The following is a 226,643-nucleotide window of genomic DNA, read 5'->3' as shown; positions in this document are numbered from 1 at the left end:
TACTGCGAGCGCATCATCTACCGGCTGACCTGCAACGCCAGCGCGGCCTTCGCGACGGATGTGGCGCACTGGTGCGCGATTCGCACCAGTGCGCCGGTAAGCCGGGCCAATGCCCTGCGCCAGCTATGGGCCGCGGCACGCTATCACGCGCCGGGTGCGCCGCCGGCCTGCCCGACGCTGGTACTGTCGTCGGCGGCGGATCATCTGGTCGACCCGGTGTGCTCTGCGCGCCTGGCCGAAGCATGGGGCGCGCAGCACCGCCGCCATCCCTGGGCGGGGCACGATTTGCCGCACGACGATCCGGCCTGGCTGGCTGCCACGGTGGCGCGGTGGCTGGGCGCAACCGGCGCCAGCCACCGCTGAAGCCACGCCTTCATGCCTCACGCCTTCACGGACTTCACACCCGCGCGGCAGCGGCACGCCACATGCGTAGGGTGCTCCTGCAGCAGCCTGCGCACCACACCGTTGGTCCAGCCAAAGCCATCCTGCAGCGGATACTCGCCGCCCCCGCCGCCTACGGCGCCGTCCTCTGTGAGCTGCAGGGCGTACTTCTCCACCAGCTTGTACTCACGCTGGTAAAGGCTTGCCACGGTCAACAGCCAGCGATGGGCGATCTCGTGCGCAAGCGCCGCTTGCCCGGAACACGCAAACCCGCCGATCGCCAGCCATTGCAGCGGCGCCCAGCCGTTGGGCAGGTCCCACTGCTGGCCGCTGACGTGCTCCGTAGTGGCAATGCCGCCGGGCTGCAGCAGCCTCGCGGCCACGGTTTGCGCCACCCGCGCCGCCTGCGCGGGAGTGGCCGCGCCAACGTAGAGCGGCACCACGGTCGCCGCCGTCAGGTTGGCGCGGGCGTGGTGGCGTTGCCAGTCGAAATCGAAGTAGGCGCCCTCGGCCTCGCGCCACATGAGCCGGTCGATGGCCTCCCGGCGGGCCTGCGCGCGCTGGGCGAAGACCGGTGCGTCGGCATCGCCGGCGGCCCGGGCCAGTTCGGCGAGCTTGTGCTCCAGCTTGAACAACAGGCAATTGAGATCTACTGGCAGGATCGCCGTCGTGCGAACGCTCTCCAGCCCGCCGCCGGGTTCCTGCCAGCGCGAGCTGAAGTCCCAGCCCGATTCGGCCGCGGCGCGCAGGTCGCGGAATACCTCGGCGGCCGGCCGGGCGGCCAATGCTGCCGTGCCGATATCTTCGATATAGGCTTCCTCGCGCGGGGTGTCGCGCTCGTCCCAGTAGCGGTTCAGCAGGCTGCCGTCGGCCAGCCTGACCACCCGCCGGCACGCCTGCCCCGGCGCAAGGCAGTCGGCGCCCCGCATCCAGAAAGCGTACTCCTTGCGCAACTGTGGCAAGAAGCCCAGCTCGGCCTGCACACCGTGTTCCTCGAACAGCTCCACCATCAGCGCGAACACCGGCGGCTGCGAGCGGCTCAGGTAGTAGCTGCGGGTACCGTTGGGGATCACGCCATAGGTGTCGAGCAGGTAGGAGAAGTTGTCCGCCATGCCGCGCAGCAAGCCGGCCTGCCCGCTGGCGGCCAGGCCCAGCATGGTGAAGTACGAATCCCAGTAGTAGAGCTCGGAGAAACGCCCGCCCGGCACCACGTAGGCATGCGGCAGCGGCAATAGCGAGCATTGCGGCGGGTGCTGCGCGGGATGCCGGGTCAGCACCGCCCACAGCCCGTCGATATGGTCGGCCAGAGGCTGGTTGGGGTCGGACTCGTAGCAGCTGCGCGGCACCTCGGGCAGCACGAAATGCGCGTGCACAAAGGCGGCAAGGTCGAAGCCGGCTGCGCTGGCGCGAGCTCGGTAGGCGGCCAGGATGGTGGCCGGGTCCTGCCGGGGCATGGCGTCGGTGAAGGTCTTGCTGTCGGGAAAAATGCGCCCCATCTGCACCGCCACGAACAACTCCTGGTAGCGATCGGCGGGCGTGAGCGGATCGGCGTGCGCACAACCTGCCAAGCGGTGCGGGGCGAGTGTCTGGCCACCGGTGGGGTCGTCCACCTCGCGCACATGAGGCTGGCCTGCCGGCTGGCCGCCTTCGACGGTGATGCGTGGTGCCACGGCCCCTCCCGGTTTTTACCTGTGCGGCAGCGCGGGAAGCTGCCGACAAGCAATGAGAGTGGCTGGCTGGCGGGCGAGTTCCACCGCCGCGCAAAGGCGCCGCGTGCGGCCCGGACCGCGCGTCAAGCGCACGGATCGCGACAGGCGCGCACAGGATGCATCGCATGCGCCGCATGCGCCTCTTAGCGTTCCGATGTCTGCGTCGTCACCAGCCGCGGCCCGACCACGGCGTGGGCGCGGCGGAAATACTCGAGCGGCTGCGGGCGCCCGAGCAGGAATCCCTGCGCTTCGTCGCAGCCCTCGGCCTGCAGCAGGCTGAGCTGCTCGTCGGTCTCCACGCCTTCGGCCAGCACCGGGATCGCCAGGCTCTGGCCCAGCGCCAGAATGGCGCGGATGATGGCCTTGGCCTGCTGGCTGTCGGAGATTTCCGCGATAAAGGTGCGATCCAGCTTGATCTTGTCGAACGGGAAGGAGCGCAAGGTGTCGAGCGAAGAGTAGCCCGTGCCGAAATCGTCGATGGCAATGGTCACGCCCAGCGCCTTGATGCGGCGCAATATGTCCAGCGCCCGCTCCTTGTCGCCGATGATGGTCGATTCGGTGATTTCGAGTTCCAGCCGTCCCGCTGCCAGCCCGGTCTCCTCCAGCACTTGCGCCACCAGCGTGACCAGGTTGCCGTGGGTGATCTGCACCGGCGACAGGTTGACCGAGATCTTGCGCGGGAACGTCCACTGCGCGGCTTCCTGGCATGCGGTGCGCAGCACCCACTCGCCGATCGGCAGGATGGCGCCGCATTCTTCGGCCAGGGGAATGAAGCTGTCGGGCGCGATCAGCCCGCGCTCGGGATGATGCCAGCGCAACAGCACCTCGCAGCCGATGGCCTCACCGCTGGCAATGGCGGTCTGCACCTGGTAGTCCAGCACGAACTGGTTGGCGGCAATGGCGGTCCACAGCTCGCCGGCCAGCGCGCGCCGCTCGCGCTCGGCCTCGTCCATCCGGCTTTCGTAGAAGCAGATCGATTCGGACAAGCTGCCCTTGGCGCGGTACATCGCCAGGTCGGTATTGCTGACCAACTGGTCGCGATGGGTGCCGTCGCCGGGATAGATCGCAATCCCGATGCTCGCGCCCGTGGTCAGGTCAAAGCCATCGAGCCGCACCGGCTCGCTCAGGCATGTCACCAGGCGCGCGCTGAAGTCGCTCAGCTCGGCCTGCCGCTCGAAACGCTTCACGGCAATGAACTCATCGCCGCCGATGCGAGCGATGAACTCGCCCGGCTCCAGCTGGCTGGCGATGCGCTGGGACACCGCGCGCAGCACGGTGTCGCCGGCCGCATGCCCGTGCAGGTCGTTGATTTCCTTGAAGCGATCCAGGTCGATGCCAAGCGTTGCCACCCGGCTGCCCTGCCTTTGCGCGCGCTGCAGTTCTTCGTCCAGGTAGTCGTTGAAATAGCTGCGGTTGGGCAGGCCGGTGAGCCCGTCGTGGCGCGCCATGTACTGGATCTTGGCTTCGATGCGTCGCTGCTCGGTCACGTCCTCGCAGGTGGTCACCCACGAGCCGTCAGCCATGGCGCTGTGCGACAGCGCAATGGCGCGCCCGTCGGGCAACGCTTCCACGCTGCGCCATTGCTGGTGGCGGCGCAGGATCTCGCGGTGCCGCTCGCAAAGCGCCTGCGCGTATTGCTCCGCGCGGTCGTCGGACTGGCCAGCCTCGGCCTGCATATCGCCGCCAAGGCGGCTGGCGAGCACGCCTGGTGCCGCGATTTCGCTCTCGCGCACGCCAGCCATGGTACGGCACAGGGCGAGAAAATCCGCGCCTGGCACCAACGCCGCGCCCGCGCCGCGGAAGATGTCTTCCATGCGGCGATTGGTCAGGATGATCGTGCCATGCGGATCGAACAGGCACAGCCCCTGTGACATGTTCTCCAACGCCAGGTCCAGCGTGCGTGTCACCTCCGCAATGCGCTCGGCGTCGGCCTTTTGCTGCGTCATGTCGCGCGTGACCTTGGCATAGCCAAGCTGCTTGCCCTTGCGATCGAAGATCGGAGTGATCAGCACGTGGGCCCAGAAGCGGGAACCATCCTTGCGCAAGCGCCAGCAGCCTTCCGCCACAAAGCGGCCTGCCTCGCGCGCTTGCCGCAACGCCTGCTCGGGCAACCCCGCGGCGCGATCCTCCGGCGTGTAAAAGCATGAGAAATGCGCGCCCAGGATTTCGTCCCGGGTGTATCCCTTGGCCCGCTGCGCGCCGGGGTTCCAACTGCTCACGATGCCGGCGGGATCCAGCGCGTAGATCGCGTAATCGGTCACGCCAAGTACAAGCGTGCGAAAAAGTTCGGTCTCTCCGGGAGGGCCTTGGATGTGCGGCATGTAGGGTGCGGGTGTAGGGTCGATGCCGTCTCGTGCGGCGCTCGCCCCGACGAAAGGACAAGCCGCGTGCAAACGACAATCGACGGAACCGGCGCAGCCTGTGTGCCGGGACGTCGATTGGTATAACGGCAATGCGGGCGCGAAGTTTACCCTTGCGCCGGCAAAGCGCAACCCTGCGCGTCGCAAGCCGGGCCGCCGGCGCCATCCTGGCTGCCCACCTCCATGCGCCCGCCCTGCCGCGCAACCGCCCGCGCCAGGCTCTCCTGCCACGCCCGCGCGTCGCCAAGGAACGGGCCCACGTCCAGCACCGCAAATTGATCGGTGCCGTTTTGCAGCGCAAACGTGGGGAAGCCATGCCCGCCCAGACGGTTCAGCAGCGCGCGGCTGGCGGCCATATGCGCATGCGTCTTGTCACCGCCAATGTCCAGACAAAGGCCGGCAAAGCGCTGCGGGTCCAGTCCGGCCTGTCCGGCAAGATCGGCCAGCACCTGCGCATCGGCAATGCGCAGCCCGTCCACATAGTGCGCATGCTGCAGGCGCGCCAGCAGATCGGCGGCGGCCTCGACGCCGCCCAGCGCCTGCGCGGCCAGGATCGCGGTGGTAGGCGGCGCGGAGTCCATCATCGCGCTCTCGTCGCGCAGCAAGCCTTCGAAATAGCGCTCGCCGAACGGCTGGCCGGTGAGCGCGGCGATGCGGCGGTCGTGCGGCATCACGTAGTCGCGCCATTGCGCCGTGATGCGGCGGCGGTTGGCGCCCGTGAGCATGCCGCCGCCGTGCAGCGCGAGCGCGAGGCCAGGCACGTCGCGCGCGGCACGCACCAGCGGCGCGGCGCCGTAGCACCAGCCACACAGCGGGTCGTAGATGTAATGCAGGGTGAGACCGGACATGATCAATGCTTCCTGAGATTTGATGCAGGCGTCATGCGCATCGCGAAACGCGAAACGCGGCTTGGCGCACCGCCGTTATTTTGCGGGCCACTGCATTTCGCCCTTGATGACCTTGGCGCTCAGATCGAGCGAGTCCAGGCCGCCCAGCTGCGGATAGTGCCTTTGCATCGCCGCGCTCAGCGCCTTGGCATCCGGCGCGCGCGCCGCCTCTTGCTCAAACGTGCGCAGGTAGTCCCGCGTGAAGCGCACCGACGCCAGCGTCTGCGGCGCATCGTCCAGATAGTGCCCGGGCACGACCCGCGCTGGCTTCTTCGCCGCGATGCGATCAAGCATGGCGATCCAGTGCTGGCGCGAGGCCGGTGTTTGCGTATCGGCCACCCAGACGTGGCTCTTGCCGAAGACCACCACGCCGCCGGCCACGGTCTTGAGCGACGGAATCCACACCACCGTGCGCTCCGGCGCCTGGCCGTCCAGGCCCAGCACTTCCAGCTTGCTGCCCTCGAGCTCGATGGCATTGCCGGCCAGCGGCTCGGGCAGCACCAGCGCCTTGGGCGCATTGTCCTTCAGGATCGGGGCCCAGTAAGCCAGCTTGCCCGACATGGATGCCTGGATGGCCGCCACCGTTTGCGGCGTGGCAACGATCCTGGCCGCCGGGAACGCGGCCTTGAGCACGTCCAGCCCGAAGTAGAAATCCGGATCGCTGTGGCTGATGTAGATGGTGGTGAGTTTCTTGCCGCTGGCGCGGATGCGCGCAACCAGCGCCTCGGCGTCGTTGCGCTGGAACTGCGCGTCGATCAGCACCGCGTCGTGCGCGCCGGTGACGAGTTCGGACGAGACCGGGAAAATGCTCTTGGTGCCGGGGTTGTAGACCTCCAGCTTGAGCGCGGCTGCGGCCACTGCGGGCGTGCTGGCGACGATGCCCAGGCACAAGGCGGTGGCGAGGCCGCGCAGGAATCGGTTCAGGGTCAGGCTGGAGCGCATCGGGAGTCTCACATGGCTGGGGATCAAGGAAACCGCCAGCATAATTTGCACAGACCGGTACAAAAACCCCATAGAATGAACATCTTTGTTGCATCAATCGATTAAATAGGGCAACAAGCTACACCAACGCCACCCGCCAACCCATCCCATGGACCGCATTACCGCCGCCGAAGTCTTCGTCGCCATTGCCGAACGCGGCAGCATGACGGCCGCCGCCGAGGCGCTGGACATGTCGCGCGCCATGGTCACCCGTTATCTCGCGCAGATGGAAACCTGGGCCGAGCAACGCCTGCTGCACCGCTCCACGCGCAGCCTGAGCCTGACACCCGCCGGGGAGCAAGCGCTGTTGCGCTGCCGCCAGATGCTGGAGATCGCCGCCCAGATGGCGCGGCCCGAGCATGAGCGCGCGGGCATGCCGCGCGGCATGCTGCGCATCAGTTGCGCGCAATCGCTGGCCGAGTCCGTGCTTGCCGCGGCCGTGACGGCCTACCTGAAACGCTATCCGGAAACCGCCGTCGACCTGCATATCGCCAGCCAGGCGGTCAACCTGGTGGAGACGCGCATCGACCTGGCGATCCGCATCACCAACGACCTCGACCCCAACCTGATCGCACGCCCGCTGGCAAGTTGCGCCTCGGTGATCTGCGCCGCGCCTGCCTACATCGCCGCCCATGGCATGCCACGCCAGGCGCAGGACCTCGCCATGCACAACTGCCTCACCTACTCGTACTTCGGCAAAAGCCTGTGGCAACTGGAACGCGCGGGGGAAACGCTGGCGGTGCCGGTGCAGGGCAACCTCAGCGCCAATGAATCGACCGTGCTGCTGGCCGCCGCGGTGGCTGGCGCCGGCATTGCCATGCAGCCGCTCTACTCTGCCGCGCCGCTGCTGCACAGCGGGCAACTGGTGGCCCTGCTGCCCGGGTGGCAACCGCAGGCGCTTGGCATCCACGGCGTCTACGCATCGCGCCGGCAAATGCCGGCAATCCTGCGCACCATGCTGGACTTCCTTGCGGAGCGCTTTGCCGCGGACCCCGGATGGCAAGGCGCAGGAACCGCAGCCAGGCTTCCAGGCTAGGCGGGGCGGAGCGCCCCGCCCGCCGCATCACAGCCCCTTCAAAAGCCCCTTCAAAGGCCCCTTCGCTCAGGGCAACACGGGATTCGCCTGCGCGTTCGCCACGCGCCGGTCGGCATCCGCCTGCAGCAGGAAGCGCCTGGCCACCAGCCCGGCGGCCACGCTCTGCACCTTGGCCACATAGCCGGCCTGGTCGGTGTAGAGCGACTCCAGCGAGGGCCGCGTATCGCCAGCCGCAATGCGCGCGGCCTCGGTCTTGTGGAAGGGAATGTAGCTGCCGCTCAGGTTGACCAGATCCACAATGCCCGGCGTGGCCACGTAGTTGAACTCCAGGCTGGTGCCTACTGGCGCGTCCACGTCGACGCCGTGGATGCCGGCCTTGGTCAGCCCGGTCTGCGCGTCCACCTGCGGCACCATGATGGCGTAGTCCCGTCCCATGTACGACGGTGGCAGCAAGGTCGGGATGCCGGACTCATCCTGCGGGCGATAGGTCGGGCCGTAGTCGAGCAGCGGGAAGCCGTTATAGCGCGCCAGGTACTGCAGCGCGGGAATCGCAGCATTGCTGCCCGCGCCGGCCCAGGTAATGCCCTTGGTCACGGGGAAGGTCAGCTGATCGGGCCGCACCAGCGTGCCATCGGCGATGGCCGGAACCTGGCTGGCCGGCGGCGCGACATCACGAGCCACCCAGTCTTCCAGCGCGACGAACAGCGCGCGGAAGGTATCGGCAAAATCGACCATGGAACCTGCCGGGTACACCGTCGACGCTGGCGCGTAGCTGATCAGCGGCGACTTGCCGCCGTGCTGCGTGCTGGCGTAGTAGTAGATGCGCGCATTGTCAGGCTGCTTCAGGTCGGCAAAGCCGTAGGGATCGGTCAGCACCGGCGAGCCCTGCAATTGCCAGAACTCCGTGCCCGACAGGCCGAGGAAGAACTTCGGGCAAGTCTGCGTAGCGGTGCAGCGCTGCATGACGCCGCCGCTGCGGCCCGCCAGCGTGTCCTGGTAGTCGGCAGCCAGCCCGCGCGGCGCGGTCTGCCCGAAAGCGCGATGGTCGGTGCGCAGGCCACCGCCGCCACCCGGCACGGCGAAGCGCGTGTTGATATTGGTCTGGCGCGCGGCCACATGCGCGTAGATGCCGTCGAACACCTTGCTGTCATCCAGCGCCTGGTTAAAGCCAAGATGCAGGAAGGTCTTCATCGCGTTGCCCGATTGCGAAGTGCCCTGCCCGATGGCAAAGCGCACCGCGCCCGCCACCGGATTGGGCGTGCCCGCCGAATCCACGGCCTGGTGCCGGAAAAACGTGATGGTGTCGCGCAGCGCCGCCAGGCCCACACCCATCACCTTCGGGTCTTTCGCCACGTAGGTGATCTCGTAGAGATAGCCCGGCACGAAGCCGCCCTTGAGGCAGATGTTGGCGGCGTCGGACTTGCCCGGGAAGGGGTTGCCTGCGTTATCGCAGGTGGCGAACTTCCAGTCCGTGGCGGGAATCGCCACGCGCGGGTCGGTCTCGTTTACGCGCCGCGTCAGCGTGTAGCCCGGCAAGGTGTTGTCGAGGCTGGCTGGCGCATAGGGAATCATCGTGCTGTTGAACACGCCGCCCGGCAGGCTCATCGACGGGCTGGCAGCGCTCGGGATCAGCTCCGCCGCATACGGGCCGGTAATGCTGGTGCCGTCCTTGTTCTTTGCCACCGGCACCGCCAGAGTGAGCCTTGCCGCCGAGCTCTTCGGCACATCGCCCTGCCAGGCCGAGTACAGCAGCACGTAGCCGCGTTCGAAGTAGAGCGAATCCCCGGGCACCGCGGTGGGGTTCGGCATGGTCAGGATATTGCCGCGATTGGGCGCGTCGTAACGCAGCACGCCACCCGCCTTGCTCATGTCCTTGGGCTTGAGCATGACGAATTCCGTGGTGTACTCCACAAGCCCGCGGCCATTCACCGGGGCCAGCGCCAGGTCCTGGATGATGGCGTTATGCGCATCGGCGGGATCGACCTCGCCCTTGAGCGTGCCCGTGAGTTTTTCGTAGGCGCCTACGTTGCCATAGGTGCCAGGCATGTCTTCCCGCGCGGTGATGGTCAGCGTCATGCCCGGGGTGGCCGCCGCGGTGGACGTGACGGCGGTGCCCGTGTTTGCGCTCTCATCGTTGCCGCCGCAGGCGAGCAACGGCAAAGCTAGCGCCAGCGCCGCCGTGCGGCGCGCCAAGGTGATCTCCATACTTGCTCCTCTCTTGTCGTACGCCCTGCTAAGGGGGGCGTTGGCGCAAAGTGTAGGGAGCGTGGCAATATAAGGTAAATGGATAGTTTCGATGGATTATGCGGATAAACCGCTGAATCGCTTTTTGGGGCGCGTAGGCATTGCGGGAAGAACGCGCTTGGCGCTGCTACCAAAAGCTCGGCCATGGCAACGTGTCCAGCCAGCTTGTCACCCGGCCCGCCGCATAAAGACCCAGGCCGAATATCCCGTGCGTGACGAGGCTATGGAAGCGCGCGGCGGCGGGACGCGGCGTGCGGCTTGCTGCGACGCCGGCGCCCATGGCTGGCTGCATCAAAAAGAAGGGAGCCGCCACGCTGCCAATGCCAACGATCAGCGCGGGGCCGAGCGTCGGATGACGGACCCAGCCGTGGCCCCAGAAAGCGAGCAGCACGGCCGCAAATGCGATGCCGATCAGATAATGGGCGACCCAGCCAATCAGGCGTTCGCCCCGTACGCGCGGCGAAGCGGCAATGGGATCGTGGCGAAAGCGCCCTCGCGCCAGATGGGCGAGCCAGCGGCCTACCAGGGCATAGTTCAGTGGAGGAATGCCGAGCAGCCACTGTCGAGCCGCGGCCCAGATGTCCATCACCACGGTCGCGCCCGTCCCGATCAGGAAAGCGCACATCGGGTAGCCCACTGCGTCAGACATGGGTGGCACCCTTCAGCGCGCCTGACGCAAACGGCGCTCGGGCGCTGACCATCCAGCAGGCCGCAGTGAAGCGAACTTCAGCGCCGTGCACATAGGGATCGAAGGCGGTGCGGACCGTTTCGATGACCTGCACGCGCGTGCGCTCGTCCGCCTCTTGCAGGATCAGGCCAACGGGGCCGAGTTGGGACAGGTAGCCGACCAGTTCGTTCTCGGGGAAGGTGCATTCCACGTTGAGCGGCCGGATGTCGATCTCGGCCCAGCCGCTCTCCTCCAGCATGGAAGAGACCCAATGCCCTTCCGCGAAGGAGAACTGTCCCGGCGCACCTGGCCGGCGGGCGGGCATGCTCGGCAACAGCGGCGCAGCGGCGCGCTCGGCCGTCGTCATGAACGGATTTTCCGCGGCGCTGCGCCACGCGATAAAGCAGAGATCTGCGCCGTCCCGTGCGGCGTGGCGCAGGTTCTTGAAGGCCAGGACCGGGTTGTCGAAAAACATGACGCCGAAGCGCGAGATGATCAAATCGAAGCTTGCGGGCTCGAAGTCATGTTTCTGCACGTCGGCGCGGATGAAGCGTGCGGTGATGTCTTCGCGTTCGGCCCGCACCCGCGCAGCGGCGATCATCGGATCCGAAATGTCGGCGCCGGTGCAATGGCCCTTCGCGCCGAGCCGCCGCGCTACGGCGAGCGTGGTGCTGCCCGTACCGCAGCCCACATCCAGCACCCGGTGCCCGGCGCCGCCACGGACCGCTTTGACGAGCAGGTCTTCGAAGGGCTTGAACATCTGGTCGAGCGGCGCCTGCGCCTCGACCCAGGCGCGCCCGGAGCGGCCCCTCCAGAGCGCCGCCTGCTCGCTTTCGGCCTGTTGTGTGACGTCCATGATCGTTTTCCTTTGCTGCCCCAGGGAGCGGAAGCTAGACTGTGCCACTTCAAGTCGACTTGAGGTCAAGAGGGTGAAAAGCCTAGACATAGCCGAAGTGGCGCAGCAGTCCGGCGTTCCCGCATCGACGCTGCGGTTCTATGAGGAAAAGGGGCTGATTGCCTCCACTGGCAGGCGCGGGCTGCGCCGCCTGTTCGATGCCGGCGTGCTGGAACGGCTGGCGCTGATCGCGCTGGGGCGCGCCGCCGGCTTCTCGCTCGACGAAATTGCCCTCATGTTCGCGCCGCAGGGGCAGCCGCGTATCGACCGGCAGATGCTCGCGGCCAAGGCGGATGAGCTGGACAGGACGATCAAGAAGCTCAGCGCCATGCGCGACGGCCTGCGCCACGCCGCCGCCTGCCCGGCGCCTAGCCACATGGAATGCCCAACCTTCCGCCGCATCGTGCAGGCCGCCGCGTCCGGCGCCCTTGGAGCGCCGCCGAAGAAGGCGCCGCGATCGCCGCGAAAGTAGTTCCTGGAATCTCCATGGCCTTCGGGCTGGCCCCTCCCTCGCTGTGATAGGCTCGCGAACCGAGTTCATCGTCTCAAAGGCAGACTCCGGCCAATGCCCCATTTCTCCTCCACCCCTGCTCCCGTGGAACTTCATCGCCTGGACCCCGCAGCCGCAAGCCCAGCGCAATGGAAGCAGTTTCACGCGTTTCGACGGCTTCGGTTTGGTCAGGACTTCCCCAACGATCCGGTCATGCCGGACCACGAAGCTGAGAAGGTCCTGCGCCAGCAGCACCCGATTCACGAGACCCAGCGATTGCTGGCCCTGCGCAATGGCGAAATGGTTGGCATCCTGACCCTTTCGTGTCGCCGCGAAGGGTCACCCGGGAGCGAGGATTACCTCGACTATGTGGATATTTCGGGCGGGGTGCTGCGCGATCACCGGCGCCAGGGCGTTGGCAGGGCCCTTCTCCAAGGACTGGCGCACTTCATGGACCAGCGCGCCAAGCGTATCGCGACAACCAAGGTTCACCTGCCCGAGGGCCACGCGTACATGGCGCGGATCGGGGCTGATTGCAAGCTGCGCAATGTTGAGAATCGCTTGTTGTTTGACCAGGTAGACTGGGATGCGCTGGATCGATGGGTCGAGCCCCCCGCCTTACGCTGCTCGAAACTGTCGTGGGAAATTCATGCGGGACGCGTGCCAATGGCTAGGCTCGAATCCTTAATGGAACCCTTGACTTCGCTGCTGAACGAACAACCGCTCGGGACCCTCGACGGGCCCCGTCTGCGCTATGAGCTAGCGAGCTACCCGACCTGGTATGCGGATATGGACAGGCGCGGCGGGGATCATTTCATGGTGCTGCTGCGCGACGAGGGCAAGGTAGCCGCCGCTTGCGATGCCAACTGGGACCAACGGTTCGCGGACCGGGTTCACCAGAACCTGACGGCAGTCGCACAGCCCTGGCGTGGTCAGGGATTGGCCAAGGCGGTCAAGGCCCGCATGCTCAAGCTTGTTCAAGAGCGCCACCCGGAAGTGCAGATGGTCACTACCTACAACGCCAATGCCAACGCTGCCATGCTCTCGATCAACCGGCAGCTGGGCTTCGCGGTGCACCGCGAGGAAGCAACGTATCAGATTGGCAGAGCGGCTTTGGGAGCGTACCTGGCACGTTGCGGGTGAGGTATTTTGGCGCGGAGCAAACAATCCGTGCCAGGGCATCGTCGTAGACCGAATGCGCAGGGAGATGCGCCGAGAGCATTGAGCCTTGACCGCGCCGGCCCTCACCAAAGCTTGCGCAGCGCCTTCAGCCCCGCCGCGATGCCCGCCTCGTCGATCGCGCCGAAGCCAAACAGCAAGCCCGCGCGATCCTGCGGGCCAAGGTAGTACTCCTGCGTGGTCCAGACCCCAATGCCCTGCTTTCTCGCGCGCTCCGCCAGCGGCTCGAGATCGGCATGGCCAACGCATAGCGCGGCCAGATGCAGCCCGGCGGCGCAGGGCACCGGATCGAACCGGCCGCTGAAATCCGCGCGCAGGGTATCCAGCAGCAGCTGGCGGCGCACGCCATAGAGGCGGCGCATCTTGCGCACGTGGCGCGCCAGGTGCCCTTCGGCGATGAAGGCGGCGAGCGTGTCCTGCGCGGTGGCAGCGCAATGCCAGTCGCTGCACTGCTTGGCCAGCGTGAGCGCCTGCCGGGCCCACCGTGGGGCCACCACGAAGCCCAGCCGCAGCGTGGGAAACAGGCTCTTGGAGAAGGTCCCGACGTAGCACACGGATTCGGCGCGATCGAGGGTCTGCAGGGCGTCTAGCGGGCGCTCTCCGTGGCGAAACTCGCCATCGTAATCGTCTTCGACGATGACCGCGCCGTGCGATTGCGCGAACGCAAGCAAGGCCGCACGCCGCGCCGCCGACATGGCATGGCCGAGGGGAAACTGGTGCGATGGCGTGACGTAGATCACTCGCGCATCAGCAGGCAGCCGCTCCACCACCAGCCCTTGCGCGTCCACCGGCACCGGCACGATCCTGGCGCCGGCAGCGGCAAAGGCAGCACGGGCCGGCGGGTAGCCCGGGTCCTCCACCGCCACCACGGTGCGCCCGGGTGTCACCAGCACGCGGGCCAGCAGGTCGAAGGCCTGCTGCGCGCCCGCCGTGACCACCACGTCGCCAGCCTGGCAGGCGACCGCGCGCGCAAACGAGACGTGGCTGGCAATGGCCTCGCGCAACGCGGGCTGCCCCTGCGGGTCGGCATAGGCCACCGGCGCATGCGTCATCGCCCGCATTGCGCGCGCCGTCAGGCGCCCCCACAGATCTGCCCGGAATGCCGACAGGCTGGGCACGCCTACGCGAAAATCAAAGCGCGGCACCAGGGGTGAAGCTTCCCGAGGCGGCAAGGGCGGCGCGCGCCAGAACGCGGCCAGCCGGCGCTCAGCCTCGGGCGCGCCGGGCTGCGGGGCTGGCTCGCGCGTGGGCGCCAGCAGCCCCGCCACATAGGTGCCGCCACGATCGCGCACCACCACGTAGCCCTCGCTCAGCAGCAAGTCGTAGGCGGCCACGACGGTGTTGCGCGACACCCCACAGGCCTGGGCCAGCGCGCGCGTAGCAGGCAGGCGCAAGCCGGGGCGCAGGCGCCCGTCCAGGATTGCCTCCTTAAGCTGGCCGTGCAGGCTGCGCAGCAAATGGCGCGAGCCGGGTACCGGCAAGCGGATCGGGAAGGCGAATTCTGGATCCATAAATTTCCTAATTTCTGGCTCTTTTCCAGTACCAGTTTGCCGTCTTATCCTGACCCTGTCATCCCCCATGAGGTGCCTGGAAATGAAACGTTCCGAGCTTTCGATGTTGCTGTCTCTGGCCGCCCTGTGGGGCGCCTCCTACCTGTTTATCCGTCTGGGTGCGGGTGAGTTCGGCGCCGTGCCGCTGGCAGGCGCGCGCGCCGGTGGCGCGGCCCTGCTGCTGCTCCCGCTGCTGGCCTGGCGCGGCGGGCTGGCCGGCCTGCGCCGCCGCTGGTGGGCGATCGCCGTGGTAGGGATCACGAATTCCGCGCTGCCCTTCGTGCTGTTCAGCTTTGCCGCGCTGACCATTCCCGCCGGGCTTTCCGCCATGTTCACCGCGGCCACGCCCCTGTTTACCGCGCTCATCGGCTGGCTGTGGCTGCGTGAAAGCCTGGAAGCGCCGCGCATAGGCGGGCTGGCCCTGGGCTTCGCCGGCGTGCTGTGGCTAGTGTGGGATAAGGCCGGACTGCAGCACGGCGCCGCGGGCAAGGCCGCCGGCCTGGCTGCGCTGGTCTGCCTGGCCGCTACCCTGCTCTATGGCTTCTCCGCCAACTTCACCCGCAAGTACCTCGCGGACGTGCCGCCGCTGACGGTGGCCGCGGGCAGCCAGCTCGCATCGGCTCTGCTGCTGTGCGCGCCTGCAGCCTGGCTGTGGCCCACCACGCAGCCAAGCGCGCACGCGTGGCTGGCACTGGGCGCGTTGACCGCCGCCTGCACCGCGCTGGCCTATGTGCTCTTCTTTCGCTTGATCGCCAAGGCGGGACCCGCGCGGGCAATGACCGCGCTATTCCTGATCCCGGCCTTCGGTGTGTTGTGGGGTGTGCTGTTCCTGGGAGAGCGCATCTCCCCTTCGATGCTGCTGGGCTGCGCCGTGATCCTGGCCGGCACCGCCCTGACAACGGGCGTTGTGCGCGGATGGAGCAAGCGCCTGGCAAGCTAGCAAGGCGCAGGGATGCGGACTGGATTCACGGGGGACTGGAAAAAGCTTCGGCGCGCCACAGTGGGCGCGCCGATTCGCAGGCAGCGTGGGGACGCTGCGATATGCCTTCTTTACCACGGATGCTGTGGATCCCGGGGAACCCTCAGGCCGGCAGTGCCTGTGCCACTACGGTGGCCATGGAGCCGCTGGCAACGCAAACCAGCGCCCAGCCTGCCAACATCCGGAAACTCTGCCAACGGTTCATGATGCGCTCCTGGTATCCGCGCGTCGTTACGGTGACGCCGCGGGGTGATGCATGCAGTCTGGCACTTCGGTCATCGAGACCTGAGAGGTACCGGTTTTGACTCAGGCCCTTGCGCCGTCGGTGTACACGTCACGTGCGCCGCTGCGGGCACCGTCGAAGTACGGGTTGCGCTTGTCATTGCGGGCGCCATCGGTGTACGGGTCGAACTTGCGGCTGGGTTCAGACGACACACCGCTGCGATCCAGGCCTGCGACGGTACGGAAACCATCCGTGTACGGGTCGGTCTTGCCAACGCGGGCACCATCGGTGAACGGATCGGCCTTGCCGGCGCGTGCGCCTTCGGTGAAGGTATCGAACTTGCCGCTGCGGGCGCCGTCGCTGTAGACGTCGCGGGTGCGGTATTCATAGCCGTACTTGTCGGCGGTAACGGTTGCGGCGGCCTGGGCATGGCCAGCAGCGAACGCTGCGGCGAGGGTGGCGGCGGTGAGCAGGGACTTGGCAAAAAGCTTGGTGTTCATGATGTTCTCCAATCGAAGCATGGGTCCGGGGGTCTGCTTTGGCCGCGGGGACCGGGTTTTAGCTGGTTCGTCGTTTTTTCTGCCTTCTTACCTATCACTAGGTAGAGAAGCGGAGCAAAAAAAATGACTTTCGTCTTTGTTCCTCATTTGCTGCATTGGAAACCGGCTGGCTGGGCCTTGTCTGCTTGGCGTTACCTTGCTGCGGCATCCATGGAACACATCTTATCTACCTGTAAGTAGATAGTCAAGGGTTTTTACTAGGTTGTACTTACGATATCCACCAATGGCATAAGCAGCACAAACCAAAGAAGGTGTTCATGAGTCACTATTTGGCGCTATAGCCCTTTGATGCCCCGCGTGTACTACGCTTTTGGGGTGCGCGGACAACGAGGGATTGCCGCATCGCGGCATCGCGAGCAAACTCTCCGGGCCATGCCCGGGCATCCCCGCGCACGCATCAGCAGCACTCGACTCATCCGCACCGGCGCCCGCGCGGTGCCACCGGGAGGCCTTACAGCCATGAGCGCAGACACCGCTATCGGAAGCCTGGAACCCCCTGGCCCGCAAGCCATTGTTGCGGCGGGCCTGGCCATCGAGCAGGAGGCAGCCACCGCGGCGTTCTCCCCGATGGAGTCGCGCCGCCACCAGATGTGGCCCCTGCTTACCGCCGCCGAGATCGTGCGGCTCCAGCATTTCGGCACACTGCGGCAGTGGCGCGCCAATGAATACCTGTTTCGCACCGGCGACCCTGCCCACGGCATGGTGGTTGTATTGCGGGGCCGCGTGCGCGTCTTGCAGCGCGACGCGCGCGACCGTGCGTCGGTGGTCGGCGAGCACGGGCCGGGCAACTTCCTTGCCGAGGTGGGGCAGCTATCGGGCAAGCCCGCGCTAGTCGACGGCCTGGCGCTGGAGGACATCGAGGCCATCTCGATTCCACCCGATCGGCTGCGCGCGCTGATGGTCGCGGAAGCCGATCTGGGCGAGCGGATCATGCGTGCGCTGATCCTGCGCCGCGTTGGCCTGATCGAGCGCGGCAATGGCCCGACGCTGCTGGGCCGCGGCAGCGACGCGCGCCTGCTGCATCTGCAGGCGTTCCTGCGGCGCAACGGCTATCCCCACACCGTGGTCGACGCGGATACCGATCCCGATGCGTGCGCCCTGCTCGATTTCACCGCCGCCGCGCCCGGCGACTTTCCGCTGGTGATCTGCCCCGGCGGCGCGGTGCTGCGATGTCCGGACGCGGGCCAGCTTGCCACCTGCCTGGGCCTGCTGCCCGAATTCGACCCGGACTATATCTACGATGTGATCGTGGTGGGTGCCGGTCCGGCGGGTCTCGCCACCGCGGTGTATGCCGCTTCCGAAGGCCTGTGTGTTGCGGTGTTCGACAGCCTTGCGCCAGGTGGCCAGGCCGGCGCCAGCTCGCGCATCGAGAACTACCTGGGCTTCCCCACGGGTATTTCCGGGCAAGCATTGGCCGGCCGGGCCTTTGTGCAAGCCCAAAAGTTCGGCGCGCACCTTGCCATCCCCTTGCAGGTGAGCGCGCTGCATTGCGGCGAGCATCCGCAGCGCATCGAGCTGAGCGATGGCCGCAAGATTGCGGCCCGGACCGTGGTCATTGCCAGCGGTGCGGCTTATCGCCACCCCGCCATCGCGGAACTCGATCGCTACGAAGGACGCGGCGTCTACTACTGGGCCTCCCCGGTGGAAGCCCGCCTGTGCAACGGCGAAGAGGTCGTGCTGGTGGGCGGCGGCAATTCCGCAGGGCAGGCCGCAGTGTTCCTGGCCGCGCACGCCAAGCGCGTGCACATTCTCATCCGGGCATCAGGGCTGGAGGCCAGCATGTCGCGCTACCTGATCGAGCGCATCGCGGCCCAGCCCAATATCGAACTGCATACCGGCACGGAGATCGTCGCCCTGGGCGGGGAAGAACGCCTGGCCACCATCGGCTATCGCTCGCGCGACAGCGATCGCGTGACCGAGGTGCCGGTCCGGCATCTGTTCCTGTTTACTGGTGCCGACCCCAATACGGGATGGCTCGCCAGCTGCAATGTGCGCGTGGACGCGAAGGGATTCGTGCTGACCGGCACAGACACGGCGCATGAAGGCACCATGCCGGCATCCACGCTGGAGACCAGTGTGCCAGGCATTTTTGCAATCGGGGACGTGCGCTCGGGTTCCACCAAGCGGGTTGCGGCGGCCGTGGGCGAAGGCGCGGCGGTGGTCGCGCAGATCCACGGCTACCTGGAAAAAATGAAACAGCCGGAGCCGGGAACGCTTGCCATGTAAGCGCTGCCGGGCACCTTGCAAACACCGGACGATGAATTTACTCCTGCCGTTGCACGCCGGCAATCGACCGTGTGGACGGCGCGCGACAGGGCCTGAAATGCGCTTTTATTTACTATATTGGTTGCATGGCAGGAGCTTCAATTCGAAGCCGTCGATAGCGGGAGGTTGCCATGCGTTCGCTTGCAGACATGTTTAGTCCGCCCACCCCGGAGAAAATCGCAGCAAGGGAATTGCAGCAAATGCGGCTTACCTTATTCCAAGCCGAGCGTCGTCTGCTGGAGGCACAGATGCAGGTCGACTACTACCGCGACCTGGTCGCCTTCCTGGAGGAGGTGACCGCCTCTGGCGTCGAGAGCGTCGTGGACAAGCGGCGCGCACCCGTTGCCGCGGAGCATGCGCAAGCGCCCCGCTCCGCGCCCGGCCTCATCACGGTGCCTACCGTACCTTCAGCAGCCTGACGGTTTGCCGTCAGGCCATGCCGCGCGGCTTGAAGCCGCCGCGGCCATCCGCTCGCATGACACGCGGCGCTTGCTGAAGCGTTCCCGATTGCCCAGCCGCCGGCACCGCGCCGGCGCTGTGCGATACTTGCCGCCTCACGCGGCCACCCCCATGCCATCCGCACAGACACATTGCCCCGCACCGGGCAGTGGCGCCCAGCGCGCTCGCCGTGCCGGCAAGGGGGCCCGATCAGGATCCGGGAACAAGGAACATCGAAATGAGCGCACTGCTGCCAGCCATTGAAATCGAAACCGCGCCGTCACCCACGTGGTCGGTCATCTGGATGCACGGGCTCGGCGCCGACGGCAGCGATTTCGTGCCCGTGGTGCCGGAGCTGGGCCTGGCGTCCGCGCCCGGCGTGCGTTTCGTGTTTCCCAATGCGCCGGCCATCCCGGTTACCTGCAACGGCGGCTACGTCATGCCGGCCTGGTACGACATCCAGTCGCTCGATGACGCCCGCCGCCATGCGGACGAGGCCGGCATCCGGGTCTCCCGCGATGCCATCCGCGCCCTGATCGCGCGCGAGAACCAGCGCGGTGTGCCCAGCCACCGCGTGGTGCTGGCGGGGTTCTCGCAAGGCGGGGCCGTGGCCTATACCACAGCCCTGACGCATCCCGAAGCGCTGGGCGGCATCATTGCCCTTTCCACCTATATCCCCGCGCCGGCAATGCTTGCCGCCGAGTTCAGCGAAGCCAACCGCGCCACGCCGATCTTTGCCGGACACGGCAGCGAGGACGATGTGGTGGCCGTGCAGCTCGGCCTGCTGGCGCGCGAGACCGTGGAAAAACTCGGTTGCAAGGTGGAATGGCACACCTACCGCATGTCTCACTCGGTCTGCATGGAAGAGATCAAGGCGATCGGCGCCTGGCTGAATGCGCGCTTCGCGGCGGCCGGGAAATCCTGACCCGCACGCACGCCGCCCCGGCACCGGATAGCGTGGTAGGCTCGCGCCCCACCGCACGATTTGCAAGTCATGATGAAAACCTCTTCCCCCGACGCTTCTGCTTCCGCTTCCGCCCCCACGCCAGCGCCCGCACTCAAGCTCGACTTCAATACCCGCAAGGCCTTGCTGTTTGCGCTCGCCGCCGAGCGCTTGTCGGCATTCTACGAGCACCGCCAATGGATGACCGATGCCCAGGGCGCCACCCTGGCGAGCCTGTGGCTGTCGCGCTCCAAGCTGCAACTGGCGCTGGCCGAGCGGCGCTTGCTGTCGCAACTGAGCGATCAGTTCGCGCGCCAGCTCGCCGGCACGCTCTCGCGCGAGGCCGGGCTGTACACCGCCCACGAAATGATGGAAGCGCTGGACCCCAATTACCAGTCGGCCTTTGCGCACGACCTGCTCGATGAGTGCGAGCGGCTGCTGCATGAGAACGGCGTGACTGAGTGATGACGGGGCAAGCCGGCGCGCGATGCGCCGCGTCCCGCCATGGGGCATCAGCGACTGGCTACGCTGGCCGGGCCGCGGCTCTTGTCGAACTGCTCGGCATCGAGCTGGCGGAACACCAGCGCCGATAGCAGCGTGATCATGCCCACGGTGAAGAACGCCAGCCGGTAAGCTGTGCCGGCCACGCCCAGCTGGGCTGTGAACATGCTGACCAGCCCGCCGCCGATGGTGACCCCGAGGCCGATTGCCAGCATCTGCACCATCGAGAACAGGCTGTTGCCGCTGCCCGCGTCTTCCACGCTCAAACCCTTGAGCGTCACGCTGTTCATGGCAGCAAACTGCATGGAGTTGGTGGCCCCGAACAAAGCGAGCTGCGCAATGGCAAGGCCCACGGGCCATCCCGGCGCAATCGCTGCGAACGAGGCGATCGAGCCACCTACCAATACCGTGTTGACCAGCAGGAAGTTGTCATAGCCAAAGCGCTTGACCAGCGGCACGATCCAGCGTTTGGCAACCACGCCGGCCAGTGCGGCCGGCAGCAGCATCAGCCCCGAATGCAACGGGGAATATCCCATCTGCAACTGCAGCAGCAATGGCATCAGGAACGGTACCGCACCCGAGCCGATGCGGCACACCAGGTTGCCGGCCAGGCCCACGCTGAAATTGGGCTCGCGAAATAGCGCCAGCCGGAACAGCGGACTTTGACGGCGCCGCGCATGCGGGATGTAAAGCAGCGCGGACAGCAGGCTCAGCGCGAACAGGCTGCCGCTCCATGCCGCGTGGCTTGCCTCGCGCGGGGTGTCCAGCGCCAGCGAGAACGCCACCATGCAAAGCGACAACAGGCCGCAGCCAACAAAGTCGAACGGTGGCGCACGGCCAATGGTGTGGTCGGGCAGGTAGCGCAAGACCGCCAGCATCCCGATGGCGCCCACGGGCACATTGATCAGGAAGATCCAGTGCCAGGCCACCGACTGCACGATCCAGCCGCCCAGCACCGGGCCAAAGATCGGCCCGACCTGCCCCGCCACCGAGACAAAGGCCAGCGCCGCGATGTAATGCTCGCCGGAGACGCTGCGCAGCACCGCCAGCCGGCCGATTGGCAGCAGCATGGAGCCGCCCACGCCCTGGATCACGCGGGCAATCACGAGCTGGTCCAGGCTCTGCGCACCCGCGCAGAACAGCGAGCCCAGCACAAAGATCAGGATCGCGGCGAAGTACACGCGACGGGTGCCGAAGCGGTCGGCCAACCAGCCCGAGGCCGGCGTGAGCATGGCCATGGTCAGCGTGTAGGCCACTACCACGGGCTTCATGTCGAGGGGGCTTTCGTTGAGGCTGCGCGCCATCGCGGGCAACGCGGTGTTGACAATGGTGGTGTCGAGCGTTTGCATGAAAAAGCCCGCTGCGACGATCCACAACATGGCCTTTTGCGAGGTTTGGCTGGTCATCTGGTACGTCTCGAGGCAAGTGCCGGCAATCAGGGGCAATGACCGGCGCGGCATCTGGAGTGGACCGTCGAAGAAGCGATCGGGGCAAAACCAGTGCCAGGAATGCTGCCGATGTTAATACCGGCCATGCCAATCGGGAACCCCGCTAGGTATATTGACTGTCATCGGAAAATCCGATGACAATGCGGCATGCTCAATCCTGTCTGGATCAAGACCTTCGCCACCGTAGCCGCCGCGCACAGTTTTACCGACGCGGGGCGCCAGCTCGGCCTGTCCCAATCCAGCGTCAGCGACCACGTCCGGCGCCTGGAACAGCACGTCGGGCGCCGGCTCTTTGTTCGCGATACCCACACCCTGACCATGACCGCCGACGGCGAGGCGCTGCTGGCGCACGCGCGGCTGATCCTGGATGCCATTGCGCGCGCGGAGTCCCAGTTCAATGCGCCGCGCCTGCAGGGCCGCGTGCGCCTGGGTACTTCCGATGACCTCGCGCTGGGCCCCCTGCCCAATGTGCTAGCGGCGTTTCGCAACTCGCATCCGGATGTGGAGCTGGAAATCACCATCGGCATGACCGGCAAGCTCTACGAGCTGATGGATGCCGGCGCGCTGGACCTGATGATCGGCAAGCGCCGCGAAGGCGACCGGCGCGGGTCTCCGTTGTTCAGGGGCAAGCTGGAGTGGCTAGCCCGGCCCGGCACGGTGGCGGACCTGCGCCAGCCGCTGCCGCTGATCCTGGTGCCCGAGCCCAGTGTCACGCGCGCCATCGTGCTCGATACGCTGGCCAAGGCCGGGATGCGCTGGCAGATCGTCTGCACCAGCAGCAGTCACTCGGGCTGCATCGCCGCCGCGCGCGGCGGGCTGGGCATTACCGTGCGCGCGCAATACCTGTCCGGGCGCGGGCTGTCGCCGCTGGTCAACGGCGACAGCCTGCCGGCGCTGCCGGAGGTGGAGTTCATCTCGCTGCGCGCGGGCCGCCTGAGCCGGCCCGCCGAAACCTTGCTGCAACTGCTGCAAAAGAGCGATCTGCGCGGGTCCTGGCTGGACGAGTAGCCGGCCCCGGCGCATTGGACCGCGCGCGGCTCACGCATCCGCGCCATCCTGGTACACGTTGAAGCTGCGGGCCGGCGACGCCGAAACGCCGCGGGTATCCATGCCGGCCACTTTCTGCGCGCCATCGACGAACGGGTCGATATTGCGCGCCGGATCGGCGGAAACGCCAGTGCGATCCAGGCCAGCGATGCGGGCCCCATCGGTGAACGTATCGAGCTTGCGGGCGCCGTCGACGAACGGGTCGATGCTGCGCGCCGGATCGGCGGATACGCCAGCGCGATCCAGGCCGGCGATGCGCGCGCCATCGGTGAACGTATCGAGCTTGCGTGCGCCGTCGACGAACGGGTCGATGCTGCGCGCCGGATCGGCGGAGGGACCAGTGCGGTCCAGGCCGGCGATGCGCGCGCCATCGGTAAAGGGATCCACCATGCGGGCGCGGGCGCCATCGGTGAAGGCGTTCACGGGCGCAGTGCGCGCCCCGTCGCTGTAGATGTCGCGCACGCTGGTGGCGCCGTGGGCAGCCGGGCTGGCGGCTTGGGCGCTGCCCAGGGCAAGCACCGCGCCGGTGATGGCGGCGGCAAACAGTGACTTGGTGAACGACTTGGTGAGGTTCGGGTACATGGCAATCTCCAACTGGGTGAATGTGCCCATTCGTCGCCGCCACCCACAGGAACTTACAGGTTTTTTTAGATTGTTTGCGCCGATCCATCCGCCGCATCCCCGTGCGGCGCCCCGGCCACCTAACCCCCCCGTCAAAAGTATGAACCCGGGGCTGAATCCAGCCAAAAGCATATCCCCCCAATACCGTGGCGATCTCCAACCTCCGGCCAGTGTCGGCAAGCGCACGCATGACGCTTAATACGTTAACGGGTCAAGCCCGGCTGCGTGGCATACCGAACAGAGAAAAAACCAAACGGCTGGCGCAGCAGCCGCGACCTTTCGACTTCGGGAGACAACGGGATGATCGATACCGAACTGGATCTGGCCGGCAATCACTTGCTAGGCGCCCTGCCGCCGCACGAGCGCCGCTTGCTGCTGCCGCGCCTGGATAGCGTCAGCCTGCGCACAGGGCAACTGTTGAGCGATTCCGGTCAGCGCATCCGGCATCTCTATTTCCCGAGCACGGCGGTGATCTCGATGATGTCGCTGCAGGAAAGCGGCGCCACCGTGGAACTGGCCTCCGTGGGCCGCGAGGGGCTGGTGGGACTGCCCGCGCTGACCGGCGCCGAGACCATGCCCAACCGGATCGAGGTACGCAGGAGCGGCACCGGGTTTCGCGTCGCCGCGAGCGACCTGCGCACGATCTACCCCGAGCTGCCCACGCTGCAGCGCATGGCCCTGCTCTATATGCAGGCGTTGCTCACGCAGGTGTCGCAGACGGCCGTCTGCATCCGCCACCACTCGCTGACCACGCAGTTGTGCCGCTGGCTGCTGCTGGCGCTGGACCGCTCGCCTTGCAATGAGCTCGACGTGACCCAGCAGACCATTGCCGACATGCTTGGCGTGCGCCGCGAAGGCGTGACCGAAGCGGTGGGCAAGCTGGCGGAGCTCCAGATGATCCGCCACAGCCGCGGCCATATCACCGTGATCGACCGGGCTGGGCTGGAGGGCTTTTCCGGCGAGTCTTACCGCATCGTGCGCAACGAGTTCGACCGTTTGCTCCGCCGCGCGGCCGGCTGATGCGGTGGTGGATCCGCCAGGCCGTCAATCCTGCGGCAGAGCCTGGTAGGCGGTGGCAAGGTGATATGGCGTGGTCGAAGGCATCTCCGCCCGCTCCACCTTGCCGGCAGGCGAGAGGCACTCATGCCAGCCGCCTGCGTGCAGGAATCGCGCCGGGTAGGCTTTCAGCCAGGCCTGCAGGTGCGCCAGCGCCACGCTGTCGCCGCGCACCGCCAGCGCCCGCGCGAATTCGGTCTGCGCCCAGATGCGCTGGATCGGGTCTCTGGGCGAGCCATCCAGATGCAGCGCCGCGGCTACGCCCATGGTGCTGGTGTCAACGCCGTGCTGCATGGCAAAGCCGAAGGCGCTTGCCAGCGCTTGCGCAAGCCCGGAGCCGTCGAACAACGCGGGCGCGCTGGCAAGCAGCGAGAACCACTCGAACTGATGGCCGGGCTCGACCCGGTTGCCAGCGCGATCGGTGCACATCGGCAACTCGGCAATGCAACCCGTCGCCGGATCGACAAAGGTGGCCAGCACGGCGGCGGCAATGCCCGCCAGCCGGTCCGCATAAGAGCGCTCCCCGGTGACCTCGAACGCCGCCAGGTAGGCCTCGGTCAGGTGCATGATCGGGTTTTGCTGGGGCGCCCCGCCCAGTGGGCGAAAGTCCTGCGCTAGCGCCGCATGGTACAGGCCATCCGCGGTGGCGAAACGCGCCTCGATCAGCCGTGTGGTGCCATCCAGCAACGCACGCGCCTGCGTGCTGCCCGACCGCTTGAAATACGCCGCGCAGGCAAAGACGACGAAGGCGTGGGTGTACAGGTCCTTGGTGGTATCCAGAGGCTGTCCCTGCGCATCGATGCTGTAGATAAAGCCACCCTGCCCGCCATCGGCAAAGCAGCCCCCGAGCGATGCGAACAGGCGCGCGGCATGGGCGGCCTCATCGGTGCCATCGCACTGCGAAAACACATAGAGCTGGCGCGCGCAGGCCATGGCGCGGTAACGCGCCACCGGCAGAGGCTGCTGGTCGGCGCCGGACAGCGCCTCATAGGGCAGCTGCATCGTGGCGTTCCAGCCCGGCCCGGTCCAGAGCGGCAGGACGACGCCATCGTAGTGCGCGCGCAATGCGGCGAAGGAAGCGGCCTCGGGATCAGCACCAGTGGTGGCAAGGGGTGGCGTAACGTTCATGCGGAAAAGGAAATCGGTAAGAGGCGCGTATCTGCCACCCGTGGAATATACCTCAGCCCGCCAGCTGGCCTTCCCGAGCGGCGATGGCGGCCGCTGAGTGCCGCCTTCGTCCTACTAGCTCTTTTACGCCGACGGCAAGCTTGATCCCGCCAGTAAATCGCCTAACCTTACGGCGTGGCCCCTTGAATCGATCGCCGCGGTAAGCGGCTTTTGCGCCGTATTCCGCGCCTGCCGCGGCGTCCTGGCCACATTCCTGGTTTGTGCAGGTGACATGGACGGAGGGCTCCCCCCCGCCTCCCGTCCAGTCCGTTCTCCAAGCACTTTCGGCCCGTCCGGAGCCCTCCGGAGGTCGCGCCCATGCTCCATGGGAGAGCAAGATGGAAAAGCCGGTTGTAAGCCCCTTGCGTTTTGTCGAACTACTCAACGCCAGGCTGCCCGCCCATCCCCTGTATCAGGAAGGGATGCGCGTGTACGCCATTCCCAATCATTCGGAACACCCGCACAGCCTGGTCTGCGTAGGCCCGCGTGGCGTCAAGGGCGTCTGCGCGACGGTGGAGTTGATCGTGCGCGGCGAGTGCGAGATCTTCCCCGACATACCGGGCGACTGGCACGGCTCCCACCACGGAACGGTCCGCGCGTCGCACCGCTAGGGCTGCTCCACCCTCACCCGTACCCTCATCCTCGCGTCCTGCTCAAACCCGATCCAGCTTGCGGTGAGGCTCGGGCGGCAGCGTCACGCGAATCGCGTCGTGCGCGCGCACCAGTCCGCCGGCCAGGACAATGCCCATGATGCCGGCCTTGCGCACCAGCTTGCCTTCATCGTCCCGACCCAGCACCCGCGCCAGCAGGCCCGGCTGGAAGCGCTCGATCTGCGCGCAGGGATTGCGCAGCCCGGTGATCTCGACCAGCGCGGTCTCGCCCAGGTGCAGCCGCGCGCCCGTTGGCAGCGCCAGCAGGTCGACGCCCTGCGTGGTGATGTTCTCGCCCAGCGCGCCGGGCGCCACCGCATGGCCTGCGGCTTGCAGCATCGCCTGCAGCTCCACCGATAGCAGGTGAACCTGCCGCAGGTTCGGCTGGCTGGGGTCCACCGCCACGCGGGAACGGTGCTTGACGGTTTCCCCCAGATGCGCGTCACCCTCCACGCCCAGCCCGGCCAGCAGGCGGATGACTGGCGTCACCGTCTTGCTGAAGGTGTGCGTGGCACTCAGGCTTACCGCGGCCACACTGCCCGCCTGCGGCGATTCGGCCCACCCGTTGCCAATATCGGCCGCCATGGTCATGCTGCCGCGCGGCTTGGTTCGCCTGGTGCGTCGGGCGCCGGCATCTGGACCACCCCCGAGCTGTCAGCCGCCAGGGCGCCCGCCGGATAGCGCGCGGCAAACACCAGCCGGCCCGATGACCACGTATGCGTGACCAGCGGCTGGCCGGCCACCATGGCGACCGCCACCAGGTCGGCACGCAGCCCGGCCCCGATGCGCCCGCGATCGGACAAGCCGCAAGCCGCGGCCGGGTTGGCGCTGACCAGCGCGGCAGCCTGCGGCAGGCTCAGGCCAGCGAGGCGTTCCGCGGCAAAGGCGGCGGCAATCAGCGTGGATGGCTGGTAGTCCGAGCACAGGCAGTCCGCCACCCCGGCGTTGATGGCGTCGATGGCACGCATGGAGCCACTCTGGCTTTGGCCGCGCAGCACGTTGGGCGCGCCAAGGATGGTCGGCAGCCCCTTTGCCTTGGCGGCCTGCGCCGTCTCCAGATTGATCGGGAACTCGCTCATGCGCACGCCCAGCGCATGCATGGTGGCAATACGCTGTGCCGAGTCGTCGTCATGGCTCGCGGCCGGCACCCCTGTGCGCGCGGCCAGTGACAGCAGGCGTTCAACCCGGTCCAGTGCGCCGTCCTTCTCCACCAGTTTCTTGGCGGCGGCGGCATGGGCCTCTTCGCGGCTCATGGCGTGGTTGCCCATCATGTAGGCCAGGTAGGCCTCCAGTGTCTTGAACTGGCCCTGCCCGGGCGAATGGTCCATCACGGAGACCAGGTCCACCAGGCCGGATTCCACCAGTTGCTCCAGCACCGGCAACGCGCTGGCGTCGGTGACCTCATAGCGGCAATGGATGCGGTTATCCACCAGGCTGTGGCCGCGAAAGGCGGCGACGGCGCGCACGAGCTCGCCGGCCGTGTCGAAGTTGCGCACGCCGAACGAGTTACCCGCGAACGAGACCGCGTGGTAAGGCGTGGTGATGCCCGCTGCGGCGTTGCGGCGATCGATCTGCGCCACGGCAAAATCCAGCGGGAACATCACCCGCGAGCGCGGCTCGGCTTCTTTCTCGATGGCGTCGCAATGCAGGTCGACCAGGCCGGGCAGCAGCGTCTGGCCACGCAGGTCGATCACCTGGGCGGCACGCGGCACGGCGGCGGCATCGGGCTCGATGGCCGCGATGTGGCCGTTATCGATCAGCAAGGCGCTGTCGGCTAGCACGCCGTCGGGCAGGACGATTCGTGCATGAGTCAGGTAAGCAGGAAGCATGGTCGGTTCCGGGAGCGATTGGGAACGAGTGAATACGGGAAAAATGAATGGCTCAGCCCGCGACAGCCGCAAGCTTGCCGACCGGCGCAGCCTCCATGACAGCCGGCGGGTGCAATGGCAGCAGCCTGGTGGCCACCGTCTCGCGCACGGCTTCATCGTGGAAGATGCCGACCAGGCACCGGCCCTCGGCCAGCGCCTCGCGGATCAGCGCCACCACCACCGCGCGGTTATCCGCGTCGAGCGAGGCGGTCGGCTCGTCGAGCAACAGCACCGGATGGCCGCCGATCAGCCCGCGCGCAATGTTCACGCGCTGCTGCTCACCGCCCGAGAACGTCGCGGGCGGCAGGCTCCACAGCCGGCCCGGCACCTGCAGCCGCGCCAGCAGCACCGCGGCACGCTCGCGCGCTTCGTCGGCACTGGCGCCACGCTGCTGCAGCGGCTCGGCCACCACATCGAGCGTGCTCACGCGTGGGATCACATGAAGGAACTGGCTGACATAGCCAATCACCTCGCGCCGCAATTGCAGGATGCGTTGCTCCGGCGCGCGGGTCAGCTCCACCCACGCGTCGTTGTCACGGATGCGGATGCTGCCTTCGGTGGCCAGGTAGTTGCCGTACAGACAGCGCAGCAGCGTGCTCTTGCCCGCGCCGGAACTGCCGGCCAGCACCAGGCATTCGCCGGCGGCAGCGTCGAAATCGATGGCCTGCAGCACGGGCAGGCGCGTGCCGCCCTGGTTGTGCAGGATGAAGGTCTTGCCGAGGCCGCGCACCTGGATGCGCTGGGCGTCGGCGGCCGTGCTTTGATGGTGGTAGGCGTCTTGCGTCATGATCAGCCCTGCAGAATGGAAGACACCAGCAACTGGGTGTACGGGTGGTGCGGATCGTCGAGGATCTGGTCGGTCAGGCCGCTTTCCACCACGCGCCCGCCCTGCATCACCAGCGTGCGGTGCGCCAGCAGGCGCGCCACGGCGAGGTCGTGGGTGACGATGATGGCAGCCAGCCCAAGGTCCGCCACCAGCCGGCGCAGCAGGTCGAGCAGGCGGGCCTGCACGGAGACATCGAGCGAGGCGGTAGGCTCGTCCATGAACACCAGGCGCGGATGCGTCACCAGGTTGCGGGCAATCTGCAGGCGCTGCTGCATGCCGCCGGAGAAGCTGGTCGGCGCATCGTCCAGGCGGCCCAGGTCGAGCTCCATCTTTTCCATCCACGTGCCAGCCACTTCGCGCAGCTCGCCATAATGGCGCCCGCCCACCGCCATCAGGCGCTCGGCGATATTGGCGCCGGCGCTCACCCGCATGCGCAGGCCATCGCGCGCGTTCTGGCGCACGAACCCCCAGTCGGTACGCGCCAGCAGACGCAGCCGGGCGTCGGACAGCGTGGCGAGGTCAACCAGCCCTTGCTCGCGGGTGTCGTAGCAAACGCTGCCGGATTCCGGCGCGGCCTGCCATGACACCGCCTGCAGCAAGGTGCTCTTGCCCGAGCCGGACTCGCCCACCACGCACAGCACTTCGCCGGGGAACAGATCGAAGCTGACATCGTGGCAGCCATGCACGCCGTCCCAAGTGCGGGTCAGGCCGCGCACGGACAACAGCGGCTGGTGCGGATCGGTGCGGCTCATGCGGCCTCCTTGCGTGCGTGGGCGGCCGTACCGTTCGGCCCGGTCTCACCCTGCTCCTGGCGCGTGGCGCAGTACTCGGTATCGGAGCAGACGAACATGCGCCCGCCCGCGTCGTCGGTGATGATTTCATCGAGATAGCTGTCGGTGGAGCCGCATAGCTCGCAGCAGCCATCCCACGTCTCCACCGCGAACGGATGGTCGTCGAAGTCCAGGCTCTTCACGCTGGTAAAGGGCGGCACCGCATAGACTCGTTTCTCACGCCCCGCGCCGAACAGCATCAGCGCCGGGCTGTAGTCCAGCTTGGGGTTGTCGAACTTGGGGATCGGCGACGGCCGCATCATGTAGCGCTGGTTGACCATCACCGGGTAGTCGTAGGTGGTGGCAATGCGCCCATGGCGGGCAATGTCCTCGTACAGCTTGACATGCATCGCGCCGTACTCGGCCAGCGCGTGCATGGTGCGGGTCTCGGTCTCGCTCGGTTCCAGCCAGCGCAGCGGCTCAGGGATGGGCACCTGGAACACCATGATCTGGCCCTTGGCCAGCGGCGTTTCCGGAATCCGGTGGCGGGTCTGCACGATGGTGGCTTGTGCGGTGCGCTCGGTGGTCTGCACGCCGGTCACGCGGCCAAAGAAGCGGCGGATATTGATGGCGTTGGTGGTGTCGTCAGAGCCCTGATCGATCACCTTGAGCACATCGTCGCTGCCGATGATGGAGGCGGTGACCTGGATGCCACCGGTGCCCCAACCGTAGGGCAGCGGCATCTCGCGGCTGCCGAAGGGCACCTGGTAGCCGGGGATGGCCACCGCCTTGAGCAGCGCGCGGCGCAGCATGCGCTTGGTGGATTCGTCCAGGTAGCCGAAGTTGTAGTGTTCGTCGCGCACGACGGTGTTGGCATTGGTGTCGGTCATGATGCGATGGCCTCCTGCGCCAGCACTTGGGAGATGACGGCATCGTCTTGCCCGGGCGGCGTGGGCGCCGGGGACGGCACGCCCTGACCGCGCTCGGCGCGCAGGCGGCGCAGCAGTTCGAGATTGGTCTGGAAATCCACGTAGTGCGGCAACTTCAAGTGCTGCACGAAGCCGGAGGCCTCCACGTTGTCGCTGTGGTAGAGCATGAACTCCACGTCGTTGGCGGGCGCGTCGGCGGCCTCGCCCAGTTCGGCGGCGCGCATGGCGCGGTCGGCCAGCGCCATCGACATGGCCTTGCGCTCGCCATAGCCGAACACCAGGCCGTACCCGCGCGTAAAGCTCGGCCCTTCCTGCGCGTTGCCAGCGAACTGGCTCACCATCTGGCATTCGGTGACCTCGATCTCGCCGATGGTCACGGCAAAACCCAGTTCCTCCACGAACAGTTCCACTTCCACCTCGCCGTAGCGGATCTCTGCCGCGAACGGGTGCGAGTTGCCGTAGCCCCGCTGGGTGGAGTAGCCCATCGACAGCAGGAAGCCTTCATCGGCGCGGGCCAGGTTCTGCAAGCGCGCCGGACGCGCCGCGGGCAGCGCCAGTGGCTCGCGCGTGAGGTCGGGCGGCGCGGGATCGTGCTCGGGCACGGTCTCCGGCTCGATCAGCGACTCCTGGCGCAACAGGTCCGTCACGCGTGGCATGCGCGCATCCAGCGTGGTTGCCGCAGCCGGCAGCGGCGCATTGTCGCGCTCGGCTTCCAGTGTGAAGTCGAGCAGGCGCTGGGTGTAATCGTAGGTCGGCCCCAGCACCTGCCCGCCCGGCACGTCCTTGAAGGTGGACGAGATCCGGCGCTGCAAGCGCATGGCGCCGGTATCGAGCGCCACCGAATAGCCAAAGCGCGGCAGCGTGGTGCGATAGGCGCGCAGCAGGAACACGGCTTCGATCAGGTCGCCCGCGGCCTGCTTGATCGCCAGCGCGGCCAGGTGCGGGTCGTACAGCGAGCCTTCGGCCATCACGCGCGACACGGCCAGCGGCATTTGCTCGCGCACCTGCGCCAGTGTCAGCTCCGGCACGCGGCGGTCGCCGCGGCGGTAGTCGTCCAGCATGCGGTACGAATTGAGGATGGCGCGCTCGCCCCCTTTGACGGCAACGTACATGTCAAGCCTCCGCTTGGGTGGTGCGCGGCAGCGCGCACAGGGCGCTGCCACTGGTCAGCAGCACGTCCACGCCGAGCGGGAAACGCGCATGGTTGGCCTGCCACTGGGTCCAGAAATCGGCCGGCAAGCCTTGCACGGCCAGCGTGGCGTGGGTCTCGATGCCCGGGCCGCGCAGCGTGACCTTGGGGCCGCCGTTCAGCGAGGCGACCTCGATCAGCAACGTGGCGGAGCGGTCCGGGTACGCCGGATCGCCCTGGGCGCAAGCCACCAGATCGGGCACGGCATGGCCGGCCGGCACCGCCACGAAGGCCGCCTGCGCCACTTGCGCCACCAGCGGGCAGCCGCAATGGAAGCGCAGGAAGGCGCGCACGCCCTCGGGCGTCTCGGGCGGCAGCCACAGCGGCGTATCGCTGTCGACCAGCGCGAGCAGCAGCGCGCTCAAGGCCGGGGACAAGCCCTGCGGCACGCCGCACGGCTCGGCCAGTTCGCCGATGCTGCCCGGGTGCGACATGGCATGCAGCGCGGCGCGGAAGGTCCGCTGCGCCGATTGCACCGCATCGTCGAAGCCGGGCAGCAGCATCGGCGCAAGCGCGCCGTGCCGCCCCGGGGGCACGTTGTCGTATCCGGCCGTCTGGGCGGCAATCGTTTGGCCTGGCATCTCAGTCCTCTCCACGCACCATGGTAAAAAACTCCACCTTTGTCTGCGCCGCCACGGCGGCCTTGTGTTCGCCTTGCGCCGTGCGCGCCCGGGCCAGCGGCGCGACCACTTCGGCCTGCACGCGCGCATGCCAACCGGGCAACTGCAGCAGCGCATCCAGCACGGCGATCTGCTCCGCCTGGGCGTGGGTGCGGCCTTGCACGTAACCCACCCCGACCACGCCCGGCTCCAGCGTCACCGCGCAACGCGTCACGCTGACCTCCCCGAGGTTGAACTGCGCCCCCGTGCCGCCGGCGCGCCCCCGCACCATGGCCATACCGCTCTCCGGCTTGCGCAGCAGGCGGTAGGCCGGCAGCGCGCCGAGGCGGCCCACGGCCTGCGCCAGGGCATCCGGAGCGGCCAGAGCCAGCACGCGCAGCCAGGCGGCTCGGGCCGCTTGAGCCGCTTGAGCCGCTCGCTGCTGGGCCGCCGCCCCTGCCTGCGTGCCCGCTTCGGTATCGGTTCGATCCATTTCACATCCCCTATACGTCTATACGTTTAGATGTAGAATACCATCCATGGCCGAACTACAACACAGCCAGATGAAGCTTTCATGACGCCCTGCCGTGCGCTTCGGCCCCGTGCACGGCATGGCCAGGTTGAGGCACAATCGCATCCTATTGAAGCATGCAAATGATTAACGCAGGATGACGAAAAGGCAGGGCACGATGGTGGAACAGGAAGTCGAGCGGGGTTCGGGAGTTGCGGTATGGCGCCAGATCGGCGAGGCCCTGGCGCTCGACATCCGCAACAAGCTCTATGTCCCGGGCGAGCGCCTGCCGCCCGAGCCGGAGCTGGCCACGCGTTTCGCCGTCAACCGCCATACCATCCGCCGCGCCATGGGCGAGCTGGAGCAAAACGGGCTGGTGCGCATCGAGCAAGGCCGCGGCACCTTCGTGCAGGAACACGCCATCGACTACGCCATCGGGCGGCGCACGCGTTTTTCGCAGAACCTGGCCAGCCAGGGCATGCGCGGGCACATCGAGGTGCTGGAATCGCAAACACTGCGCGCGCCCGAGATCGCCAAGCACCTGGGCCTGGCGCGCAGCGCGCCCATCCTGCGCGTGCAGATGCTGGGCAAAGCCGAAGCCCGCACCATCGACGTGGCCGAGCATTATTTCGATGCCACGCGGTTTCCGGACATGGACGCCGAGCTGCGTGCGCGCCTGTCGATCTCCAAGGCGTTCGCCCATTACGGCATTACCGATTACACGCGCAAGTGGTCGCGCATCACCGCCGCCATGCCGACGGCGCCGGTGGCCCGCCAGCTCAACCAGCCCAAGACGCGGCCGATCCTGCAGGTGGAGGCGCTCAACGTCGACCTGGAGGGCGCGCCGCTGCAATACAGCGTGGTGCGCTTTGCCGGCGACTGGGTCCAGCTGACCGTAACCGACCAGGACTAAAATGCGCAATCGTCCGCCGTTTGGGATACACGCCCTACCGATCAAATTGGTCTAGACATCTGTTTGTCATTTGCCCGCGCTAAGGTCGCCAGCATGGATACCAATCACGCACCTCACCCCACCCTTGCCGGCCTGAGCGGCCGCCGCGTTCTCACCGCCAACGGCATTGCGCCGGCCGCCTTCGCGTTCCGCGACGGTTGCCTGGCGGGGCCGGCCAGCACGGCAGGGCCTGCCCTCGATGCGGGCGACCTGCTGGTGCTGCCCGGCATCGTGGACATTCACGGCGACGCCTTCGAGCGTGCCGTGATGCCGCGCCCCGGCGTGAGCTTTCCGTACACCAGCGCGCTGTTCGACGTGGACCGCCAGTTGCTCGCGCATGGCATCACCACCGAGCTGCACGGCGTGACGCTATCGTGGGAAGGCGGCCTGCGCGGCGAGGCTTACGCCCAGCGCATGTTCGACGGCCTGGAGCGCATGCGCGGCACCCTTGGCGCGCAGCACCATGTGCACCTGCGCTTCGAGGCACATCACCTGGCCGGGCTGGAAACCGCGCTGGCCTGGATCGATAGCGGCAAGGTGCGCTTCCTGGCCATCAACGACCACCTGCCGCTGATGGCCACCCGCCTGCACGACGCGCGTAAGCTGGCGCAGTACGCGGACCGCGCGGAGTGCGATCCGGTCATCTTCCGCCAGCGCCTGGAGCAAGCAGCCGCGCAGGCAAGCGAGGTGCCCGAAGGCGTGGCCCGGCTGATTGCCGCCGCCCGTGCCGCCGGCCTGCAGGTCGCCTCGCACGACGACGGCGACGCCGCCACCCGCCAGCGCTATCACCAGCAAGGCTGCACCGTGGCGGAATTCCCGCTCACCGTGGATGTGGCCCGCGCCGCCCACGCGCTGCGCAACCACGCTGTATTCGGCGCGCCCAACGTGATCCGCGGCGGCAGCCACACCGGCGCCCCGGATGCCACCGAGATGATCGCCGCCGGGCTGTGCAACGTGCTGGCCTCCGACTACTACTACCCGGCGCCCCTGCAAGCCGCGTTCCGCGTAGCACAGCTCGGCGTGCTGCCGTTGCCGGCCGCCTGGGACCTGGTCTCGCGCAACCCGGCGCGCGCCGCCGGCATGAACGACCGCGGCGCGCTCAGCCCCGGCCTGCGTGCCGACGCCATCATCGTCGACGACCGCGATCCCGCCCTGCCCCAGGTCTGCGCCGCCATTGTCGGCGGTGTGCTGCACCACGCCACGCGTGCCTTCCCGCTGGTGCAGGCCAGCGGCGAGCGGCGCGCGGCCTGACCCGCATGACCAGGATGCCGAGCCCGATGTCGAACAATCCATTGCCACAGGCTTACCGCTACGCCATCTACCTCAACCCCGCCGCGCCCTTTCGGCTGGTGGGCGAGCAATGGCTGGGCCGCAGCGCCGAAACAGGCGAGGCAATTGCGCGTACCGTACCCGACGATGCCCGCCGCATTGCCCGCATCGCCCGCTGGACGGAAGCACCGGCCCACTATGGCCTGCATGCCACACTCAAGGCCCCGTTCCGGCTGGCGGATGGCCAGACGCCTGCCGGGCTGGACGCCGCCATGCGCGTCTTCGCGCTGGACCGCCAGCCCTTCGCGGTACCGCTAGCGCTGCACAACCTGCGGGGCTTCCTGGCCTGGTGCCTCGGCGGCGACGCCAGCGCCAATGCGCGCATGCACGCGCTGGCAGACGCAGCGGTGCGCGAGTTCGACAGCTTCCGCGCGCCGCCCACCCCCGCCGAGCTGGCACGCCGCAAGCCAGGGCAACTGAGCGAGCCAGCCCGGCGCATGCTGGATGCGTGGGGCTACCCGTACGCGTTCGAGACCTTTATTTTCCACATCACGCTCACGGGGCTGCTCGACCAAGCCGAGCAGGACAGCGCCATCGCCATGCTGCAGGCCGCGAGCGGCCCGCTGCTGCTGCAGCCGATGACGGTACGCGACGTCAGCCTGTTCGTGCAGAGCGCGCCGGACGCGCCCTTCCTGGCCGCCCGCCACTATGGCTTTGACGGCAGCACCACCGATGCCGCCGGAGCGGTCCTGCTGGAAGCCACGGCATGAGCGCCAAGGCCATGCGCACCGCGGTGCGCGCCAACATCGCCGCGCCCTGCGCCGAAGCCCCGCGCGGCAGCGGCCTGGTTTACCTGATGGGGCCCTCCGGCAGCGGCAAGGACTCGCTGCTGCGCGTGATGCGCGACAAGTTGCAGGATGATGCCGGCGTACGCGTGGCGCAACGCTACATCACCCGCGCCAGCAGCGCCGATGAAGACAGCGTGGCGATCACCCCCGCGGCGTTCGAGCACCGCGTGGCGCAAGGCGGCTTTGCGCTGCACTGGCGCAGCCACGGCTTGTGCTACGGCATTGGGACTGAGCTTGACGACTGGCTGGCGCAGGGCTTGTGCGTGGTCGTGAACGGGTCACGCGAGCACCTGGCCGCCGCCCACGCGCGCTATCCGGCCCTGCACGCCGTGCAGGTCAGCGTGCGCCTGCACGTGCTGGGAGAGCGCCTGCGGCTGCGCGGCCGCGAGGACGAGCAAGCCATCGTGCGGCGCCTGCAGCGCGCCGGCGAGCCGTTCGCCGTACCGGCAGGGTGCCGGCTGACGGTGATCGACAACAGCGGCGCACTGGAGGACGCGGCAAGCGCGTTGATGCGGCTCACGCACGAGCGCACGCGCCAGCACCAGAATCAGCAACAGCCGTAGGGTCCCGCTCCGGGCCCGCCACCACCCCGGCATCATGCAGCCGGCCTACGGCGGCGCCATCCAGCCCCAGGACTTCATGCAGCACCTGGTCGGTATGCGTGCCCAGCAACGCAGCAGGCATGGTTGCCTCGCGCTCCATCGACGCAACCCGCACCGTCGCGCCGGCCGCAAGATGTTCGCCGATCCCTGGGGTCGCAATGCGCTCGAACACCGGATTGGCAAGGCTGACACGCGGATCGCCGGCCAGCAACTCGCCGACCGTGCTGTAGCGGCCCCAGCAGACCTTGCGCGCTTCCAGCAGGCGCTCCGCCTCTGCCTGCGTGCGGGTGGCAAACCAGGGTGCAACCAGTTCGGCAATGGCCTCGCGGCAGGCAAAGCGATCGGCCTCGTCACCAAGGTTCAGGCCCGTGCGCTGCTCCAGCGCAGTCACCTGCCCGGCGATGCCGCAAGCCTCCACCAGCGCCTTCCATTGGCCCGCCGAGATCGCCGCCACCATCAGGCGGCCGCCGTCCAGCGTGCCAAAGTCGCGACCGAAGGCGCCATACAGGTGATTGCCGATCGACGGCCGCTCCTGCTGCAGCAATTCGGCCTCGGCCAGCAGGCCAAGATGCGACAGCATGGTGAAGGCCATGTCGGACAACGCCAGCTTCAGCTGCGCGCCTGCGCCCGTGCGCCGGCGTTGCTCCACCGCGGCGACCACGGCAAAGGCGGCCTGGTAGGCGCAGGCAATGTCCCAGGCCGGCAGCACATGGTTGACCGGCCGCTCGCGCGACCCGCCGCCGGTGACAGCCGGATACCCGGTGGCGCAATTGACGGTGTAGTCCACCGCCGTGCTGCCGTCGCCGTTGCCCTGGATGGTGCAGCTGATCATGTCCGCGCGCCGCGCGGCCAGCGCCTCGTGCGCGAGCCACGCTGTGCCGATATTGGTCAGCAGTACGCCCGCATCCGGCCCGGGCGCCGTCGCCAGCGCCTGCACCAGTTCACGCCCTTCGGGCTTGTGCAGGTCGACCGCGATGCTTCGCTTGCCCTTGTTCAGCGCGGTCCAGTACAGGCTGCGTCCCTTGCCGCCGGCCTGCGGCATGCGCGGCATGCGCATGTAGTCAATGCCGCCGCCGATCATGTCCACGCGGATCACGTCAGCGCCGAACTGGGCCAGCGTGAGGCCGGCCAGTGGCGCCGCGATAAAGGCCGAGCTTTCGATCACGCGCAGCCGGTTGAGGAATGGATAGGTCATGGGAGCGGTCCGGTCCGTAGTGGCGTAGTGGCGTAGTGGCGTAGTGGCGTAGTGGCGTAGTGGCGTAGTGGCGTAGTGGCGTAGTGGCGGCGTCAGGCGCGCTCGAATACGGCGGCAATGCCCTGCCCGCCGCCGATGCACATGGTTTCCAGGCCGTAGCGCGCACCGCGCCGGCCCAGCTCGTGCATCAGCGAGGTCATGATGCGCACGCCGGTGGCGCCCACCGGATGCCCCAGCGAGATGCCGGACCCGTTCACATTGAAGCGATCCGGATCATTCCAGCCCCAGCCCTTGGCGCAGGCCAGCGCCTGGCAGGCAAAGGCTTCGTTCAGTTCCACCAGACCCATGTCGTCAAAGCCCAGCCCGTTCTTGCCGAACAGCTTCTTGACGGCTGGCACGGGGCCAATGCCCATGTGCGACGGCTCGCAACCAGCCACGGCCCAGCTATGCAGGTAGCCGATGGGCGCCAGGCCAAGCGCTTCCAGCTTGTCTTCGGCCACGATCAGGCAGGCGGCGGCGGCATCGTTCTGCTGGCAAGCGTTGCCGGCAGTGACGATGCCGTCCTTCATCAGGGGCTTGAGCCGTGCGAGCTGCTCGATGGTGAGATCCCCACGGATGCCCTCGTCCTCGCTCACGATCAGCGCCTCGCCCTTGCGCTGCGGCACGCTGACCGGCACCACTTCCTGCGCGAACTTGCCGCTGGACCAAGCGGCAGCGGCGCGCTGATGGCTGCGCAGCGCAAAGGCATCGGCCTGCTCGCGCGAGATGCCGTAGTCGCGTGCCAGGTTCTCGGCTGTCTCGATCATGCCGGAGATGCGGCCGAAGCGGGCTTCGGGCTGCGAGCGTTCGCGCCCGCGCTCCAGACGGTCGTGGAACTTCACGGTGCCGGCGCGCTTGCCCCAGCGCATGTCGGTGGTGTAGTACTCCACGTTGCTCATGCTCTCGACGCCGCCGGCCATCACGACATCGGCGACGCCGGTCTGCACCATCATCGCAGCCGTGGCGATCGCCTGCAGGCCGCTGCCGCAGCGGCGGTCCAGCTGCATGCCGGCAACGCTGATCGGAAAGCCGGCCTGCAGCGCTACCCAGCGGCCGGTGCAAGGCACTTCGCCGTTGGCGTAGGAATGCGCGAACACCACATCCTCGATACGGGCCGGATCCAGGCCCGTGCGCTCGACCACGGCGCGCGCCACGGTAGCGCCGAGTTCTTCGACAGAGATACTGCGCAGACTGCCGCCGAACGCGCCGATGGGCGTGCGCAGCGGGGAGACGATTGCGGCTCGTTTCATGATGGCATCCTTTGTTCTTGATGCAGTTCGTCAGTGCCGAACCGCGGGGTTTCCCTGGCGAAGAAGGCACGCACGCCTTCCTGCGCTTCCTTGGAACTGAAGACGCGGTCCGACAGCGGCAGCGCCTGGCGCATCGCCTCGTCTTCGGTGGTGTCAAAGCTCAGGTCGATGGCCTGCTTGCACAGCGCCAGCGCCAGCGGCGGGCGCTGTGCAAGCGTGGCCGCCAGCGCCAATGCCGCTTGCAGCGCCTGGCCCGGCGGGGCCACGCGGTTGACCAGGCCCCAGGCCAGCGCGGTGGCTGCATCGATAGGCTCGCCCAGGAACATCAGCTCCTTGGCGCGCCCTTCGCCCACGCGCCGCGTGACGCGCACCGGGCCGCCGCTGCCGGGGAACACGCCCAGCTTGATCTCGGGCAGCGCGAAGCGCGCCGTCTCGTCCGCCACGATCAGGTCGCAGCAGACCGCGATCTCCAGGCCGCCGCCGAACGCCAGGCCATTGACCGCCGCCACCGTCGGCTTCGGGAAATCGTCCAGCCGCCCGAACACCGCATGCTGCAGGGCGAGCTTGCCCGGCACGATCTGCCCGGGCCGCATCAGCGGCCGGAACTCGGCGATATCGGATCCCGCGCAGAAGGCACGGGTGCCGGCGCCGGTCAGCACCACGGCGCGCACGGCGGGATCGCGTTCCAGCGCATCCAGCGCACGGTCAAGCGCCTCGGTCAAGCCACGGAAAACCACGTTCAGCGGCGGGTTGTCCAGCGTCAGCGTAGCAATGCCGTCTTTGGCGGAGCAACGCACCGGCCCTGCCGAGATCTCAGCCATAGCGCCCACCGGTGACGTGCAGCACCTCGCCGGTAATGAAGCTGGCGCGCTCCGAAGCCAGGAAGGCCACCGCATCGGCGATGTCGCCCGGCCGGCCAACCCGCTTGATCGGCTGCGCGGCGACGGCCCGCTCCTTGATGGTCTCGTAGGTGGGCAAGGCCTGCACCATCTCGGTTTCCATGAAGCCAGGCGCCACGCAATTGACCGTCACGCCGTAGCGCCCTTCCTCCAGCGCCAGCGCCTTGGCCATACCGATCAGCCCGGCCTTGGCCGCCGCGTAATTGGCTTGCGTGGGATTGCCGAAGTGCGCGCGCGAGCTGATATTGATGACCCGCCCCCAGCCTTGTTCGATCAAACGCGGCATCACGGCCTTGGTAGCCAGGAAAGCGCCCTTGAGCATGACCTCCATCACCAGGTCCCAGTCCTCCTCGGTCATCTTGACGAGGTACTTGTCGCGCGGAAAGCCGGCGTTATTGACCAGGATGTGCACCCCGCCAAAATGCGCGACGGTTTCATCCACCAGCCGCTGCACGTCGGCGCCCTTGGTGATGTCGGCGACGATGCAATGCGCCTGCAAGCCATCGGCGCGCAGCGCGGCGGCCGTGGCTTCGGCCTGCTCGCGCAGGATGTCCGTGATCACCACCTTGACGCCCTCTTGCGCCAGGTGGCGTGCCGTAGCCGCGCCCAGCCCGCGGGCCGAGCCCGTGACGATGGCGACTTTGTCCTTGATCTGCAGGTCCATTCGGTTCTCCTCGGAATACGTGTGTCGGGATGGCTGCGCAAGCAGCGTCAGATTGGAGCCGGCGGCTGGCTCAGGTCCACGCGCCCGGCGTTGAGCACCACCACGCCGCGTTCCAGCGCCGTGGTGCGCAGCGACACCACCGGGCCATCGACCCAGATCGCCGTGCGCAGCGTTTCGCCGGGCAATACCGGGGCGGTAAAGCGCACCCGCATGCCGCGCACCGTGGCGGCGTCGTAGGCCAGCACGGTTTTCAGCACGGCGTGCATGGCGATGCCCATGGTGCACAGGCCATGCAGGATGGGCCGCGAGAACCCGGCCGCCTGCGCCACCGCCGGGTCGGCGTGCAAGGGATTGAAGTCCCCGTTGAGCCGGTACAGCAGCGCAGCCTGCGGCAGCGTCCCCAGATCGCACACGGCGTCCGGTTCGCGCTCGGGCATCGCATGCGGCGGCGGCGGCGTGCCCGCCCTGGCGCCGCCGGCGGCAAAGCCGCCATCGGCGCGCAGCATGGTGGTCTGGGTGACGGTGGCCAGCAACTCGCCGGTGGCCGCGTCATGCACCTGGCGCTCCTGCATCATCAACGCGCCTTTATCCGGGCCTTTGTCGTACAGCGCGGTGACCTTGTTCCGGCCAACTACCCGCCCCTGCGCCGGCAACGGCCGGTGCAGCACGAACGCCTGCTCGGCGTGCACCAGCTTGCGCCAGGTGATGCCGGTGTCCGGCTGGTCGGCCCAGAAGCCGCTGTAACCCAGCACGTTGACCAGCGTGGGCAGCGCCTGCAGGCCGCCGCGCGCGTGCTCATAGACGTAGCGCAGCTGGCCAGCGTCGAGCGGATCGGCGCCCAGGCCGATGCCCAGCGCATAGCACATGCAGTCGCGCGCGCTGTAAGCCTGCTCGACGGGCGCGAACTGGCGGCTGAGGAGATGCTTGGGGTCGAGTGGCATGGCGTGTTGTCTGCAGTTGTCTGCTGGATGGTGACGGCGTCAGGCGCGCGGCGTACAGGCGCTCGGCGGGTACCAATTCCTCGCGCACAAAGCGCCGGATGCTGTCGCCCAGGGCGTTGAGGGTTTCGGCGTCGCGAATCATCCGGGTAGCTCCGTCACCTCGATCACGGCGTCGACGGCAAAGGCGCCCCGTCCTTGCGGCATCGCAAACACCGGATTCAGGTCCACCGATTGCAGGCGCGGGCCGGCCTGGTGCGCAAACACAGACAGCCGCGCCAGCATGCCCGCCAGCGCCTTGATATCCACTGGCGGCTTGCCGCGCGCACCCAGCAGCAGCGGCGCGCCCTTGATGGAGCGGATCATCTGCTCGGCCACGTCCTCGCCGAACGGGCAACGGTGCAGCACCACGTCCTTCATCACTTCCACAAAGATGCCGCCCAGCCCGAACATGGCCACCGGGCCAAAGACGGGATCGCGCTGGATGCCGAGAATGCATTCCACGCCGCCGCTGAGCTGTTTGGCGACCAGCACGCCTTCGAGGCGCGCGCCCGGCACGGCCTCCTTGCCGCGTGCAATCAACAGACCGAAGCCAGCACGCACGCCTTCGGCATCGGTGACGTTCAGCAGCACGCCGCCGATCTCGGACTTGTGCTGGATGCCCGGCGACAGGATCTTGAGCACCACGGGATAGCCCAACGCCTCGGCCGCCGCCACCGCCTCGCTGGCCGTGGCGCAAGCGCGTTCCGGGGCCACGGCGATGCCAGCCTGCGCCAGCACGCGCTTGGCCTGCGCCTCGCTAGGCATGCTGTCAGGCAGCTCCACCGCGGGCACCGAGGGCGGCGGCAAGCTGGGAGCGCGCTCAAACGCTTGCCCAAAACGGCCCATGGCTTCGATGGCCACCACCGCGCGGGTGGGATCCTCGAACACGGTGAAGCCGTCGGCCTCGTACTCGCGCACACGCTCGGGCGAGGCCAGCACCGACAGCAGGTACAGCCGGTCCGGATGCTTGTCGCGCACGCCCTTTAGCTGCTCGCGCAGGCGCGGCGCGATGGAGTCGGCGCCGCCTGTGTAGGTAAAGAAACCCAGCACCGACTGGTAGCCGCCCTCGGCCACCACCGCTTGCGTGAAGCGGCCCGCGATGGTCATGTCGTTCAGGAACTGCGCCGTGCAGTCCACGGGGTTGCGCGGCGCGGCAAAGGGCAGCAACGCTTTCAGGCGCTCCTGGGCCGCCGGGGGCATCTCCGGCATCGGCAAGCCAACCACTTCCGCCGCATCGGAAATAATGACGCCGGCGCCGCCGCTGACGGTAATCACGCCCAACGAATTGTTGGCCGGATAGATGCGGCGCGTGGCCAGCCGTGCCACGTCGAGCATATGCTCGGTGGAGCGCGCCCGCACCACGCCGAACTCGGCCAGCACGGCATCGGTCACCGCGTCGTTGCCGGCCAGCGAGGCCGTGTGCGACTGCGCCGCCGCGCTGCCCACCGCGCTGGTGCCGACCTTCATCATGACCACCGGCTTGCGCGCCTTGCGCGCGGCCTCCAGCGCCTGCATCAGGCGCTGCCCGTCGCGTATGCCCTCGGAGTAGACCGCGATCACATCGGTGTTGTCGTCGTCCACCATGGCGTGGACGATGTCGCCCAGGCTGATGTCGCTCTCGTTGCCGCTCATCACGCAGGCCGACACGCCAATGCCTGCATCGCGCGCAATGCCCAGGATGTGGCTGCCATACGCGCCGGACTGGCTGGCAATGCCGACCCGCCCCGCCGCCGGAAAGCCCATTTCCACCACCGAGGTGAAGCTGCCGTAAAAGCCGGTGCCGGGATTGACCACGCCCAGCGAGTTCGGGCCAAGCAGGCGCATGCCGGTTTTGCGCGCCGAAGCCACCATGCGTTGCTGGATCTGCGCGCCCTCGTCCCCGGCCTCGGCAAACCCTGCGGAAAACACAATGGCCGCCGCCGTGCCGCGTGCCGCTAGTTCCGCCACCACGTCGGGCGCCAGCTTGGCGGCCACCGCCACGATGGCCACGTCCGGCGTCTGCGGCAGGTCAGCCACGCTGGCGTAGGCTTCCAGGCCCTGGATGGTGGCGCGATTGGGATTGACCGGCATCAGGCGGCCCTGGTACCCCTGGCTGCGCATGTAGTCGATAGGCCGGCCGCCGATGCGCAGCGGATCGTCCGAGGCGCCGATGACGGCGACGGAACGCGGACGAAGGAGACGGACAAGGGGATGACGGTCTGGCATGGCGAGATCGCTTGCAAGAAAAACAGTGGCGGCGGAAGGGGAATAGGAAAAAGAAGAGGAGCGGATCGGGTCGGGGCGGCACCCGCCCCTGCCTTCGCAAATCCGGCTTACTCGACTTTGGCGCCGGAAGTCTTGACGACCTTTGCCCAACGGTCGATCTCCGAGCGGATCAACGCGCCGAATTGCTCTGGCGTGCCCGGCGACGGCTCGAAGCCCTGGGCGCGCAGGCGCTCCTTCATCTCCGGCGCGTCCAGCGCCTTGTGGATCTCGGCGTTGAGCTTGTCAATGATCGGCTTGGGCGTGCTTGCCGGCGCCATCAGCCCGTTCCACGCCAGGGTCTCGAAGCCAGGCACGCCGGACTCCGCCACCGTTGGCACGTTAGGCAGCAGCGGCGAGCGCTTGGCGCCGGTGATGGCGATCGCACGCAGCTTGCCGCCATTGACCTGCGGCAGCGCAGAGAACATCAGGTCCATCACCAGTTGCGCATTGCCCGCCATCACGTCCGCCATGGCAGGCGCGCTGCCGCTGTACGGGATGTGGGTCATCTTCACACCAGCCATCGAACTCAGCAACTCGGTAGCCAGGTGCGTGGACGAGCCGTTGCCCGCCGAGCCGAAGTTGATCGATCCCGGCTTGGCCTTGGCCGCGGCGATCACGTCCCGCACCGTCTTGTAAGGCAGCGACGGGGTCACCATCACCAGCATCGGGCCGCGCGTCAGCTCGCTCACCGGGGTGAGATCGGTCTTGATGTTGTAGCGCAGGTTCTTGTAGAGCGAAGGGTGAATCGAATGCCCCGTCGTCACCAGCAGCAGCGTGTAGCCGTCGGGCGCCGCGCGGGCCACCTGCTCCGCGCCCAGGTTGCCGGAGGCGCCGGGCTTGTTTTCGACCACGAACGGCTGGCCCATGCTGTCACCCAGCTTCTGCGCCAGCAGGCGCACAACGATGTCATTGGTGCCGCCCGGCGGGTAAGGCACGACGATCTTGACGGGCTTGGCAGGAAAAGCCTGCGCCAGGCTAAGCGCGGGCAAGGTGAGAGCGGCGGTGGCCGCAACGGCAGCGGCAAGCCAGCGTTTCGTGCTGATCATCGATTGTCTCCGGTCTGAGGTCAGGCGCGGCCGAAACGTGTGTTCGGCGCCCTCGGCTTCTTTGTGCCTGTTTCAGAAACAATCGTAAGCAATGCCATATACTTAATCCAATACTTTACATGCAGCTAGCTATACACGAGGTATATGGATGGACCTGCGTCAACTCAAGCAATTCGTAGCCGTCGCCGAGACCAGCAGCTTCAGCCGGGCGGCAGAGCGGCTGTTCATGGCACAGCCGCCGCTTTCCGTCGCCATCCGCAAACTGGAGGAAGAACTCGGCACGCCCTTGTTCGAGCGCACTGCCCGCGGGGTACGGCTGACCGCCCCCGGCGAAGCCGCCCTGCAAGCCGCCAGGAAATGCCTGCAGAATGCGGAAGAAGTCAGCGCGGCCGCGCGTGCGACCGCCACCGGCGAAGCCGGACGGCTACGCATCGGGTTTATCGGCTCGGTCACGTTCGGTTTGCTGCCGCGGCTGATACAGGCGTTCACCAAGCGCCACCCGCAGGTCAAGCTGGAGTTGCGCGAAGGCACCAACCTCGAACTGCTATCGCTGGTGGAAAACGGCGAGCTCGACGTGGGCTTCGTGCGCGTGCCCACCGCCCGCCCGGAGAACGTCCGCTTCCAGCTGATCCAGACCGACGTATTCTGTGCCGCGCTCCCGCGCGGCCACGCACTGGCCAAGCAGAAGCAGGTCGCCTTGCACGACCTCGCCGACTGTCCCCTGATCGGCTACACGCCCTCACGCGTGGGCGGCCTGCAAGCCGCGGTGTCGCACCTGTTCGCACGCGCTGGCATCAGCCCCTACATCGCGCAGGAAGCCGTACAGGTGCAGACCGTGGTAGGGCTGGTGGATAGCGGGCTCGGGGTCGCCCTGGTGCCATCGGTCAACGCATCGCACTCATCGGGCCGCGTAGTGTTCCGCCCGATCTCCGACCTGCCGCCGGATGCGTCGATCGGCATTTCCCTGGCGTATCACGCGCTGGCCGAATCCGCTGTCACGCAGCGTTTTCGCGAAAGTATCGAGGCGCCGGCGGAGAAGGCGCCTAGGGCCGAGGGGGAAACGGCCAGGCGGAGTGCGGGCAAGCGGATGGGATAGCGCTACTGTCAGAGGTGCACCGCCGCCACCGGCAACCCGACGCTAAAACTGGTCCCGTGCTCCGTAAACCCAAGCCGCCGGTAGAACTGATGCGCCTGCAGCCGGCGCGCGCTGGACGATAGCGCCAGCTTGGAGGCGCCCGCCTCTTCGGCCAGCCGCATGGCGGCGTGCATCATGGCCGTGCCTACGCCGGTGCCGCGCGCGGCGTGGGTCACCACCACGCTTTCCACGATGGCCTCGCTGCGGCCGTCGTGCGCCAGCACCGGGAACACCAGCAGGCAGAACGTGCCGAGCGCTTCGCCGGCGGCGCTGCGCATCAGGTAGCAGCGATAGTGCGGCATCGCCTTGAGCTGGGCGAACAGCGCGCGCATGCGCTGCAAAGGCAGCGGCGTCTCGTTGTCCATTTCGGAGAGCAAGGCGGCCACCTGCAGCAGTTCGGCATCGGTGCCGGTCACTTCGTGCAGGGTCGGGCCGCCGCTGGCGCGGCGTGCATCTGGCAGGTCCATGCGGATATCGGCTTCGAGTGAGATTACTTAGGTGCGATGCCGGTCAGGGCGCGCGGCGCAGGCAGCGCGCCACCATCGGCAGGTAGTGCTCCAGCGGCGGCGTGGCAAGGCCGACGACCTTGGCCAGGTCGTCGTAGCGGCGCAGGCGCACGGCTGCCGGCCCGTGGGGATGGGCGACGAACGCCTCCGCCTGGGTGGCGCCAAAGGGGCCGCCCTGCAGTGCCAGGCTGTGTTGCGAGGCAGGCGACAGGGTGGCCTGGTAGCCCGGCTCGGTAGCGCACAGGTAGCGCTTGGCGGCCACATGCATGCGCACCGGCTCGGTCACCTCTGGCCCAAACCCGACCGCGAGCAGGTCGGCGCCGACTTCTTGGTGGCGCAGATCGATGGTGCTGTCCTCGGACATCACGAGGTGGCCGAGGTCGTGCAGCAGGCTGGCAACGATCAGCGGCTCAGGGTCGCCGGCCTGCTCGGCCAGCTGCGCGCACTGCAGCGCATGTTCGGTCTGGGTGATGGCCTCGCCGCCGTAGAAGGCGGTGCCGTGGCCGGAGAAGAGGATTTCGATGCGCCTGAGGATGGTCATGATGATTTGTGTGTGCGGGCTGGTGTCGTGAGGCGGCTTGAAGCGGCTTGTGGCGGCTTGAGGCCGCTGTCAAACCAGCGCCTTGCGGATCCGGGCGGACAGCAAATCGATGACCGTGACAAAGCCAACAATGATGATGATCACCGCGCAGGTCTCGGCATACTGGAAGCTGCGGATGATCTCCCACAGCACGGTGCCGATGCCGCCAGCGCCGACGATGCCAAGCACCGTGGCCGAGCGCACATTGGATTCGAAGCGGTACAGCGCATAAGAGATCCACAGCGGCAGCACCTGCGGGATCACGCCGTAGACCACCTCTTCGAGCGCGCTGGCGCCGGTGGCGCGCACGCCTTCCACGGGGCGCGGGTCGATGGCCTCCACGGCTTCCGAGAACAGTTTGGCGAGCACGCCGGTGGTGTGCACCCACAGCGCGAGCACGCCGGCGAAGGGGCCCAGCCCCACCGCCACGATAAACAGCATGGCGAACACCATCTCATTGATGGCGCGGCAGGCATCCATCACGCGGCGCATCGGCTGGTAGACCCAGGCCGGCACGATATTGGCGGAACACGCCAGCCCCAGCGGCACGGCAAACACGATGGACAGGAAGGTGCCCCAGATCGCGATCTGCACGGTCACCAGCATCTCGTCCAGGTAGATGCGCCAGTCACGGAAACTGGGCGGGAAGAAGTCGGCGGCGAATTTCGCCATGTTGCCGGAGTCCCTCCACAGGTCGAGCGGACGCATGTCGGCGCCCTGCCACGACATGACCAGCAAGGCGAGCACCACCGCCCAGACGAACATGACAGGCAGGCTGGCACGCGGCGGACGGACGGCACGAGGCGGAGTGGCTGGGATCATGGTGGGGTTGGCGCAAGGATGCATGAATACTCGGGCTAAAGCAAAGGTGAGGCGACGGTGTGCGGCCCGCCCCGGCTTGGGGGCGGGCCGCGGATAGTGCTTGACTATGGGCGCGTTACTGCGCGCTGGCGGCGATCTTGTCCAGCTCAGCCAGCTTGCTGCTCAGGTCGGCGAGGCGCTTTTCCTTGTCCGGCGCGGCCATCGTGGTGTCGGACTCGATCTTGGTCTTCTCGCGGGCCAGCTCGATCTGGCGGATCGGCACCAGCTGCTTGTCGTTGGACGCACGGAAGCCCTGGTAGGTCAGCTTGGCAAGGTTCTCTTTCTCGCGCGCGGCGTCGGCACCCTTGCCGTAGTTCACGAAGAAGGTCTGTACCTTGGCCTTGACATCGGCCGGCAGGTCCTTGCGGTAGACCAGCGGATCCGCCGGGATCAGCGGCGACTTCCACAGCACGCGCACCTGCTCATAGGCGTTCTTGCCGGTGTTGATGCGGTAGCGCTCCATGTTCTCGGTGTTGTTGACCGCCACGTCGACCTGCTTGTTCAGCACGGACAGCAGGTTGGTTTCGTGGTTGCTCACACGCACCGTCTTGAAAAAGGTCTTCGGCTCGATCTTGTGGGCGCCCCACAGGTAGTGGCCCGGCACGGCGGTGCCCGAGGTGGAGTTCGGATCGCCCGCGCCATAGCTCAGCGACTTGCCTTGCTTGAGCACATCGTCCAGCGTCTTGAGGTTGCTGTCCTTGTTGACGATCAGGAGCGACCAGTAGCCGGGGTTGCCGTCCTTGTCGATCACCGAGGCGAACACCTCGCCGTTGGCGCGGTCCACCGCTTCGATGGCGGACTTGTTGCCGAACCAGGCAATCTGCACCTTGTTGAAGCGCATGGCTTCGATGATGCCGGCGTAGTCGGAGGCGAAGAACGGCTTGACCTGCACGCCCAGCTGTTTGCTCAGGTCATCGATCACGGGCTGCCAGGCGGACTTCAGGTTGGACGAGGTTTCCGTCGAGATAAAGCCCATGTTGAGGACCTTGCCTTCCTGGGCAAAGGCGGGCAGCGAGAGCGCGCCAGCGGCGCTCGTGACGATCAGGGCGAGAAGGGTTCTGCGCAGCATGAGGGAACTCCGAGGAAAAACCTTGTTGGGGGTGCTTGCGGGAAACATTGCGAAATAATCCGGGGTCAATCAGGCCGCCGCCAGGCCACCGTGCAGCATGGCGGGCGCGGCAACCTCCAGCCCCGCGCCGTCGGGCAGCAGCTCGGCGGCTTCCGTGCCATACAGATCGCGCAACATGGCCGGGGTCAGCGCGGCGGACGGGCCGTCGTAGACCACCTTGCCGTGGCGCAGCGCGACCACGCGCGGGCAATAGCGCATCGCCACATCCACCTGGTGCAGCGACACCACCACTGCCACGCGGCGCGCTCGGTTGATCTGCGCCAGCAACTCCATCACGCGCCGCGCGGATTCGGGATCCAGCGAAGCGATCGGCTCGTCGGCCAGGATCACCCGCGCGTTCTGCACCAGTGTGCGGGCAATGGCCGCGCGCTGCTGCTGGCCGCCCGACAAGGTGGATGCCCGCCGAAAGGCATAGTCGTCTATACCAACCTGGGCAAGCGCTTCGAGCCCTGCGTCGATCTCGCCGACACGGAAGAAGCGGATCAGGCTGCGCCACAGCGGCACGCGCGGCAGCATGCCGGTCAGCACGTTCGTGATCACCGGCAGGCGGCCCACCAGGTTGAACTGCTGGAATACAAAACCGATCTCTGCCCTTGCCGCGCGCACATCACGCGCCAGCCGGCCGCCTTGCTGGATGGCCCGGCCATTGACCAGCACCTCGCCAGCGCCGCCCGCATCGGCAGCGATAAACCCCGCCACGTGGCGCAGCAACGTGGACTTGCCCGAGCCCGAGGCACCCAGCAGCGCCACCATTTCACCAGGGGCAACGGCAAGGCTCACGTTATCCAGCGCCTTGCGTCCCGCCTGGAACGACTTGGACAGGCCGCGCACTTCAATCGCATGCGTCATCCCACACTCCTTGCATCAACAGTGAGCGCATTCTGGGTGGTGCGGATGACAAAACGATGAAGGTTGGAGAGCAATCTCGAATTGGGAGGCCCGCTTGGCCAGCCGCCTGCACCAAGTGGCCTCGGGCCGACCTCGCTGCCGGCCCGCCGGGCCGCATGGGCTACTGGGCGCGAGGCATGCACATGGCCATGCAGGACAGTGGCCATTCTCCGCCCCGGGGATCCCATCTCTCGATTGAAACAGGTGGAACATTCAAACGGTGCAAAGCGCAAGGTATCCTTCTTGGGCACCTTCCACGTGGGGGAGCACAGGGTGCCCGGCCGGACCAGAGGTTGCCCCCGATGAAACCCTCCGGATTGCGTACGCGCACCGACAAGGACGTTCATGAGCAAAGCAAAACGCGCCGGGCTGCTGTTTGTGTTCGTTTGGTTCGCCCTCGGCGGGCTCGGGCACTTCATGCTGACGCCGTTCTTCGTCAGCATCGTCCCTCCATCGATCCCCTACCCTGCCGCCGCCGTGCTGGTGAGCGGCGTGTTCGAGCTGCTGGGCGCGCTGGGGGTGCTGTGGCTGCCCACCCGGCGAGCGGCGGGATACGGCCTGGCACTGCTGACGCTTGCGGTCACGCCGGCCAATGTCTACATGTGGCAGCACCCCAAGCTGTTCCCGAAGATTCCGCCGACCCTGCTGGGTGTCCGGCTGGTGGTGCAGGTGTTGTTGCTGGTGTGCATCTTGTGGAGCACGAGCCGGCCGGATGATGCCGTTGCTACGCGAGATGGGAAAGGCGAACCATAGGTCGGGCAATACAAGGTGACCGCTATCGCCTTACACCGGCCCGGCGATAAGCCTCACTCTTGTCCCGTCGTCCAACAGCGAGCACTAGCACAGTGACGGTACGATCGTTGACCTCGTACACCAGCCGGTATCCGGCATCGCGCAGCTTAATCTTGTATACGTCTTTCATGTCCTTGCCACTGAGCTTGGCAGACGGCACCCGGGGTTCGGCCAGACGTTTCTCGAGCTGCTTTCGAAACTGATCCTTGATCGACGCATCGAGTTTCTTCCATTCCTTCAAAGCGTCTTCGTGAAAGGCGAGCTCATAACTCATCCAGCGACACCTTTACGGACTTCCCGCCGCGACGCTGCCGAACGATTTCTGCAAGCTCGATGTCCTCAAGCCGGTCCATAAGTGCTTCGAAAGCCTGGGCGGGAACCAGGTATGCGGCCGGGCGATTGTGATTGAGGACTGCCACGGGTTCGTTACCGGCCTCCTCAATGATGGCACCGGGGTTGCGGCGAAGGTCCGTGATGCTTACGGTCGCGGTAGCGTAGATGGCGCGTGTGACTGTCATATCTTTGGGTTGCCTGGCGTAGCGGGTTCCAATCGGACTGCATGGACAGGCTTGCAGCCCGTTCGTTACCCGTAATAAAGCACATAATTTAGCACAAAAATATGTGTACTTTTTGTCCTATCGATCAGCAACCAGAAGCCGGGCGACCCGAGGCCTTCCATGTCCATGCTTGCGCGCCGTCACAACCGCAAACGACTCACCCCCGTGCCCCCTGCCTGCCCTTCACCGCCCGCCACGCACTGGCCACCACCAGCGACCCCAGCCCAAGCGCAAGCCCAAGCAGGACGATGGCGCTCATGTGGTCGCGCACCAGCGGCACATTGCCGAAGAGATAGCCGCCGGCCAGCAGCGACACCACCCACACCGTGGCGCCAGCACTCGCGGCCAGCGCGAAGCGCGTCGCGGACATGGCGGACACGCCCGCGACGAACGGGGCAAAGGTGCGCACCACGGCGACGAAGGGGGACAGCAGCAAAGTCAGGCCGCCGTGGCGCTGGTAGAAGTCATGCGTCCTGCGCAGTGCGTCGCGGTTGATCCATCGGTAGCCGCCCGTGAACACGCGGGCCCCGATGGCTTTGCCGATGGCGTAGTTCAGCAGGCTGCCGGCCACCGCGGCGACCAGCAGCACCGGCAGCAGGATCCATAGCTTGAGCGCGCCCGCCGCGCAGAACGCGCCACAGAGAAACAGCAGCGGGTCGCCAGGCAGGAAGAACAGCGGCAACAGCCCGATCTCGCAGAACACGATGGCAAACAGGATGCCGTAGACCAAGATGCCGTATTGCGCGATGGCAGGGCCGAGATGCTGGTCGAAATGCAGCAGCAACGGCAAGACTTGCGATGCTTCCATGCGTGCCCCCGGTCTTGAAGTGATGGCTACAGTGTAGGCGCGCCCTGGCCACCGGGGACCCCAGGTGGGTACGGTGCCCTGGCCTCTGTGCCGATGACAAGCGGGAAATATGGCGAGAAGAGCCTTTCCCTCCGGCGCGCGCCCGCATAATATTGAGCATAACCCGCATAATCCGCACAATCCTCTGCACCAACAACCCCAGGAAATACCATGTCAAATTCCCAAGCCACCGCCCGGATCGGCTCGGTCGATGCCAACTACCTGGTGCACCTGCAGGCCGGCAGCCACGCACTGGTCGGTGACGAGTCCGCCGGGCTGGGCGGCACGGACCAGGGCCCGCCGCCCTTTGCCTTCGTGCTGTCCGGTCTGGTGTCCTGCACCGCCATCACGCTGAAGATGTACATGCAGAGGAAACAGTGGCCCGTGGCCGATGTGGAAGTCACGGCGGTCTTCCAGGGCAAGGACGAGGCACGCTTCATCCGGCGCGAGGTCCGGCTTAGCGGCGTGGAACTGGGCGAGGCCGAGCGCGAGCGGCTCGCGCAGATCTGCGAGCGCACGCCGGTGACGCTGTTCCTCAAGGGTGCGTCGCGAATCGAGACAACCTTCCTCTGAGAAGCCCCAGGCAAAACCGGAAGGGGCAGCCCGCAGGCCATCTCTTCCGGTTCGTGCCGGCGGCCTACCCGGCGGCAGTCTCCGCCAGATGGGTGCGCACCACCACCTCCGAATGCAGGGTCCGGTGGACCGGGCACTTGTCGGCGATCTCCATCAGCGCCGCGCGTTGCGCCTCGTCCAGCGGGCCGCGCATGGTGATCTCCCGCTCGATCCAGTCGATCTTGCCTTCGGTGGTGGAGCACTCCGCGCAATCGGTCGCGTGGATCTTCTCGTGGCGCAGCGTCACGGCCACGTGTTCCAGTGGCCAGCCCTTGCGGTCCGCATACATGCGCATGGTCATGGCGGTGCAGGCGCCCAGCCCCGCCAGCAGCAGGTCGTAAGGCGCGGGGCCGCCGTTGAGCCCGCCAAACGAAACGGGTTCGTCGGCCAGCAGGTGGTGCGGCCCGGCGGTGATGCGCTGCTGGTACTTGCCGGCGTGGCTTTCCTCCACCCGCACCAGCCCTTCCTCGGCCACTGCGGCCGGCACATCCAGGGCATCGATGTCGAGATAGCGCTGGCTCCATGCCGCAATGGTGTTGGCCACGTAAACGGCATCGGCCTTGCGCGTGAGCAGGTGATCGGCGCGGTCGAGCGAGACGAAGCTCTTGGGATGCTTGGCGGCAATGAAGATCTGCGTGGCGTTATCGATGCCGACGGTGTCGTCCTGCGGCGCATGCATGACCAGCAGCGCCTTGCGCAGCTTGGCTACGTTATCGAGCAGCTTCTGCTCGGCCACGTCTTCGATGAACTGCCGCTTGATCTTGAACGGACGGCCGGCGAGCCGGACCTCGGCCTCTCCATCGGCCTCGATGCGTGCGGCCTGGTCGCCGAACAGGCCGACCACATGGCTCGGATCGCTCGGCGCGGCGATGGTGACGACCGCCTTGGCTTCGGGGATGCCGTGCGCGGCGCTGAGCACCGCCGCGCCGCCCAGGCTGTGGCCAATCAGCAAGGCTGGCGCCCGGTGGTGCTGGCGCAGATAGTCCGCCGCCGCCAGCAGGTCGGCCACGTTGGACGAGAAGTTGGTATTGGCGAAATCGCCGCCGCTGCCGCCAAGGCCGGTGAAATCAAAGCGCAGCACGGCGATGCCGTGTGCCGTCAGCGCCTGCGCGATACGCGTCGCCGCCAGCACGTCCTTGCCGCAAGTGAAGCAATGGGCGAACAAGGCAAAAGTGCGCACCGGGCCAACTGGCAAATCCAGCCGCGCGGAGAGTTGCTGACCATCACTTCCCGGGAACTGCAGGCGCTGGGCTTCCATGGGTATCCTCATGCTTGACGCGAACTGTATGAGGTTCCCACTCTAGCCAAGTTTGCCGCCGGGTGCTACTGGCGTCGCATGGCTGGCCGCGCACAACGCGCAGTTGCGCCGGCAGGCTTGCCAGCGCCTTGCTTTCCGTTGTACGGCAAGTCCCCGATCCTCCCTGTGGATGCCCGCAATGCTGCACGGCTAGCAGGACGCGCACAGCGTTGCAATCAAGGGGCACGAGCCAGTGCCATCGCTGGCGTGGCATTGCCCGATCAACCTGCGCAAGTCGGTACGCAGCGCCTGCAACTCCCCCAGGCGCGCCTCCACCGCCTGGAGCTTGCGTTCAGCCAGCGTACGCGCGGTCCCGCACGTGCTACCGTCATTGAGTTGCAGCAAGACGCGGATTTCATCCAGCGCGAATCCAAGCGCCTGCGCGCGGCGGATGAAGATCAGCCTTTGCAGGCTTTCACGTGGATATTGCCGGATGGCGCCAGGCGCTCGCTCGGGTACCGGCAGGAGGCCACACCTTTGGTAGTAGCGCACCGTTTCCACGCCCACATTGGCCGCCTTGGCCACCTGCCCGATCGTCAGTGCCGATTCCATCGCTTGACTCCGTACCCGAGTACGCACCTAGACTATGTGCAAGCTGGCCTTAAGGGAAGGGGATGCGCACCGTCCTACTGCAGTCGACCATCACCTGCCCACATTGCGGACACCGGAGCGCCGAGAACATGCCCACCGACGCGTGCCTGTGGTGCTACACGTGCGGGCACTGCAACGCCGTGCTGAAACCCAAGGCCGGGGACTGCTGCGTATTCTGCTCCTATGGCGATACCCGTTGCCCGCCGCGCCAGCAAGAACCGGGCGAGCGCAAGCGATGCTTCGCTCGTGCTCCCTGATCTGCCACCTTCCCCGCTTCCATCATGCTATGTCCAAGTTGCAGGAAATCTGACTTGTCAGTGGCAACGCTCGAGATCGATGCGTCCGAACTGGGTTCGTCTTTCCTCCTGACCGTGCTCAAGTGCCCCCTGTGCAGCGAAGGGATCATTGCGAAAAAGGAACTCCAGCGGATATTCCGCAAAGGCCGGAAGCCGGCAAAGGCCGGAAGCCGGCAATGGCCGGCAAACCGGCCCCGCCCGTGCGGCTTCGGGAATCCGGCGCCGGCCACTGATCCTGGCATAGGCCCGCCGGCTCACATGCGCGCTTTCTCCCTGCCCTTGAGCGCACTGCGCAGGTAGTCCGCAAGCGCCACCACATTGCCCGGGGTGGCGGGCTCGCGCTTCCATACCAGCCCCACGTCCATCGACGGCACCTTGTCGGCAATCGCGCGCCGCACGATGCGCTGCCCCTCCAGCGACCACGGCCGGTAAACCAGGTCGGACAGGATGGCAATGCCGCGCCCGGCCGCCACCAGGCTGCGGACCGCCTCGATCGAGCAGCTCTGGTAGCGGACCTGCGGTGCCAGTCCATATTGCCCCCAGTACTTGCCGACCGTGGCAATGTGCTCGTCCATGTCGAGCAGGATGTAGTCATGCCGCGCCACGTCCGCCAGGCCGATGCGGTCCGCCATCATCAGCGGATGCTCGGGATGGCCCCATAGCTGCCTTGGCGAGCGCAGCAGCGTTTCGCAGGTGACATGGTCGAGCCCTGGCAGGTTCGAAACCAGCAGCAGGGCAATGTCGATCTCGCCACGCAGGATGCCCCGCTCGATGTCATGCCGTTCCCGCTCCAGCAACTCAAGCCGCAGCCGGGGGAACTTTCTCTCGATGGACTCCAGCAAGCCGGGCAGCACATAGGCCGTGATGGTTTCGGTCACGCCCAGGCGCACCGTGCCCGCGATGTCTACCGGCGCCACGCTGACGGCTTCCACCGCATCCAGCACGGCGTCCTCGATCTGCTGCGCATGCCGCAGGAAACGCGTACCGGCTTCGGTGAGGCGCACGCCGCTGGCGTGCCGGGTGAACAACTGCACGCCTACCGCTTCCTCCAGACCCTTCAGGGAGGCCGTCATGGATGACTGCGATACGTGGCAACGAAGCGCCGCACGCGACACCTGTCCCGTCTCGGCGATGGCCACGAAATGCCGCAGTTGCTTTAAGGTGGGTAGCATCGATTTTTCCGATATTGCTATGTCGAAATTATGAATTAGAAATACTTCCTCATGCTAGCTAGCATCCGGTCAGGAGACAAGATGCGGTGACAACCATGATTCAGGAAGACAAGCGCGGCTACTGCACGTTGTGCCGCTCCCGATGCGGCACGGTGAACGTGGTGGCGAACGATGCGCTGATCGCAGTGCGCCCCGACACCGCGCACCCCACGGGCAAGGCAATGTGCATGAAGGGAAAATCCGCGCCGGAACTGGTCCATAGCGCCGACCGCGTCTTGTATCCGATGCGGCGAACCACGCCCAAGACCGATGCGGATCCCTGCTGGCAGCGCATTAGCTGGGAGGAGGCCCTGGCCGAGGTTGCGCAGCGCCTGCTCCAGGCCAGGCGTGAGGGCGGCGCCGAATCGGTCGCCTTTGCCGTCACCACGCCGAGCGGCACGCCGCTATCCGACAGCATCGACTGGATCGAGCGGCTTATCCGGCTCTTTGGCAGTCCCAACACCTGCTACGCCACGGAAATCTGCAACTGGCACAAGGACTATGCGCACGCCTTCACCTTCGGCTGCGGCATGCCGACCGCCGATTACCGCAATGCCGAACTCATCGTGTTGTGGGGCCATAACCCGACCAACACCTGGCTGTCGCAGGCCGAAGCGATTGGCGCCGGCAGGGCCGCCGGCGCAAAGCTGCTGGTGGTGGACCCCAGGGAGACAGCGCTGGCAGGCCAGGCGGAGCAATGGCTGCGCGTGCGGCCGGGCACGGACGCCGTGCTCGCCATGGCGATCGCCAACCTGCTGATCGAAGCCAATGCGTTCGACCTGGCCTTCGTGCGGCAATGGACCAATGGCCCCTTGCTGGTGCGCTGCGACAACGGGCGCTTCCTGCGGGGCCGCGACCTGGGGCTGGCCGATGGCGATGCCTACCTGGTCTGGGACGCCCATGCCGGACAAGCCCGGCCGTCATCGGCGCTAGCCGGGCGGGATTTTGAGCATGTTGCGCTAAGAGGCACATTCGAAGTGGGCCAGGCCACAGCCACAGCCACGGCCACGCTCGCTTGCCGACCCGCCTTCGACCTGTATGCCGGCGAATGCGCCCGTTACCCCGTCGACGTAGCCGCGCGGCTCACCTGGGTGGCACAGGCGGATATCCACCATGCGGCAAGCCTGTTCGGCTCGGCCAGGCGCGTGGCCTATCACGCCTGGTCCGGCGTTGGCCAGCACGACAACGCAACCCAGACGGACCGGGCAATCGCCTGCCTCTATGCCTTGACCGGCAGTTTCGACAAGCCGGGCGGCAACCGGATCTTTCAAAAGCCCCCGTACAACCCGGTCAGCAGCTTCGACCTGCTGCCGCCGGCGCAGAAGAGCAAGGCGCTGGGCTATGACGCGAGGCCGCTCGGGCCGCCCGCGCAGGGATGGGTCACCGCGCGCGACCTTTACCGGGCGATCCTGCACGCGCAGCCCTACGCCGTGCGCACGCTGATGGCATTCGGCACCAATCCCCTGCTCTCGCAAGCCGATGTGGAAGACGGCGAGCGCGCCTTGCGCAGCCTGGACTTCTATGTCCATTGCGATTTGTTCGAAACCCCCAGTTCCCGCTACGCCGATATCCTGCTGCCGGTCAACACGCCATGGGAGCGCGAGGGACTGCGCATCGGCTTCGAGATCTCCGCCGAGGCCGAGCAACTGGTGCAGTTGCGCCAGCGCATGGTGTCGCCGCGCGGCGAGTCGCGCTCGGACAACGACATCGTGTTCGATCTCGCCATCAGGCTGGGCATGGGGCAGGCGTTCTTTGGCGGCAGCCTGGAGGCGGGATGGAATCATATGCTCGCCCCGTCGGGGTTGACGGTGGACAGGCTGCGCGAGCAGCCGGAAGGCATCCGCGTGCCCGTTGCCGACGTGGAGCGCAAGTATGCGGGCCGGCCGCGTGAGCGCGCCTTCCATACGCAAACGGGGCTGGTGGAGTTGTACTCAGAACAGCTGCTGCGTCACGGCTATCCGCCACTGCCACGCGCCGGCCAGTGCCCCGAAGAAGCGGACGACACTGCCGGCGGCGCCTATCCTTTTGTCCTGACCTCGGCCAAAAGCGGCTACTACTGCCACAGCCAGCATCGCGGGCTGCCCTCGCTGCGGCGCCGCGCACTGCAACCCGAAGCGGAAATCCCGGCCGCGCTGGCGGCCGCGCGCGGGATTGCCAGCGGCGATGCGATCCGGGTGACCACGTCCATCGGCAGCGCAAGGTTTATCGCCAAGGTCCGGGAAGGCCTGCATCCCCGCGTGGTGGTCGGCGAGTTTGGCTGGTGGCAGCGCTGCGATGCGCTTGCGCAGACCGCGCTGGGCGTCACGGGCGAGAACAACAGCAACTACAACGGCTTGATCGCCGCGGACAGCATCGATCCGGTCAGCGGCTCCGTGCCGCTGCGGGCCTACCGCTGCAACGTCGAGCCCGATCCGGCTTTCGACGTAACGCGCCGCCGGTGGGACGGCTATCGCGCCTTTCGCGTCGCGAGCCTGGCGAAGGAAGCGCACGAGGTCATGTCGGTATGCCTGGAGCCCTTGGATGGTGGCGGCTTGCCGGACTTCCTGCCGGGCCAGCATGTGACGATCAAGCTCACCGTGCCGCCCGCCGGCGAAGAGATCGTGCGCTCGTATTCCCTGACCGGCCCCGCCGTCTTGCCGGCGCGGCGCGGCTACTCGATCTCCGTGCGCCGCGCTGCTGGCCTGACCGATGCCGGCGAGGCCGTGTTCGGGCGCGCTTCGTCGCATATCAACCTGTGCCTTGCGGTTGGCGACATCGTCTCGCTGCGCGCGCCATCCGGCACCTTTGTCATGCCGGTGCGCACCCGGCGCCCCCTGGTGCTGCTGGCCGGCGGGATAGGCATCACGCCGTTCATCAGCCTGCTCGAATCGCTGGCCGGGCTCGCCGATCCGTCAAGGATGCTGCTGTTGTACGCGAACCAGAACGGCCTGGCCCATGCGTTCCGGTCACGCATCCGGGCGCTGCGGCAAACCCTGCCGACGCTGGAAGTCGTCAACTTCTACGACCGTCCCGCGCAAGGCGACGTGCCCGGCGTCGACTACGACGTGGCCGGACGCGTCAGCGCCGAGCATGTCCCCGCCGAACTGCTCGGCCAGCGCCCGCTCGTCTATATGTGCGGCCCCGCGCCAATGATGACCGCCTTCGCCAATGCGCTCGCCGAGCGTGGCGTGCCGCGCGCCGACATCTTGCGCGAAGTGTTCCGCTCGCCCGAGCGCGTGGCGGCCGGGCCCGGCCAGCAGTTCAATGTGATGTTCGCCAGGTCCGGCACCACCGGCACCTGGCGCTCGACGGACGGCCCCCTGCTGGGCTTCGCTGAAAAACTCGGCCTGGCACTGCCCAGCGGCTGCCGGGTCGGCCAGTGCGAGAGCTGCGCGGTTTCCGTCGTGTCGGGCCGCACCCGGAACCTGCATGGCGAGGAACCCGAGGATGCCGGCATGTGCCTGGCGTGCCAGGCCGTGCCCGCCAGCGACATCGTGCTGAACGCGTGATCGCGCCCGCCGCCGCCCTTTTTCCAACCCCACCCAAGCCAACATGCTGATACTCGACTCCGACACCACCCGCGCGCTGCTGCCGTTCGCCAGGCTCGTGCCCGCCCTGCGCGACGCGTTTATCCGCGGCTGCGAGGTCCCCCAGCGCCACAGCCATGTCATCGATCCGCACGGCGCGGCGCCGGGGACGATGCTGCTGATGCCCTCGTGGCAGGCCGGCGCCTATCTCGGCGTGAAGACCGTGACCATCTACCCGGGCAATACGCTGTCCGGACTGCCGGGCCTGTACTCGACCTACCTGCTGCACGATGCGTGCACCGGCAAGCCGCTGGCCATGATCGATGGCAACGAGATCACGTCCAGGCGCACCGCCGCCGCGTCGGCGCTGGCGGCCTCTTACCTGAGCCGCAATGATGCTTCGTCGATGCTGGTGCTCGGCGCGGGCCGCGTTGCCAGCCTGCTGCCCCATGCCTATCGCGCCGTCAGGCCGATCCAGCGCGTTGCCGTCTGGGATATCAACGCGAGCCAAGGCGAAGCGCTGGCGGCAAGACTGCTGGCCGACGGCTTCGAGGCGCGCTTTGTCCCGACGATCGCCGCCGCCTGCGAAGACGCTGACATCGTGACCTCGGCCACGCTCTCCACCTCGCCGCTCGTGCAGCGCGCGTGGCTCAGGCCCGGCACCCACCTGGACCTGATCGGCGGCTTCACGCCGGCCATGCGCGAGGCCGACGACGGCTGCTTCGAGTCAACCTCCGTCTTCGTCGATACCAGCGAAGCCGTGCTCAAGGCCGGCGACCTGCTCCACCCCATCGAGGCTGGCGTGCTCAAGGCCGCCCACATCCGGGCCACGCTCGCGGACCTGTGCCAGCAGCGCCATCCCGGCCGCGCGGATGACACGGAGATCACCGTCTTCAAGGCCGTCGGCACCGCGCTGGAAGACCTCGCGGCCGCCGTCATGGCTTATGGAGGATTCGAAGGCTCGCCGCGCACCACGCCGCGCGCAGAAAGCCATGGCAATGCAAGGAGACAAGCATGAAAAGCACCCCCCTGTCCCTGGACACAACGGACCAGCCTGAACACCCGGACCACCCGGGCCGCGGCGGACTGGAGCGCCTGGCCGTCAAGGTCACCGACTGGTCCGAGCGCTGGTTCCCCGACTCGTATATTTTCGCCGCCATCGCGGTGATCGTCGTGGCGCTTGGCGCGATGGCCATCGGCGCGCCCGCGCAAGGCGTAGCCCGCGCATTTGGCGACGGCTTCTGGAGCCTGATCCCGTTCACCATGCAGATGGCGGTGGTGGCCATCTCGGGCTACGTCGTGGCGGCCTCGCCCCCGGCGTCCCTGCTGATCGAGCGGCTAGCCGCCCTGCCGCGCACGGCGCGCGGCGCCATCGCCTTTGTCGCGCTGGTCAGCCTGCTGACCTCCCTGCTCAACTGGGCCATCAGCCTGATCTTCAGCGGGTTGCTGGTGCGGGCCATTGCACGACGCACCGGGCTGCGCGTGGACTATCGCGCGGCCAGCGCCGCCGCCTACCTGGGGATGGGTGCCACCTGGGCACTGGGCTTAAGTTCGTCCGCTGCGCAGTTGCAGGCCAACCCCGCCAGCCTGCCCAAGTCGCTACTGGATATCACCGGCGTGATTCCGTTTTCGCAGACCATCTTCCTGTGGCAATCGATGGCGATGACGGCCGTGCTGATCGTCGCTTCCTTGCTGGTAGCATATTTTTCAGCGCCGGCGGGCGAGCGCGCGCGCACCGCGCAGGACATGGGCGTGGATATCGACGATGCCGGCGATGGCATTGGCCGCCCCACGCGTCCCGGCGAATGGCTGGAGTACAGCCCCTTGCTGACCCTGCTGATCGTAGCCCTCGGCGCCGGTTGGCTGGTGCATGAGTTCACCACCAAGGACCCGATCCTCGCGATCTCCAACCTCAACACCTACAACTTCCTGTTCCTGATACTGGGAATGCTGCTGAACTGGCGTCCCAAGCGCTTCCTGCGCGCCGTGGCCAGATCCGTGCCATCCACCGCGGGGGTGCTGATCCAGTTTCCGCTGTATGGCGGCATCGCATTCATCCTCACCAAGGCAGCTGGAATGGATGGCACGACGTTGTCGCACCACCTGGCATCGGCTTTCGTCTCGGTCGCCACCAAGGAATCGTTCTCCGCGGTGATGGGCGTCTATTCCGCCGTCCTGGGCTTCTTCGTGCCATCGGGCGGCGGCAAATGGGTCATCGAGGCGCCTTACGTGATGCAGGCTGCCAATGAACTGCAAGTCCACCTGGGCTGGGCGGTGCAGGTGTACAACGCCGCGGAGGCGCTGCCCAACCTGATCAACCCGTTCTGGATGCTCCCGCTGCTGGGCGTGCTGGGGATCCGGGCCAAGGACGTGGTCGGGTTTACTTTCACCCAGTTGCTGGTCCACGCGCCGCTTGTGCTGTTCATGCTGTGGGTCTTTGCTTCAACGCTGCCTTACCGTCCGCCAGTCATGCCTTGATGCCGTGGTGCCTTGCCGTCGAGTGGCTTGGCAGGCCTGGCGGCCACGCCGGTAGCGGTGGACAAACCCGGAGGGATCCCATTCCCGGTTTAAGATGCTGGTTTTCAGGCCGGCGCGACCGGCCAACTTTCCCCCTCCACTCTGCCAGCTGACATATGAAGAAGATTGCACTGCTACTTGCCGCCCTGGGCATGGCGTCCATCGCTCACGCTGCCGCCCCGGCCGCGGAAACCCTGCCGTCCGGCATGTCCATCCAGACCATTGTCAAGGGCACCGGCGCCACGCCGAAAGCCTCCGATGTGGTCAAGGTGCACTATCGCGGCACGCTCACCGACGGCACCGAGTTCGACAGCTCCTACAAGCGCGGACAGCCGATCTCGTTCCCGCTGAACCGCGTCATTCCCTGCTGGACGGAAGGCGTGCAGAAGATGCAGGTCGGCGGCAAGGCCAAGCTGGTGTGCCCGGGGCCGACCGCCTATGGAGCGCGCGGCGTACCCGGCACGATCCCACCGAACGCCACGTTGAACTTTGAAGTCGAGCTGCTCGGCATCGGCAACTGACGCGAGGCAGCCTCACCGCTTTTCGCAAGGCCCCGGCCTCCCGGCCGGGGCGCGATTGACTGGCACCGCAGCGCTACGCCTGCACTGCCGTCGCCACACCCCACAGCGCGAGCCAGCGTATGTCCTCGCCTTTGCGTCCTGCGGTCATCCGGGCGCAGATCGGCATCGGATTCAAGGAAGACGGTACGCAGCAGTTCCGGCCATGAGCGCGGCAATGAGCGGGTCAGGCGGAACGTAGAAGGCCACCCCGCCCGGGGTGGGCGGCCAGCATTACTCGTTTGAACCGCCAGGCGCCATGGCGCGGCGCTTGCGCGTTACCACCAGGGGCGCCTGGGCGTTGCCTTCTGAAGACACGCGCGGCGGACGGGGGCCAGAGCCCGGCGTCCGCGGGCCTGCGCCGGGCGGACGTGCGCCGCCACCGCCGCCGGGAGGACGCGTGCCGGTATCCAGCTGGATCGTCGAGATGGCGCGCTTGTAGATGGTCTGCATGCCGCCGGGCGTGCTCAGCATCACCACGAACGCGTCGAAGGACTCGATGGAGCCGACGAGCCGGATGCCGCTGACCAGGTACACCTGCACACGCTTGCGCTCTTTGCGCGTGGTGTTCAGGAAGGAGTTTTGCGGGTTGGTGTCGTCAAGCTGCATGGGATATTGAGAGTAAGGCAGACGAAGCGCTGCGAGAAAAAGATGGCTACTGCGGCGCAGCTTCGTCGGCGGCGCACCGATGCACAATATCGGTGCGCACGCGCTAACGCAAGATGAATCAGGCACGCCCGGATGGCAGCGCATCATGATTGCTTACAGTGGCTAGGCTTGCCATTCTAGCGCAAGCCGGATGCAGTTCCCCGCGCAAGGAGCATGCCAACGGTTCCGGCGCCCGGCTGAAAGCCACCTCAAGACCACCTCACGGCCACCTCGCATGCCGATCACCGCACCAGGCTCCCATCCTTTCACGCCGCCCGCTTTGCCATTAACATGTCCGCCCACAATCCAGCAGGCCACCACATGAAGCTCAACCAGCTGCGCGCCCTGGCCGCCGTTGCCGAAACCGGCAGCATCCAGGAAGCCTCGCGCATCCTTCACCTGACGCAGCCCGCGCTGAGCAAGGCGATCAAGGAGCTGGAGAGCAGCGTCGGTGCCACCTTGTTTGTGCGCTCCAGCAAGGGCGTGCAGCTCACGCCCTTTGGTCAGCGGCTGGTCTCGCATGCGCGGCTGATCAGCGAGAATGTGCGCCGCGCGCGCGAAGACCTGGAAGACATGAAAGGCACGGTGCAAAGCGAGATCACCGTGGGGGTGACGCCGGTCACGGCGCTGATGCGGCCGATGGCGGCCTGCCTGAGTACCTTCCGCCGCGAGTTCCCGAACGCCCGGCTGCGGGTGCTGGAGATGCGCCCGGCGCAGTTGCTGGAGCACCTGCGCGAGGGCACCATGGATTTCGCGGTGACCTCGCAGTTGCTGCCGCTGGATCGCGGGCTGGACTGCACCCAGGTGTGCCGGCTGCCGACCGTGATCGGTGCCCGGCGCGGGCATGCGCTGCGCGCGGCACGTTCGGTGCGCGTGCTGCAGCAGGCGGACTGGCTCGCGCTGGACCCGCTGTCCGATGCGAGCTCACCTTTTCATCAGTTGTTCGCGGGTAACGGCCTGGCGGTGCCGACCCGGGTGGTCGAGTGCACGTCGATGGGCTTGGCGCTGGACCTTTGCTGGCAGGTTGACACCCTGATCCTGCTTTCCAGCGAGTCGCTTGGCAGCCAGTACATCACCGAGCGGATGGATTTCATCGAGGTCGCCGAGCCCGTGCCCGACCGCATCATCTCGCTGGTCACGCGCGACCGGCATGTGCTGACGTGGGCGGCAGCGCGCCTGCACGACGCCGTGCTGCAAGCGCTGGCGAGCCACTATCCGCCACCGGGCAGCACCGCCGCCCAGTGAGCGGTCCCTCATGCGCCGGCAACGCGCATCCGGGCCAGGCAATGCCCCAGCACCGCGCTGGCCCGGCATGACGCGATGACGCAAACCCATCCCCGATTAAAACCCATAACAATCAATTAGTTACGGGCAACAATCGAATCGAAGGGCAATGAAAACAGCCCATTGCCTGACGCCGCGCGCCCAATCGGCGGCCGCCCCCCTGATTCCCAATGCTCATACCCATGAAAAAAAGCGAAGTGCTTATCCAGCGCGCGGCCCCTACCATGCCCCCACACCGAGAGTAACGGGGCCACGCCGCACCCGCTGCCCATCTACCCCACCCGAGGAGGACAGCATGACCATCGCCCACACCGCACCAGGCCACCCGGCCGGCGCCGTGCCTGCCACTGCCGCCCGCCCGCACTCGCGCCGCGCCATCGTTGCCGCCGCCATCGGCAACGGGCTGGAAATGTACGACTTCACGGTCTATAGCTTCTTTGCCGCCACCATCGGCAAGTTGTTCTTTCCGTCGAGCAGCCCGCTGGCATCGTTGCTGCTGTCTTTCGCCACCTTCGGTGTCGGCTTCGTGATGCGTCCCCTGGGCGCGGTGCTGATCGGCAACCTGGCCGACCAGCGCGGCCGCAAGGCGGCACTCACGCTCACCATCGTGCTAATGACGGCAGGCACCGCGCTGATCGCCTTCACGCCTACCCATGCCAGCATTGGCATGGCCGCCACCGTGCTGGTGGTCATCGGCCGGCTGCTGCAAGGCTTGTCGGCTGGCGGGGAAATCGGCGCCGCATCGGCCCTGCTGCTGGAGACCGCCAGCAAGCGCAACCGTTGCTTCCTGGTCAGCTGGCAAGCCGCCACGCAAGGCGGGGCCGCGCTGCTGGGCGCGCTGACCGGTGCCGCGGCATCGGCCTTGCTCAGCCCCGACGCCATGCTTGCGTGGGGCTGGCGCCTGCCGTTCATGCTTGGCCTGCTGATTGCGCCGGTGGGCATGTATATCCGCCGGCACCTGCAAGAAACCCACGAAGGCGGCAGCGCGCATGGCGGCGTCGGCAAGGTGTTTCGCGAACATGGCCGCACGCTGCTGCTGGGCATGCTGCTGATGACCGGCAGCACCTCATCCATGTACATCATGGTGTTCTACATGCCCACTTACCTGGTGAGCGCTCTGCATATGCCACCTGTCACCGCCTTCCTGGCGGCATGCACGGCAGGCGCTGCCATGCTGGTGATGGCGCCCTTGTTCGGCCTGCTGGCCGACCGGCTGCCGAGCCGCAAGCCCCTGCTGTTTGCCGGCGGGCTGACTTCGCTGGCGCTGGTCTACCCCAACTTCACGCTGCTATCCGCGGGCCCCAGCCTGCCGCTCACCATGGCGTTGATCGGCGGGGCCGTGACCCTGGGCTCGGTCGGCAGCGGCGCGGGTGCCGCCCTGATGATGGAAGCGCTGCCGCGCCACCAACGCGCCACCGGCATGTCGGTGATGTACAGCTTTGGCGTGACCGTGTTCGGCGGCTTCGCCCCGCTGATCGTGACCTGGCTGATCAGCGCCACGGGCAGCAACATGGCGCCTGCCGGGTACCTGATCGCGGCCTCCTGCATCAGCCTGACCGCGCTGGCGCTGTTCCCCAGCCACCCCGGCCGCGACTGACCCGCGGCGCAAAACCCATCCCTTCCGAACGCACGACACACACCCTGCAGCCATGACCAAGCACCCAGGAAACATCCCGCCGGCACTGACCGAATCCGCCGAGCGCTTCGCCGAACTGCGCCACCGCATCCACGCCCACCCAGAGTTGGGCGCCGACGTGCCACGCACCGCCGAGATGGCCGCCGCGCTGCTGCGCGAATGGGGCTATAGCGTGCACGCCGTGGGCGGCCACGGGCTGGTGGCACAACTGAAGGTCGGCAACGGTGCGCGCACCATCGGTATCCGCGCCGACATGGACGCGCTGCCGCTGCAGGAGCGCACCGGCCTGCCCTATGCCAGCCAGGTAGCAGGACGCATGCACGCCTGCGGCCATGACGGTCACACCGCCACGCTGCTGGCCGCTGCCGAGTACCTGGCCGCCACGCGCCACTTCGACGGCACCCTCAACCTGATCTTCCAGCCCGACGAGGAAGGCATGACCGGCGCGCTGGCCATGATGAACGACGGCCTGTTCGAGCGTTTCCCCTGCGACGCGATCTACGCCTTTCACAATGCGCCCGGCCTGCCGGTGGGCATGGCGGTAGTGCAGAGCGGCCCAATGGGCGGCTCCTCAGACCGCGCCACGATCACGTTCCGCGGCAAGGGCGGCCATGGCGCCATGCCCCACCGCGCCACCGATCCCACGCTGGCCCTCGCCTCGACCGTGATGGCGCTGCAAGGCATCGTGGCGCGCAATGTGGCGCCGGTCGACGCCGCCGTGATTAGCGTGGGCGAGATGCAGGCCGGCAGCACCTACAACATCATCCCGGAGACCGCGACGCTGAAGCTGAGCGTGCGCGCCACCGTGGCGCAGGTGCGAGACCTGCTGGAGACCCGCATTCGCGAGGTGGTGACGCACCAGGCCGCCTCGTGCGGCGTGACGGCAGACATCGCCTACGAGCGCCTGGCGCCCGCGATCTGCAATACCGTGGAAGAAACCGCCATCGCACGGCAGGCCGTGGCCAGCGTGCTGGGCAGCGACAAGGTCATCCAGGTGCCGCCGTCCATGCAGATGGGCAGCGAGGATTTCGCGTGGATGCTGGAGAGGATGCCGGGCTGCTATTTTGCGCTGGGCAATGGCACCGGCGAGTGGGTGGGCTGCTCGGTGCACAATGACGGATATGACTTCAACGACCAGCTGATTCCGCTTGGCGCTGCTTGCTGGGTGGCGCTGGCCGAAGGCTATCTGCGCGCCTGAGACGGCGGCATGGCCGGTTTTCTCCCTGCTTTCGCCAAGGCCTTGTCTGAGGTTATTTAGAGAGCGTCAGGGACACTGCCTGCAGGTGGGTAGCCGGCCCAGGGCGCCCCCGCACCAGGGGACACGCCCCAGTAGGCACGGAGAACAACTCACCGACTCGCTTTGTCGCAACATGCGTGCGGGCATCGCGGGTTTACAGCTATCGTAACGGTGTTCAGGAACGTGGCGGCATCCGCTGATGGGACGTAGTGGTTGTCGATGTCGCGAATCTCTGGCTGGTGAATGTCGGCGCCGTTGACATCCATGTGCTCAAGCAGATCAGCAAGCCAACGTGCACGCGCTTCGGCAAGCTTCCTGGTGATTCCGGCGCTCTCGTTCCGCCACAGCGACATGAATACCTCAAAGCCCGCAGGAAACGCTTGCCGCGTATCACTGCGCCACGCGGCCAGCCGAGCAATTTCGGGAGCGGAGAGCTTCGCCGCCCCACACTCAAAGATGGGTTCGTGCGTCAAGAATGCAGGGCGGCAGGCATAGGCAGGCAACACACAGAGCAATACGAATGCAACGAGCAGCTTTTTCATCACGGTTTCCATGCTGGCGGCCTGTAGCTCCAATTTGGGATGTTCGTCACGTAGTATGCGATGTTGTCTGCATTGACGATGCAAAACTGATTGCGCGCTTTGGCCCGAAGCCTTGACAGGAGAATGTTGTACCACTTGTCTTCAGAGTTCATCGCCTCCGGGAAATGTGAAACCTCATGAATGAGTACTGTTAGCTTACTATCCTTATCGAAGGGGATTCCCTCTGGGCTATTGCTCTGGCGTATCTGGCGACTTCGGAAAAAGCCCTTATACGTCGATCGCCGCATCCGACTTGACCTTCTTGCGCAACTCGAACTTCTGGATCTTGCCCGTCGATGTCTTGGGCAACGGCCCGAAGTACACCGCCTTGGGCACCTTGAAGCCCGCCAGCAGGGTGCGGCAATGGGCGATCAGTTCCTCGGCCGTGGCGCTGGCGCCATCCTTCAGTTCCACGAACGCGCAGGGCGTCTCGCCCCATTTCACATCCGGCTGCGCCACCACCGCCACGGCCAGCACGGCGGGATGGCGATAGATCGCGTCTTCCACTTCCACGCTGGAGATATTCTCGCCACCGGAGATGATGATGTCCTTGCTGCGGTCCTTGATCTTGACGTAGCCGTCCGGCGTGCACACGCCCAGGTCGCCGGTATGGAACCAGCCGCCGGCAAATGCCTCGCGCGTGGCCTTCTCGTTCTTGAGGTAGCCCTTCATGCAGATGTTGCCGCGGAACATGATCTCGCCGATTTCCTCGCCGTCCGAGGCCACCGGTTGCATGGTGTCCGGGTCCAGCACGGCCACCTCCGTCTGCAGGTGGTAACGCACGCCCTGCCTTGCCTTCTTGGTGGCGCGGTCCTCTTGCGACAGGCCGGCCCAGTCGTCCTGCTCGGCGCATACCGCGGCGGGGCCGTAGGTTTCGGTCAGGCCATAGACGTGGGTCAACGCGAAGCCCATGGCCTCCATCTGCGCTAGCACCGCGGCGGGCGGCGGCGCACCCGCGACCATGCCGCGCACCGGGCCGCGCAGGCCTTCGCGCCACGCCGGCGGGGCGTTAACCAGCGCGGTATGCACGATCGGCGCGGCACAATAGTGCGTCACGCCCTCGTCGCGCATCAGGTCGAACACCAGCTTGGGCTCGAACTTGCGCAGGCAGACGTTGACGCCGGCGCGTGCCGCGATGGTCCACGGAAAGCACCAGCCGTTGCAGTGGAACATCGGCAGCGTCCACAGGTACACCGCGTGCTTGGGCAGGTCCCACTCCAGGATGTTGGAGATGGCGTTGATGGCCGCGCCGCGATGGTGATAGACCACGCCCTTGGGGTCGCCGGTGGTGCCCGAGGTGTAGTTGAGCGCGATCGCATCCCACTCGTCAGCGGGCATTTGCCAGGCGAACTCCGGGTCGCCCGAGGCCAGCAGGCGCTCATAGTCGGTCTCGCCGAAGGCCGGGGCGTCCTGCGGGCCGAGCGCGTCAAGCACCGCCACCACCTTCAGCCCGGGAATCTCGTTGGCGATCTGCCGCGCCAGGTCGGCAAACTCGGTATCCGCCAGCAGCACCCGCGCTTCGCCATGGCGCAGCATGAAGATCAGGTTGGAAGCATCGAGCCGGATATTCAGCGCATTGAGGACCGCGCCCACCATCGGCACCCCAAAGTGCGCCTCCACCATGGCAGGCGTATTGGGCAGCAAGGCCGCAACGGTATCGCCCTTGCCCACGCCCAGGCGTGCCAGCCCGCTGGCCAGGCGCCGTGCCCGCGCGTAGGTGTCGCGCCAGTTCTGGCGTACCGGGCCGTGCACGATGGCCAGCCGGTCGCCATACACGCTGGCGGCGCGCGCCAGGAAATCGATGGGTGTGAGGGGTACGTGATTGGCCGGGTTCTTGCCCAGGCCAGTGTCGAAATCGCTTGGCATTGCCGTAGTCTCCGCATGCGCCGGCTATGCGGGTATTGGCCCTCAGGATGAGCCGCGCGCCGCCGGTCGCTGTTACTTTTCACTGTGCAAGGCTATCATCGCACAGGACCAAGCTCTGTCGTCCGGATGACAATGCCCGTGCCGGGCCAAGCCGAAATCATGCCCAGCCTGCCCGCAGCCACACCCAGATCGCCTACCCCTCCCCCCGCAGATATCACGACGCCACCGCCCTGCACCGGGCATGCCGCCCTGCTTTCCCAGCATGAATGGTTCGCCGCGCTCGCGCCCAGCCACCAGGCGCTGGCAGCGCGGCAGGTGGTGGTGCAGGATTTTTCCGCTGGCGCCTTCATCGCGCATCGTGGCGAGCCATCGCGCTACTGGATCGGGGTGGAGACCGGCCTGATCAAGCTCGCGGTCTACACGCCGGATGGGCGCGGTTGCACCTTTTCGGGGGTACCGGCAGGCGGCTGGTGCGGAGAAGGCAGTGTCATCAAGCGCGAAGCGCGGAGATACGATGTGATCGCCATCCGCGACTCCCGCCTGGCGCTGGTGCCCGACACCGTGTTCCATACCTTGCTCAGCGAAAGCCTGCCGTTTGCCAGCTTTGTGGTGCGCCAGTTGAACGAGCGCATGGGCCAGTTCATCGCCACCGTGCAGAACGAGCGGCTGCTGAGCGTCGATGCCCGCGTGGCGCAGGCGGTTGCCCAGCTCTTCCACCCGGCGCTGTACCCCCGTACCAGCGCGGTGCTGGAGCTGTCCCAGGAGGAGATCGGCCTGCTGACGGGGCTCTCGCGCCAGCGGGTCAACCAGGCGCTGCGGCGCCTGGCGGCGGAGGGCATGGTCGATTTGTCGTACCAGAGCATCCGGGTGACCGACCTTGAGCGTTTGCGTCACTTTGGCCTGTCGGAGCTGTAGGCAGCGGCCATAGCGCAGCGGTCGCGGCCAAGGCTGGCGTTGAAACCCTCCTTCGGCATCGTGAAACTCACTGGCCGCGCGAAGCCGTACAATGCGATTTTTCCCCTGGCGCCGCGCCCGATGCGCGCCAGCCTGCGTCACCTGAGCTTCGCATGGCCCTCGTCAGCAGCACCGATCTGCGCCTCTCTCACCTGCGCTTCCCCTTTGCCGTGCGCGTCGATGCGCGGCATGGCACCGCGCGCCTGCGCGACGCGAATGCGCGGCGGGAGGTAACGCCTGGCAACCCGTTCGTGGTGCCGGCGTTTGCGTACTTCGATTGCGACCTGCTGCCGGCGCCGGGCCAAAGCACCGCCATCACGCTGCAGGAAGTGCCGGACGACGCATGCCCGCGCATGACCCTGGCCACCCTGCCGGGCTGCCCGTGCCATTCGGAGAAACACTGGTCACGCGCGCTTGCCGGCGAGATCTTCGGCCAGCCTCGGCTACCGTGGAATGCGGCACTGGTCGCGCAGCGATGGGAAGTCACCCCGCGGCTGGTACGCGCACGGCTATTCGCCGAGGGCGAGGCGCTAGGCGTGCTGCTGCGCGAGCAGCGCGTCGCGCGCGCGGTGTACCTGCTTGCGGGCGGCAGCGGCGTGCGCACCGATTGGCTGGCCGCGCAAGTGGGCCTGGGCAGCGTTGCTGCGTTGACCTCCGCTTGCGCGAACACGCTGGGCCCTGCCGCGTTGAGCCTGCTCGAAGCCAGCGACGACCGCGGGACCCCTCCCGGTCCGGCGCCGCGCTTGCACTTGGCGGCATAAGAGGCTGGCCCCTGGCGGTGACCGTGCAGTCGCGGATCTTCTGCTTTGTGCTGTCGGTGGCGCTGCCGGTCGGCTTGTAAAAACCTGCGGGATTTGTAAAAAGGGCTGGCAAGACCCCGCTAGCGGGCCCTGGCAAGTGCAGATCCACCGACTTGCGGTGCGTGTCCGACGCAGCATCTGTATGGACGAGGAAAGCGAAAGGCTGCGCCATCCCATGCCAGACAGGCATTTCCCGGGTATCAGCCGCGGCAAAACCCTCCCATGTGGCGCCAGCGCACAAGCAGTGGCACGCGCCTTGCACCTTTCCCTCTCGCGGCACTACCGCCGCGCCATGGAGACAGAGATGGGACAGCAACAGCAACCCGGCCAAGGCCAGCAAGACCAAAGCAAGCAGCACCAGCAAGGCGGCCAACAAGGCGGACAGCAAGGTGGCCAGGATCAGAAGGGCGGCCAGCAACAGCAGCAGGATCGCGGCCATGACAAGCAAGGCCAGCAAGGCCAGAAGACCGATCAGGCTGGGCAACAAAGCCAGCAAGGCCAGAAGAGTGGCCAGCAAGGCCAACGCTAGCCGCTTGGGGCTGCAACAGCCGCCCCAATAGCCTTCGGGACCTGACGCGACCCAACGCGACTGACCTTAGGCGACTGACCTTAGGCGACATAACGCACTTTGCCCGCGGCGACGTTCTCCGTCGCCGCGACACGCCGCCTGCCTGGCGAAAGCGGGGAGGCGGCGTCGTGTTGTCTGCCGAGGCACTGAGCCGCAAGCAGCGTGCCAGATAACATGAAACCTGAGGCGTCACGCCGATGACCTTAGTGCGCCTTCAGCAAATCCAGCGCCACGTCGACGATCATGTCTTCCTGCCCGCCCACCATGCGCCGGCGGCCCAACTCCACCAGCACGTCGACGGTCTTCAGACCATACTTGCTCGCCGCGGCCTCGCTGTGGCGCAGGAAGCTCGAGTACACCCCGGCATAGCCCAGCGCCAGCGTTTCGCGGTCGACCCGCACGGGACGGTCCTGCAGCGGACGCACGATGTCATCGGCCGCGTCCATCAGCCTGTACAGGTCGCAGCCGTGGTCCCATCCCATGCGCTCGGCGGCCGCGATAAAGACCTCCAGCGGCGCGTTGCCGGCGCCGGCGCCCATGCCGGCCAGGCTGGCGTCCACGCGGTCGCAGCCCTCCTCCACCGCCACGATGCTGTTGGCGACGCCCAGGCTCAGGTTGTGGTGCGCGTGCATACCGGTCTGCGTTTCCGGCTTCAGCACCGCCTTGAAGGCGCGGAAGCGGTCGCGGACATCGTTCATGGTCAGCGCGCCGCCGGAGTCCACCACATAGCAGCAGGTGGCGCCGTAGCTCTCCATCAGCTTGGCCTGCGCGGCAAGGTTCTGCGGCGTGGTCATGTGGCTCATCATCAGGAAGCCAACGGCTTCCATGCCCAGATGGCGCGCGTACTCGATATGCTGCCGCGAGACGTCCGCCTCGGTGCAATGCGTGGCCACGCGGACGATACGCGCGCCGGCATCATAGGCAGCCTTGAGGTCGTGAACGGTGCCGATGCCGGGCAGCAACAGCGTGGCGATCTTTGCGTGCTTGACCACGCTGGCTGCGGCCTCGATCCATTCCAGGTCGGTGTGGGCGCCAAAGCCATAGTTGAAGCTGGATCCCTGCAGCCCATCGCCATGGGCCACTTCGATCGAATCGACCTTGGCGTCATCCAGCGCCTTGGCAATTTGCCGGGCCTGCTCGACGCTGTACTGATGGCGCACGGCGTGGCTGCCGTCGCGCAGCGTCACATCGGAAATGTAGATCTTCTTTTGGCCTTGCATGGCAGGCACTCCTTATCTGCAGGTGAGTCAGGCGGCGGCGCGCTGGGCAAGCATGGAGCTCGCCATCCGCTCGGCGATGGTGAGCGCGGCGCTGGTCATGATGTCGAGATTGCCGGCGTAGGCCGGGAGGTAGTGCGCCGCGCCCTCCACCTCCAGGAACACCGAGGTCTTGAGCCCGCTCGCACGCCCCACCCCGGGCACCACCAGCGGCGCATCCGCCGGGATGCGGTCGAACTGCACCTTTTGCTTGAGGCGATAGCCGGGCACGTATTGCCGCACCTCGGCGGCCATGGCGTCGATCGACGCGGCGATGGCGGCCTCGTCCGCCATCTCGCTCAGGCAATACACCGTGTCACGCATGATCAGCGGTGGCTCGGCCGGGTTGAGCACGATGATGGCCTTGCCCTTGCTGGCCCCACCGATCGCTTCGATCGCCTTGGAGGTGGTCTCGGTAAATTCGTCGATGTTGGCGCGCGTGCCGGGGCCCGCGCTCTTGCTGGAGATGCTGGCCACGATCTCGGCATACAGCACCGGCGCCACCCGCGATACGGCCGCCACCATGGGGATGGTGGCCTGTCCGCCGCAGGTGACCATGTTGACGTTGTGCGCGTCCAGGTGCGCATCGCCGTTGACCACCGGGATGCAGTAAGGGCCAATGGCCGCCGGCGTCAGGTCGATCATGCGCAGCGACGGCCGCAGGCCACGCAGGAACGCATCGTTCTTCACGTGCGCGCCGGCGCTGGTGGCATCGAACACCACATCGATATCGCCGAACACCGGCAGGCGCGTCAGTCCTTCCACGCCTTCGTGGGTGGTCGCCACGCCCAGGCGCGCGGCGCGCGCCAGGCCGTCCGATGCCGGGTCGATGCCGACCATCGCGCCCATCTCGACGTACGCGCCGTGGCGCAGGATCTTGATCATCAGGTCGGTGCCGATATTGCCGGAACCGATGATGGCGGCCTTCAGTTTGCGGGTCATGGATCTCTCCTGTTGGATCTCTTGCGTCATTCCACACTGGCGCCGCTGGCCTTGACCAGCGGGGCCCAACGCGTGCTTTCACTGTTGAGGAAGGCGCCGAACTGCTGCGGCGTCATGGGCAGCGCTTCCAGACCCTGGTCGGCAAAGCGCTTGGTCACCTCGGGTGCCTTGAGCGCCTTGAGCGCGGCCTCGTTGAGACGCGCGACAATGGCATCGGGCGTGCCGGCCTTGACCACCATGCCAAACCAGACGCCGGCATCCAGCCCGCCGATGCCGAGTTCGGAGAGCGTGCGTACGTCCGGCAGCGAAGGCGAGCGGCGCGGCGCCGCGATGGCCAGCGGCTTGACCTTGCCGCCCTTGATCAGCGGCGAGGTGGTGATCACCGGGTCGAACATCATGTCGACCTGCCCGGCCATCACGTCCTGCAAGGCCGGGGCTGAGCCCTTGTAAGCCACGTGCGTCATGTGACCGCCAGCCTTGTCGGCAAACAAGCCGCCCAGCAGGTGGCCGATCGAGCCGATCCCCTGCGAGGCATAGTTCACGCCGTTCGGCTTGCTCTTGGACAGCGCTACCAGGTCCTTGACGGAATTGACGGGGCTGCCCTGCGGCACCACCAGCACCAGGGGCGACGACGCCAGTGCCGTCACCGGCTTGAAATCCTTGAGCGGGTCGTACGAGAAATTGCGGTACAGGCCGGGATTGATCGCGAACATTTCGGTGGCGGCCACGAACATGGTGTAGCCATCCGCGTCAGCTCGCTTGACCGATTGCGCCGCGATCTGGCCGCCACCGCCGGGACGGTTCTCGACCACGACCGGCTTGCCAAGGCCGGTCTGCATCTGCTGCGCCATCTGGCGCGCAATCATGTCGGTCACGCCGCCGGCGGGGAACGGCACCACGATGGTCAGCGGGTGGCTGGGGAACGTGTCGGCATGGACGGGGGCGCTGCCAAGCACGCCGGCGGTCACGAGCAATGCGCCTGCGAGGATGGATCTGGTGGGTTGCATGTTGTCTCCTTGTGTATTTTTAATGTGGTAAAAAAGCTTGAGATGCCGCGCGTCACCCCGGCGCAAACCGTGCCCGCACGCTGCCGATGCCGCTGATGCGGGCCTCGAAGCACTGCCCCGGCGCCGCGGCCGCCATCGGCCCCAGCGCACCGGTCAGGATCAGGTCGCCGGCTCGCAGCGGGTCCCCCAGCGAGGCCAGTTTCCGGGCCAGCCAGACTGCGGCGTTAAGCGGATGGCCAAGGCAATCCGCGCCGGAACCCGTGGAAACTCGCTCGCCATCACGCAGCATTTCCATCTTCACGGTCTTCAGGTCCAGGCCAGCCAACAGCACCGGCACCGCGCCCAGCACCACCAGGCCGCTGGAGGCGTTGTCAGCCACCGTATCCACGTACGAGATATCCCAGTTGCGGATGCGGCTGCCGACCACTTCAATCGCAGGCAGCACGTAGGCGACGGCGTTGATCAGGTCGACCAACGTCGCATCCTCAGCTGGGACATCGCGGCTCAGCACCAGCGCGACCTCGGCTTCGGCCTTCGGCTGCAGGGTGCGGGCGAGCGGAATCGGCTCGTCGTCGCCGAAGACCATGTCGGCAAACAACGTGCCAAAGTCGGGCTGGTCCACGCCAAGCTGGCGCTGCACCGCGAGCGAGGTCAGGCCGATCTTGCGGCCAACCACGCGGCGGCCCTGGGCCCGCCACGCGTCGACGTTGGCGCGCTGGATGGCATAAGCCATCGCTGCATCGCCCGGCGGGATTTCGCCGCGCAGCGGCTCGACCGGCGTGCGCCTCTGCTCTGCCTCGCGCAGCCGCCTGGCGAGCGCGAGCGTCATTTCCTGGTTTGACATGGTTGGTCCTGGTTGGGTTATGCGTGCCCGGTGGCGGGCTGTGCCTGCATCACGCCGAAGCCTGCGATCCACTCGTCGATGGGCCGGTAGTACTCGATCGATGCCTGGTAAGGCCCGGCGGCCGCCAGCGCGCCGAAGGCGGCGATCCAGGTGCGGATCTCGTGCGCCGACTTGCCGGCGTCGCGCGTGATGTCGTCATTGCGCATGGCATCCACCGCTGCAAGGTTTGCGCCGGCCAGCCGTTCCAGGAAGGCGCGGTCCCATGCCGGATTGAGCGGATGCAGGGGGCTGTCGCCTTTGGTGAACGCTTGCGCGGCGGCCACGGTACGCGCCTGGCGGGCAGCACGCGACTCGGGCGGCGGATTGCGCCCGGCAATCAGGCGCTCGGCGGCCTGCGCATTGGCCGAGGCGATTTCCGGCACGGGCGGCTCGTGCGAGATGCCGCCCGACCCCACCACCAGCACACGCTTGCCCAGGCCCTGCAGGAAGCGTCCGATCGCGTCGCCAAGCAGCCGCGCACGCCGGCACGTTGCCATGGGCGGCGCCACCGAGTTGATGAAGACAGGGATGACCGGGCAAACGTCCAGCCCGCCCAGCAGGACTTCCAGCGCCTGCGCGCAGCCGTGGTCCACCTGCATGCGGTACGACACGGCCACATCCACGTCGCGGTCCAGCACCGCCTGCGCCATCGCGAGCGCGGTGGCGCGCGGCACATCGAGCGGGCCCGCCAGGCTCTTGAAGTCGCCAATGGCACTGGCCGCCACGCCGATGCAGAACTGCGGCATCACGTCGTAAAAGAAGCCGTTGAAGTGATCCGGCGCAAAGACCACCACCAGCTCCGGCGCAAAGGCTTGCACGCGAGCGCGCGCCGCGGCCTGCACGCGCTCCACTTCGGCCACGATCTCCGGCGCGGGATCGTGGTAGCCATGCAGCGGCGTGTGGGACAGGCATTCGAGATGCATCGGCATGTCAGGCTCCCCGCGCAAAGGCGATGGCGTGGTCGCGCGCCGGCTGCGTGCCTGGCTGCGCGGGCAAAGCGCCCGGCGCAGCGTCAGCCGACGGTGACGCGTCGGACAGCGCGAGCTTTGCGGCCAGCACCTGGATGGCATCGGACACTTGCTGCGGCGAGCACAACCCGGCGATAAAGCGGTCGGGGCGCAGCAGCACCACGGAGCCGGGCAGCTTGCCGAACCAATCCTTGAGACGCCCGGCAGTGTCGCCGATGGCGATCACCCCTTGCGGCACGTCGTCGCGATAGGCAAGCTGCGTATCGGGCTTGGCCATGACGAAGCACGCGCCCAGCTTTTCCCAGACGGTGCGCGCTTGTGGCGTCAGGCCAAAGGTCGGGTCCGCGCCCCAGGCGATGATGGCAAAGCGATTGCCGATCACGTCGTCCAGGCGCACGGTATGACCTTGCTCGGTCCGCACCATTGGCTGGATGAACATGCGCCCAACCGGCGAGCTTCCCGCCGGATCGCGGCCGTGAACGAGCCGGCCAACCAGCGAATCCCGCTTCTCGCTCATCAGGCCCAGCATGCGTCCCAGCGGCGAGTTGCCGGAGCGCTCCAGCAAGCGCGCGAGGAACCGGTCGTCACCCTGGCGCTCGGGCAATAGCACCACGCCCGATTCATAACGCGGCATGGGCTTGAAGCGCATCTCCACGAAGTACCGCTTGACCGAGGGAAACACGTTCAGCACACAGGTCAGGCCATCGCGCAGCGACGCGCCGAAGCGGCTGGCGGGCGCGAAGATATCGCCCGCCACTTCGGACAGGTGGATCATCGAGCGCGCATGAGCGCGCCGCTCCATGCTGTAGGTATCCAGCAGCCGGTCCTGCGCCACGCCCTTGACCACCATCGCCAGCTTCCAGCCCAGGTTGCTCGCGTCGCGGATGCCGCTGTTGTAGCCCTGCCCCTGCCAGACCGGCATGATGTGCGCGGCGTCGCCCGCCAGCAGCACGCGCTTGACGCGGAAGGTCCGCGCCAGGCGCGCGTTATGGGTGTAGACGCGCTTGCGGATGTAGTCGACCTTGTCCGGATCGGCCACTACCTTGCGGATCAGCGCGGCGAGGTTCTCCGGCCGGGACAGCTCCTCTTCCGTCTCGCCGGGCATGACCATGAACTCGAAGCGGCGGATCCCGTGCGGGAGCGCGGCCGACACATAGGGACGCGTCGGGTCGCAGTGCATGTAGATATGTGGCGTGCCGATCGGGTCATTGCGCACGTCCACCACGATCCACTGGTTGGGCTTGGTGCGGCCTTCAAACGGCACGTCCAGCGTACGCCGCACGACGCTGTTGCCGCCATCGCAGCCGGCCAGGTAGGCGGCGCGGATGGCGGTGACACGTCCGTGCGCGTCTTCCGCGCGGATCGTCACGCCGTGTTCGTCCTGCGTGAAGGCCGATAGGCCGTGGCCGAACAGCACCTGTACATGGGGAAAGCGCCGCAGGCCCTCGTACAGGATCCGGTCCGCCAGCGGCTGGATAAAGGCGTTGCGGCGAGACCAGCCAAACTCGTCGGTGCGCGGCTCGATCGACGCAAAGCAGCGGCCGGTGTGCGTGACAAAGCGCATCCAGTGGTGCGGCGTGGTATGCGGCAGTAGTGCATCGGCCAGGCCAACGGACTGGAACACCCGCAGCGCCTCGTCGTCCAGGCCAATGGCGCGGGGGTAGTCGATGATCTGGTCCAGCTTCTCGACCAGCACGACGCGCACACCCTGCAGCCCAAGGATGTTGGCAATCATCAGGCCCACCGGGCCGGCGCCGATGATGGCGACGTCGGTGTCCAGATCCCGCGGACGAGCGTCTGCGCCCGCCATCTCGATGGCGTTGTTCATGTCTCCTCTCCTGCTTGTCCGGTACTTGCCGGCTTAAACCGTGGCCGCTTCCGGCACGGCATTGCCGAGCAGGAAATTCAGGTGAATGCGGTTGAAGGTGTCGGCATCCTCGAACTGCGGCCAGTGGCCGCAACCGTCCATCACCGTGAACAGCGCGCCGGGAATCATGGTGGCGATGCGCCGTCCTTCCGACACATCGGCGGTGGGATCGTCGGAGGTCCACAGCACCAGCGTCGGGGCCTTGATGCGGCCATAGTGCTCGGCGCGAAGGATGTTGCGCTGGCGCGTTTCCATGTCCTGCAGCACCATGTTGCCGCGCTGGGCCTCGACCATGCCCGGTTGCGCGTAGATGGCCTGACGCGTGGCGATCAGGTCGTCGAAGGCCTTTGCCTTGTCGGCCATCAGCCATTCCACGCGCGCCTTGATGAAATCCCAGCCCGGTTCTTCCACGGCGCGCATGGACAGCGTCTTGAGGCGCTCCATCACCACCGGGTCCGCCTGCGAGCCACCCGCGGTGTTGAGCACCAGCCGCTCCACGCGTTCGGGGTGGTCAATCGCCAGGCGCGAGGCCACCCAGCCGCCCAGCGATTCCCCGCTGAACGCAGCGCGCGCGATGCCGAGGGTATCCATCACGCGGATCACGTGGTCGACGTAATCGGAGATCTCGCGCCCGCCCGCCGGCTTGTCGGTCCAGCCGTGGCCGATCATGTCGATGGCCCATACGTCGAAATGCTCGGCATGCGATTGCAGGTTGCGCACGTAGGCCTCGGCGTGGCCGCCGACGCCGTGCAACAGGATCAAAGCGGGCTTGTCGCTGCTGCCGGCATGCAGGTAGCGGGTGCGGATGCCCTTGGCATCGAGCCAGCCCTGGCTGAAGGAGACGCCGCGCAACTCGCCCCAGATGCTCTGGAACGGCAGCTCGGGCTGGCTGGACGGGACGGACTTGAGGGGCGTGGCAGCGGTCGACATCGTGTCTCCTTCGTTCGTGAATGTTTTTGAATGGCTAACTGGTACAGCGGAGTGTAGAGAGCCGATTGCATCCGGACAAAAAAACGAACAGAATGTGCAAGGAGTGCACAACGTTGATTTAAAAGGGTTTTTTATGCCTGGAATGCCTGGAATGCCTGGGGTGCCTGATCGCCGCATCTCGCCTTACGCCAGCGTGCGCGGGCTGACCCGTGGCCTGGACGTGCTCAAGGCGCTGAACCGGATGGAAAGCGGGCGCGGGACCGCGCAGCAGCTGAGCGAGCTGACCGGGCTGCACCGCACCACGGTCAGACGCCTGCTGGAAACGCTGATCGCGGAGGGTTTCGTGCGCCGCAGCGACTCGGACGACAGCTATCGCCTGACGCTGCAGGTCAGGGCCTTGAGCGAAGGCTTCAATGACGATGAGTGGATCTCCACCATCGCCGCGCCGCTGATGGGCGAGCTGCTGCAGCGCGTGCTATGGCCGTCGGACCTGACGACGCCCGACGGCGACGCCATGATCATTCGCGAGACCACGCACCGCTTCAGCCCGCTGTCCTTTCACCGCGCCATGGTCGGGCGGCGCCTGCCGATGCTGTCGACGGCCGCCGGGCGGGCCTATTTCGCGTTTTGTGGCGAAGGGGAACGGGAGGACATCCTCAACCTGCTGCGCTCAGGTGGCGGCGGCGATGAGCAGGCAGCGCTGGCCAACAACGCCGCCTATGTGCGCAAGCTGGTTGCGCACGTGCGCGAGGATGGCTTTGGGTCGAATCGCGGCGACTGGCTGGAGCAGCGCAAGATCGGCGCGGTCGCCGTGCCGATCCGGCACGCGGACCGCGTGCGCGGCAGCCTCAACGTGGTGTATCTCGCGCGCGCCCTGAGCGAGCAGGAGGCGGTCAAGCGCTTCGTGGCACCGCTGCAGGACATAGCCAGCCGCGTGCAGGCAGCCATGGCCTCGCCGGCGCCCGCGCGGCGGACCACTTAGGCTAGGCTCAATCCAGCACGATCTTGTGCGCGCGGATCAAGGCGCCCCATTTGGCGCGCTCATTGTCCACGAACGCGGCAAAGCCCGCCCGGCTATCGCCCATGGGCTCCAGCCCAAGCTCCTGCATTTGCTTGACCACCGCCGGGTCCTTCAGCGCTGCGGCAATGGCCGCGTTGAGCTTGTCGACCGAGGCCGGCGGCGTGCCGGCCGGGACCACTACGCCCTGCCACGCGAATGCCGTGAAGCCAGCCAGCCCGGCCTCGGCAAAGGTTGGCACATCCGGCAGCACCGCCGAGCGCTGCTCCGCGGGCAGCGCGATGGCGCGCAGCCGGCCGGCGCGGATCAACGGCACCGCGGCCGAGAGATCGGCCATCATGAAATCGACCTGCCCGCCCGCCACGTCCTGCAACGCGGGTGGCGTGCCTTTATACGGCGCGTGGACGGCGCTAGCCTGCACGCGGTCGAGCAGCAGCTCGGCGCTCAGGTGGTGGGGGCTGCCGGTGCCGACAGAGGCATAGGTGGCCTTGCCCTGCCCCGCTTTCAGCCACGTGATGAACTCGTGCAAGGTCTTTACCGGCAAGGCTGGGTTGGCGACCAGTATCACGGGCAGCTTCACCAGGGAGGTCACCAGCGTGAAATCCCTGGCGGCGTCATAGGGTAGCTTGCGATACAGCGCCGGGTTAAGTACCAGCGTACCCTGCCCGGCAGTCAGCACCGTAGCGCCGTCGGCACGCGCCTTGGCCACGTCCTGCGCGGCGAGGATGGTGGCGCCGCCCGGCTTGTTGTCGACCACGAAGTTCTGGTGCATGGCCGGCGCGATCTTCTGCGCGACGATGCGCGTGGCGAGGTCACTGCCGCCGCCAGCGGTGTAGGGCACCACCCAGCGTGCGGCGGGGTCGGCGGCGTGAGCGGCGCTGGTCCCGCCCAGCGCTATCGCCAATCCTGTGGCAACGCGCGAAGCATGCTGCGCCATGGCATAGAGGCGCGTGCGCCGGGCGCAGGCGTTTGCTTGCATGATTGGGTCTCCTCCGATTCTTCTGTTGTTTGTTTTTTTGCTTTGTGCAATCCGCAGCTAGTACGTCTTATCCTGGCTGGTCCCCGCACTGCCCTGGCCCTTGAACTGCGCGGCAAGACTCTCTGCCGCCCGGGCCAGCATCGTGGCATCCACGCCAACGGCGGTGAACGTCGTGCCCAGCGCCATGTACTGCCGCGACTGCGCCACGTCCGCGCTGAGGATGCCCGCGCCCTTGCCGGCGCGGCGGATGCGCGCGATGGCGTCGGCGATGGCGCTCTGCACGTCCGGGTGGCCCGGGTTGCCGAGATGGCCCATGTCGGCGGCGAGATCCGCCGGGCCGATGAACACGCCATCCACGCCTTCGGTGGCGGCGATGGCATCGAGGTGCGCAAGCCCGGCGCGCGTCTCCACCTGCACCAGCACGCACATCTCGCCGTTGGCCTGGGCCAGGTAGCCGCCGACACGGTTCCAGCGCGAGGCACGCGCCATTGCGCTGCCCACGCCGCGCACGCCTTGCGGCGGGTAGCGGGTGGCGGCAACCGCGGCGGCCGCCTCGGTCGCGTCCTGCACCATCGGCACGAGCAGGGTCTGCACGCCCAGGTCAAGCAACTGCTTGATCTGCACGGTGTCGTTCCACGACGCACGCACCACCGGCCGCACGGGATAGGCGGCCAGCGCCTGCAGTTGCGCCAGGATGGACGGCACGGTGTTGGGTGCGTGCTCGCCGTCGATCAGCAGCCAGTCGAAGCCGGCGTCGGCCAGTACTTCGGCGGTGTAGGGACTGGCCAGGCCGAGCCACAGACCGATCTGCTGCTCGTTGGCGGCAAGCGCGCGCTTGAAGGTATTGAGGGGGATTTCCATGATGGCGTCCGGGTCAGGCGTTCAGCCGAAGTGGCAGGCCACGGCGCCCAGCGCGCCATAGTCCACGTGGAATGTATCACCCGGGCTGGCCGCCACCGGCCGCGTGAAGGAGCCGCCGAGGATCACCTCGCCCGCTTCCAGGCCCACGCCATGCGGATGCAGCTTGTTGGCCAGCCATGCCACGCCGTTGGCGGGATGGTTGAGCACACCGGCGGCCACGCCGGTTTCCTCGATCACGCCGTTGCGCGACATGATGGCCGAGACCCAGCGCAGGTCCACATCGAACGGCCGCACCGGGCGCCCGCCCATCACCACGCCGGCATTGGCCGCGTTGTCGGCGATGGTGTCGAACACCTTGCGCGGGCGCTTGCTGTCGGGGTCGATCCCATGGCTGCGCGCATCGATGATCTCCAGCGCGGGGATCACGTAGGCGGTAGCGTCATACACGTCGAACAGCGTGCAGTTCGGCCCCTTGAGCGGCTTGTCCAGCACGAAGGCCAGCTCCACCTCCACGCGCGGCACGATAAAGCGCCCCGGCGGGATCGTCGCACCGTCCTGGAAGAACATGTCGTCCAGCAAGGTGCCGTAGTCAGGCTCGTCGATCTGCGAGGAAAGCTGCATGGCGCGCGAGGTCAGGCCGATCTTGTGGCCCTTGATGGTGCGGCCTTCGGACAGCTTGTGGGCCAGCCACTCGCGCTGGATGGCGTAGGCATCTTCAATCGTGATGTCAGGGTGGTCCAGCGAGATTTGCCGGATCTGCCGGCGCGATTGCTCTGCGCCGTGCAGGCGATGGGCGATCTGGTGGATCAGCTCTGGGCTGAGCATGGGGTCTCCGTGGGAAGCGTTGAGCGTTGTGCGCAGGGGCCTGTTGGTCGACGGTGGAACCGGTCAGGCCTTCTTGAAACGGGCGTGCACGTTGTTGTGCTTGTAGCTGCCACCCTCGTTGAACTCGACCAGCTCCATTGACAGCGCCAGGTAGCGCCGCGCATATAGCTCGGCAAAGTGCGCCTTGACAGCCTCGAAGAGCGCATCGCATGCCGCCTTCTTGGCCGCCTCGGGACGCCCGGCGCCGATCTTCAGCGTGATGTGGACGAAGGCGTAGTCCTCCTCGCCGTCGGCCATGCGGTAGTCGGCCAGCGCCAGCGCGCGCGAGCGGATGCCGCCGATGGGAAACACGCCGTCCTGCGCGATCAGCACGTCGTTGATGGTCTTGAGCAGGGTGGGCACGCGCGCGTCGGCGCGGATGTTGTCCGTGTACTCGACGATGATGTGGGGCATTGGCAGGCCTCTCCGATAAAGCGTGAATCGTAATCCGTGATCGGTGATCCCTCAGCACACCGGGAAGATCGCATTGATCTGGCCGGTGCCCGAGCTGGTGAAGTAGTCGGTGATGATCTCCACCGGGCGCTCGTACTTGTCCCAGCCCAGCAGGCCCAGCAGCATGGCGGTGTCATGCATGCCGCCCTCGCCGATGCAGTGCTCGTTGTACTCAGGCAACATGCGGCAGAAGGTGGCCCAGTCGCCCTGCTTCCAGAGTTCCACCACGCGCAGGTCCACCTGCTTGAAGAACTCGCGGCTGATCTGGTGGATGCTCTCCTCGGGGCTGTTGTTGTCGTTGAAGCGGTGCGACAGCGAGCCGCTGGCGAGAAACGCCACATTGGCATCGCTGGCCTCGATGGACGCACGCAGCGCCTCGCCAAAGCGGCGGCTCTCATCGAGCTGGTGCCAGGCGCACCAGGCCGCGATGGAAACCACCTTGAAATGGCGGTCTGCGTTCATGTAACGCATCGGCACCAGCGTGCCGTATTCCAGCTCCAGGCTGGCGATCTCGTGGGCGCGGGTCATGACGCCCTGCTCGCATGCGGTGCTGGCGATCAGCCGGCCCAGTTCGGGATTACCGTCATAGGCGTAGGCCATGTCCTTGATGAAATGCGGCAGCTCGTTGCTGGTGTAGATGCCCTCGAAGTGCGCATTGCAGTTGACGTGGTAGCCGGCGTTGACCAGCCAGTGCACATCGGCCACCACGATGGTGTCGACGCCCAGCTCCCGGCAGCGCCGGCCGATTTCGCGGTGCCCGGCAATCGCCGCCTCACGGCAGCCGTGGTACTTGCCCGGCAGCTCGGACAGGTACATCGACGGCACGTGCGTGACCTTGGCGGCGAGCGATAGCTTGCCCATGGCGGTGTCTCCTGTTTTGTTTTGGTGCGGGCTGTGCTCAAACGCCCCAGCGCGGAATATGATGCCCGCCCATCGAGATGCAAACGTTCTTCACCTCAGCAAACACCTCGAAGCTGAACTCGCCGCCCTCGCGCCCCGTGCCGGATGCCTTGGTGCCGCCAAACGGCTGGCGCAGGTCGCGCACGTTCTGGCTGTTGACGAACACCATGCCGGCCTCGATGCCGCGCGCCAGGCGGTGCACCTTGCCCACGTCCTGGGTCCAGATGTACGAGGCCAGGCCGTAAGCGGTGTCATTGGCCATGGCCAGGCCATCGTCTTCGCCCTTGAACGGGATCAGGCAGGCCACCGGGCCAAAGATCTCTTCCTGCGCCACGCGCATGTGGTTTTCCACATTGGCCAGCACCGTGGGCTGCACGAAATTGCCGTTGCGCAGGTGCGCCGGCAGGCCGGACGGCCGCTCGGCGCCGCCGGCCAGGATGGTGGCACCCTCCTGCTCGCCCAGGCGGATATAGCCCGTGACCTTCTCCCAGTGCTGCTGGGTGATCATGGCGCCCACATGCGTCTGCTCGCTGGTCGGGTCGCCCACGCGCAAGCGCCTGGCGCGTTCGGCGAACTTGCCGACGAAGTCGTCGTAGACCGTGTCCTGCACGAAGATGCGCGAACCCGCGGTGCAGCGCTCGCCGTTGATCGAGAAAATGGTGAACAGCGCGGCGTCCAGCGCGCGCTCCAGGTCCGCGTCGTCGAACACCAGCACCGGCGACTTGCCGCCCAGTTCCATCGAGAATTTCTTCAGGCCCGCGCGCTCGATGATGCGCTTGCCGGTGGCCGTGCCGCCCGTAAACGATACGGCCCGCACGTCCGGATGGCGCACCAGCGCGTCCCCGGCGCTGGCGCCGTAGCCCTGCACCACGTTGAGCACGCCAGCCGGCACCCCGGCTTCCAGCGCCAGCATGCCGAGCTGGTCCGCCGTGAGCGGCGACAGCTCCGACATCTTCAGCACCGCGGTATTGCCCAGCGCCAGGCATGGCGCGACTTTCCAGGTGGCAGTCATGAAGGGCACGTTCCACGGCGAGATCAGCGCGCACACGCCCACCGGCTGGTAGAGCGTGTAGTTGAGCATCTGATCGTCCACGGGATAGGTGCGGCCGTTCATCTGCACGCACACCTCGGCGAAGAAATTGAAGTTCTCGGCGGCGCGCGGGATCAGCTGCTTGCCGGTCTGCGCGATCGGCAAGCCTGTGTCCTGCGTTTCCAGCGCGGCAAGGTGCGGCACGTGCTCGGTGATCAGGTCGGCCAGGCGGCGCATGATGCGGGCGCGCTCCTTGGCCGGGGTATTGGCCCACTTGGGGAACGCCGCCTTGGCCGCCGCCACCGCGGCGTTGACCTCGGCCTCGCCGCCCGCGGCCACCGTGGCGATCTCTTCACCGGTGGCCGGGTTCCAGGTGGTGAACGTGTCCTTGCTGTCGACCTGCTTGCCGTTGATCCAATGCTTGATCATGGTTGTCTCCTGTTGGCATTTGGTGCGCCCGGTGCGCCTGGGTTCGCTTCAGCTCGCTTCAGCGCCCGCTGCCGTATTCGGTAGCCGAGGCAATGGTGTTCACCAGCCGCCCCACCCCTTCGATTTCCGTAACGATTTCATCGCCCGGCTGCGTGTCGGCCAGCCCTTCCGGCGTGCCGGTCAGGATCACATCGCCCGCCTCCAGCGTCATGAAGCTGCTGAGGTATTCGATCAGCCACGGGACGGCGAAGATCATGTCGCGGGTGCTGCCCTGCTGGGTCAGCTTGCCGTTTACGGTAGTGGTGAGCGCGAGGTTCATCGGATCCGGCACGTCGTCGCGGTCCACCAGCCACGGCCCGAGCGGCGTACAGGTGTCGCGGTTCTTCACCCGCAGGTTGGGGCGATAGTAGTTTTCCAGGTAGTCGCGGATGGCGTAGTCGTTGGCGACGGTATAGCCGCGCACGTAGTCATAAGCTTGCGCCGCCTTGACGCCGCGCGCCGTGCTGCCGATCACCACCGCCAGCTCGCACTCGTAATGCATGTACTTCACGCCCTCCGGCCGGATGGTATGCGCCCGGTGGCCAATGAACGCGCCCGGCCCCTTGAGGAAGATGAGTGGTTCTTCCGGCGCCTTGAAGGCCAGTTCGCGCGCGTGGTCGGCATAGTTCAGGCCAAGCGCGAAGGTGGTGCGCGGCACCACGGGCGGCAGCCACGTCACGGCGTGCTCGCTGACCACGCGGCCGTCGTCCAGGCGCAATGCGCCTTCGCCAGCCGGCTGCGCGGTGTGGACCAGGCCATCGAAGGCTACACGTGCGGTTCTCATGCTGCCTCCCCGGGCGCTGCCTTGATGCCGTGCCGCAGGCGCCCTACGTGTTCGATTTCGATCTCCACCATGTCGCCGGCACGCGCCAGCGGCGCGCCTTCGGGCACGCCCGCCAGCAGCACGTCGCCGGCTTCGAGCGACATGAAGGCGGTGACATCGGCCAGCAATTGCGCCACGGGGCGCAGCAGGTTGCCGGTGTGGTTGCGCTGGCGCTCCTCGCCATTGATGCGCACCACCATGCTGAGCGCATCGGCGTTGCCGACCTGCTCGCTGGCCATCACCCACGGGCCAATCGGGCAATAGCCGTCGCGGCACTTGTGGCGCACCGCCGGGCGGTAATAGCTGGCGTGCGGCACGCTGACATCCGACACCACCGTGTACCCTGCGATATAGTCCGCGGCCTGCGCCGGGTCGATGCGGGTTGCGCGCCGGCCGATCACGATGCCGAGCGCGGCGCCGATTTCCAGGGTTTCCTGGCCCGGTGGCAGCGCGACAAGGCTGCCATGGGCGGCCAGGGTATTGGCCGGCTTGATGTAGAGGATCGGGCCAGCAGGCGGCGCCTGGTAAGGGGCCGCATTGACACTGTCGCCAAGGGCCGCGAGCGCGCCCTTGAAGTTCAGCAGCGTGCCGTACACCGTGCCGGTGATGGCGGGCTGCCACATGAATTCATCCTCGCGCAGGGCGCGCCCACCGTCCAGCGGCAGCAAGGTGGCACCGTCCACCGGCACTGCCCGCACTGGCCGGCCGCCGGCGGCGATTCTGGCTTGTCGCATCGTGCTCCTCTCTGGTTGCGCCCGCGCTCGCCGGGCGCTTGCGCTGCCGGGCCGGCGGATCGTCGACGGCGGATCGCCCGTTGGCGCCGCCTGTAATTAACATGTTAATGAAATTGCATGATAGTTTCAACCCCATTGTGATCCGCGGCGCCGCGATCCAGCCGCCCGGCCCTTCGCGTCCTCGTCTGCGCCTGTCATCGTGCTGTCATGCAGCATCCCCAGAATTCGCGCTGTACCGGGTTTCGCCTTGCCGCAGCGCGATTGCGCTAATGCACCGCAGCAGCAAAAAGGCTTGCGACCCGATTTTTTTGCGGCTTGAATGAAAACGTTTTCATTTTTACCGCTGTTGCGCGCCTGGTTCGCCATGCGCACGATGTGATCCCGAAACCAAGACCGGAAGCTCTCGCGTGAAGCGCACCCAGGACCGTTCCAGCAGCACCGCCCCGGACGCCGCCGGCACCGCCACGCTGGTGGACGTTGCGCAAGCAGCTGGTGTATCGCTAGCCACCGCATCGCGCGCGTTCAACAGCCCGGCGCTGGTGCGCGAAGGCACCGCGCAGCGCGTGCTGGAAGCCGCACGGCGGCTGAGCTTTCGCCCCAACCTGCTCGGCAGCAAGCTGCGCGCGCAGCAAAGCCGGATGATTGGCGTGATGCTGCCCACCCTGGAAAACGCCGTGTTCGCCGAATGCTGGCGCGGCATCGAGGACGCCGCGCTGGCCGCCGGCTACTCGCTGATGCTGGTGACCAGCGCCTACGACCCCGCGCGCGAACGCGAGCGCATCGAATACCTGCTGCGCCACCGGGTCGACGGCATGGTGCTCACGGTGGCCGACGCCGCCCGCAGCGCCGTGCTCGACCAGCTCGATGCCGAAGGCGTGCCCTATGTGCTGGCCTACAACCAGGCAGCCGCGCGCGGCCAGCGCCACTCCGTCTCCGTGGACAACCGCGGCAGCGCCCGCGAAGGCGTGCAAGCCCTGATCGCGGCAGGGCACCGCCGCATCCGCGTGGTCTCTGGCGCCTTCATCGCCTCCGACCGCGCGCGCCAGCGCTTCGAGGGCTACCGCGACGCCATGCACGCGCACGGCCTGGAAGCCGCACCACCGCTTTGCCTGCCCACCCACACCGCCAGCAACGCTGACCAGATCGGCGCGCTGGCCGCCGGGCCGGATGCGCCCACCGCCTTTTTTTGCACCAACGACCTGCTGGCGATCGGCGTGATTTCCGACCTGAAGCGGCTCGGCCTGCGCGTGCCGCGCGACATTTCCGTGCTGGGCTACGACGGCATCGCGCTGGGCGCGCTGGTGGAGCCGCCACTGGCATCGGTGGTGCAGCCCAACACCGAAATCGGCGAGCGCGCCGTTGCGCAGTTGCTTCAGCGCTTCGGCCTCGCAGCAACCGGCGTATCCAACGTATCCGGCATACCCAACGTATCCGGCGCCAGGCCCGGGCGCATTACCTTGCTGCCCCACGGCCTGCGCCTGGGCGGCACGGTAGCCGCACCGGCATGACCCTTCACCCACCGCGTTCCCCCAGCCCTAGCCCTAGCCCTAGCCCTCGTATGCAACCCAAGGAGTTCACCATGCAAGCAACCCGTTCCTGGCACAAACCGCTGCGCCGGATCGCCAGCGCGCTCGGCGCCGCCGCCGTCTGCGCATTCAGCCAGGGCGCCGCAGCGCAAACCGCGATCTGCTACAACTGCCCGCCCGAATGGGCAGATTGGGCCTCGCAGATCCGCGCCATCAAGGAAAAGACCGGCGTCACGGTGCCGCATGACAACAAGAACTCCGGCCAGTCGCTCGCGCAGCTGGTCGCCGAAAAAGGCAGCCCGGTAGCGGACGTGGTGTACTACGGCGTGACCTTCGGCATCCAGGCCAAGAAGGACGGCGTCACCGCCCCCTACAAGCCGGCCCACTGGAACGACATCCCCGACGGCCTCAAGGACCCGCAAGGCAACTGGTTCGCCATCCACTCCGGCACGCTCGGCTTCATGGTCAACGTCGACGCGCTGCGCGGCAAGCCCGTGCCGCAGTCCTGGGCCGACCTGCTCAAACCCGAGTACAAGGGCCTGATCGGCTACCTCGACCCGGCCAGCGCCTTTGTCGGCTACGTCGGCGCGGTTGCCGTCAACCAGGCGATGGGCGGCTCGATGGACAACTTCGGCCCGGCCTTCAAGTACTTCCGCGACCTGCAGAAGAACCAGCCCATCGTCCCCAAGCAAACCGCCTATGCCCGCGTGCTCTCCGGCGAGATCCCGATCCTGCTGGACTACGACTTCAACGCTTACCGCGCCCGCTACAAGGACAAGTCCAACGTGGCCTTCGTGATTCCGAAGGAAGGCACGGTGGTGGTGCCGTACGTGATGAGCCTGGTGAACAAGGCACCGCACGATGCACAAGGCAAGAAGGTGCTGGACTTTGTGCTGTCCGATGAAGGGCAAGCCCTGTGGGCCAATGCCTACCTGCGCCCCGTGCGCAGCGCCGCCGTGCCCAAGGAAGTGCAAGCGCGCTTCCTGCCAGCAGCGGATTACGCCCGCGCCAAGCCGGTGGATTTCGGAAAGATGGCAGATGCGCAGAAAGGCTTCAGCGAGCAGTATCTGAAGGAAGTCCGTTAAACGGCGAGCGCAAGTGGATGAGTGCGGCATCGCGCGCTTGACGAGCGCCCGCCCTCTCCCACAAGTGGGAGAGGGGAGCCAAGCAGCGGCAAGATCAACCCATTGTGGTAGCCGTGTTTCCCGCCCGAAAGGGCGGGAAACACCCAAGCGCGATGCGAAGCGAGCCGTCAAGGTTTACCTAGGCCGTATGGGGCGCCCCATCCGGGGCACGCCTTTTTTGCCTACTTTTTTGGCAAGACAAGAAAGTAGGTCGCCGCGCCGCAGGCGTGGTGAAACTGCAGTTGAAGTTGAAGTTAAGCCCTTGAAGTTGAAGTTAAGCAGCCCCCCATTGAACCCAAGCCATCAACGTTGAAGCTGATCCTCACCCACCCCGGGAAAAAGCAAACCCATCATGCCTAAACGAAGCCCCCCACTCCTCCTCTTCGCCCTCCCGGCCCTGATCGTCTTCTTCGCCTTCTTCTGCCTGCCCATGGCAAAGCTGCTGGCGATCAGCGTCACGGGTGAAACAGGCGCGAGCGTCTACTGGACCGTCATCTCAAGCGAGCGCTATCTGCACAGCCTGATGGTCACCGTGCTGCTATCGGCAACGGTCACGCTGGCCACCCTGATCATCGCCGGCATCACCGGCACCTTCCTGGAGCGCAACGCCGTGCCCGGAAAGGCTCTGCTGGTCGCCATGCTGACGTTCCCGCTAGCCTTCCCCGGCGTTGTCATCGGCTTCATGGTCATCATGCTGGGCGGGCGCAACGGCCTGCTCGCCATGGTGGGCGACTGGCTGGTGGGAGACCGCTGGACCTTTGCGTACGGTCTCGCCGGCCTGTTCGTCGGCTACCTGTACTTCTCCATCCCGCGCGTGATCCTGACGGTGATGGCAGCCGTTGCCAAGCTCGACGCATCGCTGGAAGAAGCCGCCCGATCGCTCGGCGCGGGCCGCTGGCGCGTGGTGCGCGACGTGATGTTGCCCGCGCTGATGCCGGCCATGATTTCCAGCGGCGCGATCTGCTTCGCCACCAGCATGGGCGCCTTCGGCACGGCCTTCACGCTGGCCACGCAGCTCGATGTCTTGCCGCTGACCATCTACAACGAGTTCACCAACTACGCCAACTTCGGCATGGCCGCCGCACTGTCCCTGCTGCTCGGCACGGTCACCTGGGCCTTGCTGGCGGTGGCGCGCTGGTTCTCGGGCGACGCTGTCGCCGCTACTGCCTGAGGCTACCCATGATGACGTCTTCCCGCCGCGGCAATGCCTACTGGCTGCAGCTCGCGCTTACCCTTCTGGTATGCCTGTTCATGGTGGTACCGGTGGTGCTGTCCGTGCTGGCCGGCCTCACCAACAACATCTTTGTGGGCGTGTCCAGCGGCCTCACCACGCGCTGGCTGGTAGAGGTGTGGGCGCTCTACCGCAACACCATCTTCCTGTCGCTGGGCATTGCCCTGGCATGCCTGGCTTGCACCCTGGTGCTGGGCGTGCCCGCGGCCTACTACATGGCGCTGCGGCGCGGGCGCGTGACGCGCCTGATCGAGGAGCTGCTGATGCTGCCGGTGGCGGTGCCAGGGCTGGCCACCGCGCTTGGGCTGATCCTGCTCTATGGTGGCTGGCAGGCGTTCCGCACGAGCTGGGTGTTTATCCTCGTGGGCCATGTGCTGTTTACGTTGCCGTTCATGGTGCGCTCGGTGCTGGCCATCATGTCGGCCATCGATATCCGCACGCTGGAGGACGCTGCCGCCAGCCTGGGCGCAAACCGCCTGCAGCGCTTCTTCACCGTGGTGCTGCCGAACTGCCGCCAGGGCATCCTGGCCGGGGCGCTGATGGTGGTAACGCTGTCGGTGGGGGAGTTCAACCTGACCTGGATGCTGCATACGCCCACCACGCAGACGCTGCCCGTGGGGCTGGCCGACAGCTACGCCTCGATGCGGCTGGAGATCGGCTCGGCCTACACCATCGTGTTTTTCTTCATGATCATCCCGCTGCTGGTGCTGATGCAGGGCTTGTCCGCGCTGGGCGCGCGCGCCCGCAAGCACCAGCCGCTTGCCGACGGCGCCGACGCCAGAACGATCCCCGGCACCGATCCGCTCTCCACTTCCGAGGCCCGCCATGCATGAACCGACCACCATCACGCTGCGCCACTGCGGCAAGACCTTCGCCGACGGCACGCTGGCGCTGCAACCGCTCGACCTAGACATCGGCGCAGGCGAGACCGTGGTGCTGCTCGGCCCCTCGGGCTGCGGCAAGACCACCACACTGCGCATCATCGCCGGGCTGGAGTTCCCCGACGCCGGCGGCGTGGTGATGTTTGGCGACAACGATGTGACGCCGCTGCCGATCGAGCAGCGCGGCGTGGGCATGGTGTTCCAGAGCTACGCACTGTTCCCCAACATGACCGTGGCGGAGAACATCGCCTACGGCCTGCGCGTGCGCCGCATCGACGCCGCCGCGCGCCGCCGCCGGGTGGACGAGATGCTGGCCATGATGCATCTGGGGCCTTTTGCCGAGCGGCGCATCGACCAGTTGTCCGGCGGCCAGCGCCAGCGCGTGGCGCTGGCCCGCGCCATTGCCGTGCAGCCGCGCGTGCTGCTGCTCGATGAGCCGCTGACCGCGCTGGACGCCAAGCTGCGCGACGCCTTGCGTGCCGACATCAACCAGTTGCTGCGCAGCCTGCATATCACCGCCGTCTACGTCACCCACGACCAGGCCGAGGCAATGGCGCTGGGCGACCGCATCATCGTGATGGACCGTGGCCGCATCGCGCAGACCGGCACGCCGCAGCAGATCTACCGCGCGCCGGCCAATGCCTTCGTGGCGGATTTCATCGGCACCATGAACCGCCTGCCGGCCGTGCTGGAGGCCAATGCCTGGCGCGTGCCGGGCGGCCTGGTGCCACGCCATGGCACCGCCGCAAGCCTCGCCGCCGCGCCCTCGCCGCGCGCCGAACTGCTGTTCCGCCCCGAAGACGTCGCGCTGGCACAGGCCGAGGATGCCCACCTGGGCGGCTCGGTCGTCACCGCGCTGTTCCTGGGCAACTACACACGCTTGCTGGTCGACGTGGGCGCGCCGGCGCCGCTTGTCGTCGACACCACCCGGCGCGATGGCTGGCTCGCGGGCGACCGCGTGGGCCTGCGCCTCGATACCGGCCACCTGATCACGCTCCCCGAAGCGCTCTGCGCATGAACACCACCAACGACAACCCGGCCGGCACCTACCTGCTGGCCCACATCACCGACCTGCACATCAAGGCCGGCGGCAAGCTGTCCTACCGCATGGTAGACACCGCAGGCGCTCTGCGGCGCTGCATCGCGTCGCTGCTGGCGGCGCCGCAGCAGCCCGACTCCGTCGTCATCACCGGCGACCTGGTGGACTTCGGCACCGAGGAGGAATACCGCTTCCTGCGCGGCATCCTGCAAACGCTGCCGATGCCGGTGCGGCTCTTGCCCGGCAACCATGATCACCGCGCCACGCTGCGCCGCGTGTTTGCCGATCACGATTACCTGTTCGCCAACGGCGACGGTGACGCGCCGGTTCACTACAGTGTGGAGGCCGGGCCACTACGCCTGGTGGCCTTCGACTGCACGGTGCCGGGAAAGCCGGGCGGCCGGGTCGATCCCGCCGCGCTGCCGTGGCTCGAGGCCACGCTCGCGGCCGAACCTGGCAGGCCTACGCTGTTGATGCTCCACCACCCGCCCTTTCATACCGGCATCGGCCACATGGACCAGCAGGGCCTGAAGGATGCAGCGCTGCTGGAGGCGGTGGTGCGCAGGCACCCGACCGTCGAGCGCGTGTTGTGCGGCCACCTGCACCGGCACATCACGCACCGCTTTGGCGGCACCATCGCCATGACGGCGCCGGGTCCCGCGCATCAGGTCACGCTCGATCTCGATCCGCAGGCGGCCTCGCGGTTTCGCATGGAGCCGCCCGGCTACCTGCTGCATCAGTGGGATTCCGCGCATGGGCTGGTCAGCCACGCGGCGGTGATCGGTGACTTTGGCGCAGACCATCCTTTCTTCGATGCCGCGGGCAAGCTGATCGACTGACTGGCCGGTCAGTCAACTAAGAAGGCATCGACAAATCGGCCTGCAACAGGTTGCATCCCCCGGGCGGGGGGCCTATCCGGCGGCGCGAAACCGTGGGCCAAAAAAAACCCACTGCCGGGTGGTAGTGGGTAACAAAAGTGGTATGGGCGAGTCGCGGAAATCACCCATGCGTGCATGGTGACACCAGACGTGCGCGAACAAAATAATCCTTCTGGACTAGTGCCCATCCCTGCGCCAAGCCGCCGGCGCCCGCATGCGGCAGATCATTTCCCGCGAGCGCCAGCGCACAGGCGATCTGCAGGGCGGCACCACGCCAGACCCCGCTGCGCCCCACCCTTCCTTTCCCCTCTTTAGTGGGGAAATAGACAAGCCCACCATAATCGAGTCCAATTCGCCTTGGCGCTCGCTTCGACCGGGGCGCAGCGCGTCACATTTTGCTCCACTTGTTCCATCGGCCGCAGCCTGCGCGCCGTGCGCCGGCCAACCCCAACCCATGCTCAACGCCCACCTGCTGCTGATCGACGACCACACCCTGTTCCGCACCGGCCTGCGCCTGGTGCTGGCAGACAGCCCAAGCGTGGCGAGCATCATCGAGGCGGGCTCCGTCATGGGCGCGGTGGAGGAACACCGCGCCGCCAGCGTGGATATCATCCTGCTGGATATCCAGATGCCCGGCCTCAACGGAATCGAGGGCATCAAGGTGTTGCGCCGCCACTTCTGCGCAGCGCGCATCCTGATCGTGTCCGGCACCTCCGGGCTGGAAACCATTCCCGCCGCCGCGCGCAAGGAGATTGCCGGCTTCCTGCCAAAATCCGCGAGCAGCGGCGAGATCGAAGACGCCATCGCCTCTTGCCTTCGCGGTGACACGTACTTCAACGCCGGCGCCGACTGCGCCGACTGCGGCAACCCGGATGGCCATGCCAGCGGCAACGCGTACCAGGGCTACCAGGCCAGCTCGCTCACGCCGCGCCAGCTCGAGGTGCTGGACCAGCTCAGCCAGGGCCGCTCCAACAAGATCATTGCCTATCATCTGGGGCTCTCGGAAAACACCGTGCGCGTCCACGTGGCGGCCATTCTCGATTACCTGGGCGTGGTCAGCCGCGTCGAGGCGGTGCTGGAGGCACAGCGCCGTGGCCTGGTGCAGACGGGCAGGTAAGCCATGGCGTTTCTCCTCCCTCGCTTTGACGAACCGCGGCTGCTGGCCGCGCAAATGGAACTGATCGACCAGAGCTTCGGCATCGCCATGCTGGGCTGCGCGCTAGCGGCGTTCATCCTGGCCCTCGGCCTGGTCCTTGGCGGCGGGCATCCGGGTGCGTTGCCCTGGGCGCTGACGATGGGGCTGGCCTGCGCCGCCGGGCATTTCGGGCGGCGCCTGATGCCCGAGCGCACGGCCGAAGCCCATGCCGGGCGCTACGCGCGCAGCATGACGCTGCTGCTGACGCTGATCGGCGCGCTCTGGGGACTGGCGGCGTGGCTCTACATGGATGTGAGCACGCCCGCGACGGTGATCTGCATCCTCTCGCTGATCGCGGGCATGAGCGCGGCCGCGCTGGCGGTGTTCTCCGCCTGCCTGCCGGTTGCCGTGGGGTTCTTCATCCCGGCCATCGTGCCGGTCTGGGCGGTCTTCATCGCCACCGGCGACGTCGCCTACCTGCCCATGTTCCTCGGCGCGCCGCTTTATCTCATGGTGCTGATGATCTTTGCGCGCAACTATGCGCGCGTGGCACGGCACGGCATTGCGCTGCGCTTTGCCAATGTGGAGCTGATCTCGCAGTTGCGCGAGCAGACAGCCCGCGCTGAATATGCCCAACGCGAGGCCGAGGAAGCCAACCGCGCCAAATCCGTGTTCCTCGCCTCGGCCAGCCACGACCTGCGCCAGCCCCTGCATGCGCTCGGCTTGTTCGTGGTCACGCTGGGCCGCTCCGAGCTCACCGACAAGCAGCGCCAGTTGCTCACGCACATCGAGGCTGCCTCCGGGGCGGCGCGCGAAATGCTCAACACGCTACTGGACTTCTCCAAGGTGGACGCGGGCGTGATCACCGCCCGGCCGCGCGCCTTCCGCCTGCAGCCCTTGCTCTACAAGCTGGAGAACGAGTTTGCGCCGCAGGCCGACGGCCGCGGCCTGTTCTACCGGACCCGGGATACCACCGCCACGGTGTTCGCCGACCCGACGCTGGTCGAGCTGATCCTGCGCAACCTGATCGCCAATGCGATCCGCTATACCACCCAGGGCGGCGTGCTGGTGGCATGCCGCCGCCGGGGTGAGCGCACGATGATCGAGGTCTGGGATACCGGGATCGGCATTCCCATGACCCAGCATCGCGCGATCTTCAAGGAATTCCACCAGTTGGGTAATCCGGAGCGGGACCAGCGCAAGGGCCTCGGGCTAGGCCTGGCTATCGTGGAAGGGCTGGCGCGCACCATCTCCACCCGGATCCTGCTGAACTCTCGGCCTGGCCGCGGATCGGTCTTCCGCTTCGCCCTGCCCCTGACTGAGGACCGCGCCGAAACCCAGCCCGCCGGCTTGCATCACAAGCCGAGCCTGAAGGGATTGCGCGTGCTGGTGATCGACGACGACCAGGAAATCCGGGTCGCCATGACGGCGCTGCTGGAGAGCTGGCAATCGGTGTGCCTGGCCGTGGAGTCCGAGGAAGACGCGCTGGCCGCGCTTGGCGCCTTCCAGCCCGACCTGCTGCTGGCCGACTATCGCCTGCGCAGCGAGCGCACCGGCCAAGAAGCCATGATGGCGATCCGCGAGCGGCTAGGACACGCCATTCCCACCGTCATCATCACCGGCGATACCGCCCCGGACCGCCTGCGCAGCGTCCATGCCGGGGGTGCCGCGCTGCTGCACAAGCCAGTTGTGGCGCATCAGTTGCATACAGCCATGACGGCGCTGTTGCGCAATGCCGGCTGGCGACAGGACATCCCCCGGGGCGCCGCGGTCCGGGCAACACGCGCCGAAGGCTGACGGGCGCGTCTGCCCCGCTTTTATCCCGTCTTGATTCATGCTTTTTTCGTATTAATCAATCCGTCCTATTAATTGGACTTAGTGCCAACGCCCACCCACACTGCATCGTGACAGCAGGCACGGGCGTCACTGGCAAGCCGTATTGCTTCCGTTAACGTGCCGCGAGGTTCACCGACCCCAAGTCACCGATCCCAAGCGAGGAGCAACCATGAGCACGCAGCCCCAACTGCCAAGACACGACCTGCTGATCGACGGCAAGCGCCTGCCACCCGGCACCGGGGAGTACTCCACCGACATCAATCCGGCCACCGAGCTCCCGATCGCCCTGGTCGCGCAGGGCAGCGCGGCCGACGTCGACCTGGCCGTGACCGCCGCCCGCGCCGCGCTCAAGGTCTGGTGCGGCCTGCGCGCGGCCGAGCGTGGCCGCATCCTGTACCGCTTTGCCGACCTGCTGGAAGCGAACCAGGAAGAGCTGATCGCGCTGGAAAGCCTGGATGCCGGCAAGCCGCTGGCCGCCGTACGGCGCCAGGACATGCCGGCGGTGATCGACACCGTGCGCTATTACGCAGGCTGGGCCGACAAGATCAACGGCCAGGTGGTGCCAACCCGCCCCGGCGCGCTGACCTACACCGTGCGCGAGCCGGTGGGCGTGGTCGCCGCCATCGTGCCGTGGAATTTCCCGCTGATGATCGGCATGTGGAAGATCGCCCCTGCGCTGGCCTGCGGCTGCACCCTCATCGTCAAACCCGCCGAGATCACGCCGCTGACCGCGCTGCGCGTGGGCGAGCTGGCACTGCAGGCCGGGTTGCCGCCCGGCGTGCTCAATATTGTCACCGGCAAGGGCAGCGTCGTGGGCAATGCGCTGGTGGCCCATCCCGGCATCGACAAGGTGACGTTCACCGGCTCGCCCGGCGTGGGGCGCGGCATCATGCAAGGCGCCGCCGCCAACTTCAAGCGCGTCACGCTGGAGCTCGGCGGCAAGTCCGCCAACCTGATCTTCGCCGACGCCAACGTGGATGCCGCGGTGCGCGCCGCCGCCTCGGGCATCTTCTTCAATGCGGGGCAAGTCTGCTCGGCCGGCTCGCGCATCCTGGCGCAGCGCGAGGTCTATGACGAAGTGGTGGAAAAGCTGGCGGCGCGCGCCGCCTCGATCCGCGTGGGAGACCCCGCCGCGCCGGACACCACCATGGGGCCGCTGGTGTCGTCCGCGCAAATGAAGACCGTGCTGGACTATGTGGAGATCGGCAAGCGCGAAGGCGCCATCGCCGTGACCGGCGGCGAGCGCGTGGGCGGCAAGGGCTACTACGTGCAGCCCACCGTATTCGCCAACGTCCGGCACGAGATGCGGGTCTCGCAGGAGGAAATTTTCGGACCGGTTGCCAGCGTGATCCGCTTCGAGGACGAGGCCGACGCCGTGCGCATCGCCAACGGCACCGCGTTCAGCCTGGCGGCGGGCGTGTGGAGCGCCGACATCGGCCGCGTGCACCAGGTGGCCGCCGAGCTCAAGGCCGGCACGGTGTGGATCAACACCTATGGCCACACCGACGTGCGCCTGCCCTGGGGCGGGGCCGGCGACTCGGGGCTGGGCCGGGAGCATGGCGACGCTGCCATCGACAACTTCACCGAGCCCAAGGCGATCTGGCTGTCGCTGCGGCAATAGTGGCCAACCTGCGGCGCGAGCGTGGAGCGGGGGCGGCCATTCTTGCGCGGGGCTACATCTTCGGGATGCGCAAGGTCTTGCTGATCATCAGCGAGCCGGAGAGCACGAACAGCAGCGCGAGCGGATGCAGGTCCGCAGGGCCGATCGACCACACGCCGCCGTAGAGCGCATCGCCCACCCGGCCCTGCCGCGCGCAAAAGGCCAGCACGGCAGTCAGCAGCACGCTGGTGGGAATCGGCGTGCCCTCGAAATACGCTACCTTGCCGCTGCCCTCGGACAAGGTCTCGGCGGTGACATTGAAGCGTGCCAGCCGGCTCACGCCGCAGCAGACGAAGTAGATCAGCGCCGCCATGTCCCAGCCGCCGCGCATGCCCGCGGCAAACGCCAGCGTGGCCGGGCCGACCCCGAAGGAAATGATGTCGGCGAGCGAGTCCAGCTCGCGGCCCAGCGCGGAATGCTGGTGGCGCCAGCGCGCGATGCGCCCGTCCAGCACGTCGAAAATGAAGGCCGCAGGCGCCAGCGCTGCCGCCGCCATGAAATGCGCTGGCAAACCCGAAGCGATGTAGAACATGGCGAAAAACACCGATGCCATGCCGCAGGCGGCGTTGCCCAGTGTGAACAGATCGGCAAGATGCAACTCGCGGATCATCGAGAAATGCTTGGGACGTTCTGGTGTGGATGCCATGGCGGCGGGCTCCTGAATCCTCTGGCGCGTAAGACTGTCGGAATGAGGGTCGGAAAACAAGGTTTGCCCGCAACAAGCAAACCAGGCAATCGATCTGGCTAGTCTGGCTAGAAATGCAATCCCGCTGCGCGCAGCGCGCTTGCGGTCTGCGCGGCGCTGGCATGATGCACGGCCTGCCAGCCGAGTGCCGTTGCCGCAGCCACATTGGCCGCGTTGTCGTCGATGAACAGCAGCTCTCCTGGCGCGATGCCCGGCAGGCTGGCATCGATGCGCGCCTGCATGAGCCGGTAGATGGCCGGGTCGGGCTTGGCCACGCCAACCTCGCCGGACACCAGGATATCGCGGAACCATGACAGAAAATCGCCGATACGCTCGGCATAGGGATACGTTTCGCTGGACCAGTTGGTCAGGCCGAACAGTGGCACCTGCGCGTCGTGCAGGCGCTGCAGCAGGGCCACGCCATCGGCCAGCGTACCGCGCAGCATCTGCGGCCAGCGGCCATAGAACGCGCGGATCAGGCCGGCCTGCGCGGGATGCTCGGCCACCAGGGACTCGGTGGCCTCGTGCAGCGGCCTGCCGGCATCCTGGCGGATATTCCACGCCGGCGAGCACACCTCCGACAAGAACCGGGCGCGCTCCTGTGGATCCGGAATCAATTCGCGATACAGGTATTCCGGGTTCCAGTCGAACAGCACACCACCAAAATCGAACACTACGGCACGGACAGTCACGGTATCTCGTCAGCTGCGTTGAGGACAAGGCTGCATTCTCGCAGAGTCTGCGCCGCGCCCAGTATGAGAATTGGCTCAATCCGCGAGCCGGCCCTGGGTTTTACGCTTGGCATCAGCAGTCCATCCGGACCCACATTGCGCCGAGACCTTGGAGACCCATCCATGCGCCTGTTCTTGCCAAAGCCTTTCCTGCACGGCTGCCTGCCGCGCATTCTGCCGCGCTGCCTGCCACCCTGGCTGGCCTTGCTCTGCTTTGCCTTGCCCGCGCATGCCGACGCGGGCGATCGCGATCAGGCACGTGCGCTGCTGGCCCCTCCCACCGCGCAATGCGGAGCGCCGGCCACGCTGATCGCGAACCTGCGGGACGAAAGCGAGGGCACGCCGTCGATCGGGCGAAGGGTCGCGCTGGAGGCGGTGGTCACGGCCGACTACTCGGGCGCCGACGGCCTCAGCGGCTTCTTCGTGCAGCAGGCCGACGCCCAGCGCCAGCGCCGTCCCGGCGTATCCGAGGGCATGTTCGTCCATGCGCCGCGCGCGGCTGCGCGGGCGGGCGATCTGGTGCGCGTGCTCGGCACGGTGGAGGAGCGCGCGGGCCAGATGCGGCTTAGGCTGTCCGGCCCGGCCACGGTGTGCGCGGCGGGCCAGGCGGTCACTCCGGAAACCATCACGCTGCCCACGCCGCACACGGGCTCGCTGGCGGCCTATGAGGGCATGCTGGTGCGGCTGCCGCAGACCCTCACCGTCAGCGAGACCTTCGAGCTCGGCCGCTACGGCAGCGTGGTGCTCAGCCTCGGCCGCCCGCCGCTGCCCACCAACGTGGCCTTGCCCGGGGAAGCCGCCGCCGCACAGGCTGCCGCCAATGCGCTCAATCGCCTGGTGCTGGACGACGGCTACAGCCGGCAAAACCCGCCGCGCGTCATCCATCCCGCACCGGGCCTGAGCGCATCGAACACACTGCGCGGCGGGGACACCGTCGCCAATGTGCGGGGCGTGCTGGAATGGCGCGCAAACGCCTGGCGCGTCCAGCCGCTCCCCGGTGCGCCGCTGCCGGCGTTCCAGCGCACCAATCCGCGCACCGGCGCCCCGGCGCGCGCCGCCCGCACCGATCTGCGCGTGGCGGCGTTCAATGTCGAGAACTACTTCAACGGCGACGGCCGCGGTGCGGGCTTCGATGACCCCGGCAATCGCGGCGCCAAGACGCCTGCCGAGTTCGCCCGCCAGGAAGCCAAGATCCTGAGCGCATTGCAAGGCCTGAATGCCGACGTGATCGGCCTGATGGAAATCGAAAACAATGGCCATGGCGAGCTGAGCGCCATCCACCGGCTCGCGGGCAAGCTCGGTCCGGACTGGCGCTTCATCCATCCTGGCCGGGAGCAACTGGGCGGCGACGTCATCAAGGTCGCACTGGTCTACAACAGCCGCACCGTGGAACCCGTCGGCACGCCGGCCACCCTGGCGCTGGGCGCGAGAACCCGCCAGCCGCTGGCCGCCACCTTCCGCCTGCCGGGCCATCCCGCCAAGCTTACGGTGGTGGTGAACCATTTCAAGTCCAAGCGCTGCAACGACGCCCGCGGCGTCAATGCGGACCAGCGCGATGGCCAGAGCTGCTGGAATCCCACGCGCGTGGCGGCGGCCAGCCGCATTGCCGACTGGCTGGCCACCTCGCCCACCGGCGTGCCGGACGATGGCAAGCTGGTGATTGGCGACCTCAACAGCTACGCACAGGAAGACCCGATCCGCCTGCTGGCAGAGCGCGGCTATGCGGACATGATTGCGCGCTTCGCAGAAGCCGGCACCCCATCCTACAGCTATGTCTTTGGCGGCGAGGCCGGCTACATCGACCACGCGCTCGCCGATGCGGGGGCGGCGAGCCGCACCCTCGCGGCGCGCCATTGGCACATCAACGCCGACGAGCCGATTTCCCTGGCCTATGCGCTGGCCCACAAGAGCGAGGCGCAGCAGCAATCCTTCTATGCACCCGACGCCTATCGCTCTTCCGACCACGACCCGCTGGTGGTCGACCTTGCCATGCGCAGCGATGGCGTGGCCACGGGCGGCACAGCGGGCACAGACGACAGCGCGGGAAGTACGAGCACTCACACTGGCACCAGCGGTGGCAACGGCGCGAATGGCAGCAAGGAATCCATCGAGAAGGCGCAAGCCGGCGCTGGCGCCACGGATCCCTGGCTGCTCTGGGCGTTGGCGGTCGCCACGGCGCTCACCGCGTGGCACTGGTTTGTGCGCCGCGTCCTGCCGCGCTGGCGGGCGTGAGCCGCGTGCTTCTCCGGGGCGGCCGGGGGGAGGCGGTCAAATGTATGCCAGCCATTCATGCCCCTGTCACCTGCGCTCAATAGCATCACGGACTTTGCAAAACCCAACCCATCGAGCCGCCCCACATGCGCCTGTCCGTCCTTAGTGCCGCCCTGCTTGCCATCGCCCTGCCCGCTCATGCCGACCTGATCATCAGTGAGGTCGTGGAAGGCACCTCCAACAACAAGGCCGTCGAACTGTACAACCCGGATGCTACCGCGATCGACCTGTCGCAATACAAGCTGCAGCAATACAACAACGGCGCCACGGCGCCCACCAGCACCTTCACGCTCAGCGGCACACTGGCACCCGGCGCGGTCTACGTGATGGCGCATACCAGCATGGCGGCCACACTCGGCAGCCGCCTGAACCAGGTCATCGCATTTACCTTCAACGGCGACGACGCGCTGGTACTGACGCGCGCGGGCACCGTGATCGACCGTTTCGGGCAGGTCGGCGTGCAGCCTGCCGGCGGCGCCTGGGGCACCGGCGCCTCCACCACCAAGGACAACACCTTGCGCCGCAAGGCCGGGCTGGTCGCCGGCGACACCGACAGCACCGGGGCCTTCGATCCGGCGCTGCAGTGGGACGGCTTCGGCACCGATGCCTTCGCCGACCTTGGCTACTACAACAACGCGCCGGCGCCATTGCCGCCGGTCACCGCGCAGTGCGGCGCCCCGGCCACGTTGATCGCCGATATCCAGGGCGCCGGCGCCACCTCGCCGCTGGCCGGGCAGACGGTCGACGTGGAGGCGGTGGTGACGGCCGACTATCCCGGCACGGATGGCTTCGGCGGCTTTTTCGTCCAGCAGGCGGATGCCCAGCGCCAGAACCGTCCCGGCGTGTCCGAGGGACTGTTCGTGTACGCCCCCTCGACCAGTGCCCGTGCCGGCGACCTGGTCCACCTGGTTGGCAAGGTCGAGGAGAAGTTCGGCCAGACGCAGCTGGCGCTCGCCAGCACTGTGGCGGTTTGCGGCAACGGCCAGACCGTCACGCCCGCGGTAATCACGCTGCCCGCGCAGACCGCGCAATCGCTGGCTGCCTTCGAGGGCATGCTGGTGCGGCTGCCGCAAACCCTCACAGTCAGCGAGACTTATGAACTGGGCCGCTACGGCAGCGTGCTGCTGAGCAACGGCCGCCTGCCGCTGCCGACCAATGTGGCGCTGCCCAAGGCCGGCGCGGCCGCGCAGGCCGCGGCCAACGCACTGAACCGCCTGGTGCTCGACGACGGCTCGAACAAGCAGAACCCGGCGGTCGTGCCGTTCCCCGCGCCGGGCCTGAGCGCGGCCAACACGCTGCGCGGCGGCTACACCGTCAGCAATGTGCAGGGCGTGCTGGAAATGCGCTTTGGCAGCTGGCGCCTGCAGACCGTGCCCGGCGCGCCCGCCCCGGCCTTCCAGGCCACGGCAAACCCGCGCACCAGCGCGCCGGCACGCGCGGCCCAGTCCGATATCCGGGTGGCCTCGTTCAACGTGCTGAACTATTTCAACGGCGACGGCAAGGGCGCGGGCTTCGACGACCCGAACAATCGCGGCGCCAAGACGCTGGCGGAGTTCGAGCGCCAGGAAGCCAAGATCGTGGCCGCCCTCAAAGCGCTGAATGCCGATGTCGTTGGCCTGATGGAAATCGAGAACGACGGCTATGGCGAATTCAGCGCCATCCAGCGGCTGGTCGGCAAGCTCGGTGCGGACTGGCGCTTTGTCGACCCGGGCGTGGACAAGCTCGGCGGCGACGCCATCAAGGTCGCCCTGATCTACAACAGCCGCACCGTGGAGCCCGTGGGTGTGCCTGCCACGCTGGCCATCGACGACAAGAACCGCCAGCCGCTGGCCCGCACCTTCCGCCTGCCCGGCCAGTCCCGCAAGCTCACGGTGGTGGTCAACCACCTCAAGTCCAAGGGCTGCACCGGATCCACGGGCACCAACGCCGACCAGGGCGATGGCCAGAGCTGCTGGAACCCGACCCGCCTCGCCGCCGCCGGCAAGATCGCCGACTGGCTTGCCACCTCGCCCACCGCCGTCGCGGATGACGGCAAGCTGCTGATCGGCGACCTCAACAGCTACGCCAAGGAAGACCCGATCCGCCTCTTTGCCGACAAGGGCTACGCCGACATGGTGGCGCGCTTCATCGGGGCCGGCGCCTATAGCTATGTCTTTGGCGGCGAGGCCGGCTACATCGACCACGCACTGGCCAATGACGCCGCGGCAAGCCGCATCCGCGCGGTCAGCGAGTGGCATATCAATGCGGATGAGCCCATTGCCCTGGAGTACTCGGTGGCCTTCAAGAGCGCGGATCAGCAAACGTCGTTCTACGCGCCGGATGCCTACCGTTCGTCCGATCACGACCCGGTGCTGGTGGACCTCGCACTGCGCGACGACAGCCTTGCGCCGGAGGGTGAGCAAGCGGGTGCGGGCAACGGCAATGCCGGTGGCGCCACCGCCAGCCAGGGCGGCGACACCGGGACCGGCGCAGCGGACACGTGGATGCTGCTGGTTTTGGCCGGCGCCCTGGCCGCAGCGGCATGGCGCCGCTTGGCAGGCGGCATTGCAGGCGGTGTTGCGCGCCGCTGAAATGCACGCTGACGTGCACGTTGGCAGGCGGCGCGCCGCTGGCGGGTGGCTGCTGCTGGCCCTGGCGCTGGTCGCGCTCCAGGCTGCCGGGCCTGCGCTGATGCAGGCCCTGCGCTTCGACCGCGAGGCCATGCTCGCGGGCCAAGCCTGGCGCCTGCTGAGCTGCCATTTCGTGCATCTCGGCTGGACGCACTGTCTGCTCAACGTGGCGGGCCTGCTGATGCTGGCGGCGATCCAGCCGGCGCGCATGCGCGCCTGGCAGGTGGTGCCGCCGTTGGCTGCCATGACAGGATTGCTGCTGCTAGCCGGCGAGCCGGGGCTGCTCCGCTATGCGGGCTTCTCCGGCATCAACTACGGGCTTGCCATGGTCGCCCTGCTGCCCCGGGCCCGCCGCGATGGCCTCGCGGCGATGCTGCTGCTCGCGCTGGCGGCGCGCGCAGGCTGGCAGATTCTGGCGGGGCCCGCCGAGGACGCAGGCGCGTGGCTGGGCGGCCCGGTCGTGGCCAGCGCCCACCTGTACGGCCTGGCCGCCGGCGCATTGCTGGCCTGGCCACGCCGGGAGGCGCCTGCGATGGCTAGGCGCCGGCCGGATTGCGCCTGATGCTGTTGGCCAGGTAGGCCACGATCAGTACATTGGCGATGGCCAGCCCGATGTGAATCGCGCTGGGATGCGCCACCGCCTCGTACAGTTCCACCGGAATGTAGACCGCGCCCGACCATACGCCCAGCCATTTCGCCCACACGCGCTGACGCCATAGGCCGTAGGCCTCCGTGAGGCGCATGGCTGCGTACATCGCGGCGGATCCGCCAATGGCCCACAGCCGCGCGTCGCTCGGATGGGCCATCAGCGACAGGAAGATGGTCGGGTAGCGGCTCCCCGGGTTCAGGTGCAAGCGGGCCACAATGGCCTCGGCCAGCGCCTGCGCATCCCGGTGCAGCAGCGCCACCAGGCCCAGCCCCGCCAGGATCACCAGCACGCCCTTGGCGGCCTCGAACAGGGCGATGCCTTTCAGGCCAGCGCCAGTGCCTTGCTTTGCCATCTTGCTTGTCCTCGTTAGCGGTGAGGTCAGGATCGTACCCCGGCGCGGCCGGCGGCGGCAAACCGGGCGCGGCACGCTGGTAACATCCCCTTGCCGGCGCCATCCGAGGCCCGCCTGAGGTCGCTCCATGAATCCCGAACACCTGCCACTCCTGCTCACCCGCACCATGCCCTACGGCAAGTACAAGGGCCGCGTCATCGCCAGCCTGCCGGGCACCTACCTGAACTGGTTTGCGCGCGAAGGCTTTCCGCCGGGCGAGATCGGCCAGTTGCTGGCCCTGATGCACGAACTCGACCACAACGGCCTGACCAGCCTGCTGGATCCGCTGCGCGGGCGCTATCGGCCCCAGGCGTAGCTCCTCGGAGCGCTGCGGGCCTCAGCTCGCGACGATCCGATGAATCGACCGCCCTGTGGCATCCACCGCCACTGTGGCAGGCATGTCCTCCACCTCGAACTCATAGATGGCCTCCATCCCCAACTCTGCGAAGGCCAGCACGCGTGCCTTGCGGATCGCCCGGGAGATCAGGTAGGCCGCGCCACCCACCGCGATCAGGTAGGCCGCGCCGTGGCGGCGGATGGCCTCGATGGCCACTGGCCCGCGCTCGGCCTTGCCGATCATCACCAGCAAGCCCGTCTGCTCCAGCAACTGCGGCACGAACTTGTCCATGCGCGTCGCCGTGGTAGGCCCTGCCGGGCCCACCGCTTCGTCGCCCACTGCGTCGACCGGCCCCACGTAGTAGATCGCGCGATTGCGCAGCGGCACCGGCAGCGGCTCGCCCGCATCCAGCATGGCTACCAGCCGCTTGTGCGCGGCATCGCGCGCCGTCAGCAGGCGGCCGCGCAGCCGCAAGGTCTCGCCAACCTGCCATTGCGCCACCTGCGCGGCATCCAGATTGTCCAGGTCGACCACGCGACCTGGCTTGGCGGTCAATGCGCCGGGAATGCCATCCCAGGTATCGGCAGGCGGTGGCTCCAGCCGCGCGGGGCCTGAGCCATCCAGTTCCACCGTGACAAAACGCGTGGCCGCGCAATTGGGAATCAGCGCCACCGGCAGCGTTGCAGCGTGACACGGCAGCGCGGCTACCTTGACATCCAGCACGGTGGCCAGCCCGCCCAGCCCCTGTGCGCCGATGCCGAGCGCGTTGATGCGCTCGAACAGTTCCAGCCGCAGCCGCTCGGTGTCGTTCGCGGGCCCCTTGTCGCGCAGCGCATGGATATCGATGGGGCTGAACAACGCGCGCTTGGCCGCCAGCATGGCCTGCTCCGGCGTGCCGCCCACCCCGACGCCAAGCACGCCGGGCGGGCACCAGCCGGCGCCCATCTGCGGGATGGCGGCGAGGATCCAGTCGACCAGCGAATCGCTTGGGTTGAGCGTGGCGAACTTCGCCTTGACATCGCCGCCGCCGCCCTTGGCCACCACCGTCATCTTGATGGTGTTGCCGGGCACCAGTTCCAGTTGCAGGAAGCCCGGGGTGTTGTCGCCGGTGTTGCGCCGCTCGCCCAGGGCCGAGCCAACCATGGTGGCGCGCAGCGGATTGGCGCTGTGCGTGTAGCCCCGGCGCACGGCAGCGTCCACCATCTGCTGCACGGACAGCTTTGCTGCGCCATCGCGCGCCGCAAAGCGCACGTCCATGCCCACGGTCATGAAAACCTGCGCCACGCCGGTATCCTGGCAGATCGGCCGGTGCGCCTCGGCGCTCATGCGGCTGTTGACCAGCAACTGCTCGATGGCATCGCGCGCCGCGCCAGCACGCTCGGCGGCAAAGGCGCGCTTGAGCGCCTGCACGAAATCGGCGGGATGGTAGTAGCTGACGTACTGCAGCGCGTCGGCAATGGTGTCGACGACGTCTTCCTGGAAGATCACAGTCATGGCGGGGTGGGCGCAGCATGCCGAACAGCGGCTGCGCGAATCAATTATGTCTATACATAATGACACGCCCCGCCACCGGAAAGCAAATCCCTTGGCCACCCGTCTCCGGACGATCTTCGGGCTGGCTAAGGCTCAGCCCTGACGCTGCAGCACCGTCGAATACGTGAAGCGATCGGCCGGATGCAAGCTCACCACCACTTCGAACAACCGGTCCGACTGGTCGAAATACCGCCGCACGAATTCCAGCGCATGCGCATCGGGCGCGGTGCCCAGCACCTCCGCGAGCGCAGCGGGCACGCCCACCGCCCGCACGGTCTGGCGCACTTCCTTGACCAGGCGCCCGGTAGTCTTGCCAACCAGTTCGCTGATCAGGCCGGGATCTGTCTTGAGCAGCTTGCGGATCTTGGCGCCGTCAGCCGCCATCACGTAGACATCGGACCATGACAACGGATGCGATGGCGCTTCGGGATTGGTGCGCGAGGTCTCGATATGCAGCCAGCGCGAGCCCGGCGGGCAGCCCAGCCGGGTGGCCAGTTCGATGTCCAGCACGATCTCGCGCACGCCGTGGATCACGCGCTGCGTAGCGGCGCCGTATTGCACCAGCTCGTCGATGGTGGAGAGCTTTGGCGTGTACTCGCTGCTGCGCGGCGCGGCGGCTTCCACCCGGGTGCCGGCGCGCTTTTTTCGCGAGACCAGGCCTAGCTCCTGGATGCGCATCAGCGCCACCCGCACGGTGCCCCGGCTGACGCCGTGCTTCTCGGCCAGCTCCAGTTCGCCCGGCAGGCTTGACCCGACCGGATAGACCCCGCTCGTGATGTCGTGAATAAGTGCCTTGGTCAACTCGGCGTGGCGTGGCTCCATGGGTTCCCTGAATGATCGATCGATGTGCCTGAGGCGTAGCAAATGCTAGCGCCTGGCGGCCCGCAAGCCAAGCGTAAAGGGTAAACGAGATGCGGATCCGGGTTGACGGTCGGGTGCCACATTCCTAGAATATGTTTAAACATATTTGCAAAATGTACATATAAGCAGTACCGATCATCTCAAACAACCCATCAAAACTACCGATCAAAACTACCGATCAAAACAACCAAAACCACCTCGATGATGGAGACAACAATGACCAAGCAACTGGGCGCCACCCTGGCCCTGCTAGCCCTGTCCACCAGTGCGCTGGCGCAAAGCTACCCCACCCGCCCGATCACGTGGATCGTGCCCTTCGCCGCCGGCGGCCCAACCGATGCGCTTGCCCGCAATATCGCGGACCGCGTCGGGCGCGATCTGGGCCAGCCGGTGCTGATCGAGAACCAGGCCGGCGCCGGCGGCACCATCGGCGCGGGCAAGGCGGCAAAGGCCGCGCCCGATGGCTATACCTTCCTGGTCGGGCATATGGGCTATATGGCCGCGGCGCCGTCGCTGTACAAGAAGCTGTCGTATGACCCGGTCAAGGACTTCGAGGGCGTGTTCCGCTTTCCCGACACGCCGCTGGTGCTGCTGGTCGGCGCGAACTCGAAGTTCAAGACCGTGCAGGACCTGGTCGCCTTTGCCAGCGCCAATCCGGGCAAGCTCAACTTCGGCAACGCGGGCGTGGGTTCCACCTCGCATCTGGTCGCCGCCATGTTCGCCCAGCAGGCCAAAATCAAGGTGACCCCGGTCTCCTACAAAGGCGCCGGCCCGGCCCTGACGGACGTAATGGGCGGCCAGGTCGACGGCATGTTCGACCAGACCAACACCGCCCTGCCCCAGGTCAAGGGCGGCAAGGTCGTCGCCGTCGCGCAGACGGCGAAGCTGCGCGTGCCGCAGTTCCCCAGCGTACCCACCGTGGCGGAAGCCGTGGTGCCGAACTTCGAGGCATCCACCTGGTACGGCCTGTATGCGCCAAAGGGCACGCCCAAGGACGTTATCGCCCGCAATTACGCCGCGTTCGCCAAGGCCATCGCCGACCCGGAGTTTGCGAAGAAGCTGGCCGACCAGGGCATCCAGCTGCTGCCGGACGCCGCCTACAAACCCGCCGCGCTAAACCAGCACACCGCGGCCGAAGTGGCCAAGTGGAAGGCCGTGATCACCACGGCGGATATCAAGCTGGATTAGGCATGCAGCATTAGCCCGGCGCCTAAGGCCGCGCCTGCTTTTGGTAGTACGATATCGCCCTTGCACGCGTTGCCGTGTTGTCGGGAGAGAGTTTTGCCATCAGTGGATCGCCGTAGCGCCGGCACATCGCGCGCCCGGGCCAGGACCGAAGAACCATCGCAGAATGAGCTGGCCTATACCGGCCTGCGGGAGCGGCTGACCACGCTGGTCTACCGCCCCGGCGAGCACCTCAACATCTCCACCCTGGTCGACGATCTTGACCTTGGCCGCACGCCCATCAACCAGGCGCTGCACCGGCTGGCCAACGAAGGATTGGTGCAAATCCTGCCGCGCAAGGGCGTGGTGGTCTCGCCACTGTCCATCGACGATGCGCTGCACCTGATCGACGTGCGCCTGGCCAACGAAACGCTGTGCGCCAGGCTGGCCGCCGAGCGCATCACCGCCGCCGGCCTGCACAAGCTCGAAAGCCTGCTGAGCCAGGTGGAAGACGCCGTGGCGCAGCGCAACCTGCCCGAGGTGACCAACCTGGACCGCCTGTTCCACGAGGAAATCGCGCAGGTCTCGGGCAACCCGATCCTGATCGAAATCCTCAAGGTGCTGCACGCGCGCTCGCAGCGCTTCTGGGCCATTTCGCTGTCGTCCGAAGGGCACCTGGCCGAGGTCGGCGCCGAGCACCGCGCGATCCTGAAGGCGCTGCGCGAGGGCGACGGCGCGGCAGCGGCCAGCGCGGTCACGGCCCATGTGCTTTCCTTTCGCCAGGCGCTACTGCAGGGCCGCCGCGAAACGGTCTTCGCGACGGCGAACGAGGGTTAGCCGGATCAGCTTTCGAGCGGCTTCTTTGCGGTTTCCCGCGCCACCAGCAGCGCCACCAGCGTCAGCGCCACGGCGGCGCTGACATACAGCGAGATCGCCAGCGTCGAGCCGTACGACTTGTACAGGCTGGCGATGATCAGCGGCGCAAAGCCGCCGCCCACGATGCCCGCCAGCGTATAGGCCAGCGATGACCCGGCGTAGCGCACCCGCGTGGGGAACTGCTCGGTCACGAAGGCCGCCTGCGGGCCGTACATCATGGCGTGGATGATCAGCCCGACCACCACCGCGGCGCAGATCTGCAGCGGCTGCGCGCTGTCCATCAGGCGGAAGAACACAAAAGCCCACACCACGGCCAGCAAGGCCCCGGCCATGTACACCGGGCGGCGGCCGAGCTTGTCCGACAGGCTGCCGAACAAGGGCACCGCGATGGCGTTGCACGCCGCGCCGATCATGGTCGCGCTCAGCGCCAGCGGCCGGGACAGGTGCAGCACGCTGGTCACGTAAGTCAGCGTGAAGACCACCACCAGCGCATAGAGCACGTCGGAGCCGATGCGCACGCCGCCGGCCACCAGCAGGCGCCGCCAGTGATCCACGAACACTTCCTTGATCGGCGTCTTGGCCGTGCTCTTGCGCGCTTCCATCTCCTTGAACAGCGGGGTTTCCTCGACGCCCTTGCGCAGCCACAGCCCGAACAGCACCAGCAGCACGCTCGACAGGAACGGAATGCGCCAGCCCCACGCCTGGAAATCTTCCGGGCTCAGCCACAGCGACACCACGGCGATAAAGCCGGTGCCCAGCAGCGTGCCGCACGACGGCCCCACCTGCGTAAACGATGCATTGCGCCCGCGCTGGTGCTGCTCGCCGTGCTCCATCGACAGCAAGACCGCGCCAGCCCATTCGCCGCCGATCGCCGCGCCTTGCGCGAAGCGCAGCGCCACTAGCAGGATCGGGCTCCAGATGCCCCACGACATGTAGGTGGGCAGCAAGCCCATCAGGCCCGTGGCCACGCCCATCAGGATCAGCGTGGCGACCAGCACGAAGCGCCGGCCGAGCTTGTCGCCCAGATGCCCGAACAGCACGCCGCCAAGCGGACGGGAGACATAGCCCACCGCATAGGTGGAAAACGCCAGGATCGTGCCCGTGAGCGGATCGAACGAGGGGAAGAAGACCGCGTTGAACACCAACGCGGCCATCAGGTTGTAGACGGTGAAGTCGTACCACTCCAGCGTGGTGCCGATGGTGCTGGCCGCGGCCAGCCGGCCCATCCTGGGCTTGGCGGCGTGGGTGACCGCATCGAGCGTGCCCGCGGCGCCCTGCGTGGTGGAAATCGTGCTTGCGTTAGTCATCACGCCACCTCCCCGGAGAAGAGCTTCCATTTCAACGCGTAGCGTGCGGCCTGCTGCATCGATGCGCCCAGACGCTTTGCCGCCTCCTGCAGTGCCTGCTCGCTCGCGGCTTCGGCGCTGCTCTCGATCACCAGGATGGGCAGCAGTTGCCGGTCGGTCAGGCTCTCCTTGGGCAGCGGCTGGCTTAGCTCGGCGTCTGGCATCAGCAGGTAGGACTGGACAAAGCCGGGCTGTGCGGACAGTTGCCCGCCAACCTCGCCCGCCAGGTCGACCAGTGCCAGCGGATCTTCCGGCTGCGCCAGCGGCAGCACGGCAATCCAGCTGCCGCTGCCCTGCCCAACGGTGGCGGTGACTTCGCTCACGCGGCGCATCGGCTGGCGCATGCGGTCCAGGTTGGCCACCGACCACGGCGTCTGGCGGCGAAAAGCCGCCTTGTAGGCCGCGGAGGTGAATGCACCGAGCGACTCGGTGCGATACAGGCCGAGATACTTGGGGCCGCCCTGCACGGCCTCATAGCGCGCGGCGGAGATGAAGCCTTCGATGCGGGCGCGCTCTTCCACGTGCTCGCGGTCGTACCATTGATTGAAATCGGCCTCGTCGGCCGCATCCACATTCGACGCGACAAACAGCATGCCCTGCGGGGCCATGCCTGCCGCGCTCTTTGTCGCCGAACTTTCGGTCGCAAACATCTCGCTCATCAAACTCTCCGGTTGCCACGCCAATACAAAGCGGTGAGCTGATGATCGGCGCGATCGCCGCGCGCGACAAACGGGTTTTTCTTCGTGTTTCCGATCAGTTTTTCTGTTCGATCCGCCTGCGTTCGCGCACCAGCTTGGCGCGCGGCCGTGCTTCACTCCGGCGCAAACGGTGCAGGCAGCGAACGCACAAAGCGATCCGATTCGCGGCAGGCCAGATCCGCCACCAGGCGAATCGCCTCCGACGCCGCATGGTCGAGATGGCTCACTACCAGCCGTTGATGCGGCAGCGGCACATCGCAACAGATCACGCGCAGCTCGCCGCGCTCCACCTCTTCACGCACCGGCGCCAGCGGCATCAGCGCATTGCCAAAGCCCGCCTTCACCAGCCGCACGATGGCCGCGATGGAGCTCACGCAGTGCACCTTGCCAACGGGCAGCCCGGCCTTGCGGTACAGCTCCTTGAGCGCCACGTGCGGCTGCGACCCCGGGCTCATGGTGATAGTCGGGTGCTGCAGCAGCGTGGCCAGTTTCCCTTCATCGGGCTGCGCCGCGCCGGGCCGCCCGACCCACCCGATCGCCATCGGCAGGCACGGCGTGCTGGTGATGCCCTCGCCCACCGCGGGGTCCGTCTGCAAGGCAATATCGATGCCGCCGGCGCGCAAGGTCTTGTGCAGCCCTTCCGTGGTCTCGGAAGTGATCTGCACCTCGATGCCCGGATAGGATGATTGCAGGTGCCGCAGGAAGTCGACCAGCCAGGTATGCACCACGCTCTCGATGGCGCCGATGCGCACCAGCCCCAGCAACTCGTGGCCGGAGCGCCCCAGCACCATGATCTCCCGCTGCAACTCCAGCAGCCGCTCGCCGTAGCCAAGCAGGCGCAGGCCCACCGGCGTGAGCCGCAGGTCCCGCGCCTCGCGCTCGAACACACGCGCGCCAATCTCCTGCTCCAGCGAGGCAATGCGATTGGACATGGCGGCCTGGGTGATGTGCAGCTTCTCGGCCGCCGCGCGAAAGCTGCCTAGCCTTGCTACCCACATGAAGGCTTCGACAAAGCGCGTGTTCATGGCCTCGTGCTCCCGGCATCGCCTCCCGGGCCGCCGCGCAGGCTGCCCCCTGCATGGCCACGCTCCCGTGCACCGGGCGGCCGCGTGCGCGCCAGGTTTTGCTGGCCAGGCGCACCGTTGCAGTGCGGCAGCCGCGTCAATGCCGCCCCGGACGAGGCTGGGAGAGACGCTGAATTCGTGCCGGTATCTGCATTTTTATCCGTCATCTGAAATTTCACAAGATTTACAGAGAGATTTTTATGCAAATTCCACGCCAGCGCTCTAGTGGCATTCCCTAGGACTGCCATGCCCGGCCAGGGCAAGGGGCCGTCCGCGGCGAGCCCCTTGCCTCACATCATCGACGGCAAGGCCGATGCGTACAATGCGGGGCAGTCCATCCAACTGTTCAACCTGCTTCTCCGCCGCAGCGTACGCCATGCCCCGACCGCGCGACCATGCCATCCCCGCCGGCAGCGGCAAGCCTGCCGTCAGGCCCGCACCCAAGAGCACCAACCCACTCGACTACCAGCAAACCGCCCGCCCCGCGGCGGTCATGCCCAAGGAATTCCCGGACGGTTTCGTAGTAGCTGCGCACCGGCACGAACGCGCACAGCTGATCTATGCTGTGGCCGGGGTGATCGAGGTGGCGGCGGGCCACGCCCTGTGGCTGCTGCCAACCCAGCGTGCGCTATGGATGCCGCCAGGCATGGAACACGGCATGCGCGCCCGCGGTGCCGTGTCGCTGCGCACGCTCTATATCCACCCGGAAGCCCGTCCCGGCGCTACGCCGGCGCAACCCCGGCTGGTCAACGTGTCGCCGTTGCTGCGCGAGCTGGTCGTGCGTGCGGCAGCGCTGCCGCTGGACCACGCACCGGGCGGCCGCGAGGACCGGCTGATGCGCGTGCTGCTGGACGAACTCGAATGGTCGCCGGAACAGCCGCTGCCGTTGCCGGCTGGCGAGGACCGGCGCCTGGCGCGCATCTGCGACGCCCTGCGCGACAACCCCGCCGACGCGCGCACGCTGGCCGAATGGGCCCTGGAGGCAGGCGCCTCCAGCCGCACGCTGGCGCGCCTGTTCCAGGCACATACGGGCGTGTCCTTCGTGCACTGGCGCCAGCAGGCGCGGCTGCTGTACGCACTGCCCCGCCTGGCCGCCGGAGAACCCGTCGCAACCATCGCGGCGGAACTGGGCTACGACACGCCCGGCGCTTTCGCCGCTATGTTCCGCCGCTATACGGGCACCACGCCCAGCCAGTATTTCAGGATGTCCGATCCGGCGTAAAGAGTGGCCCGACCGGCGCAGACGCGCCGCCTGGCCGGGCGTATCGTGGCGGGCATGCCCTTTCGCTACAGGCTACAGGCAACGGGTATGGCACGATAACCAGGACCAGGACATGACACGTTCAGACATCGAATTCATCTCCGAAGGCGCCACCCTGCGCGGGTGGCTGTACGCACCGGAGGGCACATGCACGGGCCCCCGCCCCGCCATTGTGATGGCCCACGGCTTTTCCGCCGTCAAGGAGCAGTATCTCGACCGCTACGCCGAGATGTTCGCCGCCGCGGGCTTTGCCGTACTGGTCTACGACCACCGGAACTTTGGCGCCAGCGACGGCACGCCCCGGCAGGAAGTGGACCCGGCCCTGCAAAGGCGCGGCTACCGCGATGCCATTACCTGCCTGTGCAGCCGCGATGATGTCGCGCACGAGCGCATCGGCATCTGGGGCACCAGCTACAGCGGCGGCCATGTGATCGAGGTGGCGGCACTCGACCGGCGCGTGCGCTGCGTGGTATCGCAGGTGCCGCAGATCAGCGGCCATGCCTCCGCGCTGCGCCGCACCCGCGCCGACCTGGTACCGGCCGCGCTCACGCGCTTCGAGGCCGACCGGCTGGCGCGCTTCCGGGGCGAACCGCCGGCCATGCTACCGGCCGTCAGCGCGGACCCGGCCGCCGCCTGCGCCATGGGTGGCGCCGACAGCCACAAGTTCTTCACGGACACCGCCACCTTTGCGCCGGCCTGGCGCAACGAGGTGACGCTGCGCAGCGCCGAACTCGCGCGCGAGAACGAGCCCGGCATCCACATTGCGCGCATCAGCCCCACGCCGCTGCTGATGATCGTGGCCGACCGCGACCTGCTGACCGCCACCGACCTGTGCCTGGCAGCCTATGAACAGGCCTTGCAGCCCAAGCAGCTGCTGATGATTCCGGGCGGGCATTTCACGCCCTACCTGGAACAGTTCGAAACCACCAGCCAGGCTGCGCGCGACTGGTTTGTACAGCATCTCAGGCCGCAATCTCCGGCCATGGCATCTCAGGCCAAGCATCTCAAGCCATAAGGCGGCTGCGCAGGATTGCCAGGCAGCCTCGGAGCGCCCAGCCATTGCGAAACGCGGCTGGCCGGCATGGCGCGGGAATCGGCGGCAAGCCTTCGCCCTCCCCGGCGTAGCCGGCAATTGATGGAAACCGCCGACGCCGGGCAGCGGGCATGCCGCCCGGCACCGGGAGCCGCCTTAGACCTTCGGCGGGTTCAGGGTCGGATCCAGCAGGGATCCGGTGGCATTGTTGAAGACAGGCACGGTTGCCGCCCAATCGTTCACGAAACCATAGGCAGCGCCACTGACAACACCGGCGATGCCGCCAACGATAAAGCCGACACCCGCCGACAGGATGCCCAGACCCAGCAGGCCACCCGAGCTGCCGCCAGTCACGGCGCCCTTGTATACGCCCTGGACCAGGCCGGCAATGCCGCCCAGGACTGCGGCACCCGTGCGGGAGGCGAAGCTGGCGCCCGAAACCTGGTCAAGTTCCATTACGGTCAATTCACGCATTGATTTATTTCCTTGTTGCTGATTAGTGATCGCCAATCATTCCGGGCCGGATTGGCTTCGGCCATCTTGCCGGCATCGATCGCCGGCAGAATTGCTGCCGGCATGCCCACATCCCGTCGCGGGATTCCATCGCCGCCCTTCGTGCCATGAGGCATGCAAGCTCGAGCCCTGCCCTTGCCCGTTCAGCACGGCCTGGCACCCGGGCACACCTCGGGACCGCTGGCGAACGGCTTCGCTTCGGACTTCCCGCAGATGCGACGCGCAATGGCCCTGATTGCCTTGCTGCGACGGCACCGGCCGCTGGTGAAACCAGGATCGGCATCAGACGGGCGCCGAGGGAGAAAATCGCCTTTGGCACTCAGGCCGCCAGCGCCCCGGATTGCTTCGGTATGGTTCCGCTTGCACATTGCTCAACTCCATCAAACAGGCTTGCTGATCAACTCGCCCGGAGCGGCGTCGATCTCCCCCTGCATGGCTGATTGTGCGGGCAGCATCTCCGGCGCCAGCGCACGTACCGCGCCTCGCTCCAGCACGATCACCCGGTCCGCGCTGCGGATCGTCTCCGGCCGGTGCGCTATGATGATTCGCGTGACCCTCATGGCACGGATGGCCTGGTTGATGCGCTGTTCGCACTCCACATCCAGGTGACTGGTGGCTTCATCGAGAATCAGGATGGACGGCTTGCGGTAGAAAGCCCGCGCCAGCAGCACGCGCTGGCACTGGCCGCCCGACAGCGATGAGCCCATGTCTCCCACCAGGGTCTGATAGGCCATCGGCATGGCGGCAACGTCATCGTGGACCTGGGCCAGGCGCGCGGCTTCCTCGATGCGTGCCATGTCCGGCTGCGGATCGAAGAAGCCGATGTTTTCGGCAATGGATCCGGCAAAGAGAATGTCGTCCTGCATCACGCAGCCGATCATGTCGCGGTACTGGTGCAGGCCCAGCTTGCGGATGTCGACGCCGTCGGCGCTCACCGCCCCTTCCTCGGGTACCAGCAGGCCCAGCAGCACCTTGGCCATGGTCGTCTTACCCTGTCCCGATGGCCCCACCAGGGCAACGGACTCCCCTGGCGCGATCGAGAACGTGCAGCCGTCCAGCACCCACGGCTCGGTCTCTGCGTAGCGAAAACGCAGGCCGCGCACGTCGATGGCGGGCGAGGCCACCAGGCCTTCGGCCGCTGCCGGCGGACGTAGCGTCTTCGTTTCCATGTCGCTCTCGACGCAGGTCAACACGATGTCGGCCAGGCGCTCGCCATGCAGGCGCAACATGCGGAAATCGATGACGGTGTCGATCAGCCCGGACGCCCGGGACGAGAACTGCTCCGCGAAGCTGACGAAAGCCACCAGCATCCCGGCGGAGAACTGGCCGTCGAGCACCAGTCGCGCCGCCAGCCACACCAGCACGACCCGCCCGGCACCGGAGATGATGCCCTGCAAGGTCGAGAAGCTGATCGAAAGCCGCTGGATCGCCACGTTCTTGTTGGTGGTGTCGACCACGGCGTTGGCGTAGATGGCAACGCGCACATCCTGCTTGTTGCCCAGCTTGATCGCCTGGACGCCGCGGATCGATTCCAGCAAGTTCGACTGGGCGCGTGCCGCATAGACGATCTGGTCCTCGTTGGCCTGCCGGAACGGACGGTAGGAGACCCAGCGGATCAGGGCATAGGTGGTGAAGAGTCCCAACTCGAGCCAGGTCAGCATCGGGCTGTAGATGAACAGCATGAGGAGCGTCACGATCGCCATGACGCCGTCGAGCAGCGTGCTGACAAAGCGCGTCGTGAGCGTGCTCTGGATGGTGCCGATCGAGCCAAAGCGCGACACCACGTCACCGATATGGCGCTGCTCGAAATACGACATGGGCAGCTTGAACAGGTGCGAGCAGAGGTTGGCCGTCCACTGCACGTTCAGCAGGCTGGAGAACCATGTCAGCACCCATGCGCGCAGGGCAGCGATGGCATTCTGGAACAGCACCACCATGAGGAAGCCGATGCCGAGCAACGTCAGCAGGTCGACGTCGGCCGACACCAGCACGTGGTCCATCACCCATTGCATATAGAACGGCGAGACGATGCCGAAGACTTCCAGGGCGACCGAGAGCAGCAGCACCTGGAAGAACGCGGCGCGGATGCCGGCCACGCTGCCGATCAGCTTCAGCATCGAGATGGATTCCTTCTCGCGGGTACGCTCGAAGGTGGGCGATGGCAGCAATTCCAGCGCCACGCCGGTGAAATGATCCGACGCTTCGGACAGCGGTACGTCGAGTATGCCGCGGGCGGGATCGTGGATCGTGATCTTGTTGCGGCCGATGCGCTTCAGGACCACGAAGTGATTCAGGTCCCAGTGCAGGATACAGGGGCGCCGCAGCTTGACGAGCTCGCCGAGCTCGAGGCGCAGCGCGCGCGAGGCCAGTCCCAGGCGCGAGGCCACCAGCATCACGTCGGCCAGGGTTGCCCCCTTGAGCGAGGGGCTGAAGCGGCGGCGCAGGCTGACCAGATCGATCTCGCGGCCGAAGTAGCCGGCGACCATCCCGACGCATGCCAGGCCGCATTCCGCCGCCTGGGTCTGGAGCAGCACCGGCAGGCGCTGGCCCCAACCGAACTGCAGTGCTTTCATAAAACTCATGATCCGAGCGATTCCAAGGTGATTTGACGCATGGCGCGATGGCGGAGGATCGTCACGATCCGGCGCGGCGGCCCAGGGCATACAGCGGCGCCAGTACCCACTCGATCAGGCGTCGCCTGTCAAGCAGCACGTCGGCTTCGAGCGCCATGCCGGGCTTGAGCGGCTCATGCTTGCCATAGGCCTGGATGTCCTGCCGGTCCAGCGCGACAACCACGCGGTAGTGCTGTTCCTGCACGTTGCCCTGTCCGGTGAGATTCGCGACCTCCTTCGGCGAGAGCGCGGTGCGCGACACTTCGGTCACGCGTCCCGATTGCTGGCCGAACTTCTGGTATGGATAGGCCTGGTAGCGCAGCACGACAGGCGCGCCGGGGCGGATGAAGCCGATCGCCCGGCTCGGCACCATCAGTTGCGCCTCGAGCTGCGCGCCCTGCGGCAGCAGGGACATGACGGTCTGCCCGGCATTGACGATCTGCCCCGGTTTCGCCAGCAGCGCGCCCACCACGCTTGCCCGCGGCGCGCGCAGGATCACCGAGCGGCGCGACTCGTTCTCGGCCGTCGCCTGGTCGATATCCGCGAGCTTGCGTGCGATCTCGTTGCGCTGGTTGCTCATATTGAGCGGCAGCTCGCGCTGCCGCTGGCGGACCTGTTCGAGCTGTTGCCCGATGTCCAGCCGGTGGCGGACAAGCTCCTGCAGCCTCGCCTGGGAATCGATCAGCACGCCCTCCTGCTGCTCCACCTGGCTATTCGAGGCATAACCCTCGGCCCGCATGGACTGCAGCTTTTCGAGCTGGCGTGTGGCCAGGTCGGCCTGGCGGGTACGCTGTTCCTTCTGCGCCTGGATCTGTGCGAGCTGCTCGCGCAGCATGCCGGCTTGCATCTGCAGGCCGCGCTGCGCCTCGCCAGCCAGTTGCAACTGGCTGGCGAGGTCGATCTCGAGCTTGGAACGCTGCAGCTTGAGCTGCGTGCCGATGTGCTCGCGCGTTCCGCCCAGTTCCGTGGCCACTTCCGCGGAAACCACCATCAGCCCGGCGCCCTCTTCCACAGACTGGCCTTCACGCACGCGGGTCTCGACCAGGGTGCCGGTGAGCGGTGGCGTGATACCGAACAGGCCTTGGGCTGGCAGCAGCTGGCCGAGGACGCGCTCGCGCTTGGTGTAGGTGCCGAACACCAGCAAGCCCGCGATGGCAGCCGCCAGCGCACCGGCCACGCCGATCATCAGCCACCGGTACGGCGGGGAATACAGGCTGACCGCGCCCATGAGCCTGTACTTGCTCGCGTCGAGCGCTTCTTGCCGGAACAGCGAATCAGTCATTGCAACGTCTCGACATTGAGTCAGGATTGAATAGCGCGCGGTGCCCGGCGCGCCAGCGTCTGCCGGCCGATGCTCACCCCTTGTGCTGGTGGCATGCCAGCGCGGCGACATCGGCATCGCCCAGCGAGCCGAGCGCGGCCGACAACTGCAGGCGCGCGCGCAGGTGCTTGTAGCGCGCGGAGGCCAGGTCACGTACCGCCTCGAAGTAGCGCTGCTGCGCATTCAGTTCGTCGATGTTCGTCCGCATGCCCACCTCACGGCCGAGGCGGGTCGACTTGACCTTGCCTTCGGCGGATCCCAGCGCACGCTGCCGTGCTTGCACCAGCGCGCCACCGTTCGTCATGCCGAGATAGGCGGCACGCGCGCTCTCGCGCGCCCTGCGCCGCGCATCTTCGAGCGCGTCGCGGGCCTGGGCGCGGCGGCTGTAGGCCTCGCGCCCGGCCGAGAGTTGCGCGCCGCCGGCAAACAGCGGAATGGTGATCGTCACGCCGATCGTCGACGAGCGCGTCTTCGAGGTGGTGCCGAAGATCGCATCGAGCCTGTTCTCGCCGGCACCGTAGCTCCAGTTCGTGCCGTAGGATGCCTGGGCGCTGACGACAGGCAGGTTTGCGCCCACGGCAGCGGCGACGTCGGCCCCGGCCTGCTCGGCCTGCTGCTCGGCAATGCGCACCTCCAGATTGTCCCGGGCGGCTTCCTCCATGGCAGCCTCCATGTCGGCCGCCATGGCCGACGGCATGCATTGCAGCCCGACAGCTTCGACTTCGTCCGCCGACAGGCCGGTCAGCCTGCGGTACGTGCCGCCGGCAATCTCGAGATCGGTCAGCGCAGCCACTGCGCTGGCAAGCGCCAGGTCCAGGTTGGCCTGCGCCTCGTCCACGTCGGTCCGCGTACCCTCCCCGAGCCGTAGCGCGGCTGTTGCCTGGTCGAGCTGCTTCTGGAATGCCAGCTTTGCCGACACGGCCGCCTGCAGAACCTCGCGCTGGTACAAGACATCGAAATAGGCATCGGATACGCGGACCATCAGGTCCTGCTGCGACTTCTCGAACTCGATGTCCGCCAGGGTCGCCAAGGCAATGCCGCGCTTGACGTCGGCAAAGCGCGGCATATCGAAGATGGGCTGCGTCACGCTGGCGGCAATGCTGTGCCGGCGCACGGCGGTGGCATAGGCCGCCCCGGGCTGATCCTGCTTCGCGTAGCTGCCCTCGAGCTGCGCGCGCGGCAGCAGGCCGGCGATCCCCTGCCAGCGCTTCTCCCGGCCAGCCATCCGGGCATTGCCCGCGGCGGAAAAACCGGCGTCGAAACCTCGCGCCGCATTGATTGAATCCAGCAAGGTCACCGCGTGCGAGACCTGGGCACTTGCCAAAACACAGGGAAGAACCAACAGATCAATCAACTTCATCTTCAACATCGGCGCCCGATCCTCTCCAATCCATTGGGGAGCTTTTTTCAACATGAAACAAAGCGGTCCTGAGCAGGGAGAAACAGCGAATTCGGATCACGAAATGATCCGCCTGCGCAACGGTGTGCGCCTGCAAGGGCGAGGTCGCGGACAGGACAAATGGTACGTTCCGTGCCGTGCAACGACGCCAGGGCTGCAGCCTGGAGCATTTGCCGCGCAGCGGCGATCGCCACCGGATCCTCGCACCAGACTCGTTCCTGTCGCATCTGCATCGCGCTGGCTTAAGGATCGGACGATAGCAGGGATCGTCGATGAAAAAACCAGGATTAATCTGATTCTTTCAATCCTAAATCTGAGAGAGGCCGACATTTCCAAACTCCATGATGAGTAGTCGGAGTCGGGGGCTCACACCCATTATGGGATCCGCGCAACGGCATTTTCTATACCTGGCGGCGGGCGCCCGCGCCCGCCACGGCGCCGAGACACCCGCGGGGTTCGGAAATCAGCGTGTCGCCCACGTGGGCGCCATGAAAGCAAGGCCTCGGAATTCCCGCCCGCCTGCTGCCCCGATTGCGAAACGCCGCGCAGCCGTGGCGCGAGTGACTGAGTGACGCAGCAGCCGCGCGCGCGTTGTGCCATGCCCGCCGGTTGACGTAATGCGCTTCGCGAGCAACCATTGAACCATCCGCCCGATCCACCTGGATCCGGAGGACATGGGCCATTAATCCGCGCGGCGATCGGCGAATGGACGTTGGCAACACCGCCGCCCGCAATCCCGGCCCTGGACATCAGTTGGCGTCACGCCGCATCGGAGTCGTGGCGCTGCGCTTGCGGCTTTGACCTTGACACCGGCAACCAAGGCCCCTCACCCCACCCCCAGCCGCCCGGCAAGATCCACCAGCGCCGCCGCGCAAGACACCTCCGCCTTCAATGCCAGCAACGCATCCGCGCGCGTCTGCCCGAGATTGACCGCAGCGACCGGCTTGCCAAGCTTGCCCGCTGCGAGGCAGAAGCGATAGCCGGAGAACACCGTCAGCGACGACCCGATCACCAGCAGCGCATCGGCCCCCTCCAGCGCCTGCATGGAAGCGTCGACGCGCTCGCGCGGCACCGACTCCCCGAAGAACACCACATCGGGCTTGAGCACGCCGCCGCAGTGCCCGCACGCGGGAATGTGCACGGCCTCGAAACTGGCCAGCTCCAGGTGCGCATCGCCATCGGAAGCCGGCAGCGCGCGCAGTTCCGCCAGCGCCGGGTTGTCCGCCTCGAGTTGCGCCTGCAGCGAAGCGCGCGGGCGGCGCGTGCCGCATTGCAGGCAGATCACGCTGCCCACATGGCCATGCAGCTCGATCACGCCGGTGCTGCCAGCGCGCTGGTGCAGGCCGTCCACGTTCTGGGTGACAAGCTGGCGCACATAGCCAGCCGCTTGCAGCTGAGCCAGCGCGAAGTGCGCGGCGTTAGGCTGCGCGTTGGCCAACACCGGCCAGCCCAGCATGCTGCGCGCCCAATAGCGCTGGCGCACCGCATGCGAGCGAAAGAAATCCTGCGCCTGCACGGGCGGCGTGCGCTGCCAGTTGCCCTGCGCGTCTCGGTAGCCGGGAATGCCGGAGTCGGTGCTGATGCCGGCCCCCGTCAGCACCAGCAGGCGCGGATGGTCCCGCACGAACGCGTGGAGATCGGCCAGCAGGTTCCGGTCGGTGACGGTCAAGGGGAGCTCCTTGTCTTGTGCGCGTGGCGTGCGGGGGGCGTGCGTGGCGTATCAGCCGGATCAGAAGCTGGGACCGCCCGCGCCCGCGGCGGCATCGGCGGTCTGCCCGGCGAGCGCCAGCCAGGCCTTCAACTCGGCGCGATACTGCTCCATCGCCGCGGCGTGCAGGTCGAAGATGCAGGGATCGCAGCCATTGCCGCAGCAATCATTGATATCCGGCGTGGGCGGCGCTACAGGCTTGGGCGGCAATGCTTGCGCTGCCGGCTCCGGCGTAGCCGCCGTTTCTGGGGTGCGTCCTGCGGGGGACGCCAGGTTTTCTACCGACACCATCGACTCCAATTGAATTGCACGATCAGTATACGGCCGGCGCGCGCGCGCCGCTGCCGATGCCACTGGCCAGCCATGCCTCGAATGCCTCGCTGCCCGGCTCCCCCGCTACCGCCGCGTAGACCACCAGCCGCAGGTGACGCTCCTCGTCCGCAGTGAGCGTGGCATGCTCGCAGCGCACCGTGCCCACCGCATCCAGCCACAAGGCCCGGATGCCGGTGCAAACGCCCTGCACATCGTGCTGGCGCCACCATTGCCTGAAATCCGGCGCTGCGCGCTCCAGCTCGTCCACCAGCTCAAGCAGGGTCGGATCGTCCGGTGCGCGGGCCAGGTCGCGGCGAAAGCTCGCCAGCATCTGTGGCGCCTGCGCCTCCCAGCCGGCAAAGCGCTCGCGCATGGCCGGGTCCAGAAAGATCATGCGCAGCATATTGCGATGGCCCGGCGCGCAAGCGCCAAAGCCGAACACGCGCTCGGCCGCCGCGTTCCACGCCAGCACATCCCAGCGCAGGTTGAGCACATAGGCAGGCCGCAGCGGCAGGTCGTCCATCAACCGGCGCACCAGCGGCGGCACCGTGCACCAGGTGCGCCCGCTCTCGGCTGGCGGGCGCTGGTGCGCCAGCAGAAACAGGTGGCGCCGCTCGGCGGCGTCCAGCCGGAGCACGCGCGCCAGGTTCTCCAGGAACGCCGCCGAAACGCCGATCTCGCGCCCCTGCTCCAGCCAGGTGTACCAGGTCAGGCCCACGCCGGCCAACGCCGCCACCTCCTCGCGGCGCAGGCCCGGGGTGCGGCGCCGGCCGGCGCTGGGCAGGCCCGCCTGCGCAGGCGAGATGCGTTCGCGCCGCTGGCGCAGGAAGTCCGCCAGCGCAGCGCGGGTACGGTCTAGGGTGCGTGGCGGCATGAAATTAGCGGCATGGCGTTAGCCTGTTGCCTGATGTAATAGCATAATTAGTTAAATTGTAATACTTTAACGAGCAGCTGAGAATGCGGGCCTAAGTATTCAACAGGATCCCCCATGCCCTCTCCAAGCGCCTTGCCCGTGCTGTTCGTGCTGTTGCTAGGCGGCTTTGTCACCGTCTTCGACCTGTTCGTGGTCAATGTGGCGATTCCTTCCATTCAGGCCGACCTGGGCGCCAGCTTCGGCGAGATCGGGGCAGTCGTGGCGGCCTACGAACTGGCCTACGGCGTGCTGCTGATCACCGGCAGCCGCCTGGGCGATCTCCACGGCCGGCGGCGGCTGTTCGCGCTCGGCATGGCAGGCTTCACGCTGGCCTCGGCGCTGTGTGGCGTGGCCCCTACCGCGGCGCTGCTGATCGCGGCGCGCGTGCTGCAAGGCGGCGCCGCCGCGCTGTTGTTCCCCCAGATCTACGCCGTGATCCGCGTCAGCCTTGACGAGGCCGCGCGCCGCCGCGCCTTCGGCCTGCTCGGCATGACGCTTGGCCTGGCTGCCATCGCCGGCCAGGTGCTGGGCGGCCTGCTGGTGCAGAGCGACCTGTTTGGCCTCGGCTGGCGCCTGATCTTCCTGATCAATATCCCGGTGGGCGTGGCAGCCATGCTGGCCGCGCGGCGCATCCCCGAATCGCGGGCCATGGCAGCGCCCGGCTCGCCCGCAAGCGGGCTGGATTGGCCCGGCGTGCTGCTGGCCAGCGCCGGGCTGACGCTGCTGCTGGTGCCGCTGCTGGAGGGCCCCGCGCGCGGCTGGCCGGGCTGGGCCTTTGCCTCGCTGGCGCTGGCCGCCGCCTTGCTGGCCGGCTTTGTGCGCGTGGAGCGGCGCCGATCCGCGCCGTTGGTGGACCTGGCCCTGTTTGCCCAGCGCCGCTTTGCCCTTGGCACGCTGGTGGTGCTGCTGGTGTACTCCACGGCCAGCGCGTTCTTCCTGTGCTTTGCCCTGCTGTTGCAGGCTGGGCTGGGCGTCGGCCCGCTGCTGGCCGGCAGCGTGTTCGCGCCGGCCAGCGTGGGATTCGTTGCCGCGTCGATGTGGGCGCCCCGGCTGGTGGGGCGCTTCGGCAACGCCGTACTCGCCGTGGCGGCCTTGCTTTACGCCACGGCGCACACCGTCCTGACGCTCCAGGTGGTGACGGCAGGCGCCATGCTGGTGCCCTGGCATCTGGTGCCCGCGCTGATCCTGTTCGGCCTGGCCCAGGGCATGCTGATGACGCCGCTGCTCAATCTCGTGCTCGGCCTTGCACGCGAGGCGCAGGCCGGCATGGCGTCCGGGCTGGTGTCGACCATGCAGCAAGTGGGCGGCGCATTCGGCATCGCCATCGCGGGCATGTTCTTCCAGCAGGCGCTGCAAGCCGAAGGCGGCATCGGCAGCGCGCAACGCTATGCCCACGCGTTTGCCGGCGCGATGGGCTACAACCTGGCGGCGGCGCTGCTCTGTGCGCTGCTGTTGCTCGCACTGGCTCGGCCGCTAGCCCGCCCGGACGCCGCGGCCCAGGCGGCACGCTGATCAGCCGCCCGTGCCGGGCGAGGGCTTGCGGGCCTCCAGCACCGCCCGCAGCCGCGTCACCGCCTCAGCCGACTCGGCCTCAATGCGCTTGCGCAGCACCAGCCAATTGGTCAGCGCAAACAGCAGGTTCGGCGCGGGGTAGCTGAATTCGCGCCGGAAGTGCGTGCCCTGCGGCGTCTGGGCGAGCGTGTAGCGGACCGCGCCCGCCTCGCGCCCATCGATGGTGCCCTGGATCATCCAGGCCGAGGACGGGCTGCGCTCCACCGCGGTCCACACCACCTGGCCGCGCCGCCCGGCTACCGAGAACGTCTCGGTGACCTGCTCGCCGGGCAGGAGCGAATGACCGGCCGAGGCGCCAGTCACGGCGAGCGAAGATGGATGCCAGTTGGGCCAGTTGGCGGGCGTGGAAACGTAGTCGAACACCACGGCATCAGGCTGCGCGATCGTCACCTCGTTGACGATATGCGTGACGGCGCGCCACGACCGCGGCAAGGGGAGCAACAGCACGGCCGCCGCGCCCGCCAAAACCAGGAACCCGACGAACAGGGTCCGCCGCTTGTGGGTCCGCCTTCTGTGGATTCGCCGCCTGCTCATGGTGGGGGCCTGGACTATCAATGCGCCGACGGGCTGCGGTAAGGCCTGCGGCCCTCTCCGGCTAGGGTGGCCGAAGTGCTTTTAGCTTTTAGTGTAGTCAGCTTTGATCGCCGCGATGGCTCGGCGAATCACGCATGCAAGACGCCCTATCACGGGGACGGCCACCTCGCCCATCCCATGAAATGCTTACCCCCAATTGGCCGTATTCCGGCCATTGGCTGGTTGCTATGCTCAGTGCCGAAAAGGCGGAAAAAGCAGAGAAGGTAAAAAAGGCCGGATGGCTCTATGGAGACGAGGTATATGCGCAAAGCACTAATTTCCTGCCTGGGACTGGCAATGGCGGGCTGCGCCGTGGGTTATCGGAACCCCGATCTCGCCGGGGCTCAGGACCTGCGCATGCCGCTACCGCCCTGCACCGCCCCCGCGGCTAGCAACTGCCTGAACGACAGCCAATCACTCGAACCAGAGGCCATTTACGCGGCGGAAGTGGGATCCCGAACTAACAGTCCGCGCGTCGGGCTAGCACTGTCCGGAGGTGGGTCAAAGGCGGCACCGTTCGCGCTTGGCGTCTTGCAGGAGTTAGTCAACGCCGACGCGCTGGGCAGCATCGACTATATCTCCAGCGTGTCGGGTGGCAGCTATGCGGCACTTTACCTATACGCCAACGCGTTGAGGGTCAGCGAAAAGCCCGAACTCGGGCCCCTCAAGCGGTACTTCGCGGATATCCGTCCCGTTAGTTTCCCCCCAAAGGAAAAGACGGTTGGCACCGAGGGCTACGTGCCTGCTGCCAGCCCGGGAGGGCTGAAGAAAGACCTGCAATTGGACGTGGCCCAGGCAGGTGCCTGCGAGAAGATATTCACCCCGGCGCAGGAACCCGTCGTTCAAGACAACCGGAACCTCGGGTGGGTAGATTGCTACCAGGACATCCTGTTTACCGCGCCCGGCGGAACGTCCAAGCGCTATGACCGTACAGAGCCTGTGCGCAAAGCGGCCTTTACGGCGCTGGAGAACATCTCCACCGCGCCCGTTGCGCTGCTCAGTGGCGTGCTGTTTGACTGGCGTCTACCCACCTCACCCTCGCAGCAGCAATATGCGCGAGGGATTTTCCGGACCTACGGTTATCAGCCGTCCGCAGGCGAGGAGGTTCCAGCGCCCCTCTGGAGCGCGGATATCGCAGCGCAGATGAACTCGCTGACATTCAGGCGGCTGAGGACGCTCTATTCGGCATCGCCTGTGAATCCGCGCGTGCCGATCTGGATCATCAACGCCACCGCAGCGAGTGGCAATGTGCTGCTGGATGTCGACTCCGCACCTTATGACCTGTCCGAAGCCGTCTTTGAGGCCACGCCGTTTGGTTACGGCGCTGGCCGCTTCGGCTACGTGCGGGGCTATCTGGACGACCTGGGCGTCGGCGTCGCCGACACCGTGCTGGCTTCGGCTGCCTTCTTCGACACCGCCCAACGACAATACAACCGTTTCGCAGTCAACAGCGTGCTGACGCTAACGAACTCGCGGTGGGGAATCGATATCGCCAACTATCGCGTCGGCGACGCCACGCGCCGCTGGCACTCGCTGCTGCCCTGGCCGTTCTACTACCTGAATGACCTTCCCTCATCGAACAGCGGCCCCACCATTCATTTGTCCGACGGCGGGCAAAGTGGCGACAACCTTGGGATGGTCAGCCTGATTCGGCGCGGCATGGACAAGCTGATCGTAGTGGCAGGGGAACAGGATTTCACCGCCACCGGCGAGCGCGATGGCTATTCGGACTTCGCTTCGCTTTGCGCAGTCAACCGCTATCTGGGCCAGCAGTCGCCGCAGCGGCATATCGTGTTCTTCGGCCATCCGTCGGAGCCAAACGAGGATATGTTCGACCTTTCAGCACAATGCGATGCCGACAAGGTTCGCCTCAAGACGGCAATCTTGTCTGCCGAAGCCAAGCAACCCGTGCCGGGAGCCGTCAACCCCTTGCGCTGGCGCAATGCGGTTTGGCGAGGCCGGATCGTCCCGCTCGACGATACGCAAGCCGCCGCGTCGGAAAAATGCGTTCAGCCAGCTTGCGCGGAGGTGTTCTATCTGATGTCTGGATTGGATCGAGCGCGCTGGATGGCCAAGGCGGCCTATCTGATCGATGACAAAAAATACGCGGAGGTGCAAAACTGTATCGGATACAAGGCCTTCGATCCTGACGGATTCGAGTACAGCTGCCCTGTGTTGCAGTACTTGTTCGAGCAGATACGCGATCCGGTTTGGCGCTGGCCACAGACTACGACCGTCGGCACCACCTATAACAGCAGTGTCAACCTTGCGCGTGCCTACCGTTACCTCGGCGTACTGGGCGCACGCTCGCTGCGCGAAAGCCGGTTGTTTGCCAAAGAATAGTGCAGCGAGCCCGTACGGCCGGTTGTCCGACGCATACGGGCCCATCGCGCGGCAACGCAAGCACAGCCAGGCAGCAGGACACCACGCTGCTTGTGCTCAGTGGTTCGATGCCAGCGGGCCAGTGCCCGCCTGCGCCACACTGGGTGCGGCATCCGGCAACGGCCCCCACCCGCCGCCCAGCCGGCGCACCAGCGCCACCGTGGCGGAGGCACGCAGCCCGGCCACCTGGTTGGCGTCGCGCTGCGACTGCAGTACCGTGCGGTCCGCGTCGATCACCGTCAGGTAATCCACCGCGCCCGCCTCGTAGCGGCTGCGCGAGATCTTGGCCGCGCGGCGGGCGCCGCCCAGTGCGCCGTCCAATGCGCCGGCCTGCTGGCTCAGCCAGCGTACGTCCGCCAGGCTATCTTCCACCTCGCGCATCGCGGTCAGCACGCTCTGGCGGTAGCTCGCCACCGCTTCCTCGTGCTGGGCGCGCGCCGCCGCCAGGTTGGCCTTGTTGCGGCCTCCGTCGAAGATCGGGGCGGCGATCGTGCTGCCGATCAGCGGCCCCAGCGCCCACGCGCTGGAGGACCACTTGAACAGGTTCGACAGGTCGCTCGACTCAAAGCCGAACAAGCCGCTCAGCGTGATGCGTGGATAGAACGCGGCCTTCGCCACGCCGATGCGTGCATTAGCAGCCGCCATCAGGCGCTCGGCTTGCGCGATGTCGGGACGGCGCTCCAGCAAATCGGAGGGCAGCCCCGCCGGCACGGTGATCAGCGCGGCGTCCAGCGGGCGCGCAGCCAGCGTGAAGGCGGCCGGCGGCGCGCCGGTCAGCACCGCCAGCGCGTGCTCCTGGTTAGCGCGGCGGCGCTCGATGCCGGCGAGATCCGCGCGGGCTGTACCAAGCTCGGCTTCGGCGCGGGCGGGGTCGAGGTCCGTGGTTTCGCCTTCGTCGAAGCGGCGCTTGAGCAGCTTGAGCGCGTCCTCGCGCAGGGTGATGGTGGCGTTGAGCAGGTCGCGCTCGCTGTCCAGCGTGCGCAGCGCGAAGTAGGCTTGCGCCACGTCCGCCTGCAGCGCCAGCAGCACCGAACGATACAGGTCTTCCGCCGCATCGCCTTCGGCGCGCGCCGCCTTGACGTTGTCGGCCACGCGACCGAACAGGTCAAGCTCGTAGCTGGCAAAGGCGCGTGCCCTGAGCACGGTCTGCGGCGCCACCTTGGTGCCATCGGGCAGCCCTTGCGAGGCGGCCGACAATTGCGTGCGGGTCGGGTCCAGGCCCACGCTCAACTGCGGGTACTGGTCGGCCTCGGCCACGCCGGTGAAGGCGCGGGCCTGCTTGAGGCGTGCCGCGGCGATCGCCAGGTCCTGGTTGGATTCGGTCGCGGTGGCGATCAGGCGGTCGAGATCGGCGTCGCCGAAGATCTTCCACCATTCGCCGCGCTGCGCGCCTTCGGCGGGCGTGGCCACCTTCCATTGCGTGCCTTCGGCTTGCGCGGCCATCGCTTCCTTGTAGGCCGGCGTGGCGGCGGTCGCGCTTTCCGGCACCTTGTAGGTCGGTGCCAGCGAGCAGCCCGCCAGGATCAGGGCCACGGCCAGCGTGGCCAGGCGCGGCAGCGCCGCAGGCAGTAGCGATGTCATCTTGGATGTCAATGTTGCGTTCATGTCGATCACCGTTATTCAGCGGAGGCGATAGCCTTGTGGCTCGCCGACGGTGCTTCCGACACCTTGCGGCGCTGGCCACGGGTCGCCAGCATACGCAGCGCCACGTAGAACACCGGGGTCAGGAACAGCCCGAAGAAGGTCACGCCCAGCATGCCGGCGAACACTGCCACGCCCATCGCATGGCGCATCTCGGCACCCGCGCCGGTGGACACCACCAGCGGCACCACCCCCATGATGAACGCGAACGACGTCATCAAGATCGGGCGCAGGCGCAGGCGGCTGGCTTCAATGGCAGCGGCCACGATGGAGCGGCCCTCATGCTCCAGCTCCCGCGCAAACTCCACGATCAGGATCGCGTTCTTGGCTGACAGCCCCACCAGCACGATGAAACCAATCTGCGTGAAGATGTTGTTGTCGCCCTTGGTCAGCCACACGCCAGTCATGGCAGCCAGCAGGCTCAGGGGCACGATCAGGATCACGGCCAGCGGCAAGGTCAGGCTTTCGTACTGCGCGGCCAGCACCAGGAACACCAGCAGCACGCACAGCGGGAAGATCCATACCCCCGCGTTGCCGGCCAGGATGTCCTGGTAGGTCAGGTCGGTCCACTCGAACTTGATGCCCTTGGGCAGCGTCTCGGCCGCAATGCGCTCAGCCGCGGCTTGCGCCTGGCCCGAGGAGAAGCCCGGGGCCGGGCCGCCGTTCATGTCCGCCGCGGTGAAACCGTTGTAGCGGATCACGCTGTCCGGGCCAAACCCCTGGTTGACTGTGAGCAGCGACGACAGCGGCACCATGTCGCCAGCGCTGTTGCGCGTCTTCAGTTGCAGGATGTCCTCGGCGTGGGCGCGGAACTGCGCATCCGCCTGGACCTTGACCTGGTAGGTCCGGCCAAACTTGTTGAAGTCGTTGACATAGGCCGAGCCGAGGTAGGTCTGCAGCGTGTCGAACACGTCCGTCACCGGCACGCCCAACTGCTTGGCTTTCACCCGATCCAGTTTCACATCCAGCTGCGGCACGTTGACCTGGTAGTTGGTGAAGATACCGGCCAGCTCCGGCGTGGCGCGCGCCTTAGTGGTAAAGGCGTTGGTTGCGTCGAACAAGGCGTCGTAACCCAGCGCGGCACGGTCCTCGATCATCATCTTGAAGCCGCCGATGGTGCCCAGGCCCTGAACCGGCGGCGGCGGGAACACGGCGATGAAAGCATCCTGGATCGCGGCGTACTTGCCATTTAGCTGCGCTGCGATGGCGTTGCCCGACAGTTCCTTGGTCTTGCGTTCTTCAAACGGCTTGAGCGAGACAAAGACAATGCCGGCGCTCGGGCTGTTAGTGAAGCCATTGATCGACAGACCCGGGAAGGCAATCGCCGATTCCACGCCCGGCTGCTTGAGCGCGATGTCGGACATCTGGCGGATCACGTCCTCGGTGCGGTCCAGCGTGGCGCCGTCAGGCAGCTTGGCAAAGCTCACCAGGTACTGCTTGTCCTGCGCCGGCACAAAGCCCTTGGGCACCAGCTGGAACACACCCCAGGTCAGCGCCAGCATCACGGCGTAGACGCCGAACACCGCCGTCTTGCGCGAGATCACGCCCTTCACACCCTTGCCGTAACGATCGGCGCTGGCACCGAAGAAACGATTGAAGCGGCCGAAGAAGCCACCCAGCACGCGATCCATGCCGCGCGAGAGCCAGTCCTTGGGCGCATCGTGGCCGCGCAGCAGCAGCGCGGACAAGGCCGGCGACAGCGTCAGCGAATTGAAGGCCGAGATGATGGTCGAGATGGCGATGGTCAGCGCAAACTGCTTGTAGAACTGACCGGTCAGGCCCGTCATGAAGGCCAGCGGCACGAACACGGCGATCAGCGTCAGCGCGATCGCGATGATCGGGCCGCTCACCTCACGCATGGCCTTGTAGGTGGCCTCTTTTGGCGATAACCCCTCGGCGATATTGCGCTCGACGTTCTCCACCACCACGATCGCATCGTCCACCACGATCCCGATAGCGAGCACCAGCCCGAACAGTGACAACGCATTGATCGAGAAGCCAAAGGCGTGCATCAGCCCGAACGTCCCCACGATCGACACCGGCACGGCCAGCAGCGGAATCACCGAGGCGCGCCACGTCTGCAGGAACAGGATCACCACCAGCACCACCAGGGCGATGGCTTCGAACAACGTGTGGGTCACGGCCTCGATGCTATGGCGCACGAACTGCGTCGGGTCATAGACGATGCTGTAGTCCACGCCATCGGGGAAGTTCTGCTTGAGCTCCTCCATGGTCTTGCGCACGTCGTCCGATATCTGGATGGCGTTGGAGCCAGGAGCCTGGAAGATCGGAATGGCCACCGCGGACTTGTTGTCCAGCAGCGAGCGCAGCGCGTACTCCGACGCGCCCAGCTCGATGCGGGACACGTCTTTCAGGTACGTCACGCCGCCATCGGGCGAGGTCGCCACGATGATGTCGCCAAAGGCCTCCACGGTTTCCAGGCGGCCCTGCGCGTTCACCGAGAGCTGCAGGTCAGCGCCCGGCAGCGCGGGCGAGGCGCCGATCACACCAGCGGCCACCTGCACGTTCTGCTCGCGGATGGCCTTGACCACGTCGGCGGCCACCAGCTTGCGCTCGGCCATCTTCTCGGGGTTCAGCCACACGCGCATGGAATAGTCACCCGAGCCGAACAGCTGCACCTGGCCCACGCCCTGGATCCGCGCCAGGCGGTCCTTGACGTTGATCACCGCGTAGTTGCGCAGGTAGGTCATGTCGTAGCGGTCGTTCGGCGAGACCAGGTGGACCACCATGGTCAGGTCGGGCGAGCTTTTCACCGTGGTGATGCCCAGGCGGCGCACGTCCTCCGGCAGGCGCGGCTCGGCTTGCGCCACGCGGTTCTGCACGAGCTGCTGGGCCTTGTCCGGATCCGTGCCGAGCTTGAAGGTGACGGTCAGCGTCAGCAGGCCATCGCTATTGGCTTGCGACGACATGTAGAGCATGTCCTCGACGCCGTTGATCTGCTCCTCCAGGGGAGACGCCACGGTCGCGGCAATCACCTTGGGGTTGGCGCCCGGATACTGCGCGCGCACCACCACGGACGGCGGCACCACCTCGGGATACTCCGAGATGGGTAGCTTGAACATCGAGATGGCGCCGATCAGGAAGATCAGCACCGATAGCACGCCGGCAAAGATAGGCCGGTCGATAAAGAATTTCGAGAGATTCATCTCAGTCTCGGCAGTCTTGGCGAAAGGGCTCCCCCTGGCGGCCTGAATGGCAGGCGCCATGTGGAGCGGGGAAGCTAAAAAATGGTTTGGCCTCGGGGGAGAGGTACTTTCAAAGCCGGCGCACCGTGGATACGCCCGCCCTCTCCCCCGGCCCCTCCCCCGCCATGCGGGAGAGGGGAGCAAACCCTTGACGGATTCAGCGCATGCGGTTCATGCCGGATCGGCTCAGGTCACCGGCTTTCCGTCGGCCGCCTTATCCGTGGTTTTCTCCGTGGCCGCTTGCTTACGGTCAGCCGATTCGCCGCGTTGATCCAGTTCGCGCTTGAACGCCATATCGACCGGCTTGGGCGCAACCGTGATGCCGGGGCGCACACGCTGCAGGCCATTGACCACGATCTTCTCGTCGGCCTTCAAACCCTGGCGGATCACGCGCAGCCCTTCATACGACGGCCCAAGCGTGACTTCGCGATAGGCCAGTTTGTTGGCGCCATCCAGCACCAGCACAAACTTCTTGCCCTGATCGGTGCCGATGGCGCGGTCGTTGATCAGCACCACCGGATGCGGCGTGCCGCCGCCGAGCTTGATGCGCGCATACAGTCCCGGCAGCAGGCGGCCGTCCGGGTTGTCGAACACGGCGCGCACGCGGATGGTGCCGCTCTTGGTGTCGAGCCGGTTGTCCAGCGACTGGATATGGCCCTCGCGCGGATAGTCCTCATCGTTAGCCAGGCCCAGGAACACTGGGAGCTTTGACTGGCCACCTTCGCCACCGGACGCTTTGTCCGCCGTATAGCGCAGGTAGGTCTGCTCATCGAGCTCGAAGCTGGCATAGACCGGCGAGACCGACACCACCGTGGTCAGCACCGGCGTGCCGGCACCGGCCGCCACCAGGTTGCCCACCGTGATCTCGGCGCGCGATACGCGCCCGCTGACCGGCGCGGTGATGCGCGTATAGGTCAGGTTAAGGCGAGCCACATCCAGCGAGGCCTGCGCGGCACGCACATTGGCGATGGCTTCGCGCGAACCGTTGTCGCGCTCATCGAACTCGCGGCGCGATACCGCGTTGTCCTGCACCAGTCGCTGCGCGCGGGCCAGTTCGGTCTGCGCGTGGCCGGCACGCACTTGCGCGGCGGCCAGCGCGGCTTCCGCACGCGCTACCTCTGCGGCATAAGGACGCGGGTCGATGGTAAATAGCGGATCGCCCTTCTTCACCAGCGCGCCTTCACGGAAGTGCACGGCGTCGATGGTGCCGCCAACGCGGGCGCGGATCTCAACCCGGTCCACCGCTTCCAGACGGCCGGAGAACTCGTCCCATTCGGTGATGGTCTTGCCAAGGGCCGCTGCCACGTCCACGGTGGTGGGTGCTGCCGGGCCAGGCACGGCCTGCGCCTCGCCAGCGTGCCAGGGCTTGAAGATCGAGGTGGCCAGGCCAGCGCCGAGCACTGCGACGATGGCCAGGGCAATCATGGTGCGTCGAGTTTGCTGATTCATTTTCTTGACTCCGTATTCCGTCTGCGGGTTTTCTTCAACTGGAAAGCAAAAATAGGACGAACGCCCCCGCCGGAGCGCGCAAAGCGAGCACGCCCGGTACGCCTGCTTGTCGCAGGCCGGCTTGGCTTATTGGTAACGCGGGATCAGCCGGGCGGGCTGGCTCCTGTCTGGCGTTCGGCCTTGGGTGAGGCGTCGTCGTCGCCGGCAAGATAGCCTTGCAGGTAACGCGCGCCTTCGTTTATCCACACCTGACATCGGTCGTGGGACACTTCCACGCCGGCGCCACAGGCACCGGGCATGATCTGGACCTGCGCCGGCACACTGGCCGTCTGCAGGCGGCTGACGAAGGCTTCGCCTTCGGCACGCAATGCATCTTCTTCCGCCACCTGCACAAAGGTGGGCGGCAGGCCGGCCAGCCGCGAGGCCAGCGCCGGGGCCGCGTAGGGATGCACGCTGGCGGCCGGGGTCGGCAGGTAATCGCGGTAGTAGCCCGCCAGGCGCTGGAGCATTTCCAGCGGCACGCTGCGCCCGCCCTGCCCGACCGAGCACGAGGCGTGCTGCAGGCATGGATCAGTCACCGGGCGGATCAGCCACTGCGCGCGCGGCTCGGGCAAGCCGCGGTCGCGCAGCATCTGCGACAGCGCGATCGCCAGGTTGCCGCCCGCCTCTTCGCCCACCAGGGCAAAGCGCAGCTTGTCCACCTTGAGGCGGCGCGCATGGCGCAGCACCCATTCGGCGGTATGAAACACGTCCTCCGGCGCCGCCGGGAACGGAAAATCGGGGGCCAGCGAATACGCCGGAGTGACCACCACCGCAGGCACGGTAACGGCCAGCGAGCGCGCCAGGCGCTGGGATTTCTCCAGGCTGCCGTCCACAAAGCCGCCCGCATGCAGGTAGATCAGCCACGGCAGCGACGGGGCGGCCTTGCCCTCCGGATAGCCCGGCGGGTAATTCAGGCGCACCGTGATGGTGCGCCCGCAGCTCTCCACCGCGTGCTCCGTCACGCGCCCCTCGGCCAGTTCGGCTGCTAAGGCTGCTGCTGCGGCTTTCGATTGCGAGGGCGACATGTCGGTCACGTGCGGCGCGATGGCGACGCATCCATTGCATATTGCGATGCAGCGAATTATGGTGGTTGATGAAGGTGGGATAAAGCGAGGCTTTACCAATGCACTGTTTCTCCGGTGAAATAATCGGGCATGTGGCGCCCGGGAGACCCTTCGCTGTGCAAGGTCATCCATTTTGTGCTCCACTCCCGCACTTGCGCAGCCGCGCAAGCCGTCATGAGCCACGCCGGGCCGCACCCCACCCGGGTGCCTGCCCCGCCAGCCAGACCTGCCTGTTTCCTTACCCAGGGGAGTGAACATGGATCGTCTCGTATCAATGCAGGCCTTCACCCGCGTGGTGGATGTCGGCAGCTTTGCGCGCGCGGCCGAGGCCATGGACCTGCCGAAAGCCACGCTCACCCGGCTGATCCAGAACCTGGAAACCCATCTCGGCGTGAAGCTGCTGCACCGGACCACCCGGCGCATCAGCGTGACCACCGACGGCGCCGCCTATTACGAGCGCTGCGTGCGGATCCTGGCGGACGTGGAAGAGGCCGAGCAATCCCTCACCCACCAGAACAACACGCCGCGCGGCACGCTGTGCGTGGACACCACCGCCGGGCTGGCGCAACTGGTGCTGATCCCCAAGCTGCATGAGTTTTTTGCCGCCTACCCCGAGCTCAAGATGGAGCTCACCATCAACGGCAAGCCCATCGACCTGCTCAAGGAAGGCGTGGACGTGGTGCTGCGCGTGGGCGACCCGGTGGACGACACCATGGTGGCGCGCCGCATCGGCCAGCTGCGGCTGGGGCTCTACGCCTCGCCGGTCTATCTCAAGCGCAACGGCACGCCCACCCAGCCCAGCGAGCTGGTGCAGCACCGGGCCGTGAACTACCTGTCCAACCGCACCGGCCGCGAAGTACCGTGGCCGCTCGGGCAAGGCGAGCAGCGCACGGAAATGCTGCTGCCCTCGTCCATCTCCACCAACGACGGCGACGTCTACCTGAGCTGCGCGCTGGAAAGCCACGGCATCGCCCGCATCTCGCGCGCCATGGCCCTGCCCTATGTGGAAAGCGGCCGGCTGGTCGAAGTACTGCCCGACTGGCCCACAGACTCGTTGCCGATCGCCGCGATGTACCCGCAGAACCGCCACCTGTCGGCCAAGGTGCGCGTGTTCGTCAACTGGGTGGCCGAGCTTTTCGCACACCATCCGCAGTTTGGCGAGACCCAGGCGGGACAGCCTCAGCCATCCCGGCAACCCAAGCTGGCGGCCTGAGCGCAACACGGGCGTACTGCGCATTAGCACCGGTTACACCGCGCCGGAAGACGCGGCGGACATTGAGCCCTCCGCCACGGCCAGCGCTTCCACCTCGAACAACATCCCGTCAAGCGCCAGACGCGGCACCGGAATCAAGGTGCATGCCGGCTTGGGTGTATCGCCCCAGGCGCGCGCCACCGCCGCCGCCAGCACGGCCAGGCGCGCCTCGTCGTGATCCACCACCAGCACGGTCAGCTTGGCCACATGGCGCAACTGCGCGCCAGCGGCGGCCAGCGCCACGCCCAGGTTGTCGAACGCCTGGCGCACCTGCGCCTCGAAACTCTCAGGCAGGCTGCCATCCGCGCGCTCCCCACCCTGCCCGGCCACGCAGACCAGGCCCGCGCCGGGCGCGACCATCGCCACATGGGAGTAACCGTTGGCGCTGGGATCATAGAGGCCAAGCGGATTAAGCATGGTGAGCTGACGCGATGCGTGTTGGGTACGAGTGGCTTGCATGGGACGATTTCCTTGATAGACAGCATTGAAACAGCAATGATCGGCTTGGCCAGATGCAGGACAGACTCGACATTGCCGCCCGCCTGCCCTAATATCCAAGACAGTTTTTGGATATTAGGGTGCACCCATGAATTATGCAAACAATAACTTGGATAACCCTACTGGGTCTCCGGGTGATCGCATCCTGTTCCTGTTGAAGACCAAGGGCGCGGCATCGACCACGCAGATCGCCCAGGCGCTGGGCGGCACCGCCGAGGCCGCACGCCAGCAGGTGCAGAAGCTGCTCGCCGCCGGGCTGATCGAGGGCCGACAGCAAAGCGCCAGCGGCGCAGGCCGGCCGCGCCAGGACTGGACCCTCACCACCAGCGGGCACGGCCGCTTTCCCGATACCCACGCGCAACTCACCATCCAGCTGATCGGATCGGTGCGGCAGTTGTTCGGCGAGGAAGGCATGGACAAGCTGATCGGCCAGCGCGAGTCCGAAACCCGCGCGCAATATCTCGCGGCGGTCGCCGGCCAGGGCGAGTTGCAGCAGCGGCTCGCCACGCTCACCGCGCTGCGCCAGGCCGAAGGCTATATGGCGCGCCTTGAGCAAGACGGCAAGGACTGGCTGCTGATCGAAGACCATTGCCCGATCTGCGCCGCTGCGCAGACCTGCCAGGGGTTCTGCCGGGCAGAGCTGCGGATCTTCCAGGAGGTCATCGGCGCGCAAGCGACCGTTACCCGCGAAGAGCATCTGCTGAGCAACGCGCGGCGCTGCGTGTATCGCGTCACTGCCGCGGCATAGGTGCCATAGGTGAAATAGGTGACCAGCCGGGGTTAGCGTGGATTGGTCATCCTCGCCGCCGATGCTATCTTGCTGCGCACCCACGGCGCCGTGCCCGCCAATTCGAAATTCGAACCCCGGAGAGACAACCCATGCCTTGCCGCCAAGCAAACACGCCGCGACGGTTGCGCCAGGCCACGCTCTGCCTCACGCTGCTGCTCTGCACCCTGGCAGCGCGCGCACAGACCGCGCCACAGGTGGTTGACATCCCGACGCGCCCCGGCGTGACGCAGCGCTTCCTGTATCTGGCGCCCGCACAGCCCACGGCTGCGGTGATCCTCTACGCAGGCGCGCATGGTGGCCTGAACATCTACCCCAACGGGGGCGTTGCCTGGGGTGCCGGCAATTTCCTGGTGCGCTCGCGCCAACTCTTCGTCGACAACGGGTTCGCGGTTGCCGTCATCGATGCGCCGAGCGACCGCCTGTCCTGGCCCTACCTGAGCGGCTTCCGCCTGTCCGCCGAGCATGCCGAAGACACCAAGGCCGTGATCGCCTGGATGCGCAGCCACACCAGCCTGCCTGTCTGGCTGGTCGGTACCAGCCGCGGCACCCAGTCGGTAGCGTCCACCGCGATCCGGCTAGCGGACGATGGCGGCCCCGATGGCATCGTGCTGACCGCCACCATCCTGCGCGACGATCGCGGCCAACAGGTGCCGGCGATGGCCCTCGACAAACTCAAGATACCCGTGCTCGTGGTCCATCACGAACAGGATGGCTGCAAGCAGTGCCCGTACAACGAAGTGCAAGGACTGATGGACAAGCTGGCCAAAGCCCCCAAAGCCGGACTGATCCACTTCGCCGGCGGCAAGAGCGTTGGAGACCCGTGCGAGGCCATGTCCTATCACGGATTCAACGGGATCGAGCCACAAGTGGTGACGGCCGTAGCGGGGTGGATGGCGGAAAAGTAAAGACTCGGCAAGCCATGATGACAGCCCGGCGACAACATCATGACAACGCGATGACGCACCGTTGCGCCTCTCCGTCGCACTTGCAAAACACCTTGCCGATAACAAGGCAGCGAGTGCTAGGATAAGCATGTGACCTCCCCGGCGGACCGCGCCGTTGAAGCGTTACATGCAGTACGTCCGATACGGGCGTACGTGCGCTAAGTGCGCCGTTCACTGACATGCCTGGGAGGTTGCAAAATGACTCCAACCCTCTTTTGGCAAAACGTGAAGCGCAGCGCCACGCTCATCAGCCTGTTCGCCGGCTGTGCGCTTTGCGCGCACGCGGGCGATATCACCGGCGCTGGCTCCACCTTCGTCTATCCCCTGCTGGTGAAATGGGCGGCCACCTACTACGCCAAGACCGGCCAGGAGGTGAACTACCAGCCCACCGGCTCGGGCAACGGCATCCGGCAGATCAAGGCGGCCAATGTCACGTTCGGCGCCTCCGACATGCCGCTCAAGCCAGATGAATTACGCGCAGCCGGACTGGTCCAGTTTCCGCTGGTTGTCGGTGGCGTGGTGCCGATCGTCAACCTGGACGGCGTAGCCGCTGGCCAGGTCCGCTTTACTGGCCAATTGCTGGCGGATATCTATCTGGGCAAGATCGCCAACTGGGATGACCCGGCCATCGGCGCGATCAACCCCGGCATCCACTTCCCCAATCAAAAGATCCTGGTCGTGCATCGCAGCGACAGCTCCGGCACGACCTTCAACTGGGCCGACTACCTGTCCAAGGTCAGCGACGAATGGAAAGGCAGCGTGGGTTCGGGCACCACCGTCAAATGGCCGGCAGGCGTCGGCGCCAACGGCAACGAGGGCGTGGCCACCTACATCAAGAATGTCAAAGGGGCGATCGGCTATGTCGAGCTGACTTACGCGCTGCAACGCAAGCTGCCCTACACGGCGGTGCGAAACCGGGACGGTGCGTTTATCGAGCCCGCGCGGGAGAGCTTCAGCGCAGCGGTAGCGTCTGCGGACTGGAGCCAGCACCCCGACTTCTATCAGGTCATTACGGACGCGCCCGGCACACAAGCGTGGCCAATTACCGGCGCCGTGTTCGTGATCATGCCAAAGGCGCCGAAGGATCCCGCCAGCGCCAAAGCCGCCCTCGCATTCTTCCGTTGGGCACTGAATGACGGGCAGGCTGATGCCGCGGCAGAGCACTACGTGGCGCTGCCACCCGCGCTGGTCAAGCAGATCGAAGCCTACTGGGGAGAGAACCTGAAGTGAGTGCGGAAAGCCCTGCGCTGCAGCGCGTTCCCGGTTTCCGCTCAGTGCTCCGTATCGCCGGCGTGGGCGCTCCAGTCAATATGGTCCGAGAGATAGTGCCTGTAGGCATACTCGACATCGGCATCGGCGTCCTCATGGGCCTGGAGCGGATTGTCCCTGCACATGGGGCAAGTGTGCCGTGATGACGCTTGCGTCTGCGTGCCCTCCATCATGGTCACAAACCCTCTGTAACGCCCCCAGGGCAATTCCTCAACAGAAGTGACGAGGAACAAATCGCCGCGCTGATACGTTGCCATGGCTGCACTCCTTCATGCTGATCGGGGACATTCATTCTAGCAACGGCTTGCGCGAGCGCAACCCCGGTTTGGCAGCCTCGAAGCCGAGGTTACTCAAGCGCCGCTGGCGCGTCTTCTTGCACATCCTCTTGCGCCAGTTTGCACTGGCGGTCCAGGAAATCGCTGGCGTGTCCATTGCTGCCAGCCTCACGATCGACCGGTTGGTCCACGATGACAAAGCCGCCCGTGCCCTTGGCATCCGCCACATAAGTGACAAACACACCCCGGTCCGGCACGACTGACGCCGCCTCGCCAAGACGATGCTTGATAAGCAGGAATGGATTGACGGACAGCGCCGCTCCCGGCGAAGGCACGAAAACAGCCTGTACCGGCTTGCCCATGAACCGCAGCGCCGTCCAGGCGGTCCCGATACGCGCACTCGTGCCGGCGACAAAGTCCCTGGCATCCCGGCTGATGCAGTCCAGGTGGATATGCATCTGCTCCTGGCTGCGCGCCGCCTTAGCATTGATCGCCAGCCCCAGGATGCCATCCGGCAACGGCCGCCCGCGTGCCTGCCCGACAAACCGCCTGACGTCCCAGCCGAATGCCCACGGGTTCGGCCCGCCCTCTTCCCACAAGCCTCGTTCCTCCACGCCAGTCACGCGATGATCCGGAATGACGAGAAAATGCGAGCGGCCGATGGCATCCTTGTAGAGCACCAAGCCTTTTTCACGATCCACCACCACGCAATCGGGATGCTGCGGCGCGCCGGGTGCCAGGCAGCGCGCCTGCACGTTACGCCAGAGCCCATCCTTGGCAAACATCGCAAGAAACCCGACGTCCGCATCGGCCCAGGCACTCGTCGCCATGCATAGCACCAGCAGCAGGGCCAATCGCCGCGCCGTGGCACCAAAAGCAAAACCAAAAACAAAAAGAGCCATCAACCTGATGGCTCCACACCCCGCGAACAAACAAGCAAAGCACACCCCATCCCCAGCATCCCCGGCATTCTTGGACGCACGGTGAGACCACAAAGCGAGGGAGAGGCCAACCGACTCGTTACGACGACTACGACGATCCAGGCCTGGGGCAGTCGTGGGTATTGGCATTCAGAACTTATCCACCTGAGTCGGCATAGCCTGCATTGTGCAGGACAAATATGGCAACACGATGGCGTGTTTAGCGACGCTGCATTCCTATACTTGAGAATGCGCCTCACCGATTATCAGGCGAGTGCCTGACCAAGCCCTTTCGCCCTTTCGTCCTCAAACAACACGCGCCAGCACAGCGCCACATCACGCACCGCCGTTTCCTGCCAGGTGGCAGGCAATATGAAAACCGAATCACAGTCCTCAATGATCGCCAGGATATCCGAAGCCCTGAAAGTCCCGGTGGAGGAGGTGGAGCGCGCGTATTTCGCCGCCTGGCACGAGCTTCAGGCCGGCGCCAAGATTCACGACTACCTGCCGCTGTTTGCCGCCAGGCGCGTGACGGAGGCGTTTCGGAAACAACGGCAATCCTCAGCGCTACCACCCCCGCCTGTTCCGGCATCGGCCGCGCCGCCGCGCTACGTTTAGCAGCCGAAGGGGCCGAAGTCATCGTTGGCGCGCGCCGCACTTAAGCTAGAGGAGTGGTGGAGCGGTGTTCCTAAGACCACTGACTTTCTGCGTACCAAACGCCGCTTTGTGCGATTTTTTCCGCTTGTCCGCGTAACCCGGACACGGACACGGACAAGCCTCCTACGGCGCATACGCTCTCCCCCACTATCGATCAGCCCCAATCGAGGGGGCGCTCGACCTCCTTCTTGTTCGCGTCCGCCTGTCGCTACCCGCCCGTATCTATTCACGAGGCAGTGACCCAAGCAAGAAAACACTTCCAAACCATTGATATACAATGAATTCCTGAAATGACGATCCATTCAATATCTATTCATGCCCACCCGACCATCCGCCCTGCTGGAAATCCTTAGCGAGGGACCCGCCAACGCGGCGAGCTTGTGCCTGCGGCTGAAGATCAGCCAGCCCACGCTGTCGCGCCGTATCGCAGAAGCTGGCGACCGCATTGCGCGTGTTGGCAGCGCGCGGGCTGTGCGGTATCTGGCATGCCGGATTGTGGCGGGGCAGACGCAATTTGCGCTGTACCGTGTTACGGCTGCAGGTCGGATTGAACAATGGGGCGAGCTGCTGCCGGTCCATCCAGGCTTTATCCTACGCCAAAGTGGCGAAGACGACTGCTTGCTGGACAGCTTGCCTTGGTGGCTACAGGACATGCGCCCGCAAGGCTTTATCGGGCGGCACTGGGTGCGCCACCGTGCCGCTGCGCTAGGTTTGCCAGATGACCTGCTGAATTGGAGCGACGACCATGTGCTGGCCGCGCTGGCGGCGGGAGAGCATGATGTGCCCGGCAATCTGCTTCTGGGTGACGCAAGCCGCTCCGCCTGGCTGGCACACCAGCCGGACAGCATCGCCACGAGTGAGCGCGCACAGCATTACCCTCGCCTTGCCGCCCAATCGATGGCGGGCGAATTGGTTGGCTCCAGTGCCGGCGGGGAGCAACCCAAATTCGCCGTGCACGTGAATGGGCATGCAGTCCTCGTCAAGTTCAGTGCCGCGCAGGACAACGCGATTAGTCAGCGTTGGCGCGACCTGCTGCTGGCGGAGCATCTCGCCCTGCAACAGTTGGCCAATCACGGCCTATTAGCTGCCAATAGCGAAGTGCTGGATGCTAACGGCCAGCGTTTCCTGCAGCTATCGCGCTTCGACCGCACCCAGCAGGGTGGTCGGCGTGGCGTGGTGTCACTGGCCACCTTGGACGCGGAATTCGTCGGGCGGGCTCGCGCGACCTGGCCGGAACTCACCGAAGCACTACTCAAGCAGGCCCGCATTACGAAGCAAGCCCATCAGGATGTCTGCCGGCTATATGCCTTCGGCCGCCTGATCGGCAACAGTGATATGCACAATGGCAACCTTGCCTTTCTGCATGAAGGCACCATGCCCCTGTCACAGGCCCCTGCTTATGACATGCTGCCCATGGCCCTGGCCCCCGACCGCAGCGGCACAATGCGCGACAACCTGCCCACGTTCACACTGCCCACTCAGCCGCCGGCCAGCGTATGGCACGAAATGCTGCCGTTGGCCCGCGCATACTGGCGGCGCCTCGCCGAGCACCCGCTGGCCAGTTCAGAATTTGCGGAGATTGCCGGACGGCAGCAGGCCTGGCTCGACGAAGCCGGTCGGCAGCTCGAGCGGCTGGCCTGAGAGCAAGCACGCCCGCATGCTCTGGGGCCATGCTGGCAAAAAAACGAACGTGCTGGAACCCGACGATTCTGCTGGCGAGTCATCATTTTCCCAGGCTCAGTGACCAAGACCACTCCTGGCGATCTGCTGCTCAACGAACTGGGCGAACAATGCATGCAGGCGCGTCGCCGGATGAAGGTCGTCGGCGAACATGTAGGTCTGATCGGCATTGGCCGTCACGTAGGTAGCCGGCGAGCACAACAAGGCCGTGTCGTGAGGCGTTTTCGCAGGATCGCAGGCGACGCCGGTGTTTGACACGACGAAGCCATTGGCCTGAAAGCTCGCAATGATCTGGTTCTCCCATGTATAAGAATCGATCTGGATGACCTTGCCTTGCAGGCCATCGGCCTGCAAGGCAGCGATCAAGCTGTTGTTGAAGATCTGCGATAGCTGGGTCAGGTTTGCCCCGCCGTCGGACGAGGCGATGCCTTTGGGCGATAGTCCGACATTCGGGACATTGACCAAGACGACATGCGTGGCGCCGTTCTGGATGATCTGTCCGACTATTTGCGCCAGGGTGGTTGCCGCCGTCTGCACGGTCTGCGCCGCGGCCGGCAGTGCCCCGGCGCGAAGCACGTCGTTCGAGCCGCCCCAGACCAGCACCAGCTGATTGGCGTTGAAGCTCCCGTGTGCGGACAAATAGCTCGAAACCTGCTGGTTGACGGGCATTTCGACGTTGCCGATCACGTCAGTCAGAAAATTGTTCAGGTTTGCCGGCGTTGCCACCGTGGCGCCGCCCTCCGCATAGCCGAGGCCGCCTTGCGCACTCAACTGATGCGTGATGCCGATCGTAAACGCAGCGCTTAGCGTATCGCCATAGTATTGCGCCACATTCTGAGTCCACACTTGCCCAGGATTGGTTGTGAATCGCCCTCCGCCGACCGCGCTAGCGATCGGCGCAAAGGTCCCGACATCAGACAGGCTGTCGCCAAACGAGACAACTTGCAGCGCAATGCCGCCTGCCGGGCCGGACGCGCCACTGCTGCTACCCGAGCCGCCTCCATCCCCGCCGCATGCGGCAACCAGCGAAATCACCACGGCAAGAATCGCGGCACGTACCTGATCGATGCTTCTTTGCATGGTTTCTCCCCGCACGTTGGCCGGGCAACCGCCCCCACGTGGCGGGCCGATCGGCGGCCCGCATATCGCTCTTGCGATAGATACCTTGTCAGGCTGACGAGTGCAAAGCGCACATGGCTGCCTTGCCGCCGACCGGCGGCTCATCAGTAGCCCATCAGTAGCCCATCAGTAGCTAGACTAGCGAAGGGCTCTGCGCGATGACGCGTGACGCGTGACGCGTGACGCGTGACGCGTGACGCATGACGCATGACGCATGACGCATGACGCATGACGCATTGATTATAGTGACCTGAACGGGCCGTGCAGTCGGTACGGTGCCGGACATGGTGGACGTCCGGATGTCAATCCGGCCCAGATCAGCAAGCAGGGGCCGCACCCGGTGCAGCGAGCGCCACTCTTCCGAATCAACGTTAAGAGTCGGCTTTGCCAGGGGCTGCGGCAGCATCCAGAGCCAGCATCGCGGGCCCGATCATCGCCTGCAAGCGGGCGCGGCTGACGCCGTCGCGGGCCTGCACGGAGATGCCGTGCAGCAGCGCGCCGTAGAGATCGCCAAGCGCGGCGATGTCGGTGTCCTGCCGCAGTTCACCGCTTTGCACCGCCGCATGTAGCCGGTCAATGATGGATTGCGTGCGCTGGCGGCGATGTTCTGCCAGCCAGTCGGCCACCGGTTCGTTCTCGAGTGCGCAACTGCTGGCCGCGGACACCACCAGGCAGCCATGCGGACGGCCGCGTTTGGTGTAGGTCCGCGCCGCGTCGTTGAGCAAGCGTTCGATGGCCTGCCTGGCCGACTCCTCTTCCTGCATGGCTCGATCCGCGAAGCCACCTTCGCCTGCCTCGTAGAGCGCCACCGCTTCCCGGAACAACGCTTCCTTGCTGCCGAACGCCGCGTAGATGCGCGCCGAGGCCAGGCCCAGCGCCTCGACCAGCGTCGACATCGACGCGCCTTCATAGCCGCGCTCCCAGAACACGGTCATGGCCGTATTCAGGGCTTGGTCTCGATCAAATTCTCTGGGGCGTCCGGCCATGTTCTGCTCGTGAGTGAATGCTGTCGCGGCGTGCATTTTACCGTCGCGGCGCCGAACACGGTTGACTTCCTCATCCTTGCCATCTATTCTTTGTCGCTCAACAAACAATAGGCGGTTCAATCCATGCAAACCATCAAAGGTCCAAGTCTCCACCTCGCCCAGTTCAGCGACACGCAAGCGCCGTTCAACACGCTGCCCGCCATCGCCAAATGGGCCGCCGACATCGGCTTCAAGGCATTGCAGATTCCAGCGTGGGACGAGCGCCTGTTCGACGTGAAGACCGCAGCGCAAAGCCAGACATACTGCGACGAAGTCAAAGGGATGCTGGCCGGGCACGGCCTGGTCATCAGCGAACTGACCACGCATATCTTCGGGCAGCTGGTGGCGGTGCATCCCGCCTACGATTCAATGTGCGACAACTTCGCGCCGCCCGCGCTGCGCGGCAATCCGCAGGCGCGCTCCGCCTGGGCGCTGGAGCGCCTCGAGCTTGCCGCCAAGGCGTCGCGCCGGCTTGGCCTGACCGAGATGGGCACCTTCTCCGGCTCGTTCGCGTGGCCTTACCTGTTCCCGTTCCCGCAGCGCCCGGAAGGCTTGATCGAAGCCGCCTTCGAAGAACTCGCCAAACGCTGGTTGCCGGTGCTCAATGCCTGCGATGCGCAAGGCGTCAACCTTTGCTATGAGATTCATCCCAGCGAAGACCTCCACGACGGCGCCACCTTCGAGCGCTTCCTCGGCCTGGTTGGCGACCATCCGCGCTGCCACATCCTGTTCGATCCCAGCCACTTCGTGCTGCAACAGCTGAACTACCTGGACTACATCGACTTGTACCGCGACCGCATCCGCATGTTCCACGTCAAGGACGCCGAGTTCAACCCAAGCGGGCGGCAAGGCATCTATGGCGGATATACGTCGTGGACCGAGCGCGCCGGACGCTTCCGCTCGCTGGGCGATGGCCAGGTCGATTTCAAGTCGATTTTCTCCAAGCTTGCGCAATACGACTACCAAGGCTGGGCCACGCTCGAGTGGGAGTGCTGCCTGAAAGACCAGGAAGACGGTGCGCGCGAAGGCGTGGATTTCATCAACCGCCATATCATCCGCGTGACCTCACGCATCTTCGACGACTTTGCTGGCGCCACCGTCAACAAGGCGCAGATCGACAGCATGCTCGGCATCGCCTGACACCGACATCGCATTCATCGCATTCATCGCATCCAATGCCTCCGATGCATCCAATCCATCCACCGAAGACATCCATGCAAGACAACACCCAACACACGCACACTTATGTACGCATTGACGGCCACCGTGTGCACTGTGTCACCGCAGGCAGCGGCCAGCCGGTTCTGCTGATTCCCGGTTGGCCGCAGACGTGGTTCGCCTGGCGCCATGTCATGGCGGCGCTCGCACAACGCGGCTTTCTCGCCGTCGCGGTCGACCCGCCGGGCACTGGGCATTCCGACCGGCCGCCCACGGGCTACGACACCGGCGCCACTGCCCACACATTGCACCGCGTGATGGCCGCACTGGGCCATGGCCGCTATCAGGTGGTCGGCCACGATGTGGGCATGTGGGTGGCCTACGCGCTGGCCAGCGACCATCCCGACGCAGTCACGCGGCTGGCGCTTACCGAGGCCGTGATCCCCGGACTTGCGCCTGCGCCGAGCATCTTCGCCCCGCCTGCCGAGAACAAGTTCCTGTGGCACTTCATGTTCAACCAGGTAGCCGATCTGCCCGAGACGCTGATCGCCGGGCGCGAGGCCGCCTACCTGAATTTCATGTTCGACCAGTGGTCCCATCGTCGCGACCGCGTGGCCGTGGACACCTACATCGCGGCCTATTCGGCGCCGGGCGGCCTGCGCGGCGGTTTCGCCTACTACCGCGCGATTCCGGAAACAGTGCGGCAGAACCGCGAACGCGCAAAGCGCAAGCTGGCGATGCCGGTGCTAGCCATCGGCGCGGAGCACGCGACCAACGATGCGCCACTGGAGACGCTGCGCGACAACGCCATCGACCTGCGCGGCGTGGTGGTGCCGGACTGCGGCCACTTCATCATGGAGGAGGCACCAGAGGCATTCATCGCTGAACTGCTGCCGTTCCTGGAAGCGCAGCAGGGAGGGCATGCGCATGTCCGTTGATGTAGATATCGTTCGCTTCCTGGCAGCGTTACCAGCAAGTGTCGGTGAGACGTCGCTAGTGGAAATGCGCCAGGCCACCGAACGAGATTTGCCTGCGCTGCACGGCCCCTTGCAGGAAGTGGCCGCGATCAAGGTGTTCAGCGTGACAGCCGATGACGGCTACGAGATCAGGATTCGCGGCTACTGGCCGACGGCGTCGCGGCAAGCTGACGCGCCGCTGCCTGCCATCGTGTTCGCGCACGGCGGCGGCTGGGTTCTCTGCTCGCTGGCGCTTTACGACAACCCCTGCCGTGCCTTGGCCAACGCCACCGGCTGCGTGGTGCTGTCGGTGGACTACAGGCTCGCGCCCGAGCACAAGTTCCCTGTGCCGCTGGAGGACGTGTATCGCGCGGTGGTGTGGGCATTCGACAAAGCTGCGGAACTCGGCATCGATCCAAAGCGGATCGCTGTAGGCGGCGACAGCGCCGGCGGCAACCTTGCCGCCGCTGCGGCCCTGTTGGCACGCGACCGCAATGGCCCCGCCATCGCGCATCAGTTGCTGCTGTATCCCGCGTTGGACAGCGCGATGGACTCGAACTCCTACGCCGAATTTTCCGAGGGCTACTACCTGACGCGAGATGTGATGGCATCCTGCTGGTCGGCCTACCTGCGCGGACCGGCGGACAACGGCTCGCCGTATGCGTCGCCGCTGCGCGCAGAGCGGCTCGATGGCCTGCCACCCGCCATCATTCTGGTCTGCGAGTACGACCCACTGCGCGACGAAGGCGAGGCTTACGCCCGCCGGCTCGCCGACGCGGGCGTCATCGTGCAACAGACTCGCTTGCCGGGCATGGTGCATGCCTGCATCCACCTGCTCGGCGTGGCGCCTGCTGCGCAATGCCTGTTCGATCGCGTCGGCGCGATGATGAAAGCGGCGCTACGGGCGTAACCGTCGGATGCCACTCAGGCGCGCAACGCGCCGGACGCTACCGGATGAACCTGGTGGACGCTGGGCAGGCCATCGCGCCGCCCGCGAGCAGCGCGTCATATCGCTCGCGGGCGGCATTCTCCGCGCGAATGCGGTAGGCGTGGGAACATCGAGTCCCATTTTTTACCTACACGTTTCCCGCACTGACGCTCTATTCTGTTAACCATGCCCGGTGGCGCAGCCCGCACATGCACGGGAGCCCCTCCGATTGGTTTTCCGAGGACGTGTACGTGGCCCCCATGTCCAAGAACTTCAAACGCGCCTCTACGAAAACGCCGGCCGCATCCGCTCGTCACGGTGCCGAGGGCAGCGACCGAACCCTGCTGTATTTCGGTTGCCTCACCCTGTTCATCTATCTGGCAACGCCGGCGGGTTTCCTGGTTGATGTACAGACGTCGTACATACTCAAGAACCAGTTGCATGCAACGGCAACGCAGATCTCGACATTCCGGCTGGTTACGGGCATACCCGTGTACATCGCGTTCGCTTTTGGCCTCGCGCGCGACCAATGGAACCCGCTGGGATTGCGCGATCGTGGCTTCTTCCTGATTTTCGCTCCGGTGACCGCGGTGGCATTCGTCTGGATAGCGTTTTCAGGTTTCTCATACGCGGGACTGGTCATCGGGATGCTGCTGGCAATGCTGTCGTCCCGATTTGTCGCCGCGGCCTATCAGGGCTTGATCGCCTTGGTGGGCCAGGAAAAACGCATGTCCGGGCGCCTGAGCGCGCTGTGCAACTTGGTCAGCTCCGTCCCGGTCGTTGCGGGCGCGTTCGCTTCCGGGTACATCTCCGATCATCTTGCCGCGAAAGAAGCCTTTATCCTGGTGGCGACGGTCACGTTATTGATTGCCGCGCTGGGGCTCTGGAAGCCCGTTTCCGTCTTCGGCCAACTCTACGATCAGCCGCAAGCCAGGGGCGCGGATCTCCTTGGCAACGTCAGCAGGCTGGCGAAGCATAAGGCCGTCTATCCAGCGGTTCTCATCTGCTTTCTGTGGAACTTTGCGCCAGGATCGGCCACTCCGCTACAGTTCTATCTGACCAATGTGCTGCATGCATCGGATTCCATTTACTCGTACTACAACGGGATCTTTGCCGCCGCGTTCATCCCGACATTTTTGCTGTATGGCTTTCTGTGCAAGAAAGTACCGCTGAACAAGCTGCTGTGGTGGGGAACGATCGTCGCAGTGCCACAGATGATTCCGCTAGCATTCATTCACTCAGCCAATCTCGCGCTTGTGTTGGCGGCTCCGATAGGGCTGATGGGCGGTGTAGCCACGGCAGCATATCTCGATCTCGCGATGCGGTCCTGCCCGCCTGGCTTGCAAGGCACCTTGATGATGCTGGTGGATGGCGTACTCGCGCTCTCGGCGCGTGCCGGGGATCTATTGGGCTCATGGATCTATAACAGCAGCCCAACGCACGGATTCACCTATTGCGTGATCGCGACGACCGTGGTGTACGCCCTGATCCTGCCCTTGATCCCGCTGGCGCCGAAAGAATTGATTGCTACCAAGGATGGCGAACCCAACCCGGAGGTCGAAGCCAAGGTGCTGAGCGAGATCCGGGGAGCCGAGCGTTCATAGACTCCCGCAGCCTGGGCAGGAGCAGCTTAGTCGAATCCTCAGCCAGGAGCGGCCGACTGTGGCAACTACCGGTTGAATCTGCAACCCATAGCGGTCATTCGACCCTCCTCAAATGGGACGCTGAGTGGCCTCAGCCTACGGTCTTCGGCACATCGAACGGCTGTATGAACTGAGGCGGCACCGCTACAGTGAGCCAGACGTCGTTCTGCGATTGGAAGAAGACATGACCCAACTCGTGCATCTTCTCGGACTCCACTCTCAACACTCTAGGGCTGCCATGCCGACGCCCAACGGCAAGCGCTGTAGGAACGTCCGCTGACAGATGCACGTGCTGCCTGCTCTGGGGCTTCAAGCCTTGCTCCTGGATGGCAGGAAAGAACCTGCTTGCAGTACCATGGAAAAGATGGGTAGGCGGCTTTAGCGCTTTGAGACCAAGATTCACGTCCACCGAGTGTCCCTGGTTAGCTCGAATCAATAGACCGTCATCGCTCATGACAAACCGTCTTTTGTCGCTGGTTGCCACGATTCGTTCAAGCATTTCGCGATCAATTCGCTTTCCATGCACGTTGGCCTGTCGTAGAAGCACCTCGACATCCGTCCAACCGGCATCATTCAACGAGACGCCAATTGTTTCCGGTGCGTGCCTGAGTACCAGACTAAGGAACTTGCTCATCGACTTCAGATCTTCACTCAACTTGCCCACTCCTGATATTCCGGAAGCATACATGTCTGAACCCAGTTCTTTATGTCAGTGTAGAAAACAGTGATGGACCACCAGGGCTCAAGCCACTCCATGCATCTGTCCTGCTTCAAAGGCTGCTCTTGGTTACCAATTCGGGCGTCGACACTGGCTGTGGAATCAACCGGTCGATGCAAGAGATTGATGGGATCATTCAGCCGCTGCGTGCCGCATCGCAAAACCTGCGGCCCAGCCGAAACTGCCACCTCTCGCGCTTGCTGCATCTTGTGCCAGATGAGACCGGTCGCGACCAGACCAACGCTCAGATCGCATCTCCAAAAAGCGCATCACCGCAAAGTAGCTCACAAAACGTTGCAGAAAGCAGCTAGCGGGCTGTCGCCGTACCTTAACCCTGATTCATCCGATAAACCTTGGCACTCCAGTACCGGTTACCATCGCTTCTCTCCTGCGTCCATCCGGCTGCCTTTAACTGCTTGGCGATCATTCGATTCATGAATCCGTGACCGAGCAGCAGAACTGGCCCTTCGCTGGCAAGGGATTGAAGTCGTTGCGCTGCCGTATTGGCTCGCATCCTGGCCTTACGGGCAGACTCGACCTTACCTGAGAAACCGCACAGCCATAAGATCCGGAGAATAAATGCCCATGTAAACGGCGAAAGACGCGGCAGCGTCCATCGCCCGTAGGGCAGCTGCGCCTCGCAGAACATCTCGTCGACCAGGGTGGGCTGAAGGCCCAGCGCCCGAACGGATGTCAGCGCTCGGGGCGCGCTGCTCGACACGATCACTTTGGCGGTAGCGGCGAGCCCCACGCTAGCTTCCGGGGCGGGCTGGTCAATGATTTCGGATAGATCATATTGCTCAATCCAGCGTTGCATATCGCGTGCCGAAACCTTGTCGAACACGGCCAGATTCGGCTGGCCGTGCCGCATTAAGGTGATTTCCCTGTTCACTGTATTCATGTCCTTGCTGTTCAGTGAGTGCAGAGGATACACGCTGCGGGTACTTTGTCTGAAGGCTTGATGCCAAGCTCCTTAATGACAAGTCACCGGAAACAAAAAGAGACATCGACTTGATGGCGCCGCATCATGCACCACCGCTTTCGTGGTGTAACGCACAAAGAGCAGGGAAATCCCGGCGTAGGCTCACTATGACAAGGGAAGGGACAATGAATGCCCGATGCTACACATGGCAGCCACGATGTCAGTGGGTGCGGCTTTGTGTCCCACCCGGGATCACGCAAAACGAGGACTGAACGCGTCGGCTTTGGCGGCCACCCACCACGATAATCAGCGACCCATTTTCTCTGCACGATATGTCGTTCGCACATCGGCTCATCTTGTGGCTTGCGCTGCTTGGCATGGCGTTGCACGCGCCATGGCCGATGATGGCCCACGCACAATCGGCCGAGGGGGTGATAGATCACACAATCTGCAGCGCAGGCGGAAACCGCGTCGTCTCCAGCGATGATCAAGTGGCGCCCGATGAGGACGCTCCCGGGGACCACCAGAGCCTCGACGATCGCCTCTGCTGTCTGCTCTGCGCGGACATCGGCGGCACGGATGCGATAACGCACGCCCCACTTGTGTTTCTGCCTCACCTCAGCCAGCTTGGTTTCGTGCGGGCAGTGCCACAGCGCAATGCGTATCGGCCTCCGGGCATCCTTCGCGCGACAGCTCGAGCGCCACCCTTGGCATAGGCACCATCGCCTGACCACCCGCGCGCGCCAAAAGCCCGCGCTCTTGCCACGGGCGGACCACCGGTTCGCCCCCGTATGCCCAGAACGCCATGAATCCGATCCTTCGCGCCGGCACCACAGGTGCCGCCCTGCTATTCCCCACCTTTGCGTTCGCGTGCGCAAGCTGCGGTTGCACGCTGAGTTCCGACTGGGACAGCCAAGGCTACTATGCCGATGCAGGCCTGCGACTCGACCTACGCTACGACTACCTGAACCAATCGCAGTTACGATCCGGCACGCACGCGGTCGACCGCGGCAGCCTCGCTGTCCCGAACGACCGCGAAGTCGAGCAAGGCACAATCAACCGCTACACTACGCTCGGCGTCGATTACAGCTTCAACGCCGATTGGGGCGTCAATGTCCAGGTGCCCTATGTCAGCCGGACCCATACCACGATCTCGCCAGGAGACACGGACGTATCCGGCTCGTCCGGCAACGGCCTGGGCGATGTGCGCGTGGTGGGCCGATACCAGGGACTCCTGGAGAGCAAGAACTTCGGCCTGCAATTCGGCGTCAAGCTTCCAACAGGAGGTTTTCACCAGAACTTCAATTCGGGGCCTTCCGCCGGCTCGCCGCTTGACCGTGGCCTGCAGTTTGGCACCGGCACTACCGACCTGATGGCGGGCGCCTATTACTATGGAGCGATAAGCCAGGATTTCGACGGCTTCGCCCAAGCGATGCTGCAGGTGCCGCTAGATTATCGGGAACAATACAAGCCGGGCATGTCCCTGTCAGTCAACGCCGGGGTGCGGTATTTGCATTTTGAAGCTGTTACGCCGCAGTTGCAGATCAACACCAGAATTGCCAAGCGAGACCTTGGCGACAATGCCGACACCGAAAATAGTGGCGGTACCCTGGTTTATCTGAGCCCGGGCGCCACGGTGAACATCAGCAAGCACGTCAAGCTCTACGCCTTTGTCCAGGTGCCAATCTACCAGCGGGTCAACGGGCTGCAACTGGCCCCTCGCTGGACGGGTACGATCGGCACCCGCTACGTCTTCTGACCGAGTTGAACCGGCTGGGGGGCGCAGCTTCCGGCCGGCGTCGCGGTAGCCTAACGCTTGAGCAGCGGCACGACTTGCTTCTCGAGCAATTCCAGGTCGACAGTGGGCTCGGCATGCCAGCCATCCCTGCGCAGGATGCCGTTCTGGTCGATCACGAATGTCACCGGAATTCGCCACAGGCGGCCGAAGCCCTTCACGTCGGCATCGCCAACGAAAGCCAGCGCAAACGTGTAGGACTTCATTACCGCCTGCGCCTCGGCCTGGTCGCTGGGCTTGTCAATGCTGACGGCAATCACGTCCACGCCTTGCGCGTGATGTTCTCGATAGAACGCTTCAAGCGCTGGCATTTCTTTGCGGCATGGCGCGCACCAGGTCGCCCAGAAGTTGATGATCGTAACTCGGCCCGCCGCGGCGCTCGGCGTGACATGGCGACCATCGGTGAGCTTGATGTCGAAAGCCGGGACCGCCTCGCCGACCTCCAGTCCGCCGGCCATGGCCGAAACCGACCATAGCGCACAAGTCAGAACCGCCAGCATGCGCATATTGAGGACACTCCAATGCCATTCGGTAGTCCACATTTTACGGCCGGCATGCCGGCCGTAGAACCGGCCCTCACCGGGCCAAGCGCCTAAGCGCCTAAGCGCTTCCGAAGGGTCAGGTTGACCATTGACGATTGTCTTGGCCAGCCGTGTGAAAACAAGGTGTGTTAACTCGACCTCAGCGTGAACGCCAGGAGCAGCACATTCACGATGAGCAAGCCGTACAGGATCGCCATGCCTGCGGAGATGGCCCGACGCCGTTCATGTTTAGGCGAGGCGCGCCGATCTCGCTTGCGTTTCCAAAGCCAGGCCACGCCAATGCTGAAGGCGGCAAAGCCCATCAGCAAGCCTGACAACAAGCCTGGCGATAAGCCTGGCGACACCATGGCGCGAGAGGCTGGCTCGGGCGGGACTTGCCCGGTTTCGATCGAGGCGGGCGGCGCCTGAACGTCGGCGACCGCCGGCGATGTCGGCTCGCTCGATTGCGCGCTCTCTGGCACGGCAGCCAACTGAGTCGGCGTCGCCGGGTCTTGCGCGGGAGGTGCCGGCTCCTGCTTTGGCGGGACAGAGGCTGCAACGGCGGTGCTCGGCACAACGGTCGTGCTTGGTACAACGGGCTTGCTCGGCACAACGGCGGGCCGTGCCGGCTTCATGCGGGCAACGTCCCGCCACCGCCACCATTCATGGAACAGGCTATCAAGACAGCGCACGGACCCGCAGGCATCGCGCTTGCTGCGCCAGGCGCGGACGTCGGCATCGTTGGTGACGCCGCTGTGCAGCAGCCTCTGCTGTTCGGCATAGATGCGCTCGTAGCGCGTCGAAAGCTCCGCGTTATCGCAGACCAGGTGCTTGTTGCGCGGGCGCCCGTCGGTCGCCAGGCCACATCGCATCCCGTTGCCGTTTGGATCTTCACAGCGGACCGATCCCGCGCCGAACGCTGACTTACAGTCGATGTCGGAGGCCTGCGCCCCATGCAAGACAGACAGGCCAAGGACAACGAGCACGGCCAGGTGTCCTATGACCCTGTTCATCACGGCTCCTCATCGACGCGGCCACATCGGCCTTGAGATTCAACATAGTCGATGGCTGCATGGGGCTGCAAGCGCGCGATTGGTGACGCGATCGGCAGCGCGTGTTGTAGTGCACTTTGTTTGGCGCCGCCAAGCTGCGATGCGCGCGAAGTACCGTATCGATGTCATGCGCCGCGCGCCCATCTTCCCCCCTGTGGCTAGACGGCCGGCCAGCCATCATCCATCGCCGCCCTCCCCCTCACCCTCATCGTCCTGGGCGGCCAACTCGCTCAGCACCAGCGTTTCATGCGCGAGCACGGCCGCCAGCGAAAGCAGATGGCTCTGCGTCTCTTCGGTGATGTTGCACAAGGAGCCGCCAGCAGCGTTCTCGACAGCCACCGAAAGCAGCGCGTTGAGTTGCGCGGTTTTCTCGGCGGCGAGGCTTAGCGGGCTTTCGGAAAGGGCGTGGGCCGTGAGGAAGGTGTCACGCCCGGCGCGCTAGGCGGTGATGTTGTAGTGCGGGTACCTATGCATCGGGCGCCCTCCGTTGGCAGGCGCGCAGGCGCTGGCAGAGGATGGCTGGCTTGGAAGATACGATTTGCCCGGGACGAGCAAGCGAAGACTGGGGCATGGGTATGCCTCCTTTTTCACGCGGATTGATGGCGGATTGGTCACCTTTTTCCGCGGGCTGCTAAACCCGGTCGCTGTGCTTGCAACGACCTGCGCAGTATAACGGCACAAAGTACGCTCCAAACCACCCGCCACAAAAAGTCACACTGCTACACCATCAGCCGGCAAAAAGCACCAAATCGACGTTTACCAGCCCTTTCCTGGCTTCAACCGCACCCTAGGCCAGCCGTTTCGCCAGCTCCGCACCGTGGGCAAAACCGGCTGTCTCCGCCGCGTCCGCCGTGGGGAACAGGTCTGTTACCTTGGACGATTCCAGCAACGTCCCGGCGGCCCGGATGTTCGTGCCCGGGCGGCAGACCCGCACCGTGTACTCCCAGACCGTGGGCGTTCTCGGCCGCACCTGTACTTGTACTTCATGGGTCTCGAAAACCCGCTTCTTCCACGCGTATTCTTTAATCATGGCTGTCTCCGCTTTTTATTGGAGAACCGCAACCTCGCCGGGCGAACGCTAGTCGTTCAAGCGCGCATCGCAAGCGCCATAGCGGTTGCGGGCTACCGTTGCGTTCTAACCATCATCGTATCAAAACACGCAATGTCTGCTCATCTCGTGCAATCCCGGCTTGCATTTTTGCCAATTGCGCAACACATGGCGCGGCAACGCCGGGCATGCCAGGCACTGGACAATCTGCCGGCGGGCAATCATCCTATGTCTCCCGCCCGCCCACGTGTGCGCCAGCCAGATTGCACCATGACGCTCCCTACCCTGCTGCTCTTCATTTTTGCCTCGGCCGTGACCATTGCCACTCCCGGTCCGACCGTGCTGCTGGCCCTGAACAACGGCTCCAGGCACGGCGTACGCAAGGCGTGCTGGGGCATGGCCGGGGCGCTCGCGGCCGACATCATCCTGGTCGTCACCGTGGCCGCGGGGCTTGGCGCCGTGATCGCCGCGTCCGAGGTTGCCTTCGAGGCGATCAAATGGTTTGGCGCCGCTTACCTGGCGTATGTGGGGTGGAAGATGCTGCGCTCAGGCAAGGAGCCGCAGACGGTACCGGAGACAACACCGGAGCCGACACCGGATACGCCTTCGGATTCCGCTGCCGCCCGGACGCCGGCATCGGCGCGAGGCCGCGTCCTGTTCTCACGCAGTTTCCTGGTGGCGCTGACCAATCCCAAGGCGCTGCTGTTTATCTCGGCCTTCCTGCCCCAGTTCATCGATACGAGCGCGGCGTTGCTGCCGCAATACGCCATCCTGACGCTGGCCCAATGCCTGCTGAACCTGGCCGTCATGCTGGTGTACGCGGCGCTGGGCGCACGCATTGTGCACGCCTTTCGTGGTGACGGCATGCGCTGGCTGAACCGGCTGTCGGGCGGCACGCTGATTGCGCTGGCTGGCGGGCTGGCGTTTTACCGCCGCGCGCAAACCTGAGGCACGCAGCACCGCTGCCACACTATCGCGCCCAATCGGGCAAAAAAGGGCCAAACCATCATGCCGAAGCCCCAGATCCTGACCTATATCGACGCCGGCACCTCCGACGGGACCTCGCGCCTGATGCGGATGATCGGGCAGCAGTTGCTTCCCGGCGCGTACGAGATCCGGGCGGTCATGGCCGACGACATCCGGCAGGACGAAACGCTCTTTGATGATGCCGTGATGTTTGTCATGCCGGGCGGTGCGGACCTGCCCTATTGCGCAGCCCTGAACGGCGCGCCCAACGCGCGCATCCGGCGCTTTGTCGAAGAAGGCGGCGCCTACCTCGGCATCTGCGCGGGCGCGTACTACGCCTGCAGGGAACTCGCCTTCCATGCCGGCACCGAAGGTGCCATCTGCGGCCCGCGCGAACTGAGTTTCGTGGATGCTGTCGCGGTTGGCTGCTTGCCCGAACTCACCCGGGGCGTCGCGTATGACGCAACACCGCGAAGCACCGCGGCAGCAGAAATACGCACCACCCATAGCCTGACCCATGCCCCGATCACGCTGTATGCGCACTACCACGGCGGCTGCCGCTTCGACTTCGGCGATGCAACAAACCACGCGGCGCAGATCCTGGCCGTGTACACGGGCCTGGAAGGCACCCCGCCCGCCATCGTCAGCGCCCCCGTGGGCAAGGGCTGCGCCATCCTCACAGGCATCCACCTGGAGATCTCGGACCGCGAGTGCAAGGACGCCCTGCGCGGACACAGCGACATGACGGCGCACCTGCACGTTTGCCGCAAGCTGGCGCAAACGGGAGATGCCCGGCTGGCAGTGTTTCGCCACTTGCTGGCGCATGCCGGGTTGATGCTGGGCTGACTGGCTGATCTCGATACCCACATCGAGCCGGAAAACCTCAGGCCAGTAACCAACGGATTCCGGCTCCGGGCCTCTTCGATCCGAGCGGTATCGCGCCCTGCCTATCGCAGCGCCAGGCGAAAGGCAGAAGCCATATTGTCCTGTTCCCGCTGCGACAGTTGCAGTCCGTTCGCAGCAATCCGCCACTGACCGACAACCCTCTTGAAGTCCTCGATGATGTCATCGGCATCGGACATGGAAACCCGGAAATACCCGGCCACCTCTCGTGCAAGCTCCAGATCCAGCGCGTTGTCAGCGTGAGTGATGTTCAGCGTCAAGCCATCGGCGATGGGAACAGGGTTCATGTCATAGGCTTCGGATAGCCGCCACCCCTTTCCTGGCATCAGGATGAATCCATGATTGCGCAAATGGTCATCGGTATTGGAGACAAGGATGTTGAAGACGATGCGTGACCAAAGCTCGCACAAATCCTCGCTGGGCTGCGCACCATGCCGGATGATCACTTCGGCCAATTCTAAATAGCTCGCGCCAGCGGCAGCGTCGTCGCCATCGACCCGACCGGTCATGGTCATGGCGGAAGCGAAATGCAGTCTCCGGCCAGCACTGGTGCGATCGAAGCGCTTGACCATGAAGCAGTGGTGGTCGCTTGCGAAGCGCTGCGCCATCCCTTTCGCTACCCGCAACTCGCACGCTGTAGCCAGGGCGTTCACGACCATCTCCCATGCGCCAACATCATGCTCATCACGGGTGCTCGGGAATTTTGCGATCCAGAGGTGGCCATCGCTGTCCGAGCAGGTAGTCGGACTCAAAGAGCCTTGTGCCCTTGGGGAAGATGCCGTCGCGAACATCGCGCTCCAGCCGCCGCCTCATCAACACGCGCCCCCATCTATCAGGACACGAGTCGACAAATACCCCGAACTTGTCGTGATGTTCTCCTGGAAACTGTGGGCCAGAATAGAGCCCGATGCGGGGATCAATCTGCAAGCGCCCCAATGCGGGATCAGCCAAGGCCGCCGGATCGTACTCGAACTCGAACAGCTCTGCTGCCCTTGCCTTCCTGGCATGCAACCAGCCAAGGCGCTTGGCGGATGCCAGGCCATCCCAGTCAGCGTAGACCCCGATCATCTTGCTCATCACTCGTGTTCCTCGTCCGCTGGCTTCTTTCTCCTTGGGGAGATCAAGGCAGCCAAGGACTCACTATTGACGGGAAGCGGGGTTGCTGTCTCAACTGGCCACCTGTCCTCTGGACGGGCGACTGTTTCGTCGCGAGGCAGGCGCGGCGCAGCGGCGCGCTGGCTGGACGTGCGTCCTAGCAAACGGGAATCTTGCAGGCCTCTGCCGATCTCGTCCGTCTCCGCGATCTTGGCCAGGTCTTTCTCGACGCCCAACACCTGCATCACCGAAAGATAAGCGCCGATCGTTACGCCCGAGCCACCGGCCTCAAGCGATCGCAATGTCATCTGAGACATCCCGGCACGCTCTGCCACCTGCTTGGCCGTGAGCTTTCTTCGCAGGCGAGCGAGCTTGAGACGTTCGCCGAACTCGACAAGCAAACGCTGGGTTGAGGGAAGGAGTGGCGCGGTTTTTTTCGCCATGGTGGCAATATTTCTACATATCCAGGCCGAGAATGCAAAAATAATAGCACTTTTCAGGAGCGATGCAATAAGGCAAATACTCCGGCCATCGTGCGTCCGTAGTGCAAGAATAATTGCATTTATGGTGCTTGACGCACATTTCCTCTCTATTCAGAAAATTGAATGCCCACTCAACGTGGTCAGCCACTCCAGGGCCTGCACCCCGGCCAGCGAATTGCCGCTGTGGTCCAGCCCCGGCGACCAGACGCACACGGCCCACCTGCCGGGCAGCACCGCCACAATGCCGCCGCCCACGCCGCTCTTGGCCGGCAAGCCCACCCGATAGACAAAATCCCCCGCAGCGTCATAGGTGCCGCAGGTCAGCATCAGGGCCGACAGGCGCTTGGTGGGGCTGGTGTCCAGCACGCGCTCGCCGCTCCACGGCACCACCCCGCCATGCGCCAGGAACAGCGCCGCGCGCGCCAGGTCCTCGCAGCTCATGGTGATGGCGCATTGGCGGCAATAGGCGTCGATGACCTTGTCCACCGGCATCTCAAGGCGGCCAAAGTCCTTCATGAAATACGCCATGGCGCGATTGCGGTCCGCATGCTCGCGCTCGGACTGCGCCACGCGCGGGTCGTAGTCGATGGCCGGGTTGCCGCTGAGCCGGCGCAGGAACTGCACCATGGCGGTCTCCGCCTGGACAAAACGGCTGCACAGCACGTCGGTCACCACCAGCGCGCCCGCGTTGATGAACGGATTGCGCGGCTTGCCTTGCTCGTACTCCAGTTGCACCAGCGAGTTGAAGGCATTGCCGGAAGGCTCGCGCCCGACCCGCTGCCATAGATCCTCGCCCAGCAACTGGAACGCTAGCGTGCAGGCAAACAGCTTGGAGATGCTCTGGATGGAGAACGGCACCGCGGCGTCGCCCACGCAATGGCTGCGGCCATCGGCAAACACCAGCGCCATGCCGAAATGCGTGGCGGGTACCTTGCCGAGCTCGGGGATGTAGTCCGCTACGCGGCCCTGGGTGAGCAAGGGCGCGATGTCGCGGTGGATGCGTTGGAGGATGTGTGCGTAGTCCATGCCGGGCCCGAAGAAACGTTGCTGGCAACATCCTACAGCCCGACGGGCCCCGCCGGAACTCTGCGCGCCATGGCGCGGCTAGTACTAAGCTGGCACCGGCCCACCCCGGTCCAGCGACGCCGACACCCCCACTGCCAGCAGCGCCAGCGCGGCCACCGCCGCACCCAGCCACGGCAGCTGGGTCAGCGGCAGGCCGGCGCTGATCATCAACCCGCCCAGCCACGCGCCGGTGGCGTTGCCCAGGTTGAACGCGCCCTGGTTCAGCGTGGAGGCCAGGTTGGGCGCGCCCTTGGCCTTGTCCAGCACGCGCACCTGCGTGGCGGGCACCACGGCAAAGCTGACCATGCCCCACACAAACAGCGTGAAGAGCGTCGGCACCGGAAAATGGCTGGTCCACGAGAACACCAGCTGCACCACCGCCACCGCGGCCAGCAGGCTGGCCAGCGCGGGCATCAGCTTCCAGTCGGCCAGCTTGCCGCCGGCCAGGCCGCCCACGGTGATGCCAGCCCCGAACAACAGCAGCACCATGCTCTCCTGCTGCGCGGTGAAGCCCGTGACGTCACGCAGGATGTAGGCGATGTAGGTGAACACGGTGAACATGCTGACCGATGCCAGCGTGCTGATCAGCAGCGCCAGCTGCACCTGCGCCGCGCCGATGGAGCGGAACTCGCGCAGGATGCTGCCGGCCTGCATCGGGATGGCCTTGGGCAACCAGGCCACCAACGCAGCCGCAGCGGCCACGCCGATCACGGTGACGGCCCAGAACGTGGAGCGCCAGCCCAACGCATGCCCAAATGCAGTGCCAAACGGCACGCCCAGCACGTTGGCTACCGTCAACCCGGTAAACATCAATGCCACCGCCTGCGCGCGCTTCTCACGCGGGACCAGCTCCGCGGCCACCACCGCGCCAATGCCGAAGAACGCCGCGTGGCAGAACGCCGTGACCACGCGCGCGGCCATCAGCAATGCATAGTTGGGCGCCAGCGCGCACAGCGCGTTGCCGAGGATGAACAAGCCCATCAGCCCCACCAGCGCGGTCTTGCGCGGCCACTTGTTGGTCAGGATGGCCAGGATGGGCGCGCCCACGGCCACGCCGATGGCATAGCCAGAGACCAGCATGCCGGCAGCCGGCGCGGAAACGCCAAGGTCGGCGGCAACGTCGGGCAACAGCCCCATGATGACGAATTCGGTGGTGCCAATGCCAAAGGCCGCGGCAGCCAGCGCGAGAAGCGGTAATCGCATGATGTTGTTATTGAAAAACGAGAGAGAGATCGGTGAAGCTTGCGCGTGCGGTGCGCACAATCGGCGCAGAGGGACGGCGCGCGCGCCGTGGCGGGAAGAACGGCAAGCCACGTGCGGATGAGCGGCGCATGTCCGCGCGCCGGCACGATCGCGCAAGTGCCGCATTTTGCGCCAATTTCGCGCGGCGCGTTGGCGGGCGCGCAAAAGACCCTGCGCCCGGAGCGGTCGCAAGGCCATAGGCTACGCAGTACTACTCAGCGTCTGCGCCCAATCGCCCGCAGCCATTGCGCAGTACTACGCAAGCCCGCTCAGAAAAACACGCTGCGGATCAGCGGAGCGGCCAGCACGCTGGCCAGCCCCGCGATCATCATCACCAGCGATGCCACTACACCCTGCACTTCGCCCAGCTGCCTCGCCTTGGCCGTGCCGGCACCATGCGCTGCGGCGCCGAAGATTGCGCCTTGCGCCAGCCGGCTGCGCACCGAGGGCAGGCAGGCCAGCACGGTCTCGCCAATCGCCATGCCCGTCAGCCCGGTCATGACCACAAAGATCGCGGCAAGATCGGGCGGCCCGCCGAGCGCGCGCACCGCATCCACGGCGAACGGCGTGGTCACCGAGCGCACCGCCAGCCCCTTTTGCAACATCACTGGCAAGCCAAAGCCGCGCGCCAGCCAGACAGAGCTGAGCACCGACGTCACCACCGCAGCCAGCACGCCAACCGAAATCGATAGCCAATGCTGGCGCACCAGCGCACGGTGATCGTAGATCGGCAATGCGAAGGCGATGGTGGCCGGGCCAAGCAGCCACATCAGCCAGCGCGTGTCGGCGATATAGTCGCGATACGGCACATGCGCGGCCAGCACCAGCGCGATCAGCACCACCGGCGTAGCCAGCAGCGGCATCAGCCACAGCCGCGCACGGCGCGCATAGAGGCGCTTGTTGATGTAATAGAAGGCAACGGTTGCCACCAGGCTCAGCGCCGCCAGCACGGAGTCATGCATGGTGCTGCTGCCGGTTGTGCGTGGCACGGCGCGCGCGGCGCGCCAGCCTGAGTTCGAGACGGACCACCTGCTCCACCACCAGCGCCGTCACCACCATCACCGCGAGCGTGCTCAAGGCAATCACCGCGCAGATCCGCCAGCCCTGATGCCGGACCAGTTCGGGGTACTGCACCACGGCCAGCACCGCCGGGATGAAGAACAGCAACATCTCGCCCAGCAGCCAGTTTGCCCCGCGACGCACCCAGCCACCGCGCACCGCCCCGCTGAACAGCAGCGCGGCCAAGGCCAGGAGCCCAAGCAAACCAGCCGGCAATGGCAACCCCAGCCGCCCGCGCAACCAGTCCGCCAGCAGCCACAGGGCCGACAGCGCCACCACCTGGCCCAGCGCGATGGCGCCAGTGCGCAGGCGGGCACCGGGCGGCTGCGGCAAGGTCGCGGAGGCGGAGGTAGAGGTGGATGAAGTGGATGAAGTGACAGTCACAGCGCGTGGCATCGGAACATTCAAGCTATGGCGCCACGCAAGACGTGGCAGTGACGCTAGTGTACGAAGCGCACTTCGATATATAAAATGAATATAAATTATTGATTCGATGCCATATTGGAATGGCAAGCCGTGATCACCCGCGCACGCCACATCCGAGGAGCCCCATGGATATCCGCGCCCTGCGCTATTTCGTGGAAGTCGTCCGCCAGAACGGCTTCACCCGCGCCGCCGAAACCCTGCATGTGACCCAGCCGACCATCAGCAAGATGGTCAAGAGCCTGGAAGACGAACTCGGCGGCCCGCTGCTGCTGCGCGAAGGCCGCACGGTGCAGCTCACCGACGCCGGCGAGGTCGTTTTCGCCCGCAGCCAGGCCGTGCTGGCCGAAGTGGCACGCCTGCGCCAGGAAGTCGCCGAGGTAGACGGCATGGCGCGCGGCGAGCTCAAGGTAGGCATCCCGCCCATGGCCGGCCGCTACCTCGCCCCGGTGATCGGCGCCTATCGCCGCCAGTACCCCGGCGTAAAGCTGCGGCTAAGCGAGCAAGGCGGCCGCGCACTGGAAGAAGGCGTAGCCACGGGCCAGCTCGACCTCGGCGTCACGGTGCTGCCCGCCGCCGTAGCCGGCCTGGCCAGCCTCACCGTGACCCGCCAGGCACTGGTCGCCGTATTTCCCGCCGAGCGCGCACCACGCCGTGCCGGCGCGGTCCGGCTAACCGACCTCGCCACCCTGCCCTTCGTCATGTACGAGGACGACTTCGTGCTGTATCGCGTCATCCTGGACGCCTGCGAAGCCGCCGGCTTTACACCGCAGATTGCCGGGCAGAGCCGGCATTGGGACTTTATCGGCGAACTGGTCGCGGCCGATGTGGGCGTCGCCATCCTGCCTGCGCCAATTGCCGGGCAGCTAGACCCCGAGCGGGTAGCGATCCGGCCCCTGGTTGCACCTGAGCTGGTGTGGGAACTGGGGCTGGTCTGGCGGGAGGGGTATTTGTCGCGAGCGGCACGCGCCTGGCTGGTTTGTTGTGAGGAGGCGTTTGGGGCGGGGCGAAAGGATGCGATATGAGCGGTTGCGTTGGGACTAGCAGCTCTTGGCCGATGGCGCACAAAGGAAACAAGGGGAAACAAGAGGAAACACAATGAAGCTCACCAGCAAAATCTCCCACTATGACAGCAGATGGCCGGCTCTTTTCGCCGCTGAGAAAGCACGCATCGCGAAGGGCCTTGGCACGGAACTTGTCGGTATTTATCACGTCGGAAGCACCGCTGTTCCAGGACTCGCGGCCAAGCCAGAGATCGACCTCTTGATTGAGGTCTCAGAACATCGCAACGAGCCAGCCCGAGACAGTTTCATGAGCGCACTGGGTTACGTTCGGGGAAGCGATCTGTCAGCCGGGCACCATTTCTATCGTCGCGATATAGATGGGGTGCGAACGCACAAGGTACGTGTATGTGTCAGTGGCCACTGGCAGATTGAGAGAATGCTCCGATTTCGCGATCTTCTTAGGAACGATCCCGCCATTCGACAGCAGTATCAGGATTTGAAATTTGAGCTCGAAGCCAGCAACCGCGGCGGCATCGCCGAGTACCTTGCGAAGAAGGCTCCCTTTATTGATGCCTTGATGGGATCGCGTCCGAGTTCAGCGAAGTGATAATGGCGCAGGTGCCATTCTGCCGGCCCGGACTTCGACCGCTCATGTGGCGGCTGATCGAAATTGGCAGCACTTGGAAGCGCAAGGCGGGTGGGCCAAGACCGGATCTCTACCAACTACGCCAGTCCTGGGCAAAGCGATGAAGCCTGCCGCCATCGGAGCTGCCTTATCCGGAATTGGTAAGATGCAGCCTGGCAACCAAAGCAGAGTCTCAACCCGTGATGTTCGACAAGCGACCGGAATTTCGGCGTCCGGTAGTGCGCCCCTATCGGGCCACCAGTTGGCGTGGAATGGCTGACACAGTATGCAGCGTACTTGTCAAAGGTTTGAAGGTCGTCGGCATTCTCATCTTCCTGGTCGTGACTCTGGCTTCTGGCGGGAGCGATCTTCCAAGTGCGCGCACGGTATGGCGCGGCGCCGTCCTTGCGATCGTAGTGGCCCTGCTCTTGTGGGTGGCCTATTACATAGGCCTACTGCACGAGCGGCCCGCATGCACTCCCCCATCCCCTCGCCGAACGGCCGTTCCCGGGTAGAGCCATGCAGTTCGGCTACCGTCCTCAATCAACATGGCCAACTTTGGCATGGAAATTTGGTCGAGTCGCGAATCGCAAAGCTCGGCGTAATCTGTCCACAGCCAGTGCATTCCTTCAGCGCCTTTCAGGCTCCTTCGGCGCGAGTACGGGGTTGTTTCGGCGGACCGCTCAAGCTGACCTAGTTAGCGCTCCGATTCGCGCACGAACCTCGCGTAAAGCCGATTGAAAGAGCGGGTGGCATTGTTCGGGCAAGTCCCGCTGCAGCGGGTGCCAATAAAATGCAAACGTGTGGCCGCCGTCGTCGCTAGTCTCGAAGGTCCACTCGTCAGGCAATTCCGCCCCCGACTCGCACAGCTGGAAAGACCAGATCTGTTCCTGATAGGAAGCGCTCCAAAGACCAAGATCGGAGACCACGTGAGCGTCGCAAATACCTGACTCTTCACAGAGCTCACGAATTGCCGCCTCCGGCGAAGACTCACCCTGCTCAATGGTGCCCTTTACCAACTGGTAGCCTGCGGCAGGATGCTTGAATGCGAGGATATGTACGATACCGTGACGACTGCGCAAAACAATCGGGCACGCTTTTGTTGCGATCATGTGGCTCCTTCGATGGATTCCTTGGGAAATGCCGATCTCGTCGAACAGCCTTCGCGTCAGTTCAAGCGCGACGAGCATGCGGCGAAGCTTCAACAGCGTAGTCGCGTCCGGCACCGCTTCGACTGCTAGGTTGATCCCGGCGAACGCGCGCATCGCCATGCTGTCGTACAGAGCGTCTTCCAGCGCCTCGTCCGATAGACCATACCACTGCTAAAGGAAGTAAATGCGCAGCATTCGCTCCAGTCCGATCGGCGGCCGCCCACGTTTGCCGTTGGGGTAGTACGGCTCGACCGCCGCAATCAGGCGCGACCACGGCACCACGCCTTCCATCTGTCACCAAGGCTCGGTTAACGGGTAGCTCCCAGAACGGCCACCAAACGGAACGTATCATGAAGACCGGTGTGTTGTGATAATCTGTTTTGGGAACTACCCGTTAACCGAGCCGATTTCGCTTCAGAATTGACGGTCTATGGCAAACCGAATGCGTGAAATTACCCTTCCGACAACAAGGAAGTTCTAGATGAGTGCGAAGCCATATCTCCACCTCTGCAGACAGACTGAAGATGAGGGCGCGTACCAGCCTGATTGGCCAGGAAATGCGCGTTTGGTCGAATTCACACTGTCATTGGCTGAAGATGCCCATGATTTGATGCAATCCTCCTACGCCATGGGTGGCGGTCAAATTTCAGAATTTCGACCGTGGCTGGACACGCTTCTCGCCGATGCAGAATACGATCCTGCTCTAGTCTTTCCAGTGCTAGATAACTGTGGGCGAATGGTTGCGTTCGCCCAGTGCTGGAGCAGCGGTTTCATCAAAGACCTCGTCGTTGATATCGATCGGCGTCAGCAAGGACTTGGGGAAGCCCTGCTACGCCACCTGCTGGTGACGTTTAGAGAACGAGGGGTGAAACGCGTGTGCTTGAAAGTCGAGTGTGATAACCCAACCGGTGCTGAAAGGTTGTACAGACGCCTTGGATTTGACACCGCACTCGCATGACCGTCCCGATATCCTTCGCCTCAGGGCACATTGATCATAGCCAGAAGATGACGGTGGTGACCTGAGACCCGTCTTCCCTCCAGATTTCAGGAGAGTCTTGGTTTTTTCAATGAAGCCTTATGCGGCGCCCCCTCCCCAGCGTACGGCATCGCACAGACTCCCGCTACAGCGGCTCGTAAGATACCTTCTCGGCCCCCCGGCCCATCAGCCGGCAGAGAAGTTGCATCGCCGATTCTGCCAACGCTGGTGTTTGCCATTGCCATCAGGAGTAGCCATGACGACAGATGCTGAGAAGAAGCTGTGGGCAGAGTTCGACGATATCGCATCCAAGAGCGAGAATGAAGACGTTCAATCGATAGTCAAGGCCATCAAGCTGCATGCGCAAGTGATGAGCCTTCGGCTCGGTGCGCTTGAGGCGAACGCAAATACCTCAGCCAAGCATCCAGCAAAGTGACGCGGCCCGGTGCGATCGCCTCGTGCCTGGCACGGCAGGCCCTTGCACTGTCCCATCGACACCTTCCTCCCTGGGCTTGCACAAGAAACCCATGCAAATGCACACTAGCGTACCGACCTGATCCCTGTCCGCGCCCATTGTTGGGTTAGATGCCGATCCGACAAGCATGGAGTCCTTTGAGATGGATGCAAGCCCAATCTCGCCATCTCGACGTCACAGATTGATGAGGAGGAGCAACTCGGCCTTTGCGCGGACGAAGCGAAGGCGATAGCAAGGCGACTGAATGAACGCCCGTGCAAGACACTAAACTTCGATACACCGGCTGAACGATTCTATCAAGCTGTTGCATCGACGGGTTGAATCTGCCACCAACGACGGCCATCCGCTCGAGCTACTCTCTACGCAAAGCCCAAGTCAATCCGGGCTCAATTCGAGCGCTGCCAGATCCTCGCGAGTTCGTTCATCCGGCTCGCATAGCTGCCCCACAAAGGCGATGCAAACCAGATAGTCCCATTTCTCTTGCCCGGCAATCCTCGTTGCCTTGCAGTTCGCCGAGTAGAGACAACACCGCTCTGATCTGTCACGGCTGCTCCATGTATGGCCGTTCAGCGGCGAAGAGCACACGCTGCGCAAATGTACGCCAATCGGCCGGCGCGCGATCGCCAAGCAGATGAATCCCAGCCACTAGCGCCTGGGCGCGCAGTTGCAGCGGTAAGCCATCGAGCACGCGCTCGGCAGCCGCGGGATCGCCACGGCGGACCAGCGCGAAGAAGCGTTCCATCTGCGCGACAATGCCCGGCTTGTCGTACTGCGCGACGATCGAATCCAGCACCCGCCTGACTGCAGGCATCCCTGTGTCGGCCCCCGTGGCTACGGCCAGCCATACCGTCTGCCCGTCGATGCCATCGTCGGCGGACAATGTCCGCGCGCGGGCACGCAGTTCCGGCGATGCGCCGCGCGAGGCGGCAGCCAGGCGCAGCACATGGCCATACACCGGCGTACCGTCCGCAGCGGCCACGGCTTCGTCGAGCCGACCGTTCGCCAGCAATGCGATCGGTCGCATCGGGCCTTCCACAGTCAGGGGGCCGGGCTCAAACGCCAGCAGGCTCCGTAGCGTCGGCGTGGTTCCCGACGCCGCTTCCTGCCTGGACCTGGCGGCCGCCGGGTCGAGAAGGCGAGTCAACCGCAGCGCCTCGCCCGCCATCATCTGGCGCAGCGCCGGATTTTTTGACATAGCGAGGTCAAAGCGCTCAAGCGCTTCGCGGTAGCGCCCATGTTCGCTTGCCTGCCATCCCACGGCGTTGGCATACCACGCGGAATCAGGCCAGCGGCGAGCCCCGGCCTCGAAGGCGGCCTCCTTCTCCGGCCCATCGGGCATGCATCGGGTCGCCAGGTACGCAAGCGCCGGCTGTATTGGCGTGGCCTCAGCCAGCGCGCGATGGCGTGCGCAGAGCGCGGCGCGCGGCGCGCCCTTAGCCAGATCCTGCTCGGTGCGCATCGCAATGATGTCGACCGGGAAACGCACGCGCCGCTCGGAGAACGCCTGCTCGAAGCCCGGCTCCTCACTCGCCAGCGCCAGCCAGTTCGCCAGGTAGGGAGAATCCGGCGCATCGAAGCGGACATGCGCCAGGATCATCGCTGTCGCGCCGGCTTTATCCTCTAGTTGACTGACGAGAACATCGGGCGGCGTATCGTCGGCCGCATCCACGACCGTGCGGACCCCGCCGCCCCTGGCGTTGATCCTCTCCGGCGGCCGGGCAAAGACGACGTCAGCCGACGCAGCCTGCCAGCGCTGCGGGCTCAGCAAGCGCGCAGCGTCCGCGTTGGCGCTGCCGTAGGTCGCCGTCCATTCCCGCAGAGGCGCGGCGCTCGCGACCGTATAGACCATGTGGGTAGCCTTCCGGCGAACTGCGGCGCTGAACGACTCGATCGGCTGGCCGTCAAGCGTCCGTGTCACCACCTGCACGTCGATGCCGCCGTGAACCTCAACTTCGGCATGGGAACCCGGCGTCAGCTCGACGCGCTGACCATTCACGGTGGTGACGACCGATTGTGCCAGGCCGTTGTAGACAACAACACTTACTTTCCCCATGGACCAACCGATGGCAAGCACGGTCCCGATGATGCCAACGGCGACACAGGAACGGGCCAATCCCGGAAGGAATCCTGTTGCGGACTGGAAGCGCTCCCAGAGGTCGGGCTTGTTCGCCCGCAAAGCGCGCTCATTCCCCAATGCCAATGTGTCGTAGGCTGGCGGAGGTGACGGAACCGAAACGGGTGGCGCGGCCAATGGATCCCCCGCCACAGCCGCGGCAATCATGGTTTCCGTGCGTAGAAGCTCGTCCAGTGCGGCGCCACCCAGCGCCGACAGACATGCGGCTGCATGGTTGACCCAACCGTCCACGACGCGCAGCCAGTCATTGATGTTCTCCCGGACCGGTACGCCGAGCCCCAACTCACCCAACATCGCCGCCCAGCTCTCACCGTTCAGGTCCGCGAGCACCTGTTCCCCGGGCCGCAAGTCCGGTGCTTCACGAAAGATCTGATGCAGCGCGCGCTGTACGTCTTCGGCGGCGGCAAGAACGATCTTGACGCCGCGCTCATTGATCGAGCCCGCCGCCGTTGCGCGCTGCCATGCCAGCGCCAGCGCGGCCCGTGCATCCCGCAGATTCGCTTCGGCATGGTTTGCATAATGGAGGACATGCACCAGGCCTCTCAGATACGCATGCCATTCCGGTGAGCGTTGTTTCGCTACGGCCAGATGGAAGCTGCGCACCCGCTTCAGCGTCGATTCCAGGCGGGTGCGGACAGTCCTGCATTCTTCGTCGACCGCCGTAATTGCAGCAGGCAAGTCATTGCGTTTCAGAACGCCACCACGATGACGGATGACGCCATCCGCCGCGACGTAGACGCCATCGCGCAGCGAGCGCAGCAAGGCGAGTTCTCGCTCCAGAGAGCGCCACTGTTCGAGATTGTTGCCGATGGATGCCGGATAGAGTGCTTCCAGCGTCAATGGCTCCGAGAACGACGTCAACTCATACAGATCATCGGCGCGCGTCACATGGCGCGTCGCTGAGAAGGCGAGGTAGATGCCGCGGTAGCACGGCTTCAGCCGTTCACGCGCAAACTGCTCGTCGAGCCGCTGCAGGGTGACATCCGACTCGGCAGGGGGGCAATCCGTATCGCCAACCAGTTGCCGGGTAATGCTCTCGCGCAGTGCCGGCGCATCGTCGAAAACGAGCCACGCGCTGCGTTCATCCTCGGGCGCGCACAAATACGTACGTTTGGCGTTCTCTTCGCGCTCATGGTTCATGGGATGGGTCGCCCACATCTGGGGCGGTTGCGCCATTTCGCCCTTGAAGACTCGAAATGCCGCCGCCTCCGCTGCAGGTACCTGTGGCCGCCGGCCATAGGCTTGGTCGTTGTAGATCCGACCAAGCCGGGCGGCAATGGCATCTTGCACAACAAATGCATCACGCGGGGGGCGCTGCCCCCCAGTCTCGCCACGCAGAAAAAGCAGGGTCCGGTCCCACGCATCGTCGGCAATCTGCAGCCGATGCAGCGCATGCACCAGCGCGTCGCTGCCGGTCAGCGACACGGCGACCCGGTCGGCCTGCATTTCCATTTCGCGTGACAGGGCTCGCTGCACGATGATCACCAGCCGAAACGCGCTATCTACCACCGCGCGAAGTGCCCAGATAATGAGGCTGAGCGCCCAGCCGATCCAGGCCACCCGGTAGTCGATACGTGAAAGGTGACCCAGGAAGCGATCCAGGGCATCACGCTTGCTGACGATATGCGCCGCAATCTGCTGGGCGGTATATACCCATCGTCCGAGGGCCATGGATCGCTGCGCGAAATGTCCAAATTCGTGAGCGCAAACGGCCTTGAACTCGCTTAGGTTGAGCATATTGACCAAGCCCAGGCCGATCTCAAGGTTCTTGCGCGAGGGGAAGATCAGGTTGAGCGGCGAAAGGTCGTAGAACACCGAGGCATTGACCCGCCCACTCACGTAGATCTTGTGCGGACGCGGCGCCCCAGCCTCGTCCGCAACCCGGTCCAGAAAGGCAAACAGGCGGGGCTGCTCCGCCCGCTTGAGTTCAATACCGCCTGCGTACTCTCCCTTCTTGATGAAGAAGAGCGCCTTGACCAGAAAAACCGCTAGAAACAGACTGCATGCCCCGACAATTAATTCAAGCGGGCTTGAGCGTGTGCCAATCGCGAGCAGGCGGGTGACTCCCGTCATCGCAAAACAGGCTGTCAGCGCAAGATACAGCGCAAGGAACGTCAGCAGCCCGGCGACCGCAAACCAAGCTCTACGTCTGTAGGATGCGCCGGGACGCGTGAAGCCGGCTGGCACTGCTGTTGGACCCACTGGATAGATCGTTTCCACTCTTGATTCTTCTTGTCAGTTGTTATGGGATAAGGACGGTGTTCAAGACAACGTCAGTTGCAGGCGCTGGGGCTGGAACCGCGCCGCCGCTCTCACGCCGCCCTCAACAAGGGCGAGGTGGCATCGAACCGGCAGTGATTGTCGGAGGGGGGAAGAAGTCGCGCGCGTCATTTTTAGTACTGATAAACGAGCTGCAACCCCGCCGTCACACCCGCCGTATGAAACGCCGCCGGTTTATAAACCGGCATGCCCAAAAACAAGTCATACGACACCGCCCCTAGCTTCGACCCCAGCCCGCCTCTCAGCCCGATCACCGCGCCCGCCAGCTGGGTACCCACCAGCCCCTCGGTTGACGGCCCAAACACGCGACCATAATCCAGCCCCGCGTACAGCGCCTGCCCGCTCCCGCCCAGCGGCGCCTGTAGCTCATTGCGCCAGTAGAAACCGCGCTCCCCCGCCAGCAGGCTTTCGCCATCGAAGCCGCGCACCGTGTACCGGCTGCCGATGGTCAGCGCGTCGATATAGAACAGCCGGTCATTGGTGAACTGCCCGCGGATCGTGGTGACATAGCGCAGCGATTGCTCCGCCAGCTTGAACGGCACCGACAGGTTCGCATCCAGCACGGCCATGCGGTAACGCCAGGTGGGGCCGCCCAGCTGGGCCAGCGTATCGGGCTGCGCGCCAAGGCCGGCCACGCCCTGGCGGTAGGCCAGGCTGCCGTCGAACTGGGCGGCGCCGAAGTAGTGGCGATCGGTGATACCCACCTCCACCACCGTGTTGTTGCGCCGCTGCTGCTCGATCTCCGTATCCTCGATAAAGCTCTTGCCAAAGCGCTTGGACAGCCGGAACTGCAGGCCAAGCACATCGTTCTGGCTGCGGCTGAGCACCCGCTGCAGCTTGAAATCCACCGTCTGTGAATTGCCGCTGGAGACAAAGGTCTGGTTGACGCCGGCAATCTGCTGGTAATAGGTGCTGGAATACGCCGACACCGTGCCCGTCCAGTAACCCCACGGCACCGAGTAGAAGCCGTTCCAGCCATGCGTGCCGTGGCGCCGGTCGCCAAAGGCCAAGTCCTGGCTGTAGCCCACGTTGAACAGGTCGTTCAGGCCCAGCGGGTTGTCAATGCCCACGCTCAGGTTGCCCTGCAGCTTGCCAGTGGAGCGCGTGCCCGAGTTGTCCATCGACGCCACCACCGTCCACGGCTTGGTCCGCTTGACCGCGATCACCACGTCGCTCTGGCCCGGCACGCTGGTGGGCACAACCTGCATGTCCACATCCTGGCTGGTCACGCGCTTCATCTGCTCCAGGCCTTGCTCCAGGTCCCGCAGGTTCAGCAGATCGCCGGGGCGCGCGGGAAACGCGCTCTTCCACGTGCCCCGGAGATCCGGCTCGGCGAAGCGCAATTGCCCGATCACGCCGGGGATCAACGCCATGCGCAGCGTGCCGGTGCTCAGGTCCTGCTCGGGCAGCAACACGCGCGTGGTCACATAGCCCTGGCCAAGGATGACGTGCGACACGCCCTTGGCCAGCATGTCCACGCCCTGCTTGCCGATGCAAGCCCCCTGGTAGTGATCCAGCCACGCACGGGCAAAGGCGAACGGATCCTGCGGCAAGGCAGACGCGCCGCGCGCATGCAGCGCGGGCGGCAGCTCCGCCGGGACTTCAAGCGCAAAGCGCTCGATGCGAAAGCACGGCTGCTCAACCGGCAACGCGGGAAACCCCTCCGCCGACGGCTGCGCTGCCCGCACGCCCGGCGCCTGGACCGCCTGGGCGCGTTCGCGGGCTTCCTGCTGCTGGCGCACGCGCTGCTCCTGTTCGGCGCCGGAGAGGATGGCGGCCTGACCCGGATTGGCGGGAGGCACCTGGGCACGCAATGACGTGCTGGTGTAACCCGCACCACCCGCCACCGAAAGCATGGCGGCAATCATTCGTCTTCTGATCTGCATGAAAGCTTGTATTTGCGTGACCAGGCGTCACGACATGTTTGGCACCCGCGCGCGGCTAACCGCTCACGCCATTAATCGAAACCGATGCAGGTAAAACCCCACTGGCGCGGCTCGACCCGCTTGATCTGCACCGGCTTGACATCCGTCTCGTCCGTCTCATCGAACACCGCGATATGGCAGTAAGGCTTGTTCGCGCTCACCGCCTGCTTCCAGATGGAAACCTTCGCCGACTCCTCATCCGGCCCCGGCCTGCCATGCGCGACGTACTTGTGACCCGCCTCCGGCTTGAACCGGACCATATCGCGGCAGCGATGAATGCCTGATGCACCGTCAATCGCAATCACCAGCGGACGCGCGGCACGCACGCGGATGCTTGGTGCAGCGGACTGCGTGTTCAGGATGGCATCGCCCTGGTAACAGCCCTTCTGGTTCACTTGCGGAATGGTCATGCTGAAGCCGCCGGTTCCGTAAAGCTCGGCAGACGGATCGTCGGGGCCGAGCGGCGGCGCGAGCGTGGAAACCGATGTGCAGCCGGCCAGCAGGGCCGGCAGTGCGAGCATGGCGAGACGAGAGAATTGACCCATATGGCGACTTCTTTATATTGGCTTGCTGACAACCCCGGGAAATGCACCCCCGGATACGACGTCCGGCCAAGGGGGCGCGCACTCTGCGTTACGCACAACGCCCGCGACCCCAGCCCGACAAGACAACAACCGCGGAGCGCTACTCCACGCTAGCCGGAGCAACCGCAGAAGCCGGCGCGGCTTCCGCCGCCGCCTCGGCAGCCTCCTTAGGCGGCGCCTCCTCCTTGATCACATAGGACGGATCGGCAACCCAACGCCCCAGATCCTTCCCGATGGCAACGGCAGTACGGTCAAGGATGGAGCACGTCCCCTTGAAGCCACCCCACATCCCCCCCACCGACCACCGGTTGATCTTGGTATTGCGGATCACCTTGCCGCCTTCAAGTAGATCGGCAGTCACAGTGATAGCTTTAGGGCCAGTCCAGGCACCGCCGCCAACACCCAGGATGTGGGTGATCTGCAGCCGGAGCACCTGTGCACCGTTGGCATCGCCCGTGGAGGCTACCGTGCCGTCGCCGGTCTTGTTCCGCTTGCGCAGCACATCGCCGACGCGGGTGGTCAGCATGTTCTCGATCTGGCACTCGGACTTGACCTGGTCGACTACGCTGGCACCGGGGGCGTAGGTAACTGGGGTTTCCAGGAGGACTGGGCTGGCTGCGAAGGCGGTGGTGGTGGAAAGGCAAAAGCCGATTAAAAATAGATGCTTCATGATTTTTTATAGAAAGTTAAAGTTAATGTGGCTCTATGTTCCAAAGTCCGATTTCGATCGGCATACGCAATGACCAACGCGCCGGCATCTCGAAATTGCGTGCGACGAACGGTACATACCTCGTCTACGTCCAGATTTCGTTACCTACGTCATCTATCCAGATGGCTCCTCCTGGGCAATCTTCTGAGAAGAACCATATCGCAAGTCCGGTATTATTTTCCAATTCTGCCTCACTCGTAGGGAAAGACTCCAGAAATCTCCTAATTATTTTCTTTTCGTCATCCTCCGAAACCAGCTCCCTCTTTCCCATCTTAATTATTCCGTTTTCTAAAAACCTTTCCAATAGCCACAAGAATGCTTCTCTTGCGACGTCGAAATCCCCATAATCCTGCTGCACGCATAACCATACGGCATCGAGCGCCATCCCTTCTGTAAGATCGGCAATTTCCTGCAGGCGCTCATCTTCGAACATGGGAAATATCAATCCTTCCTCAAAACCACACCACCCCCTCGGCTACGCTACTGGTTCAAGTACTTCCTCCGAACCATAAGCAGATCATCGCGGAAGCTATCATTCGAGAACCTAGTCTTAGATCCGAGAATTTCCCGTTTCGATAGCAGCACGCACTGGCCGTTGAATTGCATAACTCACATCAGCTCGATGCATTCAGCCATTCCAAACCGGATAAAATCCGTTCTTTAATCTTCTTTGCATCCTCGATGATCCCATGGTCATTATCCAGCAGCACAGTTTCAGGATCACTTAGACCCAGAACGAATTTGGTAGAAAATTCCATTCCACCGTCACGCCCCTCAACCAAAATAAATCAAGGATCTGAAACTCGCTCCTTCAACCGGTCAATTTCGTCTTTGCTATAGCAGCCCATCTCGATATCAACAGGTTGAATAGCGATCCAACCATCCCGCATACCACCCGGCTCCTCGACGATATATCGCTCACCATATTCTCGTCGCATCAGACCAATATTCTTTATTAAGTCGCCGACACAATCAGGCCGACTTGAGGAATCGATGATTAGTAGGAATGTGTACATCAACGAATTCCCGATGACTCGCTGTGCGCCGCCCTGGTATATTTACGCCCACCCGGGAGAATCCAACTCTCGAAGCAGTTTCGGATCTCAGTTGGACTTCGGCACGTATTTCCAATAAATTGAACATGAGAGTCAATCCATCACATTCGGCGCAACCTCTCCATACGCGTACGATCGACCGTTCACCCCTTCATTCTTATAATACAAAAACGAAATTTCCCTCACCCCTCCCGAGCCGGCTCATCTCTTTCTAGTATCTCAAGGCGAAACCTCCTTGCCTCTACATCCACTCTAACGGATGATTTAAATCCTTTTAGACTTCCTTCAAACAAGAACTTCTCGAAACGATCTTTACCCTCCCCTTTATAACCATAAACGACAGGATCAAGCCAGACCGTCTCACCATCTTTTTCAGAAATCTGCCTCACTTCAAAGGTGAAAGTTCTCACCTCATCGAAAACCAGAACACAGTGCCCAACAAATCCATCGACATTTCTGCGCGAAAATAAATGGACCATCTCAGATCTAACAGCCAGCCAATGGCTAACATAAATCTTCAGCGCGGAACCATCGAAAATGCGAGCACCATACTGACAATTAAATGTATCAATATCGCCCCAGCAATTATTAATTGATCTCATTATCGATCTCTCCCAAGGTAGTGGCAACGCATTGAAATAAATTACGCTCACCACCGAATCGGCGACCCCTTTAAACAGAACTCTTCGCACTAGAGCCGAATTCCGCTATCAGCCTCATCGAAAACCAAAACACAATGCCCAACAACTCCATCGGAATTTCTGTACAAAAATAACTCAACTACCTCGCCGCTAGCAGCCGACCAACGACTCCCACTCGCTTCCCGCTGCGAAGAACCGACGGGTTACGGATTCCTTATCAAATCTATGGCTACGGCCATCTTAATCTGACTCATCCTCGACTTGTGGCGACTCGAATATTCTTGTCGCGAACTAGTTTCATATGAATATGGTGATCCATCCTTGGGAATTTCTAGCGTTACCACCATATCTTCCGACACAAGTAATTCATAAATATCTTCGCCTTGATCAGGTATAGAATTAAGAACCACCGCATTTTCTATAGACGGAAAAATGTCCCGTATAGCTCCCAACAAAAGCGGACACCATCCTTCAATAAAAATTGAATTTCGGCCCGCAATCAAATCTCCTCTAATTTTATTCTCCGTCACACTTCCGATGAGTTTCATTTGATTCTGCCTGACATCAAATACGATGATATTTCGAATATTATCTTTCGGCACGGTGAAGAGAGCATTATTCTCTCTTCACCGTGAGGGCGGCTGCATCAGCATAATAGAATCCACTTCTACCCATAATTCGTATCTTATTGAGATAAAAAACCCATTCTGAACCAGCGTAGATTAACGATTCATACCGTGAAAGAAACAACGAATTCAGACCCGAGCTCCTGTTGTAATTGTTTTGCAAGTTTAATACCTTGCACTTTGAATTCCGCCTTTATTTCATCACTATTGAATCCGGAATTCACTGGATCCTCTATATCGATAGCTTCATCGAAGAACCGAGCCCAATCCGCTATTTTCTGCCGAAGTTCTGTAGAGATTGGCAAAGTGTTTGGATCAATATCACCGTACATACCAGGCGACATGTCCCATAGAGGATGGCATTGATAGTCAGCCATGAGCTTCAAATTTTTCATTTCACACTTCCCTTTGGATTCGCGCTGACGCGGGTGTTGCACTTGGGACTTGAAACTGCCCACCTAATTCCAGTTTGACCTTGATGGTCTGCTGCAGGTGGTAGGGGTGGCCGACGGAGGCTGGAGGCGGCTCAGGAGGCAATGCAACCGCCACTGCGGGGATGGCCGACCGTTTACAACCGGCAGTTGCAAGCACTGCGTTGCGGTCGCTCTCCGACAACCCAGTGCCCACGCGCGGTCGAGGGACAACAGCTTGTATAGAAGCGCTGGTCATGTTCTAGCATGAAGGCGCGTGCACGAACTGATGCACACGTAAGACTATGCTGGGCGCCTTCCTCCGTCACAACTACCATCCTTGCTTACGAATATGATCCAGTTTCCAAAAATGGAATAATTAATATCACCGGTCATGAGTTTCTCCTTGCAACCCTAACAAAGATATAAAATTAAGCGCTAATTCATTGCAATCGTCACAATTAAATTATCGAATTCTGGGGCTGATGTTCCATCGCTGCAGAGCAATTTAATTCTATCTATATCGTTCTCAACAATCATTCCAGAATTACCAATCCAAGCCTGCATAATCCCGTCAACTCGCCACACATTCCAAGCCTTAAAAACAGTTTCCAATGCACATGAAATCTCCATGTCAACAACATCTGGACTAGTGTCTTCCCATAGAACGATGTCTTTCTGTTTCTGGCCAGCGACGGTGATATGACCAAGATCAACCTTTAACCTAAGTCCTTGAACTGGACTATTTTTTGCTGATATTCGCTCTACACGGACATGCCACTTCCCCGCCGCGAGAGGGATCCGATAAATTGGTACCACAAGCATATCACCCAGAATTACTGGCTGTGCCTTTGACTCTTGAAACAACTTGGCGAGCGTTTTTGGATGCATAGTTTCTAGTATCCATGTCCTCTAGCTTCTATAGAAGCGCTGGTCATCTTCTAGCATGGAGGCGCATGAACGAGCTGATGCACGCGTAAGACTATGCAGGGCGCCTTCCTCCATGACAACTACCATCCTTGCTTACGAATATAGGCCAGTTTCCGACAACAGAATGATCAATATCACCGGTTTCGACGAACCGGCGCGTTTGATACGGGAAATGCCATCTCCCATCGGCCTCCCTAATGCCCGCATCGACGATTACATATTGATCGCACTTGGGAGGACTCAAACTCTCTTGCAAGTACTTCTCGGCAATCTTCCTAGCTTCCGCAATATCCATTTTCACTGCCCCGTTGATTACACCAAACCGGATGCTCTGGCTGACCTTGGGACTCTTGGAATAACTGAGCAAGTGTTTTTGAAGGCATGGATCCCGGGATATTTTTGGCTGTATACATCCATCTAACTCCGCTTTCATTTCACCTTTTTTATCTTGCCCGCTGGAACCGATTCCCCAATAAAATCAAGCAACTCTTTTCTTTGCATTGCGTGGACAAAATACCTGAGATTAATAGATCCCCTCGCAAACAGCGCTGTCCATTTAGCACCCTCGATAGCTACCATTTTTTCTTATTTAACAATATACTCCGCCATCCAGAAATATCCGGATGCCCGGAATACCTGACTAATATTGCACAGCCAACGTTAACTGGACTCACGCAGCTATTATTTCGAAAACACTGCTTTCAAATGCTCGGCCAACTCACGTAGATCCGCATAAGCCAACGGCCCGAAGTCTGGATAGTTTTCCTCTACGTATTGCTCCGGTGTAATTCCGATATCTCGCGCCATTTCCGACACATCTATAATGAGTTTTGGGCAAATCATCCAATTTGTGGTGCCCGGAAAAAAGTCCCGGGAATGACCCACAATTACCCACTTGACATTCCCCTCAAATGTATCCACACCCAATCTGATTTTTGATATTGTCTCAGAGTTCTCAACTACAAATCTAAAACTAGTAAAAGGCGGAACTTTCGATCTATCCTCGCTTATTGGATCTTGGTCTTTAAATTTGAAAGTTGGATATCTAGACTCAAATCTTTGCCAGGCGAGCGGACCAAGCTTTTCAATAAAATCAAGTAACTCCCGCCCTTGCTTTGTATCATCGGTTTCCATTATTGCAGTCCTATTATTTTTTTAGAAATTGTTATTCCATCTGGATTCATCTTTCTCATATGTTGCCCCCAGTCCCCCAATGGAATTGCTTCTTTCGAAATACGAGGATCATACACATAGCGGCCATCAGTATAGATCTGATGATAGGATAGTCCGTCTAAGTTATTTCCGTTCTCAAATATATTTAAGTTATGAGGTTTACTTGACCGAACCTCCAATATTTCACCTTTCCCGCCAGCGGCGTCAAGCAGACGCGACGCAATCTCTGAACAATCAGTGCAACGCGTATTCGCTACCATATCCCGCATTTGTGCTGTACCCATTGCATCAAGCACAGACTGGTTCGGCGGGAAACTTGGATTTGGCGGACGAACGGGGCGACTCATGCCGGGAAGAGTGACTTCACCAGTGATCCCCACGCCCTTTCCGAGGGTTGCCGCCTTTGCGGCCTCCTCCGCCGCCGTTGTCGCTGTCTTGACTACGCCGGCAGCGCCACCGAACGGCAAATACGTAACCAACTCACCACCGATTCGCCCAATTTCCTTGGCGTCTCCCTTCTCGTAGGCCGACGCCAGTCTCTCCCTCTGCTCAGCCGTAGCACTAGCTATCAACGCCTCCCAGGCTGTCGGATTCGCCAGAAGCCGACCCAATCCATCGATCGTGCCTCGCAACTCTTCACCCGCCTTCTGGTCACCCATCCCTGAGGCCACGACGGTGCCCGCCAGCTTTGCCATGTCAGCAAGTCCCTGGGCAATTGCATGCCCGGCGCCGGTAGCGGTGCCGACAAGGCGATCGACCTTCGACATCGTTCCCGCCGCCTGCGCCTCTGTGTTCATGGCAAGCAGAATGTAGTCGACCGGGCTCACGCCGAATGCACCGAAGGTGTCGTCCCGCTTACGAAGGATCTCGGCCTGGGCGGAGCGAACTTCCTGTTGCAATCCTGTGCAAATCGCGCTGCTGCTCCCCGCGCAGGCTGACAGAGCTGCATCACGTTGCTTGTCAAGTGCAACGAGCCGATCGCGCTCCCGGCAAGCTTCTGCGTTACCGCTTGCCGTGCAGGATTGATTTGCCTTCGTGAAATCAAGTATCTCTTGGTGCTTCAGATAGTTGTTTTCCGTGGCAACCTTGCCAACGCTACCGCCCACAGCCAAGTCAGAGCCGGATCCACCGGCAGCACCGCCTGCTAGGCCGCCAACGATCATGCCTGCAAGCTGCACCAGCGCCTTTCTGTCTTCTACGCTGACGCCTTCCATACCAAGCAGTTGAGCGCCGAATGACTCCACTGCCAGCTTGGCGGCGGCCCCGCCTGCTGCGCCAGCCGCAAAGTTTCCGCCGATCGCCATTGACATGAGACCGCCCAGAAGGCCGTGCACAGCCACCTTGGTCGCCGTGGGCTGGCCCTGGAGAAGGTCTCCTGCTTTGTCATAAACCATCGGCGCCAACTGCTGCACCAGTTCGGCCCGGACTTTGTTCTCCTCCTGCTGCTCCTTCACCTTCTTCGCATCAAAGATCTTATCGAGAGCCTGGTTAGCGCCATCCGTATCCCGATTCAAGCTGGCAAGCACTTCTTCCACCGTCTTGCCAGTCTTCTCCTTCTGTGCCTCGGCATTGGTGATGGTCACCGTGCTATTGGCAATGGCGCTCCGGGTAGTGCCGGCGGCGTTGCCTTCGATCGGCTTTTGCGCATTGCCTGCTGCTGTGGCTGCCAGGGAGTTGACACCGTTCTGCAGCAGGTTCCCGTTGCCCCATTCGGTGTGCGCCTTGATCAGGGTGTCGCCGTCTTTGACGTCGGGCATGCTCTTGCCCGCGGTGAAGCTGCCGGCAATAGTCGACGAACTACTGCTGTACTCCGCCTTGTTCTCAATATCGCTGGTGGTCAGCGTGCCGGTGGTGAGGCTGTTCTTGCCAGCGTCAGCCGTGCTGGCCAGCACCGCGCCCTTCAGGTCCGTGTTCTGCTTGACGTTGACCTGGAACCCGCCATTGCCCGCGTAGATGCCGCTTTGCTCCCTGACCGAGTTGTAGGTGCTGTCGGTGTTGCCGCTCGACACACTGACGCTGCCGCTGACCGTGGTGCCGTAGCAGATCGGGGGCACGCACAGGCTGGCCTGGAAGCCGGATGACGATTCGCGGCTGTGGTAGTTGTCGGTGTCTTGCCGGCTTTCCACATTGAGGTTGCGCCCCACCTCTGCCCGCACGGTGTCGCCGGTGACTTGCGCGCCCTTGAGGTTGGTGTCGCGCCCGCTGGTGATGGTGAGCTGGTCGCTGGCGCTGACATGGCTGTTGTGGTTGGTGACGGAGTCGCCGTCGCCCTTGGCCTTGTTCTGGCTGGCGGCGAGTTCGAGCGTGAAGCCGTTTTGCTGTCCGCCAAGTGCGAGGCCCACGCCGATGCTGGCGTTGCTGCCGCCGCTCTTGCTGCTTTGGCTGGCGGTGTCTTGCGCGCTTTCCAGGTTGACGTCGCGGGCGGCGCTGAGGGTGACGGTTTTGCCGTCGATCTGTACGCCGCGCCCGGTGATGTCGCCGTCGGTGGCGTAGCCGTTGGCGTCCTTGCCGCCGGAGCCGGCGGCGACGATGGTGACGGCGTTGCCGGCCTTGACGGTGGTGCCTTGGTTGGCGCTGGCCTGGCTGCGGGATTCGGACTCGGAGCTGCCGCCGCCAATGCTGACGGTGGCTTTGATCAGCGCGGTGCCGCCGGTGCCGCCGCTGGCGAGGTCCCGGACGGTGCTGACGCCGTTGGCGACCGCGAGCGCGGCCTGCGCCGCGTAGAGCCCGCGCAGACGGTCGTTCTTGCTGTCTTCCATGCCGCGGGCGGCATTCTCGATGGTTTGCGCGGCGGTCACCGCGTAGCCGGACAGGGCGAGCGTGACGCCGTACTGGCTGGTTTTGTCGACCTGGTGGCTGTTTGCCGTGTCCTTGCCGGGGTCAAGCACCACGTTCTTGCCGATCAGCGTGACGTCTTTCCCGGCGGCGATGTCGGCGCCGCGTGCGGTGAGGTCGTCCTTGGCGCTGATGGTGACGCTGCCGTTCTGGCTGACCACCTGGCTGCGGATGGTGTTTTCGGTGGTCTGCGCCGTGTCCAGGTGGTGGGACTCGGTGCGGATGCCGACGGTGCCGGTGTAGCCGGTGCCGCCCAGGTCGCCGATCTGGCGGCTGCTGCTGTCGCTGCGCTTGGTCTTGCTGTCCTGGCCGGAGAGGATGTCGACCTTGCCTTGCAGGGCGGCTAGCGTGAGGTCGCCTTCAGCCGACAGGCCGCTGCCGGCGATGGTGATGTCGCCGCTGCGGGCCTTGACGGCGACGGTATTGCCGGTGACCACCGTGGCGTTTTGCCGGGCGGCGCTGGCGTCGCCGCTGGCGCTGGCTTTCTGGTTGCCGTACGGCAGCATGGAGACGCCGCCGTTGTTGGGACCGCCGCCGACAAAGCGGCCGACGTCGCCAAGCGAGGGCGCGGCGGTGCTCAGGCTCCAGCCGCTGCTGCTGGAGCTGGTGGCTTCGCGGTAGCTGTCGGTGGAGGCTTGCAGCAGGACGTCGCGCTGGGCGTCGAGGATGGCGGCAGCGCCGGCGCTGACGGTGCTGCCGGCGATCAGGATATTGCCGTCGGTGGCTTTGCCGTTGGCGTCCTTGTCGCCGTTGCCGGTGGCGCGCAGGCGGATATCGCCGGCGCCGGTGAGCTGGCTGCCGCGCTGGGAGATCGATTCGGTCTCCACCTGGCTGCTGCTGCGGTTGCTGCCAAAGGTGATGCCCACCTGCGGCGCGGTGAAGGCGGCGGCGCCGAGTTCATTGAGCGTTTGCTTGGCGCGGGTGACGGTGCTGGGGTTGCGCTGGATGTCCTGGAGGTTGCGCGCCGTGTCGAGCGGCGTGCCGGTGAGCGCCATGGACAGGCCGCTGGAGCGGCTGCTCTGGCTGCTTTCCTGGGTGATGTGGTCCACGCCAGCCAGCACGGCGATGTTCTGCGCCTGGATGTCGATATGGCCGGCAGTGGTGTTGCCTTCCTTGCGCCCGGCGATCAGGTCGCTGCCGAGGATAGTGGCATCGCGCCCGGCGCTGATGGTGACATTGCCGTTGGTGGCGCCCACCGTGCTGCGCGCATCGCTCTGGGTGACGGCAAGTGCGTGGCCGGCGCTGTTGGCCTGGTTGCTGCCTGCCGAGACGCCGATGCCGCCCTTGCCGGCAAAGGCGGAGAGGCCGGAGGATTTCTGCTCGTGCGCGTAGCTTTCTTCGCGGGTGTTCTGGCCGGCGGTGATCAGCACGTTGCCTTTGGTGGCGGCCAGGGCTACGCCGTCGGTGGCGGCGATGCCGCTCTGGCGCACGGTGAGGTCGTTGCCGGCGGTCACGCGCACGGTGTCGCCGCTGACCAGGCTCCCTACGCCAAGGTCGGCATGGCTGCTGGTCTGGTCGTGGCTGGAGCTGCGCGAGAGCAGTCCGCTGCTTCTGCTGCGGCCATCGTAGCTGGCGTCGTGCACTTCCCGGGCTTCGCCGATGGTGATGTCCTGGGTGGCGACGATGCTGACGCCGGAGCCGCTCACGCCGGGCTTGCCGGCGCTGACTTCCGAGCCGGTCAGCGTGACGCTGCCCTTGCCCGTGCCTGTGACCGGCGCGGCGGTGATGCCGTTGGCTTCCAGCAGGCCGGCCGCCAGCGTTGTTTGCCCGGCTGCCAGGGTGGCGCTGGTGCCGCCTTGCACGGTGCTGCCGCGCACGGTTTCGTCATAGGCGGACTGCGTGTAGGACGCGCCCTTGCCGCCCAGCGAGCCTTCGCTGTGGGCGGTGGTGTCCTTGAGCGCCGTGACGGTGAGATCCCGCCCGGCGATCAGGGAGACATCGCCGCCCGCCCCCACCTTGGACCCCGCCAGCGCGGCGTCGCGCCCGGCCACCGCCACCACATTGCCGCCTGCCTGCACCGTGCTGCCGGCCACCGTGCTGGTCTTGTCGTGGGCATAGCTCTGGCCGCCGCGCGAGACGGCGTCCTGCGTGGTGCCGAGGGTGACCGCGCCAATGGTGAGGTCACGCCCGGCGCCGATCAGTGCGCCCTTGCCGGCTTCGAGCACGGCGCCGCTGAGGGTGACGTCGCGCCCGGCCAGCACCACGGCGTTGCCGGTTGCCGAAATCGCCGCCACCGCGGCCACGCCCGTGGCGCCCGCGCTGTAGCCGTTGGGCCCGATCGTGCGGACTTCCGTGACGGTCTGCGTTTCGTTGACCACATCGCGCCCGGCTTGCACCAGGACGTCCTGGCCGCCGATGCGCCCGCCCAGGTTGCGTACGTCCTGCAGGGCCTGGACCACGGTGGTGCCGGTGGTGTCGCCAATGGCGCCGCGGTTGACGATGTTGTTTCCGAGCACCTGCGTGGCGACGTCGCCAACGATGCGGCCGCTGTTGTTGACGTTGCCGGTGGCATTGAGCGCGACGCTGTTGCCGGTGACGAGCGCGCCGGTGCTGTTGAGGTCGACGGCGTTGGACTGCGCCAGGTAGACCTTGGGCACCAGCACCGATTGATGCGTGCCGTCGGGCAGCGTCACCTCTTGCGCTACCAGCCAGACCATGTCGGTGGTGAGCTGGCGCATCTGGTCGTCGGACAGGCCTACGCCGGGGGACAGGCCGAAGGCTTTGGCGTAGGTCACGCCGCTGTTCATCAGGGCCTGGTATTCCTTCAGCTGGTCGGTGTAGCCGGCCAGGAAGGTACGGCCGGTTAGTGCCGTGACCTGGTCGCGGACGAGCTTTTCTTCATAGAAGCCGTCGCCGAGGCGCTTTTGCACCTGCTGCGGGTCCAGGCCGAGGGCGCCCAGCATGTAGTCGCTGGAGAGGAAGGTCTTGTACTGGGTGAAGCGTGAGTCGGTCTCGATCAGGTAGGGCGTGGCCGGGGCCGGGCGCAGCGTGAACAGGCCGTTGACGGGCAGCGTCAGGTTGGGGATGCCGCCGGCGGCGGTGCCGAGCGTCTGCGGGCGGTTGGTGGTGCCGGTGGCGGCCGCGACGGGGCCGGCGCCGAGCGTTGGCGCGGCGCCGGCCGTGCCCGCGAGGCTGTCAAGCTGCGTGCCCGAGGCGCTGCCGCCGGCCACGCCGCTGCCAGTGACAGTCTGGCCGACGCGGTTGACGGAGCCGACGGTGATGTCCTGCGCGGTGGTCTGCACCGCCTGGTTGGCGGTGGCAAGGGCCGGCAGCGCGGCTACCGTGGTGGGCGCCTGGGGCGTGGTCGGATACGGCACCGTTTGCTCATCGCTGTTGCCGCCGGATTTCTGGTGCCAGTAGAACGTGGAGGTGTCGGTGGTGCTGACCGTCTGCTGGAGCACCGTGCCGACGTCCTGTACCCCGCCGCCGGCAGCGCGCCGGGACAGGTTGCCGCCGGCGGCCATGATGGACGACTGGTTCAGGATGCTGCCACCGTCGCTGTTGATGCGGATCGAGCCCTGGGCCTGGACCTTGGCCGCGGGGGTCGCGCTGACCAGGCGGTCGGTGGCAACAGTGGTGACGGTGGTGCGGGAAGTCTCGCTGTAGTCGTGAACGTCCGGGCCGAGGTCGTAGCGCACGCGCACCTGGTCCGGGCGGAGGTGCTTGGCAGGGTCCCAGTCAGGCCAGAAGGTGATCCTGTAGGTGGTGCCGGTGTCCTGGATGTCCTGGTAGTACTGGGTGGGGTTGGTGGCAAACGGGCGCCCGCCCGGTCCGCCTTCACCGGCGCAGCCGTTGTCGCCGCACATCGGGTTGTCGTTGCCGACGTAGGACTCGAAGGGCGGCTCCGTGAAGGAAAGCGTCTTGGCCGTGGTGTTGAGATTGACCACTTTGGACTTTGGCACTTCCAGGGTGACCGGGGCGCGCAGCGCGTTGACCATGTCCCCGCTGATGCTTGCCGCCGTAGTGCGCCAGGCCCATCCGGGGAACGTGGCACTTAAGTGACCATTGGTTTCTCCGTCACCCAGCCCGGCGAGCCAGAGCGAGAGCGTCTGCGTCGTCGTGGTCTGCGGCGTGCCCGCCTCCGTCACGATGCTGGTACGCGTGTTGTTGACCGTGCGCGCGGCGATGTCGATATCGCCGTCTGCCTCGATCGTTGCCGAGCGGTTGTTGAGCACGCCGACCTGGTTGGCCAGCATGCCGGTGCCCGGGTCGCGCGTGCCGTCGCGGGCGATCTGCAGGTTGCCGGCACTGTAGATCAGCGCGCCGTCCAGGTTGGAGACGGAGTTTGAGGCATGGATCTTGAGGTCCTGCGCGGCGGCGATGACGGCGGCCGGGCCGGTATTGCTCACGTCCGCTGCCTGCACCTGCACGGTGTTGCCGATCACGGCGCCGGTGTTGGCCAGTGCGCCGCTGATGGTGTTGACGGCATTGCCTTCGATGCGTCCGGCGTTGGTGATGGTGCCGTCGGCCTGGACGGTGGTGGCCTGCGAGTTGATGCCGGCGCCGGCGGCATTGTTCACATTGGCGCCGCGCACGGCCAGGCTGCCGCCGGCCGCCAGCGTGCCGGTGTTGGTGACCGCGCCGCTGGCACGCAGTTGCAGGTCGCCGTCGGCGCGCAGCTTGTTGGCGGCGTCGTTGAGATAGTCGCCCGCTACGTTGAGCGTCAGGTTGCGCCCCGCCGTCATCTCGCCGCTGCCGCTGACGGTGCCGGCGCGGCTGGATACGCCCACGTCCTGGTTGGCGCGTACCGCGCCGCCCTGGTTTGTCATGGATGCGACGGTGAGCTGCACGTCGGTGCCGCCAAGCACGTTGCCGCCTTCATTGGCGAGCGTGGTGCTGGCCTGGTTGAGGGTCAGGCCCTTGGCGCCGTAGATCCTGCCGCTGCGATTGTCCACGCTGCGGGTCACGCCCAGCGTGAGCGCGCCGGCCGCGGCGATCTGCGCGCCGCTTGCGTTGGCGAGATCGGTGGCGGCGAGGGTCACGTCGCCGTTGCCGCCGAGCGTGCCGCTGGTGTTGTCCAGCGCGCCGGCGGCGGTGATGGTGGTGGCGCCGTCGCCCGCGTTGGCAAGCCGCCCGCCGCGGTTGTCGATGCCGGATGCGGAGACGGTGGCCTTGCCGTGCGCGCCGTTGGCGGTGAGCGCGCCGGCGGCGTTGCTCAGTGTGCCAGCGGCTGCGACCGACAAATCGCCGCTGGTCTGCGCCGTGCCGCCGGTGTTGTCCACCTGGCCCTGGCTGGTGAGCGACAGGCCGGACTGGCCGTAGAGCGTGCCCTGGCGGTTGACCAGGTCCGCGCCCGTGGTGACACTGGCGGCGCCTTGCGCGGACAGGTTGCCCCGGGTGTTGTCCAGCGAGGCCGCCTGCACGGCGAGTGCGCCGTTGCTCTGGATGGCGCCGGCTGTATTGCCCAGCGCGCCCCGGCTCGTCAGCGCCAGGGCGCCGTCTCCGGCGTGCGCGATGCGCCCGCCGTCATTGGCCAGCGACTGCGCGTCCACCGTCAGGTTCTTGCCGTTGGTGGCCAGCGTGCCCGCGGTGTTGTCGAAGGCGCCACCCGCGTTGATGACCGTATTGGCCTTGCCGAACTGGTTGATGGCGCCGCCGTTGTTGGACAAATTGCCTGTGGTGCGGATGCCGGCCTGATCGCCTTCGATGCGGCCGGCGGCGTTGTCCAGCGACGCCGCCGACAGGTCGACGACACCACCGGACAGAGTGCCCTGGCGATTGCTGGCCGCGCCCGACACAGTGGCCGTGAGCGCTTCGCCCGCCGTGATGCTGCCCTGGCCGTTGTCCAGCGACTGTGCATCCAGGCTGGCATCGCCCTTGGCGGTGATCTGTGCATGATTGGCCAGCGTGGCGGCTGCCAGCTCCACCTTGCCGTTGCCGCCGATCCGGCCCGCATTGGCGTTGACCAAGGCTTGCTGCGCCTGGACCCGGGTCAAGCCATCGCCCGCATTGACGATGCGCCCGGCGGTGTTGTCCACGCTCGCGGCGGCAAGTGACATTGCGCTGTGCGTGCCGGCGGTTTCGATCCGGCCGGCCGCGTTAGTCACCGCGCCGGCGGCCCGCAGGTCCAGCGCGCCGTTGGTCTGGATGGTGCCCGCGGCATTGCCCAGCGCGCCACGGCTGGTCACGGCCAGCGTGCCGTCGCCCGCGTGCGCAACGCGGCCGCTGTCGTTGGACAGCGACTGCGCATCCACGGTCAGGTTCTTGCCGTTGGTGGCCAGCGTGCCCGAGGTGTTGTCCAGGACGCCACCCGCGCTGATGCGGGTGTCTGCCTTGCCGAACTGGTTGATGGCGCCGCCCCGGTTGGCCAGATCGCCCGCCGTGCGCACGCCAACCAGGTCGCCTTCGATGCGGCCCGTGGCGTTGTCGAGCGAGCCGGCCGTCAGATTGAGCGTGGCGCCTGACATCGTGCCCTGGCGATTGCTGGCCGCGCCCGCCACGGTGGCCGTGAGCGCATCACCGGCCGTCACACTGCCCCGGTTGTTGTCCAGCGACTTGGCGTCCAGGCTGGCGTTGGCCCGCGCGTTGATCTCGCCGGCATTGGCCAGCGCGCCGGCCTTCAGCCGCACATCGCCGTTGCCGCCGATCACGCCGCCCTTGGCGCCGCTGGCCGTGGTGCCGGCGGCATTGGCCAGCGTGCCTGTTGTGGTGACCGCCAGGCCGCCGGCGCCCAGCGAGGCCAGGCGGCCCGCGCTGTTGTCCAGCGAGCCGGCGTTGACGGCGAGCGCGCCGCCCGCCTGCAACTCACCTTGCTGATTGTTGACGGCGCCGGCCGATTGCAGCGTGGCTGCGCCTTGCGCCAGCATCCGCCCGCCCTGGTTGGAGACGCTGCCGGCCGTGATGGTGGTGCCACCCTGGCTGGTCAACTGTCCCCGGTCGTTGACGAGCGCCCCGCTGGCATTGGCGCTTAGCGCCCCGCCCGCCTGGCTGCTGGCGCCGCTGAGGTTGATGTCGCCCGCGCTGGCGGCGAGGCTGAGGTTGCCCAGCGCCGCGTTCTGGCTGCCGGCGAGCTGCAGCGCCGTGCCCTGCAGGCTGGCATTGCCGCCCGCGAGGTGCTTGCCGCTGGCCGACAGCGTGCCGGCCGCCACCACGCTCAGGTCCGCCTGCTGGCCGATCGCGCCGTCGCCATTGACGCCCGCGCCCAACGTGCCGCTGGAGACCACGCTGCCCGCGTTGACGCGCAAGCCCTGCTGCGCCGCCAGCGTGCCGCTGTTGCCGAGCGCGCCCGCGGTATCGAGCGAGACCGCCTGCGCGCCATAGATGGTGCCGCTGTTCTCCACGCCTTCGCGCGCGGCGATGGCGAGGTTGCCGCTGGCGCTGGTCTTGCCGGCGAGTTCCAGCCGGCCCTGCGCGCTGAGCGTCAGGTCGCCGGCCTGCGCGGCCAGCACGCCGCGGTGGCTCACGCCCACGCCAGCCTCGGTGCCGACCAGCAGGATCTTGTTGGCATACATGCCGCCTAGCTGGCTTACATCGATGCCGATGCCCGGCGCGGGACCGGTCCCGGCGATGGGCGTGGCGGCCAGCGTGGCGCGGTCTACCTGGCTGGCGCCGGCGATGACGTTGAGGTTGTTGGCATAGATGGCCGCATTGGCGGTGACGCTGCGGGCGATCAGGTCGACCTGGTCGACGTTGCCAGCGTTCAGCCCGGCGCCCTGCACCGAGATCTGCCCGCCGGTGACGCGGAAGGCGTCGAGGCTGCCGGTGCCGCCGTACACGGGCACGCCGGTGGTCAGTGTGGCGCGGCTGGTGTTGATGAAGCCACCACCGTCCACCATGATGCCGTTGGGGTTGGCCACCACCACTTCAGCCCGGGCGCCGGCCACTTCCAGGTAGCCGCGCAACTGGCTGGGCAGCGCGCTGGTGACCTGGTTGACGATGATGCGCGCGTTCTGGCCCGGCAGCAGGTTGGGGTTGCCGTTGACGAAACCGGCTTGCTGGGTCGAGACGATGGTGGGCGAGTTGTTGAGGATCGCGCCGCCCTTGGGCACGTCGAACTGGGTGTAGGCGTTGGTGGACACGCCCGCGCCCGAGGGCCGCGTGATGTTGACTTGCGCCAGGCCGTTGCTGGTCTGGATCACGCCGGGGCGGTTGGCGCCGGCATTGGGGTCCGCCACGATCTGGGCCGTGGCCGGGGCAGCCAGCCCAAGCAGGGCAACCGAGGCCAACGAGGCAGTTGAGGCAAACGAGGCAAAGCGCGCGCGCGGCATGGCTGGCAGCGCGGCCGCCATCGATGCCAGCGATGCCAGCGATGCGCCAGGCGCCGGGCCTTGCCCTGCGCGGCGGCGGCGCCGTTGCGCGCGTGCGCCGCCTTGCTGTCCTGTTCCGATGCTGGCGGCCGATTCTTCAACGGCGACCAGCATCGCGCGATGCCTGCTGTAGACCAGGCGGAAACTGCCCTTGTTCATAATTGGATAGACCCTGGATTAGCGGTGCTTTTCTGATGACTGGCACCCTTGCCGGAATGACTGGCGACAACCGTCACCCTCTTTGAATGTGTGGACAATATTTAATGATGACGGCAATGCGGTCAATCGGACACGTACGAATAGAGGGGTATTGCGAGCGCACAAGAGCGGGCATTGCACACCGCTGCTCACCGCCAATCGGCGGCTGCAAGCGGCATTGCGGGAGATTTCGCAGCGCAGGGCGCGCTTTGACCTACTGAAGGGGGATTGAAAAGCAGACGCGCGGCGTGTTATTAGCGCCGGGATAAAAGGCAACGCCCAGGATTAGGACTAGGATTAGGATTAAGACATTCCTAATCCTAGTCCTAGGCGCCTTAATCAATAGGAATTATCAGAACAGATACATTTCACTAAGAACGGAATTCAGACTATCTCCGACTACCTCCATTAACGGCAGATGTCCGCGATCCTTTAGCGCGCAAGCCGGGCGCGGCTTCAGCTACGCCCGATTTCCTGCAGGATGCGCGTGAGCAGGTACAGGCGCGGCACGATGGAATCGATCTCGATGTACTCATCGCGCGCGTGGTATCCGAAGCCCGCCAGGCCGAAGCTCTCCACGACCACCGCCTTGCCGGAGCGCCCGGCAAAGCCCGCATCGGTGGCGCCGCCGGTGCCTTCGGCCAGTGCCAGCTGGCGGCCGTCGAGCTCGGCGTAGATGGCTTGCGCGCGCTGCGCCAGTTGGCGGCCGCGCGCGTTGGCGACAAACGGCGGCCGGCCGGTTTCCATGGTCACGGTGGTTTGCGTGTCGGGGACGAGCTTGCCTTCGTCTACCTTCTTTTGCAGCGCGGCCTGCAGCTTGCCGGCGCCGTCCTTGACCGTGGTGCGCACGTCGCCGATGGCGGTGGCGTGCTCGGGGATCTGGTTGCGGACCTCGCCGGCCTGCGCGGTGGTCCAGTTGAGCTGGGTGCCCGGCACGGATTTGGCCACGTCGCGCGTTTGCTGCAGCTGGTAGGCCAGCTCGATCAGCGCATTGCGGCCCAACTCCGGCGCGGCGCCGGCGTGCGAGGCGCGCCCCTTTACTTCCATGACGGCGGTTGCCGTGCCGCTGGCGCCCATCAGCAGGGCCTCGGTCTTGACCACGGCCTTGGCTGCGGTCGGCTCGAACGACAGCACGACGTCGTGCTGGTCGGCCAGTTTGGCGATGGTCTCGCCGGAGCCGATGGAGCCGACTTCCTCGTCGGGGTTGAAGAGCACGGTCAGCTCGGCATAGTCGTTCCAGCCGGCCGCCTTGAGGATGGCCAGTGCATGCAGGATCACCGCGATGCCGCCTTTGTCGTCGGCGATGCCGGGGCCGTACAGGCGGTTGCCGTCCTGCTTGATGGGCTGCGTTGCCAGTATGTTGGCCGGATAGACCGTATCCATATGCGCGATCAGCATGATGCGGCGCTTGCCCGTGCCGGTCAGCGTGCCTTTGACCATGATGCCCGGGCCCTTGGTGACCGCGATGCGCTCGGTGCGGGCGCCCAGCGCCGCCAGCCGGCCTTCGGTGTAGCTGGCCATCTGCGCCAGGCCCGCCGCGTTGGCGCTGCCCGACTCGATCGACACCATCTCCTTGAGCGACTGGATCACCGCGGGCTCCGCGGTGCGGGCTGCGGCCAGCAATTGGGCGTCGGCGGCGTGGGCGGCGTAGGCGCCGCCGGTGGCAAGGATCAGGGTGGCGATGGCCGCCTGGGTCAGCCGGCGCAGGGAGGGATGCATGGTGTCTCCTGTGGAGGATTGGATCGTTGTGACGGCAAGCCGGGAGGCCTGCCGGGCGATGCTAGCGCGGGCACGGGCGGCAGCGCAAGGGTGCTGCCGCCCGCGCCGGAACGCCTTAGTTGCGCCCGATTTCCTGCAGGATGCGCGACATCAGGTAGAGCCGCGGCACGATCGAGTCGATCTCGATGTATTCGTCGCGGGCGTGGTATCCGAATCCCGCCAGGCCGAAGCTCTCCAGCACCGTGGCCTTGCCCGAGCGCACGGCGAAGCCGGCGTCGGTGCCGCCCCCGGTCTGCGGCACCAGCGTCAGCTCGCGGTCGATCTCCTTGTAGATCGCCTGGGCTTTTGCCGCCAGCGCGCGGCTGCGCGCGTCGCTCACGTAGGGTGGACGCCCGGACATGACTTTGACCGTGGTTTCGGTGTCGGGAACCAGCTTGCTTGCGCTGACCCTGGCTTGCAACGCGGCCTGCAGCTTGTCCTGCGCGTCGGGCTGGGTCAGGCGCACGTCGCCCACGGCGCTGGCCTTTTCGGTGATCTGGTTCAGCGGGCCGTTGGTGTTGGCCTGGGTCCAGATCAGCGCGGCGCCCGGCACGTCCTTGGCCACTTCGCGCGTTTGCAGCATCTGGTACGAGAGTTCATAGAGCGCGTTGCGGCCCAGTTCCGGCGCGGCGCCCGCATGCGCGGCGCGGCCCTTCACATCCAGCGTGGCCGTGGCGACACCAGCCGCGGCCAGCAGCAGCGGCTGGCCCTTCATGACCACCGAGCCCGCGGACGGCTCGCAGGACAGCACCACGTCGTGCTGCTCCGCGAGCTTGGCAATGGTGTCGCCGGAACCCAGCGAGCCCACTTCCTCATCCGGGTTGAACAGCACGGTGATCTGCGCATAGTCCTTCCACCCGGCTGCCTGCAGGATGGCCAGCGTATGCAGGATGACCGCGATGCCGCCCTTGTCGTCGGCGATGCCGGGCCCGTACAGGCGGTTGCCGTCCAGCTTGATCGGCTGGGTGGCCAGCGTGTTGGGGCCGTAGACCGTGTCCATATGCGCGATCAGCATGATGCGGCGCTTGCCGGTGCCGGTGAGCGTGCCCTTGACCATGGTGCCGGGGCCTTGCGTCACGGCGATGCGCTCGGTGGTCGCGCCCAGCGCCTTGAGGCGTGCTTCCGTGAAGCTGGCCATTTGCGCCAGGCCGGCGGCATTGGTGCTGCCGGACTCGATCGACACCATGTCCTTGAGCGACTGGATCAACGCGGGCTCGGCCGCGCGGGCGGCGTCCAGCAATTGCGTGTCCGCGGCACGTGCGCTGCCGGCTGCCCCGAAGGCCAGCGCGAGCGCTGCCACAGCGGTATGGGTAAGTCGGCGCAGGGATGGCTGCATGAAGTCTCCTGTTGCTTGCTTCGTTATTGTGGTTAGGGCGGTGGTTCGCCGAGCGACGATGCTAGCCCTTGCGGGCGCGCCAAGGTAGGATCAATCCCGCCAATTGGAATGCCGATCCCGCCATGCCTCCCTCTTCTGCCACTACCGCCCTGCCCGAGCCGCCCTCCGCCAGGCGCCCCGTGCCGCTGCACGTGCGTTTGCTGTGGTTGCCCGAGGCCATGCCCGGCATGCTGTTCGGCGCGCTGGATGTACTGCGCGCCGCGGCCGGGGTGGCCCGGCTGCAACGCCCGGATGCGGACCGCGACCTGAGTTGGACCGTGATTGGCCCGTCAGGCCGCGCGCTGGCCCTGCCCGCCCTGGGGCTGGAGCCCGCGCGGCGGCGGCGCGCGACGGAAGACGGCAATGCGCTGGTGGTGGTGCCGGGCGTGCTTGCGCGCAATGCGCCGCACCTGGGCGAGATCCTGGGCGGCGCCGGCCAGGCGCTGCGCTTGCTGGAGCGGCACGCGCAGGCGGGCGGATGGATCGCGGCGGGTGCGAGCGGCATCGCCTTTCCCGCGGAGCTGGGCCTGCTGGATGGCGCGCGCATGGGCGCGCCGTGGACCTTCCAGAGCTGGATGAGCCAGCGCTATCCGCGCTGCGATTTTTCCGCGAGCGAGCCGATGGGCTTGCACCAGCGCGTGTTTGGCTGCGTGGCGCCGGCGCTGCAGACGGAGTTCATGCTGCGCGTGCTGGGGCACCTGCATGACCCGGACCTGGCGCAGACCTGTTCGCGCATGCTGCTGTACCAGGCCGAGCGCCAGCAGCTCACGCCGGAGCTGGTGTCGCAACGCTGGCTCAGCAAGACCGCCGACAGCCCCGTCTACCGCGCCATGCGCTGGCTGCAGGCCAACGTGGATGCACCGTACCGGCTGGCGCTGGTGGCCCAGGCGGCGGCCGTGAGCGAGCGGACCTTGCTGCGGCATTTCCGGCAGGTCAGTGGCATGACGCCGCTGGAATACCTGCACGGGCTGCGCGTGGAGCGTGCCAAGACCCTGCTGGAAGTGACCCTGCATGGCTCGCAGGCGGTGGCCGAAGCCTGCGGCTACAGTGATGCGGCGGCGTTCAGGCGGCTGTTCCAGCGGGCAACGGGGATGTCGATGTCGAGCTACCGGGCGCGCTTTGCGCTGCGCTCGCAGCGGCGCTACTGGCGCGTGGAGGACATGCCGCGCCCGGCGGGCACGGCATGATCCGATCCGGCGATTGAATCTGTGAACCTGCGAACTTTCGAACCTGCAAACCCGCGACGTGCTGTTGGCAGTAGTGGCGCTTAGTTGCTCAGCACGATGCGGTTGACCACGTCCTCGACACCATGCACGTACCAGGCATCGCGCTCCGCCTGGCGTTTGCCGGCCTCGGTGGTGGCATAGCCTTCGAGCGTGACGACGCGGTCCTTGGTCTGCACGCGGATGCGGTCGGCATCGACGAACTGGTCGGTCTCCAGCACCAGCTTCAGCGCTTCCGTGACTTCGTCGTCGCGGTCGGCTTCGGCCGGGGCCACCACCAGCTCGTTGACCACGCAGCGGCAACCTCGCGACCACCACGCCAGCACACCGGCCAGGCGCATGTGCGACAGGCTGATCACGTGGCCGCGCAGGGTCACCACGCCGTCGACGACTTCGATGGCGATCTCTCCGCTGGACTCGCCAACGGCTTCGCGCACGGGTTCGATCCTCCCCTTGGCATGCGCGCAGATGCGGCAATTGCGAAAATCGATCGCCTGCAGCAACCGTACGCAGATGGCATTGCGCAGTTCGCCGTCGCCAACCGCCGCGCCGCCATCGGCAACGCGCAGGTGATCGATCACGGCGGACACACCGTCGACACGGCGTACCGACGCGGCAACGCGGCTCTTGTCGACAATATCGGGGACTTCGCCTTCGAGAATCAGCGCGCCGTCGCTCAGGCGCAGGTGGATGGTGGGATGGATGGGATGGCTGTGGAAAGGCACGTGGGCGATGGCCGCCCTAGCCTGAGTCAGGACTGCTTCACTGCTATGCATGATGTCTGCCTTATCTTGGAAGGTCTGGATATAGGAGACGCGTTCAGTCCATTGAACGCCCGCGCGGTCCCGCGCCAGGTGCGGCGCGGGACGGCGAATCTTCATTATAGGTAGCCAGGATGGCCACGCCCGACCTATTGGGCTGCTGGCCTGCTGGCCTGTTGAGATATTGACCGGACACCGGGCCTGGCACCCGCCGTGGCCGGATCAGGTTTCCACCTTGGCGTCCATGGTGATCTCCGCCTTTAGCAGCTTGGACACCGGGCAGCCGGCTTTGGCTCCTTGCAGGCATTGCTCTACCGCCGCCTTGTCGGCCCCCGGGACGCGCACCGTCACGTCCAGGTGCACGGCGGTGATGGTGAAGCCGGCGCCGTCCTTGTCGAGCGTGACCGTGGCCTTGGTGGCAATGCTCTCGGCGACCATCTTGGCCTCGCCCAGGATCAGGGACAGCGCCATGGAGAAGCATCCCGCATGGGCCGCCCCGATGAGCTCCTCTGGGTTGGTGCCGGGGCCGCCTTCGAAGCGAGCCTTGAAACCGTAGGGCGCATCCTTGAGCACGCCGCTCTCTGCCGAGATGCTGCCCTGGCCGTCCTTGATGCCGCCTTGCCATTTAGCCGATCCGTACTTTTTCATGAGCACTCTCCATCGTCGAGGGGGGAAAGGTGCGGCGTTCACCGCACCGGTAATGGGACGCTTGCGGCGCGTCCGGAAACGCTTGTGCTGCCATGGTGCGACGCTAGAATGGCCGGCCGGGTTCACGACTTGTGGCGCCCAGGGGTTTCGGACCGCAGGAAAAAACCGCCAAATCCCCGCCAAATCCCCGCCAAATCCAGCAAATAAACCTTCAATTCCTTTTAATTTAAGCGAATTTCAGGGAACTGAATCCCTGATGCGATTGCCTTACATGCGCGCTGCCGCCCGAGCGGATTGCTGCCGCCCCAAGCTGAACCACAATAGGACGCCAAGGGGAAAACGGCCAGCAAGCCCACTAAGGACGGCACTTTCTCGTCAGCCCGGACGCGCCTCATTAATCACAAAAAAGCTGAATCCACACATTTCATCAACAAGAAAGGGAGATCGGATGCCATTGACGTCGAATAAATTGCCTGCCTGGACCTTGTGGCTGCCGCTGGCAGCCTGGGGCATCCTCGGGGCGGGCATGGCCGCGCCCGGTCAGGCGCTGCTGCTGGTGTTGGCCGGCCTGGCGCTCGCGGGCTCGGTGTTTGCAGCGGTGCACCATGCCGAGGTGGTCGCGCATAAAGTGGGCGAGCCCTTTGGCACGCTGGTACTGGCGATTGCCGTGACCGTGATCGAAGTGGCGCTGATCGTCTCGGTGATGCTGTCCGCCGGCCCCGAGAAGGCCGGGCTGGCGCGCGATACCGTGTTTGCCGCGGCCATGCTGGTGTGCAACGGCATCGTGGGGATCTGCCTGTTGGTGGGTGGCCTGCGCCATCGCGAGCAGGCTTTCCAGGCGCCGGGCGCCACCGCCGCGCTGGCCGTGCTGGCCGCGCTTGCCGTGCTCACCATGGTGTTGCCCAACTACACCAGCGCAATCCCCGGGCCAATGCTGTCGCAGTCGCAGCTGGCCTTTGCGGGCATTGCCTCGCTGGTGCTCTATGGCAGCTTTGTCTTTGTGCAGACCGTGCGCCATCGGGACTACTTCCTGGTGGAAGGCACCTCCGACGAAAGCGTGCACGCCCCGCCCCCGCCCACGAAGATCGCGCTCGCCAGCGGCGGCATGCTGCTGGTGTGCCTGGTGGCGGTGGTCGGCCTGGCCAAGCTGCTCTCACCCACGGTGGAAGCGGCGGTAGCAAGTGCCGGCGCCCCGCCGGCCGTGGTTGGCATCGTGATTGCCGCGCTGGTGCTGCTGCCCGAGGGGCTGGCCGCACTGCGCGCCGCGCGCGCCGACCGCCTGCAGACCAGCATGAACCTGGCGCTGGGCTCAGCGCTGGCCAGCATCGGGCTGACCATTCCCACCGTGGCCGCGGTATTTATCGCGGTTGGCAAGCCGCTGACGCTGGGCCTGGGCCCGACGGAAACCGTGCTGCTTGCGCTGACCTTGCTGGTCAGCACGCTCACGCTGCACTCGGGCCGCACCACCATGCTGCAAGGCGTGGTGCACCTGGTCATCCTGGCGGCGTACCTGTTCTTGTCGGTCGTGCCTTAAGCCGGGCACAGTCTCGGCGGGGGCGGCTTCTGGCTGATGGCTTCTCCCCGCCGAGCGCACACAATGCGCGCTCGCCATGAGACCAAATCGGTGCTGGTTGCGTGCAGTCCTTTTGCGCAAACTGGCGCCCATGACGCTTATGACGCCCAGGATCCCCACCAAACGCATTGTCATCGTCGGCGCCGGCGTGGCCGGCAGCATCATGGCCCGCGCGCTGGCCATGCAAGCCGGGCTGGAAGTCACCTGCCTGGAGCAGGTTGCACCGGATGACCACGCAAGTGCCGGGCTGGTGATCGGCCCCAACGCCATCAAGGCCTTGCACATGCGCGACCCGCTGCTGGCCAGCGCCATTGGCGAGGCCGGCCTGCCCTGGGATCACTGGCGTGTGTCGCTGTGCAGCGGCGAGGTGCTGCTGGACCTGCCGCTCACACGCGTGGCGGACCATGGCGGCGTGCGCATCCTGCGCGCCACGCTGTACCGCGTGCTGCGCCAGGCCGCCGGCAACACCGTGCGTTACCGTTGCAAGCTGCTGGCGTGCGGCGCCAGCCCGCAGGATCCGGCACGCAGCTACGTCGTCTGGGAACAGCATGGCCAACAACACCGGCTTGACGACATCGACCTGCTGATCGCGGCCGATGGCCGTGACTCGCCGATCCGAAGCGCGTTTGACAGCCAGCCCCGGATGCACCAGCTTGGTGCCCTGCTGTTCCGCCTCCTGGTGCCGGACGCCGGCGCCGGCCGGATCGACGATTACGAACAATGGTGCAACGGCCCTAACCGCCTGCTGGCCTTCCGCTTGCCGGACGGGCGGATCAATATCGCCGGCAGCCTGCCGCTGGCCCCCGGCGAAAAGACGCAAAAGACACCTCACGCGGGCATCGGCCCGCAGGCGCTACGCGCCGCCTACACGCCTGCACACGCCAGGCCGGGGCCGCAGGCTGGCTGGCTGATCGATACGCTTTGCGCCAATGTGGATGCCATCTGCTGGTACCGCATGCAGGCGTGCGGCATCCGCTTTGCCGAGCCGCACGCGCAGGTGATGTACCTGGGCGACAGCGCCCACGCCATGGCGCCACCGCTTGGCCAGGGCGTGGCGCAGGCCATCGAGGATGCCTGCAGCGCCGCCGAGTTGATCGCCACTTCGCTGGCCGGTGGCGAGACCAGCCCGCGCGCCTGGCTGACCACGTTTGAAGCGGCCCGGCTTGAACGCCTGCGCTTTGTGATGTCAGTGGCCCCGCACGCCGCTGGCCTCATGCTGGGCGATGCCACGGAGCAGGACCGGGCGTCGGCGCTGGGCGCGCTGCGCCAGCTCTACTGCCAGGTCGCGTTGCCCTGCCATGGCGGCGGCTCCGTCGCTGGCGCTGGCTTTGGCCATGGCGTTGGCCCTGTCACGGGGACCGGGCTGCCCGCGTAGCGTCGGCGCGTGCACGATCCTTGCTAGTGAGAGCGGATCGTTCTCACTAGCGCCCGAGCGCACGCCGCCATGCTCCACCCACCCCGCCTTTATCTCTATCTTGACGCCGTGGCCCGCGTTGGGTCGATCCGCAAGGCCGCCGAACAACTCCACGTCGCCTCCACCGCGCTCAACCGGAAGATCCTGGAGGTGGAGCAGGATATCGGCACGGCGTTGTTCGAGCGCCTGCCCCGCGGCGTGCGGCTGACCGCGGCTGGCGAGGTGTTGATCGCCACCGTGCGCCGCAGCCTCGCGGATCTGGATTCGGCCGCCGCGCAGATGGAGCAGCTGCGCGGGCTGGTGCGGGGCACCGTACGCATGGCGACGGTCGAGTCCGTCGCCACCGATTTCCTGCCTGAAGTCATTGGCCGCTACCAGTCCACCCACCGCGGCGTGCAGTTTCGCGTAGCGGTAGGCAACTCCGGCGACCTGCTGGCCGCGCTCAAGGAAGACGAGGCCGACCTGCTGCTAGCGCACGACCCGCCCCCGACAACCTTCCTGCACGAACTGGCGGTATCCGCGCAGCCCTTTTGCGCGATGATGCGCCCGGACCATCCGCTGGCGAGCCGGCGCACGTTGCGTTTATCCGATTGCCAGCCCTATCCCGTGGCCCTCGGGCCAGAGAGCTTTGGCAGCCGGCGGCTGATCGAGGCGATCTGCGCGCGCAACCGCTTGTCGCTGCGGGTGATGCTGGAAGCCACCACGGTGGAGATGCTGAAGAGCTTTGCGCGCCAGACCGGCGCGATCTGCTTCCAGTTCCAGGCTGGCACGCTGCGCGAGACGCGCCAGGGCACGCTGATTGCCGTGCCCCTGTCCGACCCCGAGCTGTGCGGCGGGCGGCTGGTGCTGGGCGCGCGCAAGGGCCGCAGCCTGCCGCCCGCGGCGGCGGCGTTTGCCGAGCATCTGAAGGCCGCGCTGACCGGCCTGCACCAGCCATTGGCCGAGGCCGCCTGATGCGTGGCCGGGGCTTGCACGGCGAGCCGGCACATGCAACAGCGAGTGCACACAAATTGCGTGCGCCATGAGAAGAAATAAGTGCTGGTTGTATGCAATCGAATTGCCGCAAACTGCATCCATCGCAGTCATGCCAGGCAGCATTACCGGGCCGCTCCGGATACCCACGAAAGCAAGATGAGAATCAACGATCCCGCCATCCTCGCCGAGGTGGAAGCCGCCTTCGACGCCTATGAACGGGCGCTGGTGGGCAACGACGTCGCCGAGCTCGACCGGCTGTTCTGGGAAAGCCCGCACACGCTGCGCTACGGCGCGGGCGAAAACCTCTACGGCATCGAGGCCATCCGCGCGTTCCGCGCGGCGCGCCCGGCAAACGGCCTCGCCCGCGAGATCACCGAGCGCAGCGTCACCACCTTCGGCGACGATTTCGCCGTCGCGAATATCGCCTTTCGCCGCACCGGCGAGCCGCGCCTGGGCCGCCAGAGCCAGAGCTGGGTGCGGCTGCCCGAAGGCTGGCAGGTGGTGGCCGCGCACGTGAGCTGGCAGCAAGCATGAGCCAGCGGCGCTAGCGTACCGGCGCCATCCCGCGCCAGCCATTTCAGGAGCACGCGTTTTTAGATAGCCGGGGCTTGCCCCCGGAGGGGTGTTGTCGTGCCCAGTGAATGCGACAGAGCCAGCAACGAGAGAAAACGGGTCAACCACGGAGGTCTTTATGCAACACAATTTCAAGCCGGTCGTGAAACTGGCAGTCATGGCAGCAGCCTTGATCTGCGGCAACGCCATGGCGCAATCCAGCGTCACGCTTTACGGGATGGTTGACGCTTATGTCGGCGCCACCAAGGCCGGCGGTGCGGACCGCGCCTACGGCGTCAACAGCGGCGGCATGCAAACCTCGTACTTCGGCATCAAGGGCACCGAGGATCTTGGCACCGGCCTGAAGGCGATCTTCGACCTGAACGGCTTCCTGCGCCCGGACACCGGCAAGCAAGGACGCTTCGACGGCGATGCGCTGTTTACCCGCAACGCCTTTGTCGGCCTGCAGAGCGCAACGCTTGGCACGGTGAAGCTCGGGCGCAACACCACGCCCTACTTCATCTCGACCATCCTGTTCAACCCGTTGGTGGACTCCTACGTGTTCTCGCCGGCGATCTTCCACACCTACTTCTCGGCCAGCAATGGCCGCGTCTATGACCCGGGCATCATCGGCGACTCGGGCTGGAGCAACTCGCTGGTGTACTCCACGCCGAACTTTAGCGGCCTGACCGCCAACGCGATCTACTCCTTCGGCGAGCAGGCAGGCAGCGTCGGCAAGAACAAGTGGGGCGGCAACGTGCTCTACTTCAACGGCAACTTCGGCGCCACCGTAGCGTTCCAGCAGGTCAAGTTCAACAGCACCCCGGGCGATGTGACCGCGCCCACGGCGCTGGCCGGCTTCGACAAGCAGAACGCCGTGCAGGTCGGCGTGAGCTACGACTTCAAGGTGGTCAAGCTGTTCGCACAGGGCCAGTACATCAAGAGCGACGTCAACAACGCCACGGGCGACATCAAGCACACCAACGGCCAGGTTGGCGCTTCGATCCCGGTGGGCAACGGCAGCGTGCTGGTCTCCTATGCGTACGACAAGACCAAGAACAGTGTCGCGGACTTCAAGCGCAACACGGCCGGCCTCGCTTACGACTACAACCTGTCCAAGCGCACCGACGTGTATGCCGCGTACTTCTACGACAAGCTGAGCGACCAGTCGCACGGCGACAGCTTTGGCGTGGGCATGCGTCACCGCTTCTGATTGGAAGCGCCACGCGGGTGGGCCGTGCTTCGGCGCGGCCCGCTTGCGCAATCTGGAAAGGCTCCGTGGCCGCCCGGCCACCTTTTGTGGTCATTGCACCCCCTTGCGCACCTGCCTTGTTTGGCAAACCTCGCCGAACTGCATACACTGGGCGCCATCGGCACGACTATCCCGTTCACGTTTGCCGGACATGAAGCGCGTCCTTCCCGGAACTCCCGGAACTCCCGTCACTCCCGTAGCGTCCGTCGCTGCCTGCGCCGCAAGCGATGAGGGCAAGACCGACCTCGACACCCTGCTGACCGAGGTACGCGCCTGCCGCCTGTGCGAAGCGCACCTCCCGCTTGGTCCCCGCCCGGTGGTACAAGCAGCCGCCAGCGCCCGCATCCTGATTGTCGGCCAGGCGCCAGGCACACGCGTGCATGCCAGCGGCATTCCCTGGGACGATCCCAGCGGTGACCGGCTGCGCGAGTGGATGGGCGTGGATAAGACGGTGTTCTACGATGCCGCGCGCATTGCCATCATCCCGATGGGCCTGTGCTATCCGGGCCGTGGCGCCAGCGGCGACCTGCCGCCGCGCAAGGAATGCGCGCCGTTGTGGATGGATGCGCTGCTGGCGTGCCTGGCGGAGATCGAGCTGACCTTGCTGGTCGGGCAGTATGCGCAGCGGCGTTTCCTGGGAGCGGCGGCGCGCGGTGGCGTGACGCCTACCGTGGCGGCCTTTGGCGCGCATGGGCCGCGCTTTATTCCGCTGCCGCACCCATCGCCGCGCAACCAGGGCTGGTTCAAGCACAACGACTGGTTTGCGCGGGACTTGCTGCCGGTGCTGCGCCGGCGCGTGGAGGCCGTTCTATTGGCACCACCCGCTGGCTGATTGCTGCAAAAAAACTGCGCCACATGGGCGCAGTTTTTCCTTGCTACTGGCGTTTGCTTCACAGCGGCCAGCGGCTTCGCCTGAGACTTGGCCTTACTTGGCAGCCGTGGCGGGCATGACCTTCTCTAAGGCGTCGCGCATCGGCTTCATGGCCGTTTCGTAGGCTGCCACCCAGCTCGGCGCGCTCGCGCCGGCAGCCGGGAACGCGCCACCGGCGCTCGACATCAGGTTCTGGCCGAACGACGCCATGGCTTCCTGGGTCTGCGCGGCGTAGGTGCTCATCTGGCGCTGGGCTTCCTGCGCGAACTCTGCGCCGGTGCTGGCGAAGATCTCGTTCATGTGGCCGGCATAGGCGTTCATCTTCTGGGCAAACCCATTCGCCAGTTCCGGCTTGAGGCCGGACATGCCGGCGCCAACCGGCTGCTGGCTGGATTCGCGGACGTAGTTCGTGGTATCCGCCAGGCTGCTCTTGACGGCCTGCATGTTCAGCTCGTTGATTTTCTCCGCGCCACGGGCCAGGGGACCGACCAAGGCCAGGAACAGGTCCAGGTTAGCTTGCTGGACGCCGAAGAATTGAGCTTGGGTGGGATGTGCCATGAAATAGTCTCCTGGGGATGATCCAACGCTGTCGAAGAAGGTTCCGTGAGCGGCATCATCGTTTTGCTGCAATGCAGCAATTGGACACATCATAAGCTTATTACCCGAGGAGTCAAGCGATTCCCGGAAAGACTTCTCCGGGCATCGCCAGATGCATCCCATGCATCCCATTCCGCCCCATTCCGCCCTATAGCTCCCTACTCAGCCGCCGCCGGGATGCATACCAGCAGCCTGTGCCTGCCATCGTCCAGCGGCACGCGCACGGCACCGTCGCCGCATGCCACCGCCAGCCCATCGAGGACGGCATGCGCGCCGCCCGCGCCTGGCGCCAGCGTCTGCACCCGGATGTCGTAGTGGCACGCCCCCAGGCACACCGTCGCCTCAAACCCAGGCCACGCCGCCGGAATGCTCGGCGCCACGATCAGCCAGCCCGCTTCGCGGCGAATCCCCAGGATGCCTTCCACCCCGGCGCGATACATCCAGCCGGCCGCGCCGGTGTACCAGGTCCAACCGCCGCGCCCGATGTGGGGCGCCACCGAATACACATCGGCCGCGATCACGTACGGCTCGACCTTGTAGCGCTGCACGCCTGCGGGCGTGCTGGCGTGGTGGATGGGGTTGAGCATCGAGAACAGGTCCACGGCCTTTGCGCCCGCGCCGAGACGGGCAAAGGCAAGCACCGACCACATCGCGGCGTGGCTGTATTGCCCGCCGTTCTCGCGCACGCCCGGGGGATAGCCTTCGATGTAGCCAGGATCGGGCGAGGCGCCATTGAAAGGCGGCGCGAACAGCAACGCCAGGCCGTCGTTGCGCCGCACCAAGTGCTCGGCCATGGCCGCCATGGCGGTGGCAGCGCGCACGGGATCCCCGGCGCCCGACAGCACGGCCCACGACTGGGCAATGGCGTCGATCCGGCAGGCCTGGCTGGTCTTTGAACCCAGCCAGCTGCCGTCATCGAAAGTGGCACGGCGATACCATTCGCCGTCCCAGCCGTCGCGCTCCAATGCCGCGCCCAGCATTGCCCCGTGGGCACGCCAGTGCGCTGCGCGCCCGGCATCGCGCACCTCGGCAAGCGGCGCGAAGAGTGCGATCGTGCGCATCAGCAGCCAGCCAAGCCACACGCTCTCGCCCTTGCCGCCGGCCCCGACCCGGTTCATGCCGTCGTTCCAGTCGCCGCCGCCGATCAGCGGCAGGCCATGCTCGCCGGTCAAGGCAAGGCATCGCTCGATGCCGCGCGCGCAATGCTCGAACAGCGAGGCCGACGCCTCCCCGGTCATCGGCTGGAAGAAGGCGTCATGCTCATCCGCGCCGAGCACCGGCCCGTCGAGGAAGGACACCGCCTCATCCAGCACCGCCGCATCGCCAGAGCCGGCAATGTAGGTCGCCGTGGCGAAGGCCAGCCAGACGCAATCGTCGGAGATGCGCGTGCGCACGCCCTGCCCGGTGTGCGGCAGCCACCAATGCTGGACGTCGCCTTCAGCAAATTGCCTGGCCGCGGCACGCAGCAGGTGCTGGCGCGTGGCCGCCGGCTTGGCGAAGGTAAGCGCCATGGTGTCTTGCAACTGATCGCGAAAGCCATAGGCACCGCTCGCCTGGTAGAAGGCCGAGCGGGCCCAGATGCGGCAGGCCAGGGTCTGGTACAGCAGCCAGCCGTTGAGCATGATGTCCATTGCCCGGTCCGGCGTGCTGACCTGCACGGCGCCAAGCAGGCTATCCCAGTGCCCGGTCACGGCATCGAGCACGGCGTCGAGATCGGCAGCGCGATAGCGGGCGATCAGCGCCCTCGCCGCCCCGGCCGAGCCGCACTCGCCGAGAAACGCGACGATATCGAGCGTCTCGCCCGCGGCAAGCTCCACGACACACTGCACCGCGGCGCACGGATCCAGCCCCGCGCCCACCGCGCCGGACAACGGCGTGGTGCCAAGCAGGGCCGCCGGCGCCTCGGCGCCGCCGTTGTAGCCGAGGAATTCCGTGCGGTCGGCGGTCCAGGCCGTTTGCCTGCCGCCGAGATCGGCAAAGGCGACCCGGCCCGGGAAGGCGGAGCTCCAGGGATTGCGCGCCAGCATCGCGCCGGTGGCCTCGTCGCGCTCGGTCACGATGAACGGTGCCGATGCGCCGCGCGACGTGCCGAGTACCCACTCCACGTAGGCGGTGACAGACAGCCGGCGGCGCCCGGCGGTCAGGTTGCTCAGCGTCAGCCGTGAAATCTTGACCGGGTCTTCCAGCGGGACGAACTGCAGCAGCTCAGCCGCGATGCCGTTCGCGTGGTGCGCAAAGCGGCTGTAGCCATGGCCGTGGCGGGCCGTGTAGGTGCCTGCGTCGCGGATGGGCTGCGCGGTCGGGCTCCAGACTTCAAGGCTGTCTTCGTCGCGGATGTAGAACGCTTCGCCGGCCGGATCCAGCACCGGGTCGTTGGACCAGGGCGTGAGCTGGTTCTCGCGGCTGCTCTCGGCCCAGGTATAGCCGCTGCCCTGTGCCGAGGCATGGAAACCAAAGCTGGGGTTGGCGATCACGTTGATCCAAGGCGCGGGTGTGGTGGCGGCGCCGTCAAGCACGATCACATACTCCCGCCCGTCCTTGTCGAAGCCGCCGAGGCCGTTGAAGAACTCGAGCGCCGGCGTGGCTGGCGCTGGCATTGGCGCGGGCCGTGGTGGCGTGCGGCGGCGTATGGGCGCGGCGCGCTGCGGCGCCTGGGGCACCCGGCCAAGTTGTTCGGCAATGGCCCCCCTGCGCGCGGACAGCACGACGCGGGCCACCGACAAGAGCAGCGCGCGGGCATCGCAGTGCATCAGGTCGGCGCGCAGCGTGTAGACCGAGCCCTGGGCGAGCTCATCGCCAAAGCGTGGCCGCGACTGGCTGCTGCGCACCGCGGTGTCGATGGCGTTCTGCAGGTCCTGCGTATAAGACGACGCGCGCTCGTTGACGATGACCAGGTCCACGCCAAGCCGCTTCATGCGCCAGTACTCGTGCGCGCGCAGCAACTGGCGCACCTGCGCCATATCCTCGATCTCGTCGATGCGCAGCAGCACGATCGGCAGGTCGCCGGAGATGGCGTGCGGCCAAAGCCCGGACTGCGGGCCCGCGCCGCGGGCTATGGCCTCGGAGGAACCCCGAAAGCGGGGATCGGCGTAGAGGATCGGCGCGGCCAGGCGCTGGAAATCGGCCGCTTCGTCTGCCTTGACGTCGAGATGGCGCAACTGGACCTGGGCCTGCGTCCAGGCCAGGGTCTTGGCGCGCTCGAAGGCGCTGCGGTCATGGTGCTTGTCGATCAGATCCAGCAGCGCGGCGCGCGAGGGCGCCACCAGCGTCCAGAATGCGATGCGCGCCACGCCGCCTGGCGCGACCCGCACGCGCTGCCTGAGCGAGAAGATGGCGTCGAGCACCGTGCCCGTGGTGTTGGACAGCGCACGGCCATGCCGCACGCCGTGCGCTATCCTGCCCGTTTGCCCCGCTTCCAGGAAGCGCGCCCGGTCGGTCTCGTACTGCGGATCCGCTACCACCTCGCCTTCGACGATGGCGAAATGGGCGGCCCATATCGTGGGCTCCGTCGGCGAGCGCGGGCGGCGCGTGGCAACCAGCGCGCCGAACTCGGGCAGGTATTCGGTTTCCACAAACAGCTTGGAGAAGGCCGGATGCGCGGCGTCGGCCGCCGGCACGGTCAGCACCAGTTCCGCATACGAGGTCAGCTCGATCTCGCGCGCGCGCCGCCCGCTGTTGGCCAGCGAAACCCGCCGCACTTCCCCATCATCCTCGCCGGAGACCAGGATGGAGAGCGTGGTGACCAGGCTGCCATCGCGGCGGATGAACTCCGCGTGGTCTTCTGCGAAGACCACTTCGCTGCCCTGCTCGCCATCGTCCGTATCGCCGCCGGCAAATTGCGCGCCGGCCGGCCAGACGGCACGGCTTTGCGTATCGCGCAGGAAGATAAAGCTGCCAGCGTCGTCGCGGGTGGCATCCTCGCGCCAGCGCGTCACCGCCAGGTCGCGCCAGCGGCTGTAGCCCGCGCCGGCCGCGGTCAGCATCACCGCGTAGCGCCCGTTCGACAGCAGATGCGTGACGGGCGCACCGGGCGCATAGCCCGCAAGCCTGCGCACCGTGGAATCCTCGCTGCCGGACTCCATCGTGGACGCTTTCACCTCTTCGGCGCGCGGATGCGCAATGGCGACGTTGCGCGGCATGCGCTCCTGCAGCAGCATCTCGGTGGCCTGGATCATCGGCTCGCGGTGAAAGCGCTCCCGCATCTGGCCGCCGTGCAGCGTGTTGGCGATCGCCACGATGGTCATGCCCTGGTGGTGGGCCATGTAGCTGCGCACGATGGCGAACGCCTCATCCTCGGGCAGCCGGGAGCGGGTGAAATCGATGGCCTCGTAGAAGCCGAAGCGCCCCTTTGCCCCCATCCGCGCGAGACGCGCGAAGTTCTGCTGCGCGCCTTGCGGATCCACCATGGTGGCCAGCCCGCTCGCGTAAGGTGCGATCACCACATTGTCGGAAAGCCCGCGTTTCAGGCCCAGGCCTGGCACGCCGAAGTTGGAGTACTGGTAGGTGAACTCCATGTCGCGCGCGTTGTAGGCGGATTCGGACACGCCCCATGGCACGCCCAGCGCGCGGCCGTAGCCTTGCTGGCGCTCCACCACCAGCCGGTTGGTCTGCTCGAGCAGGCTGCCCGCCGGCGCGCGCATGATCAGCGACGGCATCAGGTACTCGAACATCGACCCGGACCACGAGATCAGCGCCGACCCATTGCCCAGCGGCGTGGCCGTGCGCCCAAGCCGGAACCAGTGGCGTGTCGACACATCGCCCTTGGCGATGGCAAACAGGCTGGCAAGACGGGCCTCCGACGCAAGCAGGTCATAGCAGCTGACATCGAGCCGGTTGTCGTCCTGCGAGTAGCCGATCGAAAGCAGCTTGCGCTCTTCGTCGAACAGGAACGCAAAATCCATCGACAGCGCCATGTCGCGCGCAACGACGGCCAGCGCTTGCAGGCGCGCGCCGAGCAGGTCCGGCGCTTCGATCCGCTCTACCCGGTCTTGCTCGTGCTCGGCCACGGCCTTGCGCAGCGCCTGCACCCAGAAGGCCAGGTCGCCAAGGCTGTCGTCGCCGGTGGCGGGCAGGATGTCGCTGGCGATCGCGGCGGCTTTTTCCGTCAGCCGCTTGAGCGCGGGCATCAGCATGGCCATGGCCTGCGTGCCCTGCGTGCCCTGCGTGCCGTTAAGCTGGGTTTCGACCTGTTCCAGGAGTTCGCCGAGCTTGCCGGCGCGCTCGCCGCCCGCCAGCGCCAGCCCGGCAATGGCCTCGCGCGCCAACGTGACGGTATCCATCATGCCGAGCCGGAAATCCGGCGTCACCTCGGCATGGGTCCATTCCTCACAGGCATTGGCCAGCGCAATCAGGTGGCCAGCCAGGTTGCCGCTGTCGACCGATGAAACATAGGCAGGCGTCAGGGCACGCAGATCCTGCGTGCCATACCAGTTATAGAAGTGGCCATGGCAGCGCTGCAGCTTTTGCATGGCGGCGAAGGCTGCTTCCAGCCGCGCGGCCGTGGCCGCCGTACCGCTCCAGCCGAAGTCGCGCGCGGCGATGGCCGATAGCAGGTACAGGCCGATGTTGGTGGGCGAGGTCCGGTGCGCCAGGACCGGCTTCGGGCGCTCCTGGAAATTGTCGGGCGGCAGCATGTTGTCCGCTGGCGTGACCATGGTCTCGAAAAAGCGCCAGGTGCGGCGCGCGGTCAGGCGCAGCTCGCGCGTGTCAGCATCCGACACCACCAGCCGCCGTGCCACCTTCGGTGCCCGGCTTGCCCACAGCGCCAGCATGGGCGCGGCCAGCCAGAGCCATCCAAGCGGCAGCGCGAGCGGCCAGGACGCGGGCGCGAAGGCCAGCGTGCCCGCCAGCAGCGCCAGCGTCAGCAAGACGCCGCCCGCCATCTGGCGGTAGGAGCCGGCCAGGTCAAGCCGGGGGCTGGTCATGGACTGGGCGGCCGTGGTCCACTCCAGCAGGTGGCGGCGGGTCAAGCGCAGCCGCACCAGCGTGCGCGCGATGGCGTCGCTCATGCGCCAGGCCACGTCGGGCAGGAACGCCAGCGTCAGCAGCACCTGCGCCACGGCGGCGCGCAGGTCGTCCCACAGTATCCTCACGTGGGTGCGCAGCTGGATGCCGGCACGATGGGGAATGACGGAAAACACACCGGGCAACAGGGCGGGAATCGCCATGGCCGCCAGCAACAGCAGCGTGCCGCGCAAAGCCGCGCCCGGCGGCAGCAGCCAGCACGCGCCAAAGCACAGCAGCAGCGACGGTGCGAGCACCGAGCGCCGCAGGTTGTCCAGCATCTTCCAGCGGCCGAGCATCGGCACCGCCTGGCTGCCCTTGCGGCCGCGCACGATCCAGCCAAGGAGTTGCCAGTCGCCACGCGTCCAGCGATGCTGGCGCTTGGCCGCCACGTCATAGCGCGCGGGAAAATCCTCGACGACCTCGATATCCGAGGCCAGCCCGGCACGGGCGAACATGCCCTCGAACAGGTCGTGGCTGAGCACCGCGTTCGCCGGCACGCGGCCGCGCAGCGCGGCCTCGAAGGCATCCACGTCATAGATGCCCTTGCCGGTATAGGAACCCTCACCGAAGATGTCCTGGTACACGTCCGACGCGGCCGCCGCATAGGGATCGATGCCGCCTGGCGCGGAGAATATGCGCTGATAGAACGAGCCCTCGCTCCCCACCGGCAGGGATGGCGTGACGCGTGGCTGCAGGATGGCGTAGCCGCCAATGACACGTTGCAGCGTCTCGTCGAACCTTGGCCGGTTCAGCGGGTGGGCCATCTTGCCGATCAGCCGGAGCGCCGCGTCGCGCGGCAAGCGCGTGTCGGCATCGAGCGTGATCACGTAACGCACGTCGGGCGGAACCTGGGGCGGCGCGCCATCGACAGCAACAAAGCTGGTGTCCGTGGCGCCGCGCAGCAGGCGGTTGAGTTCATGGAGCTTGCCGCGCTTGCGCTCCCAGCCCATCCACTTGCCTTCTCCGGCGTTGAACATGCGGTGCCGGTGCAGCAGCAGGAAGCGGTTGCCGGCGGGGCCCGGCCCGTAGCGGCGATTCAGCGCACCGATGGCTTCGGCCGCCACCGCCAGCAAGGCCGCGTCGCCGGGCATGACGGCCTGGCCGGCGTCGGTGCCGTCGGTGAGCAGCGCAAAGGTCAGGTCACCACCGGCGCCGGCGAGATGGTGCACCTCCAGGCGCTCGATCTGCTCGCGCAGGCTGGCTTCGCCCGATAGCAGCGTAGGCACCGCCACCAGCGTGCGCAGCGCTGGCGGCACGCCCGCCGTGAGCTCAAGCCCCGGCAGGATGGATGCGCCAAAGAGCCAGGCGATGCCGCGGTTGACCACCGCCGTTGCCACCTCGCTGGCCGGGACAAAGCCCAGGCAGCCGATCAGCGCAAGCCAGCCGCTGGAGAGCGCCGGCATGGCCGCCGCCGCAAGCAACCAGAGCGATCCACCGAGCAGGGCAAGGGTGACCAGCAGGATGGCGCCCACATAGCCACCAATGCCCAGCGCGATATTGAGGCGGGAAAACCGCAGCCGCGCCGGGGGACGAAAGCCGATTGCGCGCTCGAAGGCACGCCGGCCCTGCGCGATCAGGTGATATCCCGGGTCCCCGATGCGCTGCGCCTGCGCCGCATCGGCGGTGCCTGCCGCCGCGGCGCGGGCCGTGGCCAGCGCTAGTTCGGCAATCTCCAGCTCCGAGGCAGGCGAGCCGCGCGCGAGCTGCTCGATGGCGCTGCGGTAAAGATTGCGCGTGGGGAAGTCCATGTCGGCGTAGCCGCTGCCATCGCGCAAACGCGCGTCGACCAGGCTCACGCTCTCGAACAGTTCGGCCCAGTCGATATCCGATATCAGCCGCATGCTGGTAATGACATTGCGCACGGTCACGTTGGATGCGCCCTGGCGCTGCTGGGCGTGGCGCACCACGTCCTCGATGGATGCGCCCTGCCGGCCGAGCCGCTCTTCCAGCCAGCCCAGGGTTGGCGTGGTCCGTGGGTCCTGGTCCCGCAGGCGCTTGGCCAGTTGCGCGGCGAACAGCTCCGACAACGGCGCGGCGGCGCGCGAGGCGATATCCGTGTCGAGCGCCGAGCGGGCGCAGCCCGACTTGAGCAGTTGCCTGGACAGATCGTCCGCGTCGGCGCGGGCGATGCGCCCGGCGGTCATCTGCTCGGCCAGGCGGCGCAGGTTCTCGATCAGCACGATGCGCAGCGTGATGGCCACGGCCCACAGCTCGCCGATGGTCAGCGGCTGCACGCGCTGGTAGGCGGCAATGAAGCGCCGCAGGGTGTCCGGGTCGATATGGCTGTCGGTATGCGCGACAAAGGCCCAGGCAAGGCCAAATACGCGGGGATAGCCGGCGAAGGGACCCTCGCTGAGCTTGGGCAGCTGGCGATAGTAGCCAGGCGGCAGGTCATCGCGGATCTCGCGGATCTGCGCTTCCACCAGGTGGTAGTTGTCCAGCAGCCACTCGGCCGCGGGCACCACGGCCCTGCCGCTCTCCAGCTCCGCCGCGCTGGCCCGGTAGGCCGCGAGCAGTACTTCGGCATTGTCGTTGAGGCGGCTGCGCAGCGTGCGCACGCGCGGGGGCTTGGCGGTAACGGGCTGGGCGGCGGCAAGGCTTTGCGCATGCTGCTCCAGCCGCTCGATGCCGAACAGCTCCTCCCGGACTGGCGCCTTGCTGTCCCACGGCGAAGGGATGGATGCGTACTCGAACGTACGGCCTAGCACTGAATACATGGGCGCCTTGGTTGCCAACGGGGATCGGGAGACGGGTTCGCCTCCTTAAAAACGGCTGGCCGGCAAGCCTGAAGCTTGCCGGCCATCACGCGATCGCTTCGCGGACTGTTGCGCCAAGGCGAGCTTTCTCGCCTCTTTCTCGCCTATAGGCGGCCCATCAGCACCAGCACAAGCACCACGATCAGCAGCAGGCCCAGCACGCCGCTGGGCATGTAGCCCCAGGAACGGCTATGCGGCCAGGTCGGCATGGCACCGAGCAAGACAAGCACCAGCACGACCAGTAATACGGTTCCTAGCATGGAACGCTCCTTTCCCGACTCCGCGTAATGGGCCAGGCCGCCGCCGATACCTCGCCAGGGGACCGGAATCTTCGAGCCCGATGCGAATGTAGCCGCGCCGTTTGGCATGGACCTGACCGCTACGGGCACGTTGCCATGGATGGCGTGCGGTGTCGGTACGATGACGGACAATTGGCGCCCGCTACCGGGGCTGAGGCTTGGGGGGTTGGGCCTTGGCGGTTGGACGGCGCAGGGGTGAGAGCGAGCGGAAAACACGACGGGCATGACCGCCGTGTGGTGGCCTTGAGGCCAGCGGGAAGGCAGCATGCTTCGGGAAAGAACTGAACCAGGGGCAAGGCCGCAGGCGGAAAGTCGTGGGTGCGACTGGGGTCAGGTCCAGACAGCCGGCCGCGCGTATTCGCAGCGCCGCTGTGCGCGCATCTTCGCATACTCCAGCCCGGAACCCTTCTTATATCTCCGGCGGCGGCGTTTCTGCGCCCCGCGAGCACGCCAGGCCGCGCTTGCTCGCTCGCCATGTGTCATAAGAGACACATGGACACCCTGACCGCCTATCCCGACGCTGGATTTTCTGCACGCCACCAAACCGTGCGCCGCGCCCCATTCCTGCTCGCCAATCCCGAAACCCTGCTGCCGGTGCCCATTTTTTGCGCATGGCACCATTCCCCCGGCAAGCCGCCGAAGCCGCCCGGCAGCCCGCCATCCACGCCAAGGCAAGCCCGCATTCCCTTGAAAATCAACGCCTTGCATCTCGCACTGCAACATATGCGGCTGCAAATTGAACACGTGGCCTGAACTTTGCGTAATCGGTATAAGTGCCAACTGTCGACAGCTGACCATCGACCTACAGTGACCTAATCGCCAATCCAAGGAAACACAAACATGGGCAACAACGTCTCTTCCCGCCTGGTTCCCGCCATCTCCGAGGCCGAGCAACAGGTGCGTGAGGATCTCGCCGCCGCATACCGCCTGGTCGCCCTGTACGGCATGGACGACAGCATCTACACCCATATCTCGGCCCGGGTGCCGGGCACCGAGGACCGCTTCCTGATCAACCCGTTCGGGATGCTGTTCCGGGATATCACCGCGTCTTCGCTGGTGTGCATCGACCTGGATGGGAACATCATCAGCGGCCCGCCGGGGCAAGACGTGAACCCGGCGGGCTTCACCATCCACAGCGCCGTGCATGCCGCCCGGCATGACGCGGTCTGCGTGCTGCATACGCATACCGTGGCGGGCGTGGCCGTATCGTCACTGGCGTGTGGCCTGCAGCCCTCCAACCAGTGGGCGCTGCAATTCCATGACCGCGTGTCGTACCACGACTTCGAAGGCATTGCGCTGGACCACGAGGAGCGCGTGCGCCTGGTGGCCGATCTCGGCCCGGACAAGCGCGCCCTGATCCTGCGCAATCACGGCCTGGTGACGCTGGGCCGCAGCGTGGCGGAGGCCTTCATCCTGATGCACAACCTGGAGCGCGCCTGCCGCGTGCAGGTGGCGATCCAGTCCAGCGGCCAGCGCGTCAATCCGGTGCCGCCAGCCATTTGCGAGAAGACCGCGCGCCAGTACGAGAGCGGCGACACCAACCGCCTGCCCGGCGCGGCCGATCCGTACGCGCGGGAATGGCGCGCCTTGCGGGAGCGGCTGGAGCCGGCCGCTGCCACGTCGTTCCGCGAGTGACGCCCTGCCTGCCCTGCCCGCCCCGCGCGCTTTCGCCATTTTGTGTTGCCAGTTCCGTCTTGCCAGTTACCCATCCCTAGCCCCCAGGAGAGTTCCGCAATGAATCGTCGCCAACTGATCAAAATGGGTGTTGCCACCACCGGGCTGTCGCTCGCCGGTGTGCCTTTCCACGTCCTCGCGGCCGGCAAGAAAGGCGGCGTGATCAACGCGCTCGTCCAGCCTGAGCCTTCCGGCCTGATGATCGGCATTACCCAGAATGGCCCCACCCAGCTGATCTCCGGCAACATCTATGAGGGCTTGCTGCGCTACGACGAAAAGCTGGAGCCGCAGCCAGCGCTGGCGACCTCCTGGACGGTAAACCCGGCCGGCACCGTGTACACATTCAAGCTCAAGCCCAAGGTCACCTGGCATGACGGCAAGCCGTTTACCGCGGCCGACGTGGTGTTCTCCGCCGACGTGTTCCTGCGCAAGACCCACGCCCGGCTGCGCGCCAACCTGGCTGCGGTGGAGAGCATCCGCGCGGTGGACCCGCTCACGGTGGAGTTCAAGCTGAAGTACCCGTTCAGCCCGTTCCTCGGCATCTTCGAAGTGGGCACCATGCCCATGGTGCCCAAGCATATCTACGAGGGCACGGATTTCCTGACCAACCCGGCCAACGCCAAGCCCATCGGCACTGGCCCGCTGAAGTTCAAGGAATGGGTGCGCGGCTCGTACATCCAGCTGGTGCGCAACGACGCGTATCACCAACCCGACGTGCCGCTGGTCGACAGCGTGTACTTCCACGTGATCCCCGATGCCTCGGCGCGCGCCGCGGCGTTCGAGTCCGGCAAGGTCGACCTGGTGCCCGGCGGCGCGGTGGAGTACTTCGACGTGGCGCGCCTGAGCAAGCTGCCCGGCGTGCAGGTCACCACCAAGGGCTGGGAGTTCTTCGCGCCGCACTCGTGGCTGTGGGTCAACAACCGCAAGGCGCCGATGGACAACATCAAGTTCCGCCAGGCGCTGGCCTTTGCCATCGACCGCGACGCGATCGCCAAGGTGGCATGGCAAGGCTATGCCAAGAGCGCCACCGGCCCCTTCAACAGCCATATCAAGTACGCCAGCACCGACGTGGCCAAGTATCCGCGCGACCTGGCTCGCGCCAAGCAGCTGCTGACCGAATCCGGCTACAAGGGCGAAACCCTGCGTCTGCTGCCCCTGCCCTACGGCGAAACCTGGACCCGCTCCGCCGAGATCGTTCGGCAGAACCTGCAGCAGGCCGGCGTGAAGATCGAGATGACCCCCACCGACGTGGCGGGCTGGGGCGAGCGGCTGAACAAATGGGACTACGACCTGGCCTTCACCTATGTCTACCAGTACGGTGACCCGGCGCTGGGCGTGGCGCGCAACTACACCTCGGACAACATCGCGCAAGGCTCGCCCTTCAACAATGTGGAGGGCTACCGCAACGCCAAGGTCGACGAGTTGTTCCAGGCTGGCGCGCGCGAGATCGACCCCGTCAAGCGCGCAGCGATCTACCACGAAGTGCAGAAGATCCTGGTGGACGAGATGCCGGTGGTGTGGCTGCACGAGCTCAACTTCCCCACGCTGTACCGCAGCCGCATCAACAATCCCATCAGTTCCGGCATTGGCCTGAACGACGGCATCGGCCGCGCCTGGCTGGCGTGATGGCAGTCATCTTTATCTCTGGGGCAAAGCCATGAGTCGTACGCAGCGCATGCTAGGCCGGGTGGTACAGGGCGTGATCGCGATCCTGGTCATCGCGACCGTCAACTTCCTGCTGATCCGGGCCGCGCCGGGAGACCCTGTCTCGGTGATGGCTGGCGAGGCCGGGGCCTCCGACCCGCAGTTCGTGGCGCAGTTGCGCACGCAGTTCGGGCTGGACAAACCGGTGCCGGAGCAGCTTGCCACTTACCTCGGCCACGTGGTGCACCTGGACCTGGGCTACTCCTACCGCCAGCAGCAGCCGGTGCTGGACCTGATCCTGCAGCGCCTGCCCGCCACGCTGATCCTGACCGGCAGCGCCTTCTTGCTCTCCGTGCTGTTCGGCGTGGTGCTGGGGGCGTGGGCTAGCCGGCGCGCGGGGAGCTGGGTGGACAACGCCATCACCCTGTTCGCCCTGGTGTTCTACGCAACGCCCTTGTACTGGCTGGCGATGATGGCGGTGCTGCTGTTCTCGGTCAAGCTCGACTGGCTGCCCGGCTTTGGCTACTTCACCGTGGGGGCGGACCTGCATGGCCTGGCGCTGGTGTTCGACATTGCCACGCACCTGGTGCTGCCCGCGCTCACGCTGGCGCTGTTCTACATGGCGGTGTATGCGCGCATGACGCGGGCCTCGATGTTGGAGGTGGCGCAGATGGATTTCGTCAAGACCGCGCGCGCCAAGGGTGTGCGGCCCGGGCGCATCCAGCGCGCCCACATCCTGCGCAACGCCCTGCTGCCGGTGGTGACGCTGGCCGGCATCCAGGCCGGCGGCATGATCGGCGGCGCGGTGCTGACCGAGACGGTGTTCGCCTGGCCGGGCATTGGCCGCCTGATGTTCGACGCCCTGCTGCAGCGTGACTACAACCTGCTGCTGGGCTGCTTCCTGGTCACCGCGGCCATGGCCGTGTTGTTCAACCTGTTGACCGACTTTGTCTACACGCTGGTCGACCCGCGGATCGAGATGCAATGAAAAACACTTTCTGGCGGCGGTTCTGCCGCAACAAGGCAGCCGTGCTCGGCATGGTGGTACTGGTGGGCTTTGCCGTGCTCGCGCTGTTCGGGCCGTGGATGGCCGGGCATGATCCCTGGGACATGGTGCAGCAGCCGTTCCTGCAACCGATGCAGGAACCCGGCTTTGCCATGGGCACCGACACCATGGGGCGCGACATCCTGGCGGGCGTGATCCACGGCGCGCGCATCTCGCTGCTGATCGGCGTGGTGTCCACGGTGGTCTCGCTCTTGATCGGCGTGACGCTGGGCGCCATTTCCGGCTACTTCGGCGGGTGGATCGATGCGGCGCTGATGCGCTTCACCGAGCTGTTCCAGGCGGTGCCGAGCTTTGCGCTGGCGCTGGTGCTGGTGGCGATCTTCGAGCCGTCCATCGGCTCCATCGTGGCAGCGATCGCCATCGTGTCCTGGCCGCCGGTGGCGCGCCTGGTGCGCAGCGAGTTCCTCACGCTGCGCCAGCGCGACTTTGTGCAAGCCGCGAAGCTGGCCGGGCAATCGACACCGCGCATCATCCTGTCGCAGATCCTGCCTAATGCCAGCTCGCCCATCGTCGTGATGGCCTCGCTGATGGTGGCGACCGCCATCCTGCTGGAATCCAGCCTGAGCTTCCTGGGTCTCGGCGACCCGAACCACATGAGCTGGGGCTATATGGTGGGCTCGGCGCGCACCGTGCTGCGCCAGGCCTGGTGGATGGCGGTGTTCCCCGGCACGGCCATCCTGCTGACGGTGCTCGCGCTCAATATGGTGGGCGAAGGCCTGAACGACGCGCTCAATGCGCGCCTTGGCGGGAGTGGACGATGAGCACACCGGTACTAGATATCCAGGACCTGAGCATCCGCCTGCCTGCCGGCGGCGACCGCGCGCTGGCAGTGCAGGCAGCCTCGCTGACGCTGCAAGCGGGCCAGACGCTGTGCGTGGTGGGCGAGTCCGGCTCCGGCAAGTCCATGATCGCCAATGCGGTGATGGGCCTGCTGCCGCGGCCCCATGTGGAGCCGGTGGCCGGGCGCATCCTGTTCGAGGGCCAGGACCTGCTGCAGCTGGATGACGACGCCATGCGCGAGCTGCGCGGGCAGAAGATCGGCATGGTGTTCCAGGAACCCATGACGGCGCTCAACCCGGTCATGCGCATCGGCGACCAGATCGCCGAAGTGTTCGACGCGCACCAGCGGCTGGGCGCGGCCGAGAAGCGCAAGCGCATCGTGGCGGCGCTGGCCGACGTGGGCCTGCCCGATCCGGAGCTGCTGTATGACAGCTACCCCTTCCGCCTGTCGGGCGGGCAACGCCAGCGCGTGATGATCGCGTGCGCCATGGCGCTGGAGCCGCGCCTGCTGATCGCCGACGAGCCCACCACCGCGCTCGATGTCACCACGCAGGCGCAGATCCTGCAACTGATCCGCGAGCTGCAAAAGCGGCGCGGCATGGCCGTGCTGTTCATCACGCACGATTTCGGCGTGGTGTCGGAGATCGCCGACCAGGTGGTGGTGATGCAGACCGGCACCATCGTCGAGACCGGGCCGGCCGCGCGCGTGCTGACCGATCCGCAGCATTCCTATACCCGCAAGCTGATCAGCGCCATTCCCGGCGGGCACCTGCGCCAGCCGCCCGTGCAGGTGGAGGTCAACCGCGTGCTGCAGGTGCAGGACCTGTGCAAGACCTACCGCACCGGTGGCGGCCTGCTGCGGCGCGGGCGCGAGGTGCAAGCCGCGCGCAACGTGAACTTTGAGCTGCTGCGCGGGCAAACGCTCGGGCTGGTGGGTGAATCGGGCTCCGGCAAATCGACGGTGGGCCGCTGCATCGTGGGCCTGGCGCCGTTCGACAGCGGCCGCATCGTGATCAACGGGCGCAACCTGTCCCAAGGCGGCGGGCTGCTGCAGCGCGCGGGCGGCAAGCTGCAGATGGTGTTCCAGGACCCTTATGCCTCGCTCAATCCCCGGCATCGGATCGGTGCGGCCATCGCTGCCGGCCCCATCGCGCAGGGCGTATCGCGCCAGGAGGCACAGGCGCGCACGCTGGAGCTGCTCGGGCTGGTCGGGCTGGGGCCGGAGGCGGCCGAGCGCTACCCGCATGAGTTTTCCGGCGGGCAGCGCCAGCGCATCGGCATTGCCCGGGCGCTAGCGATGCAGCCGGAATTGCTGGTGGCGGACGAGCCCGTCTCCGCGCTGGATGTGTCGGTGCAGGCGCAGGTGCTGGAGCTGTTCGCCAAAGTGCGCGAGCAGTTCAAGCTGGCTATGGTCTTTATCACCCACGACCTGCGCGTGGCCGCGCAGATGTGCGACAAGATCGCCGTCATGCAGCGCGGCGAGGTGGTCGAGTACGGCGAGACGGCCCGCGTGCTGAGCGCACCCGAGCATGCCTACACGCGCAAGCTGATCGAAGCCATCCCGCGCCTGACCCGGGTGCAGGAGGCAGCGCAGGCACCCGAGACACCAGAAACACCAGAGCCAGCCCGCCTGCAAGCGGTCGGGGGCTACGCATGACCCGCACCGACCTCGACAATCTGGCCGGAACACGCAACAAGATGGACATGACGACAACCAAGCCTCCCTGTGTGGCACTGCTCAGCAGCGTACTCGACATGCACTACCTGGTACCCGCCTTCCGCGCGGCGGCGCCCGGGCTGGACCTGCGCGTGGGCGCCGACCTGGGCACGCTTGACGACATCGATGCCGCGGTCTGCTGGGCGCCCCCGCCCGGCTTGCTGGCGGCCATGCCCAAGCTGAGCCTGGTGCAGTCGCTGGGCGCGGGCATCGACCACCTGCGCAGCGATCCGGACCTGCCGCCAGGGCCAACCGTCTGCCGCATCGTGGATACCGCCATGGCGGGCACCATGACGGCCTACGTGACGTGGGCCGTGATCCAGCACCAGCGCAGCATGGGCGCCTATCTGGCCAGCGCGGCGGCCGGGCAGTGGCAAGAGCAGCCCATCGTGGCGCCGTCGCGGCACCGGGTGGGCATTGCGGGGCTGGGCACGCTGGGCATTGCCAGCGCCCGCGCGCTGCAGGCGGTGGGCTATGCGGTGCGCGGCTGGAGCCGCAGCCCCAAGGCGGACCTGCCCGAGGGCGTGGAAGCCTTCCACGGCCAGGACGGCCTGGATGCCTTCCTGGCGGGCTGCGACGCGCTGGTTTGCCTGCTGCCGCTCACCGCGCAGACGCAGGGTTTCCTGTGCGCGGACCTGTTCGCCCGCCTGCCGCGCGGCGCGCACTTGATCAACGTAGGCCGGGGCGGCCACCTGGTCGAGGCCGACCTGCTGCGCGCGCTGGACGACGGTACGCTGGGCGCGGCCACGCTGGATGCCTTCCAGCACGAGCCGCTGCCATCCGGGCATCCGTTCTGGCGGCATCCGCGCATCAACGTCACGCCGCATGTCGCGGCCCGCACCGATCCGGCGACGATCGCGCGCCAGACGCTGGATAATCTGGCCCAGCTGCGCCGCGGGCAGCGACCTGCCGTGGCAGTCGACCCGGCACAGGGATATTGATATTGACGCGTTTGACCTTGGCATGCCGCTGCCCCAGCACTCCGACACACCCGATACCAACAACAGGACGTCACTGACATGACCGTCGCCTTGCCCTCCCACGCCGCCCTTGCCGCAGACGATATCGCGGCCCATCTGCATCCCTTTACCAACCTGGCCGCCCACCCCGGCGTCGGCCCGCTCGTCATCACCAAAGGCGACGGCATCTATGTGGAGGACGACCAGGGCAAGCGCTACCTGGAGGGGATGTCCGGCCTGTGGTGCAGCTCGCTCGGATTCAGCCATGCGCGCGTGATCGAGGCCGGCGTGCAGGCCATGCGCACGCTGCCCTACTATCACACGTTCAACCATCGCTCCAACCCGGCGGCCATCATGCTGGCCGAGAAGCTGGTGGCGATGGCGCCGGTACCGATGTCCAAGGTGTTCTTCGCCAACTCCGGCTCGGAGGCCAATGACACCGCCGTGAAGCTGGTCTGGTATTACCACAACGCCATCGGCAAACCGGACAAGAAAAAGATCATCGCGCGCACCAACGCCTATCACGGCGTCACCGTGGCAGCGGCGAGCCTGAGCGGCCTGCAGGCCAATCACCGCGATTTCGACCTGCCCATCGACCGCATCCTGCGCGCTGGCTGCCCGCACCACTACCGCTACGGCGCGCCGGGCGAGAGCGAGGCGGCGTTCGCCAGCCGCCTGGCGCAGGAGCTCGAAGCACTGATCCAGGCGGGGGGCCCGGACACCATCGGCGCCTTCATCGCCGAGCCAGTGATGGGCGCGGGCGGCGTGATCGTGCCGCCAGCCACCTACTTTGCCGAGATCCAGGCCGTGCTGCGCCGCCATGACATCCTGCTGATCGCCGACGAGGTGATCTGCGGCTTTGGCCGGACCGGCGCGATGTTTGGCTCCACCACCTACGGCATGCGGCCCGACATCCTCACCTGCGCCAAGGCGCTGTCCTCCGGCTACATGCCGATCTCGGCGGTGATGGTGTCGGAGAAGGTGCATGCGGCCATTGCCGCCAACAGCGGCAAGATCGGCACCTTCGGCCATGGCTTCACCTACTCGGGCCATCCGGTCACTACGGCGGTGGCGCTGGAGACGCTGCGCGTCTATGAGGATGACCACATCCTCGATCACGTGAACGCCATCGCGCCCCGCTTCCAGCAAGCGCTGCGGGCCTATGCCGGGCGAGCGCTGGTGGGCGAGGTGCGCGGGGTCGGCCTGCTGGGCGCGGTCGAACTGGCGGCGGATCCGGCGGCGCGGCGCGCCTTCGACCCGGCCCTGAAGGCTGGCCCGCGCCTGGCTCAGCTGGCGCAGGAGCACGGCCTGATCGTGCGCGCCATGGGCGACACCATTGCGTTCTGCCCGCCGCTGATCATCACCGAGGCGCAGATCGACGAGCTGTTCGCGCGGTTCGAGCGCGCCATGGTGGCGCTGGAGCGTGAGCTCCCGGCCGGCAGCAAGGGAAGCAATAGCGGCCATGGTGGCAACAAGGCTGCAGCCTGATGACCGGCCCGGCCAATCCTTCGCTACGGCTCACCACGGCGAGTGCGCGCCGCGATGGCATCGCGCTGTTCTTCTGCGCGCTGGTGGCGTTTGCCAGCTACGACGCCTTCTGCAAATGGATGCTGCGCGACCACTCGGCGCCCATGATGAACCTCACCCGCTATGTGTCGGTAAGCGTCATCGCGCTGGTGTGGCTGGTGCGCGAAGGCGACCTGAAGCTGTGGCGCACGCCCTGCAAGTGGCTGCTGCTGGCGCGCGGGCTGGCGCTTGGGATCGTGGCGAGCTGCTTCATGGCCGCGCTGGTGCACATGCCTCTGGCAGAGGCCACCGCCATCTACTTCACCGCGCCGCTGATCATGGTGGCGCTGTCGCCGGCGGTGCTGGGCGAACGGGTGGGACGCGCCCAGTGGGCGGCGGTGCTGGCCGGCTTTGGCGGCATGCTGCTGATCGTGCGGCCCGGCGGCGACCTGCCGCTCGTGGGCACGGTGCTGATGATGGTCTCGGCCGTATGCTACGCCGCCTTCCAGCTGCTGACGCGCCGGCTGGCCGGCGTGGTCGCCGGGCCGGTGCTCTATGCCTGGACCGCGCTGATCTGCCTGGTGGTGACCGGCGTGCCGGCGCTGGCGACGCTGCCTGAGGTCATGCCGCCCGCGCCCGACATCTTGCTGATGATGGCCGGTGGCGCCTGCAGCGGCCTGGCCCAGTTGCTGCTGCTGGCCGCCTTCCGGCGCGTTGCCGCCTCCACGCTCGCGCCGCTCAATTACTTTCAACTGCTGCTCGCCGTGCTGATCAGTACCTTTGTCTTCCAGCGCCCGCCCGATGGCATCGCGCTGGCGGGCATCGTGCTGATCATGCTGTCGGGCGGCTACCTCGCATTGGGCGGGGGGGAGGAGCCGCCCGCGCCCCCAACCCCCCCTGTCAAAGCGGTCGTAGCCCTACCCCAAGACCGAG

202 protein-coding genes and 2 pseudogenes (1 of these 204 cut by a window edge) are annotated in these 226,643 nt (G+C 65.9%); 85 read left to right on the top strand and 119 right to left on the bottom strand.

Features of this window, described 5'->3' with window-relative positions:
* Positions 1–363: the end of an alpha/beta fold hydrolase gene (locus AC1RQK_RS01080; protein ID WP_492371998.1), read on the top strand. 405 nt of this gene lie to the left of the window's left edge; 363 of the gene's 768 nt are visible here — the last part of the coding sequence; the start codon falls outside the window, past its left edge; the stop codon is at positions 361–363.
* A 17-nt stretch (positions 364–380) separates the two neighbouring features.
* On the opposite strand, the gene treF is transcribed toward AC1RQK_RS01080, so the two are convergent.
* From treF to AC1RQK_RS01060, 4 genes are all read right to left on the bottom strand, one after another.
* Positions 381–2,051, bottom strand: a complete 1,671-nt coding sequence (treF, locus tag AC1RQK_RS01075; protein ID WP_492807211.1) for an alpha,alpha-trehalase TreF — start codon at positions 2,049–2,051, stop codon at positions 381–383.
* A gap of 182 nt (positions 2,052–2,233) precedes the next feature.
* On the bottom strand, positions 2,234–4,411 hold the full coding sequence (locus tag AC1RQK_RS01070; protein ID WP_492807209.1) for a sensor domain-containing protein: 2,178 nt from the start codon (positions 4,409–4,411) through the stop codon (positions 2,234–2,236).
* 146 nt (positions 4,412–4,557) lie between these two features.
* On the bottom strand, positions 4,558–5,298 hold the full coding sequence (locus tag AC1RQK_RS01065) for a DsbA family protein (RefSeq protein ID WP_492807207.1): 741 nt from the start codon (positions 5,296–5,298) through the stop codon (positions 4,558–4,560).
* Positions 5,299–5,373: 75 nt separating this feature from the next.
* Entirely contained in the window at positions 5,374–6,279 is a 906-nt protein-coding gene (locus AC1RQK_RS01060) for an MBL fold metallo-hydrolase (protein ID WP_492807205.1), read from the bottom strand.
* 148 nt (positions 6,280–6,427) lie between these two features.
* Here AC1RQK_RS01060 and AC1RQK_RS01055 point away from each other — a divergent pair, with 148 nt between their 5' ends.
* On the top strand, positions 6,428–7,354 hold the full coding sequence (locus AC1RQK_RS01055; RefSeq protein WP_492372003.1) for a LysR family transcriptional regulator: 927 nt from the start codon (positions 6,428–6,430) through the stop codon (positions 7,352–7,354).
* A gap of 66 nt (positions 7,355–7,420) precedes the next feature.
* On the opposite strand, the gene AC1RQK_RS01050 is transcribed toward AC1RQK_RS01055, so the two are convergent.
* The 3 genes from AC1RQK_RS01050 to AC1RQK_RS01040 form a co-directional block, all read right to left on the bottom strand.
* On the bottom strand, positions 7,421–9,559 hold the full coding sequence (locus tag AC1RQK_RS01050; protein WP_492807203.1) for an alpha/beta hydrolase domain-containing protein: 2,139 nt from the start codon (positions 9,557–9,559) through the stop codon (positions 7,421–7,423).
* A gap of 166 nt (positions 9,560–9,725) precedes the next feature.
* Entirely contained in the window at positions 9,726–10,247 is a 522-nt protein-coding gene (locus AC1RQK_RS01045) for a DUF2938 domain-containing protein (protein WP_492807201.1), read from the bottom strand.
* The gene (locus AC1RQK_RS01040; protein ID WP_492807199.1) at positions 10,240–11,121 is read right to left on the bottom strand and encodes a class I SAM-dependent methyltransferase; all 882 of its coding nucleotides are present in this window, start codon (positions 11,119–11,121) and stop codon (positions 10,240–10,242) included. Before AC1RQK_RS01040 ends, AC1RQK_RS01045 begins: the two co-directional genes overlap by 8 nt.
* 73 nt (positions 11,122–11,194) lie before the next feature.
* On the opposite strand from AC1RQK_RS01040, the gene AC1RQK_RS01035 reads away from it, so the two are divergent.
* Together AC1RQK_RS01035 and AC1RQK_RS01030 are read left to right on the top strand one after the other, a co-directional pair.
* Positions 11,195–11,632, top strand: coding sequence for a helix-turn-helix domain-containing protein (locus tag AC1RQK_RS01035; protein WP_492807197.1), 438 nt, complete (start codon positions 11,195–11,197; stop codon positions 11,630–11,632).
* A gap of 93 nt (positions 11,633–11,725) precedes the next feature.
* Positions 11,726–12,793, top strand: coding sequence for a GNAT family N-acetyltransferase (locus AC1RQK_RS01030; RefSeq protein ID WP_492807195.1), 1,068 nt, complete (start codon positions 11,726–11,728; stop codon positions 12,791–12,793).
* A 101-nt stretch (positions 12,794–12,894) separates the two neighbouring features.
* Here the strand turns inward: AC1RQK_RS01030 and pdxR are convergent, their stop codons facing one another.
* Positions 12,895–14,340 carry a MocR-like pyridoxine biosynthesis transcription factor PdxR gene (pdxR, locus tag AC1RQK_RS01025; protein WP_492807193.1) on the bottom strand — a complete coding sequence of 482 codons (1,446 nt, stop codon included), beginning with the start codon at positions 14,338–14,340 and terminating at the stop codon, positions 12,895–12,897.
* A gap of 82 nt (positions 14,341–14,422) precedes the next feature.
* Here pdxR and AC1RQK_RS01020 point away from each other — a divergent pair, with 82 nt between their 5' ends.
* Positions 14,423–15,319: a DMT family transporter gene (locus tag AC1RQK_RS01020; RefSeq protein ID WP_492807191.1), complete on the top strand. Its 897-nt coding sequence runs from the start codon at positions 14,423–14,425 to the stop codon at positions 15,317–15,319.
* A gap of 345 nt (positions 15,320–15,664) precedes the next feature.
* Here the strand turns inward: AC1RQK_RS01020 and AC1RQK_RS01015 are convergent, their stop codons facing one another.
* Complete coding sequence (locus tag AC1RQK_RS01015; RefSeq protein ID WP_416052389.1) at positions 15,665–16,081, bottom strand: hypothetical protein; 417 nt, start codon at positions 16,079–16,081, stop codon at positions 15,665–15,667.
* A 519-nt stretch (positions 16,082–16,600) separates the two neighbouring features.
* Between AC1RQK_RS01015 and AC1RQK_RS01010 the strand changes: the two genes are divergently transcribed.
* The 4 genes from AC1RQK_RS01010 (at position 16,601) to AC1RQK_RS00995 (ending at position 20,252) form a co-directional block, all read left to right on the top strand.
* The gene (locus AC1RQK_RS01010; protein ID WP_492807189.1) at positions 16,601–18,367 is read left to right on the top strand and encodes an FAD-dependent oxidoreductase; all 1,767 of its coding nucleotides are present in this window, start codon (positions 16,601–16,603) and stop codon (positions 18,365–18,367) included.
* A 170-nt stretch (positions 18,368–18,537) separates the two neighbouring features.
* Entirely contained in the window at positions 18,538–18,825 is a 288-nt protein-coding gene (locus AC1RQK_RS01005; RefSeq protein ID WP_253929278.1) for a hypothetical protein, read from the top strand.
* A gap of 257 nt (positions 18,826–19,082) precedes the next feature.
* On the top strand, positions 19,083–19,769 hold the full coding sequence (locus tag AC1RQK_RS01000) for an alpha/beta hydrolase (RefSeq protein ID WP_150989309.1): 687 nt from the start codon (positions 19,083–19,085) through the stop codon (positions 19,767–19,769).
* 72 nt (positions 19,770–19,841) lie between these two features.
* Positions 19,842–20,252 (top strand): hypothetical protein, encoded by a 411-nt coding sequence (locus AC1RQK_RS00995; RefSeq protein WP_492807482.1) that lies wholly within the window; start codon positions 19,842–19,844, stop codon positions 20,250–20,252.
* A 47-nt stretch (positions 20,253–20,299) separates the two neighbouring features.
* On the opposite strand, the gene mdtD is transcribed toward AC1RQK_RS00995, so the two are convergent.
* On the bottom strand, positions 20,300–21,694 hold the full coding sequence (gene mdtD / locus AC1RQK_RS00990; RefSeq protein WP_492807186.1) for a multidrug transporter subunit MdtD: 1,395 nt from the start codon (positions 21,692–21,694) through the stop codon (positions 20,300–20,302).
* A 189-nt stretch (positions 21,695–21,883) separates the two neighbouring features.
* On the opposite strand from mdtD, the gene AC1RQK_RS00985 reads away from it, so the two are divergent.
* A complete protein-coding gene (locus AC1RQK_RS00985; RefSeq protein WP_043354809.1) occupies positions 21,884–22,744 on the top strand; it encodes a LysR family transcriptional regulator in 861 nt (286 codons plus the stop codon).
* 30 nt (positions 22,745–22,774) lie between these two features.
* Here the strand turns inward: AC1RQK_RS00985 and AC1RQK_RS00980 are convergent, their stop codons facing one another.
* Positions 22,775–23,365: a copper resistance protein CopQ gene (locus AC1RQK_RS00980; RefSeq protein WP_492807183.1), complete on the bottom strand. Its 591-nt coding sequence runs from the start codon at positions 23,363–23,365 to the stop codon at positions 22,775–22,777.
* A gap of 339 nt (positions 23,366–23,704) precedes the next feature.
* Between AC1RQK_RS00980 and AC1RQK_RS00975 the strand changes: the two genes are divergently transcribed.
* Positions 23,705–24,424, top strand: coding sequence for a Crp/Fnr family transcriptional regulator (locus tag AC1RQK_RS00975; RefSeq protein ID WP_492372013.1), 720 nt, complete (start codon positions 23,705–23,707; stop codon positions 24,422–24,424).
* A 24-nt stretch (positions 24,425–24,448) separates the two neighbouring features.
* Here AC1RQK_RS00975 and AC1RQK_RS00970 read toward each other — a convergent pair whose 3' ends face one another.
* Entirely contained in the window at positions 24,449–25,588 is a 1,140-nt protein-coding gene (locus tag AC1RQK_RS00970; protein WP_492807181.1) for an AGE family epimerase/isomerase, read from the bottom strand.
* Positions 25,589–25,965: 377 nt separating this feature from the next.
* Between AC1RQK_RS00970 and AC1RQK_RS00965 the strand changes: the two genes are divergently transcribed.
* On the top strand, positions 25,966–26,238 hold the full coding sequence (locus AC1RQK_RS00965; protein WP_174423701.1) for a hypothetical protein: 273 nt from the start codon (positions 25,966–25,968) through the stop codon (positions 26,236–26,238).
* Between the two features lie 42 nt (positions 26,239–26,280).
* Here AC1RQK_RS00965 and AC1RQK_RS00960 read toward each other — a convergent pair whose 3' ends face one another.
* The 8 genes from AC1RQK_RS00960 to phnG all read right to left on the bottom strand — a co-directional run bounded on the left by AC1RQK_RS00960 (position 26,281) and on the right by phnG (position 32,951).
* A complete protein-coding gene (locus AC1RQK_RS00960; RefSeq protein WP_492807178.1) occupies positions 26,281–26,862 on the bottom strand; it encodes an MOSC domain-containing protein in 582 nt (193 codons plus the stop codon).
* A gap of 2 nt (positions 26,863–26,864) precedes the next feature.
* Positions 26,865–28,106 carry an alpha-D-ribose 1-methylphosphonate 5-triphosphate diphosphatase gene (locus tag AC1RQK_RS00955; protein ID WP_492372016.1) on the bottom strand — a complete coding sequence of 414 codons (1,242 nt, stop codon included), beginning with the start codon at positions 28,104–28,106 and terminating at the stop codon, positions 26,865–26,867.
* A gap of 52 nt (positions 28,107–28,158) precedes the next feature.
* Positions 28,159–28,932: a phosphonate C-P lyase system protein PhnL gene (gene phnL / locus AC1RQK_RS00950; RefSeq protein ID WP_492372017.1), complete on the bottom strand. Its 774-nt coding sequence runs from the start codon at positions 28,930–28,932 to the stop codon at positions 28,159–28,161.
* A gap of 2 nt (positions 28,933–28,934) precedes the next feature.
* The gene (phnK, locus tag AC1RQK_RS00945) at positions 28,935–29,723 is read right to left on the bottom strand and encodes a phosphonate C-P lyase system protein PhnK (RefSeq protein WP_150989340.1); all 789 of its coding nucleotides are present in this window, start codon (positions 29,721–29,723) and stop codon (positions 28,935–28,937) included.
* On the bottom strand, positions 29,720–30,631 hold the full coding sequence (locus AC1RQK_RS00940; RefSeq protein ID WP_492372018.1) for an alpha-D-ribose 1-methylphosphonate 5-phosphate C-P-lyase PhnJ: 912 nt from the start codon (positions 30,629–30,631) through the stop codon (positions 29,720–29,722). The genes phnK and AC1RQK_RS00940 overlap by 4 nt, the downstream gene beginning before the upstream one ends.
* Positions 30,628–31,782, bottom strand: a complete 1,155-nt coding sequence (locus AC1RQK_RS00935; RefSeq protein WP_492372019.1) for a carbon-phosphorus lyase complex subunit — start codon at positions 31,780–31,782, stop codon at positions 30,628–30,630. Before AC1RQK_RS00935 ends, AC1RQK_RS00940 begins: the two co-directional genes overlap by 4 nt.
* Position 31,783: 1 nt before the next feature.
* Complete coding sequence (gene phnH / locus AC1RQK_RS00930; RefSeq protein ID WP_492372076.1) at positions 31,784–32,362, bottom strand: phosphonate C-P lyase system protein PhnH; 579 nt, start codon at positions 32,360–32,362, stop codon at positions 31,784–31,786.
* Between the two features lie 79 nt (positions 32,363–32,441).
* Entirely contained in the window at positions 32,442–32,951 is a 510-nt protein-coding gene (gene phnG / locus AC1RQK_RS00925) for a phosphonate C-P lyase system protein PhnG (protein WP_492372020.1), read from the bottom strand.
* A 196-nt stretch (positions 32,952–33,147) separates the two neighbouring features.
* On the opposite strand from phnG, the gene phnF reads away from it, so the two are divergent.
* The 4 genes from phnF to phnN all read left to right on the top strand — a co-directional run bounded on the left by phnF (position 33,148) and on the right by phnN (position 36,601).
* Entirely contained in the window at positions 33,148–33,882 is a 735-nt protein-coding gene (gene phnF / locus AC1RQK_RS00920; RefSeq protein WP_492372077.1) for a phosphonate metabolism transcriptional regulator PhnF, read from the top strand.
* Positions 33,883–33,975: 93 nt separating this feature from the next.
* Complete coding sequence (locus tag AC1RQK_RS00915; RefSeq protein ID WP_492372021.1) at positions 33,976–35,172, top strand: alpha-D-ribose 1-methylphosphonate 5-triphosphate diphosphatase; 1,197 nt, start codon at positions 33,976–33,978, stop codon at positions 35,170–35,172.
* A 26-nt stretch (positions 35,173–35,198) separates the two neighbouring features.
* Positions 35,199–35,960, top strand: a complete 762-nt coding sequence (locus AC1RQK_RS00910; protein WP_492372022.1) for a DUF1045 domain-containing protein — start codon at positions 35,199–35,201, stop codon at positions 35,958–35,960.
* Between the two features lie 11 nt (positions 35,961–35,971).
* Entirely contained in the window at positions 35,972–36,601 is a 630-nt protein-coding gene (gene phnN / locus AC1RQK_RS00905) for a phosphonate metabolism protein/1,5-bisphosphokinase (PRPP-forming) PhnN (RefSeq protein ID WP_492372078.1), read from the top strand.
* On the opposite strand, the gene AC1RQK_RS00900 is transcribed toward phnN, so the two are convergent.
* The 7 genes from AC1RQK_RS00900 to AC1RQK_RS00870 form a co-directional block, all read right to left on the bottom strand.
* A complete protein-coding gene (locus tag AC1RQK_RS00900; protein WP_492807175.1) occupies positions 36,555–37,835 on the bottom strand; it encodes a CoA transferase in 1,281 nt (426 codons plus the stop codon). The genes phnN and AC1RQK_RS00900 overlap by 47 nt on opposite strands.
* A 92-nt stretch (positions 37,836–37,927) precedes the next feature.
* Positions 37,928–39,124: an acetyl-CoA C-acetyltransferase gene (locus AC1RQK_RS00895; RefSeq protein ID WP_492807174.1), complete on the bottom strand. Its 1,197-nt coding sequence runs from the start codon at positions 39,122–39,124 to the stop codon at positions 37,928–37,930.
* The gene (locus AC1RQK_RS00890) at positions 39,121–39,945 is read right to left on the bottom strand and encodes an enoyl-CoA hydratase/isomerase family protein (RefSeq protein ID WP_492372025.1); all 825 of its coding nucleotides are present in this window, start codon (positions 39,943–39,945) and stop codon (positions 39,121–39,123) included. Before AC1RQK_RS00890 ends, AC1RQK_RS00895 begins: the two co-directional genes overlap by 4 nt.
* Positions 39,938–40,687: an SDR family NAD(P)-dependent oxidoreductase gene (locus AC1RQK_RS00885; RefSeq protein ID WP_492807171.1), complete on the bottom strand. Its 750-nt coding sequence runs from the start codon at positions 40,685–40,687 to the stop codon at positions 39,938–39,940. Before AC1RQK_RS00885 ends, AC1RQK_RS00890 begins: the two co-directional genes overlap by 8 nt.
* Positions 40,688–40,734: 47 nt before the next feature.
* On the bottom strand, positions 40,735–41,628 hold the full coding sequence (locus tag AC1RQK_RS00880) for a MaoC/PaaZ C-terminal domain-containing protein (RefSeq protein WP_492807169.1): 894 nt from the start codon (positions 41,626–41,628) through the stop codon (positions 40,735–40,737).
* Between the two features lie 138 nt (positions 41,629–41,766).
* Positions 41,767–43,872 (bottom strand): acetate--CoA ligase family protein, encoded by a 2,106-nt coding sequence (locus tag AC1RQK_RS00875; RefSeq protein ID WP_492372028.1) that lies wholly within the window; start codon positions 43,870–43,872, stop codon positions 41,767–41,769.
* A 107-nt stretch (positions 43,873–43,979) separates the two neighbouring features.
* Positions 43,980–44,957 carry a tripartite tricarboxylate transporter substrate binding protein gene (locus tag AC1RQK_RS00870; protein ID WP_492372029.1) on the bottom strand — a complete coding sequence of 326 codons (978 nt, stop codon included), beginning with the start codon at positions 44,955–44,957 and terminating at the stop codon, positions 43,980–43,982.
* A gap of 148 nt (positions 44,958–45,105) precedes the next feature.
* Here AC1RQK_RS00870 and AC1RQK_RS00865 point away from each other — a divergent pair, with 148 nt between their 5' ends.
* Positions 45,106–46,053 (top strand): LysR family transcriptional regulator, encoded by a 948-nt coding sequence (locus tag AC1RQK_RS00865; RefSeq protein ID WP_492807166.1) that lies wholly within the window; start codon positions 45,106–45,108, stop codon positions 46,051–46,053.
* A gap of 8 nt (positions 46,054–46,061) precedes the next feature.
* On the opposite strand, the gene AC1RQK_RS00860 is transcribed toward AC1RQK_RS00865, so the two are convergent.
* From AC1RQK_RS00860 to phnC, 5 genes are all read right to left on the bottom strand, one after another.
* A complete protein-coding gene (locus tag AC1RQK_RS00860; protein ID WP_492807165.1) occupies positions 46,062–46,559 on the bottom strand; it encodes a GNAT family N-acetyltransferase in 498 nt (165 codons plus the stop codon).
* A 43-nt stretch (positions 46,560–46,602) separates the two neighbouring features.
* Positions 46,603–47,139: a phosphonate degradation HD-domain oxygenase gene (locus AC1RQK_RS00855; RefSeq protein WP_492372032.1), complete on the bottom strand. Its 537-nt coding sequence runs from the start codon at positions 47,137–47,139 to the stop codon at positions 46,603–46,605.
* Positions 47,140–47,208: 69 nt separating this feature from the next.
* Positions 47,209–48,000: a phosphonate ABC transporter, permease protein PhnE gene (gene phnE / locus AC1RQK_RS00850; RefSeq protein ID WP_416053247.1), complete on the bottom strand. Its 792-nt coding sequence runs from the start codon at positions 47,998–48,000 to the stop codon at positions 47,209–47,211.
* Positions 48,001–48,115: 115 nt separating this feature from the next.
* Entirely contained in the window at positions 48,116–49,108 is a 993-nt protein-coding gene (gene phnD / locus AC1RQK_RS00845; RefSeq protein WP_492807162.1) for a phosphonate ABC transporter substrate-binding protein, read from the bottom strand.
* A 69-nt stretch (positions 49,109–49,177) separates the two neighbouring features.
* A complete protein-coding gene (phnC, locus tag AC1RQK_RS00840; RefSeq protein ID WP_492807161.1) occupies positions 49,178–50,017 on the bottom strand; it encodes a phosphonate ABC transporter ATP-binding protein in 840 nt (279 codons plus the stop codon).
* Positions 50,018–50,401: 384 nt separating this feature from the next.
* On the opposite strand from phnC, the gene AC1RQK_RS00835 reads away from it, so the two are divergent.
* On the top strand, positions 50,402–50,809 hold the full coding sequence (locus tag AC1RQK_RS00835; RefSeq protein WP_492807159.1) for a DoxX family protein: 408 nt from the start codon (positions 50,402–50,404) through the stop codon (positions 50,807–50,809).
* Positions 50,810–50,831: 22 nt separating this feature from the next.
* Here the strand turns inward: AC1RQK_RS00835 and AC1RQK_RS00830 are convergent, their stop codons facing one another.
* The 3 genes from AC1RQK_RS00830 to AC1RQK_RS00820 all read right to left on the bottom strand — a co-directional run bounded on the left by AC1RQK_RS00830 (position 50,832) and on the right by AC1RQK_RS00820 (position 52,213).
* Positions 50,832–51,122: a type II toxin-antitoxin system RelE family toxin gene (locus tag AC1RQK_RS00830; protein ID WP_150989398.1), complete on the bottom strand. Its 291-nt coding sequence runs from the start codon at positions 51,120–51,122 to the stop codon at positions 50,832–50,834.
* A complete protein-coding gene (locus AC1RQK_RS00825; RefSeq protein ID WP_043354770.1) occupies positions 51,112–51,366 on the bottom strand; it encodes a type II toxin-antitoxin system Phd/YefM family antitoxin in 255 nt (84 codons plus the stop codon). The genes AC1RQK_RS00830 and AC1RQK_RS00825 overlap by 11 nt, the downstream gene beginning before the upstream one ends.
* 196 nt (positions 51,367–51,562) lie before the next feature.
* The gene (locus AC1RQK_RS00820) at positions 51,563–52,213 is read right to left on the bottom strand and encodes a VTT domain-containing protein (protein WP_492807157.1); all 651 of its coding nucleotides are present in this window, start codon (positions 52,211–52,213) and stop codon (positions 51,563–51,565) included.
* 210 nt (positions 52,214–52,423) lie between these two features.
* Between AC1RQK_RS00820 and AC1RQK_RS00815 the strand changes: the two genes are divergently transcribed.
* The gene (locus AC1RQK_RS00815; protein ID WP_253929250.1) at positions 52,424–52,825 is read left to right on the top strand and encodes an OsmC family protein; all 402 of its coding nucleotides are present in this window, start codon (positions 52,424–52,426) and stop codon (positions 52,823–52,825) included.
* A gap of 64 nt (positions 52,826–52,889) precedes the next feature.
* On the opposite strand, the gene AC1RQK_RS00810 is transcribed toward AC1RQK_RS00815, so the two are convergent.
* Together AC1RQK_RS00810 and AC1RQK_RS00805 are read right to left on the bottom strand one after the other, a co-directional pair.
* Positions 52,890–54,122, bottom strand: coding sequence for a bifunctional alpha/beta hydrolase/OsmC family protein (locus AC1RQK_RS00810; RefSeq protein WP_492372037.1), 1,233 nt, complete (start codon positions 54,120–54,122; stop codon positions 52,890–52,892).
* Positions 54,123–54,311: 189 nt separating this feature from the next.
* Positions 54,312–54,713 carry a MerR family transcriptional regulator gene (locus AC1RQK_RS00805; RefSeq protein ID WP_492372038.1) on the bottom strand — a complete coding sequence of 134 codons (402 nt, stop codon included), beginning with the start codon at positions 54,711–54,713 and terminating at the stop codon, positions 54,312–54,314.
* Positions 54,714–54,775: 62 nt separating this feature from the next.
* On the opposite strand from AC1RQK_RS00805, the gene AC1RQK_RS00800 reads away from it, so the two are divergent.
* Positions 54,776–55,009 (top strand): GDCCVxC domain-containing (seleno)protein, encoded by a 234-nt coding sequence (locus tag AC1RQK_RS00800; protein WP_492807154.1) that lies wholly within the window; start codon positions 54,776–54,778, stop codon positions 55,007–55,009.
* Positions 55,010–55,302: 293 nt separating this feature from the next.
* On the opposite strand, the gene AC1RQK_RS00795 is transcribed toward AC1RQK_RS00800, so the two are convergent.
* Complete coding sequence (locus AC1RQK_RS00795; RefSeq protein ID WP_492807152.1) at positions 55,303–56,220, bottom strand: LysR family transcriptional regulator; 918 nt, start codon at positions 56,218–56,220, stop codon at positions 55,303–55,305.
* A 95-nt stretch (positions 56,221–56,315) separates the two neighbouring features.
* On the opposite strand from AC1RQK_RS00795, the gene AC1RQK_RS00790 reads away from it, so the two are divergent.
* The 4 genes from AC1RQK_RS00790 to AC1RQK_RS00775 all read left to right on the top strand — a co-directional run bounded on the left by AC1RQK_RS00790 (position 56,316) and on the right by AC1RQK_RS00775 (position 62,803).
* Complete coding sequence (locus AC1RQK_RS00790) at positions 56,316–59,747, top strand: molybdopterin-dependent oxidoreductase (RefSeq protein ID WP_492807479.1); 3,432 nt, start codon at positions 56,316–56,318, stop codon at positions 59,745–59,747.
* Positions 59,748–59,790: 43 nt separating this feature from the next.
* Positions 59,791–60,783, top strand: coding sequence for a bifunctional Delta(1)-pyrroline-2-carboxylate/Delta(1)-piperideine-2-carboxylate reductase (gene lhpI, locus AC1RQK_RS00785; protein WP_492372042.1), 993 nt, complete (start codon positions 59,791–59,793; stop codon positions 60,781–60,783).
* Positions 60,780–62,243, top strand: a complete 1,464-nt coding sequence (locus tag AC1RQK_RS00780; RefSeq protein ID WP_492807150.1) for a short-chain fatty acid transporter — start codon at positions 60,780–60,782, stop codon at positions 62,241–62,243. Before lhpI ends, AC1RQK_RS00780 begins: the two co-directional genes overlap by 4 nt.
* Positions 62,244–62,398: 155 nt before the next feature.
* Entirely contained in the window at positions 62,399–62,803 is a 405-nt protein-coding gene (locus tag AC1RQK_RS00775; protein WP_006163829.1) for an FKBP-type peptidyl-prolyl cis-trans isomerase, read from the top strand.
* 270 nt (positions 62,804–63,073) lie between these two features.
* On the opposite strand, the gene hfq is transcribed toward AC1RQK_RS00775, so the two are convergent.
* Positions 63,074–63,448, bottom strand: a complete 375-nt coding sequence (hfq, locus tag AC1RQK_RS00770) for an RNA chaperone Hfq (protein ID WP_492372044.1) — start codon at positions 63,446–63,448, stop codon at positions 63,074–63,076.
* Positions 63,449–63,808: 360 nt separating this feature from the next.
* Between hfq and AC1RQK_RS00765 the strand changes: the two genes are divergently transcribed.
* From AC1RQK_RS00765 to AC1RQK_RS00755, 3 genes are all read left to right on the top strand, one after another.
* Positions 63,809–64,732, top strand: coding sequence for a LysR family transcriptional regulator (locus tag AC1RQK_RS00765; protein WP_492807147.1), 924 nt, complete (start codon positions 63,809–63,811; stop codon positions 64,730–64,732).
* 334 nt (positions 64,733–65,066) lie between these two features.
* Complete coding sequence (locus AC1RQK_RS00760) at positions 65,067–66,368, top strand: MFS transporter (RefSeq protein WP_492372046.1); 1,302 nt, start codon at positions 65,067–65,069, stop codon at positions 66,366–66,368.
* Between the two features lie 52 nt (positions 66,369–66,420).
* Complete coding sequence (locus tag AC1RQK_RS00755; RefSeq protein WP_492807145.1) at positions 66,421–67,605, top strand: M20 aminoacylase family protein; 1,185 nt, start codon at positions 66,421–66,423, stop codon at positions 67,603–67,605.
* Positions 67,606–67,754: 149 nt separating this feature from the next.
* On the opposite strand, the gene AC1RQK_RS00750 is transcribed toward AC1RQK_RS00755, so the two are convergent.
* Together AC1RQK_RS00750 and AC1RQK_RS00745 are read right to left on the bottom strand one after the other, a co-directional pair.
* On the bottom strand, positions 67,755–68,186 hold the full coding sequence (locus tag AC1RQK_RS00750) for a hypothetical protein (RefSeq protein ID WP_492807144.1): 432 nt from the start codon (positions 68,184–68,186) through the stop codon (positions 67,755–67,757).
* Between the two features lie 267 nt (positions 68,187–68,453).
* Positions 68,454–70,091: an acyl-CoA synthetase gene (locus AC1RQK_RS00745; RefSeq protein WP_492372054.1), complete on the bottom strand. Its 1,638-nt coding sequence runs from the start codon at positions 70,089–70,091 to the stop codon at positions 68,454–68,456.
* Positions 70,092–70,250: 159 nt separating this feature from the next.
* Here AC1RQK_RS00745 and AC1RQK_RS00740 point away from each other — a divergent pair, with 159 nt between their 5' ends.
* The 3 genes from AC1RQK_RS00740 to AC1RQK_RS00730 all read left to right on the top strand — a co-directional run bounded on the left by AC1RQK_RS00740 (position 70,251) and on the right by AC1RQK_RS00730 (position 72,374).
* On the top strand, positions 70,251–71,006 hold the full coding sequence (locus AC1RQK_RS00740) for a Crp/Fnr family transcriptional regulator (RefSeq protein WP_492807142.1): 756 nt from the start codon (positions 70,251–70,253) through the stop codon (positions 71,004–71,006).
* A gap of 152 nt (positions 71,007–71,158) precedes the next feature.
* Positions 71,159–71,806, top strand: coding sequence for an AraC family transcriptional regulator (locus tag AC1RQK_RS00735; RefSeq protein WP_492807140.1), 648 nt, complete (start codon positions 71,159–71,161; stop codon positions 71,804–71,806).
* A 343-nt stretch (positions 71,807–72,149) separates the two neighbouring features.
* A complete protein-coding gene (locus AC1RQK_RS00730; RefSeq protein ID WP_492372057.1) occupies positions 72,150–72,374 on the top strand; it encodes a hypothetical protein in 225 nt (74 codons plus the stop codon).
* Positions 72,375–72,616: 242 nt separating this feature from the next.
* On the opposite strand, the gene dmpG is transcribed toward AC1RQK_RS00730, so the two are convergent.
* From dmpG to AC1RQK_RS00695, 7 genes are read right to left on the bottom strand one after another with little or no spacing between them, the layout of a single operon-like run.
* A complete protein-coding gene (gene dmpG / locus AC1RQK_RS00725; protein ID WP_492807138.1) occupies positions 72,617–73,633 on the bottom strand; it encodes a 4-hydroxy-2-oxovalerate aldolase in 1,017 nt (338 codons plus the stop codon).
* 27 nt (positions 73,634–73,660) lie between these two features.
* Complete coding sequence (locus AC1RQK_RS00720) at positions 73,661–74,611, bottom strand: acetaldehyde dehydrogenase (acetylating) (RefSeq protein WP_492807137.1); 951 nt, start codon at positions 74,609–74,611, stop codon at positions 73,661–73,663.
* A 26-nt stretch (positions 74,612–74,637) separates the two neighbouring features.
* Complete coding sequence (locus AC1RQK_RS00715) at positions 74,638–75,618, bottom strand: Bug family tripartite tricarboxylate transporter substrate binding protein (RefSeq protein ID WP_492372060.1); 981 nt, start codon at positions 75,616–75,618, stop codon at positions 74,638–74,640.
* Positions 75,619–75,670: 52 nt separating this feature from the next.
* On the bottom strand, positions 75,671–76,462 hold the full coding sequence (gene mhpD, locus AC1RQK_RS00710) for a 2-keto-4-pentenoate hydratase (protein ID WP_492372061.1): 792 nt from the start codon (positions 76,460–76,462) through the stop codon (positions 75,671–75,673).
* Positions 76,463–76,479: 17 nt separating this feature from the next.
* Positions 76,480–77,430 carry a 3-carboxyethylcatechol 2,3-dioxygenase gene (locus tag AC1RQK_RS00705; RefSeq protein WP_492807134.1) on the bottom strand — a complete coding sequence of 317 codons (951 nt, stop codon included), beginning with the start codon at positions 77,428–77,430 and terminating at the stop codon, positions 76,480–76,482.
* A 1-nt stretch (position 77,431) separates the two neighbouring features.
* Positions 77,432–79,297, bottom strand: a complete 1,866-nt coding sequence (locus AC1RQK_RS00700; RefSeq protein WP_492372063.1) for a bifunctional 3-(3-hydroxy-phenyl)propionate/3-hydroxycinnamic acid hydroxylase — start codon at positions 79,295–79,297, stop codon at positions 77,432–77,434.
* Positions 79,298–79,330: 33 nt separating this feature from the next.
* Complete coding sequence (locus AC1RQK_RS00695) at positions 79,331–80,266, bottom strand: alpha/beta fold hydrolase (RefSeq protein ID WP_492807132.1); 936 nt, start codon at positions 80,264–80,266, stop codon at positions 79,331–79,333.
* 175 nt (positions 80,267–80,441) lie between these two features.
* Between AC1RQK_RS00695 and AC1RQK_RS00690 the strand changes: the two genes are divergently transcribed.
* Positions 80,442–81,248: a DNA-binding transcriptional regulator gene (locus AC1RQK_RS00690; protein WP_492807477.1), complete on the top strand. Its 807-nt coding sequence runs from the start codon at positions 80,442–80,444 to the stop codon at positions 81,246–81,248.
* Between the two features lie 7 nt (positions 81,249–81,255).
* On the opposite strand, the gene AC1RQK_RS00685 is transcribed toward AC1RQK_RS00690, so the two are convergent.
* The 9 genes from AC1RQK_RS00685 to AC1RQK_RS00645 all read right to left on the bottom strand — a co-directional run bounded on the left by AC1RQK_RS00685 (position 81,256) and on the right by AC1RQK_RS00645 (position 88,768).
* A complete protein-coding gene (locus AC1RQK_RS00685) occupies positions 81,256–82,263 on the bottom strand; it encodes a Bug family tripartite tricarboxylate transporter substrate binding protein (protein ID WP_492372065.1) in 1,008 nt (335 codons plus the stop codon).
* Positions 82,264–82,320: 57 nt separating this feature from the next.
* Positions 82,321–83,124, bottom strand: a complete 804-nt coding sequence (gene hpaI, locus AC1RQK_RS00680) for a 4-hydroxy-2-oxoheptanedioate aldolase (protein ID WP_492372066.1) — start codon at positions 83,122–83,124, stop codon at positions 82,321–82,323.
* Between the two features lie 21 nt (positions 83,125–83,145).
* The gene (gene hpaH, locus AC1RQK_RS00675) at positions 83,146–83,949 is read right to left on the bottom strand and encodes a 2-oxo-hept-4-ene-1,7-dioate hydratase (protein WP_416052332.1); all 804 of its coding nucleotides are present in this window, start codon (positions 83,947–83,949) and stop codon (positions 83,146–83,148) included.
* Positions 83,950–84,012: 63 nt separating this feature from the next.
* Positions 84,013–84,402 carry a 5-carboxymethyl-2-hydroxymuconate Delta-isomerase gene (locus AC1RQK_RS00670; RefSeq protein WP_492372068.1) on the bottom strand — a complete coding sequence of 130 codons (390 nt, stop codon included), beginning with the start codon at positions 84,400–84,402 and terminating at the stop codon, positions 84,013–84,015.
* A 51-nt stretch (positions 84,403–84,453) separates the two neighbouring features.
* Positions 84,454–85,302, bottom strand: coding sequence for a 3,4-dihydroxyphenylacetate 2,3-dioxygenase (gene hpaD / locus AC1RQK_RS00665; protein WP_492807130.1), 849 nt, complete (start codon positions 85,300–85,302; stop codon positions 84,454–84,456).
* Positions 85,303–85,339: 37 nt separating this feature from the next.
* Entirely contained in the window at positions 85,340–86,800 is a 1,461-nt protein-coding gene (gene hpaE, locus AC1RQK_RS00660) for a 5-carboxymethyl-2-hydroxymuconate semialdehyde dehydrogenase (protein WP_492807128.1), read from the bottom strand.
* Positions 86,801–86,858: 58 nt separating this feature from the next.
* Positions 86,859–87,623, bottom strand: a complete 765-nt coding sequence (locus tag AC1RQK_RS00655) for a fumarylacetoacetate hydrolase family protein (protein WP_492807127.1) — start codon at positions 87,621–87,623, stop codon at positions 86,859–86,861.
* Positions 87,620–88,285, bottom strand: coding sequence for a fumarylacetoacetate hydrolase family protein (locus AC1RQK_RS00650; protein ID WP_492807475.1), 666 nt, complete (start codon positions 88,283–88,285; stop codon positions 87,620–87,622). Before AC1RQK_RS00650 ends, AC1RQK_RS00655 begins: the two co-directional genes overlap by 4 nt.
* 237 nt (positions 88,286–88,522) lie before the next feature.
* Positions 88,523–88,768: a hypothetical protein gene (locus AC1RQK_RS00645; protein WP_492372071.1), complete on the bottom strand. Its 246-nt coding sequence runs from the start codon at positions 88,766–88,768 to the stop codon at positions 88,523–88,525.
* A gap of 35 nt (positions 88,769–88,803) precedes the next feature.
* On the opposite strand from AC1RQK_RS00645, the gene AC1RQK_RS00640 reads away from it, so the two are divergent.
* The 9 genes from AC1RQK_RS00640 (at position 88,804) to AC1RQK_RS00600 (ending at position 99,667) form a co-directional block, all read left to right on the top strand.
* Entirely contained in the window at positions 88,804–89,904 is a 1,101-nt protein-coding gene (locus AC1RQK_RS00640) for a substrate-binding domain-containing protein (protein WP_492807126.1), read from the top strand.
* Positions 89,905–89,975: 71 nt separating this feature from the next.
* Positions 89,976–91,007, top strand: coding sequence for an ABC transporter substrate-binding protein (locus AC1RQK_RS00635; RefSeq protein WP_183032245.1), 1,032 nt, complete (start codon positions 89,976–89,978; stop codon positions 91,005–91,007).
* A 391-nt stretch (positions 91,008–91,398) separates the two neighbouring features.
* Positions 91,399–92,217 carry an ABC transporter permease gene (locus AC1RQK_RS00630; RefSeq protein ID WP_492807125.1) on the top strand — a complete coding sequence of 273 codons (819 nt, stop codon included), beginning with the start codon at positions 91,399–91,401 and terminating at the stop codon, positions 92,215–92,217.
* Positions 92,218–92,228: 11 nt separating this feature from the next.
* Positions 92,229–93,110, top strand: a complete 882-nt coding sequence (locus AC1RQK_RS00625) for an ABC transporter permease (protein WP_492375212.1) — start codon at positions 92,229–92,231, stop codon at positions 93,108–93,110.
* On the top strand, positions 93,103–94,176 hold the full coding sequence (locus AC1RQK_RS00620) for an ABC transporter ATP-binding protein (protein WP_492375200.1): 1,074 nt from the start codon (positions 93,103–93,105) through the stop codon (positions 94,174–94,176). Before AC1RQK_RS00625 ends, AC1RQK_RS00620 begins: the two co-directional genes overlap by 8 nt.
* A complete protein-coding gene (locus tag AC1RQK_RS00615; protein ID WP_492807124.1) occupies positions 94,173–95,036 on the top strand; it encodes a phosphodiesterase in 864 nt (287 codons plus the stop codon). Before AC1RQK_RS00620 ends, AC1RQK_RS00615 begins: the two co-directional genes overlap by 4 nt.
* Positions 95,037–95,529: 493 nt before the next feature.
* Positions 95,530–96,192 (top strand): response regulator, encoded by a 663-nt coding sequence (locus AC1RQK_RS00610; RefSeq protein ID WP_492807122.1) that lies wholly within the window; start codon positions 95,530–95,532, stop codon positions 96,190–96,192.
* A 3-nt stretch (positions 96,193–96,195) separates the two neighbouring features.
* Complete coding sequence (locus AC1RQK_RS00605; protein ID WP_492375197.1) at positions 96,196–98,007, top strand: ATP-binding response regulator; 1,812 nt, start codon at positions 96,196–96,198, stop codon at positions 98,005–98,007.
* A gap of 208 nt (positions 98,008–98,215) precedes the next feature.
* The gene (locus AC1RQK_RS00600; RefSeq protein WP_492375196.1) at positions 98,216–99,667 is read left to right on the top strand and encodes an aldehyde dehydrogenase family protein; all 1,452 of its coding nucleotides are present in this window, start codon (positions 98,216–98,218) and stop codon (positions 99,665–99,667) included.
* A 52-nt stretch (positions 99,668–99,719) separates the two neighbouring features.
* Here AC1RQK_RS00600 and pssA read toward each other — a convergent pair whose 3' ends face one another.
* Positions 99,720–100,352, bottom strand: coding sequence for a CDP-diacylglycerol--serine O-phosphatidyltransferase (gene pssA / locus AC1RQK_RS00595; RefSeq protein WP_492807120.1), 633 nt, complete (start codon positions 100,350–100,352; stop codon positions 99,720–99,722).
* Positions 100,353–100,459: 107 nt separating this feature from the next.
* Complete coding sequence (locus AC1RQK_RS00590) at positions 100,460–101,083, bottom strand: HAD family hydrolase (protein ID WP_492807118.1); 624 nt, start codon at positions 101,081–101,083, stop codon at positions 100,460–100,462.
* 162 nt (positions 101,084–101,245) lie between these two features.
* Between AC1RQK_RS00590 and AC1RQK_RS00585 the strand changes: the two genes are divergently transcribed.
* The 3 genes from AC1RQK_RS00585 to rrtA all read left to right on the top strand — a co-directional run bounded on the left by AC1RQK_RS00585 (position 101,246) and on the right by rrtA (position 106,564).
* A complete protein-coding gene (locus AC1RQK_RS00585; protein WP_492807116.1) occupies positions 101,246–103,354 on the top strand; it encodes an ExeM/NucH family extracellular endonuclease in 2,109 nt (702 codons plus the stop codon).
* Between the two features lie 125 nt (positions 103,355–103,479).
* Positions 103,480–105,963 carry an ExeM/NucH family extracellular endonuclease gene (locus AC1RQK_RS00580; protein ID WP_492375192.1) on the top strand — a complete coding sequence of 828 codons (2,484 nt, stop codon included), beginning with the start codon at positions 103,480–103,482 and terminating at the stop codon, positions 105,961–105,963.
* The gene (rrtA, locus tag AC1RQK_RS00575; protein WP_492375191.1) at positions 105,950–106,564 is read left to right on the top strand and encodes a rhombosortase; all 615 of its coding nucleotides are present in this window, start codon (positions 105,950–105,952) and stop codon (positions 106,562–106,564) included. The genes AC1RQK_RS00580 and rrtA overlap by 14 nt, the downstream gene beginning before the upstream one ends.
* On the opposite strand, the gene AC1RQK_RS00570 is transcribed toward rrtA, so the two are convergent.
* Positions 106,539–107,003 (bottom strand): DUF2127 domain-containing protein, encoded by a 465-nt coding sequence (locus AC1RQK_RS00570; protein ID WP_492375190.1) that lies wholly within the window; start codon positions 107,001–107,003, stop codon positions 106,539–106,541. The genes rrtA and AC1RQK_RS00570 overlap by 26 nt on opposite strands.
* Before the next feature lie 127 nt (positions 107,004–107,130).
* Here AC1RQK_RS00570 and AC1RQK_RS00565 point away from each other — a divergent pair, with 127 nt between their 5' ends.
* Complete coding sequence (locus tag AC1RQK_RS00565) at positions 107,131–107,358, top strand: DUF3820 family protein (RefSeq protein WP_043354709.1); 228 nt, start codon at positions 107,131–107,133, stop codon at positions 107,356–107,358.
* Between the two features lie 21 nt (positions 107,359–107,379).
* Here AC1RQK_RS00565 and AC1RQK_RS00560 read toward each other — a convergent pair whose 3' ends face one another.
* On the bottom strand, positions 107,380–108,873 hold the full coding sequence (locus tag AC1RQK_RS00560; protein ID WP_492807113.1) for a fumarate hydratase: 1,494 nt from the start codon (positions 108,871–108,873) through the stop codon (positions 107,380–107,382).
* Between the two features lie 132 nt (positions 108,874–109,005).
* A complete protein-coding gene (locus AC1RQK_RS00555; protein WP_492375188.1) occupies positions 109,006–109,734 on the bottom strand; it encodes a GntR family transcriptional regulator in 729 nt (242 codons plus the stop codon).
* Positions 109,735–109,989: 255 nt separating this feature from the next.
* Between AC1RQK_RS00555 and AC1RQK_RS00550 the strand changes: the two genes are divergently transcribed.
* Positions 109,990–110,961: a tripartite tricarboxylate transporter substrate-binding protein gene (locus tag AC1RQK_RS00550; protein ID WP_492807111.1), complete on the top strand. Its 972-nt coding sequence runs from the start codon at positions 109,990–109,992 to the stop codon at positions 110,959–110,961.
* Positions 110,962–111,063: 102 nt separating this feature from the next.
* Positions 111,064–111,774, top strand: a complete 711-nt coding sequence (locus AC1RQK_RS00545) for a GntR family transcriptional regulator (protein ID WP_492807474.1) — start codon at positions 111,064–111,066, stop codon at positions 111,772–111,774.
* Positions 111,775–111,779: 5 nt separating this feature from the next.
* On the opposite strand, the gene AC1RQK_RS00540 is transcribed toward AC1RQK_RS00545, so the two are convergent.
* The 3 genes from AC1RQK_RS00540 to AC1RQK_RS00530 all read right to left on the bottom strand — a co-directional run bounded on the left by AC1RQK_RS00540 (position 111,780) and on the right by AC1RQK_RS00530 (position 114,882).
* The gene (locus tag AC1RQK_RS00540; protein WP_492375210.1) at positions 111,780–113,039 is read right to left on the bottom strand and encodes an MFS transporter; all 1,260 of its coding nucleotides are present in this window, start codon (positions 113,037–113,039) and stop codon (positions 111,780–111,782) included.
* Positions 113,040–113,119: 80 nt separating this feature from the next.
* Positions 113,120–113,818 (bottom strand): hypothetical protein, encoded by a 699-nt coding sequence (locus AC1RQK_RS00535; RefSeq protein ID WP_492807109.1) that lies wholly within the window; start codon positions 113,816–113,818, stop codon positions 113,120–113,122.
* 152 nt (positions 113,819–113,970) lie between these two features.
* Positions 113,971–114,882: a LysR family transcriptional regulator gene (locus tag AC1RQK_RS00530; protein WP_492375185.1), complete on the bottom strand. Its 912-nt coding sequence runs from the start codon at positions 114,880–114,882 to the stop codon at positions 113,971–113,973.
* A gap of 415 nt (positions 114,883–115,297) precedes the next feature.
* Between AC1RQK_RS00530 and AC1RQK_RS00525 the strand changes: the two genes are divergently transcribed.
* Both AC1RQK_RS00525 and AC1RQK_RS00520 read left to right on the top strand, forming a co-directional pair.
* The gene (locus AC1RQK_RS00525; RefSeq protein WP_492375184.1) at positions 115,298–116,143 is read left to right on the top strand and encodes an AraC family transcriptional regulator; all 846 of its coding nucleotides are present in this window, start codon (positions 115,298–115,300) and stop codon (positions 116,141–116,143) included.
* A 112-nt stretch (positions 116,144–116,255) separates the two neighbouring features.
* Positions 116,256–117,197 (top strand): alpha/beta hydrolase, encoded by a 942-nt coding sequence (locus AC1RQK_RS00520; RefSeq protein WP_492375183.1) that lies wholly within the window; start codon positions 116,256–116,258, stop codon positions 117,195–117,197.
* 174 nt (positions 117,198–117,371) lie between these two features.
* Here AC1RQK_RS00520 and AC1RQK_RS00515 read toward each other — a convergent pair whose 3' ends face one another.
* The 5 genes from AC1RQK_RS00515 to AC1RQK_RS00495 all read right to left on the bottom strand — a co-directional run bounded on the left by AC1RQK_RS00515 (position 117,372) and on the right by AC1RQK_RS00495 (position 122,958).
* Positions 117,372–117,689 carry a hypothetical protein gene (locus AC1RQK_RS00515; RefSeq protein ID WP_492375182.1) on the bottom strand — a complete coding sequence of 106 codons (318 nt, stop codon included), beginning with the start codon at positions 117,687–117,689 and terminating at the stop codon, positions 117,372–117,374.
* On the bottom strand, positions 117,677–117,844 hold the full coding sequence (locus tag AC1RQK_RS00510) for a hypothetical protein (RefSeq protein WP_492807106.1): 168 nt from the start codon (positions 117,842–117,844) through the stop codon (positions 117,677–117,679). Before AC1RQK_RS00510 ends, AC1RQK_RS00515 begins: the two co-directional genes overlap by 13 nt.
* Positions 117,845–118,108: 264 nt before the next feature.
* Positions 118,109–120,310 carry a peptidase domain-containing ABC transporter gene (locus AC1RQK_RS00505; protein WP_492807104.1) on the bottom strand — a complete coding sequence of 734 codons (2,202 nt, stop codon included), beginning with the start codon at positions 120,308–120,310 and terminating at the stop codon, positions 118,109–118,111.
* Between the two features lie 52 nt (positions 120,311–120,362).
* Positions 120,363–121,622 carry an HlyD family secretion protein gene (locus tag AC1RQK_RS00500; RefSeq protein WP_492375180.1) on the bottom strand — a complete coding sequence of 420 codons (1,260 nt, stop codon included), beginning with the start codon at positions 121,620–121,622 and terminating at the stop codon, positions 120,363–120,365.
* Between the two features lie 73 nt (positions 121,623–121,695).
* Positions 121,696–122,958 (bottom strand): TolC family outer membrane protein, encoded by a 1,263-nt coding sequence (locus AC1RQK_RS00495; protein ID WP_492807471.1) that lies wholly within the window; start codon positions 122,956–122,958, stop codon positions 121,696–121,698.
* On the opposite strand from AC1RQK_RS00495, the gene AC1RQK_RS00490 reads away from it, so the two are divergent.
* Positions 122,936–123,412 carry a hypothetical protein gene (locus tag AC1RQK_RS00490; RefSeq protein WP_492807500.1) on the top strand — a complete coding sequence of 159 codons (477 nt, stop codon included), beginning with the start codon at positions 122,936–122,938 and terminating at the stop codon, positions 123,410–123,412. The genes AC1RQK_RS00495 and AC1RQK_RS00490 overlap by 23 nt on opposite strands.
* Positions 123,413–123,886: 474 nt before the next feature.
* Here AC1RQK_RS00490 and AC1RQK_RS00485 read toward each other — a convergent pair whose 3' ends face one another.
* From AC1RQK_RS00485 to AC1RQK_RS00475, 3 genes are read right to left on the bottom strand one after another with little or no spacing between them, the layout of a single operon-like run.
* Positions 123,887–124,729, bottom strand: a complete 843-nt coding sequence (locus AC1RQK_RS00485; protein ID WP_492372174.1) for an NAD-dependent protein deacetylase — start codon at positions 124,727–124,729, stop codon at positions 123,887–123,889.
* Between the two features lie 60 nt (positions 124,730–124,789).
* A complete protein-coding gene (locus AC1RQK_RS00480; RefSeq protein WP_492372173.1) occupies positions 124,790–125,059 on the bottom strand; it encodes an oxidoreductase-like domain-containing protein in 270 nt (89 codons plus the stop codon).
* Between the two features lie 22 nt (positions 125,060–125,081).
* Entirely contained in the window at positions 125,082–125,954 is an 873-nt protein-coding gene (locus AC1RQK_RS00475; protein ID WP_492807101.1) for a helix-turn-helix transcriptional regulator, read from the bottom strand.
* Between the two features lie 114 nt (positions 125,955–126,068).
* Here AC1RQK_RS00475 and AC1RQK_RS00470 point away from each other — a divergent pair, with 114 nt between their 5' ends.
* Complete coding sequence (locus AC1RQK_RS00470; protein WP_492807099.1) at positions 126,069–127,505, top strand: MFS transporter; 1,437 nt, start codon at positions 126,069–126,071, stop codon at positions 127,503–127,505.
* On the opposite strand, the gene AC1RQK_RS00465 is transcribed toward AC1RQK_RS00470, so the two are convergent.
* Positions 127,506–128,030 carry an SRPBCC family protein gene (locus AC1RQK_RS00465; RefSeq protein ID WP_492372178.1) on the bottom strand — a complete coding sequence of 175 codons (525 nt, stop codon included), beginning with the start codon at positions 128,028–128,030 and terminating at the stop codon, positions 127,506–127,508.
* Between the two features lie 369 nt (positions 128,031–128,399).
* On the opposite strand from AC1RQK_RS00465, the gene AC1RQK_RS00460 reads away from it, so the two are divergent.
* Complete coding sequence (locus AC1RQK_RS00460; RefSeq protein WP_492372170.1) at positions 128,400–130,481, top strand: patatin-like phospholipase family protein; 2,082 nt, start codon at positions 128,400–128,402, stop codon at positions 130,479–130,481.
* A 96-nt stretch (positions 130,482–130,577) separates the two neighbouring features.
* On the opposite strand, the gene AC1RQK_RS00455 is transcribed toward AC1RQK_RS00460, so the two are convergent.
* From AC1RQK_RS00455 to AC1RQK_RS00440, 4 genes are all read right to left on the bottom strand, one after another.
* Complete coding sequence (locus AC1RQK_RS00455; RefSeq protein ID WP_492372169.1) at positions 130,578–132,125, bottom strand: efflux transporter outer membrane subunit; 1,548 nt, start codon at positions 132,123–132,125, stop codon at positions 130,578–130,580.
* Positions 132,126–132,136: 11 nt separating this feature from the next.
* Complete coding sequence (locus AC1RQK_RS00450) at positions 132,137–135,328, bottom strand: efflux RND transporter permease subunit (RefSeq protein ID WP_492372168.1); 3,192 nt, start codon at positions 135,326–135,328, stop codon at positions 132,137–132,139.
* A gap of 225 nt (positions 135,329–135,553) precedes the next feature.
* The gene (locus AC1RQK_RS00445) at positions 135,554–136,816 is read right to left on the bottom strand and encodes an efflux RND transporter periplasmic adaptor subunit (RefSeq protein ID WP_492372167.1); all 1,263 of its coding nucleotides are present in this window, start codon (positions 136,814–136,816) and stop codon (positions 135,554–135,556) included.
* Positions 136,817–136,959: 143 nt separating this feature from the next.
* Entirely contained in the window at positions 136,960–137,883 is a 924-nt protein-coding gene (locus AC1RQK_RS00440) for an alpha/beta hydrolase (protein WP_416052301.1), read from the bottom strand.
* A gap of 295 nt (positions 137,884–138,178) precedes the next feature.
* Between AC1RQK_RS00440 and AC1RQK_RS00435 the strand changes: the two genes are divergently transcribed.
* Positions 138,179–139,135, top strand: a complete 957-nt coding sequence (locus AC1RQK_RS00435; protein ID WP_492372166.1) for a LysR family transcriptional regulator — start codon at positions 138,179–138,181, stop codon at positions 139,133–139,135.
* A 33-nt stretch (positions 139,136–139,168) separates the two neighbouring features.
* Here the strand turns inward: AC1RQK_RS00435 and AC1RQK_RS00430 are convergent, their stop codons facing one another.
* Positions 139,169–139,633, bottom strand: a complete 465-nt coding sequence (locus AC1RQK_RS00430) for a RidA family protein (protein WP_492372165.1) — start codon at positions 139,631–139,633, stop codon at positions 139,169–139,171.
* Positions 139,634–139,760: 127 nt separating this feature from the next.
* Here AC1RQK_RS00430 and AC1RQK_RS00425 point away from each other — a divergent pair, with 127 nt between their 5' ends.
* The 3 genes from AC1RQK_RS00425 (at position 139,761) to pstS (ending at position 142,636) form a co-directional block, all read left to right on the top strand.
* Positions 139,761–140,420 (top strand): helix-turn-helix transcriptional regulator, encoded by a 660-nt coding sequence (locus AC1RQK_RS00425; protein WP_492807095.1) that lies wholly within the window; start codon positions 139,761–139,763, stop codon positions 140,418–140,420.
* 131 nt (positions 140,421–140,551) lie between these two features.
* Entirely contained in the window at positions 140,552–141,367 is an 816-nt protein-coding gene (locus AC1RQK_RS00420; RefSeq protein WP_492807093.1) for an alpha/beta hydrolase, read from the top strand.
* A 237-nt stretch (positions 141,368–141,604) separates the two neighbouring features.
* Positions 141,605–142,636, top strand: coding sequence for a phosphate ABC transporter substrate-binding protein PstS (gene pstS / locus AC1RQK_RS00415; protein WP_492807091.1), 1,032 nt, complete (start codon positions 141,605–141,607; stop codon positions 142,634–142,636).
* A gap of 41 nt (positions 142,637–142,677) precedes the next feature.
* Here the strand turns inward: pstS and AC1RQK_RS00410 are convergent, their stop codons facing one another.
* A complete protein-coding gene (locus AC1RQK_RS00410) occupies positions 142,678–142,932 on the bottom strand; it encodes a hypothetical protein (RefSeq protein WP_183031900.1) in 255 nt (84 codons plus the stop codon).
* A gap of 89 nt (positions 142,933–143,021) precedes the next feature.
* A complete protein-coding gene (locus AC1RQK_RS00405) occupies positions 143,022–143,780 on the bottom strand; it encodes a CDP-diacylglycerol diphosphatase (protein WP_492807089.1) in 759 nt (252 codons plus the stop codon).
* Between the two features lie 486 nt (positions 143,781–144,266).
* Between AC1RQK_RS00405 and AC1RQK_RS00400 the strand changes: the two genes are divergently transcribed.
* Both AC1RQK_RS00400 and yjjJ read left to right on the top strand, forming a co-directional pair.
* On the top strand, positions 144,267–144,488 hold the full coding sequence (locus AC1RQK_RS00400) for a DUF3562 domain-containing protein (RefSeq protein ID WP_492372160.1): 222 nt from the start codon (positions 144,267–144,269) through the stop codon (positions 144,486–144,488).
* A gap of 354 nt (positions 144,489–144,842) precedes the next feature.
* The gene (gene yjjJ / locus AC1RQK_RS00395; protein WP_492807087.1) at positions 144,843–146,168 is read left to right on the top strand and encodes a type II toxin-antitoxin system HipA family toxin YjjJ; all 1,326 of its coding nucleotides are present in this window, start codon (positions 144,843–144,845) and stop codon (positions 146,166–146,168) included.
* A 96-nt stretch (positions 146,169–146,264) separates the two neighbouring features.
* On the opposite strand, the gene AC1RQK_RS00390 is transcribed toward yjjJ, so the two are convergent.
* The gene (locus AC1RQK_RS00390; RefSeq protein ID WP_492807085.1) at positions 146,265–147,287 is read right to left on the bottom strand and encodes an SGNH/GDSL hydrolase family protein; all 1,023 of its coding nucleotides are present in this window, start codon (positions 147,285–147,287) and stop codon (positions 146,265–146,267) included.
* 410 nt (positions 147,288–147,697) lie between these two features.
* Positions 147,698–148,261 (bottom strand): TetR/AcrR family transcriptional regulator, encoded by a 564-nt coding sequence (locus AC1RQK_RS00385; protein WP_492387134.1) that lies wholly within the window; start codon positions 148,259–148,261, stop codon positions 147,698–147,700.
* 174 nt (positions 148,262–148,435) lie between these two features.
* On the opposite strand from AC1RQK_RS00385, the gene AC1RQK_RS00380 reads away from it, so the two are divergent.
* The 4 genes from AC1RQK_RS00380 to AC1RQK_RS00365 all read left to right on the top strand — a co-directional run bounded on the left by AC1RQK_RS00380 (position 148,436) and on the right by AC1RQK_RS00365 (position 152,997).
* Positions 148,436–149,491: a sugar phosphate isomerase/epimerase family protein gene (locus AC1RQK_RS00380; RefSeq protein WP_492807083.1), complete on the top strand. Its 1,056-nt coding sequence runs from the start codon at positions 148,436–148,438 to the stop codon at positions 149,489–149,491.
* A 74-nt stretch (positions 149,492–149,565) separates the two neighbouring features.
* Positions 149,566–150,447, top strand: coding sequence for an alpha/beta fold hydrolase (locus AC1RQK_RS00375; protein ID WP_492372156.1), 882 nt, complete (start codon positions 149,566–149,568; stop codon positions 150,445–150,447).
* Entirely contained in the window at positions 150,437–151,375 is a 939-nt protein-coding gene (locus AC1RQK_RS00370; protein WP_492807081.1) for an alpha/beta hydrolase, read from the top strand. Before AC1RQK_RS00375 ends, AC1RQK_RS00370 begins: the two co-directional genes overlap by 11 nt.
* A gap of 278 nt (positions 151,376–151,653) precedes the next feature.
* On the top strand, positions 151,654–152,997 hold the full coding sequence (locus AC1RQK_RS00365) for an MFS transporter (protein WP_492807079.1): 1,344 nt from the start codon (positions 151,654–151,656) through the stop codon (positions 152,995–152,997).
* A 130-nt stretch (positions 152,998–153,127) separates the two neighbouring features.
* Here AC1RQK_RS00365 and AC1RQK_RS00360 read toward each other — a convergent pair whose 3' ends face one another.
* Positions 153,128–153,691: an RNA 2'-phosphotransferase gene (locus AC1RQK_RS00360; RefSeq protein ID WP_492807077.1), complete on the bottom strand. Its 564-nt coding sequence runs from the start codon at positions 153,689–153,691 to the stop codon at positions 153,128–153,130.
* Positions 153,692–154,082: 391 nt separating this feature from the next.
* A complete protein-coding gene (locus tag AC1RQK_RS00355; protein WP_492807075.1) occupies positions 154,083–154,655 on the bottom strand; it encodes a histidine phosphatase family protein in 573 nt (190 codons plus the stop codon).
* A 353-nt stretch (positions 154,656–155,008) separates the two neighbouring features.
* Between AC1RQK_RS00355 and AC1RQK_RS00350 the strand changes: the two genes are divergently transcribed.
* Together AC1RQK_RS00350 and AC1RQK_RS00345 are read left to right on the top strand one after the other, a co-directional pair.
* Positions 155,009–155,392, top strand: coding sequence for a DUF2946 family protein (locus AC1RQK_RS00350; RefSeq protein ID WP_492372129.1), 384 nt, complete (start codon positions 155,009–155,011; stop codon positions 155,390–155,392).
* Between the two features lie 89 nt (positions 155,393–155,481).
* A complete protein-coding gene (locus AC1RQK_RS00345; RefSeq protein WP_492372128.1) occupies positions 155,482–156,435 on the top strand; it encodes a TonB-dependent receptor in 954 nt (317 codons plus the stop codon).
* A gap of 50 nt (positions 156,436–156,485) precedes the next feature.
* Here the strand turns inward: AC1RQK_RS00345 and AC1RQK_RS00340 are convergent, their stop codons facing one another.
* The 4 genes from AC1RQK_RS00340 to AC1RQK_RS00325 all read right to left on the bottom strand — a co-directional run bounded on the left by AC1RQK_RS00340 (position 156,486) and on the right by AC1RQK_RS00325 (position 159,074).
* Positions 156,486–156,929, bottom strand: a complete 444-nt coding sequence (locus AC1RQK_RS00340) for a TlpA family protein disulfide reductase (RefSeq protein ID WP_492807072.1) — start codon at positions 156,927–156,929, stop codon at positions 156,486–156,488.
* A 212-nt stretch (positions 156,930–157,141) separates the two neighbouring features.
* Positions 157,142–158,005, bottom strand: coding sequence for a GntR family transcriptional regulator (locus AC1RQK_RS00335; RefSeq protein WP_492807498.1), 864 nt, complete (start codon positions 158,003–158,005; stop codon positions 157,142–157,144).
* A gap of 216 nt (positions 158,006–158,221) precedes the next feature.
* The gene (locus tag AC1RQK_RS00330) at positions 158,222–158,383 is read right to left on the bottom strand and encodes a hypothetical protein (protein WP_492807070.1); all 162 of its coding nucleotides are present in this window, start codon (positions 158,381–158,383) and stop codon (positions 158,222–158,224) included.
* A 448-nt stretch (positions 158,384–158,831) separates the two neighbouring features.
* Positions 158,832–159,074, bottom strand: a complete 243-nt coding sequence (locus AC1RQK_RS00325; protein WP_150990685.1) for a hypothetical protein — start codon at positions 159,072–159,074, stop codon at positions 158,832–158,834.
* Between the two features lie 288 nt (positions 159,075–159,362).
* Here AC1RQK_RS00325 and AC1RQK_RS00320 point away from each other — a divergent pair, with 288 nt between their 5' ends.
* Both AC1RQK_RS00320 and AC1RQK_RS00315 read left to right on the top strand, forming a co-directional pair.
* Positions 159,363–160,040 (top strand): LysE family translocator, encoded by a 678-nt coding sequence (locus AC1RQK_RS00320; protein ID WP_492807068.1) that lies wholly within the window; start codon positions 159,363–159,365, stop codon positions 160,038–160,040.
* 60 nt (positions 160,041–160,100) lie between these two features.
* Entirely contained in the window at positions 160,101–160,904 is an 804-nt protein-coding gene (locus AC1RQK_RS00315) for a BPL-N domain-containing protein (RefSeq protein ID WP_492807066.1), read from the top strand.
* Positions 160,905–161,005: 101 nt separating this feature from the next.
* Here the strand turns inward: AC1RQK_RS00315 and AC1RQK_RS00310 are convergent, their stop codons facing one another.
* The 7 genes from AC1RQK_RS00310 to AC1RQK_RS00280 form a co-directional block, all read right to left on the bottom strand.
* Positions 161,006–161,752, bottom strand: coding sequence for a type II toxin-antitoxin system HipA family toxin (locus AC1RQK_RS00310; protein WP_492372122.1), 747 nt, complete (start codon positions 161,750–161,752; stop codon positions 161,006–161,008).
* Positions 161,646–162,038: a hypothetical protein gene (locus tag AC1RQK_RS00305; protein ID WP_492807063.1), complete on the bottom strand. Its 393-nt coding sequence runs from the start codon at positions 162,036–162,038 to the stop codon at positions 161,646–161,648. Before AC1RQK_RS00305 ends, AC1RQK_RS00310 begins: the two co-directional genes overlap by 107 nt.
* Positions 162,038–162,499 (bottom strand): helix-turn-helix domain-containing protein, encoded by a 462-nt coding sequence (locus tag AC1RQK_RS00300; RefSeq protein WP_416052270.1) that lies wholly within the window; start codon positions 162,497–162,499, stop codon positions 162,038–162,040. The genes AC1RQK_RS00305 and AC1RQK_RS00300 overlap by 1 nt, the downstream gene beginning before the upstream one ends.
* A gap of 150 nt (positions 162,500–162,649) precedes the next feature.
* Positions 162,650–163,564 (bottom strand): glutaminase, encoded by a 915-nt coding sequence (locus AC1RQK_RS00295; RefSeq protein ID WP_492372120.1) that lies wholly within the window; start codon positions 163,562–163,564, stop codon positions 162,650–162,652.
* Between the two features lie 84 nt (positions 163,565–163,648).
* On the bottom strand, positions 163,649–164,806 hold the full coding sequence (locus AC1RQK_RS00290; protein WP_416052268.1) for an MFS transporter: 1,158 nt from the start codon (positions 164,804–164,806) through the stop codon (positions 163,649–163,651).
* Between the two features lie 308 nt (positions 164,807–165,114).
* Positions 165,115–165,807, bottom strand: a complete 693-nt coding sequence (locus tag AC1RQK_RS00285; protein WP_492807060.1) for an LrgB family protein — start codon at positions 165,805–165,807, stop codon at positions 165,115–165,117.
* Positions 165,800–166,288: a CidA/LrgA family protein gene (locus tag AC1RQK_RS00280; protein ID WP_492807058.1), complete on the bottom strand. Its 489-nt coding sequence runs from the start codon at positions 166,286–166,288 to the stop codon at positions 165,800–165,802. The genes AC1RQK_RS00285 and AC1RQK_RS00280 overlap by 8 nt, the downstream gene beginning before the upstream one ends.
* A 167-nt stretch (positions 166,289–166,455) precedes the next feature.
* Between AC1RQK_RS00280 and AC1RQK_RS00275 the strand changes: the two genes are divergently transcribed.
* On the top strand, positions 166,456–167,352 hold the full coding sequence (locus AC1RQK_RS00275; protein WP_492372117.1) for a LysR family transcriptional regulator: 897 nt from the start codon (positions 166,456–166,458) through the stop codon (positions 167,350–167,352).
* A gap of 73 nt (positions 167,353–167,425) precedes the next feature.
* On the top strand, positions 167,426–167,938 hold the full coding sequence (locus AC1RQK_RS00270; RefSeq protein ID WP_492807057.1) for a GrpB family protein: 513 nt from the start codon (positions 167,426–167,428) through the stop codon (positions 167,936–167,938).
* Between the two features lie 701 nt (positions 167,939–168,639).
* On the opposite strand, the gene AC1RQK_RS00265 is transcribed toward AC1RQK_RS00270, so the two are convergent.
* Complete coding sequence (locus AC1RQK_RS00265) at positions 168,640–169,068, bottom strand: NUDIX hydrolase (RefSeq protein ID WP_492807469.1); 429 nt, start codon at positions 169,066–169,068, stop codon at positions 168,640–168,642.
* A 27-nt stretch (positions 169,069–169,095) separates the two neighbouring features.
* Positions 169,096–169,401 (bottom strand): annotated as a pseudogene (locus AC1RQK_RS00260) (transposase); the annotation flags it as partial.
* A gap of 187 nt (positions 169,402–169,588) precedes the next feature.
* Between AC1RQK_RS00260 and AC1RQK_RS00255 the strand changes: the two are divergent.
* Both AC1RQK_RS00255 and AC1RQK_RS00250 read left to right on the top strand, forming a co-directional pair.
* Positions 169,589–170,065: a GNAT family N-acetyltransferase gene (locus AC1RQK_RS00255; protein ID WP_492807055.1), complete on the top strand. Its 477-nt coding sequence runs from the start codon at positions 169,589–169,591 to the stop codon at positions 170,063–170,065.
* Positions 170,066–170,339: 274 nt separating this feature from the next.
* Positions 170,340–170,519: a hypothetical protein gene (locus AC1RQK_RS00250; RefSeq protein WP_416052260.1), complete on the top strand. Its 180-nt coding sequence runs from the start codon at positions 170,340–170,342 to the stop codon at positions 170,517–170,519.
* A 580-nt stretch (positions 170,520–171,099) separates the two neighbouring features.
* Here AC1RQK_RS00250 and AC1RQK_RS00245 read toward each other — a convergent pair.
* From AC1RQK_RS00245 to AC1RQK_RS00170, 16 genes are all read right to left on the bottom strand, one after another.
* Positions 171,100–174,912: a M48 family metalloprotease gene (locus tag AC1RQK_RS00245; RefSeq protein ID WP_492807053.1), complete on the bottom strand. Its 3,813-nt coding sequence runs from the start codon at positions 174,910–174,912 to the stop codon at positions 171,100–171,102.
* 173 nt (positions 174,913–175,085) lie between these two features.
* Positions 175,086–176,858, bottom strand: a complete 1,773-nt coding sequence (locus AC1RQK_RS00240) for a ShlB/FhaC/HecB family hemolysin secretion/activation protein (RefSeq protein WP_492807051.1) — start codon at positions 176,856–176,858, stop codon at positions 175,086–175,088.
* Between the two features lie 71 nt (positions 176,859–176,929).
* A complete protein-coding gene (locus AC1RQK_RS00235; RefSeq protein WP_492807049.1) occupies positions 176,930–177,442 on the bottom strand; it encodes a hypothetical protein in 513 nt (170 codons plus the stop codon).
* Positions 177,443–177,581: 139 nt separating this feature from the next.
* Entirely contained in the window at positions 177,582–178,151 is a 570-nt protein-coding gene (locus AC1RQK_RS00230; protein WP_492807047.1) for a hypothetical protein, read from the bottom strand.
* 124 nt (positions 178,152–178,275) lie between these two features.
* Positions 178,276–178,623, bottom strand: coding sequence for a DUF596 domain-containing protein (locus tag AC1RQK_RS00225; protein ID WP_492807045.1), 348 nt, complete (start codon positions 178,621–178,623; stop codon positions 178,276–178,278).
* Between the two features lie 181 nt (positions 178,624–178,804).
* On the bottom strand, positions 178,805–178,948 hold the full coding sequence (locus AC1RQK_RS00220) for a hypothetical protein (RefSeq protein WP_492807043.1): 144 nt from the start codon (positions 178,946–178,948) through the stop codon (positions 178,805–178,807).
* Positions 178,949–178,978: 30 nt separating this feature from the next.
* Entirely contained in the window at positions 178,979–179,206 is a 228-nt protein-coding gene (locus AC1RQK_RS00215) for a hypothetical protein (protein WP_492807041.1), read from the bottom strand.
* Positions 179,207–179,427: 221 nt separating this feature from the next.
* Complete coding sequence (locus AC1RQK_RS00210) at positions 179,428–179,847, bottom strand: hypothetical protein (protein WP_492807039.1); 420 nt, start codon at positions 179,845–179,847, stop codon at positions 179,428–179,430.
* A gap of 242 nt (positions 179,848–180,089) precedes the next feature.
* Entirely contained in the window at positions 180,090–180,434 is a 345-nt protein-coding gene (locus tag AC1RQK_RS00205; protein ID WP_492807038.1) for a hypothetical protein, read from the bottom strand.
* A 182-nt stretch (positions 180,435–180,616) separates the two neighbouring features.
* Positions 180,617–180,907, bottom strand: a complete 291-nt coding sequence (locus AC1RQK_RS00200) for an immunity protein CdiI family protein (protein WP_492807036.1) — start codon at positions 180,905–180,907, stop codon at positions 180,617–180,619.
* 453 nt (positions 180,908–181,360) lie between these two features.
* Positions 181,361–181,813, bottom strand: coding sequence for a hypothetical protein (locus tag AC1RQK_RS00195; RefSeq protein WP_492807034.1), 453 nt, complete (start codon positions 181,811–181,813; stop codon positions 181,361–181,363).
* A gap of 91 nt (positions 181,814–181,904) precedes the next feature.
* A complete protein-coding gene (locus AC1RQK_RS00190) occupies positions 181,905–182,147 on the bottom strand; it encodes a YrhB domain-containing protein (RefSeq protein ID WP_492807467.1) in 243 nt (80 codons plus the stop codon).
* Positions 182,148–182,533: 386 nt separating this feature from the next.
* Positions 182,534–182,986 carry a hypothetical protein gene (locus AC1RQK_RS00185; protein ID WP_492807033.1) on the bottom strand — a complete coding sequence of 151 codons (453 nt, stop codon included), beginning with the start codon at positions 182,984–182,986 and terminating at the stop codon, positions 182,534–182,536.
* Positions 182,986–194,265 (bottom strand): hemagglutinin repeat-containing protein, encoded by an 11,280-nt coding sequence (locus AC1RQK_RS00180; RefSeq protein WP_492807031.1) that lies wholly within the window; start codon positions 194,263–194,265, stop codon positions 182,986–182,988. The genes AC1RQK_RS00185 and AC1RQK_RS00180 overlap by 1 nt, the downstream gene beginning before the upstream one ends.
* 495 nt (positions 194,266–194,760) lie before the next feature.
* Positions 194,761–196,023 (bottom strand): M20/M25/M40 family metallo-hydrolase, encoded by a 1,263-nt coding sequence (locus AC1RQK_RS00175; protein WP_492807029.1) that lies wholly within the window; start codon positions 196,021–196,023, stop codon positions 194,761–194,763.
* 115 nt (positions 196,024–196,138) lie between these two features.
* The gene (locus tag AC1RQK_RS00170; RefSeq protein ID WP_492807027.1) at positions 196,139–197,398 is read right to left on the bottom strand and encodes a M20/M25/M40 family metallo-hydrolase; all 1,260 of its coding nucleotides are present in this window, start codon (positions 197,396–197,398) and stop codon (positions 196,139–196,141) included.
* A 122-nt stretch (positions 197,399–197,520) separates the two neighbouring features.
* Between AC1RQK_RS00170 and AC1RQK_RS00165 the strand changes: the two genes are divergently transcribed.
* Positions 197,521–198,624, top strand: a complete 1,104-nt coding sequence (locus AC1RQK_RS00165) for a GlxA family transcriptional regulator (protein WP_492807025.1) — start codon at positions 197,521–197,523, stop codon at positions 198,622–198,624.
* 80 nt (positions 198,625–198,704) lie between these two features.
* Here AC1RQK_RS00165 and AC1RQK_RS00160 read toward each other — a convergent pair whose 3' ends face one another.
* Positions 198,705–199,436 (bottom strand): BON domain-containing protein, encoded by a 732-nt coding sequence (locus AC1RQK_RS00160; RefSeq protein WP_183032701.1) that lies wholly within the window; start codon positions 199,434–199,436, stop codon positions 198,705–198,707.
* Positions 199,437–199,643: 207 nt separating this feature from the next.
* Positions 199,644–200,069 carry an OsmC family protein gene (locus tag AC1RQK_RS00155; RefSeq protein ID WP_150988105.1) on the bottom strand — a complete coding sequence of 142 codons (426 nt, stop codon included), beginning with the start codon at positions 200,067–200,069 and terminating at the stop codon, positions 199,644–199,646.
* A 448-nt stretch (positions 200,070–200,517) separates the two neighbouring features.
* Here AC1RQK_RS00155 and AC1RQK_RS00150 point away from each other — a divergent pair, with 448 nt between their 5' ends.
* From AC1RQK_RS00150 to AC1RQK_RS00125, 6 genes are all read left to right on the top strand, one after another.
* The gene (locus AC1RQK_RS00150; RefSeq protein WP_492387135.1) at positions 200,518–201,603 is read left to right on the top strand and encodes a calcium:cation antiporter; all 1,086 of its coding nucleotides are present in this window, start codon (positions 200,518–200,520) and stop codon (positions 201,601–201,603) included.
* Positions 201,604–201,733: 130 nt separating this feature from the next.
* Positions 201,734–203,017, top strand: coding sequence for an FAD-dependent oxidoreductase (locus AC1RQK_RS00145; protein WP_492807022.1), 1,284 nt, complete (start codon positions 201,734–201,736; stop codon positions 203,015–203,017).
* A 69-nt stretch (positions 203,018–203,086) separates the two neighbouring features.
* Positions 203,087–204,010 (top strand): LysR family transcriptional regulator, encoded by a 924-nt coding sequence (locus AC1RQK_RS00140; protein WP_174428014.1) that lies wholly within the window; start codon positions 203,087–203,089, stop codon positions 204,008–204,010.
* 177 nt (positions 204,011–204,187) lie between these two features.
* Positions 204,188–204,565: an oxalurate catabolism protein HpxZ gene (gene hpxZ, locus AC1RQK_RS00135; protein ID WP_458765397.1), complete on the top strand. Its 378-nt coding sequence runs from the start codon at positions 204,188–204,190 to the stop codon at positions 204,563–204,565.
* 157 nt (positions 204,566–204,722) lie between these two features.
* Complete coding sequence (locus tag AC1RQK_RS00130; RefSeq protein WP_492372096.1) at positions 204,723–205,796, top strand: porin; 1,074 nt, start codon at positions 204,723–204,725, stop codon at positions 205,794–205,796.
* A gap of 190 nt (positions 205,797–205,986) precedes the next feature.
* A complete protein-coding gene (locus AC1RQK_RS00125) occupies positions 205,987–206,667 on the top strand; it encodes a uracil-DNA glycosylase family protein (RefSeq protein ID WP_492807020.1) in 681 nt (226 codons plus the stop codon).
* Positions 206,668–206,760: 93 nt separating this feature from the next.
* Here the strand turns inward: AC1RQK_RS00125 and AC1RQK_RS00120 are convergent, their stop codons facing one another.
* From AC1RQK_RS00120 to AC1RQK_RS00110, 3 genes are all read right to left on the bottom strand, one after another.
* Positions 206,761–207,264: a phasin family protein gene (locus AC1RQK_RS00120; protein WP_492372092.1), complete on the bottom strand. Its 504-nt coding sequence runs from the start codon at positions 207,262–207,264 to the stop codon at positions 206,761–206,763.
* 197 nt (positions 207,265–207,461) lie between these two features.
* Positions 207,462–216,026, bottom strand: a complete 8,565-nt coding sequence (locus tag AC1RQK_RS00115) for a GH36-type glycosyl hydrolase domain-containing protein (protein ID WP_492807019.1) — start codon at positions 216,024–216,026, stop codon at positions 207,462–207,464.
* A gap of 143 nt (positions 216,027–216,169) precedes the next feature.
* Complete coding sequence (locus AC1RQK_RS00110; protein WP_183032690.1) at positions 216,170–216,325, bottom strand: DUF3309 family protein; 156 nt, start codon at positions 216,323–216,325, stop codon at positions 216,170–216,172.
* A gap of 531 nt (positions 216,326–216,856) precedes the next feature.
* Here AC1RQK_RS00110 and AC1RQK_RS00105 point away from each other — a divergent pair.
* The 9 genes and pseudogenes from AC1RQK_RS00105 to AC1RQK_RS00065 form a co-directional block, all read left to right on the top strand.
* Positions 216,857–217,117 carry a hypothetical protein gene (locus AC1RQK_RS00105; protein ID WP_492807018.1) on the top strand — a complete coding sequence of 87 codons (261 nt, stop codon included), beginning with the start codon at positions 216,857–216,859 and terminating at the stop codon, positions 217,115–217,117.
* Positions 217,118–217,204: 87 nt separating this feature from the next.
* A complete protein-coding gene (locus tag AC1RQK_RS00100) occupies positions 217,205–217,999 on the top strand; it encodes a class II aldolase/adducin family protein (RefSeq protein WP_492807017.1) in 795 nt (264 codons plus the stop codon).
* Positions 218,000–218,098: 99 nt separating this feature from the next.
* Complete coding sequence (locus AC1RQK_RS00095; protein WP_492807016.1) at positions 218,099–219,664, top strand: ABC transporter substrate-binding protein; 1,566 nt, start codon at positions 218,099–218,101, stop codon at positions 219,662–219,664.
* A gap of 31 nt (positions 219,665–219,695) precedes the next feature.
* The gene (locus tag AC1RQK_RS00090) at positions 219,696–220,670 is read left to right on the top strand and encodes an ABC transporter permease (protein WP_043354633.1); all 975 of its coding nucleotides are present in this window, start codon (positions 219,696–219,698) and stop codon (positions 220,668–220,670) included.
* Positions 220,667–221,509 (top strand): ABC transporter permease, encoded by an 843-nt coding sequence (locus tag AC1RQK_RS00085; protein ID WP_174428021.1) that lies wholly within the window; start codon positions 220,667–220,669, stop codon positions 221,507–221,509. Before AC1RQK_RS00090 ends, AC1RQK_RS00085 begins: the two co-directional genes overlap by 4 nt.
* The gene (locus tag AC1RQK_RS00080; RefSeq protein WP_492807013.1) at positions 221,506–223,185 is read left to right on the top strand and encodes a dipeptide ABC transporter ATP-binding protein; all 1,680 of its coding nucleotides are present in this window, start codon (positions 221,506–221,508) and stop codon (positions 223,183–223,185) included. The genes AC1RQK_RS00085 and AC1RQK_RS00080 overlap by 4 nt, the downstream gene beginning before the upstream one ends.
* Positions 223,182–224,186: a 2-hydroxyacid dehydrogenase gene (locus tag AC1RQK_RS00075; protein WP_492372087.1), complete on the top strand. Its 1,005-nt coding sequence runs from the start codon at positions 223,182–223,184 to the stop codon at positions 224,184–224,186. The genes AC1RQK_RS00080 and AC1RQK_RS00075 overlap by 4 nt, the downstream gene beginning before the upstream one ends.
* Positions 224,187–224,264: 78 nt before the next feature.
* Positions 224,265–225,692 carry an aspartate aminotransferase family protein gene (locus AC1RQK_RS00070; protein WP_492807011.1) on the top strand — a complete coding sequence of 476 codons (1,428 nt, stop codon included), beginning with the start codon at positions 224,265–224,267 and terminating at the stop codon, positions 225,690–225,692.
* Positions 225,692–226,570, top strand: a pseudogene (locus AC1RQK_RS00065) (DMT family transporter); the annotation flags it as partial. The gene AC1RQK_RS00070 and the pseudogene AC1RQK_RS00065, both read left to right, overlap by 1 nt.
* Between the last annotated feature and the right edge of the window lie 73 nt (positions 226,571–226,643).

This window comes from Cupriavidus sp. GW822-FHT02D05 (genome assembly GCF_058802485.1).
Note: the sequence above shows the minus strand (reverse complement) of the source record. Positions and strands in the feature narration are given on the sequence as shown.

Excerpts from the sequence above, each read along its gene's own strand:
- AC1RQK_RS00530 (WP_492375185.1), bottom strand. The coding sequence starts at position 114,882 with ATGAACACGCGCTTTGTCGAAGCCTTCATGTGGGTAGCAAGGCTAGGC.
- AC1RQK_RS00165 (WP_492807025.1), top strand. The coding sequence starts at position 197,521 with ATGCCTCCCTCTTCTGCCACTACCGCCCTGCCCGAGCCGCCCTCCGCC.
- AC1RQK_RS00210 (WP_492807039.1), bottom strand. The coding sequence starts at position 179,847 with ATGAGATCAATTAATAATTGCTGGGGCGATATTGATACATTTAATTGT.
- AC1RQK_RS00335 (WP_492807498.1), bottom strand. The coding sequence starts at position 158,005 with ATGAACAGGGTCATAGGACACCTGGCCGTGCTCGTTGTCCTTGGCCTG.
- AC1RQK_RS00505 (WP_492807104.1), bottom strand. The coding sequence starts at position 120,310 with ATGAGTTTTATGAAAGCACTGCAGTTCGGTTGGGGCCAGCGCCTGCCG.
- AC1RQK_RS00455 (WP_492372169.1), bottom strand. The coding sequence starts at position 132,125 with ATGAACGCAACATTGACATCCAAGATGACATCGCTACTGCCTGCGGCG.
- AC1RQK_RS00370 (WP_492807081.1), top strand. The coding sequence starts at position 150,437 with ATGTCCGTTGATGTAGATATCGTTCGCTTCCTGGCAGCGTTACCAGCA.
- AC1RQK_RS00295 (WP_492372120.1), bottom strand. The coding sequence starts at position 163,564 with ATGGACTACGCACACATCCTCCAACGCATCCACCGCGACATCGCGCCC.
- AC1RQK_RS00535 (WP_492807109.1), bottom strand. The coding sequence starts at position 113,818 with ATGAGCGAGATGTTTGCGACCGAAAGTTCGGCGACAAAGAGCGCGGCA.
- AC1RQK_RS00730 (WP_492372057.1), top strand. The coding sequence starts at position 72,150 with ATGGGACAGCAACAGCAACCCGGCCAAGGCCAGCAAGACCAAAGCAAG.
- AC1RQK_RS00695 (WP_492807132.1), bottom strand. The coding sequence starts at position 80,266 with ATGTCGACCGCTGCCACGCCCCTCAAGTCCGTCCCGTCCAGCCAGCCC.
- hpaE (WP_492807128.1), bottom strand. The coding sequence starts at position 86,800 with ATGATCAAGCATTGGATCAACGGCAAGCAGGTCGACAGCAAGGACACG.
- AC1RQK_RS00205 (WP_492807038.1), bottom strand. The coding sequence starts at position 180,434 with ATGAAACTCATCGGAAGTGTGACGGAGAATAAAATTAGAGGAGATTTG.
- AC1RQK_RS00270 (WP_492807057.1), top strand. The coding sequence starts at position 167,426 with ATGAAGCTCACCAGCAAAATCTCCCACTATGACAGCAGATGGCCGGCT.
- AC1RQK_RS00105 (WP_492807018.1), top strand. The coding sequence starts at position 216,857 with ATGGACACCCTGACCGCCTATCCCGACGCTGGATTTTCTGCACGCCAC.
- AC1RQK_RS00900 (WP_492807175.1), bottom strand. The coding sequence starts at position 37,835 with ATGACCTATCCATTCCTCAACCGGCTGCGCGTGATCGAAAGCTCGGCC.
- AC1RQK_RS00310 (WP_492372122.1), bottom strand. The coding sequence starts at position 161,752 with ATGTTCGCGACGGCATCTTCCCCAAGGGCACAAGGCTCTTTGAGTCCG.
- AC1RQK_RS00340 (WP_492807072.1), bottom strand. The coding sequence starts at position 156,929 with ATGGCCGGCGGACTGGAGGTCGGCGAGGCGGTCCCGGCTTTCGACATC.
- AC1RQK_RS00285 (WP_492807060.1), bottom strand. The coding sequence starts at position 165,807 with ATGCATGACTCCGTGCTGGCGGCGCTGAGCCTGGTGGCAACCGTTGCC.
- AC1RQK_RS00570 (WP_492375190.1), bottom strand. The coding sequence starts at position 107,003 with ATGGCAAAGCAAGGCACTGGCGCTGGCCTGAAAGGCATCGCCCTGTTC.
- AC1RQK_RS00585 (WP_492807116.1), top strand. The coding sequence starts at position 101,246 with ATGCGCCTGTTCTTGCCAAAGCCTTTCCTGCACGGCTGCCTGCCGCGC.
- AC1RQK_RS00745 (WP_492372054.1), bottom strand. The coding sequence starts at position 70,091 with ATGCCAAGCGATTTCGACACTGGCCTGGGCAAGAACCCGGCCAATCAC.
- AC1RQK_RS00560 (WP_492807113.1), bottom strand. The coding sequence starts at position 108,873 with ATGACTGTGATCTTCCAGGAAGACGTCGTCGACACCATTGCCGACGCG.
- AC1RQK_RS00615 (WP_492807124.1), top strand. The coding sequence starts at position 94,173 with ATGAACACCACCAACGACAACCCGGCCGGCACCTACCTGCTGGCCCAC.
- AC1RQK_RS00705 (WP_492807134.1), bottom strand. The coding sequence starts at position 77,430 with ATGCCGATGCATCTCGAATGCCTGTCCCACACGCCGCTGCATGGCTAC.
- AC1RQK_RS00805 (WP_492372038.1), bottom strand. The coding sequence starts at position 54,713 with ATGGAATCGGCACTGACGATCGGGCAGGTGGCCAAGGCGGCCAATGTG.
- yjjJ (WP_492807087.1), top strand. The coding sequence starts at position 144,843 with ATGCCCACCCGACCATCCGCCCTGCTGGAAATCCTTAGCGAGGGACCC.
- AC1RQK_RS00555 (WP_492375188.1), bottom strand. The coding sequence starts at position 109,734 with ATGGAGCCACGCCACGCCGAGTTGACCAAGGCACTTATTCACGACATC.
- hpaI (WP_492372066.1), bottom strand. The coding sequence starts at position 83,124 with ATGGAAATCCCCCTCAATACCTTCAAGCGCGCGCTTGCCGCCAACGAG.
- AC1RQK_RS00170 (WP_492807027.1), bottom strand. The coding sequence starts at position 197,398 with ATGCAGCCATCCCTGCGCCGACTTACCCATACCGCTGTGGCAGCGCTC.
- AC1RQK_RS00235 (WP_492807049.1), bottom strand. The coding sequence starts at position 177,442 with ATGGGTCAATTCTCTCGTCTCGCCATGCTCGCACTGCCGGCCCTGCTG.
- mhpD (WP_492372061.1), bottom strand. The coding sequence starts at position 76,462 with ATGTCAAACCAGGAAATGACGCTCGCGCTCGCCAGGCGGCTGCGCGAG.
- AC1RQK_RS00605 (WP_492375197.1), top strand. The coding sequence starts at position 96,196 with ATGGCGTTTCTCCTCCCTCGCTTTGACGAACCGCGGCTGCTGGCCGCG.
- AC1RQK_RS00765 (WP_492807147.1), top strand. The coding sequence starts at position 63,809 with ATGAAGCTCAACCAGCTGCGCGCCCTGGCCGCCGTTGCCGAAACCGGC.
- AC1RQK_RS00080 (WP_492807013.1), top strand. The coding sequence starts at position 221,506 with ATGAGCACACCGGTACTAGATATCCAGGACCTGAGCATCCGCCTGCCT.
- pssA (WP_492807120.1), bottom strand. The coding sequence starts at position 100,352 with ATGGCATCCACACCAGAACGTCCCAAGCATTTCTCGATGATCCGCGAG.
- AC1RQK_RS00385 (WP_492387134.1), bottom strand. The coding sequence starts at position 148,261 with ATGACCGTGTTCTGGGAGCGCGGCTATGAAGGCGCGTCGATGTCGACG.
- AC1RQK_RS00955 (WP_492372016.1), bottom strand. The coding sequence starts at position 28,106 with ATGCTTCCTGCTTACCTGACTCATGCACGAATCGTCCTGCCCGACGGC.
- AC1RQK_RS01070 (WP_492807209.1), bottom strand. The coding sequence starts at position 4,411 with ATGCCGCACATCCAAGGCCCTCCCGGAGAGACCGAACTTTTTCGCACG.
- AC1RQK_RS00975 (WP_492372013.1), top strand. The coding sequence starts at position 23,705 with ATGATCGATACCGAACTGGATCTGGCCGGCAATCACTTGCTAGGCGCC.
- AC1RQK_RS00810 (WP_492372037.1), bottom strand. The coding sequence starts at position 54,122 with ATGGAAGCCCAGCGCCTGCAGTTCCCGGGAAGTGATGGTCAGCAACTC.
- AC1RQK_RS00255 (WP_492807055.1), top strand. The coding sequence starts at position 169,589 with ATGAGTGCGAAGCCATATCTCCACCTCTGCAGACAGACTGAAGATGAG.
- AC1RQK_RS00755 (WP_492807145.1), top strand. The coding sequence starts at position 66,421 with ATGACCAAGCACCCAGGAAACATCCCGCCGGCACTGACCGAATCCGCC.
- phnN (WP_492372078.1), top strand. The coding sequence starts at position 35,972 with ATGCGCACCGCGGTGCGCGCCAACATCGCCGCGCCCTGCGCCGAAGCC.
- AC1RQK_RS00970 (WP_492807181.1), bottom strand. The coding sequence starts at position 25,588 with ATGAACGTTACGCCACCCCTTGCCACCACTGGTGCTGATCCCGAGGCC.
- hpxZ (WP_458765397.1), top strand. The coding sequence starts at position 204,188 with ATGAGAATCAACGATCCCGCCATCCTCGCCGAGGTGGAAGCCGCCTTC.
- AC1RQK_RS00085 (WP_174428021.1), top strand. The coding sequence starts at position 220,667 with ATGAAAAACACTTTCTGGCGGCGGTTCTGCCGCAACAAGGCAGCCGTG.
- AC1RQK_RS00825 (WP_043354770.1), bottom strand. The coding sequence starts at position 51,366 with ATGACAGTCACACGCGCCATCTACGCTACCGCGACCGTAAGCATCACG.
- AC1RQK_RS00915 (WP_492372021.1), top strand. The coding sequence starts at position 33,976 with ATGGATACCAATCACGCACCTCACCCCACCCTTGCCGGCCTGAGCGGC.
- hpaH (WP_416052332.1), bottom strand. The coding sequence starts at position 83,949 with ATGCTCAGCCCAGAGCTGATCCACCAGATCGCCCATCGCCTGCACGGC.
- AC1RQK_RS00100 (WP_492807017.1), top strand. The coding sequence starts at position 217,205 with ATGGGCAACAACGTCTCTTCCCGCCTGGTTCCCGCCATCTCCGAGGCC.
- AC1RQK_RS00075 (WP_492372087.1), top strand. The coding sequence starts at position 223,182 with ATGACCCGCACCGACCTCGACAATCTGGCCGGAACACGCAACAAGATG.
- AC1RQK_RS00650 (WP_492807475.1), bottom strand. The coding sequence starts at position 88,285 with ATGTGGCAGCCCGCCATCACCGGCACGGTGTACGGCACGCTGCTGAAC.
- AC1RQK_RS00180 (WP_492807031.1), bottom strand. The coding sequence starts at position 194,265 with ATGAACAAGGGCAGTTTCCGCCTGGTCTACAGCAGGCATCGCGCGATG.
- hpaD (WP_492807130.1), bottom strand. The coding sequence starts at position 85,302 with ATGGGCAAGCTATCGCTCGCCGCCAAGGTCACGCACGTGCCGTCGATG.
- AC1RQK_RS00830 (WP_150989398.1), bottom strand. The coding sequence starts at position 51,122 with ATGAGTTATGAGCTCGCCTTTCACGAAGACGCTTTGAAGGAATGGAAG.
- AC1RQK_RS00870 (WP_492372029.1), bottom strand. The coding sequence starts at position 44,957 with ATGATCAGCACGAAACGCTGGCTTGCCGCTGCCGTTGCGGCCACCGCC.
- AC1RQK_RS00445 (WP_492372167.1), bottom strand. The coding sequence starts at position 136,816 with ATGAATCAGCAAACTCGACGCACCATGATTGCCCTGGCCATCGTCGCA.
- AC1RQK_RS00215 (WP_492807041.1), bottom strand. The coding sequence starts at position 179,206 with ATGTACACATTCCTACTAATCATCGATTCCTCAAGTCGGCCTGATTGT.
- pdxR (WP_492807193.1), bottom strand. The coding sequence starts at position 14,340 with ATGGATCCAGAATTCGCCTTCCCGATCCGCTTGCCGGTACCCGGCTCG.
- AC1RQK_RS00515 (WP_492375182.1), bottom strand. The coding sequence starts at position 117,689 with ATGCGTGAATTGACCGTAATGGAACTTGACCAGGTTTCGGGCGCCAGC.
- AC1RQK_RS01005 (WP_253929278.1), top strand. The coding sequence starts at position 18,538 with ATGCGTTCGCTTGCAGACATGTTTAGTCCGCCCACCCCGGAGAAAATC.
- dmpG (WP_492807138.1), bottom strand. The coding sequence starts at position 73,633 with ATGCAAGGCCAAAAGAAGATCTACATTTCCGATGTGACGCTGCGCGAC.
- AC1RQK_RS00380 (WP_492807083.1), top strand. The coding sequence starts at position 148,436 with ATGCAAACCATCAAAGGTCCAAGTCTCCACCTCGCCCAGTTCAGCGAC.
- AC1RQK_RS00790 (WP_492807479.1), top strand. The coding sequence starts at position 56,316 with ATGATTCAGGAAGACAAGCGCGGCTACTGCACGTTGTGCCGCTCCCGA.
- AC1RQK_RS01020 (WP_492807191.1), top strand. The coding sequence starts at position 14,423 with ATGAAACGTTCCGAGCTTTCGATGTTGCTGTCTCTGGCCGCCCTGTGG.
- AC1RQK_RS00815 (WP_253929250.1), top strand. The coding sequence starts at position 52,424 with ATGTCAAATTCCCAAGCCACCGCCCGGATCGGCTCGGTCGATGCCAAC.
- AC1RQK_RS01055 (WP_492372003.1), top strand. The coding sequence starts at position 6,428 with ATGGACCGCATTACCGCCGCCGAAGTCTTCGTCGCCATTGCCGAACGC.
- AC1RQK_RS00795 (WP_492807152.1), bottom strand. The coding sequence starts at position 56,220 with ATGCTACCCACCTTAAAGCAACTGCGGCATTTCGTGGCCATCGCCGAG.
- AC1RQK_RS01040 (WP_492807199.1), bottom strand. The coding sequence starts at position 11,121 with ATGGACGTCACACAACAGGCCGAAAGCGAGCAGGCGGCGCTCTGGAGG.
- phnH (WP_492372076.1), bottom strand. The coding sequence starts at position 32,362 with ATGCTGCTGCCCGGCTTCGACGATGCGGTGCAATCGGCGCAGCGGACC.
- AC1RQK_RS00655 (WP_492807127.1), bottom strand. The coding sequence starts at position 87,623 with ATGAGAACCGCACGTGTAGCCTTCGATGGCCTGGTCCACACCGCGCAG.
- AC1RQK_RS00540 (WP_492375210.1), bottom strand. The coding sequence starts at position 113,039 with ATGGGCCGGCTGGCCGCGGCCAGCACCATCGGCACCACGCTGGAGTGG.
- AC1RQK_RS00155 (WP_150988105.1), bottom strand. The coding sequence starts at position 200,069 with ATGAAAAAGTACGGATCGGCTAAATGGCAAGGCGGCATCAAGGACGGC.
- AC1RQK_RS00835 (WP_492807159.1), top strand. The coding sequence starts at position 50,402 with ATGAGCAAAGCAAAACGCGCCGGGCTGCTGTTTGTGTTCGTTTGGTTC.
- phnE (WP_416053247.1), bottom strand. The coding sequence starts at position 48,000 with ATGATCCCAGCCACTCCGCCTCGTGCCGTCCGTCCGCCGCGTGCCAGC.
- AC1RQK_RS00400 (WP_492372160.1), top strand. The coding sequence starts at position 144,267 with ATGATCGCCAGGATATCCGAAGCCCTGAAAGTCCCGGTGGAGGAGGTG.
- AC1RQK_RS01010 (WP_492807189.1), top strand. The coding sequence starts at position 16,601 with ATGAGCGCAGACACCGCTATCGGAAGCCTGGAACCCCCTGGCCCGCAA.
- AC1RQK_RS00115 (WP_492807019.1), bottom strand. The coding sequence starts at position 216,026 with ATGTATTCAGTGCTAGGCCGTACGTTCGAGTACGCATCCATCCCTTCG.
- AC1RQK_RS00700 (WP_492372063.1), bottom strand. The coding sequence starts at position 79,297 with ATGAACAACGCCATCGAGATGGCGGGCGCAGACGCTCGTCCGCGGGAT.
- AC1RQK_RS00910 (WP_492372022.1), top strand. The coding sequence starts at position 35,199 with ATGTCGAACAATCCATTGCCACAGGCTTACCGCTACGCCATCTACCTC.
- AC1RQK_RS00940 (WP_492372018.1), bottom strand. The coding sequence starts at position 30,631 with ATGACCGACACCAATGCCAACACCGTCGTGCGCGACGAACACTACAAC.
- AC1RQK_RS01015 (WP_416052389.1), bottom strand. The coding sequence starts at position 16,081 with ATGAACACCAAGCTTTTTGCCAAGTCCCTGCTCACCGCCGCCACCCTC.
- AC1RQK_RS00995 (WP_492807482.1), top strand. The coding sequence starts at position 19,842 with ATGAAAACCTCTTCCCCCGACGCTTCTGCTTCCGCTTCCGCCCCCACG.
- AC1RQK_RS00980 (WP_492807183.1), bottom strand. The coding sequence starts at position 23,365 with ATGTACCCGAACCTCACCAAGTCGTTCACCAAGTCACTGTTTGCCGCC.
- AC1RQK_RS00125 (WP_492807020.1), top strand. The coding sequence starts at position 205,987 with ATGAAGCGCGTCCTTCCCGGAACTCCCGGAACTCCCGTCACTCCCGTA.
- AC1RQK_RS01065 (WP_492807207.1), bottom strand. The coding sequence starts at position 5,298 with ATGTCCGGTCTCACCCTGCATTACATCTACGACCCGCTGTGTGGCTGG.
- AC1RQK_RS00855 (WP_492372032.1), bottom strand. The coding sequence starts at position 47,139 with ATGACCATCCTCAGGCGCATCGAAATCCTCTTCTCCGGCCACGGCACC.
- AC1RQK_RS00110 (WP_183032690.1), bottom strand. The coding sequence starts at position 216,325 with ATGCTAGGAACCGTATTACTGGTCGTGCTGGTGCTTGTCTTGCTCGGT.
- AC1RQK_RS00405 (WP_492807089.1), bottom strand. The coding sequence starts at position 143,780 with ATGGCGACGAGTGCCTGGGCCGATGCGGACGTCGGGTTTCTTGCGATG.
- AC1RQK_RS00715 (WP_492372060.1), bottom strand. The coding sequence starts at position 75,618 with ATGCAACCCACCAGATCCATCCTCGCAGGCGCATTGCTCGTGACCGCC.
- AC1RQK_RS00435 (WP_492372166.1), top strand. The coding sequence starts at position 138,179 with ATGGATCGTCTCGTATCAATGCAGGCCTTCACCCGCGTGGTGGATGTC.
- AC1RQK_RS00275 (WP_492372117.1), top strand. The coding sequence starts at position 166,456 with ATGGATATCCGCGCCCTGCGCTATTTCGTGGAAGTCGTCCGCCAGAAC.
- AC1RQK_RS00365 (WP_492807079.1), top strand. The coding sequence starts at position 151,654 with ATGTCCAAGAACTTCAAACGCGCCTCTACGAAAACGCCGGCCGCATCC.
- AC1RQK_RS00425 (WP_492807095.1), top strand. The coding sequence starts at position 139,761 with ATGAATTATGCAAACAATAACTTGGATAACCCTACTGGGTCTCCGGGT.
- AC1RQK_RS00225 (WP_492807045.1), bottom strand. The coding sequence starts at position 178,623 with ATGTTCGAAGATGAGCGCCTGCAGGAAATTGCCGATCTTACAGAAGGG.
- AC1RQK_RS00130 (WP_492372096.1), top strand. The coding sequence starts at position 204,723 with ATGCAACACAATTTCAAGCCGGTCGTGAAACTGGCAGTCATGGCAGCA.
- AC1RQK_RS00090 (WP_043354633.1), top strand. The coding sequence starts at position 219,696 with ATGAGTCGTACGCAGCGCATGCTAGGCCGGGTGGTACAGGGCGTGATC.
- AC1RQK_RS00780 (WP_492807150.1), top strand. The coding sequence starts at position 60,780 with ATGAAAAGCACCCCCCTGTCCCTGGACACAACGGACCAGCCTGAACAC.
- AC1RQK_RS01050 (WP_492807203.1), bottom strand. The coding sequence starts at position 9,559 with ATGGAGATCACCTTGGCGCGCCGCACGGCGGCGCTGGCGCTAGCTTTG.
- AC1RQK_RS00390 (WP_492807085.1), bottom strand. The coding sequence starts at position 147,287 with ATGCAAAGAAGCATCGATCAGGTACGTGCCGCGATTCTTGCCGTGGTG.
- AC1RQK_RS00150 (WP_492387135.1), top strand. The coding sequence starts at position 200,518 with ATGCCATTGACGTCGAATAAATTGCCTGCCTGGACCTTGTGGCTGCCG.
- AC1RQK_RS00315 (WP_492807066.1), top strand. The coding sequence starts at position 160,101 with ATGCCGAAGCCCCAGATCCTGACCTATATCGACGCCGGCACCTCCGAC.
- AC1RQK_RS00760 (WP_492372046.1), top strand. The coding sequence starts at position 65,067 with ATGACCATCGCCCACACCGCACCAGGCCACCCGGCCGGCGCCGTGCCT.
- AC1RQK_RS00230 (WP_492807047.1), bottom strand. The coding sequence starts at position 178,151 with ATGAAGCATCTATTTTTAATCGGCTTTTGCCTTTCCACCACCACCGCC.
- AC1RQK_RS00670 (WP_492372068.1), bottom strand. The coding sequence starts at position 84,402 with ATGCCCCACATCATCGTCGAGTACACGGACAACATCCGCGCCGACGCG.
- AC1RQK_RS00320 (WP_492807068.1), top strand. The coding sequence starts at position 159,363 with ATGACGCTCCCTACCCTGCTGCTCTTCATTTTTGCCTCGGCCGTGACC.
- AC1RQK_RS00480 (WP_492372173.1), bottom strand. The coding sequence starts at position 125,059 with ATGGTGTCGGTAGAAAACCTGGCGTCCCCCGCAGGACGCACCCCAGAA.
- AC1RQK_RS00410 (WP_183031900.1), bottom strand. The coding sequence starts at position 142,932 with ATGGCAACGTATCAGCGCGGCGATTTGTTCCTCGTCACTTCTGTTGAG.
- AC1RQK_RS00290 (WP_416052268.1), bottom strand. The coding sequence starts at position 164,806 with ATGCGATTACCGCTTCTCGCGCTGGCTGCCGCGGCCTTTGGCATTGGC.
- AC1RQK_RS00420 (WP_492807093.1), top strand. The coding sequence starts at position 140,552 with ATGCCTTGCCGCCAAGCAAACACGCCGCGACGGTTGCGCCAGGCCACG.
- AC1RQK_RS00120 (WP_492372092.1), bottom strand. The coding sequence starts at position 207,264 with ATGGCACATCCCACCCAAGCTCAATTCTTCGGCGTCCAGCAAGCTAAC.
- AC1RQK_RS00960 (WP_492807178.1), bottom strand. The coding sequence starts at position 26,862 with ATGGCGGCCGATATTGGCAACGGGTGGGCCGAATCGCCGCAGGCGGGC.
- phnL (WP_492372017.1), bottom strand. The coding sequence starts at position 28,932 with ATGACGCAAGACGCCTACCACCATCAAAGCACGGCCGCCGACGCCCAG.
- AC1RQK_RS00565 (WP_043354709.1), top strand. The coding sequence starts at position 107,131 with ATGAATCCCGAACACCTGCCACTCCTGCTCACCCGCACCATGCCCTAC.
- AC1RQK_RS00865 (WP_492807166.1), top strand. The coding sequence starts at position 45,106 with ATGGACCTGCGTCAACTCAAGCAATTCGTAGCCGTCGCCGAGACCAGC.
- AC1RQK_RS00175 (WP_492807029.1), bottom strand. The coding sequence starts at position 196,023 with ATGCATCCCTCCCTGCGCCGGCTGACCCAGGCGGCCATCGCCACCCTG.
- AC1RQK_RS00775 (WP_006163829.1), top strand. The coding sequence starts at position 62,399 with ATGAAGAAGATTGCACTGCTACTTGCCGCCCTGGGCATGGCGTCCATC.
- phnD (WP_492807162.1), bottom strand. The coding sequence starts at position 49,108 with ATGCTGCGCAGAACCCTTCTCGCCCTGATCGTCACGAGCGCCGCTGGC.
- AC1RQK_RS00300 (WP_416052270.1), bottom strand. The coding sequence starts at position 162,499 with ATGGCGAAAAAAACCGCGCCACTCCTTCCCTCAACCCAGCGTTTGCTT.
- AC1RQK_RS00630 (WP_492807125.1), top strand. The coding sequence starts at position 91,399 with ATGCCTAAACGAAGCCCCCCACTCCTCCTCTTCGCCCTCCCGGCCCTG.
- AC1RQK_RS00610 (WP_492807122.1), top strand. The coding sequence starts at position 95,530 with ATGCTCAACGCCCACCTGCTGCTGATCGACGACCACACCCTGTTCCGC.
- lhpI (WP_492372042.1), top strand. The coding sequence starts at position 59,791 with ATGCTGATACTCGACTCCGACACCACCCGCGCGCTGCTGCCGTTCGCC.
- AC1RQK_RS00355 (WP_492807075.1), bottom strand. The coding sequence starts at position 154,655 with ATGAATACAGTGAACAGGGAAATCACCTTAATGCGGCACGGCCAGCCG.
- AC1RQK_RS00620 (WP_492375200.1), top strand. The coding sequence starts at position 93,103 with ATGCATGAACCGACCACCATCACGCTGCGCCACTGCGGCAAGACCTTC.
- AC1RQK_RS00875 (WP_492372028.1), bottom strand. The coding sequence starts at position 43,872 with ATGCCAGACCGTCATCCCCTTGTCCGTCTCCTTCGTCCGCGTTCCGTC.
- AC1RQK_RS00470 (WP_492807099.1), top strand. The coding sequence starts at position 126,069 with ATGCCCTCTCCAAGCGCCTTGCCCGTGCTGTTCGTGCTGTTGCTAGGC.
- AC1RQK_RS00985 (WP_043354809.1), top strand. The coding sequence starts at position 21,884 with ATGCTCAATCCTGTCTGGATCAAGACCTTCGCCACCGTAGCCGCCGCG.
- phnC (WP_492807161.1), bottom strand. The coding sequence starts at position 50,017 with ATGACGCATGCGATTGAAGTGCGCGGCCTGTCCAAGTCGTTCCAGGCG.
- AC1RQK_RS00325 (WP_150990685.1), bottom strand. The coding sequence starts at position 159,074 with ATGATTAAAGAATACGCGTGGAAGAAGCGGGTTTTCGAGACCCATGAA.
- AC1RQK_RS00580 (WP_492375192.1), top strand. The coding sequence starts at position 103,480 with ATGCGCCTGTCCGTCCTTAGTGCCGCCCTGCTTGCCATCGCCCTGCCC.
- AC1RQK_RS00800 (WP_492807154.1), top strand. The coding sequence starts at position 54,776 with ATGCGCACCGTCCTACTGCAGTCGACCATCACCTGCCCACATTGCGGA.
- AC1RQK_RS00935 (WP_492372019.1), bottom strand. The coding sequence starts at position 31,782 with ATGTACGTTGCCGTCAAAGGGGGCGAGCGCGCCATCCTCAATTCGTAC.
- phnF (WP_492372077.1), top strand. The coding sequence starts at position 33,148 with ATGGTGGAACAGGAAGTCGAGCGGGGTTCGGGAGTTGCGGTATGGCGC.
- AC1RQK_RS01000 (WP_150989309.1), top strand. The coding sequence starts at position 19,083 with ATGAGCGCACTGCTGCCAGCCATTGAAATCGAAACCGCGCCGTCACCC.
- AC1RQK_RS00440 (WP_416052301.1), bottom strand. The coding sequence starts at position 137,883 with ATGTCGCCCTCGCAATCGAAAGCCGCAGCAGCAGCCTTAGCAGCCGAA.
- AC1RQK_RS00265 (WP_492807469.1), bottom strand. The coding sequence starts at position 169,068 with ATGATCGCAACAAAAGCGTGCCCGATTGTTTTGCGCAGTCGTCACGGT.
- AC1RQK_RS00500 (WP_492375180.1), bottom strand. The coding sequence starts at position 121,622 with ATGACTGATTCGCTGTTCCGGCAAGAAGCGCTCGACGCGAGCAAGTAC.
- phnK (WP_150989340.1), bottom strand. The coding sequence starts at position 29,723 with ATGAGCCGCACCGATCCGCACCAGCCGCTGTTGTCCGTGCGCGGCCTG.
- AC1RQK_RS00520 (WP_492375183.1), top strand. The coding sequence starts at position 116,256 with ATGACACGTTCAGACATCGAATTCATCTCCGAAGGCGCCACCCTGCGC.
- AC1RQK_RS01045 (WP_492807201.1), bottom strand. The coding sequence starts at position 10,247 with ATGTCTGACGCAGTGGGCTACCCGATGTGCGCTTTCCTGATCGGGACG.
- AC1RQK_RS00820 (WP_492807157.1), bottom strand. The coding sequence starts at position 52,213 with ATGGAAGCATCGCAAGTCTTGCCGTTGCTGCTGCATTTCGACCAGCAT.
- AC1RQK_RS00375 (WP_492372156.1), top strand. The coding sequence starts at position 149,566 with ATGCAAGACAACACCCAACACACGCACACTTATGTACGCATTGACGGC.
- AC1RQK_RS00880 (WP_492807169.1), bottom strand. The coding sequence starts at position 41,628 with ATGCCACTCGACCCCAAGCATCTCCTCAGCCGCCAGTTCGCGCCCGTC.
- AC1RQK_RS00635 (WP_183032245.1), top strand. The coding sequence starts at position 89,976 with ATGCAAGCAACCCGTTCCTGGCACAAACCGCTGCGCCGGATCGCCAGC.
- AC1RQK_RS00345 (WP_492372128.1), top strand. The coding sequence starts at position 155,482 with ATGAATCCGATCCTTCGCGCCGGCACCACAGGTGCCGCCCTGCTATTC.
- AC1RQK_RS00685 (WP_492372065.1), bottom strand. The coding sequence starts at position 82,263 with ATGCAAGCAAACGCCTGCGCCCGGCGCACGCGCCTCTATGCCATGGCG.
- AC1RQK_RS00430 (WP_492372165.1), bottom strand. The coding sequence starts at position 139,633 with ATGCAAGCCACTCGTACCCAACACGCATCGCGTCAGCTCACCATGCTT.
- AC1RQK_RS00750 (WP_492807144.1), bottom strand. The coding sequence starts at position 68,186 with ATGAAAAAGCTGCTCGTTGCATTCGTATTGCTCTGTGTGTTGCCTGCC.
- AC1RQK_RS01060 (WP_492807205.1), bottom strand. The coding sequence starts at position 6,279 with ATGCGCTCCAGCCTGACCCTGAACCGATTCCTGCGCGGCCTCGCCACC.
- AC1RQK_RS00890 (WP_492372025.1), bottom strand. The coding sequence starts at position 39,945 with ATGGCTGAGATCTCGGCAGGGCCGGTGCGTTGCTCCGCCAAAGACGGC.
- AC1RQK_RS00735 (WP_492807140.1), top strand. The coding sequence starts at position 71,159 with ATGGCCCTCGTCAGCAGCACCGATCTGCGCCTCTCTCACCTGCGCTTC.
- AC1RQK_RS00240 (WP_492807051.1), bottom strand. The coding sequence starts at position 176,858 with ATGCAGATCAGAAGACGAATGATTGCCGCCATGCTTTCGGTGGCGGGT.
- AC1RQK_RS00160 (WP_183032701.1), bottom strand. The coding sequence starts at position 199,436 with ATGCATAGCAGTGAAGCAGTCCTGACTCAGGCTAGGGCGGCCATCGCC.
- AC1RQK_RS00140 (WP_174428014.1), top strand. The coding sequence starts at position 203,087 with ATGCTCCACCCACCCCGCCTTTATCTCTATCTTGACGCCGTGGCCCGC.
- AC1RQK_RS00195 (WP_492807034.1), bottom strand. The coding sequence starts at position 181,813 with ATGCATCCAAAAACGCTCGCCAAGTTGTTTCAAGAGTCAAAGGCACAG.
- AC1RQK_RS00095 (WP_492807016.1), top strand. The coding sequence starts at position 218,099 with ATGAATCGTCGCCAACTGATCAAAATGGGTGTTGCCACCACCGGGCTG.
- AC1RQK_RS00720 (WP_492807137.1), bottom strand. The coding sequence starts at position 74,611 with ATGACCCGCAAACTGAAGGCCGCCATCATCGGTTCCGGCAATATCGGC.
- AC1RQK_RS00475 (WP_492807101.1), bottom strand. The coding sequence starts at position 125,954 with ATGCCGCCACGCACCCTAGACCGTACCCGCGCTGCGCTGGCGGACTTC.
- mdtD (WP_492807186.1), bottom strand. The coding sequence starts at position 21,694 with ATGACCAGCCAAACCTCGCAAAAGGCCATGTTGTGGATCGTCGCAGCG.
- AC1RQK_RS00185 (WP_492807033.1), bottom strand. The coding sequence starts at position 182,986 with ATGGAAACCGATGATACAAAGCAAGGGCGGGAGTTACTTGATTTTATT.
- pstS (WP_492807091.1), top strand. The coding sequence starts at position 141,605 with ATGACTCCAACCCTCTTTTGGCAAAACGTGAAGCGCAGCGCCACGCTC.
- AC1RQK_RS00550 (WP_492807111.1), top strand. The coding sequence starts at position 109,990 with ATGACCAAGCAACTGGGCGCCACCCTGGCCCTGCTAGCCCTGTCCACC.
- phnG (WP_492372020.1), bottom strand. The coding sequence starts at position 32,951 with ATGGATCGAACCGATACCGAAGCGGGCACGCAGGCAGGGGCGGCGGCC.
- AC1RQK_RS00220 (WP_492807043.1), bottom strand. The coding sequence starts at position 178,948 with ATGGAATTTTCTACCAAATTCGTTCTGGGTCTAAGTGATCCTGAAACT.
- AC1RQK_RS00885 (WP_492807171.1), bottom strand. The coding sequence starts at position 40,687 with ATGGACCTGCAGATCAAGGACAAAGTCGCCATCGTCACGGGCTCGGCC.
- AC1RQK_RS00510 (WP_492807106.1), bottom strand. The coding sequence starts at position 117,844 with ATGCCTCATGGCACGAAGGGCGGCGATGGAATCCCGCGACGGGATGTG.
- AC1RQK_RS00250 (WP_416052260.1), top strand. The coding sequence starts at position 170,340 with ATGACGACAGATGCTGAGAAGAAGCTGTGGGCAGAGTTCGACGATATC.
- AC1RQK_RS00860 (WP_492807165.1), bottom strand. The coding sequence starts at position 46,559 with ATGGACCTGCCAGATGCACGCCGCGCCAGCGGCGGCCCGACCCTGCAC.
- AC1RQK_RS00190 (WP_492807467.1), bottom strand. The coding sequence starts at position 182,147 with ATGGATATTGCGGAAGCTAGGAAGATTGCCGAGAAGTACTTGCAAGAG.
- AC1RQK_RS00145 (WP_492807022.1), top strand. The coding sequence starts at position 201,734 with ATGACGCTTATGACGCCCAGGATCCCCACCAAACGCATTGTCATCGTC.
- AC1RQK_RS00200 (WP_492807036.1), bottom strand. The coding sequence starts at position 180,907 with ATGAAAAATTTGAAGCTCATGGCTGACTATCAATGCCATCCTCTATGG.
- AC1RQK_RS00965 (WP_174423701.1), top strand. The coding sequence starts at position 25,966 with ATGGAAAAGCCGGTTGTAAGCCCCTTGCGTTTTGTCGAACTACTCAAC.
- AC1RQK_RS00525 (WP_492375184.1), top strand. The coding sequence starts at position 115,298 with ATGCCCCGACCGCGCGACCATGCCATCCCCGCCGGCAGCGGCAAGCCT.
- AC1RQK_RS00740 (WP_492807142.1), top strand. The coding sequence starts at position 70,251 with ATGCCCAGCCTGCCCGCAGCCACACCCAGATCGCCTACCCCTCCCCCC.
- AC1RQK_RS00600 (WP_492375196.1), top strand. The coding sequence starts at position 98,216 with ATGAGCACGCAGCCCCAACTGCCAAGACACGACCTGCTGATCGACGGC.
- AC1RQK_RS00070 (WP_492807011.1), top strand. The coding sequence starts at position 224,265 with ATGACCGTCGCCTTGCCCTCCCACGCCGCCCTTGCCGCAGACGATATC.
- AC1RQK_RS00625 (WP_492375212.1), top strand. The coding sequence starts at position 92,229 with ATGACGTCTTCCCGCCGCGGCAATGCCTACTGGCTGCAGCTCGCGCTT.
- hfq (WP_492372044.1), bottom strand. The coding sequence starts at position 63,448 with ATGCAGCTTGACGACACCAACCCGCAAAACTCCTTCCTGAACACCACG.
- AC1RQK_RS00450 (WP_492372168.1), bottom strand. The coding sequence starts at position 135,328 with ATGAATCTCTCGAAATTCTTTATCGACCGGCCTATCTTTGCCGGCGTG.
- AC1RQK_RS00460 (WP_492372170.1), top strand. The coding sequence starts at position 128,400 with ATGCGCAAAGCACTAATTTCCTGCCTGGGACTGGCAATGGCGGGCTGC.
- AC1RQK_RS01030 (WP_492807195.1), top strand. The coding sequence starts at position 11,726 with ATGCCCCATTTCTCCTCCACCCCTGCTCCCGTGGAACTTCATCGCCTG.
- AC1RQK_RS00350 (WP_492372129.1), top strand. The coding sequence starts at position 155,009 with ATGTCGTTCGCACATCGGCTCATCTTGTGGCTTGCGCTGCTTGGCATG.
- AC1RQK_RS00895 (WP_492807174.1), bottom strand. The coding sequence starts at position 39,124 with ATGAAACGAGCCGCAATCGTCTCCCCGCTGCGCACGCCCATCGGCGCG.
- AC1RQK_RS00305 (WP_492807063.1), bottom strand. The coding sequence starts at position 162,038 with ATGAGCAAGATGATCGGGGTCTACGCTGACTGGGATGGCCTGGCATCC.